The 222206-nt window shown below is 67.6% G+C and carries 207 protein-coding genes, 1 tRNA gene, 1 other RNA gene and 3 pseudogenes (2 of these 212 running past the window's edge); 91 read left to right on the plus strand and 121 right to left on the minus strand.

Annotation, left to right across the window (positions count from 1 at the left end):
- Window positions 1-562: the 5' portion of an NAD(P)/FAD-dependent oxidoreductase gene (locus ASF43_RS12905; protein WP_056181432.1), read on the minus strand. It extends 803 nt beyond the left edge of the window; only the first 562 of its 1365 coding nucleotides appear in the window; it begins with the start codon at window positions 560-562; its stop codon lies off the left edge, out of view.
- A gap of 230 nt (window positions 563-792) precedes the next feature.
- Here ASF43_RS12905 and ASF43_RS12910 point away from each other — a divergent pair, with 230 nt between their 5' ends.
- From ASF43_RS12910 to ASF43_RS12920, 3 genes are all read left to right on the plus strand, one after another.
- Entirely contained in the window at window positions 793-1512 is a 720-nt protein-coding gene (locus ASF43_RS12910; RefSeq protein WP_235578241.1) for a cation:proton antiporter, read from the plus strand.
- A gap of 68 nt (window positions 1513-1580) precedes the next feature.
- The gene (locus tag ASF43_RS12915; RefSeq protein ID WP_056181439.1) at window positions 1581-1814 is read left to right on the plus strand and encodes an AbrB/MazE/SpoVT family DNA-binding domain-containing protein; all 234 of its coding nucleotides are present in this window, start codon (window positions 1581-1583) and stop codon (window positions 1812-1814) included.
- Between the two features lie 4 nt (window positions 1815-1818).
- Window positions 1819-2217, plus strand: a complete 399-nt coding sequence (locus ASF43_RS12920; protein ID WP_235578242.1) for a PIN domain-containing protein — start codon at window positions 1819-1821, stop codon at window positions 2215-2217.
- 12 nt (window positions 2218-2229) lie between these two features.
- Here ASF43_RS12920 and asd read toward each other — a convergent pair whose 3' ends face one another.
- A complete protein-coding gene (gene asd, locus ASF43_RS12925) occupies window positions 2230-3105 on the minus strand; it encodes an archaetidylserine decarboxylase (protein ID WP_056181445.1) in 876 nt (291 codons plus the stop codon).
- Between the two features lie 53 nt (window positions 3106-3158).
- Here asd and ASF43_RS12930 point away from each other — a divergent pair, with 53 nt between their 5' ends.
- On the plus strand, window positions 3159-4811 hold the full coding sequence (locus tag ASF43_RS12930) for an aminotransferase class III-fold pyridoxal phosphate-dependent enzyme (RefSeq protein WP_056181448.1): 1653 nt from the start codon (window positions 3159-3161) through the stop codon (window positions 4809-4811).
- A gap of 140 nt (window positions 4812-4951) precedes the next feature.
- Here ASF43_RS12930 and ASF43_RS12935 read toward each other — a convergent pair whose 3' ends face one another.
- Window positions 4952-5569, minus strand: a complete 618-nt coding sequence (locus ASF43_RS12935) for a hypothetical protein (protein WP_235578243.1) — start codon at window positions 5567-5569, stop codon at window positions 4952-4954.
- A 101-nt stretch (window positions 5570-5670) separates the two neighbouring features.
- Between ASF43_RS12935 and ASF43_RS12940 the strand changes: the two genes are divergently transcribed.
- Window positions 5671-6876, plus strand: a complete 1206-nt coding sequence (locus tag ASF43_RS12940; RefSeq protein WP_056181453.1) for an MFS transporter — start codon at window positions 5671-5673, stop codon at window positions 6874-6876.
- Between the two features lie 4 nt (window positions 6877-6880).
- On the opposite strand, the gene ASF43_RS12945 is transcribed toward ASF43_RS12940, so the two are convergent.
- Together ASF43_RS12945 and ASF43_RS12950 are read right to left on the minus strand one after the other, a co-directional pair.
- Window positions 6881-7543 carry a 2-dehydro-3-deoxy-6-phosphogalactonate aldolase gene (locus ASF43_RS12945; protein ID WP_082497822.1) on the minus strand — a complete coding sequence of 221 codons (663 nt, stop codon included), beginning with the start codon at window positions 7541-7543 and terminating at the stop codon, window positions 6881-6883.
- Window positions 7544-7566: 23 nt separating this feature from the next.
- Entirely contained in the window at window positions 7567-8565 is a 999-nt protein-coding gene (locus tag ASF43_RS12950) for a 2-dehydro-3-deoxygalactonokinase (protein WP_056181455.1), read from the minus strand.
- Window positions 8566-8717: 152 nt separating this feature from the next.
- On the opposite strand from ASF43_RS12950, the gene ASF43_RS12955 reads away from it, so the two are divergent.
- From ASF43_RS12955 to ASF43_RS12965, 3 genes are all read left to right on the plus strand, one after another.
- Entirely contained in the window at window positions 8718-9935 is a 1218-nt protein-coding gene (locus tag ASF43_RS12955) for a glycosyltransferase family 1 protein (RefSeq protein ID WP_056181458.1), read from the plus strand.
- Window positions 9932-11080 carry a galactosyldiacylglycerol synthase gene (locus tag ASF43_RS12960; protein WP_056181462.1) on the plus strand — a complete coding sequence of 383 codons (1149 nt, stop codon included), beginning with the start codon at window positions 9932-9934 and terminating at the stop codon, window positions 11078-11080. Before ASF43_RS12955 ends, ASF43_RS12960 begins: the two co-directional genes overlap by 4 nt.
- Before the next feature lie 99 nt (window positions 11081-11179).
- Window positions 11180-11467, plus strand: coding sequence for a hypothetical protein (locus ASF43_RS12965; RefSeq protein ID WP_056181466.1), 288 nt, complete (start codon window positions 11180-11182; stop codon window positions 11465-11467).
- Window positions 11468-11498: 31 nt separating this feature from the next.
- Here ASF43_RS12965 and ASF43_RS12970 read toward each other — a convergent pair whose 3' ends face one another.
- Together ASF43_RS12970 and ASF43_RS12975 are read right to left on the minus strand one after the other, a co-directional pair.
- Window positions 11499-13004, minus strand: coding sequence for a CYTH and CHAD domain-containing protein (locus ASF43_RS12970; protein ID WP_235578244.1), 1506 nt, complete (start codon window positions 13002-13004; stop codon window positions 11499-11501).
- Between the two features lie 59 nt (window positions 13005-13063).
- The gene (locus tag ASF43_RS12975; protein ID WP_056181473.1) at window positions 13064-14107 is read right to left on the minus strand and encodes a transporter; all 1044 of its coding nucleotides are present in this window, start codon (window positions 14105-14107) and stop codon (window positions 13064-13066) included.
- Between the two features lie 142 nt (window positions 14108-14249).
- Between ASF43_RS12975 and ASF43_RS12980 the strand changes: the two genes are divergently transcribed.
- Window positions 14250-15755, plus strand: coding sequence for an AMP-binding protein (locus ASF43_RS12980; RefSeq protein ID WP_056183370.1), 1506 nt, complete (start codon window positions 14250-14252; stop codon window positions 15753-15755).
- Here ASF43_RS12980 and ASF43_RS12985 read toward each other — a convergent pair.
- Complete coding sequence (locus ASF43_RS12985; protein ID WP_056181475.1) at window positions 15752-16147, minus strand: hypothetical protein; 396 nt, start codon at window positions 16145-16147, stop codon at window positions 15752-15754. The genes ASF43_RS12980 and ASF43_RS12985 overlap by 4 nt on opposite strands.
- 191 nt (window positions 16148-16338) lie before the next feature.
- Here ASF43_RS12985 and ASF43_RS12990 point away from each other — a divergent pair, with 191 nt between their 5' ends.
- Complete coding sequence (locus tag ASF43_RS12990; protein WP_056181479.1) at window positions 16339-17373, plus strand: SDR family oxidoreductase; 1035 nt, start codon at window positions 16339-16341, stop codon at window positions 17371-17373.
- Between the two features lie 100 nt (window positions 17374-17473).
- Here ASF43_RS12990 and ASF43_RS12995 read toward each other — a convergent pair whose 3' ends face one another.
- From ASF43_RS12995 to ASF43_RS13025, 7 genes are all read right to left on the minus strand, one after another.
- Window positions 17474-17890, minus strand: coding sequence for a hypothetical protein (locus tag ASF43_RS12995; protein ID WP_056181482.1), 417 nt, complete (start codon window positions 17888-17890; stop codon window positions 17474-17476).
- Between the two features lie 203 nt (window positions 17891-18093).
- Window positions 18094-18345, minus strand: a complete 252-nt coding sequence (locus tag ASF43_RS13000; RefSeq protein WP_056181485.1) for a hypothetical protein — start codon at window positions 18343-18345, stop codon at window positions 18094-18096.
- A 98-nt stretch (window positions 18346-18443) separates the two neighbouring features.
- A complete protein-coding gene (locus ASF43_RS13005; protein WP_056181488.1) occupies window positions 18444-19322 on the minus strand; it encodes a tetratricopeptide repeat protein in 879 nt (292 codons plus the stop codon).
- A gap of 10 nt (window positions 19323-19332) precedes the next feature.
- Window positions 19333-21651, minus strand: a complete 2319-nt coding sequence (locus ASF43_RS13010; protein WP_056181491.1) for an MBL fold metallo-hydrolase — start codon at window positions 21649-21651, stop codon at window positions 19333-19335.
- 29 nt (window positions 21652-21680) lie between these two features.
- Entirely contained in the window at window positions 21681-23387 is a 1707-nt protein-coding gene (locus ASF43_RS13015; protein WP_156373297.1) for a PHB depolymerase family esterase, read from the minus strand.
- A 121-nt stretch (window positions 23388-23508) separates the two neighbouring features.
- The gene (locus ASF43_RS13020; RefSeq protein WP_056181495.1) at window positions 23509-24315 is read right to left on the minus strand and encodes an alpha/beta fold hydrolase; all 807 of its coding nucleotides are present in this window, start codon (window positions 24313-24315) and stop codon (window positions 23509-23511) included.
- Window position 24316: 1 nt separating this feature from the next.
- Entirely contained in the window at window positions 24317-25294 is a 978-nt protein-coding gene (locus tag ASF43_RS13025) for a tripartite tricarboxylate transporter substrate binding protein (protein WP_082497823.1), read from the minus strand.
- A 114-nt stretch (window positions 25295-25408) separates the two neighbouring features.
- On the opposite strand from ASF43_RS13025, the gene ASF43_RS13030 reads away from it, so the two are divergent.
- Window positions 25409-26353 (plus strand): LysR family transcriptional regulator, encoded by a 945-nt coding sequence (locus ASF43_RS13030; protein ID WP_056181500.1) that lies wholly within the window; start codon window positions 25409-25411, stop codon window positions 26351-26353.
- Here ASF43_RS13030 and ASF43_RS13035 read toward each other — a convergent pair.
- Window positions 26350-26832, minus strand: a complete 483-nt coding sequence (locus ASF43_RS13035; protein ID WP_156373298.1) for a low molecular weight protein-tyrosine-phosphatase — start codon at window positions 26830-26832, stop codon at window positions 26350-26352. The genes ASF43_RS13030 and ASF43_RS13035 overlap by 4 nt on opposite strands.
- Before the next feature lie 175 nt (window positions 26833-27007).
- Here ASF43_RS13035 and ASF43_RS13040 point away from each other — a divergent pair, with 175 nt between their 5' ends.
- Both ASF43_RS13040 and mrtJ read left to right on the plus strand, forming a co-directional pair.
- On the plus strand, window positions 27008-28975 hold the full coding sequence (locus tag ASF43_RS13040) for an alpha/beta hydrolase domain-containing protein (RefSeq protein ID WP_156373299.1): 1968 nt from the start codon (window positions 27008-27010) through the stop codon (window positions 28973-28975).
- On the plus strand, window positions 28972-29415 hold the full coding sequence (gene mrtJ, locus ASF43_RS13045) for a JDVT-CTERM system glutamic-type intramembrane protease (RefSeq protein ID WP_082497824.1): 444 nt from the start codon (window positions 28972-28974) through the stop codon (window positions 29413-29415). The genes ASF43_RS13040 and mrtJ overlap by 4 nt, the downstream gene beginning before the upstream one ends.
- A gap of 182 nt (window positions 29416-29597) precedes the next feature.
- Here mrtJ and ASF43_RS13050 read toward each other — a convergent pair whose 3' ends face one another.
- The 4 genes from ASF43_RS13050 to ASF43_RS13065 form a co-directional block, all read right to left on the minus strand.
- Window positions 29598-30440, minus strand: a complete 843-nt coding sequence (locus ASF43_RS13050; protein ID WP_056181511.1) for a dienelactone hydrolase family protein — start codon at window positions 30438-30440, stop codon at window positions 29598-29600.
- Window positions 30441-30515: 75 nt separating this feature from the next.
- Window positions 30516-31316: an amino acid ABC transporter permease gene (locus ASF43_RS13055; RefSeq protein ID WP_056181514.1), complete on the minus strand. Its 801-nt coding sequence runs from the start codon at window positions 31314-31316 to the stop codon at window positions 30516-30518.
- Window positions 31313-31975, minus strand: coding sequence for an ABC transporter permease subunit (locus ASF43_RS13060; protein WP_056181517.1), 663 nt, complete (start codon window positions 31973-31975; stop codon window positions 31313-31315). The genes ASF43_RS13055 and ASF43_RS13060 overlap by 4 nt, the downstream gene beginning before the upstream one ends.
- A gap of 3 nt (window positions 31976-31978) precedes the next feature.
- Window positions 31979-32881, minus strand: a complete 903-nt coding sequence (locus tag ASF43_RS13065) for a glutamate ABC transporter substrate-binding protein (protein ID WP_056181520.1) — start codon at window positions 32879-32881, stop codon at window positions 31979-31981.
- Window positions 32882-33291: 410 nt separating this feature from the next.
- Between ASF43_RS13065 and ASF43_RS13070 the strand changes: the two genes are divergently transcribed.
- Window positions 33292-33876, plus strand: coding sequence for a PEP-CTERM sorting domain-containing protein (locus ASF43_RS13070; RefSeq protein ID WP_156373300.1), 585 nt, complete (start codon window positions 33292-33294; stop codon window positions 33874-33876).
- Between the two features lie 57 nt (window positions 33877-33933).
- A complete protein-coding gene (locus ASF43_RS13075) occupies window positions 33934-35172 on the plus strand; it encodes a cyanophycinase (RefSeq protein ID WP_082497825.1) in 1239 nt (412 codons plus the stop codon).
- 99 nt (window positions 35173-35271) lie between these two features.
- Here the strand turns inward: ASF43_RS13075 and ASF43_RS13080 are convergent, their stop codons facing one another.
- Together ASF43_RS13080 and ASF43_RS13085 are read right to left on the minus strand one after the other, a co-directional pair.
- Window positions 35272-37350 carry an ATP-binding protein gene (locus ASF43_RS13080; protein WP_082497826.1) on the minus strand — a complete coding sequence of 693 codons (2079 nt, stop codon included), beginning with the start codon at window positions 37348-37350 and terminating at the stop codon, window positions 35272-35274.
- An 80-nt stretch (window positions 37351-37430) separates the two neighbouring features.
- Complete coding sequence (locus ASF43_RS13085) at window positions 37431-38135, minus strand: VIT family protein (protein ID WP_056181530.1); 705 nt, start codon at window positions 38133-38135, stop codon at window positions 37431-37433.
- A gap of 280 nt (window positions 38136-38415) precedes the next feature.
- Here ASF43_RS13085 and ASF43_RS30730 point away from each other — a divergent pair.
- Window positions 38416-38529, plus strand: a pseudogene (locus tag ASF43_RS30730) (3-keto-5-aminohexanoate cleavage protein); the annotation flags it as partial.
- A gap of 198 nt (window positions 38530-38727) precedes the next feature.
- On the opposite strand, the gene ASF43_RS13095 reads toward ASF43_RS30730, so the two are convergent.
- The 7 genes and pseudogenes from ASF43_RS13095 to ASF43_RS13125 all read right to left on the minus strand — a co-directional run bounded on the left by ASF43_RS13095 (window position 38728) and on the right by ASF43_RS13125 (window position 44752).
- A complete protein-coding gene (locus tag ASF43_RS13095) occupies window positions 38728-40011 on the minus strand; it encodes a four-carbon acid sugar kinase family protein (protein WP_056183371.1) in 1284 nt (427 codons plus the stop codon).
- Between the two features lie 59 nt (window positions 40012-40070).
- Complete coding sequence (locus ASF43_RS13100; RefSeq protein WP_056181538.1) at window positions 40071-41336, minus strand: ribulose-bisphosphate carboxylase large subunit family protein; 1266 nt, start codon at window positions 41334-41336, stop codon at window positions 40071-40073.
- Window positions 41336-41878, minus strand: a complete 543-nt coding sequence (locus ASF43_RS13105) for a VOC family protein (protein ID WP_056181540.1) — start codon at window positions 41876-41878, stop codon at window positions 41336-41338. The genes ASF43_RS13100 and ASF43_RS13105 overlap by 1 nt, the downstream gene beginning before the upstream one ends.
- 10 nt (window positions 41879-41888) lie before the next feature.
- Window positions 41889-42671, minus strand: coding sequence for a transporter substrate-binding domain-containing protein (locus tag ASF43_RS13110; protein ID WP_056181543.1), 783 nt, complete (start codon window positions 42669-42671; stop codon window positions 41889-41891).
- 20 nt (window positions 42672-42691) lie between these two features.
- A pseudogene (locus ASF43_RS13115) lies at window positions 42692-43419 on the minus strand (amino acid ABC transporter ATP-binding protein).
- Window positions 43416-44072, minus strand: coding sequence for an amino acid ABC transporter permease (locus ASF43_RS13120; protein WP_056181546.1), 657 nt, complete (start codon window positions 44070-44072; stop codon window positions 43416-43418). Before ASF43_RS13120 ends, ASF43_RS13115 begins: the two are co-directional and overlap by 4 nt.
- Window positions 44069-44752 (minus strand): amino acid ABC transporter permease, encoded by a 684-nt coding sequence (locus tag ASF43_RS13125; protein WP_056181548.1) that lies wholly within the window; start codon window positions 44750-44752, stop codon window positions 44069-44071. Before ASF43_RS13125 ends, ASF43_RS13120 begins: the two co-directional genes overlap by 4 nt.
- A gap of 128 nt (window positions 44753-44880) precedes the next feature.
- Here ASF43_RS13125 and ASF43_RS13130 point away from each other — a divergent pair, with 128 nt between their 5' ends.
- The 3 genes from ASF43_RS13130 to ASF43_RS13140 all read left to right on the plus strand — a co-directional run bounded on the left by ASF43_RS13130 (window position 44881) and on the right by ASF43_RS13140 (window position 47309).
- Entirely contained in the window at window positions 44881-45924 is a 1044-nt protein-coding gene (locus tag ASF43_RS13130; protein WP_056181550.1) for a LacI family DNA-binding transcriptional regulator, read from the plus strand.
- Window positions 45921-46478 carry a DUF4256 domain-containing protein gene (locus ASF43_RS13135; protein WP_235578245.1) on the plus strand — a complete coding sequence of 186 codons (558 nt, stop codon included), beginning with the start codon at window positions 45921-45923 and terminating at the stop codon, window positions 46476-46478. Before ASF43_RS13130 ends, ASF43_RS13135 begins: the two co-directional genes overlap by 4 nt.
- Window positions 46479-46571: 93 nt before the next feature.
- Entirely contained in the window at window positions 46572-47309 is a 738-nt protein-coding gene (locus ASF43_RS13140) for an ABC transporter substrate-binding protein (protein ID WP_056181553.1), read from the plus strand.
- On the opposite strand, the gene ASF43_RS13145 is transcribed toward ASF43_RS13140, so the two are convergent.
- From ASF43_RS13145 to ASF43_RS13160, 4 genes are all read right to left on the minus strand, one after another.
- Window positions 47310-48275: a YihY/virulence factor BrkB family protein gene (locus ASF43_RS13145; RefSeq protein ID WP_082497827.1), complete on the minus strand. Its 966-nt coding sequence runs from the start codon at window positions 48273-48275 to the stop codon at window positions 47310-47312.
- Between the two features lie 2 nt (window positions 48276-48277).
- The gene (locus ASF43_RS13150; protein ID WP_056181556.1) at window positions 48278-50362 is read right to left on the minus strand and encodes an AsmA family protein; all 2085 of its coding nucleotides are present in this window, start codon (window positions 50360-50362) and stop codon (window positions 48278-48280) included.
- Window positions 50363-50443: 81 nt separating this feature from the next.
- On the minus strand, window positions 50444-51553 hold the full coding sequence (locus ASF43_RS13155; protein ID WP_056181559.1) for a catalase family protein: 1110 nt from the start codon (window positions 51551-51553) through the stop codon (window positions 50444-50446).
- A 26-nt stretch (window positions 51554-51579) separates the two neighbouring features.
- Window positions 51580-53877, minus strand: a complete 2298-nt coding sequence (locus ASF43_RS13160; protein WP_056183376.1) for an FdhF/YdeP family oxidoreductase — start codon at window positions 53875-53877, stop codon at window positions 51580-51582.
- A 204-nt stretch (window positions 53878-54081) separates the two neighbouring features.
- Here ASF43_RS13160 and ASF43_RS13165 point away from each other — a divergent pair, with 204 nt between their 5' ends.
- The 4 genes from ASF43_RS13165 to ASF43_RS13180 all read left to right on the plus strand — a co-directional run bounded on the left by ASF43_RS13165 (window position 54082) and on the right by ASF43_RS13180 (window position 58163).
- A complete protein-coding gene (locus ASF43_RS13165; protein ID WP_056181562.1) occupies window positions 54082-55104 on the plus strand; it encodes a patatin-like phospholipase family protein in 1023 nt (340 codons plus the stop codon).
- A gap of 94 nt (window positions 55105-55198) precedes the next feature.
- The gene (locus ASF43_RS13170; protein ID WP_056181565.1) at window positions 55199-55894 is read left to right on the plus strand and encodes a GntR family transcriptional regulator; all 696 of its coding nucleotides are present in this window, start codon (window positions 55199-55201) and stop codon (window positions 55892-55894) included.
- Window positions 55891-56772 carry a phytanoyl-CoA dioxygenase family protein gene (locus ASF43_RS13175; RefSeq protein ID WP_056181568.1) on the plus strand — a complete coding sequence of 294 codons (882 nt, stop codon included), beginning with the start codon at window positions 55891-55893 and terminating at the stop codon, window positions 56770-56772. The genes ASF43_RS13170 and ASF43_RS13175 overlap by 4 nt, the downstream gene beginning before the upstream one ends.
- Window positions 56769-58163 (plus strand): NAD(P)H-dependent oxidoreductase, encoded by a 1395-nt coding sequence (locus tag ASF43_RS13180; RefSeq protein WP_056181571.1) that lies wholly within the window; start codon window positions 56769-56771, stop codon window positions 58161-58163. The genes ASF43_RS13175 and ASF43_RS13180 overlap by 4 nt, the downstream gene beginning before the upstream one ends.
- A 63-nt stretch (window positions 58164-58226) precedes the next feature.
- On the opposite strand, the gene ASF43_RS13185 is transcribed toward ASF43_RS13180, so the two are convergent.
- Window positions 58227-60464, minus strand: a complete 2238-nt coding sequence (locus ASF43_RS13185; RefSeq protein WP_056181573.1) for an NADP-dependent isocitrate dehydrogenase — start codon at window positions 60462-60464, stop codon at window positions 58227-58229.
- A 102-nt stretch (window positions 60465-60566) separates the two neighbouring features.
- Between ASF43_RS13185 and ASF43_RS13190 the strand changes: the two genes are divergently transcribed.
- The 4 genes from ASF43_RS13190 (at window position 60567) to ASF43_RS13205 (ending at window position 67241) form a co-directional block, all read left to right on the plus strand.
- Complete coding sequence (locus ASF43_RS13190; protein ID WP_056181575.1) at window positions 60567-61535, plus strand: DMT family transporter; 969 nt, start codon at window positions 60567-60569, stop codon at window positions 61533-61535.
- Complete coding sequence (locus ASF43_RS13195) at window positions 61535-61921, plus strand: DUF2784 domain-containing protein (protein WP_056181578.1); 387 nt, start codon at window positions 61535-61537, stop codon at window positions 61919-61921. The genes ASF43_RS13190 and ASF43_RS13195 overlap by 1 nt, the downstream gene beginning before the upstream one ends.
- 174 nt (window positions 61922-62095) lie before the next feature.
- Complete coding sequence (locus ASF43_RS13200) at window positions 62096-64726, plus strand: ATP-binding protein (protein ID WP_056181581.1); 2631 nt, start codon at window positions 62096-62098, stop codon at window positions 64724-64726.
- A 109-nt stretch (window positions 64727-64835) separates the two neighbouring features.
- Complete coding sequence (locus ASF43_RS13205) at window positions 64836-67241, plus strand: membrane-bound PQQ-dependent dehydrogenase, glucose/quinate/shikimate family (RefSeq protein WP_056181583.1); 2406 nt, start codon at window positions 64836-64838, stop codon at window positions 67239-67241.
- Here the strand turns inward: ASF43_RS13205 and ptsJ are convergent.
- A complete protein-coding gene (gene ptsJ / locus ASF43_RS13210; RefSeq protein ID WP_056181586.1) occupies window positions 67220-68536 on the minus strand; it encodes a transcriptional regulator PtsJ in 1317 nt (438 codons plus the stop codon). The genes ASF43_RS13205 and ptsJ overlap by 22 nt on opposite strands.
- Window positions 68537-68590: 54 nt before the next feature.
- On the opposite strand from ptsJ, the gene ASF43_RS13215 reads away from it, so the two are divergent.
- Window positions 68591-69238 (plus strand): FMN-binding negative transcriptional regulator, encoded by a 648-nt coding sequence (locus ASF43_RS13215; protein WP_056181588.1) that lies wholly within the window; start codon window positions 68591-68593, stop codon window positions 69236-69238.
- A gap of 40 nt (window positions 69239-69278) precedes the next feature.
- Here the strand turns inward: ASF43_RS13215 and ASF43_RS13220 are convergent, their stop codons facing one another.
- Window positions 69279-69632: a hypothetical protein gene (locus ASF43_RS13220; RefSeq protein ID WP_156373301.1), complete on the minus strand. Its 354-nt coding sequence runs from the start codon at window positions 69630-69632 to the stop codon at window positions 69279-69281.
- Window positions 69633-69841: 209 nt separating this feature from the next.
- Between ASF43_RS13220 and ASF43_RS13225 the strand changes: the two genes are divergently transcribed.
- Complete coding sequence (locus tag ASF43_RS13225; protein ID WP_056181593.1) at window positions 69842-70612, plus strand: hypothetical protein; 771 nt, start codon at window positions 69842-69844, stop codon at window positions 70610-70612.
- 16 nt (window positions 70613-70628) lie between these two features.
- Here the strand turns inward: ASF43_RS13225 and ASF43_RS13230 are convergent, their stop codons facing one another.
- The gene (locus ASF43_RS13230) at window positions 70629-72299 is read right to left on the minus strand and encodes a hypothetical protein (protein ID WP_056181596.1); all 1671 of its coding nucleotides are present in this window, start codon (window positions 72297-72299) and stop codon (window positions 70629-70631) included.
- A gap of 206 nt (window positions 72300-72505) precedes the next feature.
- On the opposite strand from ASF43_RS13230, the gene ASF43_RS13235 reads away from it, so the two are divergent.
- The gene (locus ASF43_RS13235) at window positions 72506-73039 is read left to right on the plus strand and encodes a GAF domain-containing protein (protein ID WP_082497829.1); all 534 of its coding nucleotides are present in this window, start codon (window positions 72506-72508) and stop codon (window positions 73037-73039) included.
- Window positions 73040-73079: 40 nt separating this feature from the next.
- Here the strand turns inward: ASF43_RS13235 and ASF43_RS13240 are convergent, their stop codons facing one another.
- Window positions 73080-75017 (minus strand): PhoX family phosphatase, encoded by a 1938-nt coding sequence (locus ASF43_RS13240; RefSeq protein ID WP_056183378.1) that lies wholly within the window; start codon window positions 75015-75017, stop codon window positions 73080-73082.
- 297 nt (window positions 75018-75314) lie between these two features.
- Here ASF43_RS13240 and ASF43_RS13245 point away from each other — a divergent pair, with 297 nt between their 5' ends.
- Window positions 75315-77291, plus strand: a complete 1977-nt coding sequence (locus tag ASF43_RS13245) for a PhoX family phosphatase (protein WP_056181602.1) — start codon at window positions 75315-75317, stop codon at window positions 77289-77291.
- Window positions 77292-77424: 133 nt separating this feature from the next.
- Here the strand turns inward: ASF43_RS13245 and ASF43_RS13250 are convergent.
- Window positions 77425-77501 (minus strand) — tRNA-Pro (locus tag ASF43_RS13250).
- Between the two features lie 24 nt (window positions 77502-77525).
- Entirely contained in the window at window positions 77526-78509 is a 984-nt protein-coding gene (locus ASF43_RS13255; protein ID WP_056181606.1) for a polyprenyl synthetase family protein, read from the minus strand.
- Window positions 78510-78663: 154 nt separating this feature from the next.
- Here ASF43_RS13255 and rplU point away from each other — a divergent pair, with 154 nt between their 5' ends.
- The 4 genes from rplU to proB all read left to right on the plus strand — a co-directional run bounded on the left by rplU (window position 78664) and on the right by proB (window position 81598).
- Window positions 78664-78975, plus strand: coding sequence for a 50S ribosomal protein L21 (gene rplU, locus ASF43_RS13260; RefSeq protein WP_056181609.1), 312 nt, complete (start codon window positions 78664-78666; stop codon window positions 78973-78975).
- 12 nt (window positions 78976-78987) lie between these two features.
- Window positions 78988-79248, plus strand: coding sequence for a 50S ribosomal protein L27 (gene rpmA, locus ASF43_RS13265; protein WP_056181612.1), 261 nt, complete (start codon window positions 78988-78990; stop codon window positions 79246-79248).
- Between the two features lie 85 nt (window positions 79249-79333).
- Window positions 79334-80404, plus strand: a complete 1071-nt coding sequence (cgtA, locus tag ASF43_RS13270) for an Obg family GTPase CgtA (RefSeq protein WP_056181614.1) — start codon at window positions 79334-79336, stop codon at window positions 80402-80404.
- Window positions 80405-80449: 45 nt separating this feature from the next.
- Window positions 80450-81598: a glutamate 5-kinase gene (proB, locus tag ASF43_RS13275; RefSeq protein ID WP_056181616.1), complete on the plus strand. Its 1149-nt coding sequence runs from the start codon at window positions 80450-80452 to the stop codon at window positions 81596-81598.
- Between the two features lie 13 nt (window positions 81599-81611).
- On the opposite strand, the gene ASF43_RS13280 is transcribed toward proB, so the two are convergent.
- Window positions 81612-82127: a CNP1-like family protein gene (locus ASF43_RS13280; RefSeq protein WP_082497830.1), complete on the minus strand. Its 516-nt coding sequence runs from the start codon at window positions 82125-82127 to the stop codon at window positions 81612-81614.
- A complete protein-coding gene (locus tag ASF43_RS13285; RefSeq protein ID WP_056181621.1) occupies window positions 82114-82764 on the minus strand; it encodes an RNA pyrophosphohydrolase in 651 nt (216 codons plus the stop codon). The genes ASF43_RS13280 and ASF43_RS13285 overlap by 14 nt, the downstream gene beginning before the upstream one ends.
- A 116-nt stretch (window positions 82765-82880) precedes the next feature.
- On the opposite strand from ASF43_RS13285, the gene ASF43_RS13290 reads away from it, so the two are divergent.
- Window positions 82881-84641, plus strand: a complete 1761-nt coding sequence (locus tag ASF43_RS13290; protein WP_056181624.1) for a proline--tRNA ligase — start codon at window positions 82881-82883, stop codon at window positions 84639-84641.
- Window positions 84638-85285 carry a lytic transglycosylase domain-containing protein gene (locus tag ASF43_RS13295; RefSeq protein WP_056181628.1) on the plus strand — a complete coding sequence of 216 codons (648 nt, stop codon included), beginning with the start codon at window positions 84638-84640 and terminating at the stop codon, window positions 85283-85285. Before ASF43_RS13290 ends, ASF43_RS13295 begins: the two co-directional genes overlap by 4 nt.
- Here ASF43_RS13295 and ASF43_RS13300 read toward each other — a convergent pair.
- From ASF43_RS13300 to hemA, 6 genes are all read right to left on the minus strand, one after another.
- The gene (locus tag ASF43_RS13300; protein WP_056183379.1) at window positions 85269-86594 is read right to left on the minus strand and encodes a hemolysin family protein; all 1326 of its coding nucleotides are present in this window, start codon (window positions 86592-86594) and stop codon (window positions 85269-85271) included. The genes ASF43_RS13295 and ASF43_RS13300 overlap by 17 nt on opposite strands.
- Window positions 86591-87586: an AAA family ATPase gene (locus ASF43_RS13305; protein WP_056181631.1), complete on the minus strand. Its 996-nt coding sequence runs from the start codon at window positions 87584-87586 to the stop codon at window positions 86591-86593. Before ASF43_RS13305 ends, ASF43_RS13300 begins: the two co-directional genes overlap by 4 nt.
- A gap of 74 nt (window positions 87587-87660) precedes the next feature.
- The gene (gene grxD / locus ASF43_RS13310) at window positions 87661-87987 is read right to left on the minus strand and encodes a Grx4 family monothiol glutaredoxin (protein WP_056181633.1); all 327 of its coding nucleotides are present in this window, start codon (window positions 87985-87987) and stop codon (window positions 87661-87663) included.
- 49 nt (window positions 87988-88036) lie between these two features.
- Window positions 88037-88858 carry a peptide chain release factor N(5)-glutamine methyltransferase gene (gene prmC, locus ASF43_RS13315; RefSeq protein WP_056181636.1) on the minus strand — a complete coding sequence of 274 codons (822 nt, stop codon included), beginning with the start codon at window positions 88856-88858 and terminating at the stop codon, window positions 88037-88039.
- Entirely contained in the window at window positions 88855-89940 is a 1086-nt protein-coding gene (gene prfA, locus ASF43_RS13320; protein ID WP_056181639.1) for a peptide chain release factor 1, read from the minus strand. Before prfA ends, prmC begins: the two co-directional genes overlap by 4 nt.
- Window positions 89941-90023: 83 nt before the next feature.
- Entirely contained in the window at window positions 90024-91307 is a 1284-nt protein-coding gene (hemA, locus tag ASF43_RS13325) for a glutamyl-tRNA reductase (protein WP_056181642.1), read from the minus strand.
- An 87-nt stretch (window positions 91308-91394) separates the two neighbouring features.
- Here hemA and ASF43_RS13330 point away from each other — a divergent pair, with 87 nt between their 5' ends.
- Entirely contained in the window at window positions 91395-91670 is a 276-nt protein-coding gene (locus tag ASF43_RS13330; protein WP_156373303.1) for a hypothetical protein, read from the plus strand.
- A gap of 1 nt (window position 91671) precedes the next feature.
- Here the strand turns inward: ASF43_RS13330 and ASF43_RS13335 are convergent, their stop codons facing one another.
- Genes ASF43_RS13335 through ASF43_RS13350 form a run of 4 tightly spaced genes read right to left on the minus strand, consistent with a single transcriptional unit; the run spans window position 91672 to window position 95431 of the window.
- Window positions 91672-92985: a GNAT family N-acetyltransferase gene (locus ASF43_RS13335; RefSeq protein WP_056181648.1), complete on the minus strand. Its 1314-nt coding sequence runs from the start codon at window positions 92983-92985 to the stop codon at window positions 91672-91674.
- A gap of 37 nt (window positions 92986-93022) precedes the next feature.
- Window positions 93023-93844 carry an NAD(+) diphosphatase gene (gene nudC / locus ASF43_RS13340; protein WP_056181651.1) on the minus strand — a complete coding sequence of 274 codons (822 nt, stop codon included), beginning with the start codon at window positions 93842-93844 and terminating at the stop codon, window positions 93023-93025.
- A gap of 48 nt (window positions 93845-93892) precedes the next feature.
- Complete coding sequence (locus ASF43_RS13345) at window positions 93893-94507, minus strand: protocatechuate 3,4-dioxygenase (protein ID WP_056181654.1); 615 nt, start codon at window positions 94505-94507, stop codon at window positions 93893-93895.
- Window positions 94508-94549: 42 nt separating this feature from the next.
- Window positions 94550-95431 carry an NUDIX hydrolase gene (locus tag ASF43_RS13350; protein WP_056181657.1) on the minus strand — a complete coding sequence of 294 codons (882 nt, stop codon included), beginning with the start codon at window positions 95429-95431 and terminating at the stop codon, window positions 94550-94552.
- Between the two features lie 103 nt (window positions 95432-95534).
- Here ASF43_RS13350 and ASF43_RS13355 point away from each other — a divergent pair, with 103 nt between their 5' ends.
- The gene (locus ASF43_RS13355; RefSeq protein ID WP_056181660.1) at window positions 95535-96446 is read left to right on the plus strand and encodes an SDR family NAD(P)-dependent oxidoreductase; all 912 of its coding nucleotides are present in this window, start codon (window positions 95535-95537) and stop codon (window positions 96444-96446) included.
- A gap of 89 nt (window positions 96447-96535) precedes the next feature.
- Window positions 96536-98146, plus strand: coding sequence for a glutamate--cysteine ligase (gene gshA, locus ASF43_RS13360; protein ID WP_056181662.1), 1611 nt, complete (start codon window positions 96536-96538; stop codon window positions 98144-98146).
- 3 nt (window positions 98147-98149) lie between these two features.
- Here gshA and ASF43_RS13365 read toward each other — a convergent pair whose 3' ends face one another.
- Together ASF43_RS13365 and ASF43_RS13370 are read right to left on the minus strand one after the other, a co-directional pair.
- Window positions 98150-98374 (minus strand): hypothetical protein, encoded by a 225-nt coding sequence (locus ASF43_RS13365; RefSeq protein WP_056181665.1) that lies wholly within the window; start codon window positions 98372-98374, stop codon window positions 98150-98152.
- Window positions 98371-98745, minus strand: a complete 375-nt coding sequence (locus ASF43_RS13370; RefSeq protein ID WP_056181668.1) for an HPF/RaiA family ribosome-associated protein — start codon at window positions 98743-98745, stop codon at window positions 98371-98373. Before ASF43_RS13370 ends, ASF43_RS13365 begins: the two co-directional genes overlap by 4 nt.
- Before the next feature lie 147 nt (window positions 98746-98892).
- Here ASF43_RS13370 and ASF43_RS13375 point away from each other — a divergent pair, with 147 nt between their 5' ends.
- Window positions 98893-99879, plus strand: a complete 987-nt coding sequence (locus ASF43_RS13375) for a Bug family tripartite tricarboxylate transporter substrate binding protein (RefSeq protein ID WP_056181671.1) — start codon at window positions 98893-98895, stop codon at window positions 99877-99879.
- 118 nt (window positions 99880-99997) lie between these two features.
- Here the strand turns inward: ASF43_RS13375 and ASF43_RS13380 are convergent, their stop codons facing one another.
- The 8 genes from ASF43_RS13380 to ASF43_RS13415 all read right to left on the minus strand — a co-directional run bounded on the left by ASF43_RS13380 (window position 99998) and on the right by ASF43_RS13415 (window position 108637).
- Entirely contained in the window at window positions 99998-101728 is a 1731-nt protein-coding gene (locus tag ASF43_RS13380) for a tannase/feruloyl esterase family alpha/beta hydrolase (RefSeq protein WP_056181674.1), read from the minus strand.
- 96 nt (window positions 101729-101824) lie between these two features.
- A complete protein-coding gene (locus ASF43_RS13385; RefSeq protein WP_056181676.1) occupies window positions 101825-102769 on the minus strand; it encodes a 3-keto-5-aminohexanoate cleavage protein in 945 nt (314 codons plus the stop codon).
- Window positions 102770-102799: 30 nt separating this feature from the next.
- A complete protein-coding gene (locus tag ASF43_RS13390) occupies window positions 102800-103549 on the minus strand; it encodes an ABC transporter ATP-binding protein (RefSeq protein ID WP_056181680.1) in 750 nt (249 codons plus the stop codon).
- Window positions 103546-104301 (minus strand): ABC transporter ATP-binding protein, encoded by a 756-nt coding sequence (locus ASF43_RS13395; RefSeq protein ID WP_056181683.1) that lies wholly within the window; start codon window positions 104299-104301, stop codon window positions 103546-103548. Before ASF43_RS13395 ends, ASF43_RS13390 begins: the two co-directional genes overlap by 4 nt.
- Entirely contained in the window at window positions 104298-105593 is a 1296-nt protein-coding gene (locus ASF43_RS13400; RefSeq protein ID WP_056181685.1) for a branched-chain amino acid ABC transporter permease, read from the minus strand. The genes ASF43_RS13395 and ASF43_RS13400 overlap by 4 nt, the downstream gene beginning before the upstream one ends.
- Entirely contained in the window at window positions 105590-106531 is a 942-nt protein-coding gene (locus ASF43_RS13405) for a branched-chain amino acid ABC transporter permease (RefSeq protein ID WP_056181688.1), read from the minus strand. The genes ASF43_RS13400 and ASF43_RS13405 overlap by 4 nt, the downstream gene beginning before the upstream one ends.
- Before the next feature lie 25 nt (window positions 106532-106556).
- Window positions 106557-107801: a branched-chain amino acid ABC transporter substrate-binding protein gene (locus tag ASF43_RS13410; protein WP_056181691.1), complete on the minus strand. Its 1245-nt coding sequence runs from the start codon at window positions 107799-107801 to the stop codon at window positions 106557-106559.
- Window positions 107802-107845: 44 nt separating this feature from the next.
- Window positions 107846-108637 carry an SDR family oxidoreductase gene (locus ASF43_RS13415; RefSeq protein WP_056181693.1) on the minus strand — a complete coding sequence of 264 codons (792 nt, stop codon included), beginning with the start codon at window positions 108635-108637 and terminating at the stop codon, window positions 107846-107848.
- Between the two features lie 239 nt (window positions 108638-108876).
- On the opposite strand from ASF43_RS13415, the gene ASF43_RS13420 reads away from it, so the two are divergent.
- Complete coding sequence (locus ASF43_RS13420; RefSeq protein WP_056183381.1) at window positions 108877-110871, plus strand: helix-turn-helix domain-containing protein; 1995 nt, start codon at window positions 108877-108879, stop codon at window positions 110869-110871.
- Between the two features lie 26 nt (window positions 110872-110897).
- Here the strand turns inward: ASF43_RS13420 and ASF43_RS32110 are convergent, their stop codons facing one another.
- On the minus strand, window positions 110898-112235 hold the full coding sequence (locus ASF43_RS32110; RefSeq protein ID WP_056181696.1) for a methyl-accepting chemotaxis protein: 1338 nt from the start codon (window positions 112233-112235) through the stop codon (window positions 110898-110900).
- A gap of 418 nt (window positions 112236-112653) precedes the next feature.
- Window positions 112654-114486, minus strand: coding sequence for a glutamine--tRNA ligase/YqeY domain fusion protein (locus ASF43_RS13430; protein WP_056181698.1), 1833 nt, complete (start codon window positions 114484-114486; stop codon window positions 112654-112656).
- Window positions 114487-114615: 129 nt separating this feature from the next.
- Between ASF43_RS13430 and ASF43_RS13435 the strand changes: the two genes are divergently transcribed.
- Complete coding sequence (locus ASF43_RS13435) at window positions 114616-114990, plus strand: hypothetical protein (protein WP_056181701.1); 375 nt, start codon at window positions 114616-114618, stop codon at window positions 114988-114990.
- Window positions 114991-114993: 3 nt separating this feature from the next.
- Here ASF43_RS13435 and crcB read toward each other — a convergent pair whose 3' ends face one another.
- From crcB to ASF43_RS13455, 4 genes are read right to left on the minus strand one after another with little or no spacing between them, the layout of a single operon-like run.
- Complete coding sequence (crcB, locus tag ASF43_RS13440) at window positions 114994-115374, minus strand: fluoride efflux transporter CrcB (protein WP_056181704.1); 381 nt, start codon at window positions 115372-115374, stop codon at window positions 114994-114996.
- Window positions 115374-116684 (minus strand): TRAP transporter large permease, encoded by a 1311-nt coding sequence (locus tag ASF43_RS13445; RefSeq protein WP_056181707.1) that lies wholly within the window; start codon window positions 116682-116684, stop codon window positions 115374-115376. Before ASF43_RS13445 ends, crcB begins: the two co-directional genes overlap by 1 nt.
- Before the next feature lie 3 nt (window positions 116685-116687).
- Entirely contained in the window at window positions 116688-117221 is a 534-nt protein-coding gene (locus ASF43_RS13450; protein WP_056181709.1) for a TRAP transporter small permease subunit, read from the minus strand.
- Complete coding sequence (locus ASF43_RS13455; protein WP_056181711.1) at window positions 117222-118199, minus strand: TRAP transporter substrate-binding protein; 978 nt, start codon at window positions 118197-118199, stop codon at window positions 117222-117224.
- 124 nt (window positions 118200-118323) lie between these two features.
- Between ASF43_RS13455 and ASF43_RS13460 the strand changes: the two genes are divergently transcribed.
- Window positions 118324-121938 (plus strand): hydantoinase B/oxoprolinase family protein, encoded by a 3615-nt coding sequence (locus ASF43_RS13460; protein ID WP_056181715.1) that lies wholly within the window; start codon window positions 118324-118326, stop codon window positions 121936-121938.
- Here the strand turns inward: ASF43_RS13460 and ASF43_RS13465 are convergent.
- From ASF43_RS13465 to gyrA, 13 genes are all read right to left on the minus strand, one after another.
- On the minus strand, window positions 121931-123091 hold the full coding sequence (locus ASF43_RS13465) for an NAD(P)/FAD-dependent oxidoreductase (protein ID WP_056181717.1): 1161 nt from the start codon (window positions 123089-123091) through the stop codon (window positions 121931-121933). The genes ASF43_RS13460 and ASF43_RS13465 overlap by 8 nt on opposite strands.
- Window positions 123092-123098: 7 nt before the next feature.
- A complete protein-coding gene (locus tag ASF43_RS13470; RefSeq protein WP_156373304.1) occupies window positions 123099-123401 on the minus strand; it encodes a helix-hairpin-helix domain-containing protein in 303 nt (100 codons plus the stop codon).
- A gap of 2 nt (window positions 123402-123403) precedes the next feature.
- Window positions 123404-124411, minus strand: a complete 1008-nt coding sequence (rfaD, locus tag ASF43_RS13475) for an ADP-glyceromanno-heptose 6-epimerase (RefSeq protein WP_056181720.1) — start codon at window positions 124409-124411, stop codon at window positions 123404-123406.
- Window position 124412: 1 nt separating this feature from the next.
- Complete coding sequence (gene rfaE1, locus ASF43_RS13480; RefSeq protein WP_082497831.1) at window positions 124413-125378, minus strand: D-glycero-beta-D-manno-heptose-7-phosphate kinase; 966 nt, start codon at window positions 125376-125378, stop codon at window positions 124413-124415.
- A 58-nt stretch (window positions 125379-125436) separates the two neighbouring features.
- On the minus strand, window positions 125437-126594 hold the full coding sequence (gene lapB / locus ASF43_RS13485) for a lipopolysaccharide assembly protein LapB (RefSeq protein ID WP_056181726.1): 1158 nt from the start codon (window positions 126592-126594) through the stop codon (window positions 125437-125439).
- Window positions 126584-126916, minus strand: a complete 333-nt coding sequence (locus tag ASF43_RS13490; protein WP_056181728.1) for a lipopolysaccharide assembly LapA domain-containing protein — start codon at window positions 126914-126916, stop codon at window positions 126584-126586. The genes lapB and ASF43_RS13490 overlap by 11 nt, the downstream gene beginning before the upstream one ends.
- Window positions 126917-126996: 80 nt before the next feature.
- Window positions 126997-127308, minus strand: coding sequence for an integration host factor subunit beta (locus ASF43_RS13495; protein ID WP_056181731.1), 312 nt, complete (start codon window positions 127306-127308; stop codon window positions 126997-126999).
- 120 nt (window positions 127309-127428) lie between these two features.
- On the minus strand, window positions 127429-129117 hold the full coding sequence (gene rpsA / locus ASF43_RS13500; protein WP_056181734.1) for a 30S ribosomal protein S1: 1689 nt from the start codon (window positions 129115-129117) through the stop codon (window positions 127429-127431).
- 174 nt (window positions 129118-129291) lie between these two features.
- On the minus strand, window positions 129292-131310 hold the full coding sequence (locus ASF43_RS13505; protein WP_056181737.1) for a bifunctional 3-phosphoshikimate 1-carboxyvinyltransferase/cytidylate kinase: 2019 nt from the start codon (window positions 131308-131310) through the stop codon (window positions 129292-129294).
- A complete protein-coding gene (locus ASF43_RS13510; RefSeq protein WP_056181740.1) occupies window positions 131311-132189 on the minus strand; it encodes a prephenate dehydrogenase/arogenate dehydrogenase family protein in 879 nt (292 codons plus the stop codon).
- 20 nt (window positions 132190-132209) lie between these two features.
- A complete protein-coding gene (gene pheA / locus ASF43_RS13515) occupies window positions 132210-133316 on the minus strand; it encodes a prephenate dehydratase (protein WP_056181744.1) in 1107 nt (368 codons plus the stop codon).
- A 16-nt stretch (window positions 133317-133332) separates the two neighbouring features.
- Window positions 133333-134433, minus strand: a complete 1101-nt coding sequence (gene serC, locus ASF43_RS13520) for a 3-phosphoserine/phosphohydroxythreonine transaminase (protein ID WP_056181749.1) — start codon at window positions 134431-134433, stop codon at window positions 133333-133335.
- A 66-nt stretch (window positions 134434-134499) separates the two neighbouring features.
- On the minus strand, window positions 134500-137151 hold the full coding sequence (gene gyrA / locus ASF43_RS13525) for a DNA gyrase subunit A (protein WP_056181752.1): 2652 nt from the start codon (window positions 137149-137151) through the stop codon (window positions 134500-134502).
- 211 nt (window positions 137152-137362) lie between these two features.
- Between gyrA and ompA the strand changes: the two genes are divergently transcribed.
- The 14 genes from ompA to ntrC all read left to right on the plus strand — a co-directional run bounded on the left by ompA (window position 137363) and on the right by ntrC (window position 150245).
- Complete coding sequence (gene ompA / locus ASF43_RS13530) at window positions 137363-138010, plus strand: outer membrane protein OmpA (RefSeq protein ID WP_056181755.1); 648 nt, start codon at window positions 137363-137365, stop codon at window positions 138008-138010.
- A gap of 89 nt (window positions 138011-138099) precedes the next feature.
- Entirely contained in the window at window positions 138100-138828 is a 729-nt protein-coding gene (gene ubiG, locus ASF43_RS13535) for a bifunctional 2-polyprenyl-6-hydroxyphenol methylase/3-demethylubiquinol 3-O-methyltransferase UbiG (protein WP_056181758.1), read from the plus strand.
- Window positions 138818-139492 carry an HAD-IA family hydrolase gene (locus ASF43_RS13540; protein WP_056181761.1) on the plus strand — a complete coding sequence of 225 codons (675 nt, stop codon included), beginning with the start codon at window positions 138818-138820 and terminating at the stop codon, window positions 139490-139492. Before ubiG ends, ASF43_RS13540 begins: the two co-directional genes overlap by 11 nt.
- Window positions 139493-139513: 21 nt before the next feature.
- Window positions 139514-139900, plus strand: a transfer-messenger RNA (tmRNA) gene (gene ssrA / locus ASF43_RS29835).
- 56 nt (window positions 139901-139956) lie between these two features.
- On the plus strand, window positions 139957-140715 hold the full coding sequence (locus ASF43_RS13545) for a pseudouridine synthase (protein WP_056181764.1): 759 nt from the start codon (window positions 139957-139959) through the stop codon (window positions 140713-140715).
- A gap of 68 nt (window positions 140716-140783) precedes the next feature.
- A complete protein-coding gene (locus ASF43_RS13550) occupies window positions 140784-141734 on the plus strand; it encodes a beta-propeller fold lactonase family protein (RefSeq protein ID WP_235578272.1) in 951 nt (316 codons plus the stop codon).
- Window positions 141721-142551: a polysaccharide deacetylase family protein gene (locus ASF43_RS13555; protein ID WP_082497832.1), complete on the plus strand. Its 831-nt coding sequence runs from the start codon at window positions 141721-141723 to the stop codon at window positions 142549-142551. The genes ASF43_RS13550 and ASF43_RS13555 overlap by 14 nt, the downstream gene beginning before the upstream one ends.
- On the plus strand, window positions 142539-143507 hold the full coding sequence (locus ASF43_RS13560) for a sterol desaturase family protein (protein WP_056181767.1): 969 nt from the start codon (window positions 142539-142541) through the stop codon (window positions 143505-143507). The genes ASF43_RS13555 and ASF43_RS13560 overlap by 13 nt, the downstream gene beginning before the upstream one ends.
- A gap of 57 nt (window positions 143508-143564) precedes the next feature.
- Window positions 143565-144488: an EI24 domain-containing protein gene (locus tag ASF43_RS13565; RefSeq protein ID WP_082497833.1), complete on the plus strand. Its 924-nt coding sequence runs from the start codon at window positions 143565-143567 to the stop codon at window positions 144486-144488.
- A complete protein-coding gene (locus tag ASF43_RS13570; protein ID WP_056181770.1) occupies window positions 144460-145296 on the plus strand; it encodes a molybdopterin-binding protein in 837 nt (278 codons plus the stop codon). The genes ASF43_RS13565 and ASF43_RS13570 overlap by 29 nt, the downstream gene beginning before the upstream one ends.
- Window positions 145297-145522: 226 nt before the next feature.
- Window positions 145523-146938, plus strand: a complete 1416-nt coding sequence (glnA, locus tag ASF43_RS13575) for a type I glutamate--ammonia ligase (protein ID WP_056183389.1) — start codon at window positions 145523-145525, stop codon at window positions 146936-146938.
- A 151-nt stretch (window positions 146939-147089) separates the two neighbouring features.
- A complete protein-coding gene (locus tag ASF43_RS13580) occupies window positions 147090-147584 on the plus strand; it encodes a hypothetical protein (protein WP_056181772.1) in 495 nt (164 codons plus the stop codon).
- On the plus strand, window positions 147581-148672 hold the full coding sequence (gene glnL, locus ASF43_RS13585; RefSeq protein WP_056181776.1) for a nitrogen regulation protein NR(II): 1092 nt from the start codon (window positions 147581-147583) through the stop codon (window positions 148670-148672). Before ASF43_RS13580 ends, glnL begins: the two co-directional genes overlap by 4 nt.
- A 31-nt stretch (window positions 148673-148703) precedes the next feature.
- Entirely contained in the window at window positions 148704-150245 is a 1542-nt protein-coding gene (gene ntrC, locus ASF43_RS13590; RefSeq protein ID WP_056181780.1) for a nitrogen regulation protein NR(I), read from the plus strand.
- Window positions 150246-150248: 3 nt separating this feature from the next.
- Here the strand turns inward: ntrC and xth are convergent, their stop codons facing one another.
- Window positions 150249-151022: an exodeoxyribonuclease III gene (gene xth / locus ASF43_RS13595; protein ID WP_056181783.1), complete on the minus strand. Its 774-nt coding sequence runs from the start codon at window positions 151020-151022 to the stop codon at window positions 150249-150251.
- Window positions 151023-151139: 117 nt separating this feature from the next.
- A complete protein-coding gene (locus ASF43_RS13600; protein ID WP_056181786.1) occupies window positions 151140-151799 on the minus strand; it encodes a CoA pyrophosphatase in 660 nt (219 codons plus the stop codon).
- A 75-nt stretch (window positions 151800-151874) separates the two neighbouring features.
- On the opposite strand from ASF43_RS13600, the gene ASF43_RS13605 reads away from it, so the two are divergent.
- Window positions 151875-152831, plus strand: coding sequence for a bile acid:sodium symporter (locus tag ASF43_RS13605; RefSeq protein ID WP_056183391.1), 957 nt, complete (start codon window positions 151875-151877; stop codon window positions 152829-152831).
- Here ASF43_RS13605 and ASF43_RS32115 read toward each other — a convergent pair.
- From ASF43_RS32115 to coxB, 5 genes are all read right to left on the minus strand, one after another.
- Window positions 152828-154486, minus strand: coding sequence for a methyl-accepting chemotaxis protein (locus ASF43_RS32115; RefSeq protein WP_056181788.1), 1659 nt, complete (start codon window positions 154484-154486; stop codon window positions 152828-152830). The genes ASF43_RS13605 and ASF43_RS32115 overlap by 4 nt on opposite strands.
- Window positions 154487-154560: 74 nt before the next feature.
- Window positions 154561-155316, minus strand: a complete 756-nt coding sequence (locus ASF43_RS13615; RefSeq protein WP_056181793.1) for a cytochrome c oxidase assembly protein — start codon at window positions 155314-155316, stop codon at window positions 154561-154563.
- On the minus strand, window positions 155301-155708 hold the full coding sequence (locus tag ASF43_RS13620; protein WP_056181795.1) for a hypothetical protein: 408 nt from the start codon (window positions 155706-155708) through the stop codon (window positions 155301-155303). The genes ASF43_RS13615 and ASF43_RS13620 overlap by 16 nt, the downstream gene beginning before the upstream one ends.
- Window positions 155705-158197, minus strand: coding sequence for a cytochrome c oxidase subunit I (gene ctaD, locus ASF43_RS13625; protein WP_056181798.1), 2493 nt, complete (start codon window positions 158195-158197; stop codon window positions 155705-155707). The genes ASF43_RS13620 and ctaD overlap by 4 nt, the downstream gene beginning before the upstream one ends.
- Window positions 158194-158850: a cytochrome c oxidase subunit II gene (gene coxB / locus ASF43_RS13630; RefSeq protein ID WP_056181801.1), complete on the minus strand. Its 657-nt coding sequence runs from the start codon at window positions 158848-158850 to the stop codon at window positions 158194-158196. Before coxB ends, ctaD begins: the two co-directional genes overlap by 4 nt.
- A gap of 78 nt (window positions 158851-158928) precedes the next feature.
- Here coxB and ASF43_RS13635 point away from each other — a divergent pair, with 78 nt between their 5' ends.
- Window positions 158929-159411 carry a DUF2231 domain-containing protein gene (locus tag ASF43_RS13635; protein ID WP_056183393.1) on the plus strand — a complete coding sequence of 161 codons (483 nt, stop codon included), beginning with the start codon at window positions 158929-158931 and terminating at the stop codon, window positions 159409-159411.
- A 16-nt stretch (window positions 159412-159427) separates the two neighbouring features.
- On the opposite strand, the gene ASF43_RS13640 is transcribed toward ASF43_RS13635, so the two are convergent.
- From ASF43_RS13640 to ASF43_RS13660, 6 genes are all read right to left on the minus strand, one after another.
- Complete coding sequence (locus tag ASF43_RS13640; protein WP_056181803.1) at window positions 159428-159865, minus strand: CopD family protein; 438 nt, start codon at window positions 159863-159865, stop codon at window positions 159428-159430.
- 7 nt (window positions 159866-159872) lie between these two features.
- Window positions 159873-160004, minus strand: coding sequence for a hypothetical protein (locus ASF43_RS32040; protein WP_255358116.1), 132 nt, complete (start codon window positions 160002-160004; stop codon window positions 159873-159875).
- Window positions 160005-160234: 230 nt separating this feature from the next.
- The gene (locus ASF43_RS13645) at window positions 160235-160735 is read right to left on the minus strand and encodes a dihydrofolate reductase (RefSeq protein WP_056181806.1); all 501 of its coding nucleotides are present in this window, start codon (window positions 160733-160735) and stop codon (window positions 160235-160237) included.
- A 1-nt stretch (window position 160736) separates the two neighbouring features.
- Window positions 160737-161549 carry a thymidylate synthase gene (locus ASF43_RS13650; RefSeq protein ID WP_056181809.1) on the minus strand — a complete coding sequence of 271 codons (813 nt, stop codon included), beginning with the start codon at window positions 161547-161549 and terminating at the stop codon, window positions 160737-160739.
- Between the two features lie 29 nt (window positions 161550-161578).
- A complete protein-coding gene (locus tag ASF43_RS13655) occupies window positions 161579-163012 on the minus strand; it encodes an FAD-binding oxidoreductase (RefSeq protein ID WP_056181812.1) in 1434 nt (477 codons plus the stop codon).
- 12 nt (window positions 163013-163024) lie between these two features.
- Window positions 163025-163441 (minus strand): DUF2069 domain-containing protein, encoded by a 417-nt coding sequence (locus ASF43_RS13660; protein ID WP_056181815.1) that lies wholly within the window; start codon window positions 163439-163441, stop codon window positions 163025-163027.
- Here ASF43_RS13660 and ASF43_RS13665 point away from each other — a divergent pair.
- A complete protein-coding gene (locus tag ASF43_RS13665; RefSeq protein WP_056181818.1) occupies window positions 163440-164687 on the plus strand; it encodes a YihY family inner membrane protein in 1248 nt (415 codons plus the stop codon). The two genes, ASF43_RS13660 and ASF43_RS13665, sit on opposite strands and share 2 nt — an antisense overlap.
- Here ASF43_RS13665 and ASF43_RS13670 read toward each other — a convergent pair.
- The 3 genes from ASF43_RS13670 to ASF43_RS13680 are packed head-to-tail and all read right to left on the minus strand — an operon-like array spanning window position 164677 to window position 167178.
- Complete coding sequence (locus ASF43_RS13670) at window positions 164677-165018, minus strand: Mpo1-like protein (RefSeq protein WP_056181821.1); 342 nt, start codon at window positions 165016-165018, stop codon at window positions 164677-164679. The two genes, ASF43_RS13665 and ASF43_RS13670, sit on opposite strands and share 11 nt — an antisense overlap.
- Before the next feature lie 34 nt (window positions 165019-165052).
- Window positions 165053-165871 (minus strand): alpha/beta fold hydrolase, encoded by an 819-nt coding sequence (locus ASF43_RS13675; protein ID WP_056181824.1) that lies wholly within the window; start codon window positions 165869-165871, stop codon window positions 165053-165055.
- A complete protein-coding gene (locus tag ASF43_RS13680; RefSeq protein ID WP_056181828.1) occupies window positions 165868-167178 on the minus strand; it encodes an O-acetylhomoserine aminocarboxypropyltransferase in 1311 nt (436 codons plus the stop codon). Before ASF43_RS13680 ends, ASF43_RS13675 begins: the two co-directional genes overlap by 4 nt.
- A 99-nt stretch (window positions 167179-167277) precedes the next feature.
- On the opposite strand from ASF43_RS13680, the gene ASF43_RS13685 reads away from it, so the two are divergent.
- Window positions 167278-167736: a CBS domain-containing protein gene (locus ASF43_RS13685; RefSeq protein ID WP_056181831.1), complete on the plus strand. Its 459-nt coding sequence runs from the start codon at window positions 167278-167280 to the stop codon at window positions 167734-167736.
- Window positions 167737-167763: 27 nt separating this feature from the next.
- Here ASF43_RS13685 and ASF43_RS13690 read toward each other — a convergent pair whose 3' ends face one another.
- Window positions 167764-168984 carry a polyhydroxyalkanoate depolymerase gene (locus ASF43_RS13690; protein ID WP_056181833.1) on the minus strand — a complete coding sequence of 407 codons (1221 nt, stop codon included), beginning with the start codon at window positions 168982-168984 and terminating at the stop codon, window positions 167764-167766.
- 121 nt (window positions 168985-169105) lie between these two features.
- On the opposite strand from ASF43_RS13690, the gene ASF43_RS13695 reads away from it, so the two are divergent.
- Window positions 169106-169765, plus strand: a complete 660-nt coding sequence (locus ASF43_RS13695; RefSeq protein WP_056181836.1) for a glutathione S-transferase — start codon at window positions 169106-169108, stop codon at window positions 169763-169765.
- A 31-nt stretch (window positions 169766-169796) separates the two neighbouring features.
- On the opposite strand, the gene ASF43_RS13700 is transcribed toward ASF43_RS13695, so the two are convergent.
- Window positions 169797-170219, minus strand: coding sequence for a cupin domain-containing protein (locus tag ASF43_RS13700; RefSeq protein WP_056181839.1), 423 nt, complete (start codon window positions 170217-170219; stop codon window positions 169797-169799).
- 115 nt (window positions 170220-170334) lie between these two features.
- On the opposite strand from ASF43_RS13700, the gene aroC reads away from it, so the two are divergent.
- Window positions 170335-171432, plus strand: a complete 1098-nt coding sequence (aroC, locus tag ASF43_RS13705; protein ID WP_056181842.1) for a chorismate synthase — start codon at window positions 170335-170337, stop codon at window positions 171430-171432.
- Window positions 171433-171560: 128 nt separating this feature from the next.
- Window positions 171561-173132, plus strand: coding sequence for a DEAD/DEAH box helicase (locus ASF43_RS13710; protein ID WP_056181844.1), 1572 nt, complete (start codon window positions 171561-171563; stop codon window positions 173130-173132).
- 3 nt (window positions 173133-173135) lie between these two features.
- Here the strand turns inward: ASF43_RS13710 and ASF43_RS13715 are convergent, their stop codons facing one another.
- Window positions 173136-173978, minus strand: a complete 843-nt coding sequence (locus ASF43_RS13715; protein WP_056181846.1) for a symmetrical bis(5'-nucleosyl)-tetraphosphatase — start codon at window positions 173976-173978, stop codon at window positions 173136-173138.
- 97 nt (window positions 173979-174075) lie between these two features.
- On the opposite strand from ASF43_RS13715, the gene ASF43_RS13720 reads away from it, so the two are divergent.
- Window positions 174076-175380, plus strand: coding sequence for a hemolysin family protein (locus ASF43_RS13720; RefSeq protein ID WP_056181849.1), 1305 nt, complete (start codon window positions 174076-174078; stop codon window positions 175378-175380).
- On the opposite strand, the gene ASF43_RS13725 is transcribed toward ASF43_RS13720, so the two are convergent.
- Together ASF43_RS13725 and purM are read right to left on the minus strand one after the other, a co-directional pair.
- Window positions 175377-176393 (minus strand): aldo/keto reductase, encoded by a 1017-nt coding sequence (locus tag ASF43_RS13725; RefSeq protein ID WP_056181853.1) that lies wholly within the window; start codon window positions 176391-176393, stop codon window positions 175377-175379. The two genes, ASF43_RS13720 and ASF43_RS13725, sit on opposite strands and share 4 nt — an antisense overlap.
- Window positions 176394-176401: 8 nt before the next feature.
- The gene (gene purM, locus ASF43_RS13730) at window positions 176402-177448 is read right to left on the minus strand and encodes a phosphoribosylformylglycinamidine cyclo-ligase (RefSeq protein WP_056181856.1); all 1047 of its coding nucleotides are present in this window, start codon (window positions 177446-177448) and stop codon (window positions 176402-176404) included.
- A 96-nt stretch (window positions 177449-177544) separates the two neighbouring features.
- On the opposite strand from purM, the gene hda reads away from it, so the two are divergent.
- From hda to folK, 4 genes are read left to right on the plus strand one after another with little or no spacing between them, the layout of a single operon-like run.
- Window positions 177545-178219, plus strand: a complete 675-nt coding sequence (gene hda / locus ASF43_RS13735) for a DnaA regulatory inactivator Hda (RefSeq protein WP_056181858.1) — start codon at window positions 177545-177547, stop codon at window positions 178217-178219.
- Window positions 178216-178905, plus strand: coding sequence for an HAD family phosphatase (locus ASF43_RS13740; RefSeq protein ID WP_056181861.1), 690 nt, complete (start codon window positions 178216-178218; stop codon window positions 178903-178905). The genes hda and ASF43_RS13740 overlap by 4 nt, the downstream gene beginning before the upstream one ends.
- The gene (gene pcnB / locus ASF43_RS13745) at window positions 178902-180497 is read left to right on the plus strand and encodes a polynucleotide adenylyltransferase PcnB (protein ID WP_056181862.1); all 1596 of its coding nucleotides are present in this window, start codon (window positions 178902-178904) and stop codon (window positions 180495-180497) included. Before ASF43_RS13740 ends, pcnB begins: the two co-directional genes overlap by 4 nt.
- Window positions 180484-180966: a 2-amino-4-hydroxy-6-hydroxymethyldihydropteridine diphosphokinase gene (gene folK, locus ASF43_RS13750; protein WP_056183395.1), complete on the plus strand. Its 483-nt coding sequence runs from the start codon at window positions 180484-180486 to the stop codon at window positions 180964-180966. The genes pcnB and folK overlap by 14 nt, the downstream gene beginning before the upstream one ends.
- 89 nt (window positions 180967-181055) lie before the next feature.
- Here folK and ASF43_RS13755 read toward each other — a convergent pair whose 3' ends face one another.
- Window positions 181056-181370 (minus strand): hypothetical protein, encoded by a 315-nt coding sequence (locus tag ASF43_RS13755; protein WP_156373305.1) that lies wholly within the window; start codon window positions 181368-181370, stop codon window positions 181056-181058.
- A 164-nt stretch (window positions 181371-181534) separates the two neighbouring features.
- On the opposite strand from ASF43_RS13755, the gene epsF reads away from it, so the two are divergent.
- From epsF to ASF43_RS13835, 15 genes are all read left to right on the plus strand, one after another.
- Complete coding sequence (gene epsF, locus ASF43_RS13760) at window positions 181535-182959, plus strand: chain length determinant protein EpsF (RefSeq protein ID WP_056183397.1); 1425 nt, start codon at window positions 181535-181537, stop codon at window positions 182957-182959.
- Window positions 182960-183053: 94 nt separating this feature from the next.
- On the plus strand, window positions 183054-183932 hold the full coding sequence (locus ASF43_RS13765) for a polysaccharide biosynthesis tyrosine autokinase (RefSeq protein WP_082497836.1): 879 nt from the start codon (window positions 183054-183056) through the stop codon (window positions 183930-183932).
- The gene (locus tag ASF43_RS29840) at window positions 183922-184971 is read left to right on the plus strand and encodes a glycosyltransferase family 2 protein (protein WP_082497837.1); all 1050 of its coding nucleotides are present in this window, start codon (window positions 183922-183924) and stop codon (window positions 184969-184971) included. The genes ASF43_RS13765 and ASF43_RS29840 overlap by 11 nt, the downstream gene beginning before the upstream one ends.
- A 181-nt stretch (window positions 184972-185152) precedes the next feature.
- Window positions 185153-186247, plus strand: coding sequence for an acyltransferase (locus ASF43_RS13775; RefSeq protein ID WP_082497838.1), 1095 nt, complete (start codon window positions 185153-185155; stop codon window positions 186245-186247).
- A gap of 33 nt (window positions 186248-186280) precedes the next feature.
- A complete protein-coding gene (locus tag ASF43_RS13780) occupies window positions 186281-187510 on the plus strand; it encodes a glycosyltransferase (RefSeq protein WP_082497839.1) in 1230 nt (409 codons plus the stop codon).
- Window positions 187507-188601 carry a Gfo/Idh/MocA family protein gene (locus tag ASF43_RS13785; RefSeq protein ID WP_056181878.1) on the plus strand — a complete coding sequence of 365 codons (1095 nt, stop codon included), beginning with the start codon at window positions 187507-187509 and terminating at the stop codon, window positions 188599-188601. Before ASF43_RS13780 ends, ASF43_RS13785 begins: the two co-directional genes overlap by 4 nt.
- Window positions 188598-189788, plus strand: a complete 1191-nt coding sequence (locus ASF43_RS29845) for a glycosyltransferase (protein ID WP_082497840.1) — start codon at window positions 188598-188600, stop codon at window positions 189786-189788. Before ASF43_RS13785 ends, ASF43_RS29845 begins: the two co-directional genes overlap by 4 nt.
- Window positions 189785-190975 carry a glycosyltransferase family 4 protein gene (locus ASF43_RS13800; RefSeq protein WP_056181886.1) on the plus strand — a complete coding sequence of 397 codons (1191 nt, stop codon included), beginning with the start codon at window positions 189785-189787 and terminating at the stop codon, window positions 190973-190975. The genes ASF43_RS29845 and ASF43_RS13800 overlap by 4 nt, the downstream gene beginning before the upstream one ends.
- A 116-nt stretch (window positions 190976-191091) precedes the next feature.
- A complete protein-coding gene (locus ASF43_RS13805) occupies window positions 191092-192318 on the plus strand; it encodes a polysaccharide pyruvyl transferase family protein (protein WP_056181888.1) in 1227 nt (408 codons plus the stop codon).
- Window positions 192319-192415: 97 nt separating this feature from the next.
- A complete protein-coding gene (locus ASF43_RS13810; RefSeq protein ID WP_082497842.1) occupies window positions 192416-193468 on the plus strand; it encodes a nitroreductase family protein in 1053 nt (350 codons plus the stop codon).
- A 30-nt stretch (window positions 193469-193498) separates the two neighbouring features.
- Window positions 193499-194500 carry a glycosyltransferase family 2 protein gene (locus tag ASF43_RS13815; protein WP_082497843.1) on the plus strand — a complete coding sequence of 334 codons (1002 nt, stop codon included), beginning with the start codon at window positions 193499-193501 and terminating at the stop codon, window positions 194498-194500.
- A 13-nt stretch (window positions 194501-194513) separates the two neighbouring features.
- Window positions 194514-194972 (plus strand): cytochrome c family protein, encoded by a 459-nt coding sequence (locus ASF43_RS13820; RefSeq protein WP_156373307.1) that lies wholly within the window; start codon window positions 194514-194516, stop codon window positions 194970-194972.
- A complete protein-coding gene (locus ASF43_RS13825; RefSeq protein ID WP_156373308.1) occupies window positions 194969-195373 on the plus strand; it encodes a hypothetical protein in 405 nt (134 codons plus the stop codon). The genes ASF43_RS13820 and ASF43_RS13825 overlap by 4 nt, the downstream gene beginning before the upstream one ends.
- Window positions 195374-195382: 9 nt before the next feature.
- Window positions 195383-196954 (plus strand): FAD-dependent oxidoreductase, encoded by a 1572-nt coding sequence (locus ASF43_RS13830; RefSeq protein ID WP_056181903.1) that lies wholly within the window; start codon window positions 195383-195385, stop codon window positions 196952-196954.
- Entirely contained in the window at window positions 196951-197163 is a 213-nt protein-coding gene (locus tag ASF43_RS13835) for a hypothetical protein (RefSeq protein WP_056181906.1), read from the plus strand. Before ASF43_RS13830 ends, ASF43_RS13835 begins: the two co-directional genes overlap by 4 nt.
- Window positions 197164-197283: 120 nt before the next feature.
- Here ASF43_RS13835 and ASF43_RS29850 read toward each other — a convergent pair.
- Window positions 197284-197661, minus strand: a pseudogene (locus tag ASF43_RS29850) (transposase); the annotation flags it as partial.
- A 143-nt stretch (window positions 197662-197804) separates the two neighbouring features.
- Between ASF43_RS29850 and ASF43_RS13845 the strand changes: the two are divergent.
- Window positions 197805-198764, plus strand: coding sequence for an IS5 family transposase (locus ASF43_RS13845; RefSeq protein ID WP_056181911.1), 960 nt, complete (start codon window positions 197805-197807; stop codon window positions 198762-198764).
- 219 nt (window positions 198765-198983) lie between these two features.
- On the opposite strand, the gene opgC is transcribed toward ASF43_RS13845, so the two are convergent.
- Together opgC and ASF43_RS13855 are read right to left on the minus strand one after the other, a co-directional pair.
- A complete protein-coding gene (gene opgC, locus ASF43_RS13850; RefSeq protein ID WP_082497846.1) occupies window positions 198984-200129 on the minus strand; it encodes an OpgC domain-containing protein in 1146 nt (381 codons plus the stop codon).
- An 8-nt stretch (window positions 200130-200137) separates the two neighbouring features.
- Complete coding sequence (locus tag ASF43_RS13855; RefSeq protein WP_056181917.1) at window positions 200138-201457, minus strand: O-antigen ligase; 1320 nt, start codon at window positions 201455-201457, stop codon at window positions 200138-200140.
- 342 nt (window positions 201458-201799) lie between these two features.
- On the opposite strand from ASF43_RS13855, the gene ASF43_RS13860 reads away from it, so the two are divergent.
- Window positions 201800-202744, plus strand: a complete 945-nt coding sequence (locus tag ASF43_RS13860) for a glycoside hydrolase family 26 protein (RefSeq protein ID WP_156373309.1) — start codon at window positions 201800-201802, stop codon at window positions 202742-202744.
- 40 nt (window positions 202745-202784) lie between these two features.
- Here ASF43_RS13860 and ASF43_RS29855 read toward each other — a convergent pair whose 3' ends face one another.
- The 13 genes from ASF43_RS29855 to ASF43_RS13920 all read right to left on the minus strand — a co-directional run bounded on the left by ASF43_RS29855 (window position 202785) and on the right by ASF43_RS13920 (window position 218664).
- Window positions 202785-203861, minus strand: coding sequence for an acyltransferase (locus ASF43_RS29855; RefSeq protein WP_082497848.1), 1077 nt, complete (start codon window positions 203859-203861; stop codon window positions 202785-202787).
- A gap of 339 nt (window positions 203862-204200) precedes the next feature.
- A complete protein-coding gene (locus tag ASF43_RS13865; protein ID WP_082497849.1) occupies window positions 204201-205439 on the minus strand; it encodes a glycosyltransferase in 1239 nt (412 codons plus the stop codon).
- A gap of 125 nt (window positions 205440-205564) precedes the next feature.
- On the minus strand, window positions 205565-207031 hold the full coding sequence (locus ASF43_RS13870) for a lipopolysaccharide biosynthesis protein (RefSeq protein WP_056181926.1): 1467 nt from the start codon (window positions 207029-207031) through the stop codon (window positions 205565-205567).
- A 12-nt stretch (window positions 207032-207043) separates the two neighbouring features.
- Window positions 207044-208444: a Coenzyme F420 hydrogenase/dehydrogenase, beta subunit C-terminal domain gene (locus tag ASF43_RS13875; protein WP_056181928.1), complete on the minus strand. Its 1401-nt coding sequence runs from the start codon at window positions 208442-208444 to the stop codon at window positions 207044-207046.
- 88 nt (window positions 208445-208532) lie between these two features.
- Window positions 208533-209699, minus strand: coding sequence for a polysaccharide pyruvyl transferase family protein (locus ASF43_RS13880; RefSeq protein WP_162241805.1), 1167 nt, complete (start codon window positions 209697-209699; stop codon window positions 208533-208535).
- A 57-nt stretch (window positions 209700-209756) separates the two neighbouring features.
- On the minus strand, window positions 209757-210692 hold the full coding sequence (locus ASF43_RS13885) for a glycosyltransferase family A protein (protein ID WP_082497851.1): 936 nt from the start codon (window positions 210690-210692) through the stop codon (window positions 209757-209759).
- Window positions 210693-210786: 94 nt separating this feature from the next.
- Window positions 210787-211974 carry a glycosyltransferase gene (locus tag ASF43_RS13890; RefSeq protein ID WP_082497852.1) on the minus strand — a complete coding sequence of 396 codons (1188 nt, stop codon included), beginning with the start codon at window positions 211972-211974 and terminating at the stop codon, window positions 210787-210789.
- 151 nt (window positions 211975-212125) lie between these two features.
- The gene (locus ASF43_RS13895; RefSeq protein ID WP_056181938.1) at window positions 212126-213439 is read right to left on the minus strand and encodes a Gfo/Idh/MocA family protein; all 1314 of its coding nucleotides are present in this window, start codon (window positions 213437-213439) and stop codon (window positions 212126-212128) included.
- Window positions 213440-213523: 84 nt separating this feature from the next.
- Window positions 213524-214342, minus strand: coding sequence for a polysaccharide export protein EpsE (epsE, locus tag ASF43_RS13900; RefSeq protein WP_056181941.1), 819 nt, complete (start codon window positions 214340-214342; stop codon window positions 213524-213526).
- 37 nt (window positions 214343-214379) lie between these two features.
- Window positions 214380-215570: an XrtB/PEP-CTERM-associated polysaccharide biosynthesis outer membrane protein EpsL gene (gene epsL / locus ASF43_RS13905; protein ID WP_056181944.1), complete on the minus strand. Its 1191-nt coding sequence runs from the start codon at window positions 215568-215570 to the stop codon at window positions 214380-214382.
- A 5-nt stretch (window positions 215571-215575) separates the two neighbouring features.
- Complete coding sequence (locus ASF43_RS13910) at window positions 215576-216997, minus strand: undecaprenyl-phosphate glucose phosphotransferase (protein ID WP_200932527.1); 1422 nt, start codon at window positions 216995-216997, stop codon at window positions 215576-215578.
- On the minus strand, window positions 216990-217814 hold the full coding sequence (gene epsA / locus ASF43_RS13915) for an XrtB/PEP-CTERM-associated transcriptional regulator EpsA (RefSeq protein ID WP_082497853.1): 825 nt from the start codon (window positions 217812-217814) through the stop codon (window positions 216990-216992). The genes ASF43_RS13910 and epsA overlap by 8 nt, the downstream gene beginning before the upstream one ends.
- 391 nt (window positions 217815-218205) lie before the next feature.
- Entirely contained in the window at window positions 218206-218664 is a 459-nt protein-coding gene (locus tag ASF43_RS13920) for a low molecular weight protein-tyrosine-phosphatase (protein WP_056181950.1), read from the minus strand.
- A gap of 270 nt (window positions 218665-218934) precedes the next feature.
- On the opposite strand from ASF43_RS13920, the gene ASF43_RS13925 reads away from it, so the two are divergent.
- Complete coding sequence (locus ASF43_RS13925; protein ID WP_056181953.1) at window positions 218935-219582, plus strand: DUF47 domain-containing protein; 648 nt, start codon at window positions 218935-218937, stop codon at window positions 219580-219582.
- 15 nt (window positions 219583-219597) lie between these two features.
- Window positions 219598-220608, plus strand: a complete 1011-nt coding sequence (locus ASF43_RS13930; RefSeq protein WP_056181957.1) for an inorganic phosphate transporter — start codon at window positions 219598-219600, stop codon at window positions 220606-220608.
- 3 nt (window positions 220609-220611) lie between these two features.
- Here the strand turns inward: ASF43_RS13930 and ASF43_RS13935 are convergent, their stop codons facing one another.
- Together ASF43_RS13935 and ASF43_RS13940 are read right to left on the minus strand one after the other, a co-directional pair.
- Window positions 220612-221061 carry an NINE protein gene (locus ASF43_RS13935; RefSeq protein ID WP_056181960.1) on the minus strand — a complete coding sequence of 150 codons (450 nt, stop codon included), beginning with the start codon at window positions 221059-221061 and terminating at the stop codon, window positions 220612-220614.
- Between the two features lie 22 nt (window positions 221062-221083).
- Window positions 221084-221605, minus strand: a complete 522-nt coding sequence (locus tag ASF43_RS13940; protein WP_056181963.1) for a GNAT family N-acetyltransferase — start codon at window positions 221603-221605, stop codon at window positions 221084-221086.
- A gap of 141 nt (window positions 221606-221746) precedes the next feature.
- On the opposite strand from ASF43_RS13940, the gene rpsP reads away from it, so the two are divergent.
- Both rpsP and rimM read left to right on the plus strand, forming a co-directional pair.
- Window positions 221747-222019 (plus strand): 30S ribosomal protein S16, encoded by a 273-nt coding sequence (gene rpsP, locus ASF43_RS13945; protein ID WP_056181966.1) that lies wholly within the window; start codon window positions 221747-221749, stop codon window positions 222017-222019.
- Window positions 222020-222033: 14 nt separating this feature from the next.
- Window positions 222034-222206: the 5' end (the start) of a ribosome maturation factor RimM gene (gene rimM / locus ASF43_RS13950; RefSeq protein WP_056181967.1), read on the plus strand. It continues 406 nt past the right edge of the window; 173 of the gene's 579 nt are visible here — the first part of the coding sequence; its start codon is at window positions 222034-222036; the stop codon falls past the right edge of the window.

Consider the following 222206-nt stretch of genomic DNA (forward strand, 5'->3'; position numbering starts at 1 on the left):
TGCGCATCTTGTGCGCCAGCAGCGTGTCGCGCCCGCTCGCGTCCACCACGAAGCGCGCGCGCCAGGTGCGCTGGCTGCCGTCGTCCAGTTGCGCCTGCACGGTGGCGCCCTCAGCGTCGAACGCCACATCGCGCACCTTGCAGCCCTCCACGGTGCGCGCGCCGCGCGTGGCCGCGTTGCGGAACAGCAGCTCGTCCAGTTGCGAGCGGCGCACCTGCCAGGCCATGGGCATGCTCTTGTCCCAGGCCTCGGCGAAGTCCACGTAGCTGCAATGCTTGTGCTCGGGCGAGACGAATTCGATGCCGAACTTGGGCATGCCGATGCGCTCGACCTGGTCGCGCACGCCCAATTGCTCGAACAGCGCCACGTTGGCCGGCAGCAGCGATTCGCCGATGTGGAACCGCGGGTGGTGCTCCTTCTCCACCAGCACCACGCTGCGGCCCTGCTGCGCCAGCAACGCGGCGATCGTGGAGCCGGCCGGCCCGCCACCGACCACGAGCACGTCGCAGGTCTCGTGCGGCACAGGCTGGTTCGCGGCAGGGGATGGGGTGGCGGTGGACATGGCGTGCAGGGGCGAATGCGAAGCGCCGGATCATAAGATAGCGCCCCTTCCATCGCACGCCTGCGCACCCTCCATGCCTCTTGCCCTCCTGCTGCTGCAGCTGTGCGTGATCCTGCTCGTGGCCCGGCTGTGCGGCCTGGTGTTGCGCGCGTTGGGTTAGCCCATGGTCATCGGCGAGATGACGCGCACGCGGGTCGGCCAGCTTGCCCTGGGCTCGGCCGCCGTGGTCGATGCCCTCGCCTGGATCGTGCTGGCACTGGGTGCTGGCCCTGGCCAGCGCGGGCGGCGGCATCGCCGACTTCCTGCGCATCAGCGGCGGCCTGGCCGTGTTCGCGGCCATCGTGTTCGGCGTGCGCAAGCCGGCCTACGCCTGGCTGCTGCGCCGGCAGGCGCATGAAGGCGAACTGTCGGACATGGCGTTCGCCGCCATGCTCATTGGCCTGTTCGCCTGCGCCATGGTGGCCGAGTGGCTGCACCTGCACGCCACCGTCGGCGCCTTCATGGTCGGCATCTGCCTGCCGCGCGACGACCGGCTGCTGCACGCGCTGGAGGCGCGCATCAAGCCGCTGGCCGTGGTCGTGCTGCTGCCCGTGTTCTTCGCGCTGGCCGGCCTGGGCACCAGCGCCGACGCATTCGCCGGCGCCGGCCTGGGCGCGCTGGCGCTGATCCTCGCGGTCGCCATGCTGGGCAAGATCGTGGGCGGCGCGGCCGGCGCGCGCATGGCCGGCCACGACTGGCGCGACAGCCTGGCCACCGGCTCGCTCATGAAAGCGCGTGGCCTCATGGAGCTCATCGTGATCAAGATCGGCCAGGACGCGGGCCTGATCGGCCCCGCGCTGTTCACCATGCTGCTGGTCATGGCACTGGTGACCACGGCCGCCACCGGGCCGCTCTTGAGCCTGCTGGCGGCGCGCCGGGCGGCTGCGCCCCAGGTCGGGTCTCGGTCCTGAATGGGTCTGCGACTGCCTGATATCCGGCTTGGATATACACTTTGCTCCTGTATATCCAAGGACCCGTCATGCAGGTTGCAAAGTGGGGGAACAGCCTGGCCGTGCGCTTGCCGGCCGCGGTTGTGCAGGCGCTGTCGCTGAACGAGGGCGACGACATCGAGATCGTGGTGGACGACCGCCGGACGTTCGCCGTGCGCAAGCGCCCTGGCGCAGACACTTTGCTGGCAGAGCTGCGTGCATTCCGGGGGCGCTTGCCGGCCGACTTCAAGTTCTCGCGCGATGAGGCCAATGCCCGGGACTGAAAGCATGCAGGGCAGGGCATTCCTCGACAGCAATGTGGTGCTGTACCTGCTGTCGGGCGACGCGGCCAAGGCTGATCGGGCAGAAGCCTTGCTCCTTGCGCGTCCAATGATCAGCGTGCAGGTGCTCAATGAAGTCACGCAGACCTGCTTGCGCAAGCGCGCCATGCCGTGGACCGAGATCAGCCGCTTTCTCGAACTGGTCCGCCACTTTTGCGAAGTTGTGCCGCTGACGGTGGAGGTGCACGACCAGGCCCGGCACCTGGCCGAGCGGTACCGGCTCTCGTTCTATGACGCCTGCATCGTCGCGGCAGCAACCCTGGCCAACTGCGAAGTGCTCTACAGCGAAGACATGCACCACGGCCTGGTGATCCACGGCGGCCCGGTGCTGCGCAACCCGTTCTAAGTCACACCGGCTTCAGCCCACCCGCATCAACGCCTGGCCCATGCGGATGCGTGCCCCCTCCGCGATGCCGGGGCACAGCGCGAATCCTTTGGGCGCGAACACGATGATGGTCGAGCCGTGCTCGAACCAGCCCATCTCCTGGCCTTTGGCGTAGCGCGCATTGCACGGGATCTGGTGCGGCCCGCGGTAGCGCACGTGCAGCAGCGTGTCCAGGAAGTGCAGCCGGATGCTGGCCACCAGGATCGCCGCCACCGGCACCAGCGCCACCGGGTGGCCGCTGGCGAGCCGCGTGCGCAGCACGGCGCGCTCGTTGCGGCAGAACAGCCGCTCCACGCGCTGGAGCGCGATCGGGTTCACGTTCCAGGTGTCGCCCGAGAGGTAGGTCAGGTGCTCCACCGTGCAGTCGTGCGGCGCATGGAAGCGGTGGTACATGGCAGACGTGAGCCGCAGCGTCACGTACTGCCCGTCGCGCCAGGGCTCGGCGGCGTCGGCGTCACCGAACAGGTCGCCCAGGCTGTACGGGAAGCCTTTGGCCTGGAATAGCCGCGTGCCCGACACGGCACCGCAGCTGCCCACGATGGCATCGCAGGGGCTGGCCATCACGTCCGGCGCCATGTCGATCTGCCGCGCCCCGGACTGCAGTTCGCGCGTGAACATCGCATGCAGGCTCTTGAAGCGCTGCTGCTTTGCGTCCGACAGATCGATCTCGGTGAATGCGCGCCAGGTCGCGATCGACGCGTCGCGCACCCAGGGGAGCTCGACCTTGCTGAACCAGCCCATGAAGCGCGTGAGGGCGATGCGCGGCACGCGGTTGGTCAGCAGGAAATTCAGGTCTTCCTGCTGCAGCAGCCGGTCGCGCCAGCGCGCGAGCGTGGAGGTGTTTTTCATACGTTTGACAAATCCCGCGGTTACCAATGGGGGGTACCCACTTCGTGCACCCCATGAACGACACCACTCTCCTGGCCGGCCTGGGCCTCGCGGCCCTGGCGGCCCTGCTGCCCGCCGCCCACCAGCGCCTGGCGCTGTCGCGCGCCAAGCACCGTTCGCTGGCCGGGCATTCCAAGCTCGCGCGCCGGGTCGCACGGCGTTTGCCGTTCTACGACTTCGGGCCCGAGCGCTTCTTCGATTCGGACGGCGCCCCCGCGGCCATCACGCAGCAACGCCGCGCCGGCCTGGTGCGCCTGTCGGCGCTGTTCGAGCAGCGCTTCGCCAGGACGCTGGCCATGACCGAGGCCGCGCGCGAGGGCATCGCCGACCTGCAGTTCACCAGCCGCTACCGCGTGCCCTTCCAGTACAGCCGCACGCTGCGCGCCTCGCTCCAGATCGGCGGCTTCGTCGAGCGCAGCAGCGGCGTGCAGCTCATCGACGTGGACGGCAACGCGCTGTACGACCTGGCCGGCTCCTACGGCGTGAACCTGCTGGGTTATGACTTCTACAAGTCCTGCATTGCCGAGGGCAGCGCCCGCGTGCAGGAACTCGGCCCCGTGCTGGGCAGCTACCACCCGGCCGTGCTGGACAACATGCGCCGACTGCGCGCGATCTCGGGCATGGACGAGGTGTCCTTCCACATGTCCGGCACCGAGGCCGTGATGCAGGCCGTGCGCCTGGCGCGCTACCACACGGGCCGCACGCACATCGTGCGCTTCTGCGGCGCCTACCACGGCTGGTGGGACGACGTGCAGCCCGGCATCGGCAACCCGCTGGCCGTGGAGCGCACCTACACGCTGCGCGACCTGCACGCGCGCAGTCTCGCCGTGCTGAAGAAGCGGCGCGACATCGCCTGCGTGCTGGTCAACCCGCTGCAGGCCCTGCACCCGAATGCGAACGCGCCGTCCGACTCCTCGCTGGTCGCCGGCCGCGCGCCGGCACAGTTCGACCGCGCCGCCTACACCGCCTGGCTGCAGCAACTGCGCGAGGTCTGCACCGCGCGCGGCATCGTGCTGATCTTCGACGAGGTGTTCCTGGGCTTCCGGCTCGCACCGGGCGGCGCGCAGGAGTACTTCGGCGTGAAGGCCGACCTCGTCACCTACGGCAAGACGCTGGGCGGCGGCCTGCCAGTGGGCGTGGTCTGCGGCCCGCACCGGCTGATGCAGCGCTGGCGCCACGACAAGCCGGCCGACATCTGCTTCGCGCGCGGCACCTTCAACGCCCACCCCTATGTGATGGGCGCCATGCAGGTGTTCCTGGAGCGGCTCGAAACCCCCGAGGTGCAGGCGCTGTACCAGGGCCTGGATGCCACCTGGGAGGGCAGGGCGACGCGCCTGAACGCAGCCCTGGAGCGCGCCGATCTGCCGGTGCGCGTGAGCGCCATGTCCACGGTCTGGTCCGTGGGCTACACCCAGGCCTCGCGCTACCACTGGATGCTGCAGTTCTACCTGCGCGCACAAGGCCTGGCGCTGAGCTGGGTGGGCACGGGGCGGCTGATCTTCAGCCTGAACTATGGCGACGCGGAGTTCGACGAAGTGATGCAGCGCTTCGTCGCCGGCTGCGAGGCGATGCGCGCCGATGGCTGGTGGTGGCAGGACGCGGCGCTCACCAAGCGCAGCATTGCGCGCAGCATCCTGCGGGAGATGTGGGGACATCGGGGCGGGTGAGAGGCCGGAGCCCGGGTTCGTGGCGGGATCCGGGCGGCGCGGTGCTGTGCTCCGCGAATGCTCCCCGGCCTCGCCGGCCTGCGGCCCGGGGCGGGGGACAGTCGCGCAGAGGCCCGTTCGGTCCCCTCGGCTCCAACGGCTCAGCGGCTCCCCATCGGATCGATCAACTCCCCGCGCATCAGGTACAGCGGGCTCTTCCAGTACAGCTTGATGTCATGGAACGGGTCCGTCAGGATCTTCGTCATCCACGCCAGCCCTGCCATCACGCCCTGCAGGAAGAACAGGTGCACCGTGCGCATCAGCAAGGCCGCCACACCCAGCGCCAGCCAGGCCAGGCCCAGATGGTGCAGCCAGCCCTGCAGGCTGGTGGCCGGCTCGATCAGGCCGAACAGCGAAGGCTCCATCCACAGCAGCAGCGGCAGCATCACCCACAGCAGCATCAGCACCACCTTGCGGCGCAGGTTGTAGCCGACCTTGATGGCTTCCTTGTGCGCGTGCGTGGCCTGGTTCACATGGTCGTAGCCCTTGGGCTCGAAGAAGAAGTGGCCTGCCTGCCGGCTCGTCATGCTGACCGTCCAGGCCAGCAGCGCGGCGGCGGCCGGGTCGATGAACAACAGCCCATAGGCCACCACGAAGGTGCAGGCGCTCAGCAGGTGCAACGACTGGTTGATGCGGCTGTGGTGGTAGTAGCGGTGGTCATCGTCGCGCTGGATCTGGACGGTCTGGAAGAAGGCGTTCACATGGGCTCCCGGTGTCATGTGGCGCGATCGTGACGAACGGGCATGAAGGACTGATGACAGGCAGGCGCTTGAGCCGCCCGCGACGGCACCGCTGTCCGCCGTCTGCTACAAGCTTGCCCATGCCACCCCACACCCCCGCCAGCCCGATGTGGAAACGGCCGCTCGAGCCCGGCCCCGCGCTGGCCTGGACCGCGGCGACCATGATCACCTTCCTGGCGGCCTCCAGCGCGCCGTCGCCGCTGTACGCGCTGTACCGCGAGGCCTGGGGCTTTTCGGCGCTGACCTTGACCTGGGTCTTCGGCAGCTATGCGTTCGCGCTGCTGGCCGCGCTGCTGGTGTGCGGCCGCCTGTCGGACCACCTGGGCCGCAGGCCCGTGATCGTGGCCGCGCTGGTGCTGGAGTTCGCCTCCGTCGTGCTGTTCTGGCAGGCCGAATCGGTGGCCTGGCTGCTGGCCGCGCGCATCCTGCAGGGCGTGGCCACGGGCATCGCCACCAGTGCGCTCAGCTCCATGCTGCTGGACCTGAACCCGCTGCGCGCCTCGATGCTCAACGGCGTCTCGCCCATGGTCGGCATGGCGCTGGGCGCGCTGGGCACGGCGGCGCTGGTGCAGTTCGCGCCCGCGCCGACGCGCCTGGTCTACGAAGTGCTGCTGGTGCTGCTGGCCGTGCAGTTCCTCATGGCGCTGCGTCTGCCCGACACCCAGGCGCGCCGGCCCGGCGCCTGGGCTTCGCTGCGGCCGCAGCTGGCCGTGCCGCTGGCCGCGCGCGCCACGCTGCGCCGCCTGCTGCTGGCCAACACCGTGGGCTGGGCGTTGATGGGCTTCTTCCTGTCGCTGGGCCCCACGCTGGCGCGGCAGGTGACAGGCAACGACGCGCCGCTCACGGGCGGCGCGCTGATCGCAGCCATGACGCTGCCCGGTGCGCTGTCCAGCGTGCTCGCGCAGCGCCGCATGCCGGCGCAGGCGCTGGTCTTCGGCACGGCCGGGCTCACGCTGGGGCTGGTGTTCGCGCTGGCCGGCATCTGGTGGCGGGTGCCGGCCGGCTTGTTCGCAGGCGCGCTGACGGCCGGGTTCAGCATGGGCTGCAGCTTCAACGGCACGCTGCGCACACTGGTGCCGCTGGCGCCGCCGCAGCAGCGCGCGGGGCTGATGGCCAGCTTCTTCGTGTGCAGCTACCTGGCGTTCAGCGTGCCGGCCATCGGCGCCGGCCTGGCGACGGGCTGGTACGGCCTGTACGCCACGGCGCTGGGCTACGGCGTGGCGCTGCTGGCGCTGGTCAGCGTGGCGCTGCTTGCCACGCTGCGCCAGCGCGAGCTGCCGGCCTGACCGTTCACGCCGGCGTGCGGCGCTGCCAGGCCGTGGTGAAGGCCTGCGCGCGTTGCGCGAGGTCTGGCAGGCCCATCCCCGGCGTGAACAGCGCGGAGCCCAGGCCGAAGCCCTGCACGCCGGCCGCCAGGTAGTCGGCCATGCGCTCGGGCGTGATGCCGCCCACCGGGAACAACGCCAGCGTGCGCGGCAGCACGGCGCGCATGGCACGCACCACGGTGGGCGTGATGAGCTCGGCCGGGAACAGCTTGAGCGCGGTGGCGCCCGCGGCCAGCGCGGCGAAGGCTTCGGTCACGGTGGCGACGCCGGGCACGCAGACCAGGCCGGCCGCGGCGGCCCGTGCGATGACGGCCGTGTCCGCATGCGGCATCACCACCAGCTCGGCCTGCAGCTCGGCCAGCCGGTCCACGTCGGCCGTGCTGCACACCGTGCCCGCGCCGACCAGCGCATCGGCCGGCAGGGCCTGGCGCAGCCGCGCGATGCTGTCGAAGGGCTGGGGCGAGTTGAGCGGCACCTCGATCAGCCGAAAGCCTGCGTCGTACAGCGTGCGCCCCACGTCCAGCGCCTCTTCGGGCCGCAGCCCGCGCAGGATGGCGACCAGGGGCAGGGCTGCGCAGGCCTGTGCGAAGCGGGCGGCGTGGGGCTGGGGGCGGGTGGGTGCGGACATGGCGGGCTCTCGAGGTGAAGGGTTCAGCGTGGCGCGCCCAGCAGGCCTGCGGCCAGGGCGAAGTGGTACAGGCCCAGCGGCGCGGTGTTGCCGGTCTGGGCCGTGGCCGGGTGGCCGAAATGCGTGAGCGCGCGGGCATAGCGCGTGCAGAGTTCGGCATCGCCCACCAGCAGCAGCGGCAGGGTGCCCGGCGCGTCGTCCAGCGCGCGCAGGTGCGCAAGGCCGGAGACCACCTCGTGCCCGATCAGCAGGCCCGAGAGGTAGTCGGCCAGCGCATGCGGCGCCAGTTGCCGGTCCAGCTGCAGGCCCAGCGTGCGCGTGGCGAAGATCTGGTGCGCCAGGTCGCCCGGGGCGCTGCGGCCGGCCTGCTCCAGCCCCAGCGTGAAGCCGGCCGCGTGGTCGGCCGGCTCGCCCGTGCTGCCGTCCGCGGGCATCAGCCGCCCCAGCAGCGAATGGCGGCACAGCAGCGCGAACAGCTCGCCCGTCATGTAGGTGCGAAAACCCAGCACCGCGCCTGCGCGCACCTGCGCCCATTTGCCATGCGTGCCGGGCAGCACCACGTGGCAGGCGCGCGCCCAGTCGGGCCGGCCGTGCAGCGCACCGGCGATCTGGATCTCCTCGCCGCGCATCACATCGGGCAGGCCGTCGCCCGCTGCCGCGGCGCAGACCAGGCCGGGCGCCAACAGCACGTTGCCGGCGAGTTCGCTGTGCACGCTGGCCGCGCTGGCCGCCAGACGGTTCACGTCGGCCGGGCAGGGCACGTACGGCGCCTCGCGCCAGCCCTGGGCGCTGCCCACCATGCCGCCGGCCACCACGGGCAGACCGGGCCGCTCGCGCAGCCAATCGCCGGCGATCTCGGCCAGCGCTTGTTCGAAGCCGGCCGGGCCGGGCTCGGCCAGCTGGCCGATGCCGCGCGCCGCGGCGCGCTGCTGCAGCACCTGGCCGTCGGCATCGAGCAGGAAGGCGCGCAGGCTGGAGGTGCCCCAGTCCAGCGCGAGCAAGCGGGCGTCGTGGCGTGTCATCGTGCGGCCTCCTGGGGCGCGACCGTGGCGGGGCGGGTGTCTTGCATCGTGGCCGCGATGGTAAGGGGCTGCCGGGTGCGCGGGCACCGGCCGACACCGGACTGCCACGCAGGCGTCATGCCGCTGACTTGCACCGCCTGCAGCATCGCGCCATGCCGCAAGCCGAGCCCGCCCCCATCGTCGTGGACGCGTTCGCGCCCGAGCGGCGCACCCTGCGCATCGCCATCGTCACCGAGACCTATCCCCCCGAGGTCAACGGCGTGGCCGCCACGATCGCCTGCTGCGTCGAAGGTCTGCGCGCGCGCCAGCACCACGTGCAGCTGGTGCGCCCGCGCCAGGACGGGGCCGACATCGGCGGCGACGTCCTGCTGCGTGGCCTGCCGATCCCGAACTACCCGCACCTGAAGATGGGCCTGCCGGCCACGCGCGCGCTGGTGCGGCTGTGGACGCTGTCGCGGCCCGATCTCGTGCACATCGTGACCGAGGGGCCGCTGGGCTGGTCGGCCCTGCGCGCGGCGCGCAAGCTGCGCCTGCCCGTGAGCTCGGATTTCCGCACCAACTTCCACGCTTACGGCCAGCACTACGGCATGGGCTGGCTGCACAGGCCGCTGATGGCCTACCTGCGCAAGTTCCACAACCGCTGCGACCTCACCATGGTGCCCACCGAGGCGCTGCGCCAGCAGCTGGCCGGGCAGGGCCTGGAGCGGTTGCGCGTGGTGGCGCGCGGCGTGGATGCAGCCCTGTTCCACCCCGGCCGGCGCAGCGATGGTTTGCGTGCCGAATGGGGGGCGCGGCCCGACACGCCGGTCGTCGTGCACGTGGGCCGCATCGCGCCCGAGAAGAACCTGGGCGTGCTGATGGACGCCGTGCAGGCCATGCGCGCCATCGACCCGCGCGTGCGCCTGGTCATGGTGGGCGACGGCCCGATGCGCGCCGAGCTCGCGCGCCAGTGGCAGGGCCGCGGCGTGGTGTTCGCCGGCGCGCGCACCGGGCACGAACTGGCCGCGCACTACGCGTCGGGCGACATCTTCCTGTTCCCCAGCGTGACCGAGACCTTCGGCAACGTGACGCCCGAGGCCATGGCCAGCGGCCTGGCCGTGCTGGCCTACGACTACGCGGCCGCGCACCGCCTGATCCGCCATGGAAGCAACGGCCTGCTGGCCGGTTTGGACGATGCGGCGGATTTCGTGGCGCAGGCCGAGCAGATGGCGCGCCGGCCCGAGCTGGTCAGTGCCCTACGCCGGCACGCCCGCGAAGCCGCGGCGGCCCTGGCCTGGCCGCAGGTGGTGGGCGAGATGGAGAGCCTGTTCCTGGGCGTGCTGCAGGCCGATGGCCATCGCGTGCAGGGCCTGGCGCTGGCCGCGCCATGACCACCATCGACCTGGTCTACTTCAACGCCGGCGGCGGCCACCGTGCCGCCGCGCTTGCGCTGCAGGCCCTGTGCGTGCAGCAGCGCCGGCCCTGGGCCGTGCGGCTCGTGAACCTGGTCGACGTTCTCGATCCGCAATCGCTGTTCCAGCGCTGCACCGGCATGGCGCCCGAAGACCTGTACAACAAGCGCCTGGCGCGGGGCTGGACGCTGGGGCTGGCGCAGGAACTCAAGCTGCTGCAGGGCCTGGTCCGCATGGCGCACGGCACGCTCGTGCAGCGCCTGGCCACGCATTGGCAGCGCAGCGCGCCCGACCTCGTGGTCTCGCTGATTCCCAACTTCAACCGCGCCCTGGGCGAGGGCCTGGCGCAGGCCCGCCCTGGCGTGCCCTTCATGACGGTGATGACCGACATGGCCGACCATCCGCCACATTTCTGGCGTGAAGGCGGCGTGGCCCAGCACCTGGTCTGCGGCACCGCGCAGGCGCTGCGCCAGGCGCGCGCGGCCGGGCACGACCCGGGCCTGCTGCACGCCGTCTCGGGCATGCTGATCCACCCCGACTTTTACGCGCCGCTGGCGCTGGACCGCGCGGCCGAGCGCCGTGCACTGGGCCTGCCTGTGGACCGGCCCGTCGGCGTGGTGATGTTCGGCGGCGCCGGCTCCATGGCCATGGACGCCATCGCCCGCGCCTTGCCCGACCAGCCGCTGGTCCTGCTCTGCGGCCACCACGCCAAGCTGGCCGCGCGGCTGCGCAGCCGGCCCGGCGCGGCGCCGCATGCCGTGGTCGGCTTCACGCGCGAGGTGCGGCGCTACCTGGCCCTGGGCGACTTCTTCATCGGCAAACCCGGGCCGGGCAGCCTGTCCGAGGCCGTGCACATGGGCCTGCCCGTCATCACCGTGCGCAACGCGTTCACGATGCCGCAGGAGCGCTACAACACCGAGTGGCTGCACACACAGGGCCTGGGCCTTGTGCTCGGTGGCTTCGGCGACGTGGCCGCGGGCGTGCGCAGCCTGTGCGCTGCGCTGCCGGCTTACCGCGCGCGCGTTGCCCAGGTGCGCAACCGGGCCGTGTTCGAGGTAGTCGAGACCATGGCGCAGGTGTTGGCGCCATGTTCCCGGCGGCCTTCATTGGCTCTCGTGGCGTGACAATGGATTCACGAATTCGTCATGCCTTTGTCACAATTTCGGTGGGGGTGGCAGTGTCCAATACGGGTTTTCGCTAGTGCATCGCACAAGGACAACGCATTGAACGCCATCAAAGAAGCCAAAAAGCTCATTGCCAAAGACCCGTTCCAGCCCTCTGCCAAGACCCTGGCCGACCTGGTCGTGTCGCTGGAATCGCGTGAGCCGTTCCAGCTCGAACGCCTGTACGACCTGAACCTGAGCCACTTCGACCTGGCCGTGCAGATCGTCAAGGAATGGCGTCTGGACCGCTACTACGCCGGCAAGGCCAAGCTGTACGACTTCGCCGTGCAGGCCAACCAGCTGCACCAGCACGAGGCCACGGCCGGCGCCGCGCCCCACCCGGCCTGACGCGCGGCGGGCCGCGCCGGCGCGGCCCTGTCTACTTCTTCTTGTTCCAGAACTTGCGCGCTTCGGCGATGCTCTTCAGAGCCTCGCCGCATTCGCGCGCGTGCGCCGATTGCCGGGCCAGCAGCCAGCCCACGGCGAACCAGGCGCGCGGCTCGCGGTCGGCCGCGGCGCGGTAGGCCTCCTGCGCGACCACCTCGTCGTAGTAGGCGCCCAGCACGTCCTGCACCGGTGACAGCGCGTCCGTGTAGCGCGCGGCGCGCCTGTCGCCGAAGGCCGCACCCACGAACTCGGCCAGGTAGCGCAGGCGCTTGAGGCGCTTGCGTGCGCGGTGCTGCGCGTCGGGCGGCAGCGCCTCGAAGGCATGGCCGTCGCGCAGCAGCTGCGCATGCAGCTTGGAAAGGCGCGTGCGCAGGATGCGGCGCGTCTGCTTGGGCGATGCGCCAGGCGCGGCGCGCGGCGTGGCGGCAAAACCGATCAGGCCGACCAGCGCGGCCTGGAAATCCGACGCACGCACGGCCTCGCCGGGGCTGGCCTGCGGCGTGGTGTCCTCGGGCAGTGTGAGCACCGGCCCGCCGGCGGCCACCAGCCGCGGCTGCATCTTGTCGACCAGCTGCTGGCGGTCGCGCGTGGCGCCCAGCGCACGGAAGGTGCGCACCAGCGCGGGCAGCCAGGCCTCGTCCAGGCCGGCGCCCAGCGGCTGCAGCTCGCGCAGGGCCGTGCGCAGCCGGCGCAGGCCCACGCGCGCCTGGTGGATCTGCGCGGCGTCCAGGCTGCCGGCCGCGATCTCGCTCGCGTTCGGCAGGATCTGCGCCAGGCAGGCCGCGACCACGGCGCGTTGCAGCGTGGGGCCATCCGGGAAGCCGCCGTTTTCGTCCAGGCGCGGCGCGCTGGCCTTGACGGCCGGCCGCGTGGACTGGCCCAGCGCCAGGCGCATGCCGCGTTCGGACTTGGACACGGTGCTGAACCACAGGCCATGGCGCTCGGCCCAGAGCCGGGCCAGCGTGGCCAGGTCGTCCACGTTGCCGTCGACCAGCTCCAGCTCCAGCTCGCAGACCTGGGCGCTGCGCTCGCCGCTGCCATCGGCCGACGGGGCCAGCACGCGGCCCTGGTCCAGCGCCAGCTCCACCGTGCTGTCGGCAAACTGCTCGTGGCGCGCGATGCGCCAGATGTCGGTCGCATAGACCTCCACCAGCGGCGCGGGCTGCGCGCCCAGCGCCCGGGCCAGCCGCTCGCCCACCGGCGTGCCCGCATGCCGCGCGGGCAGGGCGGCCAGCGGCTGCGACTTGCGCGCCGGCCCCAGGTCCACGTTGTGCTCCAGCCGGTGCAGCGGGCCTTCGCCCGCGGCCTTGGCCGTCTGCACCCAGTTGCGGCCTTCCTTGCGCAGGCGCAGCACCACGCCGTGTGCGGCCAGGTCGCCGCCCTCGGTGTCGTAGTAGCGCGCCTGCAGATGCGTGCGCGTGGACGATGCGCCGAGCATGGCGGCCTCGACGGCCTCCAGCCGCTCGGCCGGGACCTGGAATTTGAATTCGATTTCCATGGGGACCATCAGATGAGAAGGGGCGATGGTCGCACGCACGGCTGCACCATCGGTCGTGTTCAGCGCTCGCGGCGCCCGCGGAACGCCAGCCAGCCGGCCACGGCCGTGAAGCCGATCACCAGGCTGACGAGGATCCAGAAGCCGTGCGGGTTCTCCGCCAGCGGAATGCCGCCCACGTTCATGCCGAACAGGCCGGCCAGGATGTTGATGGGCAGCGCCAGCACCGTCACCACCGTCAGCACGAACAGGCTGCGGCTCGTGCCCTCGTTCACGGCGGCGGCCAGCTCCTCCTGCAGCAGCTTGATGCGCTCCTGCAGCACGGCCATGTCGCGCAGCGCGACCGAGAACTCCTCGGTCGACTGGCGCAGGTCGTCCACGTCGCGCTCGGCCATCCAGGCCGGCGGGTGCTGCAGCAGCCGGAACAGCGCGGCCGGCTCGGGCGCCAGCAGCCGCTGCAGCCGCACCAGGAGCCGGCGTAGCCCGCCCAGGCGCGTGCGCTTGTGGTCCAGCTTGCCGGCCAGCAGCTGGTCCTCGATCTGGTCCACGCGCCGCGTCACGCCGCGCACCACGTCCACCAGCACGTCGGCCTGCGCGCGCAGCAGTCGCTCCAGCAGCTCCACCGTGGAGCGGATCGGCTCGCCGCACTTGATGGCCGTGCGCAGCTGGTCCACCGAGCGCAGCGCCGACTGCCGCGCCGTCACGACCACGCGCCGGTCCACGCTGATCCACAGCGTGGCGATGTCGGAGGACTCGAACGAGAAGTCGAACTGCACGTCGTTGATGACGGCGATCAGCGCTTCGTCGTCGCGCTCGATGCGCGTGGAGTGCAGGCCCTCGTTCAGCGTCTCGAAGAAGGTGTCGGACAGTCCCGCATGCCGGCGCAGCCAGCGGTCTGCGCCGGCATGGGCCAGGTTGAAGTGCAGCCACAGGAAGCCGCCGTCCCCCGCGCCGGGCGTTTGGGCCAGCCAGGCCGCTGCGGCATCGGAATCGATGGCCAGCGCGCCGGCCTGCGGCGCGAAGCGGTAGCCGCAGATCAGGCCGAACGCGTCCGTGCCGTAGGGGCGGTGTTCGAAGATGCGTTCGTGCAGGCGGTTGCTGTCCATCCGGTGTCGGGCACGCGAAGGGCGCTCCCACGGCGCGATGGTGCGTCAGCCATGTGACGGTTTGATGTCGGCCGCATGACGCCTCGGTGGCGCGGGCCCCGGCGCTATGCTGGCGCTCCCCCGCCAACGCCGCCGCGCCGCCATGAACCTCTGCAGCCTGCTCGCCCAGTCCGCCACGCGCTTTGCCGAGCAGGGCGCCGTCTACCGCGGCACGGCGCTGTGCTGGACGTATGGGGCGCTGCGCCACCGCGTGGGCTGCATCGCCGCCGCGCTGCGGGCGCGCCACGCGGCCGGCGAGCGCATCGCCATCGCCTCCGAGAACCGGCCCGAGATCGTCGAGCTGCTGTGTGCCATCTGGGCGGCCGGCATGGTGGCCGTGCCCGTCAACTACAAGCTGCACCCGCGCGAGGTGCGCCAGATCGTGGACGACGCTGGCGCCGTGCTCACGCTCGCATCCCCCGCGCTCGCGGCGGACCTGCACGCCGCACTGCCCTGCGAGGTCATCGCCATGGACAGCCCGGCCTACGCGGCGCTGCTGGAGCCGGCCGCGTTCTGCATCGCCGCCACCACGCCCGACACGCTGGCCTGGCTGTTCTACACGAGCGGCACCACGGGCCGCTCCAAGGGCGCGATGCTGACGCATGGCAATCTGATGGCGATGACGGTGGCGCACTTGGCCGACATGGAAACGCTGGACGCGCAGTGCAGCCAGATCCACGCGGCGCCCATGTCGCACGGCTCGGGCCTGTACCTGCTGCCCGCGCTGGCGCGCGGCGCCCGGCAGGTGGTGCCGGCCTCGTCGGCGTTCGAGCCGGCCGAGTTCCTGGGCCTGTGCGATGTGCACCCCGGCTGCGGCGCGTTCCTGGCGCCCACCATGGTGCAGCGCCTGCGCGAAGCCCTGGTCGCGCGCGGCGGGCGCCGGCCGGCGCACTTGCGCAGCATCGTCTACGGCGGCGGGCCCATGTACCTGGAGGAGATCCGCAAGTCGCTGGCCGCGTTCGGCCCGGTGTTCGCGCAGATATACGGCCAGGGCGAATCGCCCATGACGATCACCGGCCTGGCCCAGGCCGACCACCGCGTGGACGACGCGGCCGTGCTGGCCTCCGTGGGCTGGCCGCGCACGGGGACCGAGGTGGCCGTGCTCGACGACGCCGGCCAGCCGCTTGCAGCGGGCGAGCCCGGCGAGATCGTGGTGCGTGGGCCGACCGTCATGGCCGGCTATTGGCGCAACCCCGAGGCCACGGCCCAGGCCCTGCCGCAGGGCGCGGGCGGCTGGCTGTACACGGGGGACATCGGCGTGCTGGATGCGCGCGGCTTCCTCACACTGCGCGACCGCTCCAAGGACGTGGTGATCAGCGGCGGCTCCAACATCTACCCGCGTGAGGTCGAGGAAGCCCTGCTGTCGCATCCCGGTGTGGCCGAGGTCTGCGTGCTGGGCGATCGCGATGCGCAGTGGGGCGAGGTCGTGGTCGCGTTCGTGGTCACCGCTCCCGGCACAGGTGTGCAGCCTGCCGCGCTGGACGCGCACTGCCTGGAACGCATCGCGCGGTTCAAGCGCCCCAAGCGCTATGTGTTCGTGGATGCGCTGCCCAAGAGCAGCTACGGAAAGGTGCTCAAGCGCGCACTGCGTGCGCAGCTGGGCGACTAGACCGCGTCGTCGTCGTCGCCCGTGCCTTCGATGGCCTCGTCCAGGCTCTCGCCGTCTTCGCCGGCGATGTCGCCCACGTCGCCCAGCGCATCGGTGCTGGTGCCACCCAGGCCAGGCGTGACGATGCGGTCGGGCAGGATGTCGGCATTGTCGCGGCCACCGTCACCGGCGGCCGACGCGCGCTCGCCCGTGCCGGTGGCGTCGCTGTCCGAGTCGTGTTCGGAGACGACGGCGCCCCACTCGGCCTGGTTGTCCGGCGCAGTGGCCATCGGGCGCTCGCCCTGCACGTCGCTGCCGCTATCGGAACTGTTGCTGGGGCCGAGTGCGTCGACGTCGTTGCCCGATGCGCGTGCGGGTGCGGTCTCGCCGCCAAGAATGCTGCTGCGTGCCATGGGATTGCTCCTGTTCGTTGTGTGGCACAAGCTTAGGCACGGCCTCGTGGCGGGCCTGTAGGCCCAGTCGCTTGCGGGCGTAGGAGCGGCGCGCGGCATCGCGGCTGACAGGCTGCGGCGCAGCCGTCCGAACCCCGGCGCGTCGATCCCGCGTGAGCATGGCGCTTTGCGTGTTCACAGGAGACCTTCGCATGACCAGGAAGACCGGCAAGCCCATCGACAGGCCCGAGGCCAGCGCCGCGGCGGATGCCACGGCCCACAAGCAGCAACGCATCCAGCGCGAGCAGGACCACCGCGACGCCCAGGAGCGCGCGCAGGCCAGGGGCCAGGGCGGCCCGGATGGCACGAGCGGGCAGGCCGCGCCCGGCCCGCACCGCGACGAGCCTGCGCCACCGATGTCGCGCCAGCACCTGGCCAAGCCCGGCCACGAAGCCGAGATGACGCAAAAGCCGCGCTTCGAGGCGCCGCACTACAAGGGCAGCGGCAAGCTCGCCGGCTTCGCCACGCTGATCACGGGCGGTGATTCCGGCATCGGCCGCGCCGTGGCGGTGCTGTATGCGCGCGAAGGAGCGGACGTGGCGATCGTCTACCTCAACGAGCACGAGGATGCGGTGCTGACGAAGCAGCATGTGGAGGCCGAGGGCGGCCGCTGCCTGCTGATCCCCGGCGACGTGAAGGACGCGGCCTTCTGCCGGCGGGCCGTGGAGCAGACCGTGCAGGCGTTCGGCAAGCTCGACGTGTTGGTGAACAACGCGGCCTTCCAGGAGCACGCCAAGGACATCGGCGACCTGAGCGAAGAGCGCTTCGACGAGACGCTGCGCACCAACGTCTACGGCTACTTCCACATGGCCAAGGCGGCCGTGCCGCACCTGCAGCGGGGCGCCAGCATCGTGAACTGCGGCTCGGTCACGGGGCTCAAGGGCAGCAAGCATCTGCTGGATTACTCAGCCACCAAGGGCGCCATCCACGCCTTCACGATGTCGCTGGCCGCCAACCTCATGGACAAGGGCATCCGCGTCAATGCGGTGGCGCCGGGCCCCGTGTGGACGCCGCTCAATCCGGCCGACAGGCCGGCCGACGAGATCGCGCAGTTCGGCGGTGCGACCGACATGGGGCGCGCCGCCCAGCCCGAGGAAATCTCGCCGGCGTTCGTATTCCTGGCGGCGCCTTGCTGTTCAAGCTACATCAGTGGGGTGGTGTTGCCGATCACGGGGTCGGTGGGGTAGGGCCAGGCGGCTCCTCGTGAGGGCCTGCCGGCGTCCGCCAAGGGCAGGCCGGCAGGCGCACGGGACGCCGAACGGCGCCGCGTGCGGTGTGCTCGCGCAGTTACTTGGCGGGCGCCATGCCCTTGCCGGTTGCCGGTGCCATGCCCTTTTCGCCATTGGCCTCGGTCGTCGGCGTGGGCGCCGGGACGCGGGCGGGGGTGGCGCCGGCCTTGGGGGCCATGGTGCCAGCGCGCGTGCCGTCGGCGGCGGACTTGGGGTTCGCCGGTGCGGTGCCCTTTTCGCCCAGCGACCCGGTCATGGGTGCGGGCGCCTGCACGCGCGCAGGGGTGTCACCTGCCTTGGGCGCCATGCCGCCCGTGCGCCGGCCGTCGACGCCTGACTTCGGGTCGGCTGGCACCGTGCTCTTCTCGCCGTTGGCCTGGGTCGACGGGGTGGGGGTCGCAGAGGTCTGCGCGAACGCGTGCATGCCGGCCGTCTGTGCAAGGACGAGTCCCGTGGCGAGTAACAGTTTCTTCATTTCGATTCCTTTAGCTTTCATCCGCTGCGCCGAAGGTGGCGCGGTTGGGGACACCCCCAGCGTAAGAAGCCGCGTGGGGCCAGCCGGTAGGACGAACGCCAGTTGGCGCGCAAGAGGAAGGGGCCGGGCCATGGCAGCAGGCCATGACGGCGTACCCTGTCGCTGTTCGCTGTGCGGCGCCCGTGCTGGCGCGCCCTTGCGGTTCAGCCGCCCGGGGCCGCGTCCCGCGCGGCCGTCGCGCGCAACTGGCGCACGCAATCTTCCAGGCCGGGCACCAGCGCCAGGGAGTCCAGCGCCAGCAGCAGCACGGACACGCGCATGCGGCGCGCATCGTGCATGTCCAGAAGATGTTCGAGCAGGGTCCGCGCCAGCGTCCGCAACTCATCGTCCACGTCCGCGTCCTGCACGACGGCAAGGCAGTGCTCCAGGGTGGCGCGGGTGGCTGGGGAATGCATGGCGCGCCGAATGTAGGAGCGCCTCGCAGGCACTGGCAAAGAGTCTCCGAGAGTGGCGAGGGGTCTTTCGCCGCCCAGGCGTGGCACGCAGGCGCGGATCAGTTCGCCCTGCTCAGCGCCTGGTAGACCGCCAGGCCACCGCCTTGCGTCACCCAACTCGGAAAGCTCGCCCGCAGCTCGCCATGCTCGTGGTCGTCATGCCATGACACGCCTTCGCGCGACTTGCGGATCCAGCTGCGCGCCAGCTCGTGGTCGCGCGGCACGCCGTAGCCGGTCTCGTAGGCGCGGCCCAGCGTGAACTGGGCGCGCGGGTTGCCGGCCTCGGCAGCCTTGCGCAACCAGCCGGTGGCGATGGCCAGGTCGCGCGCCACGCCCTGGCCGGCCTCGTAGCCGACATACAGCGCAAATTGCGCCTTGGGTGCGCAGCGGTCGTCCTGCGTGGCGCTGGCCGCATACCAGCGCATGGCACGCGCATCGTCCTGCGGCACGCCGCCCGCGCCGGTGCGGTGCAGGTCGCCCATCATGCATTGCGCGATCACGGCGCCGCCGGCAGCGGCCTGGCCGAACCAGTGCGCGGCCTGCGCCATGTCACGGGTAGCGCCGCCGCTGCCGTTGAAGTGGTGGAACGCCAGCGCGACCTGCGCCTGGCGGTGGCCCGCTTCGGCCGCGCGCTGCAGCAGCGCCAGCGCACGCGCGCGGTCGATGCGGCCGCCGCGCGAGCCGTCGTGCCATTGCGCCAGCGTGTAGGCGGCCTCGGCATGGCCTTGTTGCGCGGCGGCCTGCAGCAGCGCCAGCGCGCGCTGGTGCTGGGCCGCATCGCCATGGCGGGCCAGCAACTGCTGGGCCAGCGCATGCTGCTGCTCGGCGCTGCCGCCGTGCAGCATGGCGTCGCGCTGCCAGGCGGCCACGGCCGCCGCCAGGCCCAGCGCGACCAGGCCGGCGCGCAGGGCCTTCTTCCTCGTCCAGTGCCGGGCCATGGCCTGCCGCCTACTGGAAGGTCTGCGCCGGGTCGGCCGGCACCACGATCTCGCTGGCCGGGGTCAGCGAGATGGTGTAGGTGCCGCCCTTGACGATGCGCGCCAGCACCTTCTGCGCGTCCTGCAGCGACGCTAGGCGCACCGTGCGCAGCACCTCGGGCGGGTGGTACGTGCCGCGCTCGGCATGCGTGGACTCGATCGGCCCGCCCTGGTAGGTGATGCTCGTGCCCATGCCGGGGCTGAACTGCGTGTAGCCCTCGGGCAGATAGCCCTTGTAGAGCGGGTCCTGCACGTCGATGGAGACCTGCACGTAGTAGCCGTTCGGGTCGTTGGTGTACGGGTCCAGCGTGGTCGGCATGCCGTCGGCCAGCAGCGGGATCAGCGGGTTCTTGTTCTGCGCGCCCACGAAGCCTTGCACGATCCTGGCGTCGTCCAGCACCGTGGCGCGCACGTTCACGAGGCCGTTCTCGCGGCCCGGCTTGAACGGGCCCGATGTCTCCAGGCTCATGCGCGTTCTGGCCGCGTTGTCGGTGGCCTTGTACGACACGACGGAGCGGCGCTTTTCCAGCTGGTTGGCGAATTCGCTGGTGATGCTCTGGCCGGCCACCACGGGCGAGTCGAACACCTTGGAGCGCAGCGCGTCCAGCATGGTCAGCTGCTTGTTCGCGTTGGCCGGGTCGCGGTTGTAGGCCTTGAGCGCCTGGTACACCTCCACGATGGGGAAGTGGTTGGCGTGCTGCGGCGCGACGAAGTCCACCTCCAGCTTTTGCTGCAGGTAGCTGAAGCCGTGCTGCCAGGCCAGCCGGCGCCAACCGTTGGTGGCGGTGGGCCGCTCCATGCCGTTGAAGCCGTAGCCGCCGTGGTAGCCGAAGGTGACGAACTTGCCGTCCACCGGGTTCTTGACCTGGAACAGCATGTTGGTGCTGCCCGGCGTGTGGCCGGGCGAGAAGATCACCATGATGCGCACGTTGCCGAACTCATACCACTGGTCGAACTTGTAGAACTCGGTGGTGCGCGCGCGGATCTCGGTCTCGCTGGCCGGCAGGGCGGGCGCGATGTTCCAGCTGTTGCCCTGCAGGTCGGACTGGATGCCGGTCGTGTCTTCCTTGGAGCCCCACAGCGTGAGCTTCTTGCCCACGTTGTCCATCATGCGCAGCTGCTCGACCACCGTGCCGTAGTGGTCGCCATGGCCGTGGGTCAGCCACAGGTCGGTGACCGAGCGCGGGTCGATGCCCAGCAGCTCCATGTTCTTCCAGTACTGGTAGCCGCTGTTGGCCCAGCCCGCGTCGATCTTGATGATCTTGTCGTCCGACTTGTCGTTGGGCGTGCCCATGTCGGCCTTCAGGATGTACGAGGACACTTCGTTGTCGCCCACGAAGTACAGCGTGTCCTTCACCATCTCGAAGGGCTCGGTGCTGCGCGTGTAGGGCGCGGCCGTGACGCCCGTGGCATTGATGGCCACGTAGGGTTGGCCCGAGACCGGGTCGTTGCCCTTGTCGGCCAGCAGCGGGCTCAGCGTGGGCACGTCCCACACGGGCTTGCCGTCGCTGGTCGACTGCGGCGTGAAGTACCAGATGGCCACCACCTTGGCCTTGTCGGCGCGCTCGTGGTTGCGGTCGAACAGCAGGTAGGCGGCCTGGCGCGACGTGGTGCTGTAGTCGTAGTTGGCCGTGACCGGGATGGACGCGTAGTCCGACGCCGCGCTCTTGGCGTAGTCGCTGGTGTCCACGGCGAACACCTTCACGTCGCGCGCGACCTGGAAGGTTTCCTCATAGCGCTTGATCGGTGTGTCGTACGCGCGCCCGGCCATGTCGGCCTTGACCAGGCCGCCGTCGCCCACGGTGATGGTCCCGGGCGTTTTGCCGTAGACCCAGCCGGCCGCCACCATGGGGCCGGGTGCGCCCTCGTGGCGGCTGACTTCCACGCCGTACCTGGACATGTCGAACTGCGCGGCCGTGGCGCTGCCCTTGGACATCAGCACGTTGAAGGTCTGTGCCGGGTCCGGCGCGGCGGCGGCCTGGTCGGCCGTCGCGCCGGGGATCCAGTCGACCAGATCGCCGGGAGCCAGCTGCGCCTGCAGCGCAGTGGCCACCTCGGTGGACACGGGCGCGGTGGAGATGGTCTTCATGCCGTCGCGCGTCAGCACGGCCACGCTGACGGTGCTGCCGCCCGTGGCGGCGGCGGCCACAGTGGGGGTGCCGTAGACCAAACCGGCCGAGCGCGAGGGCGGCAGGTCGTCGCCCGAGCCGCCGCAGGCCACGAGGGCGGCGGCGGTGGCGGCGCAGGCCGCCAGTTGGACGCTGCTGCGTTTGAAGAAGGGTTGTTGCATGGAGTCTCCTTGGGGTGATGGTGAAAGCTTCACTGGCGCGAGAGCGTGCCGTCGGCCGCGCGGCGGTATCTGGACAACATGCCGTCCCACATGCGCAGCGCCTGGCCCGGATGCCAGAAGTGCGGCACGTGGTCGGTGACCTGCCAGCGGTATTCGGCGCGGCCGTCGTTCCAGACCTCGATGCGGTTGCGGCCATCGACCACCAGCTGCGGCGGGCCGAAGTTGCCGTTCACGGTCTCGCGCCAGAAGGTGCGCGCGGCGGTCTCGCCGGCCGTGCCGCCGGGGAATTCGGTCGGCAGCTCGTCGCCGCCGCGGCACTGCCAGACCGGCATGGCGATGTCGGTGCGCACGATGGCATTGGCGTAGCTGGCCGCGGAGAGATGGCCCGAGTAGCACGGCGCGATGGCCGCGAACAGCTGCGGGTACTGCACGGCCATGCGGTTCACGAAGGCCGTGCCCTGCGAGGAGCCATTGAGCACGATGCGCGTCGCGTCCACCGCATGGCGGCGCTTGAGCTCCTCGATCAGGCCCAGCGCGAACGGCACGTCGGGGTTGTCGGCGGCGATGCCGGTGCTCCAGGTCGCGTTCAGGCCCTGCGGGTAGACCACGATGAAGCCGCGCGCCTCGGCCACCTCGTGCCAGCGCGAGATCTGCGCCTGCCAGCGGGCCGAGCCGTTGCGGCCGTGGAAGGACAGCAGCAGCGGCAGCGTCTTGCCGCCGGCTGTCAGCGCGGCGTAGTTGCTGGGCACATAGGTCAGCCAGCGGCGCTGCGTGCCGGCGATCTCCAGCGTGGTGTCGGTCAGGCCCATCTGCTCGGCGTTCTGCTGCACCTGCACGCTGCCGTTGACGGTGGTGTCGTCGTTGAAGCGCACGACGGGGTTGAACATTTCGTTCCAGATCTGCTCGCTGAGCGCCTTGCCTGCGAAGCCGGCGCGCTTGAAGTCGGCCAGCGTGAGCTGGTGGCGCGGGTTGGTGGTGGACGCATAGGTGGTGCGCGCGAAGTCCGCCGTGTCCTGCGCCTGGCCGTCGGCCGCGCCGTTCATGCGGTTCCAGTAGGCGACCTGCTGCAACTCCTTCGCCGACAGCGCACCGGCGTCGCGCAGCACCCAGGCCGACATGGCCGTGGTGGGCAGTTCGCCCGCGGGCAGCGAGAACACCGCTGCATCGGCCGTGCCGCGGATGCTGGCCACGGCCGGCAGGTTGACCGGCGAGCGCATGGCCATCAGCTGCGCCATGGCGCCGCCTTGGCCGCTGCCGGTGGCGTAGACCATGTTGGAGGTGGACAGCGCGTAGCGCGTGCGCATGTCGGCCAGCGCGGCGCGCACGAAGGCGGCGTCGTCGGCGCGGGCCGCATCGGCCGCGGTGTTCCACTGGCCGCCCTGTGCCGTGGGGAACAGCGCGACGAAGCCCTTCTCCTCGGCCACGCGGTGCCAGCAGGTGGCTTCGGCCGTGGCGGCGGGCGTGGTGCCGGCGTCGTGGAAGGCCACCACGGTGGCGATGGCGCGCGCGTCCAGTGCCTTGAGGGCCTCGGCATTGCTGGGTGCGTAGACGAAGTACTCGCGCTCGACGCCATTGAACTGCACGGTGGCGCGGGTCAGCGCGGTGGTGGCATCGGGGCAGGTCACGGCCGTGGGCGGCTCGGTCGGTGGCGCGGTGCCGTCGTCGCCGTCGCTGCCACCGCAGGCGGCGAGCAGCAATGGGGTGGCGAGGGCGAGCGCGAGATGGCGTGGGTGCACGTGGAGTCTCCTGTCTGTTGTGGGCAAAGGCTTGGGTTCAGGGCGCGGCCAGCGAGGGGCCAGAAGTCGGTAACGTTGTCATCCGGGGCCTGGGCAGCACGGGCGGGCCTGCGCAGGGCGGTCAGGCAAAGGTGGCGCGGCGCGCCAGGAAGTCCAGCACGTGGCGGTTGAAGTCGACGGGCTTTTCGAAGTAGGCCGAGTGGCCGGCCTGCGGCACGACGACGCACTCGCTGCCGCGCACCAGCGCCGCCACGTCGCGCATGGCGCTCACCGGCACGAGCGGGTCTTCGCTGCCGACCAGCAGCAGCGTGGGGCAGGCCAGGTCGCGCAGCGCCTGGGTGGGCAGCAGGTTCGCCGGCTCCAACAGCGCGGCCACGGCGGCGCTCCAGTCCCTGGCGGCGAGCGTGTGCGCGCTGGGGTTGAAGTGGTTGATCTGCGCGTACAGCGCCGCACGCTCGGGGTGGTGCTGCAGGAACCAGGCGCCCAATGAGCGCTGCTCCACGCCCAGGGCCTGCGTGCTGGCCAGGCGGCGCGCCACACGCTCCAGCAGCTCCGGGTGGTCGATGGCCAGCGAGGAATCGCAGGCCACGAGCGCGGCCACGCGGGCCGGGTGCTGCAGCGCCAGCCGCAGGCCCACCATGCCCCCCAGCGACTGCCCGACGACGGCCACGCGCGCCAGGCCCTCCTGGTCCAGCACGGCCAGCGCATCGGCCACGAACAGCGCCAGCGTGAACTCGTCCAGGGGCGCGGGCGAGCGGCCGAAGCAGCGGATGTCCATGGTGATGCAGGTGTGCCGCGCCGAGAACGCGGGCAACTGCTGCCACCAGGTGGCGGCGTTGGAGCCGGCGCCGTGCAGGAACAGCACGGCCGGGCCCTGGCCGTGGCGCTCGTAGTAGAGGGGGCGGCCCTGCGAGGTGGCGAAGGGCATGTCAATTCGCCTTGAGGTTGAGGCTGCGAACCAACTCGCCGAAGCGCGCCGTGTCGTCGCGCACCAGCTGCGTGTAGTGCGCCGGCGTGTCGGGCAGCGCGGTCAGGCCTTCGGTGTCCATCTGCCGGGCGATCGCCGGGTCGCGCAGCGCCGCGTGCAGCGCGGCGTTGAGCTTGCGCACGATGGGCGCGGGCGTGCCGCGCGGTGCCGACAGGCCGACCCAGGCGCTCACCGTGAGCTGCGGCAGGCCCAGCTCGGCAAAGGTCGGCACCTGCGGCACGAGCGGGCTGCGCACGCGGCTGGACACGGCCAGCACCTGCAGCTGCCCGGCCTGCACCGGCGCCATGGCGGCATTGGACGGCACCACGATCACGGCGACCACGCCGCCCAGCACGTCCTGCAGCGCGGGCGCGCCGCCCTTGTAGGGCACGTGCGTGAGCGTGATGTCGGCCGAGCGCTGCAGCTGCTCCATCAGCAGATGGCCGGTGCTGCCGGCGCCCGAGCTGGCGTAGTCGATGCGGCCCGGCGCCTGGCGCGCCTGCGCGAGCAGGTCCGCGAAGCTGGCGATGCCGGCGCCCGTGCGCACCACCAGCCACTGCGGCCCCTCGCCGATGGCGCCCACGTGGGCGAAGTCCTCGACGATGTCGAACGGCACCTTGTCGTAGACGCTGGCGGCGATGGCGTTCTGCAGGCCCGTCATGGTCAGCGTGTAACCGTCGGGCGCGGCGCTGGCGCCGGCCTGCGTGCCGATGATGTTGCCGGCGCCGGGCCGGTTGTCGATGACGATGGGCTGCCCCAGCGTGCGTGCCATGTGCTGTGCCAGCGGCCGGATCGATCGGTCGTAAGGCCCCCCGGGCGGTGCCGGCACCACGATGCGCAGCGTCCGCGTCGGCCAGTGCTGCACTGGCGGCTGCGCGAACGCCGTGGCGGCCAGGCCCAGCAGGGTGGCCGCGGTCAGCAGGCGTGTCAGCAATCGCATGGGTCTCCTGGGGTGCCGCGTGGGGCGGCTTTCTCGGTTTGCCGCGCATGATCGGCCCGCGAGGCATCAGAGACCAATTAAATAGAGCCCTCGGGTATTAGACTTTCCGATACCTTGACCGCCGACACCGCCTCCGTCCTGCTCAACCGCTTGCTGTCGCGCGGCAAGTTCCGCCATGTGCAGGTGCTGCTGCGCCTGGCCGAGCTGGGCAGCGTGCAGCGCACGGCCGAGGCCATCGCCATGACGCAGTCCGGCGTCACGCAGACCCTGGCCTACCTGGAGAGGCTGCTGGACACGCCGCTGTTCGAGCGCCACGCGCGTGGCGTGCGCCCCACGCCGGCCTGCCTGGACCTGCTGCCCGTGGCGCGCCAGCTCATGCTGGGCCTGGCCGACAGCGCCGAGGTGATCGCCGCGCGCCAGCAGCAGGGCGAGGGCCTGGTGCGGCTGATCGGCTCGGCCGCCGCCACCAACGGCCTGCTGCTGGCCGCGCTGACGGCGTTCGCCGCGCAGCAGCCGCGCATCGTGGTGCAGCTGCGCGAGGCCGAGGGCGGCGACCAGCTGCTGGCCATCGGCCGCGGCGAGGTCGACCTGGTGGCCTGCCGCAAGCCGCGCGTGCTGCCCGAAGGCTGGGAATTCCATGCGCTGCGCGCCGACCGCTTCGCCATCGTCTGCCGGGCCGACAACCCGCTGGCCCGCGCCACGCACATCGCGCCGGCCGATCTGGCGCGCCAGACCTGGCTGCAGCTGCCCGCCAATGTGGAGGCGCGCACGCGCCTGGACGAGTTGCTGGGCCAGTGGCCCGGCCCGGTGCGCACCTATCCGGTGGTGACCATCTCGCCCACCATGCTGTGGTGGCTGCTGCGGCACCACGACCTGCTGGCGCTGCTGCCGCTGAACCTGGTGCGCCCGCTGCTGGACGGTGGCGAGATGGTCGAGGTGGCCATGCGCGTGAACGTCGCGCTGGAGCCGGTGGGCGTGCTGCAGCCCAAGGCCAGGCTGGGCGATGCGGCGGCCCGGCTGAGCGCGTTCCTGCGCGCGTTCGCGTTCGAGCCCGACTAGCCGCTGCGCACCTGCGCCAGCCAGCCGTCCACGCCGCGCTCGATCAGGTCGAACGCGTGCACGAAGTCGCGCGCGCTGCCATACCAGGGGTCGGGCACGTCCCGGCCCTGGGCGCCGGGCACGAAGTCCAGCAGCAGGGCGATGCGCGCAGGGCTGCCGGCTGGCGCCAGTCGGTGCAGCGCCGCGCAATGCGCCTGCGTCATGCCGACGATCCAGTCGAAGCGCGCGAAATCCTCGCGCCGCACCTGGCGTGCGCAGTGGTCATGGGCGGGCACGCCACGCCGTTGCAGTTCGGCCGCGGCGCGGCAGTCGAAGGGGTTGCCGCGCTCCTCGTCGGAGATCGCGGCGCTGTCCACATGCACGTGCCACGACATGGCGCGCGCCTTGTCCACCAGCAGCGCATGGGCCGTGGGCGAGCGGCAGATGTTGCCGGTGCAGACGAACAGGATGCTGGGGTGCGGGGCATGGCTGGCGGGCATGCGGCGCATTGTGGTCGTGCGCGGGCGTGGCCGCCTTCCAGGCTCCCGACGTGTTTACAGACGCTTACGAGAACTAGGGATGGCCCTGTGCTGCACCAAACAAACCGTTTCGTACATTTTGCGAAGCCCTGCGCCCCGACAGTGCGGACGGGACCAACCACAACGGGAGACAACGATGCGAGATGACGAAGCAAGCGCGCTGCGGCGCAGCCCCTGGGCGACGCGCGCATGCCGCGCGGTGGCGGCGGTGGTCATGGCCTGTACGGCCGTGCTGGCCCAGGCCGCGGTGCCCACGCCGCAGATCGAGGGGCCGATCCGTTCCGACCTCGCGTCGGCAGACAGGAACCGCACCTTCTTCGGCACCGACCTGGACCTGGCGGCGCGCGGCTACGTCGAGGAGGAGTTTTTCTTCAGCGGTCAGGCCAACCGCTACGACGCCACCGTGGCCGGCGGCATCGGTGCGCGCCCGAGCGCCTCGCCCACGGCGCAGGTCGTCTCCAGCGGCCATGCCTACAAGACGCGCATGGTGGTCCGTCGGCCTGCCGACGGCCAGCGCTTCAACGGCAAGGTGATCGTCGAGTGGATGAATGCCACGAGCAACTACGACGTCGAGGCGCTGTGGTTTCGCGTGCACGAGTTCGTGCTGCGCGAGGGCTATGCCTGGGTCGGCATCACGGCGCAGAACGGCCCCATCGTCAACGCCACGCTGGGGCTCAAGCAATTCAGCCCCACGCGCTACGCCACGCTGGACCTCACGGCCGGCGGCCAGTTCAACAGCGGCGACCCGCTGTCCTACGACGTCTACGCGCAAGGCCTGCAAGCCGTGCGCCGCGGCAACGTGATGGGGCCGCTGTCTGGCCAGGTGCGGCAGGTGCTGGCGGCGGGCGTGTCGCAGTCGGCGGGGCGGCTGTCGGTGTTTTTCAACGCCATCCACCCGCGTGACGAGGCCGTGGCCGACGCGGCGCTGCTGTACATCGGCGGCGAGAAGATCCGCACCGACCTGAACCTGCCGGTGCTCAAGCTGCTGTCGGAGACCGAGTACACGGCACCGGCCTCGGCCAACGAGATCAACGTGATCCAGCCAGACACCGAACGCATCCGCGTGTGGTCCATGGCCGGCACCTCGCACTCCGACTGGGCCTCGTTCGCCGTGCGCTACGCGCTGCTGCAGCGTGACCAGCCCACGGCCGCGCTGGCCGACGCATGCGCATTTCCGAGCCGCAGCCGCATCCCTGACCGCTACGTCATTTCCTCGGCGCTCGACTGGTTGGGCAAGTGGGCCGCGGGCACGGCCACGCCGCCCGGCAGCGCCACCATCGCGCTGCAGGCCGATGGCGTGACCGTGCAGCGCGACAGCCGTGGCAACGCGCTGGGTGGCATCCGGCTGGCGCCGTTCGCAGTGCCCGTGGCGCTGGACAGCGGCTACAACGAGGTGCCGCCCGGCGCCGGCGGCCTGTGCTTCCTGAACGGCACCCACCGCCCTTTCGACACGGCCACGCTGAACCAGCTCTACACCACGCCGCAGGCTTACTTCGACCAGTTCAAGACGGCGGCCACGCAGAACGTGCGCGACGGCTACGTGCTGCAGGCAGACGCCGACGAGATGATCGAGGAAGCGCGTGTCTCGCTCTACGGCCGTGGTCTGGACTGCGGCGCGCTGTGCGCCAACTTCGCGCAGTTCCCGATCCAGCCGTCCACGCAGCTGCTGCGCGACCACATCAAGTTCCTCTACGTGCGCGAAGCCACCGAGCTGCTGAAGTCCGTCGATGCCGCCTCGCTGAGCGTGGCGCGCGGCTACACGGCCAGCGTGCCCGCTGAGAAGGCCGCGCAGTTCTCGCAGGGCGCGGCCTGGCTGCAGCGGCTGCAGGGCCAGCTGCAGGACTACCGCGCGCGCGGCCTGGTCACGGACGGGCAGTCCACCCTGCTGAACCAGTACGCCGAGAAGCTGGTGACCGAGCTGCGCGCGCTGGGCGCAGACCCGGCGAGTGCGCGGCTCGACCCGGCTGTGGTCGAGACCCTGTACGGCGACGAGGGCGGCGGCGGTGGCTGCACCATCGGCCGCGGCGCGTTCGACCCGATGTTGTGGCTCATGGTGCTGCTGGCCGGCGGCATCGTCTGGCGCCGCACGCGCGCCCGCGCATGATGGATGCGCTGCGGCCCTTGCCAATGCTGCGCAGCGCGGCGCTGCAGGTGGCCGCCGTCGCGCTGGCGGCGCCGGTCGTCGCCATGCTGTGGGCCGCGCAGACGCCGCCGCGCGGGTCGGCGCCGGCCTGGGACGCGCTGCTGGCTCTGCTGCTGATTGCCCCGGTGGCCGAGGAGATCGTGTTCCGTGCGGGGCTGCAGGACTGGCTGCAGCGCCGGGCGTGGGCCGGGTCGCCACGGGTGCGCACGGCGCTGGCCATCGGGCTGTCCAGCCTGGTGTTCGCGCTGTGCCATGCGCTGGCGCATGGCAGCTGGCCCGCGCTGGCGGTGGTCGTGCCGTCGCTTGCGCTCGGCCTGGTCTACCAGGCCTGCGGGCTGGGCGTGGCGATCGGGTGCCACGCGTGGTTCAACCTGTGTTTCGTGCTGGCGGCGCGGGGGTGATGGCTGCCGCGTCGGCACGTGCGGGGCGCTGAGGCCCCGCAAGGACAGACAGGCACGCTGCGCAAAGCTGCGCCGCGATGGCCGCCTTCCGTGCCGTCACGTCAGCCAGCCAGACGGCCGGCCCCGCGCGCCCATCGGTCGGGTGCCAGCGCCGGGGATGGATGCCGAGCGCGCAGGGGCGATCAGACCAGCGCCGTGCCGAAGGTGGCCAGCAAGCGCGTCCACGCGCGCTCGGACTGCGCGGCGTCGTAGACCCGCGTGTCGGGCGGGCACCAGCCGTGGGCGGCCGGGTAGACCTCGACCTCGGCCGGCAGCTTGGCGCTGTCGAACGCCGCGCGCAGGGCGGCCTTGGCTTCGGGGTCCTTGGCATCGTCGTTCTCGGCCACCGCGATCAGGTAGCGCGCCTGGGTCTGGGACACCAGGCGGTGCGGGCTGTCGGGCGCCGCGGTGACCATGGCGGCGCCATGGAAGCTGCCGACCGCGCCCACGCGGCCCGGCGCCACGGTGGCCGTGCGCACCGCGATCGGCCCGCCCATGCAGTAGCCGGTGGTACCCAGCTTGCGCGCCTTGTCCACCTCGGCCTGGGCGTCGAGCCAGGCCACGAAGGTCCTGCCGTCGGCGAGGTGCATGGCTGGCGTCAGCGCCTGCATCAGCGGCATCACCTCGGCGATCGGCGTCTGGCCGCCCTGCGGCGCGGTGGGCGCCTTCTTCTGCCGGTAGAACGGGTTGACCACGAGCACGCTGTAGCCCGATTCGGCCAGCCGCTTGCCCATCTGCCGGAAGGCCGGGCGCAGGCCGAACACGTCGGGCCACACCAGCACGCCGGGCGCGGGGCCCGCGGTGGGGGCGACGAAGTAGGCGTCGCAGCTGCCGTCCGGCGTGGCGATCGTCACCTCGCGCTCGGCCACGGCCACGGCGTTGGCCACGCGCGGCAGCGCGGCCAGCAGGCCGGCCGACGCGGCCCACGCGCCGAAGTCGCGCCGGGTGTACTTGTTGAGCTCTGCCTGGTCATTCAGATCGCACATGATGGATTACCTCGGTTGTAGAAAATCGCAGCGCAGCTTATGCCATGGAGCGGGGCGGCCAGCAAGGCCGCAGGCTCAGTGCATCGGCCGGCCAAGCCGTTTGCTGGCCCGGGATATCGCGTAGTTCACCAGGCAGTAGAGCGCCGCGACCACCAGGTACACGGGCACCAGCGCGTTGTAGTTGGCGATGAGCACCTTGGCGTTCTGCATCAGCTCGCCGTAGGTGACGACATAGCCGAAGGTCGTGTCCTTGACCACGATGACCAGCTGCGCGACCAGCGCCGGCACGATGTAGCGCAGCGCCTGGGGAAACACGATCTGGAAGAACACCTGGGCCTCGGTCAGCCCCAGGCTGCGCGCCGCATCGGTCTGGCCGCGTGGCACGGCGAGCACGCCGGCGCGGTAGACCTCGGCCACCACAGCGGCGGTGCTCAGGCCCACGGGCAGGGTCAGCATCCAGTAGGTGCTGAGCTTGACGCCGGCCGAGGGCAGCACCAGGAAGCACACGTAGATGAGCAGCAGCGTCGGCGTGCCGCGCAGGAACTCGATCACCGCGATGCTCGGCCAGCGCACCAGCCGCGGCTTGGCCATACGCCCCAGCAGCAGCACCAGCCCGAGCGTCAGCGCGATGACGGCCGCCATCGCCGCCGAGGCCAGCGTGCCGAGCAGGCCCTTGCCCAGGAAGGCCCAGGTGGTCGGCTGCGTGAAGAACCCCCAGAGGCGCCCTTCGAGCTGCCCCGCGGAATGGAAGCGCAGCACCACCGCCGCCGCCATCAGCAGCAGCATGGCCGCGGCGACCGCGCTCACCACGCGCGTGCGCTGGCGGGCCTGCGCGCTGGGCGCGGCGAACAGAATGTCTTCGAGCGCGCGGCTCATCGCAGAATCCGCACCTTCCTGTCCAGCGTGGCGCCGGCCCAGGCGATGAGCAGGCCGGTCGCCACGTACAGCGCGGCGGCCACCGCGAACGCGGCCATGCCGGCGGCCGAGTCGGTGGCGATCTTGGACACCAGCGTGGTGAGCTCGCGGCCCGGGAACGGCACCTGCGACGCCAGCGAGGTCGACAGCATCAGCGCGATCAGCAGCGAGGTCATCGGCTGCACCACCGAGCGCAGCGCCTGCGGCAGCACCACCGCCGTGACGACGCGCATCGGCCGCATGCCCAGGCTCAGCGCGGCCTCGGCCTGGCCACCGGCCACGGTGTTGATGCCCGTGCGCAGGTAGTCCGCCGTGAATGCCGAACACACCAGCGTCAAGGTCAGCACCACAGCCGGCTCGTAGTCGATCAGCACGTTGAGATCGGGCAGCGCGAACACGATGAAGATCAGCAGCGCCACGCTGGGAATGTTGCGGAAGATCTCGACGTAGACGGTGAGCACGAAGCGCAGCGGCGCCAGCGGCAGAAGCCGCAGCACCGTCACCACCATGCCCAGCACGAAGCCGGCCACGAACGACACGGCCGTGAGCTTCCACGTCAGCAAAAGGGCCTGCCCGAAGGCAGGCCCGTACTCGGCCAGCAGCCTTGCGACACCGCCCATGGATCAGGGCAGGGCGGGCGGGGTGGGCACGGCCGTGCTACCGGTGCGCTGGCCGATGGACACCGTCCACAGCTTGGCCCAGGTGCCGTCGGCCTGGACCTTCTTCAGGAACGCATTGACGAAAGCCACGCCATCCGAGCCCTTGGGCAGGCCGATGCCGTACGGGTCCTGCGGGCCGAACGGCGCGCCGGCCAGCTGGGCATCGCCCGTGCCCTGGCTCAGGGCGTTCAGCAGCAGCGTGTAGTCGGTCACGTAGGCCTCCACGCGGCCTTGGCGCAGGGCGTCCAGGGCTTCCTGGTGGGTCTGGAACTCCTGCACGGTCGCCTTGGGCGCGAACTGCGCCAGGATCGCGGGCCCCGTGGAGCCGGCCTGCGTGGCGGTGCGCTTGCCGGCCAGATCGTTGTGCGACTGGATGGTCTTGTTGCTCGACTTGACCAGCACCCCGGCCTGCGAGGTGTAGTAGGGGCCGGCGAACGAAATCTTCTCGGCCCGCGCCGGGGTGATGGAGTAGGTGGCGAACACCATGTCCACCTGGTCGTTGATCAGCACCTGTTCGCGCGTTGACGAGTTCACCTGCGTGAACTGGAACTTGGAGCCGTCGCCCAGGATGTAGCGCGTGAGCAGCTGGGCCAGGCCTGCGTCGAAGCCGCGGATCTTGCCGTCCTTCTCGTTGAGCAGCGAGAAGAGATTGGAGGTCTGGGTGCCGCCCAGGCGCAGCGTGCCGGCCTGCTTGATCTTGCTGGCCCAGGTGCTGGCCGCGACGGTCGCCGCGTCGGCGACGGGGCCCTGCGCCACCAGCGCGTCGAACGCCGCCGTGTTGATGGGCGTGCCCTGGGCGAACAGCGAACCGCCGGTGGCGAGCGCCAGCGCGGCGACGGAAGACTTCAGGATGGATTGGATCGACATGCGGCTTTCTTGAGAGTGTGTGAAAGGGTTCAATGGGCAGTCATGGAATCGACGGGTTGCGCGGCGCCGGATGGCCCGGCTCCATGGCAACGCGGGAGCATTTTGACGCGGAGTCCGAATGTGTGGGGCCGGGCGGGTTTGTCGTGCGCGGCTGACCGCGCGGTGAGGTGATTCCCACCGGCCGAAGCCTGGCCTGTGCATCCCGCCCATGCGGTATTCACGGGGGGGCGTCAGCTCAACACACGGCGCGGCATGCAGCTCCCACGACCCAGGCCAATCCGTTCGCGCTGTTGCGGCAACGCATGGAAGGCCGCACACTGCATCTCGGCGCATCGCACGCGGCCAGCCACCGATCCCCGTGACGCTGACGTTTCGGCCTCCATTCTTTCCACCGTCAGCAGCGATCACCCATGACAGCATCAGCCCATGTGAAACGCTTCTCGGCAGCGGCCGCCCTGTGCGCAGCCGTGTTGGTCGGCACCGCACAAGCCAGTCCAGCGTATGTGACCGTGGAAGTTTCCGGCGTGGCGGACATGGACGAGCGAGGGGCCGTCAGCAACATCGTCAAGGCACTGTCGTTGGGCCCGGGCGCGAGCATCGAGAGCCTGAAGTGGGACATCCAGCTCACCAGCTACGGCCCGAGCTATCTGTCGGAGATGCAATTGACCTTCAGCGATTCGCTGGGCAATGGCGTCACCTTCACGCCAGGGGGCGGCGACGACTTCGAAGGCACCAGCCACTACGCCGGGTTCCAGGACCTGCGCCTGATCCTCCAGCAATTCCCATTGGGCGACGACGGGTTGCTGCGCCTGGAGTTCCACGACGCCTTCAAAGACCGGGCATTCGACGAACCGGAGGGCATGTGGGACTTCGGGACGCTGACGTTCGGCGTGTCGACGGTGCCCGAGCCGCAGGTCCTCGCATTGGTGCTGAGCGGGCTGCTGTCGCTGCGGGCCGTTGCCAGGCGGCGCCCATCGCAGGCGCAACGCGGCTGACGCGCGCGTCCAGCGGCCGCAACCCCTCACCCCACTGCAGTCCTTCGAGGCCCACTCATGTCGCCCAACGCCTTGCGTCACTCTCTCGCGCGTCTTTGCCACCGCGTCGCCGGCCCGGCAGCCATCGCCCTGGCATCGTGGATCGCCGCACCCCCGGTGCTTGCGCAAGCCACCTTCGAAGTCGCCAAGCCGATCCCGCTGTACTCCTACTACGCGCAGGGCAATGCCAACGCTGCGGTCCATGCGCCTGCGTCCCGCCCGACGCCCTCGTTCGTGCTGATGGGCGGAGGCCCCGATGTGGATCCTGCCTTTCGGTGGCTGATCCAGCGCGCAGGCATCACACGTGGCAGCGGCGGGCGCTTCGTCGTGATCCGCGCCAGCGGAACCGACGCCTACAACCCCTACATCTTCTACAGCGATGAAGCCCTCTCGACGTCCGGTACGGTCGCCGACCAGTGGGTGGGCGGCGCCTCTATGGGCCTGTCGTCGGTCGAAACGCTCGTGATTCCCAGCGTGAAGGCGGCCAACAGCGCGGCCGTGAACGCCATCGTCGCCAAGGCCAACGTGGTCTTCATCGCCGGTGGCGACCAGGGCCAGTACATCCGGTTCTGGAAGGGGACGGCGCTGGAGCAGACGCTCAAGGGCCTGATGCAAAGGAACGTCCCGATCGGAGGCACGAGCGCGGGCCTGGCAGTACTCGGGCAGTTCGACTATTCGGCGCTTTACAACTCGGCCACTTCCGAATTGGCGATGCGCGACCCGTTCTACAGGGACATCATATTCGACCCCTCGCCCTTGAGCCTGAGCGGTGGCTTCATCGCTCTACCTGCGCTGGAAAGCCTTATCTTCGATTCCCACTTCGACAGCCGAGACCGCATGGGCCGCCTGGTGACCTTCATCGCGCGGATCGTTGCGCCGGTCAGCATGTCGGGCAGCGTCTTTGGATGCAGCGGCGGAGTGCTCCCTGCGTCGTTGAGCGGCAACAAGACGGCGCGCGGCATCGGCATCGGTGTCGAAACCGCCCTCCTGGTGCAAGGCAATGGGGAAGGGCGCCCCGTCACGGCAACGCGTGTCACCAACCCGTCGACGACGACGGAAAGCGCGGTCTATTTCGTGCGTCCCTCGGTCGCGCCGACGGTCTGCAAGCCGCTGACACCTTTGTCGGTGGCCACGGTGGAGGTGAGAAAGCTGGCCAACTCCGCGGCGGTTTTCAACTTGACCGAATGGACGGGCGTGCCGCTGTACAGGTACGTCGACGTGAACGCCGGGCAGCTCTATCCGGCGGACTGGTACTAGCCGATGCCAACGGCCGGCCGCGTGGCCACCGGCTGGCGGCGGCCTGACCCCGGAGCTGGGGCTGTGCTGTGCGTCGGCCAGCGCGGCTGAGCCGTGCAGTCAGTCCAGCTGCTTGCGCAACCCCGCATGCACGCCGATCCACTGGTTGATCAGGTCAAGCAGGTGATCCGGATCGATGGGCTTGGCCAGATGCGCATCGAATCCTGCCGCTGCCGTCTGCTCCCGATCGCGTTGCGTTCCCCATCCCGTCAACGCAGCGATGGATGCATCGCGCAGACCCACATCGGCGCGCAGCCGCCTGGCCACTTCCAGGCCATCCATGCCCGGCAGCCCCAGGTCCAGCAGGACGACCGTCGGCGTCCACTCGGCCGCAATCTGCAGTGCCTGCGGGCCGTCTGCTGCGCCGCGCACATCGTGACCTTCCGCCTCGATCAGCTGCACCAGCGTGGCCAGGCCATCCGGGTTGTCCTCCACGACCAGCACCCGACCGGGCTGGACGGCGGCGCTCGGCGGTTCGGGCATGTCGATCGTGAGGGGGGCCGCCACCAAGGGCAGCGTGAACGTGACCGTGCTGCCCGCGTTCAGGCCCTCACTGCGCAACTCCACACTGCCCCCATGCATCTCCACCAGGTTCTTCACCAGCGAAAGGCCGATGCCCAAGCCGCCGTGGGCCTTGGTGCCGGTGTGGGCCAACTGCGTGAACAGCTGGAAGACACGCTTGTGATCTTCAGGTGGGACGCCGAACCCGTTGTCGGACACTTCCACGATGGCGTGGCCTTCGTGGATCCACGCGGACAGCGCCACCTCCCCACCGTCGGCTGTGTATTTGGCTGCGTTGTTCAGCAGATTGGTCACGACCTGGACGATGCGGGCCGGGTCCACATCCACCGGGACCGGCGTCTGCGGCAACCGGACAACGACATGGTGCCTCGCGCGTTCGAGAGCGGGTGTCGCCGCCTCGAGGGCCTGCGCCAACAGCGGCCTCACGTCGACGACTTCGCGTTTCAACTCGACGATGCCGCGGTTGATGCGTGAGACGTCGAGCAGGTCGTCGATCAGCCGCGACAGATGCCTTGCCTGGCGCTCGATCACCTCATGGGCGCGAACGGCCTGCCTGATGTCCGGTGCCTGCTTCAGCAAGGACAGCGAGTACAGCATCGGTGCCAGCGGGTTGCGCAACTCGTGCGCAAGCGTGGCCAGGAACTCGTCCTTGCGTCGGTCCTGTTCCCGCAGGGCGCTTGCATCGCGAACGCGCTCGATGTGGGCCCAGCACCGGTCCACCACCTCCGTGATGATCCGCAGCTCCTCCTGGCGCCACTGCCGGGGCGCGCGGTCGTGGACAGCCATCATGGCCACAAGCCGTCCCGCTTTGACCAGCCCGGCGCAGACGATCGCTTTGATGCCGATGGCATTGAACATGCGGCCGCCGTCGTCGTCACCGAGTTCACGGTCCACATCGTTCACGACCAGGTGGTGGCCATTGCGAAGATGGGAGGTCGCCTGAGAGCCAAACAATTCGAGCGAGTAGACCCCCGCGCTGGACGGCACCCCGGCCTGCGACCAGTCGCTCCGGATGGTGAACCGGTCGTTGTCAGGATCGACATCTGCGTATGCGCAGCGCGTCGCGCCCAGATGCTCTCCGAGCAGCCGGGCGGTGACCTGCATGACCTCAACCGCTTCCGTCAGCGGACGGGTCGCGCGTTCGATGCTGTCGAGCAGGTGCAGGCGGACCTGGTTGCTGACTTCCATGGCGTTGGCCAACTTGCGCGCCGTGATGTCGGTGGCCGTGCCGATGGCACGTGTGCACACGCCCTCCTCGTTGAACAGCCCTCGACCCCTGGCAGCCACCCAGCGCAGCACGCCGTCCTCCTTGCCGATGGTGCGGTATTCGACGTCGTAGACGGTGCGCAGCGCGGGGTTCTGCGCATCGGAGAATGCCTGGGTCACAGCGACCCGGTCGTCGGGGTGCAGGCCGTTGACGAAGTCCTGCAGCGTGGCGTGGGCATCCGGAGACATTCCGAACATGGCCTTGACGCGCGCTGGCCAGTACAGGGTGCCCGTCAGCACATCCACGTCCCACAGCCCGATTTCGGCAGCCTCGATCGCCAGCCGCAGCTGTTCTTCCCTGTCTTGAAGGGACAAGCCCGGATGCGCTGCGCTTTGGTTGTCTGAATCCATCGTGTTCTCGTGGTCTGCAAGCTTGCTGGTTCGTAGCAGGTGCTGCCGCTGTCGATGCTGCCGCCGCAGGATGGCGCCGATCAGGCCACGCTGCCGAACAGCGCCCCGGCGCCCGCCGTGACGCCCAGGGCCAGCGCACCCCAGAGCGCCACCCGGACGGTGGCCGGCAACAGCGGCGCGCCACCGGCCCGCGCCGCCAGCATGCCCAGCAGCGCGAGAAAGCCGATCGACGCAGCCGACACCCAGGCCACCAGCTGCGGGCCGGCGGCCAGCCAAGCCACAGCCAGGGGCAGCGCCGCACCCGCGGTGAAGCTCAGCGCCGAGGCCAGCGCCGCCTGCAGCGGGCGCGCGCCCAGCGCATCGGTGATGCCCAGTTCGTCGCGCGCGTGCGCGCCCAGGGCATCGTGCGCGGTCAGCTCTTGGGCCACCTGGGCCGCCAACGCGTACGACAGGCCGCGCCCGACGTAGATGGCGGTGAGCTCGCGCTGCTCGGCGGCAGGATCGGCGGCCAGCTCGCGGCCCTCGCGCGCCAGGTCGGCTTGTTCCGTGTCGGCCTGCGAGCGCACCGATACATATTCGCCCGCCGCCATCGACATGGCACCTGCCACCAGGCCCGCCACGCCCGCCGTGAGCACGCTCGCCTGGCTGGCACTGGAGGCTGCCACGCCGACGATCAGGCTGGCCGTGGAGACAATGCCGTCGTTGGCGCCGAGCACCGCCGCGCGCAGCCAGCCGATGCGCGCCGTGCGATGGTGCTCGATGTGGCGGCGTGCGGAGATCTTCATCGCGCGACGCGGGCCACCGCGGGTGTGTGGGCAGCCGATCGCAGCACCGGCGTGCGCAGCCGAGCAGGGGTGCGCTGCACTGCAGGCGCGGTCGTCGCCGCTGCAAAGTCTGAACGTCTTGCTTCCATGAGGTCCTCACCACGATGCGCCGCATGCTCCAGGCGCCGCGCCTGCATCCTTGCGAACGAAGAAGTGGATTTATTAGAACACTCGGGCGCAGCACCACGGCGCGCGCAGGGGCCCGGCGGATTGCCGCAGCACGCGACCCAGACCGCCGTGCTGGAGCCAGTCGCGTACGGCCAGGATCGGCACCGTGGCGCAGATCGAGCAGCTCGTGCGCATCAGCCGCGAGTTGGGGCTGCCGATCGCCACAGCAGCCCAGGCGCGAGAGCTGCTGGACCGGTGTGTGCACCCGCTGAAGGAGCGCGCCGCGCTGTTCACGGTGATCGGCCTGGCGGCGTGGATGGCGCACCGGCAGGCGGCGCGGCAGGCCGGTGCGCCGCAGGACAAGCCGCCGCTTCCCTGGTGCGCGGCGGCCTTCGTGGTGCTGGTGGCAGTCCTGATGCGCTTGCTGGTAGGGCCTTGAGCCCCCTCACGCCGCCAGGCGCTCGAACAGATCGGGCGTGCCCATCTGCCCGCCCTTGAGCGCGATCTCCATGCCGTCGAGCGCGGGGTGGTCGCTGTGCACGCGGCACAGTGCCACGCCGGGCGCGACGGCGGCCATGTACGACAAACCCCAGGCGTCGAGCGCCTGCACGGCGTGGCTGGAGGTGTCGCCACCGGCCACGCCCACGCGGGCCAGCGGCATGGTCGTCAAGACCTCGGCCAGCAGGGCGCCACCGGCCATGGCGAGGGCGCGTGCGTCGATGGCGTGCGGGCCGGCCTGGCCGGGCGCGACGGTGCAGGCCAGCACATGGCGGCCGGCGCGCAACAGAGCGGTGATGCGCTGGGCCGCCTCGCTGCGGGCCTGGGGCTGGGCGACCAGGGCCTGCGGGTCCAGCCAGAGTTTTTCGTAGGAGGTCGCGGCCTGCACCTGCTCGGCCGTGACGGGCGACAGGCTGCCGGCCAGCACCAGCACGGGGCCGCGCGCGGGTGCCATGGCAGGGTGTGCCTGGCCGGCACGGCCGGGCGCGATGCTGGGCGCCAGGGCCTGCACCACGCCGCTGGCGCCGGCCACCAGCAGCGGCACGCGCTCGGCCTCGCGCCAGAGCAGGGCGCCGATGCGTTCCAGGTCGCTGTTGTCCAGCACGTCGAACAGCACGCCATCGGGCGCGGTGTCGAACAGCTCGTGCACGGCTTCCTGCGAACCGCGTAGCGTGGTGAACGGCAACAGCGCGAGTTCGTCCAGCCCCTGCAGCGCCAGGTGCCGGCGCAGGTCGGCCTCGCCCATGGGCGTGACCGGGTGGCGTGCCATGGTGGGGTGGCGGTCGATGCGGTGCACCTCGCCGGCACTGCCAGCACGCGCGAACAGGTGTCCGAACACGCAGTAGCGGCCCAGGTCGGGCTGGCCGCCGACGATGGCCGTGCGCGCGCCCGGCAGCGCGGCGCGCAAGGTTTGCAGCGCCACGCCGATGCTGCCGACCTGCGGGGCGCTGTCGAAGGTGGAGCACAGCTTGTAGTGCAGCACGCGCGCGCCGAGTCGGCGCAAGAGCGGCACGACGGGCGCCAGCTCTGCGCGCATCGCCTCGGGTGCCATCGAGCGCGCGGCGCCGGCCAGGCCCACGGCGTCCAGCGGGCCGGCTGCCGCCAGTTGCGCATCCGTAGGCTGGCGCAGGAACAGCAGGGCGCGCAGGCCGGCGCGCGCGGCCGTGCCCAGCGTGTCGGTGGCGCCCGTGAAGTCGTCGCCGTACCAGAGCAGCGCGGGGCGGTGGTTCACCGAGGTGCCTTCGCGCTGCGCGCTGCGGTGCTGAGCATCTTGGGGCGGCCCGGCGGTGCTCACGGCTGGCCGAAGAAGTCCAACGCCTGCGCCAGTTCGGGGGCCTGGCGTGCGGCCTCGTGCACGGGCACGCCGGCACGCGCCGCGGCCCAGGCCTGGCGGATGCTGGCCACGCCCGCGGCCGCACCGCCGGGGTGCGCGAGGATGCCGCCGCCGGACATGAACAGCAGGTCGTCGCGGCCCAGGGCCGCCCAGGTCGGCGCCACGGTGCCGGCCCATTGGCCCGAGGAGAAGGCGGGCATCACGGTGTCGTCGATGCCCTCGGTCAGCGGCGTGTAGCAGTCGTGCGCGGACGCGATCACTTCCGCATCCGCCTGCGCGAACTTGCCCGCGAGCCCGTGCACATGCATGTGGTCCACGCCGGCCAGGCGCCACAGCACTTGGTAGGCCTGGTACGAGATGCCCAGCAGCGGATGCCGCGACAGCGCGCCGAAGCCGTTGCGGTGGCCGTGCAGCGCCAGCGGCGTGTGCCGCCGCAGGGCCTGGATGGCGGAGAAGCCACACCAGTTCAGGCTGGCCATCACGCAGCTGCCGCCTTCGCGTTGCACCAGGTCGGCGTGGCGGCGCATGGCGTCCACCTCGTCCGTGATGTTGAAGGCCACCATGACCAGCTTGCCCGTGCGCTGCTGGTGTTCGCGCACGACGGCCATGACGGCGGGCACACGGTCGGCCAGCGGCGCGTGGTCGGGATCGGCGCTGACCTCGTCGTCCTTGATGAAGTCCACGCCGGCAGCGCACAAACGGCCCACAAGCTCGGCCGTCTGCGCGGCCGAGAAGCCCACGTTGGGCTTGATGATGGTGCCGACCAGGGCGCCCTGCGCCACGCCGGTCGATGCGCGCGTGCCGGCGATGCCCACGCGCGGCAGCTCGAAGCGCTGGCGGTAGGCGGCGGGCACGCGCATCGTCTCCAGCCGCATGCCGGTGCTCTCACCCAGGTCGTACAGGTTGCCGGCCACGGTAGCGGCCAGCGTGGGCAGGTTGGCGCCGATGTTGGCGACGGGGAATGACAGCCGCACGCGCGCCCGTCGCCACGGGCCGGGGTTGCGCTGGCGCTCCAGCAGCGCGTTCGGCAGGCTGGGCGCGCCGACGCTGTCCAGTTCCTCGATGCCCTCCACCGTGGCGCGTGCCCGCGCACGCAGGTCGTCGGTCTCGCCTTCCACGCGCTTGAAGGTGCCGCAGGATTGCTCGCCGGCCATGACCTCGGCCACGGCAGCCGGGGCCAGCGGCGTCTCGATCAGGTAGCTGGCGTGGATGCGATCGGTCATCAGAGCTTGCTCAGATCGGGGAATGGGCGCACGGGATCGGTCTTGCCGTCCCAGCCCTCGGAGGCCTCACGGATCAGGTCGAACATCTTCCCTTTCGGCCCCGCCACCTCCGACAGCTCGATCACCGTGCCCGGGTGGTACTCGGTGTCGAAGTAGACGAAGCGCCCGCGCTCGCCCACCTCGCCGCTCATGACAGACTTGAAGCCCTCGGCCGTGAGCCGCGCCAGGTCGGCGTCGTAGTCGCTGGTCCAGTAGGCCACGTGCTGCAGCCCCGTGCGGCCGGCCTGCAGGAAGTCGCGGTACATCGAAGGCACGTCGTTGCGCGTCTGGATCAGCTCCACCTGCACATAGCCCGAGTTGGCCAGCGCCACCGAGTTGTGCGGCGCATGCGATTCGCCGCGGTACTGATAATTCACGATGGGCACCTTGGGGTTGTAGAACCAAGGCCCCACGCCCAGCGTGCGGCTCCAGTAGTCCATGGCTTCCTCGATGTCGTGGACCACGTAGCCCAGCTGGCGGATGGCTCCGAAATGGCGGCTCATGCTCTGCTCCTCACTTCGCGCCGGCGACGATCTCGTCGGGGATGGGCACGCCCGCGAACTTCACGTGGATGTCGTTGAGCTTGCCGTTGGCCAGGTTGGTCTTGATCCAGCCGTTCACCGCGTTCATGAGCTCGGGCTGGTTCTTGCGCATGGCCATGCCGAGCTGGTAGGACTGCAGGATGAACTTGACTTCGAACTCGCGCGCCGGGTTGCGCTTGGCAATGGCCGCGATGATGGGCGGCGTGATGGCCACGATGTCGGCCTGGCCCGTGGCGCCGGCCGTGATGGACGCAGCCTCGTCGTCGAAGCGCACCACCTTGGCCTGCGGCGCGCGCTCGCTGACCAGCTTGTCCTGCGGGCCGCCGCGCGTGACAGCCACCGTCTTGCCGGCCAGGTCGTCGATGCCCGTGATCTTGAGCGACTTGGGCGCGCCCACTGCTGCCTGGATCGCGCCGTAGGGGATGGAGAAATCCACAGCCTTTTGCCGTTCGGGCGTGATCGAGAGCGACGAGATGATCAGGTCGACCTTGTTCGACAGCAGGTTGGGAATGCGCGCCGAGTTCGTGGTGTTGACGATCTCCAGCGGAATGCCCAGGTCCTTGGCGAGCAGTCGCGCCGCCTCCACGTCGGAGCCCGTGGGCTGCATCTTGTCGTCGACGAAACCGTAGAACGGCGCGCCGAAGTCGATGCCGACGCGCAGCTTGCCGGCTGCCTTGATCTCGGCGAGGTCGGCCAGGGCCGGGAGGGCCAGCGTGCCGATGGCAGCGGCCAGCAGGAAGCGGGACAGGTTCATGGGTCGTCTCCTAGGAAAAATCAAAGGCCGTGGGACAAAAATTCGCGCAGCTCGGCCGTCTGCGGGTTCTTCAGCATCTCGCCGGGGCCGGTCTCCCAGACACGGCCCTCGTGCATGTAGATCACGGTGTCGGCCACGCGCGCGGCGAACTCCATCTCGTGCGTGACCAGCACCATGGTCATGCCGCCCTCGGCAGCGCCTCGATCACGCGCAGGACCTCGCCCGTGAGCTGTGGGTCCAGGGCCGAGGTCACCTCGTCGAACAGCATCACCTGCGGCTCCATGGCCAGCGAGCGCGCAATGGCCACGCGCTGCTGCTGGCCGCCGGAGAGTTGTTCGGGGTAGGCCTGGGCCTTGTCGAGCAGGCCCACCTGGCGCAGCACGCGCTCGGCAATGGCGCGTGCATCGCCAGCGTTCATGCCCTTGACGGCCTTGGGCGCCAGCGTCACGTTCTGCTCCACCGTCAAGTGCGGGAACAGGTTGTAGCTCTGGAACACGATGCCCACGTCCTTGCGCAGCGCGCGGATGTCCAGGGCCGGGTCGTGCACCGCGTGGCCGCAGACCTGGATGGTGCCGCCGTCGATCACCTCCAGCCGGTCGATGCAGCGCAGCGCCGTGCTCTTGCCCGAGCCGCTCTTGCCGATGATGGCCACGACCTGGCCACGGGGAATGGCGAAGGACACGCCCTTGAGGACCTGGTTGGTCCCGAAGCGCTTGTGCACGTCCTTGAGTTCGACGACGGGGTTCATGTCTTTCCCAGGTGCAGGCGCTGCTCCAGCTTGCGGCTCCAGACCGACAGCGGATAGCACAGCGCGAAGTAGAAAGCCGCGATCAGCAGGTAGACCTGGAACGGCTGGAAGATGGAGTTGTTGATCATCTGCCCCGTGCGCACCAGCTCCACGAAGCCGACGATGGACGCGAGCGAGGTGTTCTTGACGATCTGCACCATGAAGCCCACGGTGGGTGGCGTGGCGATGCGCACGGCCTGCGGCAGGATCACGAGCCGCATGCGTTGCGTGCGCGACATCGCAAGGCATTCGGCCGCCTCCCACTGCGTGCGCGGCACGGCCTCGATGCAGCCGCGCCAGATCTCGCCCAGGTAGGCGCTGACGTACACCACCATCGCGATGCCGGCTGCCACCAGCGCCGGCAATTCCAGCCCCGCGATCGACAGCCCGAAGTAGCAGACGAACAGCACGACCAGCAAGGGCGTGCCCTGGATGACCTGGATCCACGCGATGGCCGCCCAGCGCACGAAGCGGTTCGGGCTGATGCGGCACAGCGCGATCACGCCGCCCGCCAGGCCACCGCCCACGAAGGCGATGAGCGACAGGCACACCGTCCACAGCGCGCCGAAGGCCAGGTACTGCACATGCAAGAGGCTCAGGCCGCCCCCGGTCATCGCGCGTCCCCCAGCTTGCGCTTGCGCGTGAAGACGGCCTGCCCGAACAGCCACAAGCCCACGCGCATCAGCAATGACAGCGCGAGGTAGGCCACGGCCACCACGATGTAGGCCTCGAACGGCCGGAAGGTCTCGGACTGCACGCGCGCCGCGGCGGCCGTGAGCTCCTCCACCGAGATCTGCGAGGTGATGGACGTGGCCAGCATCAGCAGCACGAACTGGCTCGTGAGCGCGGGATAGACCTTCTCCATCGCCGGCCGCAGGATCACGTGCCAGTACACCTGCCGGCGCGTGAGGCCCAGGCACTCGGCCGCCTCGATCTGGCCCTTGTGGATGGCGTCCATGCCGGCGCGCATGATCTCGCACGAGTAGGCACCCACGTTGATCACCAGCGAGGCCAGCGCCGCCGCGAAGGCCGAAACCTTCCAGCCCAGGCTGGCCAGGCCGAAGAACACCAGGAACACCTGCACGAGCAGCGGCGTGTTGCGGATCACCTCGACATACATGCCGCAGGCCTTGCGCAGCCACGTGTGCTGGCTGCGCCTGCCGATGGCCAGGAGCGTGCCCAGCACGAAGCCGATCAGCGTCGCAGGGAACGACAGCTGCACCGTCAGCCAGGCCCCCGCCAGGAACTGCGGCCAGGCGGCCAGCACCGCGGCGAAGTCGAATTCGTAGCCCACCTTGTCTCCGGGTTGGCCGCTGGTGGCGACTCTGATGGTTGATGGAATTTGATGCTTTGAGGCATCGATTGCGGGTGATAGTATCCGCAGAGACCTCACCAGGCCAGCCGGTTGATTGATGTAATTTGATGGAATCCAGCAAGTCGCCCCGCATCCCGGACATCGCGCGGCTGGCCGGCGTGTCCACGGCCACCGTCGACCGCGTGCTGAACCAGCGTGCCGGCGTGCGCGCCGGCACGCAGCAGCGCGTGCTGCAGGCCGCGGCAGAACTGGGCTATGCCGAGCTGCCTGCTGCACCGGCACTGGCGTCGCGCGCCGCGCCCAAGCCCATGCGCCTGAGCTTCCTGCTGCCGGCCGGGCACAACCGCTTCATCCGCATGCTGGGCGACATGGTCGGCTACTCGCAGGAGCACTGGACGCCCTGGAACGTGCGCTGCAAGACCGAGTTCATCGAGAGCTTCGACCCGCAGGCGCTGGCCGCCGCGCTGCGCCGCCACGGCCAGCGCGCCGACGGCATCGCGCTGATGGCGCTGGAGCACCCGGCCGTGCGCGAGGCCGTGCATGAGCTGGTGGCGGCCGGCGTGCCCGTGGTCACGCTGATCTCCGACCTGTCGAACTCGCCGCGCACGGCCTACCTGGGCCTGGACAACCGCGCCGCGGGCCGCACGGCGGGCTACCTGATCGGCCGCTTCATCGGCCCGCGCGCGGCCAAGGTCGCGCTGATCGCGGGCAGCCGCAGTTACCGCGCGCACGAGGAACGCGAGGCCGGCTTCCTGCACGTGCTGTCGGAGATGTTCGGCCAGCTGGAGGTGGTGGGCCTGCGCGAGGGCCATGACGACTCGGAGCAGAACTTCGCGCAGACCGCCTCGCTGCTGGAGCAGCACCCGCTGCTCGCTGGCATCTACAACATCGGCGGCGCGTCCGACGGCGTGGCGCGCGCGCTCAAGGAGGCCGGCCGCGACCAGAAGGTGGTGCTGATCGGCCACGGCCTCACGCCCGACACGCGCGCACTGCTGATCGACGGCAGCATGGACGCCGTCATCACGCAGAGCCCGCAGGCCACGCTGGCCAACGCGGTGCGCATCTTCGTCAACGTGCGCGAGGGCCGGCCCGCGCTGGCCGGTGTGGAAAGCACGCGCAGCCAGGTGATCTTTCGGGAAAATCTGCCGTGAAGGAGACCCGCGACATGAACGCACAGGCCAAGGCAGCGCTGCTGCACACCGTGAAGAGCCGCTTCGAACGGCACATGCAGCGGCACCCCGGCATGGCGTGGGCGCTGGTCCAGGCCAGGCTGGACCAGCACCCCGCCAGGCTGCGCGCGTTGCAGGCCATGGAAGACACGGGCGGCGAGCCCGACGTGATCGGCCAGGACGGCGAGGCGGTCCTGTTCTGCGACTGCAGCGCCGAGAGCCCGGCCGGCCGGCGCAGCAGCTGCTACGACCGCGCCGCGCTGGACGCGCGCAAGGAGGCCAAGCCCGCGCACAACGCGGTGGACCTGGCGGCCGAGATCGGCATCGAGATGCTGACCGAGGCGCAGTACCGCGCGCTGCAGCAAGTCGGCGAGTTCGACCTCAAGACCTCGAGCTGGGTCGCCACGCCCCCCGCCATTCGCCAGCTGGGTGGCGCCCTGTTCTGCGACCGGCGCTACGGCCAGGTCTTCACGTACCACAACGGCGCGCAGTCGTACTACGCGGCGCGGGGCTTTCGGGGGCTGCTGCGCGTGTGAGGCCAGGGCGCAGCAGGCACACTCGTGGCGTTGGGCTGCGCGCCGCACCGCGGCAGCCCCGTCTGCATGGTTTTTTCCACAAGGATCACCCGCATGAGCACCGCTTTGCCCGCCGCCACCGTCGGCGCCTTCACGCCCACCGGCCGTTTGCGCGCCTCCATCAACCTGGGCAACCCCATCCTGGCCGGCCGTGGCGCCGATGGCCAACCGCAGGGCGTCTCCATCGACCTGGCGCGCGCGTTCGCCCAGCGCCTGGGCGTGGAGGTCGAGCTCGTGGTGTTCGACACGGCTGGCAAGTCGGTCGACGCGGTGAAGGCCGAGCAGGCCGACATCGGCTTCTTCGCCATCGACCCGCTGCGCGGCGAGGGCATCCGCTTCACCGCGCCGTATGTGCTCATCGAAGGCTGCTACCTGGTGCGCGACGGCTCGCCGCTCCAGGACAACGCCGAGGTCGACCAGGCCGGCCGCACCGTCATGGTCGGCAAGGGCAGCGCCTACGACCTGTACCTCACGCGCGAGCTGAAGGCCGCCACCATCCTGCGCGCACCCAGCTCGCCAGCCGTGGTGCAGAGCTTCGTGGACGAGAACGCCGAGGTGGCGGCCGGCGTCAAGCAGCAGCTCGAAGCCGACGCGGCCCGCCTGGGCGGCCTGCGCCTGTTGCCGGGCCGCTTCATGGTGATCCAGCAGGCCATGGGCACGCCCGCCAGCCGCGGCGCCGAGGCCCAGGCCGCGCTGGCGGCCTTCGTCGAAGACATGAAGGCCAGCGGTTTCGTGGCCGAGGCGCTCCAGCGCCATGGCATCGCGGGCGCGGCGGTGGCGCCGGCCGCCTGATCAGCCGTTGACCGTGGTCGGCGCGGGCTCGTTCACCGAGCCCGGCTGGTTGCGCATGGAGCCATAGGTCTTGGCGTAGTGCCAGGTCAGCTCGGCGCCCATCAGGAACACCTGGGCCGAGTAGTAGACCCAGACGAAGATCACGATCAGCGAGCCGGCCGCGCCGAAGCTGGACGCCACGCCGCTCTTGCCGATGTACAGCCCGATCAAAAAGCGGCCCACCGTGAACAGCAGCGCCGTGATGGCCGAGCCGATCCACACGTCGTACCAGCGCACGTGCACGCGCGGCATGATCTTGTAGATCATCGCGAAGACACCGGTGGTCAGCGCAAAGCCCAGCACGATGTTGATGAGCTGGGCCACGATCTCCCAGCCGATGAAGGCGTCGCCCCACCACTTGCCCAGGGCCGAGACCACGGCGCCCAGGACCAGCGAGACCATCAGCAGGAAAGCGATCCCCAGCACCATGCCGAAGGACAGCAGCCGCGTGTGCAGCAAGTTCCACAGGCCGCTGGACGTATTGCGGGCCGGCGCGCGCCAGATGCGGTCCAGCGAGTTCTGCAGCTCGCCGAAGACGGTGGTCGCGCCGATCAGCAGCACGGCCACGCCGATGAGCGTGGAGATGATCCCCTGCGCCGGCTTGTTGACGCTGACCAGCAACGTCTCCATGGTCTTGGCCGCTTCCACGCCCATGAGGCCGGCCAGTTGGCCGAACAGCTCGCCGCGCGCGGCCTCTTCACCGAACACCAGGCCGGCCACCGAGATCACGATGAGCAGCAGCGGCGCCATCGAGAACACGCTGTAGTACGACAGCGCCGCGCCCATGCTGGGCGCGTAGTCGTCGGACCAGGCCACGACGGCCTGCTTGATCAACGCCCACCATTGCTTGAACGTGGGGCGGATGGGGCGCAGATCGCGCGACGCGGTGGAGCGGGGGGTGTGTTCGGGCTGGGTCACGGCTTGCATTGTCATCCCTGGGATTTGCGGGGGGCGGCGGGCTGGGCCTTGGGCACGGGCTGGCCGGCATTGGCGGCAGCCGGCCTGGCCGAGGCGAGCAGCTTGGCGCAGTCTGTCTCTTCACCCGGGCCGGTTTCGATCAGCGGGATCAGCGCGGCCAGCGGGTTGATCAGCGCCAGCGCCACGGCACCGCCGCCGCGCAGGGCCAGGCCCTTCTTGTCCAGCGAGAAGTCCGGCTCGCGGAAGGTGCCGAACACGTGCACCGGCGTGCGCAGCGAGAGGATGCCCAGGTTCTTGGGCTTGGGCGCGAAGGTCAGGTCGATGCGCTCCTTGTCCAGGTCGAAGCCGCCTTCGGCCTCGATGCGCGTCTCCTCGGTGTCGATCACGAACACGCGCGACTGGCCCTGGCCGTTCTTCACGTCGAAGGCGGCCGCGCCGCAGCGCACGGGGATGGGCTTGTCGCCGCCCATCAGCAGCGTGATGATCTTGCCGCCGTTCAGGCCCGATGCGGCGTCCAGCAGGTTCGACAGCTGCCCTTGCGACAGCACGGCCTGGATCTCGCCGTCGGCCTTGCCGGCCAGGTCGGCAATGGAGTTGCCCGTGCCGGCAAGCCGGGCCCGCGCGCCGATGCTGCCGGTGGAGGGCGCCAGCCGCGGCGAGGGCGGCACCAGGCCGGCCAGCTTGAGCTTGCGCGCTTCCACGTCGACCTTGGCCTTGAGCGTGGGCTCGCGTGCATCGAGCAGCAGGGTGGAGACGATCTCGCCGTCGGCCAGGTTCACGTTGAACGGGTCGAGCTTGAGCACGGCGTCCGTGAGGTTCAGGCCCACGTGCAGCTTTTCGAGCGCGATGAAGTCCGGAGCGTCGATGCGGTCCACGCGCAGGTCGGCCTCGGCGTCGATGGCCTTGAAGCGCCCGCCTTCGAACTTGCCCGTGGGCAGCAGGCGTTCGCCGGCCTGGATGGTGCCGGCTGGCAGCACGCGCTCGCCATTGGCTGCACCCTCGGTGGCTTGGGCCCGGGCCTGCGTGGCGGTCTGGGCCTGGGTCGGTGGCCGCGCGTCGGTCGTGGTCTTGGTCGTGACGCCAATCAGCGGGCCCAGGTCGGGCAGGTTCAGCAGCTTGCTGTGCAGCTTGGCGGTGAGCAGCGGCCGTGGCTCGCGCGCCACGTAGGCGGCCTCGCCGGCCACGTCGGTCTTGCCGATCAGGCCGCGGATCTCGTCCATGGCGTAGCGGTTGCCGTCCAGCGTGAGGTGGCCGGCCAGCTGGTAGGGCGGCGAGGCCGGCAGCGGCAGCAGCAGGAAGGGGTACAGGTTGGCCAGCGTGCGGCCGGCGATCTTCAGGCGCACGTCGATGCCGCTGATGTTCGCCGCATCGGCCACCGTGCCTTCGACATTCACGCGCGTGGTACCGGCCACCAGCTCGCCCTTGAGCGGGAATTTCACGCCCGAGTTATGGAAGCTCAGCACGTCGCCGGTCAGCGCGTTGCCGCGGAACCTGGCGTCGTGGTAGGCGCCGTCAAAGGTGTAGCGCGTGGTGTAGGCCTGGTTGACGGGCTCGGCCTTGGCGTCGTCGGCCTTGGCGGCAGCGGCCGGGTCGAAGGTGTCCACGGCCACGGCCAGCTTGAAGGGCATGCCGCGGTCCACGAAGCTGAGCTTGCCGTGCGTCACCGACAGGCTGGCGATGCTGAACTTGCTTTCCTTCTTGGTCTCCGAGGGCTCGTCCAGCACCCAGTTGCGCCGGTCTTCCTCGGTGATCTCGAAGTTGAGCTCGGCGTTGTCCAGCGCCACGCGCGGCACCAGCACTTCGCCATCGAACAGCTTGCGCAGCGAGATCGAAAATTCCAGCGTGCCGATGCGCGCCATCGGCCCGCCCTGGGCCCAGTCGGCATTGGCGAAGTACACATCGCGCAGGCGGATCACCGGGTGCCAGCCGAGCTTCACGTGCAGGTCCGAGCTGTTGAACTCGCGCTGTGTCTTGTTGGTGATATAGCGGTTCATCGGGCCGCGCAGCCAGTTCCAGTCGAACAGCAGCACGAAGAGCACCACCAGCGCAACGACTGCCAGCACGATCTTGGAGGCCAGGCCCAGGCGTTTGGTCATGGGCACAGACTACGGCGCGCACGCCGCTCCGACGAGGGCCGCGTGCGACGCCTGCGGGGCGGCGTTCAGCCCCTTGTCGTGTCAGAGATGGCTGACATCGCGCGGCTCCTGTACCTGCGTGGCGTTGTGCTGGCTGCGAAAGCGCGCCGCGTTCTCGTAGACCAGCTGGCGCACCCGCATGATGGAGCCGATGGGTCGGTGCGCGGCCAGGCCGTGCCAGGGGCTGAACGACATGCCGTCGTCGATGGCCGCGGCGCGCTGCGCGGACCAGGCCGCCTGCGGCGGCACGGTGAGCCGGGCCACGGTCACGAAGGGGCTCAGGTCTTCGGGCCATTGGACGGAGGCGTCCTCGATGGGCATGGATTCCAGGTCCGTGCACAGCTGGGCACGCAACTCCCACACGCCGCCGTGCTGCGCGAAATGCACGACGACGGCGTCGCGCAGCGCATCGGGCGCGTCGGCCAGGTCGACCTTGGCGTCGGTCAACGCCGTGAGCTCGGGCGCCACCGGGGCCAGCGACAGCTTGGCCATGTAGGGCCCATAGAGCAGGGGCACCTGGGTGTAGTAGGTCTCGCCCAGCGGGTTGGTGGCCGGGTGGCCACCCATGGCCTTCACAGTGCCGCTCTCGCCGCCGGCCTTCTCGATGATGGCCTCCAGCCCGCGCAGAGCGGCCGAGAGGATCTTCTTGGCGCCGGGCAACCGGTCGGTGGTGGAGGCCAGCAGCTTCAGGCTGCGCAGGAATTTCTTGGCCGTGGGCACGCTGAACACGGGGCCGTTGACCATCAGGAAGTCCTGCGTGGCCGCGCCGTCGTCGGCCTGCAGCCGCGCGCCGGGCACGTCCAGCACCTTGAGTGCCAGGCCGCGCGGGGTGGAGACGGCGTCGTCCAGCAGGTCGCCGGGCGTGGTCGACAGCCGCATCACGGCCGGGTGCCTGCCGGGCTGCGCGAACAGGCCCTGTGCCAGCACGGGCGGCAGGCCGGCCAGCACCTCGAGCTCGCCGCGCAGCAGGCCGTGGCTCTTGGCATGCACGCCACGAAAGGCGTGGCCCTCGTCCCGGCGTACGGTCTCGGCGATCTCGGTGAGCGTCTCGCTCATCTCGCGCGTGGTCTCGGCTTCGTCTTCTTCGGGCTCCTCGAAACGGGGCTCGTAGACGAGCGGGGCGAAGGGGGGCAGGGGCTGGTCGGATGGCATCGTGGGTGGGGGTTGTGGGTGAAGGTCTAGGCTTCGAGGTGCAGCCGGATCGGGATGGCCTTGGAGGCCGGCACATGGCTGCCCTCGGCATGGTGGGCCAGGGGCACGAGCGGGTTGCACTCGGGGAAGTAGCCACCCGCGCAACCGGGCGGGATGTCGTAGGGTGTGACGCGCAGGCCGCCGACCGCGCGGCGGTGCCCGTCGTCCACGGCGGTCTCGGCGCGCACCAGGGCGCCTTCGGCCAGGCCCAGGCGCGCGATGTCGGCCGCGTTGAGCAGCAGCACCTTGCGCGTGCCGTAGACGCCGCGGAAGCGGTCGTCCAGCGCGTAGATGGTGGTGTTGAACTGGTCGTCGCTGCGCAGCGTCATCAGGCGCAGCACGTCGGCGCCGTGCTCGGGGGTGTCGGGGTTGGCGACCAGGCCGTCGGGCACGATGAACTGGGCCTTGCCGCTCTCGGTGTTCCAGCGGCGTTCGCGCGCAGCGTTGGGCTTGGGCATGCCGCCCGGGGTGCGAAAGCGCTGGTTGAAGCCAGCGAACACCTCGGGCCAGGTGGCCTCGATGGCGTCGCGCACGCGGGCGTAGTCGCCCATCCATGCGGCCCATGGCACGCGCGGGTTGGGCGGCAGGCTGGCCAGCGCGATGGCGGCCACGATGGCGGTCTCCGAGCGCAGATTGGGGTCGGCCGGGGTGGCCACGCCGTCGGACGCATGGAAGAAGCCGGTCGAGTCCTCCACCGACACGGTCTGGGCGCCGCCGGCCTGCTGGTCGATCTCGATGCGGCCCAGGCAGGGCAGCACATAGGCCACCTGGCCGGGCAGCATGTGGCTGCGGTTGAGCCGCGTGGTCACGTGCACGGTGAGCCGCAGGCGCGGCCAGGCGGCCTCCAGCCGGTCGGTGTCGGGCGCGGCACGCAGGAAGTTGCCGCCCAGGCCGACGAAGGCGCGCACCGAGCCGTCCAGCACGCCTTCGCAGGTGGCCACGGTGTCGCGGCCCTTGTCGCGCGGCGGCTCGAAGCCGTAGAGCGCGGCCAGCTGGTCCAGCGGCGCCAGCTCGGGCTTCTCGGTGATGCCCACGGTGCGCTGGCCCTGCACGTTGGAGTGCCCGCGCACGGGGCAGATGCCGGCCCCCGGCTTGCCGATGTTGCCGCGCAGCAGCAGCAAATTGCTGACCATCTGCACGTTCTGCACCCCCTTGCGGTGCTGCGTGAGCCCCATGCCGTAGATGGCCATGGCGGTCGACGCGCGGGCATAGGTGGCGGCGGCCTGCTCCAGCGCGGCGCGCGTGAGGCCGCTCTCGCGCTCGATGTCGGCCCAGGCCGCGGCGCGCACGAAATCGGCGAAGGCCTCGAAGCCGTGCGTGTGCTCGGCGATGAAGGCGGCATCGAGCACGCGCGGCGCGCCACCCGCCTGCGCGGCGTCGTCGGCCTCGACCAGCCATTTGCACAGGCCGGTGATGGCGCCCAGGTCGCCGCCATTCTTCACCTGCAGGTACTGCGTGGTGATCGCTGTCTCGGCCGGCGTCAGCATGTCGCGTGGCGACTGCGGGTTGGCGAAGTGCACCAGGCCGGCTTCCTTCAGCGGGTTGAAGGTGACGATGGGCACGTTGCGCTGGCGCGCCTCCTGCAGCTGGTGCAGCATGCGCGGGCTGCTCACGCCCACGTTCTGGCCGAAGAAGAAGATCGCGTCGGTGCGCGCGAAGTCGTCCAGTGACACGGTGCCCACCGGCACGCCGATGGTCTTGGGCAGCGCGACCGAGGTGCTCTCGTGGCACATGTTGGAGCTGTCGGGCAGATTGTTGTTGCCGTACAGGCGCGCGAGCAGCTGGTACAGGTAGCTGGTCTCCAGCGAGGCGCGGCCCGAGGCATAGAACACGACGGACTTGGGGTCCTCCTCGCGCAGCGCACGCAACTCGGTGCCGATGGCGGCAAAGGCCTCGTCCCAGCCTACGGGCACGTAGCGGTCGCTGTCGGCGTCGTAGCGCAGCGGCGTGGTCAACCGTCCGATGCCTTCCAGCTCGTGGTCGCTCCAGCCGCGCAGCGTGGCCAGCGGGTGGGCCGCGAGGAAGTCCTCCTGTACGCGCTTGTCGGTGAGTTCCCAGGCCGTGGCCTTGGCACCGGTCTCGCAGAACTCGGCCGTGTGCGGCTCGGCCGGCTTGGCCCAGGCGCAGCTCACGCAGGCAAAACCGTCGGGCTTGTTCTGCCGCAGCAGCGCCTGCGCAGTGCTGAGCGGCGCGCCTTCGCGCACCACGTTGATGGCGACGGCCTTGATCGAGCCCCAGCCGCCGGCGGGGTGCTCGTAGGCCTTGAATTCGGGCTTCTCGCGCATGGGCATCGTCTTTCGTCGTTCGCACGACTCTAGGAAGCACGGGCTGCGCCCGGCGTCGGACGGTGCGGGCGCGCCGTGTGGGACACGGGGCTGCGCGCGGGCTACTCTGGCATGGCGGGCCTACCGCGATGCGGGCGGCGCGCCGACGGCAGGGCACCTGCGCCGGGCCGCACCATGGGCCACCACCACACCAGGCCATTTCCCATGAACACCACTTCGCTGCGCGCCGTCCGCCGGACCATGCCCTTGCAACTCGCCCTGCAGGGCGGCGGCGCCCATGGCGCCTTCACCTGGGGCGTGCTGGACCGCCTGCTCGACGAGGAGGACATCGACATCGGCCAAGTCAGCGGCACGAGTGCCGGGGCCTTGAACGGTGCGGCGCTGGTGTCCGGCCTCGCGGCCGGCGGGCGCCCCGCGGCCCGGGAACGCCTGAGCCGGCTGTGGCACGCCATTGCCGCGGTGGGCACGCCCATGACCTGGCTCATGACGCCCCTGCGCAAGCCCGGCATGGGCCTGTGGGACGACGCCATGCCGCTGCTTTCGCCCTACCAGACCAACCCCATGGCCATGGAGCCGGTGCGCATGCTGCTGGCAGGCGTGGTCGACGTGGACGCGATCAACGCGCCGGGGCCGAATGCGCTGTTCGTGAACGCGGTCAACGTGAACACCGGGCGGTGCCGTGTGTTCGGGCCTGGCGAGCACAGCCTGCAGACCATCCTGGCCTCGGCCTGCGCGCCGCTGGTGTTCCAGGCGGTGGTGATCGACGGGCAGTCGTACTGGGACGGTGGCTACGCCGGCAACCCCTCGCTGTGGCCGCTGTACCGATCCTCGCCCAAGGCCGACATCCTGCTGGTGGAGCTCACGCCGCTGGAGCGCGCGGAAACCCCGACCACGGCCAAGAACATCCTGAACCGCATCAACGAGATCGCCTCGATCCAGGGCCTGGTCGCCGAGCTGCAGGCCATCGATGCCATCAACCGGGCGACGGCGAAGGCCGACATCCGGCTGCACGTGGTGAGCCTGCCCGAGGCCGGCACGGCGCTGGAGATCGAGCCCTCGATCAAGCGCACGGTGGCGCTCGAACTGTTCTACAGCCTGCACCAGCGTGGCCATGCCGCCTGCGAGGCCTGGCTGGCGACGCGCCAGGGCAAGGCCTTGCCCGCGGCGGCGGACATCGGCGCGCGTTACCTGGGCAGCGACCAGCCGGGCTTCCAGCGCGCGGCCTGACGGCAGGCACCGGCGCCCGCACACCCTGGGAAAACCCGGTCACGCGCGGCGCCGGGCCATCGTACTCTGTATACGGAGTACGAAAGACGCCGCCATGACCGCCCAGCTCGTTCAGATCGCCACCGCCCCCGACCTCGTCGACCAGGTCTACCGCTCGCTGCTGGACGCCATCAGCAGCGGCGCGCTGGCGCCGGGCGAGCGCATCACGCAGGAGGACATCGCGCAGCGCCTGGCGGTGTCGCGCCAGCCCGTGCTGCAGGCGCTGCGGCTGCTCAAGAAGGACGGCTTCGTGCTGGACGCGGCGGGCCGTGGCGTGCTGGTGGCGCCGCTGGACGCCGACTGGATGGCCAAGGTCTACCAGGTGCGCGGCGCGCTGGATGTGCTGGCCGCGCGGCTGGCCGCGGCGCAGCGCCGGCAGATCGACCCCAAGCTGATCGACCGCGGCCGGCGCGCGGCACGCGGGCGCAGCGTGCAAGCCATGCTCGATGCCGACATGGCCTTCCACCAGGCGATCTACGCCGGCTCGGGCAATGAACTCATCGCGCAGAGCGCCGACCAGCACTGGCGCCACCTGCGCCGCGCCATGGGCGCCGTGCTGCAGGCCGAGCCGCAGCGCGAGTCGCTGTGGGACGAGCACGCCGCCATCGCCGCAGCCATCGCCGCGGGCGATGTGGACCTGGCGGCCCGCCTGTCCGACGAACACGGTACCCAGGCCAGCGCCACGCTCGCGCTGCGCCTGGCTGCACGCCTTTCCCGTTCCCCCCAAACCCAGCAAGGAGACAGACGATGAAGCTCAGCGCCGAACAGCGTGCCCAATTCGACCGCGACGGTTACCTCTTCTTTCCCGGCCATTTCTCGGCCGAGGAGACCAAGGCCCTCACCGACGCCGTGCCCGACCTGTACAGCCGGCGCGAGGCCTTCAACGTGCGCGAGAAGGGCAAGGACGCGGTGCGCACCAACTTCGCGGCGCACATGATCAGCGAGCCCTTCGCCCGGCTGGCGCGGCACCCGCGCATGGTGGGCCCGGTGTCCGATCTCTTCGAGGAAGAGGTCTACATGCACCAGTTCAAGATCAACGGCAAGATGGCCTTCGAGGGCGATGTCTGGCAGTGGCACCAGGACTACGGCACCTGGCTCAACGACGACCAGATGCCGACCGAGCGCGCCATGAACGTGGCCATCTTCCTGGACGACGTGAACGAGCACAACGGGCCGCTGATGTTCATCCCGGGCAGCCATGTGAAGGGCGTGGTGGAAGCGCAGCACGACCTGACCACGACGAGCTACCCGCTGTGGACGGTGGACAACGACCTGATCCGCCAGCTGGTGGACCGGGCGGGCGGCAAGAACGGCGGCATCGTCTCGCCCAAGGGGCCGGCCGGCTCCATGATCCTGTTCCACAGCTGCCTGGTGCATGCGTCCGGCAGCAACCTGTCGCCGTTCAACCGCGTGGCCGTGTACCTGAGTCTGTGCGCGGTCAGCAACCACATCCGGCGCTTCAAGCGGCCCGAGTTCATCGCGCACCGCGACTTCACGCCGATCAGCATGCTGCCGGACGACTGCCTGCTCAAGCTCTATCCGGTGGACACGCCGTGGAAGGACGGGCTGCCGGCCAGCGCGCTGGAGACTTCGCTCGAACCCATTGACGCCCTGGAAACCCAAGCATGAGCCTGTATGCCAAATTGCAGCAGCGCGCTGCTGCCGGCAAGCCCGTCCGCATCGGCCTGATCGGCGCGGGCAAGTTCGGCTCCATGTACCTGGCGCAGATCCCGCGCACGCCGGGCGTGCAGCTGGTCGCGATTGCCGACCTGTCACCCGACACCGCGCGCGCCAACCTGGCGCGCGTGGGCTGGACCAGCGCGCAGTCGTCGGCCCGCTCGGTCGATGAGGCGCTCAAGACTGGCCACACCTGGATCACCGAAGACTGGCAGGCGCTCACGCGCGAGCCTAGCATCGACGTGGTGGTCGAGTGCACGGGCCACCCCGTGGCGGCCGTGGACCACTGCCTGGACGCGTTCGCGCATGGCAAGCACGTGGTCAACGTGACGGTGGAGGCCGACGCCTTCTGCGGCCCGCTGCTGGCGCGCCGCGCCGCGGAGGCCGGCGTCGTCTATTCACTGGCCTTCGGCGACCAGCCCGCGCTGATCTGCGACCTGGTGGACTGGGCACGCACCTGCGGCTTCCCGGTGGTGGCGGCCGGGCGCGGCCACAAGTGGCTGCCGCACTTTTGCGAATCCACGCCCGAGACGGTGTGGGGCAACTACGGCCTCACGCCCGAGCAGGCGGCGCGTGGCGGGCTCAATCCCAAGATGTTCAACAGCTTCCTCGATGGATCCAAGCCGAGCATCGAGAGCACGGCGGTCGCCAATGCCACGGGGCTGCTGGTGCCGTCCAACGGCCTGCTGTATCCGCCGGCCAGCGTGGAAGACATCCCGGTCGTCACGCGGCCGATCAGCGAAGGCGGCGTGCTGGAGCAAAAGGGCATGGTCGAGGTCGTGTCCTCGCTGCACACCGACGGCCGCAAGATCGACTACGACATCCGCATGGGCGTGTGGGTGACGGTGGAGGCCGAGACCGAGTACATCAAGAACTGCTTCGAGGAATACAACGCCCACACCGACCCGACCGGGCGCTACTTCACGCTGTACAAGCGCTGGCACCTGATCGGGCTGGAGGTCGGCATGTCGGTGGCCAGCGTGGCGCTGCGCGGCGAGCCCACGGGCGTGGCCTCCTGCTGGAACGCCGACGTGGTGGCCACGGCCAAGCGCGACCTGGCACCCGGCGAGGTGCTGGACGGCGAGGGCGGCTACACGGTGTGGGGCAAGCTGCTGCCGGCGCAGCGCTCGCTGCAGCTCGGCGGCTTGCCGCTGGGGCTGGCGCACGGCATCAAGCTGGTGCGGCCGGTGAAGAAGGGGCAGAGCCTGTGCTGGGACGACGTGGCCATGGACACCACGACGCGGGCCTATGCGCTGCGCCAGGAGCTGGAGGCGATGTTCGATGGCCGCCAGCGCGGTGCGCCACTGCAGCCCCAAGAAAAACAGCCCGCGTTGGCGGGCTGATCGTTCGCAGGTACAGGCTGCGCGCCGCGCTGCACCAGCAGGCGGCGCGGCACTCGCTCAGGCTCAGGCCTTGGCCGTTTCCAGCGCGGCGTTGAAGGTCGCGCTGGGGCGCATCGCGGCGGCGGTCTTGGCCTCGTCGGGCTTGTAGTAGCCGCCGATGTCCACCGGCTTGCCCTGCACGGCGGCCAGTTCGTCGACGATCTTCTTCTCGCCCTTGGCCAGCCGCTCGGCCAGCGGCTTGAAGTGCGCGGCCAGTTCCTGGTCGTCGGTCTGCGCGGCCAGCGCCTCGGCCCAGTACAGCGCCAGGTAGAACTGGCTGCCGCGGTTGTCGAGCTGGCCGGTCTTGGGGCTGGGGTTCTTGTTGTTGTCCAGGAGCTTGCCCGTGGCGGCGTCCAGCGTGCGGGCCAGCAGCTTGGCCTTGGCATTGTTGGTCTTCAGCCCCAGGTCTTCCAGGCTCACGGCCAGCGCCAGGAACTCGCCCAGCGAATCCCAGCGCAGGTGGTTTTCCTCGACCAGCTGCTGCACGTGCTTGGGCGCGGAGCCGCCGGCACCCGTCTCGTACATGCCGCCACCGGCCATCAGCGGCACGATGGACAGCATCTTGGCCGAGGTGCCCAGCTCCATGATGGGGAACAGGTCGGTCAGGTAGTCGCGCAGGATGTTGCCGGTGGCGCTGATGGTGTCCAGCCCGCGGATCACGCGCTCCAGCGTGTAGCGCATGGCGCGCACCTGGCTCATGATCTGGATGTCCAGCCCGGCCGTGTTGTGCTCGTGCAGGTACATCTTGACCTTGGTGATCATCTGCGCTTCGTGCGGGCGGTACTGGTCGAGCCAGAACACCACCGGCATGCCCGAGTTGCGCGCACGCGTGACGGCCAGCTTGACCCAGTCGCGGATGGCCGCGTCCTTGACCTGGCACATGCGCCAGATGTCGCCGGCTTCCACGTTCTGCGAGAGCAGCACCTCGCCGGTGTTCAGGTCGGTGATGTTGGCCACGCCGTCTTCGCTGATCTCGAAGGTCTTGTCGTGCGAGCCGTATTCCTCGGCCTGCTGGGCCATCAGGCCCACATTGGGCACCGTGCCCATGGTCTTCGGGTCGAACGCGCCGTGCCACTTGCAGAAGTTGATGATCTCCTGGTAGATGCGGGCGAAGGTCGATTCCGGCATCACAGCCTTCACGTCCTTCAGGCGGCCGTCGGCGCCCCACATCTTGCCGCCGTTGCGGATCATCGCGGGCATGGACGCGTCCACGATCACGTCGTTGGGCGAGTGGAAGTTGGTGATGCCCTTGGCCGAGTCGACCATGGCCAGCTCCGGCCGGCCTTCGTGGCAGGCGTGCAGGTCGCGCTTGATCTCGTCCTGCTTGCTCTGCGGCAGCGAGCCGATCTTGTTGTACAGGTCGACCATGCCGTTGTTGACGTTGACGCCCAGCTCCTCGAACAGCTTGGCGTGCTTGTCGAATGCCTGCTTGTAGAAGATCTTCACGCAGTGGCCGAACACGATGGGGTGCGAGACCTTCATCATGGTGGCCTTCACGTGCAGCGAGAACATCACGCCGGTCTTGAAGGCGTCGTCGATCTCCCTCTCGTAGAAGGACACCAGCTCCTTCTTGCTCATGAACATCGAGTCGATGATCTCGCGGTCCAGCAGCGCGACCTTGGGTTTCAGCACGATGGTCTTGCCGCTCTTGGTGATGAGCTCCATCTTGACTTCGCGCGGGCGGTCCAGCGTCATGGACTTCTCGCCGTGGTAGAAGTCGCCGCCATGCATGTGCGAGACGTGCGAGCGCGAGGCCTGGCTCCAGTCGGCCATGCTGTGCGGGTTCTTGCGCGCGTACTCCTTGACGGCACGCGGTGCGCGGCGGTCGGAGTTGCCCTCGCGCAGCACCGGGTTCACGGCCGAACCCGTGCACTTGTTGTAGCGCGCGCGGATGTCCTTCTCTTCGTCGGTCTTGGCGTTCTCGGGGTAGTCGGGGATCTTGTACCCCTTGTCCTGAAGTTCCTTGATCGCCGCCTTGAGCTGGGCCACCGAGGCGCTGATGTTGGGCAGCTTGATGATGTTGGCCTCGGGCTTGAGCGTGAGCTTGCCGAGCTGGGTCAGGTTGTCGGCCACGCGCTGCTCTTCGGACAAGAATTCCGGGAACTGGCCCAGGATGCGGCCGGCCACCGAGATGTCGCTGGTCTCCACCTCGATGCCTGCCGGTGCCGTGAAGGTGCGGATGATGGGCAGGAAGGCGTGGGTGGCCAGCAGCGGCGCCTCGTCGGTAAGGGTGTAGATGATCTTGGAAGGACCGGCAGCCATGTTGACCTCTCTTGGATGAAAAACTCGTGTGAAGCGCAGGGGCGGTTGGGCAACCGCGCAGCCCGCAACTTTAGCAAGTCCGAGGCCAGATAAGCTCGCCAGATGCAATCGATCTCCACAACAGAGCCGGGCGATACCGGCCGCGGCGTCTTTTTCGGCATTGCCGCCGGTGCGGCCTGGGGCCTGGTCTTCCTGGCGCCCGAGCTGGTGCCCATGTTCAGCCCGCTGCAGCTGTCGGCCGGGCGCTACCTGGCCTACGGGTTGATCGCCGCCGTGCTGGTGCTGCCGCGCTGGCGGCAACTGGCGGCGCAGATGGGGCGCGCCGAATGGAAGGCGTTGTTCTGGCTCAGCATCCTCGGAAACATCCTGTATTACGTGCTGCTGGCCACGGCCGTGCAACAGGGCGGCATGGCCATGACCTCGCTGGTGATCGGCTTCCTGCCCGTGGCCGTGACCGTGATCGGCAGCCGCGGCGACGGCGCCGTGCCGCTGCGCCGGCTGGGCTGGTCGCTGGTGCTGGGCATGGCCGGGATCGGCTGCATCGCCTGGCAGTCGCTGGCCACGGCGTCCGCTGCGCCGCTGGCCACGCGCGTGCTCGGCTTCGTCTGCGCCCTCGGTGCGCTGGCCTCGTGGACGGGCTACGCGGTCGCCAACAGCCGCTGGCTGGGTCGGCTGTCGCAGGTGTCGGCGCATGACTGGAGCCTGCTGACCGGCGTGGTCACGGGCGCGCAGGCGCTGGTGCTGGCGATTCCCGCGTTCTGGTTCACGGCCTCGGCGCCGCATGCCTCGGCCGAGTGGCTGCGCTTCATCGGCGTGTCGGCCGGCGTGGCGCTGCTGTGCTCGGTGATGGGCAACGCGTTCTGGAACCAGGCCAGCCGTCTGCTGCCGCTGACGCTGATCGGCCAGATGATCGTGTTCGAGACCTTGTTCGCGCTGCTCTACGGCTTTCTGTGGGAGGCGCGCTGGCCGACCCTGCTGGAGACCGCCGCCATGGTGCTGATCACCAGCGCCGTGCTGTCGTGCATCTCGGCGCACAAGCCCGGCGCCGCCGTGGACGAGGCCCATCCCTGATGCTCTCGCTGCTGGCCGATGCGGTGCTGGCGCTGCACGTGGCCGTCGTGCTGTTCGTGGTCGGCGGCCTGGTGCTGGTCGTTGGCGGCAACCGGGCCGGTTGGCGCTGGGTCAACCGCTGGTGGCTGCGACTGGCCCACCTGGGCGCCATCGCCTACGTGGCCGCGCAGGCCTGGTGGGGCATGGTGTGCCCGCTCACCACGCTGGAGATGTGGCTGCGCCGACAGGCTGGCGAACCAGCCTATGGCGGCAGTTTCGTCGCGCACTGGCTGCAGCGCCTGCTGTACTGGGACGCGCCGCAGTGGGTGTTCACGCTGGCCTACACGCTATTCGCACTGGCCGTGGCCTGGGCGTGGTGGCGCTATCCGCCGCGGCGTGCGGGCTGAACGACACGGGCGCGCCGCCCGCCAGTGAGGCCCGGGCGCGCGCCGCGGCGCGCCTTGTGGTGGGGATGCGGCATTCGCTGTCAGACGCCGCCGCGAGGCGCGTGCCGCAGCCCAAGCGGCCCGCTGGCGCGCCCACAATGTGCCCGACTCCTTGAGCCTCGACGGATACGCGACATGCCGACCCCAGACCCCCACGCTTGGCCGTTCCTGCAAGGCGGCGGTGCCATGGCCGCGCTGATGGCGGCGTTCGAATGGGAGAGCACCGCGCTCGGGCCGATGGCGCAGTGGCCAGCGCATGTGTGCACGGCCACGGCGCTGATGCTGCGCAGCCAGGTACCCATCGTGATGCTGTGGGGCCCGCCCGGCGTGATGGTCTACAACGACGCCTATGCCGTGTTCGCCGGCCAGCGCCACCCCCGGCTGCTGGGCTCCAACGTGCGCGAGGGCTGGGCCGAGGTCGCGGATTTCAACGACAACGTCATGCGCACCTGCCTGGCCGGCGGTACGCTGCACTACCGGGACCAGGAGCTGACCCTGGTGCGCCATGGCCGCGCCGAGCAGGTCTGGATGGACCTGGACTACTCGCCGATGCTGGACGACGCGGGCATGCCGGCCGGCGTCATGGCCGTGGTGCTGGAGACCACGGCCAAGGTGCACGCCGAACGCGCGCTGGTGCAGGAGCGCGAAAGCCTGCGCCGGCTGTTCCAGCAGGCGCCCAGTTTCATGGCCATGCTGGAAGGGCCGGAACACCGCATCGTGATGGCCAACCCCAACTACCTGCGCCTGGTCGACCACCGGCCGGTGCTGGGCCGCACCGTGGCCGAGGCCCTGCCTGACGCCGTGGCCCAGGGCTACCTGGCGCTGCTGGACCAGGTCATGCGCAGCGGCGAGCCTTACCACGCCAGGGGTTCGCGCTACGCCGTGCAGGCCACGCCCGGCGGGCCGGTGCACGACCGCTACGTGGACTTCGTATTCCAGCCGATCCGTGACGGCAGCGACGCCGTCAGCGGCGTCTTCGTGGAAGGCGTGGACGTGACCGACCGCATGCTGAGCGTGCAGCGCAGCGAGGCCCTGATCGCGCTGACCGACGCGCTGCGCCCGCTGGACGACAGCGTGGACATCGGCTACATCGCCGCGCGCATCGTGGGCGAGACGCTGGGCGTGAGCCGGGTCGGCTACGGCGGCATCGTGCCCGAGGCCGACACCTTGCACGTGGTGCGCGACTGGGTGGCGCCCGGGGTGCAGACGCTGGCCGGCGTGCTGCAGCTGCGCGAGTTCGGCTCCTTCATCGACAGCCTGAAGGACGACCGCACCATCCGCATCGCCGACGTGCGCGAGGACGCGCGCACGGCCCCGGCCGCGGCGGCGCTGGAGCAGCGGCACGCGCGCTCTTTCGTGAACGTGCCCGTGCTCGAGCAAGGCCGGCTGGTCGCCCTGTTCTATGTGAACCATGCCGACGTGCGCGACTGGTCGCCCGAGGAGGTGGCCTTCATCCGCGAGGTGGCCGACCGCACGCGCACGGCCACCGAGCGCGTGCGCGCCGAGGCCGCCGTGCGCGAGAGCGAGGCACGGCTGCGCGAGGCCAACGAGTCGCTGGAGGCCAAGGTCCAGGCGCGCACGCGCGAGCTCATGGACCTGGAGGCCACGCTGCGCCAGTCGCAAAAGACCGAGGCCATCGGCCAGCTGACCGGCGGCATCGCGCACGACTTCAACAACCTGCTGGGCAGCATGGGTTCCAGCCTGCAGATCCTCGAACGCCGGCTGCTGATCGGCAAGACCGAGAACGCCGCGCGCTACATCGGCATGGCGCAGGACGCCGTGCGACGCGCCGCCTCGCTCACGCAGCGGCTGCTGGCGTTCTCGCGGCGCCAGACGCTGGACCCCAAGCCGATGAACGTGAACCGGCTCGTGGCCGGCATGGAGGAGATGGTGCGCCGCTCCATGGGTCCGGCGGTGCAGGTCGAGGTAGTCGGCGCGGGCGGGCTGTGGCCCACGCTGGTGGACGGCCCGCAGCTGGAGAACGCCGTGCTCAACCTGTGCATCAACGCGCGCGACGCGATGGCGCCCGACGGCGGCAGGCTCACCATCGAGACCGCCAACAAGTGGCTGGACGAGCGCGCCGCCATGGAGCGCGACCTGCCGCCGGGCCAGTACATCTCGGTCTGCGTGACCGACACCGGCTGCGGCATGGCACCCGAGATCGTGGCGCGCATCTTCGACCCGTTCTTCACGACCAAGCCGATGGGGCAGGGGACAGGGCTGGGCCTGTCCATGGTCTATGGCTTCGTGCGCCAGTCCGGCGGGCAGGTGCGTGCGTATTCCGAGGTCGGGCGCGGCACCACCATGTGCCTGTACCTGCCGCGCTACATGGGCGAGATGGGTGAGGACGAGGCGCCTGGCGCCGTGGCGGCCGGCGCCGTCGAGCCCGAGCGCTCCGACGGCGAGGTGGTGCTGGTGGTGGAGGACGAGGCGATCATCCGCATGCTGATCGCCGAGATGCTGGAGGAGTCGGGCTACCGCGTGCTGACCGCGGCCGACGGCCCGGCGGCGCTGCAGGTGCTGCTGTCGGACGCGCGCATCGATCTGCTGCTCAGCGACGTGGGCCTGCCCGGCGGGCTCAATGGCCGGCAGGTGGCCGACGCCGCGCGCGTGCAGCGGCCCGCGTTGAAGGTGCTGTTCATCACCGGCTACGCCGAGAACGCCGCGATCGGCAACGGCCTGCTGGCGCCCGGCATGCAGGTCATCACCAAGCCCTTCGACATCGCGGCCCTGGCAGCCAAGGTGCGCGACATGGTGGAGCAGTGATCGGGCGCGGCCGCGTCGTCGCGCCGCACCACAGCAGGATGCGCCGCCGGCCTACCCGCGAGCTGCGCCGGCCTGGCTAGGCTGCGGCAGCACACCGCCCGGAGACCGCATGCCGCCCAACGACCGACCCCGCTTCATCGTCTGCATGGCGGCACTGCTGTGCCTGTGCGGTGCCTTCCTGGCAGGCGGTGGCGCCTGGTTGCTGGCCCTGGGGGGCAGCCCGTACTACCTGGCAGCCGGTGGCGCGCTGCTGCTGGCAGGCGTGCTGCTGTGGCGCCGCTCGGGCACAGCGCTGACCGTGTTCGCCGCCCTCTTTGCTCTGAGCCTGGTCTGGTCGCTGTGGGAGGCCGGACTGGACTGGTGGCCGCTGGCGGCGCGCATGGGGGTGCTGTTCATCCTCGGCGTGCTGCTGCGCACGCGCTGGATCACACGCGCGCTGCGGCCCGAGCCCGACAACCGGTGGGCGCGGCGGCCGGTGGGCGGCCTGCTGCTGAGCCTGGGCCTCACGGCCTTCGTCGCCGTGGCCATCGCCTCCTGGGCGCAAGACCCGCACCAGCGGCAGGGCGATCTGCCCGGCGCGCGTGGCGCGGTGGCGGCCGATGCGGCCGGGCTGCGTGGCATGCCGGCCGGGGAGTGGCATGCCTACGGCCGCACGGGCGACGGCCAGCGCTATTCGCCGCTGGACCAGATCACGCCTGCCAACGTGGCCGACCTGCAGCTGGCCTGGCAGTTCCGCACCGGCGACCTGCGCGGCCAGCCCGGTGACCCGGAGGAGACGACCTACGAGGTCACGCCGCTCAAGATCGGCAAAAACCTGTACATGTGCAACCCGCACCAGACCGTGATGGCGCTGGACGCGACCACGGGCGCCGAGGTCTGGCGCCATGACCCCAAGGTGCAGGGCAGCCTGGCCTTGCAGCACCTCACCTGCCGCGGCCTGTCCTACCAGCCGCCCGACCCTGCGGCGCCCGTGGCCGCCGGGCCGGGCGCGTGCCCGGCCGGCAAGCTGTTCATGCCCACGGCCGACGGCCGGCTGCTCGCGCTGAACCCGGTCGACGGCCGACCCTGCACGGCCTTCGGCGCGGCGCGCGGCCACATCGACCTGTGGGCCAACATGCCCAACCATCGGCCCGGCGCCTACTACTCCACCTCGCCCGTCGTCGTCACGCACAAGCTCGTGATCGTGGGCGGCACGGTGCTGGACAACGCTTCGGTGCGCGAACAGTCCGGCGTGATCCGCGCCTTCGACATCGAGACCGGCGCGCTGGTCTGGAACTGGGACTCGGGCAACCCCGACAGCACGGCCCCGATCGCGCGCGGCCAGCGCTACACGCCGAACTCGCCCAACAGCTGGTCGATCTCCAGCGTGGACGAAACCCTGGGCATGGTCTACGTGCCCATGGGCAACCAGCCACCGGACCAATGGGGCGGCAACCGCAGCCCGGCGGTCGAGAAGTACTCGTCCTCGGTGGTGGCGCTGGACCTGGCGAGCGGGCAGGTGCGCTGGGTGTTCCAGACCGTGCACCACGACCTGTGGGACTACGACGTGCCCTCCCAACCCAGCCTGATCGACCTGACCATCGACGGCGCGACCGTGCCGGCGCTGGTGCAGCCGACCAAGCAGGGCGAGCTGTTCGTGCTGGACCGGCGCACCGGCACGCCCATTCACCCGGTCACCGAGGTGCCGGCGCCCCAGGGCGCGGCCGCAGGCGACCGCACGGCGCCCACGCAACCGAAGACGGCCCTGTCGTTCGAGCCTGCGCGGCTGACCGGCCGCAGCATGTGGGGCGCGACCCTGTTCGACCAGATGGCCTGCCGCATCGCCTTCCACCGGCTGCGCTACGAGGGCCGCTTCACGCCGCCCAGCGTGCAGGGCTCGCTGATCCACCCGGGCAACTTCGGCGTCTTCAACTGGGGCAGCGTCGCCGTGGACCCGGTGCGCCAGATCGCGTTCACGACGCCGACCTATCTGGCGTTCGTCTCCACGCTGGTGCCCCGCCCCGACGACCGGACGCTCATGGTGCAGGACGGCGGGCCGCCCGAGGGCGCACTGCCGGCGCTGAACGAGAACTTCGGCGCGCCCTACGCCGCGCGCATGGGTCCGTTCCTTTCGCCTGTCGGGCTGCCATGCACCGCGCCGCCCTGGGGCTATGTCGCCGGGGCCGACCTGCAGCGCGGCACCGTCGCGTGGCAACACCGCAACGGCACGGTGCGCGACCTGGCGCCCGTGCCGCTGCCGTTCCGCATGGGCGTGCCCACGCTGGGCGGGCCGATGCTGACCGCCGGAGGCGTGGCCTTCCTGTCCGGCACGCTGGACAACTACGTGCGCGGCTACGACGTGACGAGCGGCCGCGAGCTGTGGCGCGAGCGCCTGCCGGCCGGCGGCCAGGCGACGCCCATGACCTACCTGGGCGAGGACGGGCGGCAGTACCTGCTGGTGGTGGCGGGCGGCCATGGGTCCACCGGCACCAAGGCCGGCGACTCGGTGATCGCTTACGCGTTGCCTCGGCGCTGAGCCTCCAGGCAGGCGCCCAGGTCCGCCGCCAGGCGCGCCGCCTGCCCATCTTCCAGCGTCGCCACCGTGATGCGCATTGCCTGCGTGCGGGCCTGCACGTCGAACGCATCGCCCGAGCGCAACAGCCAGCCGCGCCGGGCCATGGCGTGCACGACCTCTCGCGCGTCGATGGGCAGTGGCACCCAGACGTTGAAGCCGTCCGGCGGCAGCGGCGCCGCGATGCCGTGCGCCCGCAGAGCCTGCACCAGCTGGGCACGCTGCGCCGCATAAGCCGTGCGCGTACGCAGCGTCTGCGCGGCCACGTCGGGCGAGCGCAGGCAGGCCTCGACCAGGTCCTGCAGCAGGTGGCTGACCCAGCCCATGCCCGGCGCCAGCCGCAGCCGCAGCTTGCGCGCCGTGTCTTCGTCGCTGGCGAGGAAGGCCAGGCGCAGGTCCGGCCCGAGCGCCTTGGAGACCGAGCGCACCAGCGCCCAGCGCCCGGCGTTGGCCGGCAGGATGGATTGGTAGGCCGACTCGGCCAGCAGCGCGAAATGGTCGTCGACGATGACCAGCACGTGCGCGAAGCGCGCCAGCACCGCGCGCAGTGCAGCGGCCCGCCCGGGCGTGAGGCTGCAGCCGGTGGGGTTGTGAGCGCGCGGTGTCACGAGCACGGCCTGCGCGCCGGCTGCCAGCACCGCCTCCAACGCATCGGGCCGCATGCCCTGCGCGTCGATGGCGACGCCTGCGGCCTGCATGCCGGCGATGCGCAGCGCGTTGATGGTGCCGAGGAAGCAGGGATCCTCCACGGCCACGCGGTCGCCCGGCACCAGGTGGGCGACGGCCAGGCGCTCCATGGCGTCGACGGCGCCATGCGTGAGGTTCAGCGCGTAGCCGGCCGGGCAGTCGGGGTCGAACCAGGGCCGGGCCAGCGCCAGCAAGCCGGTGTTGACCGTGGCGTCGCCATACAGGCGTGGCGATGGAGCGAGCCTGGGAAACAATGACGCGACAGCCGGCAGCCAGGCCGGGTTCGGGTTGCCGCTGGCCATGTCCACGAGCGGCGAGCCTGTGTGCCGGCCCTCCTGTTCACCCGCTGCCACCGGTGCGCTGATGGTGGTGCCGAGCCGGCCCTGGGCCAACGCGATGCCGGCCGCGGTGAGCCGCTTGTAGGCCGAGGCCACGGTGTTGCGGTTCACGCCGAGCTGCAGTGCCAGGTCACGCACGGGCGGTAGCGCAGCGCCGGGCTGCAAGGCGCCGGATTGCACTTGCAGGCGGACGCTTTCGAAGATCTCCAGCACGGTGGAACCGGTCAGGTGCATTTTGTCCTATGACAATGTACAGTTGGGCCTAGGCCAATTCTAGATGCGCCCCACATGTACATCCCTCGCCATTTCGAAGAATCGCGGCTCGACGAGATCCACCGCATCATCGAGACCTATCCGTTCGCTGCCCTGGTCGTGCAGTCGCCCGCGGGGCTCGACGCCACGCACATTCCGTTCGCGTTCGACGCCAGCGCCGGCGCGCATGGCGTGCTGCAGGCCCATGTGTCGCGCAACAACGCCCTGTGGCAAGAGTGCAAGGACGGTGCCGACGTGATGGTCATGTTCCAGGGCGGCGACGCGTACGTATCGCCCAACTGGTATCCGAGCAAGCATGAGCTGCACCGCCAGGTGCCCACCTGGAACTACCAGATCGTGCACGTGCACGGCAAGCTGCGCATCCGTGACGACGAACGCTTCGTGCGCGGGGTGGTGGCGCGCCTCACACGCACGCACGAGGCACGGGCCGCCACGCCTAAACCGTGGAAGATGGGAGACTCCGAGCCGGCCTACATCGACCAGCTGCTCAGGGCGATCGTGGGAATCGAGGTGGAGATCGAGCGCATCGTCGGTGCTTCCAAGCTCAGCCAGAACAAGGAAACACGCGACCGTGACGGCGTGGTCTCGGCGCTGCGCGCGCGAGGAAATGCGCAGACGGCAGACGCCATGGTGGCGGCTGCCATCCGCCAGCCAGCGGCCTGACAGGCAGCGGGGCTGACCCGCGTGAGGCGGGCCGTGCCTTTTACTTAGAAGGGGCCGGCTTCACATCGCCGACCAGGCCGCCACGGGGCGCCTTGCCGTCGTGGTTCGCGGCGGCGGCGTCCTTCTTGACCTCGGCGCGCGACATCGACGACGACGCGCCGGCCGTGGGGGCAGCCTTCACACCGCCGACTTCGCCGCCCTTGGTCGCCATGCCAGCCTTGTTGGCGGCGGCGGCATCGGCCTTGCGCTCCATGCGCGCTTCGGACTTTTCTTCCTTGGACATGGTGTTGGGCATCGGGGCCTTCTTCACGCCGCCGACTTCGCCTTGCGCGAATGCGCTGAACGCCAGGGTCTGGGCCAGCACGATGCCGGCGGTCAAGATTGCTTTTTTCATTTGTCTTCCTTCTAGGTGGTGGAACATCTGCGCGCCACATGCGGTGGGGTGTGGCTCTGATCGCGCCAATGCAGATTACGTGTCTGCCGCGGCCGCCCCGTAGGACGTTGCCCAGTCCCCTGGCAGGCCCCGGCCGCCACCGGCTGGGTGCACCCGCATGGGTGAGTGCGGGGGCGCTACGCTCGCCCCATTCCTTGCACGGGCCAACGATGCGCAACACCCTCGATTTCAGTTCCTGGCAGGGCATCCTGTCGACCCTGCTCGGCCTGGTCATCGTCTCGCTGGTGGCCGTCGGCATCCGCTTGCTGGTCATGCACAGCGTGCAGCAGCGGCGCGAGCGCCAGAACCGCCAGATCAACGAGCGGCTCAAGACCCTGATCGCCGCCTACAAGACGCTGGGCGGCTCGTTCACGGGCAACCTGGGGGTGGACCCGCGGCACCTGCGCGAGCTGCGGCTGCAGGCCGTGGCAGCGCGGGCGGCGCTCGATGCGGCGCAGGGGCCGGTGGGTGCGGAGTCCGCTGGCGACAGTGGCTCCGAGCGCAACCGGCGCATCCGCGATGCGGTGGAGGCCGCGCTTTCCGACGTGATCCTGCTTGGCACCGAGGAACAGGTGCGCCTGGCCGCCCAGGCCGCCAGCGACATGGTGGCGGGCCGAACCATCGAGACGGCCGCGCTGGTGGCCTCGCTGCGCCAGTTCATCCGTGAGGTGCTGGACCTGGAGGCCATTCCGGCCAGCGTGGCCATTCCGAAGCAGGGGCCGGTGCGCGCGGCCGGGTCGGGAGGGCGCGCGGGCGGCCAGGCGGCTGGCGCGGGGCGCGGCGGTGGTGGGCAGGGCGGCGGCGGCGGTGGTGGCGTCATGGCGGCCGGCGGCCTGCTCGGGCTGGGCGTGGCCGGCGCGCCCGGCGCCGACGCGACGGGCGCCGACGCGACGGGCGCCGACGCGACGGGCGCCGCGCCGCAGGACGAGCGCCAGCCCTGAGCGGCCTGCGGCCTCTCTAGTCGCCGCGCCGCCACACGGCCAGGAAGGCCAGGCACTTTTGCCACACGCTGGCCCGCTCGTCCGAGAGCACATCGAGGAAGTCCGATAGCCGCTTGGACTTGGCCATGGTGTAGACCGTCAGCACCGTGGTCAGCACGAACACGATGGCGAACACCAGCAGCCTGTGCGACAGCGGCGCATCGGCCTCGGCCAGAAGGTTCATGCCCAGGAATCCGGTGGTCACGGTGCCGATCAGGCCGAAGATGGTGACCACCGTCAGCCGCACCACGGTATTGGCCTGGCGCCGCAGGCTGTCGCTCTCCAGGTACTGGTTCATGTCGCCGATGCGTTCCTTGACCTCGGCGAACAGCGGGTCCAGGTCCAGGTGCCGCGCCGTCATGTGCCACAGCGCGCGCATCTGCGCCTGCTCGGAGATCTCGTGGAACCAGTAGCGGTGCGTGAAGCGCAGGAACGATTCGAAGCTGCCGCGGATGGCGCGCTTGAACTGGCGCACGCTGTCGGCGTCCGAAATGTCCAGGTCGCGCAGCGCCTCCACGAGCTTGTCGGACGACATCAGCAGTGCGGCCTTCTGGAAATGCGCGATCAGGAACAGCAGGAAGTGCTGGTGCCGGAACTGCGCCAGCACGCCACGGTCGCGGCAGCCGTAGAAGGTGGAGCTGGCCTGGCCCACGACGATCAGCGACTGGCCGCTGCACAGGTAGCGCGTGCGCGGCGCCGTGCCGCCGTCGCTCCAGAACCGGTCGTAGCAAAAGCGTTTCTCGAAATCGGCCAGGTGGTCCTCGCCATAGGGCAGGGTGGCTTCGCCGCCGCCCGTGCCCGTGACCAGGCCGAGCCGCACGAAGTCGGCCCGCGTCAGCGCGCGCGGGTCGTCCAGCGCCAGGTAGGCCATCATGGGCATGCGGTAGTACTCGATCTGCCGGAAGCGCAGCGCGCCGGGCTGGCCCGAGTGGTCGCTGACCAGGGGCTCCAGCATGGTGGCCCAGTGCGCGGCGATGCGCGGCGCGCGGTGCTCGGCCACATGCGCCATGAAGGTGTCGCGCTGGTTTGCGTCCGAGTGCGCGAGCACACGGCCCTGCGCATCCAGCCACTCGGCGTTGGCCAGGCAGTGCAGGGCCTGGCCGTCGGCGTCCCAGCCGGCCGGATAGCCGCGGCCGAAGCGGTACAGCAGCTCCTGCGCCTGGGGCAGCGTGAGGTCGTTCGTGCCGATCTCCAGGTTGAACAGCACCAGGTCAACGTCGAGAAAGAAGTACAGGTCGGCGTGCACGATGGTCAGGGTGACCGGCGCGTCGCCCGGGCGGGGCGTGAGCCGCACGGCCGCGATGTCGTGGCGCCGGAACACGCGCATGGGTGAGCCCATGTTGCCCTCGCTGGCGCCGCGCCGGTCGCGCCCCTCGCCGTACAGGAAGCGCTGCACATAGGGCAGGAAGGTCACGAACTCGTTGTAGTGCCGCTCGTGGAACTTGCCGATGTCGCCGGTGTATTCGTCCACCACCTCTTGCCAGGGCGAGCGCTCGCCCATGGCATTGAGCACGTCCCAGGGCCTGGCGCGGGTGCCGACCTCGGCCGGCAGCGGCATCAGGCGCAAGGGCCACAGCAGGATCTGGCGAAAGTGCCGGACGCAGGTGGCGTCGGGCGCGCGGGGGGAATCCGGTTGGAGTGTTGTCATGTCGGGCCTGCGCGGGGGCGATGGGGCGCAGTGTAGGGGCGCCCAACGGACCTCGTCCTTGCCCAAGGCGGCCTGCGTGGCCGCACCGCATGTGCGGGGCTTCTGCTTAATCCCTGGCACGATTTGGGCCAAGGGCGCAGCATGGTTTGCGTTGCGGACTGCAATAATCCGCTCGCCCTGCCACCTCTGCCCATCAGGAGTCCGCCATGCGAGCGCCCGCGTTGCCTGCATCCGAAGCCCAGCGCATCGCCACGCTGCGCGAGCTGCTGATCCTGGATACCTTGCCCGAGGCGCGCTTCGACGGGATCACCGCCTATGCGGCATCGCAATTCGGCGTGCCGATGGCCATGGTCACGCTGGTGGACACGAACCGTCAGTGGTTCAAGTCCTGCGTGGGGCTGGAGCCCGGTGAGGCGCCGCGCGAGCTGAGCTTCTGCGGCCATGCCATCTTGGAGAGCGGCATCTTCGAGATTCCCGATGCGCGCGCCGACGAGCGCTTTGTCGACAACCCTTTCGTGACCGGCGACCCTTGGGTCCGCTTCTATGCCGGCTGCCCGCTGGTGATGGACAACGGCGAGGCCGTCGGCACGCTGTGCCTGCTCGGCCGCACGCCCAAGCGGCTGAGCACCTGGGAGCGCCAGCACCTCACGGTGCTGGGCAAGATGGTGTCGGCCGAGCTGCAGGGCGTGTCGGCACGCAGTGTCGAGGGGCGGCCGAACATCCCGGCCTTCTACACGTGACCCACGCCGCAGCAGCCTGCGGCAGCGTGGCGCAGCGGCCTCAGCCGACAAGCTTGAACTGCGACGGCGTGGCCGTGAGGTAGCCGACGCTGGCGCCGTAGCCGTTCTTGTAGTTGGCCTTGATCAACGGGTCCAGCACACTGCGGACCTTGCCGTGCAGGTTGGTGTTCCAGTCGCCCGCATGCTGGAAGTTGCTCATGACGTAGGTCCAGCCATTGATCTCGTCCACCGAGTGCAGTCCGGTGGATTCGGCTCCGGCCGGGCAGGACAGCACGCGCGCCAGCACCTTGGTGTCGACGTTGTAGGCCCACAGGAAGTTGTTCACGTGGTTGCCGCTGTCCTCGCCGATGAACAGCGTGCGCAGCTTTTCCGAAAACTTCAGGTTGTCGGGGCTGCCGATCTTCTCCGGGTTCGACAGGTTGCCCAGCACGTCGGAGGCGATGTCCTCGCCCAGCAGCAGCATGTGCGAGTGCTGCGGCACCCATTCGCTGTTGATCGCAGTGCCTGCCGTGTCCTTCACGCCGCTGCCCAGCTTGTGCTCGACGACGCCGCCGGCCACGATGGCCTTCTGGAACGTGATGTTGCGGCTGGCGGACCAGGCCGCGTTGCCCTGCACCATCGAGGCCTGGATGTTCGCCAGCGCCGAGTAGGCCGTCTTGTCCTTGGTGTTGACGGTCGTGCCTTCCATCTTCGTGAAGGCCATGCTGGCGCCCACGAGGTTGGCGTAGCGGTGCGTCTCCAGGAATGCCGCGGCCTTCTCCATGCCGGGCTTGAGCCGGACCCATGCGGCCCGGCCGTCCAGGTAGACCTTGGTGTAGCTTGGGTCGGCGGGGTCGGCGCTCACCGAGTCCATGATGTCGGTGGGCTTGAGCGTGTTGGCCAGTGCCTCGATCTCGGCGCTGGTGGCGTGGCCCAGGTGGATCCACGCCATCGTGGCGGTGGAGGTCTCGGTCAGCGTCTGCTGGTACTGGGCGACGTAGAGCGAGCCGGACGACAGGTCGCGTGCGCGGTCGGCCACGAACATGAACAGGCCGCCGTTGGTGTAGTCGTCACCCATCAGCGCGGTGCGCTCGTCCGGCATGACCTGGATCAGCTCGTGCGAAATGCGGCCCAGGCAGTAATGCTTCTTCGCGCTGCCCGTGCCGTCGGGGTTCACCGTGATCTCGGGCAGGTGGCCGTAGTGGTAGGGGTTGGCCTGGGTCTCGTTGCCATACACGTTCTTGCTGAAGGCCTTGAACTGCGCGGCGCTGGCGGCCGTGAACGCATCGGGCTCGTACTCTTCGCTGGACAGGTGCGTGTTCCACGGTGACAAGCTGGCGCCGCAGGTGATCCACAGTCCGTGCAGCGCGGACATGTCGACGTTGTGGTACTTCACGACGCTGAGCTTGCCGGTGGACTGGTCCTGGTCCAGCGTGACCACGCCGATCGGCGAGGGCAGGGTGCCGTAGGTGTCGGCGCCGGCCAGGTTCTTGGACGTGTATTCGAACTGGACCACGGCAAAGACGGCCTTGCCCTTTACGCCCGGCACGTTGGCGTTGTCCAGCTTCAGCAGTGAAGAGCCATCCGGGCAGTCCGAGAAGAACTGACGTTCCTGGCCCGGCACCGAGCGGTCGATGATGGGCTGGTTGTGGATGTCGTAGTAGCCGCCCGCCACGATGGTGCCGCCCTTGCCGTCGGGTAGCGCGTCGCCCGTCATGAAGAACGGCTGGTAGGCCAGCGCGTAGTTGCGCGTCGTGCCATCGCTGAGCTTCACGTTGAGCTGCGAGGCCACGCTGGTCGTGGCCATGGCCGCGGGGTTGGCCAGCGTGGGTGCGGCCATCGGCGTGAAGCTGGCCGACTCGAAGGCGGCGGCATCGTCGCTGCCGCCGCACGCGGCGAGCAGCGCTGCAGCGGAGCTGCCCATTCCGAGGGGAAGCAGAGGGGCGCCTGCAAGCCATTGCAGTGCCTTGCGGCGCGTGGTCAGGGCGACGGCGGTGATGGAGCCGCTTTCGATGGGCGAGGTCATTGGAGTGCTTTCGTTGTGTGACGGGCCACGGTGGATCGGCCGGGAACGTGGGGGATCCCCGGCGCCGATGCTAGGAAGGTCATGTGACATCCGCGTGAATGTGACGAGCCGATGAAAGCGCCCAAGTCCTTGTTCCGTATGACGGTTTTGCCGTGTGGCTATCACGGAACCGTCACATGTCCTGCCGAACATCGCGGCCGCACCTAGCCAGCTTCGCGAGCCAACTGCAGCGCGCGGAGCGATTCCAACCACCGATGAGGACCTGCCCCGATGAGCGCTTTCGATTCCGAAGACATCCCGACCAACACCACGGCCAATCCGCATTTCAACGAGATCGTCGAGAGCGTGCGTTCGCGCCGCGGCTTCCTCAAGACCGGCCTGGGCCTGGGCGCCGTGAGCTTCTTCGGCGCGGGCCTGGTGGCCTGCGGCGGTGGCGGCGATGACGACACGCCCGAGGCCAAGCTGGGCTTCACGGCGGTGGCCGCCAACACGCTGGACACCATCACCGTGCCGGCTGGCTACAAGCACGCCGTGTTCTGCAAGTGGGGCGATCCGCTGTTCGCCAACTCGCCCGCCTGGAAGCCCGATGCCACGAACACCGCGGCCGACCAGGCGCTGCAGTTCGGCGACAACCACGACGGCATGCACTTCTTCCCGCTGGGCAACGACAGCAGCACCGAGGGCCTGCTGGTCATGAACCACGAGTACATCAACCCCGAGTTCTTCTTCACGCCCGGCGTGCAGTCAGGCGCCACGCCCTGGTCGCTGGAGTCGGTGCGCAAGGGCCAGCACGCGCACGGCGTGTCGGTCGCGCACGTGCGGCTCGTGAACGGCAACTGGCAGGTCGTGATCCCGTCGGCCTACAACCGCCGCATCCACCTGAACACGCCGATGGCGCTGACCGGCCCGGCCCGCAGCCACGCGCTGATGCGCACCAGCGCCGACCCGGCCGGCGAAGGCTCGCTCGGCACGGTCAACAACTGCGGCAACGGCTACACCATGTGGGGCACCTACCTCACGTGCGAGGAAAACTTCAACGGCTATTTCGGCACCACCAGCGGCGCGGATACACGCAACGCCAACATGCGCCGCTATGGCGTGTCGGCCACCACGTCCGGCTACCGTTGGGAAGAGTTCGACGCGCGCTTCGACTACGCGAAGGAGCCGAACGAGGCCAACCGCATGGGCTGGATCGTGGAGATCGACCCGTTCGATGCCGCGTCCGTGCCCAAGAAGCGCACGGCGCTGGGCCGCATCAAGCACGAGAACGCCGCGCAGACGCTGGCTGCGGACAAGCGCGTGGTGGTCTACATGGGCGACGACCAAGCCAACGACTACGTCTACAAGTTCGTGTCCGACGGCAAGTACGACGCGGCCAATGCAGCGGGCAACCGCAACCTGCTGGAAAGCGGCACCCTGTACGTGGCCAAGTTCGGCGCAGGGGCCGCGGTCGGCGACATGATGGGCACCGGCACCTGGACGGCCCTGGTGCCGGCCACGCCGACCACCGACGGCAGCACGCTGGGTGCCAAGTTCGGCGACCTGGGTGGCATCCTCGTGAACACGCGCCTGGCCGGTGACGCCGTCGGCGCGACCAAGATGGACCGCCCCGAATGGGTCACCGTGCACCCCGAGACCGGCGAAGCCTACCTCACGCTGACCAACAACAGCGGCCGCACGGCGGTGGACGATGCGAACCCGCGGCCGTCCAACATCTACGGCCAGATCATCCGCTGGCGCGAAGCCGGCAAGGACGCTGCCGCGTTGACCTTCGAGTGGGACCTGTTCGTGCTGGCCGGCAACCCCGCGCACACGGCGGGCGGCCTGCAGGCGGGCTCGGCCAACGTCAACGCCGGCAACCTGTTCAACAGCCCCGACGGCCTGGCTTTAGACGCCGACGGCCGCCTGTGGATCCAGACCGACGGCAATTTCTCCAACGTCGGCAATTACGCCAACATGGGCAACAACCAGATGCTGGTGGCCGACCCTGTGACCAAGGAGATCCGCCGATTCCTCGTCGGCCCCTCTGGTTGCGAGATCACCGGCATCACCTGGACGCCGGACCAGAAGTTCGTATTCGTGAACGTGCAGCACCCGGGCGAGTACGGCAGCCACCCGCGCAAGCCCACGGTGGAGCCGGACGTCGATCCGCTGGCCTTCTCGCAATGGCCTGACGCAGCGGGTGGCCGACCACGGCCCGCCACGGTCGTGATCTGGAAGGAGGACGGCGGCAAGGTCGGCACCTGACCCATCGGGCCTCTAGCCCGTCGCCGAAGCCCCGGTGCCTTGCGGTCCCGGGGCTTTTGCATGATCAGGCGCAGCGCGCAGGCGTGCGCATGCCGCAAAGGAAATCGAGTGAGGGGGAATCCCGACCTGGGACTGGTCGGGGTGAGAGGATTCGAACCTCCGGTCTCTACGTCCCGAACGTAGCGCTTTACCAGACTAAGCTACACCCCGTGAGCAACGCTCCAAATCCGTGTTTCAGGACCTGCGCTGCAACAGCTGAGCCGCTAATTGTAGCAAAGCCTCGGTGTGCGAATTGCGCGGCAGATGCTCCGTTGCAGCAACAGCGCGATGCGCTTCGGCGGCCGCCGCTTGCCGCGTCACGTCCAGCGCGCCAGTCTCGCGCACGATGGCCAGGATCTCGTCGATGTTGTCGATGGCGCCGTTCTCGATGGCCTGCCGGATGGTGTCGCGCTGCGCTGGCGTGCCCAGGCGCATGGCTGCGATCAGGGGCAGCGTGGACTTGCCTTCGCGCAGATCGTCGCCCAGGTTCTTGCCCATCTCGGTGGGCGTGCCGTCGTAGTCCAGCACGTCGTCGATCACCTGGAAGGCCGTGCCCAGCGCCTGGCCGTATTCGGCGCAGGCCTGTTCCAGGGCGGGTGGGCAACCTGCAAGGATCGCGGCCAGCCGCGTGCTGGCTTCGAACAGCTTGGCCGTCTTGGAGCGGATGACGCGCAGGTAGCCCGCCTCGTCGAGCGAGGCGTCGTGCATGTTGACCAGCTGCATCACCTCGCCTTCGGCGATCACGTTGGTCGCATCGGCCAGCGTCTGCATGATGCGCATGTTCCCGGACTCGACCATCATCTGGAAAGCCCGCGAATAGAGGAAGTCGCCGACCAGCACGCTGGCGGGATTGCCGAACACCTCGTTGGCCGTGGCGCGCCCGCGGCGCAGCGTGGAGTCGTCCACCACGTCGTCGTGCAACAAGGTGGCGGTGTGGATGAACTCGACCACGGCCGCCATGTTGAAGCGCTGCGGAGCGTCGTAGCCCAGTGCGCCGCACATCAGCAGCAGGATGCCGGGCCGCAGCCGCTTGCCGCCGGCCGAGATGATGTACTGTGCGACTTCGCCCACCAATGGGACACCGGAGGCGAGACGCTGGGCGATCAGTCGATCGACCTCGCGCATGTCATCGGCGATGAGGGCAACCGCTGCTGCGGTGCTGGAGGAGTTGACTGACAAGTTGTAACCCGGGGTAGTTGGGCAATTATAGGAACGCACCCAACGCCACAAGTTCGGGCGGATTTGAGTCGGCTTGTGGGCAAATGCCGCGTGCTATACTCGCGGGCTTCGCGGAAATTCGTCCGGCGAAGACTCACTCCTATAGAGGTCCAACATGTACGCGGTCATAAAAACCGGCGGCAAGCAGTATCGCGTTGCTTCCGGCGAAAAAATTAAAGTAGAACAGATTGCTGCGGATGTAGGCCAAGAGATCGTGATTGATCAGGTTCTCGCAGTCGGCAACGGCAGCGAGATCAAGGTCGGCACCCCCTTGGTATCCGGCGCAACCGTCACGGCAACCGTCGTGGCGCATGGCAAGCACGACAAGGTCCACATCTTCAAGATGCGCCGTCGTAAGCACTATCAGAAACGTCAAGGTCACCGTCAACAGTTCACCGAACTGCAGATCGGTGCAATCGCCGGATAAGAGGTACAGGTCATGGCACAGAAAAAAGGCGGCGGCTCTACACGCAACGGTCGCGATTCCAAGCCCAAGATGCTCGGCGTCAAGGCCTTTGGCGGCGAACTGATCAGCGCAGGCTCGATCATCGTGCGTCAGCGCGGCACGCGCTTCCACCCCGGCACCAATGTAGGTGTCGGCAAGGACCACACACTGTTCGCCCTGGTGGACGGCCATGTGTCCTTCGCCGTGAAGGGTGCACTGAACCGCCAAGTGGTGGTCGTCACGCCGGCTGCCTGATTTCCTCGGGCGTCCCGTCGTTCGAAGCCCCGCTCGTCGGGGCTTCTTCGTTGCTGGGGTCGTATGTTTGTAGACTGGGTGGACCATGAAGTTCGTTGACGAAGCCTTTATTGACGTTGCCTCTGGCGACGGTGGGGCCGGCTGCGTCTCGTTCCGCCACGAGAAATACAAGGAATTCGGGGGCCCGAACGGCGGCGACGGGGGGCGCGGCGGCCATGTATTCGCCGTCGCGGATCCCAATCTGAATACGCTGGTGGATTACCGTTTCTCGCGCCGGCACGAGGCCAAGCGCGGCGAGCATGGCATGGGTTCGGACATGTTCGGCGCTGCCGGCGACGACATCACGCTGCGCATGCCGGTGGGCACCATCATCACCGACGCCGAGACCGGCGAGCAACTGTTCGAGTTGCTCGTGCCTGGTGAAGTGATCACGATCGCCAAGGGCGGCGATGGCGGATTCGGCAACATGCGTTTCAAGAGCGCCATCAACCGCGCGCCACGCCAGAAGACGCCGGGTTGGCCTGGCGAGAAGAAGCAGCTGAAGCTCGAGCTCAAGGTGTTGGCCGACGTCGGCCTGCTGGGCATGCCCAACGCGGGCAAGTCGACGCTGATCAGCGCGGTCTCGAACGCCCGTCCGCGCATCGCGGACTACCCGTTTACGACGCTGCATCCCAACCTGGGTGTGGTGCGCGTGGGGCCGGAGCAGAGCTTCGTGATCGCCGATCTTCCCGGCCTGATAGAGGGTGCTTCCGAAGGCGCGGGCCTGGGCCATCTGTTCCTGCGGCATCTGCAGCGTACGCGGCTGTTGCTGCATGTGGTCGACATCGCCCCGTTCGACGAAGGGGTCGACCCTGTCGTGCAGGCGCGCGCCATCGCCAACGAACTCAGGAAGTACGACGAATCGCTCTACAAGAAGCCACGCTGGCTCGTGCTCAACAAGCTGGACATGGTGCCGGTGGACGAGCGCGCAGCCCTGGTCAAGGATTTCGTACGCCGCCTGCGCTTCAAGGGCCCGGTGTTCCAGATCTCCGCTCTGAACCGCGAGGGCTGCGAGCCCTTGATCAAAGCGGTGTACCAACACATCCACTCTGAGCAGGCTGCCGAGCACACGCCGTTGGCGATCGACCCGCGTTTTGCCGACGGCCCCGGCGTGTGATCCGTTGACTTCATCGCTCCGGGTGCACCGGAGCTGGTTGCATCCATGACAACTTCCGCTTCATCGACCTTGCTGCGCGACGCGCGGCGCATCGTCGTCAAGGTCGGCTCCAGCCTGGTGACCAACGAAGGCCGTGGCCTGGACGAGACGGCCATCGGCGAATGGAGCCGGCAACTGGCCAGCCTGGTCGGCGGCGAGGGCGGTCGGGCACGCGAACTCATCATGGTGTCCAGCGGTGCCATCGCCGAGGGCATGAAGCGCTTGGGCTGGAGTACGCGGCCACGCGAGATCCGCGAGTTGCAGGCCGCCGCTGCAGTTGGCCAGATGGGCCTGGCCCAGATGTACGAGACCAAGCTGCGCGAGAACGGCATGCGCAGCGCGCAGGTGTTGTTGACCCATGGCGACCTGGCGGACCGCGAGCGCTATCTGAACGCTCGTGCGACCTTGTTGACGCTGCTGCAGCATGGCGTGATCCCTGTGATCAACGAGAACGACACGGTCGTCAACGACGAGATCAAGTTCGGTGACAACGACACCCTCGGCGCGCTCGTGGCCAATCTGGTCGAAGCCGATGCCCTGGTCATCCTGACCGACCAGCGTGGCCTGTATTCGGCGGACCCGCGGCGCGACCCGGCGGCCGTGTTCGTGCAGGAGGCCAAGGCCGGCGATGCCGCCCTGGAGGCCATGGCGGGCGGTGCCGGCTCCAGCATCGGGCGGGGCGGCATGATCACCAAGATCCTGGCAGCCAAGCGGGCAGCCGGTTCTGGCGCGTCCACCGTCATCGCCTGGGGCCGCGAGCCCGACGTGTTGCTGCGCCTGGCGCGTGGCGAGGCCATCGGTACGTTGCTGGTGGCGCAAACCCAGAAGACGCAGGCGCGCAAGCAATGGATGGCCGACCATCTGCAGCTGCGTGGGGCCGTGACGGTGGACGATGGTGCTGCGCTCAAGCTGCGCGCGGAAGGCAAGAGCCTGCTGCCGATCGGTATGACGGCCGTGGAGGGTGACTTCTCACGCGGCGACGTGATTGCGATCCGCGACGCGCAGGGCGTCACGCTGGGGAGGGGCCTGGCGAACTATGCGAGCGCGGAAGCGCGGCTCTTGTGCCGCAGGCCTTCCAGTGAATTCGAGAACCTCCTCGGCTACCTGGCCGAGCCGGAGATGGTGCACCGGGACAACCTGGTGCTGAGCCGCTGAGCGGCTTTCCGCTTCAGCCGGGGTAGACGATGGGTGCAGGATTTTTCAGCTTGCGCACCATGTCGCTGACCGAGGTCGGAGGCGCCTTGCTGTCGCACCCGCCCTGGCGCGCCAGCGCCAGTGGATAGCGCACACGCGTGGAGTCGAACAGAGACTGCCATTGCGGCGAGGCAACCGGCGCCCAGCGCGCGTCGTTGTAGCGGGCGTAGACCTTGTGCTCGCCCGTCCCACAGCGCAGTCCTTCGTACATGGCGGTCATCGCGCCACTCGGGCTGCGCGCGACGATCACATAGCGCACGACGCCATCCTTGCCGATGCTCATCGTGGCCGGGTCCACGCCGTACTGCAGGCTGCCGCGCTTGTCGACATCCACCGAGATCAGCTTGTCGGTCTGGAAGGTCGGCGGCGGCGGCACGTCGGCTTCGGCCCAGTCGGGCTGATCGGGAAGGATGGTTTGCGCCAACGCCATGGACGCAGACAGCGCGCCCACCGCGAGCCAGGCCGCGATGCGGCCGCTACGAAGATGCATGGTTTTCCTGGGAAGCCTTGAGTCGCTCGCTGGCCTGGGGGTCGGGCTCGAAACTGCCACCGGGCGGCAACTCGAATTTGTGGCCCATGACGTCGTGCGGCTCGTCGGGTTGGTCGCCATCGCGTGTGCGCATGCTGCTGCGCAGGTAGCGGTTGCGATGGTCGTGGCGCGGCAGAAACCGCGCCAGCTCGGTCAGCGCCATTTCGTAGACGCCGCGTTTGAACTCGACCACCACGTCCAGCGGGACCCAGTAGTCGTTCCAGCGCCAGGCGTCGAACTCGGGGTGGTTGGTGGCGCGCAGGTTCAAGTCCCAGTCGTGGCCGACCAATTGCAGCAGATACCAGATCTGCTTTTGTCCCTTGTAGTGACCGCGTGCATCACGTCGGATGAAGCGGTCCGGCACCTCATAGCGCAACCAGTCACGGGTCCGGGCCACCACGCGCACATGCTCCGGACGGAGGCCGACTTCTTCGTGCAATTCCCGGAACATGGCCTGTTCGGGGGATTCGCCCCGATCAATGCCGCCTTGCGGAAACTGCCACGAATGTGTGCGGATGCGTTTGCCCCAGAAAACCTGGTTCTTCTGGTTGAGCAGGATGATGCCGACGTTGGGCCTGAAGCCTTCCCGGTCAAGCATAATCGAACCCCAATTTCTTAAACTGAAACCATTATGCACAGCAGAGTCTGTGTATCAAGCGGCGACAGCCCGCCCCCGGTTTCAGCTCTTCACCTCCCACCCGCCAGAAGCCGCCCATGAAAGCGTCCCAGTTCCTGATTTCCACGCTCAAGGAAGCGCCCGCCGATGCCGAGGTCGTCAGCCACCAGCTGATGACCCGCGCCGGCATGATCAAGAAGCTCGGCGCCGGCATCTACAGCTACATGCCCATGGGGCTGCGCGTGATCCGCAAGGTCGAGGCCATCGTGCGCGAGGAGATGAACCGGGCTGGAGCGATCGAGATGACGATGCCGGTCGTGCAGCCGGCCGAGCTGTGGCAGGAGACGGGCCGCTTCGACAAGATGGGCCCGGAGCTGCTGCGCATCAAGGACCGCCACCAGCGCGACTTTGTGATCCAGCCGACCAGCGAAGAGGTGGTGACCGACATCGTGCGGCAGGAGCTGCGCAGCTACAAGCAGCTGCCCAAGAACTTCTACCAGATCCAGACCAAGTTCCGTGACGAGCGGCGCCCGCGCTTCGGCCTCATGCGCGGCCGCGAGTTCACCATGAAGGATGCATACAGCTTCGACCGCGACCCGGACTCGGCCAAGCAGAGCTACCAGGTCATGGCCCGGGCCTACCGCGCCATCTTCGACCGCTTCGGCCTGCGCTACCGTGCCGTGGCGGCAGATAGCGGCGCGATCGGCGGCGACCTGAGCGAAGAGTTCCAGGTCATCGCCGCGACCGGTGAAGACGCCATCGTCTATTGCCCGGACAGCGACTACGCAGCCAACATGGAAAAGGCCGAGGCGCTGGCACCGACGCAGCCGCGCCCCGCCGCTTCGCAGGCCATGGCCAAAACGCCGACGCCGGGCAAGAGCACTTGCGCCGATGTCGCGCAGTTCCTCAACGTGCCGCTGCAGACCACGGTCAAGTCGCTGGTGCTGGCCACCGAGTCGGCCGAGGGCGACGGCCCTGTGCACACGCAAATCTGGCTAGTGCTGCTGCGCGGCGACCACGACATGAACGAAGTCAAGGTCGGCAAGCTGCCGGGTATGGCGGCGGGGTTTCGCTTCGCCACCGTGCCCGAGATCGAATCGGCCTTCGGCTGCCAGCCGGGCTACCTGGGCCCGATCGGGTTGCGCGCCCCCGTCACCGTCGTCGTCGACCGCGAAGTGGCCGTCATGCACGACTGGATCTGCGGTGCGAACGCACCAGACTTCCACATGACCGGCGTGAACTGGGGCCGCGATCTGCCCGAGCCCGACCTCGTGGCCGACCTGCGCAACGTGGTCGCAGGCGATGCGTCGCCGGACGGCAAGGGCCTGCTGGCCATCGAGCGCGGCATCGAGGTCGGTCATGTGTTTTACCTGGGGACCAAATACTCCAAAGCCATGGGCGCGACCTTTCTGGACATGGCGGGCAAGCCGCAGTTCCTGGAAATGGGCTGTTACGGCATCGGCATCACGCGCCTGCCGGCCGCGGCCATCGAGCAGAACCACGACGCGCGCGGCATCATCTGGCCCGACGCGCTGGCGCCGTTCACGGTGGCCGTTTGCCCGATCGGGCCGGACCGCAGCCCCGACGTGAAGGCTGCAGCCGAATCGCTGTATGCCGACCTGCTGGCCGCCGGCATCGATGTGATCCTGGACGATCGTGGCGAGCGCCCGGGTGCCATGCTGGCCGACTGGGAACTGATCGGCGTTCCACACCGCGTCGTGATCGGCGACAAGGCCTTGAAGGACGGCCAGGTCGAATACCAGCATCGGCGTGACGCGGCTGCAACGCGCGTGGCTTCCGCGGAGATCGCGGCATTCGTAAAATCGCGCCTCTCTTCGCCCGCCCCAGGCGCTGCTTGAAGCCCACGACCGTCACGGCCCTTGTCTCCCGCCGCGCCGCCATCGCCAAGGTGGTCGCCGGCGCGGGGTTGTTGGGCCAGGGAGGCCGGGCACATGCAGGCGGGCAACTCGAAGAGCCGCTGATCGACTCGGTCCGCAGCGCGCTGAGCTCGGCGGTCCGCAACCAGGCGCCGCCTGTCCCCGAGTTTCCCGACACGGAGTCGCGCCTGACCTACCTGCGCTGGCTGGCTGCCAGCAGCCAACGGCTGCAGCGTCGCAAGCCCGAATGGAACGTGCGCAAGGAGTTCCTGGAGACCGTCTGGTACGAGAGCCGGCGCGCCGGCCTGGATACGGCGCTGGTGCTGGGTCTGGTCGAGGTCGAGAGCAACTTCCGCAAGTTCGCGATCAGCAGCGCGGGCGCCCGCGGCTACACCCAGGTGATGCCGTTCTGGACGCGTGTGCTGGGCGATGGCGACGCCGACAAGCTGTTCCACATGCAGACCAACCTGCGCTTCGGCTGCGTGATCCTGCGGCACTACCTGGACCGCGAGCGCGGTGACCTGTTCCTGGGCCTGGGCCGCTACAACGGTTCGCGCGGCCAGGCGCCTTACCCCAACGCGGTGCTCGCGGCCCGCGCGCGCTGGGACGTCAGCGCGCAGGTGTAGCTGCGGGTGGCGGGTCGGCAGAGATGCGCGACACCATCACCTGGTCGATCCGGTAGCTGTCCACGTCCAGCACCTCGAAGCGAAAGCCGCCCCAGCTGACCGTGTCCGTGCGTTTGGGCACGCGTCGCAGCATCACCATCATGAAGCCGGCCAGCGTCTCGTATTCCTCGGGGTGCGGCAGCTCGTCCAGCAGCAGCGCGCGCTGCACGTCCTGCACAGGGGTGGCGCCGTCGATCAGCCACGAGTTCTCGTCCCGCTTGACGATCTGCTCCTCGTCCAGCGGGTAGGCCACGAGCTCGCCCATGACCGTGCTCATGACGTCGTTGAGCGTCACGACGCCGACCACCATGCTGTACTCGTTCACGATGACCGCGAAGTCCTCGTGCACGAGCCGGAACTGGTCCAGCACCTCGGCCAGCGTCAGCCGGTCGGGCACCACCAGCACCTTGCGCACCAGCGCGTCGTCGCGCAGCGAGATCGACTGGTTGTTCAGCACGCGCTGGAACAGATCCTTGGCGTCCACATAGCCCACGACATGGTCGATGTCGATCTCGCAGACCGGGTATGTCGAGAACGGTTCGGCCGCGATGCGCAGGCGGATCACTTCGTCCGGCTCGTCGCGGCGGAAGTAGGCGATACGGTCGCGGTGCGTCATGGCGCTGGAGACGGTGCGTGTGTCCAGCTCGAAGACGTTGGCGATCACCTGCTGCTCGCGCGCGGCCAGCGCCCCCGAGCGCGCGCCGGCCTCGGCCATGGCCAGGATGTCCTCGGACGTGATGCGGTCGTCGCGCTGGGTCGGCAGGTCGAACAGCTTGAACAGCCCATCGGCCGTGCGGCTGTAGACCCACACCAGAGGCTTGAACAGCGACATGCAGGCCTGCATGGGCTTGACCACGCGCACGGCCAGCGCCTCGGGCTGCGTCATGCCCAGGCGCTTGGGGAACAGGTCGGCGAACAGGATGAACAGCGAGGTCGTGACGAGGAAGGACAGCAGGAAGCCGGCCGTGCGGGCCTGCGGCTCGTCCAGATCCCACCAGCGCCACAGATCGGCGAACAGCGGGCTCATCGCGCCTTCGCCGACGATGCCGCCCAGGATCGCGACCGCGTTCTGGCCGATCTGCACCACGGTGAAATAGTGGCCGGGCTGCTCCTGGATCTTCATGACCAGCGCCGCGCGCGCATCACCCTCGTCGGCCATCTGGCGCAGGCGCAGCCGGCGCGAAGCGGCCAGCGAGATCTCGGCAATGGAAAAGAACGCGCTGGACACGATCAGCGCGAACACGAGCAGCAGACTGGTCGAGAGGCTCAGTGGACGAACCCCATGCGGTTCTTGCCGTGTGGCGGACGCGGCAGGTCGTCGACGCGGATCGCGTCGCGGCCGTCCAGCCGGGCATTCCCGAAACCGGTCATCAGCGCGCGGCGCATCTCGCGCGGTGCTTGCTCGGCCAACACATCCAGCACATCGGCCTGCGGCTCCGGATCGAAGCGCGCGCCCCAACCGTGCTCGCCGCGGATGGACGTGTAGAGCTGCCCGGCGATCTGTCGCGCCTGGTCCGGCGTGGGCGCCGGGATGTTGAACACGTTCATGCGGTTCAGGATGGGCTCGGGGATCGCGCGCTCGTCGTTGGCGGTCGTGATCCAGATCACCTGGCTGGCGTCAATGGCAACCTCGGCGAATTCGTCGACGAAGTTCTGCGCGGTGTCGTGTTCGAGCAGGGTGTAGAGCGCGCCCAGCGGGTCGTACTGGGTGTCGGTGCCGGCCTTGTCGATCTCGTCCACCACAAGCACCGGGTTGGCGTACTGGCCGTCGACCAACGCTTCGAACACCTTGCCGGGCTTGGCGCCCTTCCATTGCGAGGACGCGCCCGACAGCAGCCAGCCAGCCGTCATCGAGCTCATGGGCAAGAGGTTCATGCCGGTGCCCAGCAGCTCGGCGAGCTTCCTGGCGAAGTGCGTCTTGCCGATGCCGGGCGGGCCCAGTAGCAGCATGGGCGTGACCTCCAGCCCGTCTGCGCTGTGCTGGGACAGCGCCACGTGGCGGCGCACGTCGTCCAGCGCTTCGGTGAAGTTGGGCAGGGTCTGGTAGAGCGCGGCCATCTCGGGGATGCCGGAGGGCTTGACCTGGAAGCGCTCGGGGCCGCGTTCCAGCATGCGCTCGTAGGTGCTGCGCAGGTGTTCCTGGTCCTTGGCCGGCAGCTTGGCCAGCTTGCGCTCCACGTCATGGGGCGTGAAGACGCTGCGCATGCTGGCGACCGGCAGATGAAACGAGGCAGGCGTCTGGGAGGTCATGCGCGATTCCATCGAAACTCCTTGTGAGAGGGACGGAATCATTTCAGCACAAGCCGTGCCAGGCCGCTGTCAGCCGGGCGCGACAGTCACTCGGCGGTCGTGCCCAGCACCGTCTGCAGTTCGCCGGACTCGTACATCTCCATCATGATGTCCGAGCCGCCGACGAACTCGCCCTTCACGTAAAGCTGGGGGATCGTGGGCCAGTTGCTGAATTCCTTGATGCCCTGGCGGATCTCGGCGTCGTCCAGCACGTTCACGGTCTTGATGTTCTTGGTGTCCACGCCACAGGCCTTGAGCACCTGGATGGCGCGGCCCGAGAAGCCGCACATCGGGAAACTGGCGTTGCCCTTCATGAACAGCAGGATGTCGTTGGACTTGACCAGGTCGGCAATGCGTTGTTGGGTGTCGCTCATGGGGATTCCTTTGTCGGCATGCGGCCGATGTCGCAAAAACAGGGCGCGATTATCCCGCGATCGGCCATTGCCCGCCGGAGCAGCGCGCGATGCCCGCGAGGTCCCTGCGGCTGGCGACCTTCCCGAAGCCGCGTTGCGCGAGCAGGGCGCGCACGGCCTCGGCCTGGTCATAGCCATGTTCGAGCAGCAGCCAGCCGCCGGGGTGCAGATGGGCGCCCGCACTGCCCACGATGGTGCGCAGGTCGTCCAGCCCGTCGGTGCCCGCGACCAGGGCCTGCAAGGGCTCGTGCACCAGGCCGGGCAGGTGCGGGTCGTGCGCGGCGATGTAGGGCGGGTTGGAGACGATCAGGTCGAAGCGGCCCGCCACGCCTTGCAGCCAGTCACCCTGGGTGAAGCGCACCGGCAGGCCCAGGCGCTCGGCGTTCGCCCGGGCAACGGCCAGCGCGTCGGCGCTGCGGTCCACGGCCGTGACCGTGGCGCCGGGCCGGGCGTGCTGCAGGGCCAGCGCGATGGCGCCGCTACCGGTGCCCAGGTCCAGCGCCGTGCCGTTGGCCGCCAAGTGGTCCAGCGCCCAGGCGACCAGGGTCTCGGTGTCAGGGCGGGGCACCAGCACGCGGGCGTCCACGGCCAGTTCCAGGCCGAAGAATTCCTTGCGGCCCACGATGTAGGCCACGGGCTCGCCATTCAGCCGGCGCTCGCAGGCCGAGCCGAAGCGGGCAACGGTATCGGTGGCCAGTGCGTCCGTGTCATGCGCCAGCAGCCACGCGCGGTCGTTCGGGTCGCGGCCCAGCGCATGCAGCAGCAGCAGTTGGGCGTCCAGCCGTGCGATGCCACGCGCGGCCGCGTCGCGCAGGGCCTGGTCCAGGGTCACACCGCGCCCACTTCCAGTTCGGCCAGCTGTTCGGCCGCGCGCGCGGCGGCCAGCGCCTGTACCACGTCGTCCAGGTCGCCCTCCATGATGAAGGACAGCTTGTAGAGCGTGAGGTTGATGCGGTGGTCGGTCAGCCGGCCTTGCGGGAAGTTGTAGGTGCGGATGCGGTCGCTGCGGTCGCCGCTGCCGATCAGGCCCTTGCGCTCGGCCGCGTCCTTGGCGGCGCGTTCGGCACGGTCCTTCTCCTGGATGCGGGCCTGCAGCACCTGCAGCGCCTTGGCCTTGTTGCGGTGCTGGGATCGGTCGTCCTGGCACTCGGCCACGATGCCGGTTGGGATGTGCGTGATGCGCACGGCCGAATCGGTCTTGTTGATGTGCTGGCCGCCCGCGCCGCTGGCGCGGTAGGTGTCGATGCGCAGGTCGGCCGGGTTGATCTGCACCGCCTGCGCCTCGTCGGGCTCGGCCAGCACGGCGATGGTGCAGGCGCTGGTGTGGATGCGGCCCTGGGTTTCGGTGGCCGGCACGCGTTGCACGCGGTGGCCGCCGGATTCGAAGCGCAGGCTGCCGTAGACGTTGTCGCCGTCCACGCGCAGCACCACTTCCTTGTAGCCGCCCAGTTCGCTCGGCGACTCGCTGATGAGTTCGGTCTTCCAGCCGCGGCGCTCGGCGTAGCGCGTGTACATGCGCAGCAGGTCGCCCGCGAACAGCGCCGACTCGTCGCCGCCGGTGCCGGCGCGGATTTCGACGAAGGCGGGGCGTGCATCGTCCGGGTCTTTGGGCAGCAGCATGCGCTGCAGTTCGTCTTCCAGCCTTTGCAGCTCGGCCTGCGCACCGGCGATCTCCTCCTGCGCCATCTCGGCCATCTCGGGGTCGGCCAGCATCTCCTGCGCGGCGGCCAGGTCGGCCTCGCGCTGCTGCTGGCGGGCGAAGCGGCCGGCCACCTGGGCCACGTCGGCATGCTCGCGCGACAAAGCCATGAACTGCTTCATGTCGGCCATGATGTCCTGGCGCGACAGCAAGAAGTCAAGTTCTTCGAGGCGCAGCGCGTAGCGCTCGAGTTGTTGGCGAAGAAAGGGCTTCAAGGCGAGATCCGGTAAGGCAGGCGCCCCAGCCGGGCGCGAAAGATGGAGTGGCCCATGGACGGGCCGGCAGCGCGCAGGCGCCGCTAACGCTCTTTGCGCAGGAACAGGCGCGAGATGGTCTGCGCGGCCTGCTCGCGTGCGGCACCGTCGCCGGCATGCAGCTCGGCCATGGCGCCGTGCAGCATCTTCTGCGTGAGACCTTTGGACAGCGCCTCCAGCACCGCCTCCACGTCCTCGCCACGCGCCAGCAGCTTGCGCGCACGCACCAGCTCGGCCTGGCGCCAGGCATCGGCCTGGGTGTTGAGCTGGCGGATGAGCGGCACCACGCCATGCACCGGGTCGCGCTGGCCCATCCAGTGCAAAAAGCTCTGCACGCCCGCGTCGATGATGACCTCGGCCTGGGCCACGGCCGCCTGGCGCTGGGCCTGGCCCGTCTGCACCACGCTGGCGAGGTCGTCCACGGTGTACAGGAACACGTCTTCCAGCGCCTTGACCTCGGGCTCGATGTCGCGCGGCACGGCCAGGTCGACCATGAACATGGGGCGGTGCTTGCGCTGCTTGAGCGCACGCTCCACGGCGCCCAATCCGATGATGGGCAGCGTGCTGGCCGTGCAGCTGACGATGGCGTCGAACTCATGCAGCCGCGCTGGCAGGTCGGCCAGCCGCATGACTTCGCCGCCAAAGCGGCTGGCCAGCTTCTCGCCGCGCTCCAGCGTGCGGTTGGCAATCGCGATGCCCTTGGGCTTGCGGGCGGCGAAATGTGTGGCCGCCAGCTCGATCATCTCGCCGGCGCCCACGAACAGCACCTTGACCTCGCCCAGGTCCTCGAAGAGCTGCGAGGCCAGGCGCACCGCGGCGGCGGCCATGCTGATCGAATGCGTGCCGATCTCGGTGGCCGTGCGCACTTCCTTGGCGACGGCGAACGAGCGTTGGAACAGCTGGTTCAGCGTGCTGCCCAGCGCGCCGGCCTCGTCGGCCACGCGCACGGCGTCCTTCATCTGGCCCAGGATCTGGGCCTCGCCCAGCACCATGGAATCGAGCCCGCTGGCCACGCGGAACACGTGGCGCGCGGCCAGGCCGTCGTGCAGCGTGTAGGCATGCGAGCGCAACAGGGCCGGGGACACGCCGCCAGCCTGGGCCATCCAGTCGACCGTGTAGTCCACGGCCTGCTGGTCGCCCGCACAGTAGATCTCGGTGCGGTTGCAGGTGGAGATGATGGCGGCCTCGGGCTGCCGGGCCACCGGGCTGGACAGGGCACTGCGCAAACCGGCCAGCGTGGGAGCGATCTGGTCCAGGGCGAACGCGAACCGCCCGCGCAGATCGAGCGGGGCGGTGGTGTGGTTGATGCCGAGGGCCCAGACTGCCATGGACCGCGATTATAAAATCCGGGGCTCGCCTGCGCTGCTTGATCTTCATCAAGCCCTGCGCGTCCATCCCCTTTGATCGCCACCGCCATGGGTTTCGTTGCCTTGCTGCTGCATGTGTCCGGCTTTCTGGCGCCAGCCGTGGCCGTGGCCCTGTGCACGACGCTGGTCGGCCGCTGGGGCACGGGCCGCCCCGGCCGCATGCGCTGGTGGGTGGAATGGGCGTTGTCCAGCCTGGCGGGCGGCCTGGCGCTTCTGGGCGCGCTGTGGATGCTGGGACACGACGGCACGATCGCCGGCTACTCGGCGCTGGTGGCCTGCTGTGCCACGCTGGCCTGGCTGCTGTCGCTGCGCGGCGCGCGCTGATTCAGGCCGCGGCCGCCTGCTGCACCAGGTCGTGGTGGGTGTGGCCCGACTGCAGGGCGTGCACGCATTCGCGCCACACCGCATCCGCTTCGTTGATCAGGAAACCGTACGCGCCATAGTCGTCATAGCGCCTGCCGCGCATGACGGTGGTCTGCAGCACGGATTGCTCGTCCGCACCCAGGTGCACCACCACGCGCCCGCTGGCCTTGAGCGGCAGGTTCTCGCGCGCATGGGCCTGGAAGCCCTCGTTGGAGACGTCCACCACCTGCAAATCGATGAGCCGGCGCTGGCCGTCGATCTCGATTTCCAGCTTGCCCTTGCACTTGAGCGAAAAGCGCGGGTGCCGGCGCAGCGTGTCCATCTGCGCGGGCGCCTGGTCGGGGGTCGGCAGCACGGCACGGTAGGCCGGCAGGTCGTAGATCTCGTGCAGCATGGCCTTCTTGCGCGCATCGAGTTGCGTGAAGCCCTGCGTCTTCTGGTTGAAGAAGTAGTCCAGCAGCTGCGGCGTCATGACCGGGTCGTTGGTCGTGAAGTAGCGCCGCGCCGGCATCTGGATGTTGGGCAGCTCCATCTTGAAGAAGTAGTGGTGCAGGCTCTTGCGTGGCGGCTTGCCAGCGTAGACCTTGGCGAACACCGCGTCGGCCGTGCCCAGGTCCAGCGTGGCGCCCACGGCCGGCGCGCCGTTGGCGAAGTCGTAGGCTGCCACCGTCTTCTGCGGCAGCCTGCGGAACGACAACAGCGACTCGTACAGCTCGATGTGGTAGGGGTTCACTGCGATCACCAGGTGCCGCGTGTCGAAGTAACGCGTGCAGTAGGCGTGCATGAACTTCATGAGCGGAAACAGGATCGCGCCGCCCGTCTTGCGGAACTCCGGATGCACCGCTAACGCGGAGACCTCGGCGATCTGGCCCGGCTCGGCCTCCACGCTGGACAGATCGAACACCGCCTGCAGCGGGAAGCCGAACGGGCTCTGGCGGATCAACGAGATCGTGCCGACGACCCGGTCGTCGTACTTGGCGCACAGGGTGGTGGTGGTCGGCAGCGCGTGGTAGATGGTGGCGCGCATGCCGGATGGGTCGGGCTTCATGAAGCCGACGGCCACGTAGGCGTCGTGCAGCAGGCGGAAGCAGGCCTCCAGCTCCTCCTGGGTGTCGGCGATCTTCAGCGTGAGACGCGGGTCGGGCGAGGGGTCGCCATCGACGAAGGAGCGCGCCACTGCGAAGCGCGCGGACTGGGGCAGGAAAGCGAACGCCTTCCGCATACCCTTGTGCGCCGCGCGGCGCGCCCGCGAGATCAGTGACTTGGATTTGGCCATCGCACGCTCCTTGTTGTTGTCGTGGCAGCCGCGGGTGTCAGCGGCCGGGCAGGTGGGCTTCGATCAGGTGCCCGGCGATCGATAAACCGCGCGGCGGCGTCGGTGGCAGGTCGTCGCCCGGGCCGAACCAGCGGGCTTCGGCGATCTCGTGCTCGTCCACGCGGATCTCGCCGCCCACGTACTCGGCGGTGAAGGCCAGCATCAGCGAATGCGGGAACGGCCAGGACTGGCTGGCGAAGTAGCGCAGGTCGGTGACCTGCAGGCCGACCTCTTCGAACACCTCGCGGTGGATCGCATCCTCGATCGACTCCCCAGCCTCCAGAAAGCCGGCCAGCGCCGTGAAGAAGCGCGACGGCGACTGGCTGTGCCGCGCCAGCAGGATGTCGGACCCGCGCCGCACCAGCACCATCATCGCCGGCGAGATGCGTGGGTAGGCCATGTGGCCGCAGGCCGGGCAGCGCATGCAGCGCTCGCCCGCGACATGCGTGGTCGGCGTGCCGCAGGCACCGCAGAAGCGGTGCGTGCGCGCCCATTCGGCGATCTGAAAGCCGCGGCCCGCCACCGCCAGCAGGCGGTCGTCCATGGCGCCGAACAGCGCGCGCAGCTTGCGCGGGCGCAGCCCGTCGGGGACCACAGTGTCCTTGGGCAGCCAGGCGACCCGGCAATACGCGCCGTCCAGCACGCCGATCGGCAGGAACTGGCTGGCGCCCAGGCCCAGCGCGGCCAGCGCGTAGGCGCCGGGTAGTGCCAGGTCTTCTTCGGCGACCACGAGTTCGTCCCCGCAGAACACGAAGCTCTGGACGACATCGTGTTCGCGGGCGGTCAGCAGCGGGGTGAACGAGGCGGGCGTTTGCAGCATGGGGCAGTGCCGAAGTGGGGCACCGATGCTACCGCTACGGGGCCGGTTTCAGGTCGCCAACACGACCGGGAAGCGCGCCTGCAGGCCGTCGGCCCCCGGCGTGAAGGCCACCGTCACGGCCTCGCGGTCGGCGCTGCCCAGCCGGCGCCAGAGCATGTCGCGGGCGTTGCCGGGGTCGCCGGCCACGTAGAGCTGGGTCGTCAGCAGCTCCCGGGCGCCCAGCCGCACCTTGACGTGGATGTGCGGCGTGCGGCCGCTGTAGGGCACGGGCTTGATGGTGCGAAAGCGCCAGCTGCCGTCGGCCGCCACCGCCGTGCGGCCGAAGCCCTGGAAGGCCGGGTTCTGCCGGCTGCCGTCGCCCGGGTGGTCGTAGTGGCCGTCCTCGTCGCATTGCCAGATCTCGACCTGCGCGCCACGCACGGGCTGGCCGGCCAGGTCCTGCACCGTGCCCTGCAGCCAGACCGGCTGGCCGCCCGTGTACCGCAGCGCGCCGTTGCGCAGCAGGTCGGCGTCCGCATCGGCCGGCAACCGCACGGGATAGAACGGCCCCTCGGTCTGCGCGGGCGTGGGGTGTAGCGGCCTGGCGGGCTGGGCACGGGCACCCAGCCACAGGGCGGGGAAGGCCACCAAAGCGGCGGCGACGGTACGGCGTGGGGTCGGCATCGCTGTCAGAGCCGGTACGCGCCGGGCGGTTCCGTGCGTGCCTTACTGGAACAGCGCCTCGAAGCCATCCACCGGCTCGAAGCGCTTGTTCTGCCAGCGCAGCCGCGTCGGGCCCTGCATGGCGCGTTCCTGGACCGGGTGGCAGGCGTCGCCCGGATAGCAGACCACGCGCGTGCCGCCGTCCTCCAGGCTTTCGGGCTGGATCAGCGGCGGCCGGCCGGTGCGCGCGGCGGCCAGTACGGCGTCCACGCTGGCATGGCGCGAGAGCTGGGCCAGCGTCATGATCTGCGGCGGTGCCATCTCGATGGCGCCGTCCCAGTAGCGCTGCAGCGCAGCGCGCGGCGTGAGCCACACGCTCTCGGTGGTCTCGAAATCGTCGTGCTGCGCCACCTGTTCGGGCACTACCGCGGCGACGAAGAAGCGCGTATCGAAGCGCTTGTTCATGACCGAGGGCACGCGCGGCGTGATCCAGCGCGACCAGGGCACGAGCCGGCGCGTCTGCAGGCGCAGGCCCAGCTGCGCGAGGATGGCGTTGAACGGCGTGCCGGCTTTGAGCAGGCTGGTGGCCTGGGCCAGGTCGGGCTCGCCGCCGGCCAGCGGCTCGGCCAGCAGCACGCCCGATTCCTCGAACGCCTCGCGCACGGCCGCCACGTACAGGCCGGCGGCCTGGGCCGTGCCGAGCGCGGGATCGTGCAGGCTGGCGTGCAAGGCGTCGGGTGGCTGGTCCAGGTGGCCGACGGCGTCCAGTTCCGCGTCGGCGGCGTCCAGCTTGCCGCCCGGGAACACGAAGGCGCCACCGAGCACATCCGACAGCCCGTGGCGGCGCATCAGCAGCACCTCGGGCCCGGCGCCCACGTCGCGCAGCATCACGACGGTGGCCGCGGCGCGTGGTGGCGTGTCGATGGGTGTGAGGTTCAGTTCCATGGCGTCTCCGTTAGAGTTCTGCTCTTTTGTCTGGCGCGAACGAGGCTAACAGAGCCCGACCGGCCGCGCTGTCGCGCAGTTTTCACAACAGAGAGGGACAAGCATGGAACTGGATTTCAAGGGCCGCGTGGCCATCGTGACGGGCGCCGGCGGCGGCCTGGGCCGTGAGCATGCGCTGGCATTGGCAGCGCGCGGCGCCAAGGTGCTGGTGAACGACCTGGGCGGCGCGCGCGACGGCTCGGGCGGCTCGGTCAGCGCGGCGCAGGCCGTGGTCGACGAGATCGTGGCGGCTGGCGGCGAAGCACTGGCCAACGGCGCGTCGGTCACCGACTACGACGCCGTGACCGCCATGGTGCGCCAGGCCGTCGACGCCTGGGGCCGGGTCGACATCCTGGTCAACAACGCCGGCATCCTGCGCGACAAGAGCTTCGCCAAGATGGAGCTGGCCGACTTCCGGCTGGTGCTGGACGTGCACCTGATGGGCGCCGTGCACTGCTGCAAGGCCGTGTGGCCGCTCATGAACGAGCAGAAGTACGGCCGCATCGTGATGACGAGCTCCTCCTCGGGCCTGTACGGCAACTTCGGCCAGTCCAACTACGGCGCAGCCAAGATGGCCCTGGTCGGGCTGATGCAGACGCTGTCCATCGAGGGCGCCAAGAACGACATCCGCGTGAACTGCCTGGCGCCCACGGCGGCCACCCGCATGACCGAGGGCCTGATGTCCGAGGAGGTGCTGCGCGCGCTGGACCCGAAGGCCGTCGTGCCCGCCATGCTGGTCATGGCCTCCGAGGAAGCGCCCACGCGGGCCATCCTGTGCGCCGGCGCCGGCTCGTTCGAGGCCGCGCACATCACGCTCACGCAGGGCCAGTGGATCGGCACCGGCGACGAGGCCGCCGAGCGCCTGGCCGAGCAACTGGACGCGGTGCGCGCACGCGATGGCGAGACCGTGCCGCAAAGCGGCTCCGAGCAGGGCCGGCTGGAGGCTGGCCGCGCGCTGCAGCGCCAGCAAAGCTGAGCCGAAACGGGGCGTTTTCGGGCGCCCTGCAGCGCTGGGCGGCCTGTGATACCGTCCGGCCCCTGACAGATTCCGGGGCTTGACACAACATGGCCGATACGACTTTGCACGCCAGCACGCCCCTCGCACAACGCCTGGGCGCGCTGGATCCTGAGCGGCTGCGCGGCATCCGGCGCGGCCTGGAAAAAGAAAGCCTGCGCGCCAAGCCCGACGCGGGCCTGGCCCTCACGCCGCATCCCGCCGCGCTCGGCTCTGCGCTCACGCATCCCAACATCACGACCGACTTCAGCGAATCGCAGCTGGAGCTGATCACCGGCGTGCACGCGGGCGTCGAGAGCTGCCTAGACGAGCTCACGCAGGTGCACCAGTTCACCTACCGCGTGCTGCAGGAACTCGGCGACGAGATGATGTGGGTGTCCAGCATGCCGTGCGGCCTGCCGACCGACGAGACCATCCCGATCGGCCGCTACGGTTCGTCGAACGTGGGCCGCGCCAAGAGCGTCTACCGCATGGGCCTGGGCCACCGCTACGGCCGGCGCATGCAGACCATCTCGGGCATCCACTACAACTGGTCGATGCCGGGCATCTCCAGCGAAGAGTACTTCGGGCTGATCCGCAACTTCCGGCGCCACGCCTTCTTGCCGCTGGTGCTGTTCGGCGCGTCGCCGGCTGTGTGTTCGACCTTCGTGCAGGGTCGCGGCGAGCACAGCCTGCAGGCGCTGAACGAGCACACCATGTACATGCCGCACGGCACCTCGCTGCGCATGGGTCGGCTGGGCTACCAGAGCGACGCGCAGTCCTCGCTGGCCGTGAGCTACAACCATCTGGACGGCTACGGTGCCTCGCTGCAGGACGCGCTGACGCGGCCGTATCCGCCCTACCAGGCCGTCGGCATCAAGAACCCCGGCGGCGACTACAACCAGCTCGCCACCAGCCTGCTGCAGATCGAGAACGAGTTCTACGGCACGATCCGCCCCAAGCGCGTGATCTTCCCGGGCGAGCGCCCGCTGCACGCGCTGCGCGAGCGTGGCGTGGAATACATCGAGGTCCGCCTCATGGACCTGGACCCGTTCGAGCCGCTGGGCATCGCGGCCTCGACCATGCGCTTCCTCGATGTGTTCCTGCTGCACTGCCTGCTCAGCGACAGCCCGCCGGACACGCCCGAGGAAATCGCCGCGCTGGCGCGCAACCAGCACCGCGTGGCGGCGCGCGGGCGCGAGCCGGGCTTGACGCTGGAGCAGGGCGGCCGTGAACGCCCGTTGAGCGAGTGGGCGCTGGAGCTCGTGGATGCCTGCCTGCCGATCGCAGCGGCGCTGGACGCGGCGCAGGGCGGTCGGCTGCACCAGCAGGCCGTGGAGGCTGCACGCGCATCGCTGATGGCGCCCGACACGCTGCCCTCGGCACGCGTGCTGGCTGCCATGCAAAAGGACCACGAGGGAAGCTTTACGCGCTTCGTGCTGCAGCGCTCGGAGCAGGTGCGCGCGCAGTTCCTGGCGCTGCCGTTTGCCGAAGAAGCACACGCCCGGTTCGTTGCGGCATCCGCCGCCTCGATCGAAGCGCAAAAGGGCATTGAGGCCGAAGACACGATGCCGTTCGACATCTACCGGGAGCAGTATTTGCGCCCCGAGCGCCTGGGCCTCAAGCGCCAGGGCGGGGCCAGCCAGACGGTGCAGTCCTCGCTGCAGACCGCGGCGATCTAGCCGCTAGCGCTGGCCAGGCGGCGCCTTGCGCCGGTGCCAGAGATACTGGCCCGTGAAGGCCAGGCCCAGCACCAGCGCAAACCATCCTACGATGGCCGACTGCGCAAGCAGGTCGCGCAAGGGCGTGGCGCCCAGGAACATCGGTCCCAGCAGCACCAGCAGGCCGATGGCGATGCACAGGCCACCGCGCCAGGCCATGTCGTGGCGCGTGGGATCGGGCCGGCTCACGACGGATCGGCGGTCTCGTCCAGCACACCATCCTTGCGGATGGAGTCACGTTCGCGGTGGCTCTTGTCCTTGGCGCGCTCGATGGTGCTTTCCACGATGCGCTTGAGCTTGTCGGCCGCGCCGCGGAAGGCCTCGTCCTGGTTGCCGCCGTCATGGTGCACAGCCAGCGGCTGGTGGTGCACGAGGCGGGCTTCCATGGTGCAGCGCTTGTCGGCATTGCCGGACTTCTCGGCGTTCTCGTCGCTCAGGTGCACCTCGACGCGCGTGATGTCCTGCCGAAAGCGCGACAACGTCTCGCGCAGATGGTCTTCGGCCCAGCGGTCCAGCGATTCCTTGTTGGCCACGCCGGTCGTGTTGACTTGAACTTGCATTGGATGTGTTCCTCTTGGCTTCGGTGTCCCGAGTGTGCCGCAGCGCCAGGGCAGGGGGTGTAGGACCGGCGCGGAGTTTTGGCACCACCCGGCGCAGGGGCTCTGGTATCGTTCTTGCTGTTTTTTCGACCAGTTCCAGGAGCATCCATGTCTCATCTTTCGCGGGGCCGCACGGTCCGTTCGCTGTGCCGGGCGCTGGCCCTGGGCGCGCTGTTCACGGTGGGCGTCGCGCATGCGCAGGCCACGGCCACGATCCGCCTGCTGGTCGGCTTTCCGGCCGGTGGCGGCACCGACGTGATCGCGCGCACGCTGGCCGACAAGCTCAAGGACGAGCTGAGCCAAAGCGTGATCGTGGAAAACCGCGCCGGCGCTGGCGGCCAGATCGCGGCCAACGCTCTCAAGGTGGCGCCACCCGACGGCACCACCTACTTCCTCACGCACGACCACACCGTCTCCATACTGCCGCTGGTGGTCAAGAATCCGGGCTTCGATCCGGCCAAGGACTTCGTGGCCGTGGGCGGCTTTGCCACCTTCGTGAACGCGCTGGCCATCTCGGGCGGCACGCCGGCCAAGTCCATGCCCGAGTACCTGAACTGGGTCAAGGCCCAGGGTGGCCGCGGGACCATCGGCGTGCCTGCACCCGCGTCGGTGCCCGAGTTCCTCGTCAAGATCCTGGGTGAGAAGTACAAGATGGACCTGCAGGCCGCGCCCTACCGTGGCAGCGCACCCATGATCGCCGACATGCTGGGCAACCAGATCAGCGCCGGCATCGGCTCCATCCCCGATTTCATCGAGAACCACAAGGCCGGCAAGATCCGTGTTGTCGCCGTGCTGGGCAATGCGCGCCAGGCCGCCATGCCCGAGGTGCCGACCTTTGCCGAGCTCGGCGTGACCGGGTTCGAAGACGTTCCCTACTACGGCATCTTCGCGCCGGCCGGCACGCCGCAGCCGTCCATCGACCGCTTCTCGGCCGCACTGGCCAAGGTCATCGCGCTGCCCGACGTGCGCGAGAAGCTCACGGCCATGGGCCTGTCGGTGGGCTACATGCCGCAGCAGCAGCTGGCCAGCCGCGAGCAGGCCTATTCCAGGGTCTGGACGAAGATCATCAAGGACAGCGGCTTTCAGCCGCAGTGATGTGATTCAGCGCAGCCGCCGAACCGTCGCCTCAGCCGGGTGAGGACCGTCATCCTCCTCAGCCCGGGTTTTAGCAAACCTCGTCCGACAACGCGCCAGCCTTGGCAGCCGCGCCCTGCTAGGGCGTCGCGGCCGGCGTCTCCGCACAGCTGAACGAGGCAGCCAGGTTCACGTCGCCCGCCCCCGTGTAGCGCGGCCACTTGGGGTAGTCGCACAGGGGCCGCGTGCGGCCGGGTACACCGGCGGTGTCGGCCACCACCTCGGCGCGCGGCGCGGTGCCGCTTTCGCGCCAACGCTCCAGGGCGGTCAGCGAATCCCACGACGCGTTGAACGCCGTGCTCACCGCATGGCCGTAGCCAGGCACTTCGTAGTAGCGCGCAAAGCCGTCAACTGCCGCGATGCCGAATTGCGCGCGCAGGCGCTTGTAGTAGTCCTGCGTCGCGCGGGTGGCCACTAGCACGTCGGACTGCCCATGGGCCAGCAGCAGCTTGCCGCCGCGCGCGACGAACGCGGAGATGTCGGTGGACGTGTCCAGCTGCTTGCTGAGCTCGCTGATGCGCGGGCCGTAGACGCCGGGGTTTTCCGGGTCCAGCGTGAACGAGTCGAAGCTGGCGTTGCGTGCCACCGAATACTTCAGCCACTGGTCCACCAGCACGCTGATATAGGGCGCGGTGCGCGGCATCGGCATCGCCGGTGGTGTGGTGCCCAGCGCCAGGAAGGTGATGGTCGGCTGCAGCGGCGAGGGGTTGGACGTGATGCCGAGGTCCGAGCCCCAGACGTTGAAGCCGGGGTAGCCGGTCTCGCCACTGGCCAGTGTGAAGTTGAAGCGCGAGGCCGTGCCCAGCTTCCTCAGCGTGGCGATCTGCACGTCGGACAGGCAGCTGTCGCCCGTGTCCGCACCGCCCGCGCAGCGCAGCGGCTGGCCGCCCACGGTCGCCACGGCCGGGTCGAACTGCGCGTTGCAGCGCACCTGGTCGCTGATGAGCCCGTCGGCCACGCCGTCCAGCGTGTCGCAGGCCTCCATCGCTGCGCGGTAAACGAGCAAGCGCTTGGGCGTGTTGGGGTAGGCGCCGGGCTGGGCCAGGGCGAGGCTGGCGCGCTGCCCGGCCAGCAAAGCCGACACGTCGTTCCATGCCGGGTACCAGGCGATCGCGCCGTCCCAGTCCGCCGGCCAGCGCTGGATGGCCGCCAGCGCCTCGCGCCCGCCGGTGGAGCCACCGGCGAAGTACGACTTCGCAGGGCCGGCCACGCCGTAGCGCGCCTTGACCAGGAACACCGCGGCATCGCGCGTCTTCTTCAGTGCGTCGCCGCCGAAGTTGCGCACGGCCTCGTCGTTCAAGCCCCATGCGCCGTCCTGTGACCCCAGCGCATTGGCCTGGTGTCCCGAGTCGCTGGCAAAGGTGGCATAGCCGCGGGCCAGCGGCGCGGGCTGGGTGGTGGGGCCGGCCGGCACGTTGCCCGCCACGTTGGGGATGGAGCCATTGAATCCGCCGCCACCGAACATCACCACCTTGTTGTTCCAGGTGGTGGGCAGGGCCGTGCGGAAGAGAATCCTCGGTGCGGTGCTGTCCACGGGCGCGATCTGGCCGCTGACCAGGCAGTGCTCGGGCACCGCCGCCACGCCAGTGCCTGCAGCGGGCACGACCTTGGCCTCGGTCACCGCGCCGCCCGAGGTGGCCAGGCCGATGGCCGAGGCCGGGATGACCATGCCGTTCAGGTCGGCACAGGCCATGGGCTTGGCGCTGCTGTCGTTGTCGTTGTCGTCGCTGCCGCCACACCCCACGAGGGTCGCTGCAACTGCACAGACCAGCGAGGCTTTGGCCCCGCGTCGCATCGTTCGTTGGTTCATGCTGTCTCCTTTTGCTTGGATCACATCGGCTGGGATCGATGTTCGTGGCGGCCGATCAGCGCCACGAACCAGGACATTGACTGGCGCGGCCTGGTGTCAAACGCCCACCGCGGCATGCCCCTTCAACTGCAGCATCGCCCGCGCCTCGGCCGGCGTCGCCACCTCCAGCGACAGTTCCGCCAGGATGCGCCGGATCTTGCGCACCTGGTCCGCGCAGGAGGTCGCCAGCTCGCCCTTGCCCAGGTACAGGCTGTCCTCCAGCCCCACGCGCACATTGCCGCCCATGACCGCGCCCATGGTCAAGAGCGGCATCTGGTGCCGGCCCGCGCCCAGCACCGAGAAGCGGTAGCCGCGGCGCCCGAACAAGCGGTCGGCCGTGCTGCGCATGGTCACCAGGTTCTCGGGGTCCGGCCCCATGCCGCCCAGGATGCCGAAGATGCTCTGGATGAACAGCGGGCCCTGGATCAGCCCCTCGTCCACGAAGTGGGCCAGGTTGTACAAATGCCCCACGTCGTAGCACTCGAACTCGAAGCGCGTGCCGCAGTCCTCGCCCAGCACCTTGAGGATGTGCTTGATGTCGCGGAAGGTGTTGCGAAAGATCAGGTCCTCCATGCCCTCGATGTACGGCTTCTCCCAGTCGTGCTGCCACGCGTTGATGCGCCGCGCTGCCGGGTGGATCGAGAAGTTCATCGAGCCCATGTTGAGCGAGCACATCTCGGGTTTGAGCTGCAGCGGATAGGCCAGCCGCTCCTGCAGCGTCATGCGCGTGCTGCCGCCCGTGGTGATGTTGATCACCGCGTCGGTGGCGGCGCGGATGCGCGGCACGAACTGCGCGAACACGGCGGGGTCGGCGCTGGGCCGGCCGTCCGCCGGGTCGCGCGCATGCAGGTGCAGGATCGCAGCGCCGGCCTCTGCGGCGTCGATGGCCTGCTGCGCGATCTGCTCGGGCGTGAGCGGCAGGTAGGGCGACATCGACGGAGTGTGGACCGAGCCGGTGACGGCACAGGAGATGATGACTTTGTCGGTGGGGGGCGTGGGCATGGTGTGGGTGGTTCAGGGGGAGGGACAGGGTCAGACGGCCAGCCACTGCGCCTGCAGTTCGGCGTCCTCGGCCAGTTCGCGCGGTGTGCCCTCGAAGACGATCTGGCCGTGGCCCATCACGCACACGCGGGTGGACACCTTCAGCGCGATCGCCAGCTTCTGCTCCACCAGCACCACCGAGACGCCCTTGCGGTGCATGTCGCGGATGCATTCGGCCACGTCGGCCACGATCCTGGGCGCCAGGCCCTCGGTAGGCTCGTCAATCAGGATCACGAGCGGGTTGCCCAGCAGCGAGCGGCAGATCGTCAGCATCTGCTGCTCGCCGCCCGACAGGCTGCCGGCTCGCGTGTTGCGCCGCTCGCGCAGGCGGGGGAAGTAGCCGAACATGTCCTGCAGCGTCCAGCGCGCGGCACCGGGCGCGGCGTTCTGCTCGCCCATGCGCAGGTTCTCGTCCACCGTGAGGTTGGCGAACACCTCGCGCTCTTCCGGCACGAAGGCCAGGCCCGCGCGGCAGATGGTGTAGGGGCGCGCGCCGGCCAGGTCGCGGCCTGCGAGCTGGATGCGGCCCGAGGTCGGCGGCACCAGGCCCATGATGGCCTTCATCGTGGTGGAGCGGCCCGCGCCGTTGCGGCCCAGCAGGCTCACGATCTCCTGGCGGCCGACCTCGAAGCTCACGCCGTGCAGGATGTGGCTCTTGCCGTAGTGGGCGTGCAGGTCCTGCACGGACAGCAGCGGCGCCGTAGCGGCCGTGCCCGGGGCTCTTTCAAGAACGGCGTTCATGCGGTCAACTCCTCTCCGAGATAGGCTTCCTTGACGGCCGCGCTCTGGCGGATCTCGTCGGGCGTGCCGGTGGCGATCACCTGGCCGTAGACCAGCACGCTGATGCGGTCGCTGAGCGCGAACACCACGCGCATGTCGTGCTCCACGATCAGCAGCGCGCGGCCTTGCGTCACCTCGCGGATCAGGTCGGCCGTGTAGGCGGTCTCTTCGTTCGACATGCCGGCCATGGGCTCGTCGAGCAGGATCACCTGCGGGTCGGAAGCGAGCGCCATGGCGATCTCCAGCGAGCGCTGTTCCGAGTACGGCATCTCGCCGGCGATCGTCGCGGCGCGGTGCGTGAGGCGGAACTGCGCCAGCAGCGCCTCGGTACGCTCGCGCACCGGCACGTCGCTGGCGATGCGGCGCCAAAAGGTGAACTGCACGCCGCCGGCCCGCATCACGGCCAGGCGCAGGTTCTCGAACACGCTGAGCTTGGGGAAGATGTTGGTGATCTGGAACGAGCGCGCCAGGCCGCTCTTGTTGATGGCCTGCGGCGTGTGGCCGTCGATGCGGCGGCCGTTCAGCAGGATCTCGCCCGAGGTCGGCGTGAAGTTGCCCGAGACCAGGTGGAACACGGTGGACTTGCCGGCGCCGTTCGGGCCGATCAGCGCGTGGCGCTCGCCCGGCATCAGGTCCAGGTCGACGCCGCGGATGATCTCGGTGTCGCCGAAGGATTTGCGCACGCCGCGCAGCGAGAGGACGGGGGCGGTCATGCGAGGCTCCTGGCGGTGTGGGGTGTCATGGCGAGTGCGGGCTCGGCGCTGGCGTTCTGCAGCCGGCCATGGGCCAGCCGCACGGCCCAGGCCAGCAAGGCGCCGCCTGCGAGGAGGCTGGCTGGCACGAGCCAGGTCGACACCGCGGCCGGCAGCCATTCGCGGCCCGCCAGCGACACCGCAGGCCACGTTGCGGCCGGGTTGGCCGCCGCCAGCGCGCGGTAGTCCTGCGAGAAGATGCGCTGCAGCAGTTCCACCGTGAAGGCGATGCCACCCGCCACCAGCACGCTGGCCAGCGCGGCCGCCAGCGTGAGCGGCAGCACCCCTGCCAGCCCGAAGCGCTGGCGCAACCGGGTCCACAGCGCGAACAGGCCGGCCAGCCCGTCGGGCACGTACAGCATCACCAGCAGGAACACGATGCCCTGGTACAGCAGCCAGGAGACCGTGAGGTCGGACACCGCGTAGCCGAAGAAGGTCATCAGCGAGGCGCCGAGCGCCGGGCCCAGGAACACCTTCACGCCGCCGATGTAGCTGTTCAGCACCACGGCGGCCGACAGCGTGGCGTCGAACACCACGTAGTTCACGGCCTCGTTGCTGACCACCTGCAGCCCACCCGCCACGCCCCCGAACATGGCGGAGATGGCGAACACCATCACGCCCAGGCGGTGCACGTCGTAGCCCAGGAAGGCCAGGCGGTGGCTGTTTTCGCGCAGGCCCAGGGCCAGCCGGCCGAGCGGCGTGCGCGTGAAGAAGAACAGCGCCGCCAGCGACACCAGCACCCAGGCCAGCGTGAGGTAGTACACCTGCACCGTGGAGCCGAAAGACAGGCCCATCCACGGCTGGCGCATGGCCGACACGCCGGCCTCGCCGCCGAACCAGCCCTTCAGGTGCGGCGCCAGCGAGTGCAGCAGCTCGGCGATGGCCAGCGTGATCATGGCGAAGTAGGTGCCCGAGCGCTTGGTGGCGAACCAGCCCGCGCCGATGCCCACGAGCAGCCCGGCGCCGGCCCCCGCCAGCGGCAGCAGCGGCGTGGGCAGCAGGCCCGTGCCGCCGACCGCGTTCATGGCATGGACGGTGGCGAACGCGCCCACGCCGAAGTAGGCCGCATGGCCGAACGACAGCATGCCGGCCTGGCCGCAGACCACGTTGTAGGCGGTGGCGAGCAGGGCTGCGATCAGCATCTGGATCGCCGCGTTGAGCAGGCCCGGCGTCAACACGCCGGGTGCCACGACGAGCGCGGCCACGCCGATGCCGACGAGCACGACGGCGGGGCCTGTGGATACCCGGTTCATGGCTTTTCTCCCATCAGCCCGGCGGGCCGCAAGGTCAGGATCAAGAGCATCAGCGCGAACGGCAGCGTGGCCGCCAGGCTGGACACCTTGAGCGTGAGCAGGCCGCCCACGCCCTCGGCCCATTCGCGCGCGCCGACCACGTTCGCCAGGTCCGCCAGCGTGGCGTCGATGCCCACGGCGAACGAGGTGATCACGCCGATCAGCAGCGAGGCCAGCATGGCGCCCTGCAGCGAGCCCAGGCCGCCGACGACGACGACCACGAAGATGGTCACGCCCAGCTCCAGCGCCATGTTGGGGTTGGTGGTGTAGAACGCGCCGGCCACCGCACCGGCCAGGCCGGCCAGCCCGGCGCCGAAGCCGAACACGCCCATGAACACCAGCGGCACGTTGTGCCCCAGGGCCTCGGCCATGCGCGGCCGGTGGATGGCCGAGCGCACGACGATGCCCACGCGGGTGCGCGTCAGCAGCAGGTGGATGGCGATGAACATGCAGACCGCCAGGCCCCCCATGAACAGCCGGTAGGCCGGGTAGTTCATGGCGCCGAGCGAGAAGGCCGAGAAGTCCAGGCCCGCCGGCAGCCGGTAGTTCACCGGGTAGTTGCCGAACACCAGCTTCACGAGCTCGGTGATGATGAACGACAGCCCGAAGGTCAGCAGCAGCTCGTGCGCATGCCCGTGGTGGTGCACGCGGCGCAGCAGGTAGCGCTCGACGATGACGCCCACCGCGGCCACCAGCAGCGGCGAGGCGATCAATGCCCACCAGAAGCCCAGCGCGGGCTGCAGCGCGAACGCGAAGTACGCGCCCAGCATGTAGAACGAGGCGTGTGCGAAGTTCAGCACGCCCATCATCCCGAAGATGAGCGTGAGCCCGGCGGACACCATGAACAGCAGCAAGCCGTAGATGACGCCGTTGAGCAGCGAGAAGATGAAGGTGTCCATGGCCAGGTCCGAGGGGCTCAGCCGATCAGGACGGGCGCTGCATCTTGCAGCTGGCCTGCGCCGGGGTGGACGCCTCGGCTGCCGTGAACACGCGCACGGGCTTGAAGCCCATGTCGGTCTCGTCCACCTTGTACTTCGCGTCCTTCGTGACGGTGGACACCACCATGGGCAGCTGGGCCTGGTGGTCGGCCGCGCGCATGCTCATCTCGCCCACCGGCGTCGTGACCTTGGCGGCCTCCAGCGCCTTGGCGAACGCGTTGACATTGAGCGCGCCTTTCTCAGGCTTGGTCTGCTTCAGCGCCTCGGCCATCATCGCCAGGCCGAACACCGTCTGCGGCTCGGTGGCGGCCGGCGCGTGGCCGGTCCTGGCCGTGTAGTCGCGCACGAACTGGTCGCCGGCGGCGGCGCCGGCCTCGGCGTTGAAGGTGTGGGCGATGTAGTGGCCCAGCGCCAGGTCGCCGGCGTTGGCCAGGTTGCCCGGCTGGTCCAGGTAGATGGTGCCGAAGCGGGCTTTCAGGCCGGCCGCCTTGGTGGCCTTCATCAGCAGCAGCAGGTCGTTGGACCAGTTGCCCGTCATCACGGTCTCGGCCTTGGCGGCGCCGATCTTGGCCACATAGGGCGCGAAGTCCTGGATCTTGTTGACGTCGTGCAGCGTCTTGTCGACCACCTGGTAGCCGCCCGCGCCGGCGTTGTCGACGATGGCCTTCTCCATGTCCTGGCCCCAGGAGTAGTTCTGGTTGATCGCGAACACGCGCGTGCCGAGCACGTTGGTCTGCTTCATCGCCTGCACCAGCACCTTGGCGCGCACCTGCGCGTTGCCGCTGAAGCGGAAGTGGTGGAAGTGGCAGCGCTCGCCGGTCAGCTCCAGCGCCTCGGCGCCCACGTTGATGTAGACCACCTCCTTGCCCGGGTTGCGCAGGTTGTGCTTGCGCAGGTCTTCCGAGATCTGCCCGCCGACGGCCGACGACGCCCCCTGCACGACGATGTGCACGCCGTCGGCAATCGCCGCCTTGATCTTGTCGGCCGCGCCGGCCGGGCCGCCCTGGTTGTCGTATTCCAGCAGCTGCACCGGCTCGCCGTTCCAGCCGCCTTCGGCGTTCATGCGGTCGACCACGTAGCGCACGGCGGCGCGGTAGGTCTGGCCGGAGGCGGCCTGCGCGCCCGAGAGGGTCTCGACGACGGCGATCTTCACGGGGTCGGCGAGTGCGGCGCCACAGGACAGGGCGGCGGCGAGGGCGAGGGCAGTGGCGCGGGGAAAGTGGGTTTGCATGGTGTCTCCGTGGGGTGTGTTGAACAGGGAAAGGGCGGGATGCATCACAGGTATTCGAGGTTGCCGTCCACGCTGATGGCCTGGCCGCTCAGGTTGCGGGCGCCGGGCGCGCACAGGAACAGCGCTAGCGCGGCCACGTCGTCGACCTCGACCATGCGGCGCATCGAGCTCTGGCGCAGGTAGCTGTCGCGGGTCGCCTCGACGCTTTGGCCCAGGGACGCTGCGCGTGCGGCGATCACGCCGTCCATGCGCTCGCCCGCGACCGGGCCGGGCAGGATGGCGTTGACGCGCACGCCGGCCGGGCCGAGTTCGATGGCCAGCGACTTCATGAGGCCCACGATGGCCCACTTGCTGGCCGCGTACGGCGTGCGCAGCGGGTAGCCCAGCCGGCCGGCGACGGACGACATGGCGATCACGCAGGGGCTGGACCGGGACTGCCTGAGCAGCGGCACGGCGTGGCGCGCGAACAGGAACTGGCTGTTCAGGTTCACGGCCACGGTGCGTTCCCACTGGGCCGGCTCCAGGCTTTCGATGGGGCCGGTGGGGCCGGAGATGCCCGCGTTGTTGACCAGCACGTCCAGCCCGCCCAGCGTGCCGCGCACGTCGTCGAAGACCAGGGCCACGTCGCGCTCGACGCTGGCATCGGCCGTGCTGGTGGTGATGCCCTGCTGCCGGGTGGCCAGCCGGTCGAGCGCGGCCGGATCGATGTCGCACACATGCACGTGCGCGCCGGCCGTGGCGAAGGCGCGGGCGATGCCGGCGCCGATGCCGCTGGCGCCGGCGGTGACCAGCACCTTGAGGCCCCGCGGGGGGATGAGCGCGTCCAGAATCGTCATGAAGAAACCTCGTGTGTCGTGGGGGGGTGCCCGTCGCGGGCCGGTCTCGCCGGCCGCCTCGCGCTGGGCAGGACGCCACTGTCCCAGAGGGGTTGGTCGCGATCTATGTGCGCGCCGCACACCGGCAAGCGCTTTCCTGTGTGATGAGCGAACGCCGGGAAAACCCTGGGGTGGCGGCCTGCAGGCCGCGCGGCGCTCTGTTAGCCTCGCCCGCTTTGGCTGGCCAGGAGGATCTGCAGATGGAGACCGCGCCGGACACCGGACAGGCACAGGGCAATGTCGGCGAGCTGATCGCGCTGCTGCACCAGGACGCGGCGGCCGAAGACTTCGCAGCCGAGCTGGCGCGCATCGAGCGCCTGCCGTCCAGCACGCACAAAACCGCCATGGTCGAGCGCACGCGCATGGCGATGGCGGTGCGCAACCGGCTCGATTCTCTGCAGCAGCGCGAGCGCGGCATGCTGGCGGTGGTCGAGTCGGCGCGCGACCTGTCCGGCCGGCTCGACCTGCACGAGCTGCTGCAGGCCATCGTGTCGCGCGCGCGCCGGCTGCTGGGTTCGCACGTGGCCTGGCTGTCGGCCTATGACGCCGCGCTGGACGCCTTCCACGTGCGCGCCGCAGACGGTGCGCTGCTGCCGAACACGGGCGAGATGGTGGCTGCGCGCGAGCACGGCATCGTGAGCATGGTCGTGGCCACGCGGCTGCCCTTCACCACGCCGGACTACCTGCACGATGCGCGCTTCGCGCATGACGCCAAGCTGGACGCCACGTTCCAGGCCGAGGGCATCGCGGCGGTGGTCGGCGTGCCGCTGCTGTGGGGCGACGAGGTGATCGGCCTGCTGTTCGTGGCCGACCGCTACCAGCGCACCTACACCGCGCTGAGCATCTCCATCCTGTCCACGCTGGCCACGCATGCCGCCGTGGCCATGAAGAACGCCATGGCCTTCGAGCAGGCCCAGGCGGCCGTGCGCAATGCCGAGCGTGCCCGCGCCGAGCTGGAGCTGCACGTGCGCCAGGTGCAGGCCGCGGCCGAGGCGCACGAACGGCTGACCACGCTGCTGGCGCGCGGTGCCACGCTGGCCGAGCTGGCACAGGCAGCGGCCGAGCTCATGCAGGGCGACCTGCTGGTGCTGGACGAGGCCGGGCAGCCGATTGCGCGCGGCACGGCGGCCGGCCGTGCGGCGGCCGAGGGCGATGCCTACGCGCCGCACGGGCCGCGCAGCCTGGCGTTGGGCGAGGCCCTGGGCCGCAGCCGGCAGACCGGCCGCTCGGTCATCGCCTACGAGGCCGGCGGTTTGGCCTGCCGGCTCAATGCCGTCATCGGCGGCAGCGCGGTGCTGGGGGCGGTGCTGCTGTACCGCAGCGAGCCGCTGGACGAGATGTCGGTGCGCACCTTCGAGCGCAGCACCGGCATCGTCGGCATCGTGCTGCTGTCGCACGAGCGCATGGAGGCGGCCAGGAGCCACGACCTGTCGGAGCTGCTGCGGGCCCTGGTCTCGCCGCGGCAGATGGACCTGGCACTGCTCAGCGAACGCGCGGCGCGCTTCGGCCTGGACCTGGCCCGGCCCACCTCACTGGTGCTGCTGGCCCTGGCGCCGCACGAGGCGGGCTACATCGTTCGGCGGCTGCGTGCCGGCAACCTGTTGCCCGACGCGGTGTTCGACGAGAACGAGGGCGTGGTCTCGCTGCTGTGCGCAACCACGCGGCTGGACGAGGCGCGCCGCGTGCTCGTGGAGCTGGCCCGGGCTGGCGCGGGCACGGCGTTCTGCGGCGTCGCCTCGCGGCCCATCGCGTCGCCTGCCGGGCTGCCGGCGCTGCACGCCGCACTGCGGCGCGCACTGCCCGTGCTGCAGCGCATCGGCGTGCAGGGCCAGGTGCTGGCGCAAAACGAGCTGGCGCTGTATTCCGCGCTGTTCGAAACGCACGACCAGGCCAGCCTGGGCGCCTTCCTCGACGCCACCATCGGCACCCTGCTGGCGCACGACCGGCGCCGCGGCACCGACCTGGCCGGCACGTTGCTGTGCTACTTCGACCACAACCAGAACGCCACCCTGGTGGCCCAGCGGCTGGGCATCCATGTCAACACGGTGCGCCAGCGCCTGGCCAGCATCGAGGAGCTGGTGGGCCATTGGGGCAGTGCCACGCGCGCGCTGGAGCTGCACATCGCGCTGCGGCTGTGGCATTTGCGCGATGCGCCCCGCGGCGACGGCGCGGCAGCAGCGGCCGCAACGGGGTGAGGCGGGCCGGCGGGCGCGCCCGTCGGCTAGTGCTGCACCACCGCGTTCTCCAGTTGCGCGACCGCCTGCCGTACGGCGCCCAGGCGCGCGTCCTGCGCGCGCGATGCCTGCACGATGCCGTCCATGATGGCGCTGGCGCGCTGGGCGGCCTCGCGCATCTGCTTCATCATGCGGCGCGAATCCTCCACGCGCGCCGAGCCCGTGCGTACGCTCTCCACCGAGGAGCCGATCACGGTCTTGATCTCCCTGGCGGCTTGCGCGCTGCGCTGGGCCAGGTTGCGCACCTCGCCGGCCACGACCGCGAAGCCACGCCCGTGCTCGCCCGCGCGCGCGGCTTCGACGGCGGCGTTCAAGGCCAGCAGGTTGGTCTGGAACGCGATGCCGTCGATCAGGCCCACCATTTCGGCGATGCTTCTGGAGTCCTTGGTGATGAGCGCCATGGCGTCCACTGCGCTTGCGATGGCGGTGTCGCCCGCCTGCGCCACCGTGCTCACCTCGCGCGTCTGCGCCTGGGCCTCGTGCGCCTGCACGGCGCTGGTGCGCACCAGCTGCTGCAGCTGCTCGAAGGCGGCTTGCACGAGCTGGGTGGCCTCGAAGCGGGCCGTCACGTCCGAGGCGTACTTCACCACCTTGAAGGGCTGGCCCGCCTGGTTGAGCACCGGGCTGTAGTTGGCCTCGATCCACACCTCGTTGCCGCGCCGGCCGATGCGCCGGAACATGCCGCGGTGGTGCTGCCCGCTGGCCAGGTGCTCCCAGAACGCCGCGTACTCCACCGACTGGCGTTCCGCGGGCGTGACGAACATGCGGTGGTGCTGGCCGACCAGCTCGCGCTCGGATGCATAGCCCATCGTGTCCAGGAAGTTGCGGTTGCAGCGCAGGATGTGCCCGTCCAGCGAGAACTCGATGACGGCCTGCGCCCGGCCCACGGCGGCCAGCTGGCTGTTGGCCTCGGCGTCGCGCAGCACCTCGGCCGAGATGTCCATCGCGTACTTCACAACGCGCACCACGCGCCCGGCGCGGTCCAGCACGGGGCTGTAGTTGGCCTGCAGCCAGACCTCGCGGCCCTGGCCGGTCAGGCGCTTGCAGCGGCCGATGAAGGCCTCGCCGCGCTGCAGCCGCGCCCAGAACGCCTGGTACTCGGCCTCGTCGTTGTCCCGCGGGTCCACAAACATGCGGTGGTGCTGCCCACGCACCTCGTCCAGCCGGTAGCCCATGAGCTCCAGGAAATGCGGGTTCGCCGCCAGGATCCGGCCCTGCGCATCGAACTCGATGACGGCCTGATTGCTGTAGAGCGCCTGCAACTGGCGTTGTGTGCGGGCGGAGCACAGGCCGATCGAAGCCAGGAGAGCGCGAACCATGTGCATGGGAAAGATCCGGGAGGGTGAACAGGCGCCAATTGTTTGTTACTTGTTGCAATAGCTAGCGGAACTAGTGCGCAAACCGAGCAAGTAAAGACATCGCCCACGCGTGCGGTGGCGGCTGAACGCCCTTGCGCAGATGGGCTGCGCCAGTGGCCGGTGGAGCCCGCGCCGCTCAGTGGGCCTGGAACGCGAACAGGTATTCGTCGCTCCGCTGCGTGTCTTCGGGTCGCCGGTGACCGTGATGCGGATGATCGCCAGCAGCTGGGTGCCGACGATCTCGGAGCTTGTGGCCCTGCCGCACAGGCAGGTGACGGAAGAGGCGAGGTGGCGGCACGGCGTGGGCTGCGGCACCAAGGCGCGCCGGGCAACCCATGGGGCGCCGCCGCGTGTGCCAGGCCGATGACGTCGGCCTGGCCGGGGCTCACTTGCCCCAGCTGTCCTTCAGGCTCGTCGTACGGTTGAACACCGGGCGGGTGGCCTGGTGGTCGCGCCGGTCGGCCACGAAGTAGCCATGGCGCTCGAACTGGAAGCGCTGGTCGGGCGTGGCCTGGGCCAGCGACGGCTCCAGGTAGGCCTGCACGGTGCGCAGGCTGTCGGGGTTCAGGCTGGACAGGAAGTCCTTGCCGCCCGCATCGGGCTGCGGATCGCTGAACAGTCGCTCGTACAGCCGCACCTCGGCCGGCACGGCCTCGTGCACGCCGACCCAGGTGATGACGCCCTTGACCTTGATGGCGTCCGCGCCCGGCGTGCCGCTCTTGGTGTCGGGCACGAGCTCGGCGTGGACCTCGGTCAGGCGGCCGTCGGCATCGCGCACGGCGCCCGTGCACTGCACGACGTGGCCGTATTTCAGGCGCACGCGGTTGCCGGGCTTGGCCGTGCCGTCGGCCGCCGTCTGCGGTGGGTACAGGCGGAAGAAACCCTTGGGCGGCACGTCCTCGTAGTCGGTGCGCTCGATCCACAGCTCCTTGCCGAAGCGCAGCGCGCGTTTGCCCTGCGCCGGGTCGTGCGGGTTCACGGGCGCGCTGCAGTCGTCCAGGGTACCGGCGCCGTGCAGGGCGTCCCAGTTGGTGATGACCAGCTTGACCGGGTCGAGCACGGCCATGGCGCGCTCGGCCGTGGCGTCCAGCGTGTCGCGCAGCGAGCCTTCCAGCGTGCTGTAGTCGATCCAGCTGTCGCTCTTGGTCACGCCGATGCGCTCGGCGAAGAGCTGGATGGCCTCGGCCGTGTAGCCGCGCCGGCGCAGGCCGACGATGGTGGGCATGCGCGGGTCGTCCCAGCCGCTGACGCGCCCTTCGTTCACGAGCTGGGCCAGCTTTCGCTTGCTGGTGATCACGTACGTCAGGTTGAGCCGCGCGAACTCGTACTGGCGCGGCGGCGGCGCCTGCAGCAGGCCGCCCTCGGCCAGGCGTTCGAGCAGCCAGTCGTAGAACGGGCGCTGGTCTTCGAACTCCAGCGTGCAGACGCTGTGCGTGATCTGCTCCAGCGCGTCCTCGATCGGGTGCGCATAGGTGTACATCGGGTAGATGCACCAGCGGTCGCCCGTGTTGTGGTGCGTGGCGCGGCGGATGCGGTAGATCGCCGGGTCGCGCATGTTGATGTTGGGGCTGGCCATGTCGATCTTGGCGCGCAGCACGGCGGCGCCGTCGGCCAGCTTTCCGTCGCGCATTTCGCGCAGACGGGCCAGGTTCTCGTCGGGCGTGCGTGTGCGGAACGGGCTGTCGGTGCCAGGCTTGCCGAAGTCACCGCGGTTGGCGCGCATCTCGTCGGCGCTCTGCTCGTCCACGTAGGCGTGGCCGGCCTGCACCAGGTATTCGGCCGCGCGGTACATGAAGTCGAAGTAGTCGCTGGCCTGGTAGAGATGGGCCGTGCCGTCGGCGTCCCAGCTAAAGCCCAGCCAGCGCACGCTGTCGATGATGCTGTCGACGTACTCGGTGTCTTCCTTCTCCGGGTTGGTGTCGTCGAAACGCAGGTGGCAAACGCCGCCGTAGTCGCGCGCGAGCCCGAAGTTCAGGCAGATGCTCTTGGCATGGCCCACGTGCAGGTAGCCGTTGGGCTCGGGCGGGAAGCGCAGCCGCACCGGGGCCGGGTCGAGCGGCCCCTGGGCATGGTGGGCCGCATCGCCGGGGCTGCCGCCCCAGTGGCGTTCGGCATAGGTGCCCTGGGCCAGGTCGTTCTCGATGATCTGGCGCAGGAAATTGCTGGGTTTGTGCGGGTCGGCGGCCGTGGCGGCGGGCCCGTGGGGTGCGGAACTCATGCTGCGATTTTAGGAGGGCATGGACAACCGTTACGTCTGGTCATGTCTTTAACCTGCCGTGCGCTATTGCAGATACGCAACCGAACTTCAATGGCGCCATGGGGTCAGATGGCCCGAAGGAGCAATTCGATGGCAATGACGACGATGAACAGGTGGCTGGCAGCCGGCGCGGCAGTGGCGGCGCTGGCCATGGCCGGTGCGGCCCAGGCGCGGGACGTGGTGTGGTCGGTGGGTGTCGGGGCGCCCGGTGCCCAGGTCATCGTGGGCAATGCCCCGGTCTACGTGGCGCCGCCGGTCATCTACCACGCGCCGCCGCCGCGCTACTACCAGCCGCCGCCGCGCGTGGTCTACGGGCCACCGGTCTATTACGCGCCGCCTCCGGTGTACTACCAGCCGCGCACGGTCTACTACGGGCCGCCTGGGCATTTCCACGGGCATCGGCATGGCCGGGGGCACGACCGCCACGACCATGGGCGCCGGGGTGACCGCGACTGGCGGCGCTGAGGCTCAGCGCGCCAGCAGCAGCGCCACGGTTTTCATGCCCAGCGCCGTGAGCGCGAGCGAACCCAGAAGGTGCACGGCCGCCGTGCCCAGCGCCAGGCCGTGGCGCTGGTCCTGCAGCATGAGCACGACCTCGGCCGAGAAGCTGGAGAAGGTGGTCAGCCCGCCGAGCAGCCCGGTCACCAGGGCCAGCCGCCACAGCGGGTCGATCTGCGGCAGCGCCTGGAACACTGCGACGCACACCCCCACGCAGTAGCCGCCGATCAGGTTGGCGGCCAGCGTGCCAAAGGGCAGCGGCGCGCCGCTGGTGTTGAGCCAGATCGAGAGCCGCCAGCGCAGCAGCGCGCCGATGGCAGCGCCCACGCTGACCGCGAGCGCCGCCAGCATCAGCGTGCCACGCCCATCACCAGATCCGGCAGGCCGGTCACGATCTGCGGGAACACCGTGATCAGCACGATGCACACGATCATGCACAGGAAGAAAGGCACGGCGGCCAGCGCGATGGTGTTGCTGTCCTTGCCCGTCATGTTCTGCAGCACGAAGAGGTTGAAGCCCACCGGCGGCGTCACCTCCGCGATCTCGACCAGCAGCACCACGAAGATGCCGAACCAGACCAGGTCGAAGCCGGCCTTCTGGATCATGGGCAGCACCACGGCGCTGGTGAGCACGATCATGGAGATGCCGTCCAGCGCGGTGCCCAGGATCAGGTAGACGAAGGTCAGCACGAAGATCAGCGTGTAGGGCGACAGGTCCATGCTGTCCACCCACTCGGCCAGCTCGCGGGGTATGCCCGTGAAGGCCATGGTCTTGGTCAGGAACGCCGCGCCGGCCAGGATGAACATGATCATGCAACTGGTGCGGGTCGTGCCCATCAGGCCTTCCCAGAAGTTGGTCCAGGTCAGCGAGCGGCTGGCCGCCGCGATCACCAGCGCGCCCAGCACGCCCCAGGCCGCGCACTCGGTGGCCGTGGCCCAGCCGGCCACCAGCACCCAGACGATCAGCACGATCAGCAGGCCGCAGGGGATCAGGCTGCCGGATCGGCGCAGCTTCTCGCCGAACGACAGGTCGGCCTCGGCTGCCGGCACCTTGTTGGGGTTGCGGATGCTCCACCAGCCGATGTAGAGGGAGAACAGCGCCATCAGCAGAAAGCCCGGCAGGAAGCCCGCCAGGAAGATGCGGATGATGGACGCGTCTGCCGCCACGGCATAGACCACCATGGTGATGGACGGCGGGATCAGGATGCCCAGCGTGCCGCCGCAGGCCAGCGCGCCCAGCGTCAGCTTCTCGTCATAGCCGCGGCGCTGCAGTTCGGGCAGGGCCACCTTGCTGATGGTGGCGCAGGTCGCGGCGGAGGAGCCCGACACCGAGCCGAAGATGCCGCAGCCCAGGATAGTGGTGTGCATGAGCCGGCCCGGGATGCGGTTGAGCCAGGGCGCCAGGCCCTCGAACATCTGCTCCGAGAGCCGCGTGCGGAACAGGATCTCACCCATCCAGATGAATAGCGGCAGCGCCGCCAGCTCCCACGAGACGTTGGACTCCCAGAACGCCGAGAACAGATTCTTGCCCGGCAGCGTGCTTGTGAAGAAGGCCTGGCCGACCCAGCCCGCGATCGCCAGCGACATGGCGATCCACACGCCGCCCGAGAGCAGCAGCAACATAACGAGGAGGAGCAGGCCTCCGACAGCGATCAGGCTCATGGGTCAGATGTCTTCCGAGTAGTCGCCGCGCGCATGGCGCTCTTCGACCAGGCGCACATAGGTGGGCTTCTCGCCGCGCAGCACGATCACGAGCTCGTCGAGCACGGCCAGCAGCAGCACGATGGCGCCGACGACGAAGGTCATCTGCGGCACCCAGATCGGGATCACGACCATGCCGCCGGCCATGTCGTTGAACGTGAAGCTCTCATAGGTGAAGCGCGCGGCCCACCAGGCCAGATAGCCCACGGCCACGGTCGCGATCAACAGCGAGACCACTTCCAGCGCACGCCGCACGCCGGCATCCACGTGGTCCAGCAGCAGCGTCACGCGCACGAAGTCGCCATGCTTGAACGCGTGGCCCATGGCCAGGAAGGCCGCGGCCGCGCAGGACCAGGCCACCACGTCGTTGACCCAGCCCACGCGCCAGCCGGCCATGCGGCCTACCGACGCGAAGATCATGAGCACGAAGATGGCCAGCACGCACAGAGCGGCAAGCCGCCCCGTCCATTCGAACAGGCCGTCGAGCAGGCGGCGCACTTACTTCCTGTACGCGTCGACGACCGCTTGCCCGTCAGGCCCGGCCTTCTTCAGCCAGTCGGCCAGCATCACGTCGCCGACCTTCTTCATGTCGGTCATGAGCTGCGGTGCGGGCTTGACGATGTTCATGCCCTTGCCGGCCAGCTGCTGCAGGTACCAGGCGGTCTTCTCTTCGCTGCTCTTCCAGCCGCGGGTCTCGGCGTCGGCTGCGGCCTTTATGAGCGCGTCCTGCGTGGGCTTGTCCAGCGCGTTGAACGCGGCAGCGTTCACGATCACCGCGTTCTTGGGCAGCCAGGCCTGGGTGTCGTAGAAGTTCTTGATGTGCTCGTAGGTCTTGGAGTCGTAGCCCGTGGAGCCCGAGGACATGTAGGAGTCGATCACGCCCGTGGCCATGGCCTGGGCCAGCTCGGCCTGCTGCACGGTGACGGGCTGGGCACCGACCAGCTCGGCGATCTTGGCCGTGGCCGGGCTGTAGGCGCGCCACTTCAGGCCCTTCATGTCGGCGCCTGAATTGATCTGCTTGTTGGCGAAGATGCCCTGCGGCGGCCAGGCCACGGCGTAGAGCAGCTTGAGGTTCTGCGTGGCCAGCAGCTTGTCGAGCGCGGGCTTTTGCGCCTTGTAGAGCTTCATCGCATCGGCGTAGCCCGTGGCCAGGAAGGGCACGCCGTCCAGGCCGAACAGCGGGTTGTCGTTCTCGAAGTTGACCATCAGGATCTCGCCGGCCTGGGCCTGGCCGCCCTGCACGGCGCGCTTGATCTCGGGTGCCTTGAACAGCGAGGCATTCGCGTGCACGGTGATCTTGAGCTTGCCGGCCGTGGCCTTGTCCACGTCGGCGGCGAACTGCGTGAGGTTCTCGGTGTGCAGGTTGGTGGTCGGGTAGGCGCTCGGCAGGTCCCACTTGGTCTGGGCGAAGGTGGGGGCGCTGAAGGCCAGGGCGGCCACGGCGCAAGTCGCGAGCAATCCGAAACGGTGAAGCATGGTCTCTCCGAACAAGGGTAGGAACGAGGGCTGGAGCTTAAATGCAAGGACCGGGCCACCCGCACCCGTGTTTGCCCCCGGGGCCGGCCCACTACCATGGCGCGGATCTCGCTCCACACGACCCATGCACGCACCCATCGCTTCCACCGACCCCCGCTGGCAGTTCTGGATCGACCGCGGCGGCACCTTCACCGACGTCGTGGGCCGGCGACCCGACGGCACATTGGTGACGCACAAGCTGCTGTCCGAGAACCCCGAACACTATGCCGACGCGGCCGTCGCCGGCATCCGGCATCTGCTGGGCCTGGCGCCCGATGCGCCGATCACGGCCGCGCTGGTGGACTGCGTGAAGATGGGCACGACGGTGGCCACCAATGCCTTGCTGGAGCGCAAGGGCGAGCCCACGTTGCTGGTGACTACGAACGGCTTTCGCGACGCGCTGCGCATCGCCTACCAGAACCGGCCGCGGCTGTTCGACCGGCAGATCGTGTTGCCCGAACTGCTGTACAGCGCCGTGGTCGAGGCCGACGAGCGCGTGGCCGCCGACGGCGAAGTGTTGCGGCCGCTGGACGCTGCCGCCTTGCGCAGCGAGCTGCAGGCCGCCTTCGACCGGGGCCTGCGCAGCGTTGCCATCGTGTTCATGCACGGCTGGCGCTTCACCGAGCATGAGCGCGCCGCCGCCCGCATCGCCGCCGAGGTCGGCTTCACCCAGGTCAGCACCTCGCACCAGACCAGCCCCATGATGAAGCTGGTGAGCCGCGGCGACACCACCGTGGTCGATGCCTACCTGTCGCCCATCCTGCGCCGCTACGTGGACCAGGTGGCGAGCCAGATGCCGGGCGTGCGGCTGTTCTTCATGCAGTCCTCCGGCGGGCTGGCCGATGCGCATGCCTTCCAGGGCAAGGACGCGATCCTGTCCGGCCCGGCCGGTGGCATCGTGGGCATGGCACGCACGGCAGAGCTGGGTGGCCACGGCAAGGTGATCGGCTTCGACATGGGCGGCACGTCCACCGACGTGTCGCACTATGCGGGCGCCTTCGAGCGCGAGTTCGAGACCCAGGTGGCCGGCGTGCGCATGCGCGCGCCCATGATGGGCATCCACACGGTGGCGGCCGGTGGCGGATCCATCCTGGCCTTCGACGGCCAGCGCTTTCGCGTGGGGCCGCAGAGCGCGGGCGCCAACCCCGGCCCGGCCAGCTACCGGCGCGGCGGGCCGCTGGCCGTGACCGACGCCAACCTGCTGCTGGGCAAGATCCAGCCGCGGCACTTTCCCCATGTGTTCGGCCCGGCCGGCAACGAGGCGCTGGGCCTGGACGTGGTGCGGCAGCAGTTCGACGAACTCGCCACGCAGACCGGCCGCAGCGCCGAGCAGGTGGCCGAGGGCTTCATCGCGATCGCCGTGCAGCAGATGGCCAACGCGATCAAGAAGATCTCGGTCGCGCGCGGCTATGACGTCACACGCTACACGCTGCAGTGCTTCGGTGGCGCGGGCGGCCAGCACGCCTGCCTGGTGGCCGATGCACTCGGCATGGAGCAGGTCTTCGTGCACCCGCTGGCCGGGGTGCTGAGCGCCTACGGCATGGGCCTTGCCGACCAGTCTGTGATGCGCGAGCAGGCGCTGGAGCTGCCCCTGCAGCCGGATGCGTTGCCGGCCGTGCAGGCCGCGCTGCAGGCGTCGGCCGAGGCGGCTGGCACCGAGCTGGGCCGCCAGCAACTGGGGCAGGGCGCCATGCTGGTGCACCGGCGCGTGCATGTGCGCTACCAGGGCAGCGACGCGGCGCTGATCGTGCCGTTCGGCACCGTGCCCGAGATCCAGGCCGCGTTCGAGGCGGCGTACCGCCAGCGCTTCTCCTTCCTCATGCAGGGCAAGGCGCTCGTGGTGGAGGCCGTGTCGGTGGAGGCCGTGCTGGCCGGCGACGCGCCGGCCGAGCCGCTGCTGCCGCTGGGCGCGCCGCGGCCCGCGCCGGTGCACGAGCGCGTGGCCATGTATTGCGAGGGCGCCTGGCACGACGCGGCGCTGGTGGTGCGCGAGGACCTGCGGCCTGGCGACACGGTGGACGGCCCGGCCGTGATCGCCGAGCGCAACGCCACGACCGTGCTGGAGCCCGGCTGGCAGGCCCGCCTGACCGAGCGCGACCACCTGGTGCTGCAGCGCCAGATACCGCGCGCCGTGGCCTACGCGGCCGGCACCACGGCCGACCCGGTGCTGCTGGAGGTCTTCAACAACCTGTTCATGAACATCGCCGAGCAGATGGGGCTGCAGCTGCAGAACACGGCCTACTCGGTCAACATCAAGGAGCGGCTGGACTTCAGCTGCGCGCTGTTCGACGGCGCCGGCAATCTGGTGGCGAACGCGCCGCACATGCCGGTGCACCTGGGCTCCATGGGCGAGAGCATCAAGGCCGTGATCCGTGACAACCGGGGCCGCATGCAGCCCGGCGACGTGTTCGCGCTGAACGACCCGTACCACGGCGGCACGCATCTGCCCGATGTGACGGTGATCACGCCGGTCTACCTGCGCGAGGACGATGCCGCGCCGCTGTTCTACGTGGGCTCGCGCGGCCACCATGCAGACATCGGCGGCAGCACGCCGGGGTCCATGCCGCCGTTCTCCACGCGCATCGCGGAGGAGGGCGTGCAGATCGTGAACTTCCGGCTCGTCGAGCGGGGTCGGCTGCGCGAGGCCGAGCTACTGGAGCTGCTGGGAACAGGAGAGTTCCCAGCCAGGAATCCGCAGCAGAACCTGGCCGACCTGAAGGCCCAGATCGCCGCCAACGAAAAGGGCGTGCAGGAGTTGCGCAAGATGGTCGCGCAGTTCGGGCTGGACGTGGTGCAGGCCTACATGGGCCACGTGCAGGACAACGCCGAGGAGTCGGTGCGCCGCGTGATCACGCGGTTGAAGGATGGTGCCTTCACGCTGCCGCTGGACAACGGCGCGCAGATCCAGGTGGCGATCCGCGTGAACGCCGCCGCGCGCAGTGCGGTGATCGACTTCTCGGGCACCTCGGCGCAGCAGACGAACAACTTCAACGCGCCCACGGCTGTCTGCATGGCGGCCGTGCTCTACGTGTTCCGCACGCTGGTGGCCGACGACATCCCGCTCAACGCGGGTTGCCTGAAGCCGCTGGAGGTCATCATCCCGCCCGGCTCCATGCTGAACCCGAACCCGCCGGCCTCGGTGGTGGCGGGCAATGTGGAAACCTCGACCTGCATCACCAACGCGCTGTTCGGCGCGTTGGGCTTGATGGCGGCCGGGCAGTGCACGATGAACAACTTCACCTTCGGCAATGCGCGCCACCAGTACTACGAGACCATCGCGGGCGGCTCCGGCGCGGGCGAGGGCTTTCACGGCACGAGTGTCGTGCAGACCCACATGACGAACTCGCGGCTGACCGACCCCGAGGTGCTGGAGTTCCGCTTCCCGGTGCGGCTGGAGAGCTATGCGATCCGCGCAGGCTCGGGCGGCGCAGGCCGCTGGCACGGTGGCGACGGCGGCGTGCGGCGCGTGCGCTTCCTGGAGCCGATGACGGCCAGCATCCTGTCCAACGGGCGCGTGCATGCGGCCTTTGGCATGGCCGGTGGTGCGGCCGGCGCGCTGGGCATCAACCGCGTCGTGCGCGCCGATGGCCGCACCGAGGCACTGGGCCACATCGGCCAGGTGGACATGCAGCCAGGCGATGTCTTCGAGGTCCACACGCCGGGCGGCGGTGGCTTCGGCACAGCCCCATCCGTCAATTGAAGGGCCCGACGCCAGCGCCTACGGGCGCTGCCAGGCTGCGCTTCATGAGCCAGGGCACGCCAGGCATGCGCTGGCCCAGTGCAAAGGCCAGGTCTCGCCACAGGCCGCCGCCGCGGGCCTGGAAGCATGGCGTCAGCGCGCGGCTGAGGGTCTGGTAGGCCTGCGAGGGGCGCAGGCGCCGGGCTGCGTAGGCAGCCACGGCGCCCGCAGCGCCGTGGCGCCGCACGGCATCGGCCAGCGCCAGCGCATCCTGCATGGCCAGCGTGGTGCCCAGGCCGAGCTGCGGGCTCATGGCATGCGCCGCGTCACCGACGATGCACAGCGGCCCCTGGCCCATGGACCGCGGCCAGGTATGGCGATAGACCGCGAGCGCCAGGTCGTCGTGTTTGGTGATCTGCGCCAGCACGGCCTGCGCCTGCGGCCAGAGCGACAGTACATGCGCTTTCCACGCGTCCAGGTCGCTGTCGCGCCAGGCGGCGTGGTGCTCGACGGGCAGGCTCCAGAAGAAGGAGAGCCGCACGGCGTCGCCGGAGCGCTCGGTCGGCAGCAGGCCCATCATCTCGGATGTGCCGCGAAACCGCTGCAGCAGCATGTCGGCCGCCTGCCAGTCCGGCACCCAGAACTGGCCCCACAGCGCGCCCCAGCGGTAGGCGCGCGAAGGGCCGGCCAGGCCGACGGTCTCGCGCAGCCCTGAGGCCGCGCCATCTGCGATGGCGAACAGGTCGAAGTCCGATGCGCCGTGCGGTGTCGTCGCGCGTGCGCGTGTGCCCACCGCCGCCAGCGATTCGACCGGGCAGCCCAGCGCGAACCGCACGCCGGCCGCGTGCGCTGCCGCGTGCAGCACGCGCGACAGGGCGGCGCGGCCGACCGCGCGGGCGGGGATGTCGCGGTAGTTGATGTCCACCACGCGCCAGCCGCGGTGGCTGGTGCCCAGCAGCCGGTGGATCGGCACGCTGGCCGCATCGAATGCGGGCCGCACGCCGAGCGCGCCCAGTGCATGCAAGCCCTGCGGCTGGATCAGCAGGCCGGCGCCCAGCGGGGCAATGGCGGGGTGCTTCTCGAACACCTCGACCTGGTGGCCCTCGCCCGCCAAGGCCAGGGCCGTGGCCAGGCCGGCAGGGCCGGCGCCAGCGATGCCGATACGCAGTGGCATGCCGCGGCTACGGCGCGGCCGATGCGGCCGACGCGGCGGCGACGGGCGGGCGCGCGTAGGGCTGGCCGTTCACGGTCAGGCCCTGGGCCGAGAAGCGCGCGGCATTGCCCGGCCCCATGCCCTTGGTGCGCGCGATCAGGTCGGCCCAGTCCTTGAACGGCGCCTTGGCGCGCTCGGCCAGCATGGGGGTGGACAGGCCGGGGCCGATGCCGCGGATGCTGTCGAGCTCGGCGGCGCTGGCCTGGTTGATGTCCAGCGCGCTGGCCGTGCCCGCCAGCGCGAGCAGGGCGCAGCCGACGAGCGCGCGCATGCTCAGGCGCCCGCGAGCGCCAGCGCCTGCATGTAGCGCGTGACGCCGGTCTGCACGTCGGCGAAGGCGTGGTCGCAACCGGCCGCGCGCAGCGCCGTCAGGTCGGCCTGCGTGTGGCACTGGTATTTGCCGCGCAGCGCGTCGGGGAAGGGCGTGTACGTGATGGCGTCGGCCGCGACGGCCTCGGCCAGCGTGAGCACCGGCTGGCCCTGCGCGCGCCGCGCGTTGACCACGGCCAGCGCGATGTCGTTGAAGGGCTGGGCCCGGCCCGTGCCGAGGTTGAACAGGCCGCGCGCCTCGGGGTGGTCGAGGAACCACAGGTTCACGGCGACCACGTCGTCGATGAACACGAAGTCGCGCTCCTGCTCGCCAGGTGCATAGCCGCCGTACTCGCCGAACAGGCGCACCTGGCCCTCGTTCTTGAATTGGTGGTACTGGTGGAACGCGACGCTGGCCATGCGGCCCTTGTGCTGCTCGCGCGGGCCGTAGACGTTGAAGTAGCGAAAGCCCACGGTCTGTGCGTTGGCCTGCTCGAAGCCCAGGCCCACTTCGCGGCGCAGGCGCTGGTCGAACAGCAGCTTGGAGTAGCCGTAGACGTTCAGCGGCGCCTCGTTGGCGGGCTCTTCGCGGAACACGCTGGAACCACCGTAGGTCGCGGCCGAGGACGCATAGAGCAGGCGCACGCGCTGGCGCTGGCAGCTGTCGAACAGCCCACACGACAGCGTGTAGTTGTTGGCCATCATGTACTGGCCATTGCTCTCCATGGTGTCGCTGCAGGCACCTTCGTGGAACACCGCCTCGACGCGGCCGTAATGGCCGGCGGCGAAGCGCGTATAGAAGTCGGCCGCGTCCACGTAGTCGGCCATCGAGAGGTCCACGAGGTTGCGGAATTTGTCGCCCTGGGTCAGGTCGTCGACCGCGATGACGTCGGTGATGCCACGGGCGTTCAGGCCCTTGATGAGGTTGCTGCCGATGAAGCCGGCGGCGCCGGTGACCACGTATCGCGTCATGTCAGTCGTTCCCGAACAGTTCGTCGTAAGAGGCCGTCGCGGTGCCGAACTTGCCGACCACGATGGCGCCGGCCTTGTTGGCCATGGGCAGTGCGTCGCGCAGGGTGCAGCCGGCTGCCACCAGTGCGGCCATGGTGGCGATCACGGTGTCGCCGGCACCGGTCACGTCGAACACCTCGCGTGCCTGGGCCGCGACATGGGTTTCGCCGTGCGCGTCGTAGAGCGTCATGCCCTCTTCGCTGCGCGTGACCAGCAGGCCCTCCAGATCCAGCTGGGCCCGCAGGTTCTGCGCCTTCTCGCGCAGCGCGTCCTCGTTGCGCCAGCTGCCCACGACCTGTTGCAGCTCGGCGCGGTTGGGCGTGATCAGCGTGGCGTTGCGGTAGCGCGAGTAGTCGCTGCCCTTGGGGTCGATCAGCACGGCCTTGCCGGCCGCGCGCGCGGCCGCGATCATCTGCTCGACGTGGGCCAGCCCGCCCTTGCCGTAGTCGGAGAACAGCACGGCGTTGTGCCGCGGCAGCAGCTCGGCGAACTGCGCGGACTGCGATGCCAGCGTCTCGTGCTCGGGCTGGTTCTCGAAGTCCAGCCGCAGCAGTTGCTGCTGGCGGCCGATCACGCGCAGCTTGACCGTGGTGCGCATCTGCGCGTCGCGCCCGAAGTAGGGCGTGATTCCGGTGGCGGCCACCAGGGCCTGCAGCTTGTGGCTGGCCTCGTCGTCGCCGACCACGGACAGCAGCGAGGCCTGCGCGCCCAGCGTCACGATGTTGTAGGCCACGTTGGCCGCAGCGCCGATGCGCTCTTCCTCGCGCGTGACGCGCACCACGGGCACGGGCGCCTCGGGCGAGATGCGGTCGACGGCGCCGTACCAATAACGGTCCAGCATGGCGTCGCCGACGACCAGCACGCTGGCTTGCGCCAGTTGCTCGCGAGTTGGGAGAGGGTTGCGCAGCAGCGCGGCAGTAGGTGTCATTGGGTACCTCCGGCTTCGCCTGCGGTGCGAGCTTGCTTGGGGCGGCCCGGCGCTTTGCTCATAACTCCTCCACGCGCCGGGGCGGATAGCTGTCCCAGGCCTGGCAGCCCGGGCATTGCCAGAAATGCTGCTTGGCCTCGAAACCGCAGGCCGCGCAGCGGTAGCGCGTGAGCGGCCGGGTGGCGTGCTCGATGGCGCGCTGCACCTGGGGATGGAATTGCTCGTGCTCCAGCTTTTCACCGGACAGCCAGCGCGCCGTGGCCACCAGCGACTGCTGGCGTTCCAGGTGCTGCAGGTAGCGCTGGCGTGCGGCATCGGCCTGGCCGGGCTCGGCGGCCTCCAGCATCACGATGGCCTCCAGCACGTCGAGCGAGGCGAACTCGGTGTAGCTGGCCTGCAGCGCGGCCAGCGCCTGGCTGGCCCGCCCGGCGGCGGTGCCAGCCTGGGCCATGGCCTTGGCGATGAGTGGCATGGCCTGGGGGGCGGCCTGGCCCAGGTCCAGCAGGGTCTGCAGCGCCACGCCGTGCTGGCCCGCCTTGACCTGCATGAGCGCCAGGTCGATGCGCGGCCGTGGGGCCTGCGGGGCCGTGGCGATGGCATGGGCCAGCAACTGGCGCGCGGCCTCCGTGTCGCCCGCGGCGTTGCGCGCCGCGGCCTGCTCGCACAGGTAATGCGCCATGCGGCCGCTGAAGCTGCCTTCGCCGTTGTCCTGCAGCTTCTGCGCGATCTCGGCGGCCTCGGGCCAGTCGCGCGAACGCTCGTAGATGGCCAGCAGCGCGAGCCGGCTCTGGGCCTCGTACCTGCTGCCTTCGAGCTTGCGCAGCGCGTCTTCGGCGCGGTCCAGCAGGCCGGCCTTGAGGAAGTCGAGCGCCAGGTCGTGCTGGGCGCGCTGGCGGTCGGAGGCGGTGAGGTCGCCGCGCGACAGCAGGTGCTCGTGCACGCGCACGGCACGCTGGTACTCGCCGCGGCGGCGGAACAGGTTGCCCAGCGCGAAGTGCAGCTCGGTGGTGTCCGGGTCTTTCTGCACCGCCTCGATGAAGGCGTCGATGGCCTGGTCCTGCTGTTCGTTGAGCAGGTAGTTCAGGCCCTTGAAGTAGGCCTTGGGAGCGCGACGGTTCTCGATGCGCATCTGCCGCAGGTCCAGCCGCGAGGCCAGCCAACCCAGCACGAAGGCGATCGGCAGGCCCAGCAGGATCCAGCCGAGATCAAAGTCCATGGCGCGGGATGTTGGCCAGGGCCGTTTCGCTGCTGGTCGGCTCGTCGATGGTCGTGGCCGTTGCAGTCGGCGCCAGGGGCTCGGCCGGCGCAGGCTGCGGCGCGGCGCGGTGGCGCCACCAGCGCGGCACCATGGCCAGCACGCCGAGCGCCATGCCGGCGGCGAACGCGGCCAGCACCACCAGCACCATCGGCGCGCGCCATTGCGTGCCAAAGAAGAAGCGCACCGTGGCCTCTTGCTGGTTGTTCAGCGCGAACGCGAACAAGGTAAAAAAAATGGCTGCCTTCAGTATCCACTTGAGCAGCCACACGAGATTTTTCATTGCTTGAACGTCCCCATTGCGGGGGAATTCTAAAGGTCAGGTTCCGGCCGACCGGGCCCAGGCCGAGAGGCCTTGCACGCTCAGTCGATGCGGCCGGCGGCGATCTCTTCGGTGCGCTTGTCCACAGCCTCGCGCAGGGCCTTGCCGGGCTTGAAATGCGGCACGCGCTTTTCGGGAATGGCCACGCTCTCGCCGCTGCGCGGGTTGCGGCCCATGCGCGGCGGGCGGCGGTTGATGGAAAAGCTGCCGAAGCCACGGATCTCCACGCGGTGGCCGCGCACCAGCGCGTCGCCCACGGCGTCCAGGATGGTCTTGACCGCATGCTCGGCGTCGCGGTGGGTCAGCTGGCTGAAACGCGCTGCCAATTCTTCTACGAGGTCGGATCGGGTCATGGTGGCTCACACGGGTGCATCAACGAATCGGGCCAGTCCCGCCGCCACTGGTGTGCGGCGGAAGTGCTGGCCCGACAAATGTCGCACGGGAACCGGGTTCCCGTGCACCTCACGCAACGATCAGTTGTTGCTGTTGTTGTCCAGCTTGGCACGCAGCAGTGCGCCCAGGCTGGTGGTGCCGGCGTTTTCACGCGCGGACTGCTGGCTGAGCGATGCCATGGCTTCGTTCTGGTCGGCAGCATCCTTGGCCTTGATGGACAGCTGGATGTTGCGCGTCTTGCGGTCGACGTTGACCACCACGGCCGTAACTTCGTCGCCTTCCTTGAGCACGTTGCGCGCGTCTTCGACACGGTCGCGGCTGATTTCGGACGCACGCAGGTAGCCGATCACGTCGCTGCCCAGATCGATCTCGGCGCCACGCGCGTCCACCGTCTTGACCTTGCCCGTCACCGTCTGGCCCTTGTCGTTGACCGTCACGAAGGTCGTGAACGGGTCGCCGTCGAGCTGCTTGATGCCCAGCGAGATGCGCTCGCGGTCCACGTCCACGGCCAACACGATGGCGTCGACTTCCTGGCCCTTCTTGTAGTTGCGCACCGCGGCTTCGCCGGTTTCGTTCCACGAGAGGTCGGACAGGTGCACCAGGCCGTCGATGCCGGCAGCCAGGCCGACGAACACGCCGAAGTCGGTGATCGACTTGATCGGGCCCTTGACGCGGTCGCCGCGCTTGGTGTTTTGCGCGAACTCTTGCCACGGGTTGGCCTTGCACTGCTTCATGCCCAGGCTGATGCGGCGCTTGTCTTCGTCGATTTCCAGGACCATGACTTCGACTTCGTCACCCAGCGAGACCAGCTTGGAGGGGGCGATGTTCTTGTTGGTCCAGTCCATTTCGGAGACGTGCACCAGGCCTTCGATGCCGGGCTCCAGCTCGACGAACGCACCGTAGTCGGCGATGTTCGTGACACGGCCGAACAGGCGCGTGCCTTGCGGATAGCGGCGCGAAACGCCCATCCAGGGGTCGTCGCCCATCTGCTTCAGACCCAGCGAGACCCGGTTCTTCTCGGTGTCGAACTTGAGGATCTTGGCGGTGATCTCCTGGCCAGCCTGCACCACTTCGCTCGGGTGGCGCACGCGACGCCAGGCCATGTCGGTGATGTGCAGCAGGCCGTCGATGCCGCCCAGGTCGACGAACGCACCGTATTCGGTGATGTTCTTGACCACGCCTTGCACGATGGCGCCTTCCTTCAGCGTCTCCATCAGCTTGGCGCGCTCTTCGCCCATGGAGGCTTCCACCACGGCGCGGCGCGACAGCACCACGTTGTTGCGCTTGCGGTCGAGCTTGATGACCTTGAATTCCAAGGTCTTGTTTTCGTACGGCGTCAGGTCCTTGATCGGACGCGTGTCGATCAGCGAGCCGGGCAGGAAGGCGCGGATGCCGTTGACCAGGACGGTCAGGCCGCCCTTGACCTTGCCGCTGGTGGTGCCGGTCACGAACTCGCCGGATTCCAGGGCCTTTTCCAGGGCCATCCACGAGGCCAGGCGCTTGGCGGTGTCGCGGCTGACGATGGTGTCGCCGTAGCCGTTCTCGATGGCGACGATGGCGACCGACACGAATTCACCGACCTGGACTTCGACTTCGCCCTTGTCGCTCTTGAACTCGTCGAGCGGCACGTAGGCTTCAGATTTCAGGCCAGCGTTGACGACGACGAAATTGTGTTCGATGCGAACGACTTCAGCGGTGACGACCTCGCCGACACGGGTTTCCGTGGTTTGCAGCGATTCGGCGAATAGGTCGGCAAAAGATTCAGACATGTAGTTCCTAAGACCACGGAGCAGGTTGACAGGTGCGGGATTGCGCCTGTTTCTAAGACTGTCGTGGCGGTTGTGCGGGATCGCCCCGCGGGGTTGGGTTGAAAACACCAGACCACCGATGCGCTTGCTGCGCTGCTGGGGGCCTGGACCTGGAAGACTTCGTGCGAACCGGGGCTAAAAGCCCTGACGGCGATCCCACCACTGGAGCACCTCTTCGACGGATTGATCGACCGTCAAATCGGAGTTGTCCAGTGTGAAAGCATCGACAGCGGCTCGAAGCGGGGCGACGGCGCGGGACGAGTCCCGGGCGTCGCGCGCTTCCAAATCCGCGCGAAGGTCGGCGATTGTAGTTGAAATACCTTTTGAAATCAATTGCTTATGCCGGCGCTCCGCGCGGCGTTCGGCGCTGGCGGTCAGATACACCTTGAGCGGGGCGCCGGGAAAGATCACCGTGCCCATGTCGCGCCCGTCGGCGACCAGGCCGGGCAGGCGGCGAAAGCTCAATTGCAGGTCGACCAGCGCGCTGCGCACAGCCGGCAGGGCCGAGACCTTGGACGCGTTCATGCCGGCTTCCTCGGTGCGGATCTCGTCGGTCACGTCTTCGTTGTCCAGCCAGATCCGGCCCTCGTCGAAGCGCACCGGCAGTGTGGCGGCCATGGCGGCGATCGCGGTCTCGCCGGCGGCGCCGATCGCGAGGCCGGCGCGCAAGGCGGCCAGCGCGGTGATGCGGTACATGGCGCCGGAGTCAAGGAAGTGGTAGCCCAGGCGCTTGGCGACGGAGGCCGCGACCGTGCCCTTGCCCGAGGCGGTCGGCCCGTCGATGCACAGCACCGGGATCTGGGCCGTGGGCGTGCTGCTCACCGCAAGCAGCGCCTCGAAGTAGTCCGGGAATGTCTTGGCGACGCACTTCGGGTCCAGGATGCGCACCGGCGTCGTCGAGGCCCCGCGCGCGCCTGCGCGCAGGCCATGGAACGCGGCGAGAGAAAAGCACATCGCGACCCGGTGGTCGTCGTAGGTGTGGATTGCCGCCGGCGGCCAGGGCCGGGCCACGGGCGGCGGCGTGATGTGCAGGAAGTCCGGGCCCTCTTCGATCTCGGCGCCGAACTTGCGCAGCTCGGCCGCCATGGCGGCGATGCGGTCGGTTTCCTTCACGCGCCAGCTGGCGATGTTGGACAGTCGGCTGGGACCGTCGGCGTACAGCGCCATGACCGCCAGCGTCATCGCCGCGTCGGGGATATGGTTGCAGTCCAGATCGATGGCCTTGAGCGGCCAGGCGCCGCGCGATACGGCCAGCCAGTTCGGGCCGGCATCGACGCGCGCGCCCATGGCCTGGGCGGCTTCGATAAAGCGGATGTCGCCCTGGATGGAGGCCGCGCCCACGCCATCAATACGCAGCGGCTGCGCGGTGTCGGCGGCGATGGCTCCCAGCGCGATGAAGTAGCTGGCCGAGGAGGCGTCGGCCTCGACGTGGATCTCGCCAGGCGACACGTAGCGGCTGCCGGCCGGGATCGTGAAGCGCTGCCAGCCGTCGCGCGCGACGCGGATGCCGAAGCGCTCCAGCAGGTTCAGCGTGATCTCGACATAGGGCTTGGAGATCAGCTCGCCGACGACCTCGATCACGACATCGCGGGTCGCGACCAGCGGCAGGGCCATCAACAGCGCGGTCAGGAACTGGCTGGAGACGTCGCCACGCACGCGGATCGGGTCGGCCAGGCGCAGGGCGGCCGGCGTGCCAATGCGCAGCGGTGGGTAGCCGGGGTTGCCGGCATAGGCGATCGCGCAGCCGAGCTGGCTCAGCGCGTCGACCAGATCGCCGATGGGCCGCTCGTACATGCGCGGCACGCCGGTCAGCGTGAAGTCGCCGCCCAGCACGGCCAGCACGGCGGTCAGCGGGCGGATGGCCGTGCCGGCATTGCCCATGAACAGCTCGGCCTGGCCCGTGGCCAAGCGGCCGTCCAGCCCGGTGATGGTGACGCTGCTGCCCTCGTGCGCGATGCCGCAGCCCAGCGTGGCGAGCGCGGCCAGCATGACGCGTGTGTCGTCGGAGTCGAGCAGGTCGCGCACGACGGTGCGGCCAGCCGACAGCGCAGACAGCAGCAGCACGCGGTTGGAGATGCTCTTGGAGCCCGGCAGCGCCACGGTTCCGGCGGCTCCCTGCAATGGGGGGAGGTCCAGGAAGGAGGTGGTGAACATTCAGTCGTCTTGGGTGATGGAGGCCATGCGCCAGCGCGCGCGGATGCTGCTGGCCTGCGCGATCTGGCGCTCGAGCGTGGGGCCGTCGTCGTGGAGGATGGACTGCTCCATGGCCTGCAGGGCCTGCTGGTGCCAGCGCAGTTGCGCAAGCAGTTCGGTCTTGTTGGCCAGGAAGATGTCGCGCCACATGGTCGGGTCGGCCGCTGCGATGCGTGTGAAGTCGCGAAAGCCCGGGCCGCCCAGGGCCAGGATCTTCTCGCCTCCGGGCTGGGCGGCGATGCCCTGCACCATGGCGAAGGCCAGCAGGTGCGGCAGGTGGCTGACGGCGGCGAAGGTGGTGTCGTGCGCATCGGGCGCCATGTGCACCAGCTTGCCGCCCACTGCAGCCCAGGCCTCGCGTGCACTCTGCAACTGGGCCGCCTGCGTCGTCGCCAGCGGGGTCAGGATCACATGCCGGCCCTGGTACAGCTCGGCGTCCGCATGCTCCACGCCCGCGACCTCCTTGCCCGTGATGGGATGGGCCGGCACGAACGACCCGATGCGCTCGCCCAGCGCGCGCTCGGCTGCCTGCACCACGTCGCCCTTGGTCGAGCCCACGTCCATGACCAGCATGTCGGATGTGACCTGCCCGCGGATGGACGCCAACGTGCTCTCGGTTGCAGCGACGGGCACAGCGATGAGCACGATGTCGGCCCCGGCCACGGCCTGCTCGGCCGACACGGCCTGTGCGTCGATGACGCCGAGCTCCAGGGCGCGCTGGCTGCTGGCCGGCGACCTGCTGTAGCCCACGACACGACCGACCAGGCCGGCGCGCTTGAGGGCCAGCGCGAACGAGCCGCCCATCAGGCCACAGCCGATCAGCGCGAGTTGTTGGAACATGGCGCGCGCCCCGTCCAGGCTCACGCGCTGACCGGGTACGTGCCCAGCAGCTTGTAGAAGGCGCAGATGCGGCGCAGCTCTTCGAGCGCCTTGGCGACGTGCGGTTGGGACGGGTGGCCGTCCAGATCGATGTAGAAGAAGTATTCCCACTGGCCTGTGCGGGCGGGGCGCGACTCGAAGCGCGTCATCGAGACGTCATGGGTCTTCAGTGGCACCAGCAGGTCGTGGAGCGCGCCTGGGCGGTTGGGCACCGACACCACGAGGCTGGTGCAGTCCTTGCCGGAAGCCGCCGGCGCTTCCAGCGTTTCGGGCAGGCAGATGATGGCGAAGCGCGTGCGGTTGTGCGCGTTGTCCTGGATGGCGCGCGCCGCGAGGTGCAGGCCGAACTGCGTAGCCGCGCGTTCGCTGGCCAGGCCGGCCCAGGCCGGGTTGGTGGCGGCGAGCCGCGCGCCCTCTGCGTTGCTGGAGACGGCCCGGCGCTCGGCGTGCGGCAGGTGGGTCGACAGCCAGTTCTGGCATTGGGCCAGGGCCTGGGGGTGGGCCAGCACGGCCTCGATGCCATCGAGTGAATCGGACAGGCGCAGCAGGTTGAACTGCACCGCCAGGCTGACAGAGCCCACCATGTGTGCAGGCGTGTCCAGCAGCAAGTCCAGCGAACGCGTGACGCCGCCTTCGGCCGAGCTCTCGATGCCGACCACGCCGAAATGTGCCGCACCAGAGGCCGTGGCTTGGAACACTTCATCAAAGTTGGCGCAGTACTGCAATTCCACGGCACTGCCGAAGTACTGCAGGGCCGCCTCTTCACTGAAGGTGCCGGCCGGCCCCAGCACGGCCACGCGTTGTGGCGCTTCCAGCGCCAGGCAGGCCGACATGATCTCGTTCCAGATCGCCCCCACATGTTCGTTGCGCAGCGGCCCCTTGTTGCGCGACTGGATCCTGGCGATGACCTGGGCAACCCGGTCGGGGCGGTAGAAGGGCGAGCCCTCGCTGCGCTTGACGGCGCCCACCTGTTCGGCCACATGGGCCCGCTTGTTCAGAAGCGCCAGCAGTTCCTGGTCGAGTGCGTCGATCTGCACGCGCAGCGCCGCGAGATCGGGAGAGGAAACGGTGCTGGGCTCGGCACTCATGGCGGGCTTGTCTCTTTCAGGCGTGGGATTGCTCAAATTCTCGCATGTAGTCCACGAGCGACTGGACGCCGGCCAGCGGCATGGCGTTGTAGATGCTGGCCCGCATGCCGCCCACGGACTTGTGGCCTTTGAGCTGCAGCAGACCGCGCGCCTTCGCACCGGCCAGGAAAGCATCGTTGCGGCTTTCATCGCGCAGGAAGAAGGGTGCGTTCATGCGCGAGCGGCAGGCCGGCGCGACCTTGTTCTCGTAGAACTGCGAGCCGTCGATGAAGCTGTAAAGCAGCTCGGCCTTGGCGCGGTTGCGCTGCTCCATGGCGGCAATGCCGGTCAGGCCGCCTTCCTGCTGGCGTTTGAGCCACTGGAAGGTCAATCCGGCGATGTAGATCGCATAGGTGGGCGGCGTGTTGTACATGGAACCGTGTTCGGCCACCGTGGCGTAGTCGAATGCGCTGGGGCAGATCGGCAGCGCATGGCCGAGCAGATCCTCGCGCACGACGACCAGCGTCAGCCCGGCCGGGCCCAGGTTCTTCTGCGCACCGGCAAAGGCCAGGCCGACGCGCGACCAGTCGATCGGCCGCGAGGCGATGTGCGAGGAGCAGTCGATGACCAGAGGAGTATCTGAGCCCAGCGCCTTCAGGTCGGGCAGGATCTGGAACTCTACGCCGTGGATGGTCTCGTTGCTGCAGATGTGCAGGTAGCTGGCCTTGTCGCTGAGTTGCCAGCTACCGGGCATGCTGGTGTGCTGGTCCGCGGCATTGCTGGCGGCCAGGTGCGTCGTGCAGTAGCGCGCTGCCTCGTTGAACGACTTCTGGCTCCAGCTGCCCGTGACCACGAAGTCGACCGTAGCGCCGCGCGACAGGTTCATCGGCACGATGGCGTTCTCGCCCAGGCCGCCGCCCTGCATGAACAAAATCTTGTAGTTGGCGGGCACGGCCAGCAACTCACGCAGATCAGCCTCGGCCTGCTCATAGATCGAGATGAACTCCTTGCCACGGTGGCTCATCTCCATGACGCTCATGCCGCTGCCATGCCAGTCCAGCATTTCGCCGGCGGCCTCACGCAGAACTTCTTCGGGAATGGCAGCCGGGCCGGCGGAAAAGTTGTAGGGGCGGCGCATGCGGAGCTCCGTTTGCAAAAGAAAAAACCGCACTGCCGTGAGGCGGCGCGGTGGGGCAGGTGGGTATCAGGCGGCCGGCGGGCTGTCCGCGCCATCCTCGCCGGCGCCGCCGTCACCTTCGGGCAACACGGCGTTGGCGTCGTTCTCGACGATGCGCTGCAGGCCGCTGAGCTTGGAGCCTTCATCCAGCCCGATCAGCGTCACGCCCTGCGTCGCACGGCCCAATTCGCGGATCTCGCTGACGCGCGTGCGCACCAGCACGCCCTTGTCGGTGATCAGCATGATCTCGTCGTCCACATGCACGAGCGTGGCTGCGACGACGCGCCCGTTGCGTTCGCTCTGCTGGATCGCGATCATGCCCTTGGTGCCACGGCCATGGCGCGTGTATTCGGTGATGCTGGTGCGCTTGCCGTAGCCATTGAGCGTGGCGGTCAGCACGCTCTGCTGCTCGTCCTCGGCCACCAGCATGGCGATCACGGTCTGGCCCTCGTCGAGCATCATGCCGCGCACACCGCGTGCGTTGCGGCCCATGGGGCGCACGTCGTTCTCGTCGAAGCGCACGGCCTTGCCGCCGTCGGAGAACAGCATCACATCGTGCTGCCCATCGGTCAGTGCCGCGCCGATTAGAAAGTCGCCCTCGTCCAGGTCGACAGCGATGATGCCGGCCTTGCGCGGGTTGCTGAATTCATCGAGCGTCGTCTTCTTGACGGTTCCCATGGACGTGGCCATGAAGACGAACTGGTCGGCCGGGAAGGTGCGCTTCGGCCCCGTGAGGGGCAGCACAACGGTGATCTTCTCGCCCTCGGCCAGCGGGAACATGTTGACGATGGGGCGGCCACGCGATCCGCGCGAGCCCTGCGGCGCCTCCCATACCTTGAGCCAGTACAGCCGGCCGCGGTTGGAGAAGCACAGGATGTAGTCGTGTGTGTTGGCGATGAAGAGCTGGTCGATCCAATCGTCTTCCTTGGTCGCGGTCGCCTGTTTGCCGCGGCCGCCGCGCTTTTGGGCGCGGTATTCGGACAGCGGTTGGCTCTTGATGTAGCCGCTGTGCGACAGCGTGACCACCATGTCGGTCGGCGTGATCAGGTCTTCGGTGCTGAGATCAAAGGAGCTGTGTTCCACCAGGCTGCGCCGCGCGCCCACCTTGGTCTGGCCGAACTCCTGCTTGATGGCGGTGAGTTCGTCGCTGATGATGACCGAGACGCGCTCGGGCTTGGCCAGGATGTCCAGCAGATCCTCGATCTCGGACATGACTTCCTTGTACTCGGCGACGATCTTGTCCTGTTCCAGACCCGTCAGGCGCTGCAAGCGCATCTGCAGGATCTCCTGGGCCTGGGTGTCGCTCAAACGGTAGAGGCCGTCGTTGCCCATGCCGTAGATCAGGTCCAGGCCTTCGGGGCGGTAGTCGTCGGCGTTCACGACGCCGCCATCGGCGCGCGTGCGTGTCAGCATCTCGCGCACCAGCTTGCTGTCCCAGGGGCGCGCCATCAGCTCGGCCTTGGCCACCGGCGGCGTGGGCGATTCGCGGATGATGCGGATGAACTCGTCGATGTTGGCCAGCGCCACGGCCAGGCCTTCCAGCACATGGCCACGGTCGCGAGCCTTGCGCAGGTTGAACACCGTGCGCCGCGTCACGACTTCGCGGCGGTGGTCGAGGAAGACCTCGATCAGGTCCTTCAGGTTGCACAATTTGGGCTGGCCGTTGACCAGCGCCACCATGTTCATGCCGAAGGTGTCCTGCAGCTGCGTCTGCTTATATAAGTTGTTCAGCACCACTTCAGGCACTTCACCGCGCTTGAGCTCGATCACGAGGCGCATGCCCGACTTGTCGGACTCGTCCTGGATGTGGCTGATCCCCTCGAGCTTCTTTTCGTGCACGAGCTCGGCCATGCGTTCTTGCAGCGTCTTCTTGTTCACCTGGTACGGCAGCTCGTCGACGATGATGGCCTGTCGCTGGCCGCGGTCGATGTCCTCGAAGTGGCACTTGGCCCGCATCACAACCTTGCCGCGACCGGTGCGGTAGCCGTCCTTGACGCCGTTGATGCCGTAGATGATGCCGGCCGTGGGGAAGTCGGGCGCCGGCACGATCTCCATCAGTGTGTCGATCGATGCGTCCGGATTGCGCAGCAAGTGCAGGCAGGCATCCACCACTTCGTTCAGGTTGTGCGGCGGGATATTTGTCGCCATGCCGACTGCGATGCCGCCCGAGCCGTTGATCAACAGGTTCGGCAGCCGGGTCGGCATGACCAGCGGCTCCTTTTCGCTGCCGTCGTAGTTCGGGCCGAAGTCGACCGTTTCCTTGTCCAGATCGGCCAGCAATTCATGCGCGATCTTGGTCAGGCGAATTTCGGTATACCGCATGGCCGCGGCGTTGTCGCCGTCGACCGAGCCAAAGTTGCCCTGTCCGTCCACCAGCATGTGGCGCATGGAGAAGTCCTGCGCCATGCGCACGATCGTGTCATAGACCGATTGGTCCCCGTGCGGGTGGTACTTGCCGATGACATCCCCGACGATGCGGGCCGATTTCCTGTACTGCCGGTTCCAATCGTTGTTCATTTCGTGCATTGCGAACAACACACGTCGGTGCACAGGCTTCAGACCATCGCGTGCGTCGGGCAGCGCACGGCCGACGATGACGCTCATCGCGTAGTCCAGATAGCTCCGCCGCATTTCCTCTTCCAGGCTGATTGGCAGTGTTTCTTTAGCGAATTGGGTCATGTGTCAGGCTTCGGCGGAGGTGCCGCATTTTAGGCTCAGGGGTGTGTGGCGAATCGGCAACAAACAGGCTGGTTTTGGGTTTCGTCCTACGGCTCCAGCCCTGGTCGCCATAGGGTCGTGTGGCACAATCAAATCGTACGTGCTCAGTGGTGGTCACTGTAGGCGTCCGGTTTCGCAGCGCTGCTGCGCCTTATTCCCCCAGAGGAGAACCATGAAGAAATTGAACAAAGTGGCGATGTTGTTTGCCTCCGCAGCGCTCGCTACTGCCGCAGGTGCCCAATCGGTCGACAACTGGCGTACCGCCGATTCCAGCCTGGTCTGGAAGACGGCCGACCAAAGCCTGTGCTGGCGCAATGCCAACTGGACGCCGGCCACTGCTGCCGTGGGCTGCGATGGCGCCATCGTTGCACAAGCCGCTGCTGCTCCTGCACCCGCACCGTCTGCTGCTCCTGCAGCACCTGGCGCGGCTCCGGTCGCTCCTGTTCCGCAGCCGCCCGCTGCCACGAAGGTGACCTACGCGGCCGATGCGTTCTTCGATTTCGACAAGTCTGTGCTGAAGCCAGAAGGCCGCGCCAAGCTTGATGATTTGGTCGGCAAGATCAAGGACATCAACCTGGAAGTCATCATCGCCGTCGGTCACACGGACTCGGTGGGCTCCGATGCTTACAACCAGCGTCTGTCGGTGCGTCGCTCCGAAGCGGTCAAGGCATACCTGGTTTCCAAGGGCGTGGAACGCAATCGCGTCTACACCGAAGGCAAGGGCGAGAAACAACCTGTCGCCGATAACAAGACCGCCGAAGGCCGCGCGAAGAACCGTCGCGTGGAAATCGAAGTGGTCGGTACGCGCGCCAATCGCTGATCGTCACGATGTCTCACGGGCTTTTTGGCCCGTGCGCCTCAAGCCCGCGAGCCTTGCTAGCGGGCTTTTTTTATGTTTTGGACCTTTGAATGAACGCCTCCTTGAACGCTGACCCGGCGGAGCTGGCCAAATTTTCCGACTTGGCGCATCGGTGGTGGGACCCGGAAAGTGAATTCCGCCCCCTGCACCAGATCAATCCCTTGCGTCTCAACTGGATCCAGGAATCTATTGTTCTGCAGGGCAAGGATGTCGTCGACATCGGCTGCGGTGGTGGCATTCTGTCGGACAGCATGGCGCGCCGTGGCGCGAATGTGCTGGGCGTCGACCTATCGACCAAGGCCTTGAAAGTCGCGCAACTGCACGCATTGGAAGCACAGACGCCCAACATCGCGTACCGCGAAGTCAGTGCGGAAGAGCTTGCGCAGGAGCGCCCGGCAAGTTTTGACGTGGTCACCTGCATGGAAATGCTGGAGCACGTGCCGGACCCGGCATCGATCGTGCGGGCTTGTGCGACCTTGGTCAAGCCAAGTGGTTGGGTCTTTTTTTCGACCCTGAACCGCAACGCCAAGTCATTTCTGTTCGCCATCGTCGGTGCCGAATACCTGTTGAAGTTGCTGCCCCGTGGCACGCACTCCTACGACAAACTGCTCCGGCCGAGTGAATTGGCGCGCTTCGTTCGTGGCGCGGGCCTGAGCATGGAGCATAGCCGTGGCCTCGAATACAACCCGCTGACACGGCGCTACTGGCTCAGCGCCGACACCAGCGTCAACTACATGCTCGCGACGCGCCGTCCGGCGGAAGGATCCCATGTTTCGTGACGTCAAGGCCGTGCTGTTCGATCTGGACGGGACGCTGGTCGACAGCGCATTCGATCTGGGCGCGGCCGCCGATCAATTGCGTACCGACCGTGGTATGAATGCGCTCGGCGCTGGCCGCTACCGTGCCATGGCGGGTTCGGGTGCGCGCGGCATGCTGGGCATTGCGTTTGATATGACGCCCGAGCATCCGGACTTCGCCGCTCTGCGAGAAGAGTTCTTCGTCAACTACGAGCGAATGATGACGGAGCACACCGTCCTGTTCGACGGTGTAACGGCATTGATCGACCGTCTCGTGGCATGTGGCGTTCCCTGGGGCGTGGTGACGAACAAGTCCTCGCGCTTCTCTGTTCCGCTCACGGCCAGCATTCCGACCTTCGCATCCTCCGGCGTACTGATCAGTGGCGACACGACGCCATTCAGCAAGCCGCATCCGACCCCCTTGCTCGAGGCGGCTAGCACGCTGGGCGTACCGCCTGCGGCCTGCATCTACGTGGGCGATGACGAGCGGGACATCATGGCCGGCCGTGCGGCCGGCATGGGCACCGTCGTGGCCACGTATGGGTATCTGGGAGTTGCAACGGAGACCGCGAAGTGGGGCGCAGATGCCAGCATCGCCACACCGCTCGAACTGCTTTCTCTCCTTCCATCCTTGCAAATGCGGTGAGTGGCCTAAAATAGCGAGCTTGGGGCTGCATTGGTTTCGACGTGGGTTCGGAATCGCAGTGGTGCATGTCGAGCTGAATGCGCTCGTAAAACAGATTCAAACAAACTAACTGCAAACGACGAACGTTTCGCACTCGCTGCTTAATTGCCAGTGAGCTTTACAACAGCAGGCCGATGGGCTGGGCAAGGGGTTCTTGACGCAAGTTGAGAGCTCCCGGCTGTAAAGATAATTTCATCGGCTGGCTCCGGACCGGGTACCTTGGTCGGGGGCGAGACAATAGGGTACTGGCGTCCTGTGTAGCGTGCGACTGCGCGACACAGGTGGCGAGACTCAAAACAGACCGCTAAACATGTAGATCTGCGCGAAGATGGCTTGCGGACGGGGGTTCGAATCCCCCCAGCTCCACCAAACCCAAAGCCCCAACCGTCACTGGTTGGGGCTTTTTCTCGTGCGGATCGTTCTCGATGCAATTGCAGGATGTTCTTTTCTCCCAGGGCTTTGGCACGCGGCGCGTGTGTGCGGGCCTGATCCAGCAGGGTCTCGTGCGCGTCCATGGTCGCAACGCGACCGAGCCTGTGGTCTGCACCGACTCGACGCTGGACGTCACACCGCAAGGTCTGCGTTTCGAGGTGCAGGGCGTGGACTGGGAATACTTCGAGAAGGCCTACGTGCTGTTGCACAAGCCGGCCGGGACTGAGTGCTCTCAGAAGCCTTCGACCTACCCCAGCATCTACACCCTGCTGCCGTCGCCGCTGCGCCAGCGCCCCAACAAGAGTGCGGTGCAGGGCGTTCAGGCCGTGGGCAGGCTCGACCAGGACACGACCGGGATGCTGCTGCTGAGCGACGACGGCCAGTTCATCCACCGCATGAGCTCGCCCAAGAAACATGTGCCCAAGGTCTACGAGGTCCAGGTCAAGCATGCGCTCGACGCGCGCCAGGTCGAAGCCCTGTTGCGCGGCGTGGTGCTCGACGACGACCCGCGCCCCGTGCAGGCAGCGGCGGCCGAGATCGTCGATGCCGACGCCGCAGCGCTGCATCTGCGCCTGACCTTGACCAGCGGCAAGTACCACCAGGTCAAGCGCATGGTGGCCGCGGTCGGCAACCGGGTCGAAGCGCTGCACCGATCGCAGATCGGCACCATGGCGTTGCCGGACACGCTGGCCCCCGGGCAATGGTGCTGGCTGCGCCCGGCCGATCTGGCGGCGCTCGTGGCGCCGGCCTGAGTACACTTTCCAGCTGATTCCAAAAGGGTGCCGTGAAGTCGTTTCTGTCTGTCCTGATCCGGCCCGTCTTGGCCGCCTTGGTCGTCCTGGTGCCGCTTGCGGCATCCGCGCAATCGCATCCCATCTTCGTGCTCAATTCGCTGGACGCCTCTGTCAGCGTGATCGACCCCGTGTCGTGGCAGGAGACGCGGCGCATCGCCACCGGCAAGGAGCCGCACCACCTGTACCTGACGCCCGATGAGAAGTCGCTCATCATCGCCAATGCGCTCGGCGATTCGCTGACCTTCATCGATCCGCGGACGGCGGAGGTGCAGAAGGTGGTGCAGGGCATCGTCGACCCGTACCACCTGCGCTTTTCGCCGGACATGAAGTGGCTGGTCATCGCTGCGAACCGGCTGAACCATGTCGATGTGTACCGCTGGAACGGACAGGACTTGCAGCTGGCCAAGCGTGTGTCCACCGGCAAGACGCCCAGCCACCTTTGGATCGACAGCAAGAGCACGACGGTCTACGCCACGATGCAGGACAGCGACGAACTCGTCGCGCTGGACCTGGCCACGCAGGCCATCAAGTGGCGCGTGGCCACCGGACCGACGCCGGCCGACGTCTACGGCACGGCCGACGACAAGACGGTGCTCGTGGGCCTGACGGGGGGCGACAGCGTGCAGGTCTTCGACGTCTCCGGCAAGGAGCCACGGGCCATGCGCAACATCAAGACCGGCGACGGCGCCCACGCCTTCCGCGGTGCCGGCGACAAGCGCCACGTGTTCGTCAGCAACCGGGTGGCCAACAGCATCAGCAAGATCGATCTGCAGACCCTGGAGGTGGTCGCCAGCTACCCTGTGCCGGGCGGCCCGGATTGCATGGATTTGTCGGCCGACGGCAAGCTGCTGTTCGTGACCTCGAGGTGGGCGCGCAGGCTGACCGTGCTCGACCTGACAACCGGCAAGCTGTCACGCCAGGTCAAGGTCGGCCGTTCGCCGCACGGGGTCTGGACACTGGACCATGCGCAACGCTGACAGCCCGCTGCGCTGCCGGCGCAGTGCCGTGGCGGCACTGCTGGCCGTCTCGAGCGGCCTGGCCGCCGCCAACTGTGCCAAGCCGCTGTATCTCACATTCGACACCGGCCACATGGGCATCGCGCCGTTGGTGGCAGAAGTGCTCAAGCGCCAGGCCGTGCATGTCACGTTCTTCGCTGCGAACGAGTCCACGCAGACCGGCGACGGCAGCCTGGGCGACGATTGGGCCTCCTGGTGGCGCGAGCGTGCCGCGGAGGGCCATGCCTTTGCTTCGCACACGTTCGACCATGTGTACTGGACGTCGGACGTGGCCCCGGCGCGCGATGGCACGCCGCGCTTTCGCATCCGCGCCTCGGCCGGGCCGCAAGTGGGCCAGACCCGGCTGGTGTCGGCGCCCCAGTACTGCGAGGAAATCGACCGGGCGGCGCAGCGCCTGGAAGTGTTGACCGGGCAGGCGCCTCTGCCGTTGTTCCGCGCGCCTGGCGGTCGCACCTCGGCAGCCCTGGTCGAGGCTGCGCGGCAATGCGGCTATGCGCATGTCGGCTGGTCGCCCGCCGGCTTCCTCGGCGACGAGCTACCCAGCGAACGGTCGCCCAACGCGCAACTGCTGGAGCAGGCGCTGCGCGACATCCGCCCGGGCAACATCCTGCTGGCCCACCTGGGCATCTGGTCGCGCAAGGACCCCTGGGCGCCGGCCGTGCTGGAGCCGCTGATCGTCGGCCTCAAGGCCAAAGGCTTTTGTTTCGCCACGCTGCGCGAGCACCCTGAGTTCGGCAGGTGGATCGCAGCGCAGAAAGATCGGCCGTGGATGCGCTGACCGATCTGTTCGGCAATGCGCAGCAGTGGCTGTTCGAGAACGCCGTGCAGCCGCTCGCATTCGCACTGGGCCTCGGCGGGCGCCTGGAAGAGGCCTTCGTCGGCACCGGCTGGCTGCTCGTGGGCTTGCTGCAGATCGTCGTGATGTTGCTGGTCATCGGGCCTCTGCAGCGCCTGCGGCCCGTGGAGCCGGTGCGCGATGCCGCGGCGATCCGCACTGACGTGGTCTACACGCTGGTCCACCGGCTCGGCCTGTTCCGTCTGGCCCTGTTCTTCACGCTCGAGCCCTGGATGGACGATGTGTTCGGCTGGCTGCGCGTGGCCGGGCTCAGCACCTTTCATCTGGACGCACTGTGGCCCGGCGTGACGGACCTGGCCCTGGTCAGCTTCCTGCTGTACCTGGTCGTGTTCGACTTCGTCGACTACTGGATCCACCGCGGCCAGCACCAGTGGCGCTGGTGGTGGAGCCTGCATGCGCTGCACCACTCGCAGCGCCAGATGACGATGTGGAGCGACAACCGCAACCACCTGCTCGACGACGTGCTGCGCGACCTGATCCTGGTCGTCATCGCGCAGACGATCGGCGTCGGCCCGGGCCAGTTCGTCGCCATCGTCGCGCTGACGCAGTTGTCCGAGAACTTCCACCATGCCAATCTGCGCGTGTGGTTCGGCGCGGTCGGCGAGCGGCTGTGGGTCAGCCCACGCTTTCACCGGCGGCACCACAGCATCGGCATCGGCCACGAATCCACGGGCCGCGACACGCTGGGCGGCTGCAACTTCGGTGTGCTGCTGCCCTGGTGGGACATGCTGTTCGGCACGTCCGACTTCCAGCTGCGCTACGACCCCACCGGCATCCGCGACCAGGTGGAGCAGGGGCCGCGCGGCCTGCGCGACTACGGCCGCGGCTTCTGGTCGCAGCAGTGGCTGGGCTTGCTGCGCCTGTTGAACCGCGCGTGAGCTTGCCCGGCCGCGTCGGCTTGCGGCGCGCCGGGTCTGCCGGGTTATCCTCGCCGCATGCGTTTGTTGCTTGACTCCTTCTGGCGCGCCGCCGCCTATTGCCTGCATCCCCGGGTGATCGCGCTGTCGCTGCTGCCCCTGGTGCTGATCGCCGGCCTGGCCCTGGGCCTGGGCTACTTCTTTTGGGAATCGACGATTGCCTTCACGCGTGCCTGGCTGGAAAGCTGGCCCGTGTTCGGCACGGCGATGGGCTGGCTGCAGGGCTTCGGCTGGGGCAACGTGCAGGGCCTGATCGCGCCCCTGCTCGTGGTCGCCCTCATCACGCCGTTGATCGTGGTCATCTCGCTGCTGCTGGTGGCCGCGCTCATGACGCCGTCCATCGTCGCGCTCGTGGGTGAACGGCGCTTTCCGAAGATGGACAAGCGCCACGGCGGATCGTTTTTCGGCAGCCTGTTCGGCGCCTTGTGGGCCACCATCGCCGCGCTGGTCGTGCTGGTGCTGTCGATCCCGCTGTGGTTGATCCCGCCACTGGTGCTGGTGCTGCCGCCGCTGATCTGGGGCTGGCTGACCTACCGCGTCATGGCCTACGACGTGCTGGCCGACTACGCCAGCCGCCCCGAGCGCCAGGCCATCATGCGCGAGCACCGCGTGAACCTGCTCGTGCTCGGCATCCTCACCGGTTACCTGGGCGCCGCGCCGGCGCTGATCTGGGCCTGGGGCGCGCTGGCTGTCGTGCTGGCGCCAGTGCTGGTGCCGCTGGCGGTCTGGGTCTACACGCTGGTGTTTGCCTTCTCCGCACTGTGGTTCACGCACTACGCACTGGCCGCGCTGGAGGCCATGCGCGCCCGTGAGGCCGCGGTGCAGGTCGTGCCGCCCAGCGCCGACTGGCCCCAGCCCAGCGCCGTGCTGATCGAGCCGGGTGCCTCCTCCTCGTCGTCCTCCACGCGCCCTTATGAACCAGCCCCACTCCCGCCCCCCTGAGTCGCTGCCCACAGCCATCGGCCTGGTCATCGTCGGTGACGAAATCCTGTCGGGCAAGCGCGCCGACAAGCACATGGCCAAGGTCATCGAACTGCTGGGCGCCCGTGGCCTGCAGCTGGCCTATGCCGACTACGTGGGCGACGCGCCCGACCGCATCACGGCCACGCTGGAGCGCGCCTTCGCGTCCGGCGACCTGGTCTTCTCCTGCGGCGGCATCGGCGCCACGCCGGACGACCACACGCGCGGCTGCGCGGCACGTGCGCTGGGCGTGCCGCTGGCGCTGCATCCGCAGGCCGAGGCATTGATCCGCGAACGCATGCAGGACATGGCCAGGGAGCAGGGCGTGCCCTATGAGCCCGACCGTCCCGACAACGTGCACCGGCTCAACATGGGCGTGTTCCCGCAGGGCGCGCGCATCATCCCGAACCCGTACAACAAGATCCCCGGCTTCAGCGTGGGCCACGTGCATTTCGTGCCGGGCTTTCCCGTCATGGCCTGGCCCATGGTCGAGTGGGTCCTGGACCAGGATTACGCGCCGCTGTTCCGCCAAGCGGCCTGGGCCGAACGCTCGGTCATCGTCTATGGCTCGATGGAGTCCACGCTCGTGCCGCTGATGGAGCGCATCGAGAGCGTGCATGCCGGCATCAAGGTGTTCAGCCTGCCCAGCGTCGACCATCCGCAGCACGGCCGGCACATCGAGCTGGGCGTCAAGGGCGCGACGCAGGACGTGGACGCAGCCTACGCCGACCTGTTGGCCGGACTGCGCGCGTTCGATCTGCAGCTCGGTCCCGAGTTGGTGCGCCCCTGAGATTCATCTTGGTGCATTTGCGAGATTGCACCAAGCAAGTGCGTAAACTGCGCTCTGTGCCGCGTTTTGCGGCGATGCAACGGCCGCCTGCAGCCCTTTGCCAGGGGCGGAGCGCAGTGTCCCCAGGCCGCTTTTGGTGCGTGTGCCATGGCATGGAATCTGCATCCCATGCCATGTCCTTGTTTGACCCCAACCCGATTCCAACCCCCAACCGCAGGAGCATTTGATGGCTAAGAGCGTCGCAGACGTCATGAAAATGGTGAAGGAAAACGAAGTCAAGTTCGTCGACTTCCGCTTCACCGACACCCGTGGGAAAGAGCAGCACGTGACCGTGCCCGTGTCCCACTTCGATGAGGACAAGTTCACCTCCGGCCATGCCTTCGACGGTTCCTCCATTGCCGGCTGGAAGGGCATCGAAGCCTCGGACATGCAGCTCATGCCCGACCCGAACACCGCCAACGTCGACCCCTTCTTCGAAGAAACGACGCTGATCCTGACCTGCGACGTGATCGACCCGGTCGATGGCAAGCCCTATGAGCGCGACCCGCGCTCGCTGGCCAAGCGCGCCGAAGCCTACATGAAGGCCTCCGGCCTGGGCGACACGGCCTACTTCGGACCCGAGCCCGAATTCTTCGTCTTCGACAGCGTGCGCTGGAAGAACGACATGTCCGGCTGCTTCGTCAAGATCGATTCCGAGGAAGCCTCCTGGAACACCGGCAAGGAATACGAGCACGGCAACACCGGCCACCGTCCCGCCGTCAAGGGTGGCTACTTTCCCGTTCCCCCGGTCGACAGCTTCCAGGACATGCGCTCGGAAATGTGCCTGGTGCTCGAAGCCCTGGGCATCCCGGTCGAAGTGCACCACCACGAAGTGGCCAACGCTGGCCAGATGGAACTGGGCACCAAGTTCAGCACGCTGATCGAGCGCGCCGACTGGGTCCAGCTGCAGAAGTACGTGATCCACAACGTGGCCCACACGTACGGCAAGACCGCGACCTTCATGCCCAAGCCCATCGTGGGCGACAACGGCTCGGGCATGCACGTGCACCAGTCGGTCTGGAAGGACGGCAAGAACCTGTTCGCCGGTGACGGCTACGCCGGCCTGTCCGAGTTCGCACTGCATTACATCGGCGGCATCATCAAGCACGCCCGTGCGCTGAACGCCATCACCAACCCCGGCACCAACAGCTACAAGCGCCTGGTCCCCGGCTACGAAGCCCCGGTGAAGCTGGCCTACTCGGCCAAGAACCGCTCGGCCTCGATCCGCATCCCGTTCGTGGCCAACCCCAAGGGCCGCCGCGTGGAAGCGCGCTTCCCCGATCCATTGATGAACCCCTACCTGGGCTTCGCCGCGCTGCTGATGGCCGGCCTGGACGGTGTGGAGAACAAGATCGATCCGGGCGAAGCCGCCACCAAGGACCTGTACCACCTGCCGCCGGAAGAAGACGCGCTGATCCCCACCGTCTGCCACAGCCTGGACCAGGCGCTGGAGCACCTGGACAAGGACCGCGCCTTCCTGACCAAGGGCGGCGTGTTCACCGATGCCTACATCGATGCCTACATCGAACTGAAGATGCAGGAAGTCACGCGCTTTCGCATGGCGACCCACCCGGTCGAATTCGACATGTACTACTCGCTGTAATTCAGGCGCGACCCGCTGCAACTTGTGGCGGGGCCCGCAGTCTCAGGCAAGGACGGCGCAAGCCGTCCTTTTTCGTTGGCGCTGCCAACCCGTGCATGCGATGGCGCGCGCTACCATCCGGCGATACCGATTCGAGGGCCTTTGTGAACGCATGAACTACGCAACCGTCTTGACGCTGGCCGCCAGCCTGCTCGCGGTAAACGCCTGGGGGCAGGTCTACCGCTGTGGCAACGAGTACACCAACAGCATCCGCGACGCGCGCGAAGCGCAGGCGCGCGGCTGCAAGCTCGTCGAAGGCGGCAACGTGACGGTGATCGAGGCACCGCAGCGCGCCAAGGCACCCGCACCGGTGCGGGCACCGGTTGCCGGCGGCGGCGCGCGCACGGACGACAACCAGCAGATCAGCCGCGACAACGAGTCGCGCCGCATCCTCGAGTCCGAGCTCAAGCGCGTGGAATCGCGCCAGGCCGAACTGCTCAAGGAATACAACAACGGCGAGCCCGAGAAGCAGGGCATCGAGGCACGCAACTACCAGCGCTACCTCGATCGCGTGGCTGAGATGAAGGCCAGCATCGAGCGCAACGAGAGCGACATCGCCGGCATCAAGCGCGAGATCGGCCGGCTGCCGGCGGCGGGGGCGCGATGACCGCGGCCCCACGCAAGCATGCCTTGAACCATAAGCCCTCGTCCCGCTTCCATTCCTTCGACCTGCTGGCCACGCTGGTGGCCGTGCTGCACAGCGATGGCTCGGTGCTGTTTGCCAATGCCGCGCTGGAAGACGCGCTCGGCTTCTCGCGCCGCACGATCGAAGGCTCGCACTTTCCCGACTTCTTCACCGAGCCGCATCTGATGCAGAACGCGCTCGAAGGCGCGGGCAGCAACGAGTTCGCCGCGCTGCGCTACGAGGCCTGGCTCAAGCGTGCCAGCCATGAGCCGCTGCCCGTGCACGTGGTCGTGGCGCAGACCGAGCAGGCCGGCGAGGTCGTCGTCGAGCTGCTCCCGCTGGAGCAACAGGCCAAGCAAGACCGCGAGGAGCGCCTGATCGACCAGGCGCAGGCCAACAAGGAACTCATCCGCAACCTCGCGCACGAGATCAAGAACCCGCTGGGCGGCATCCGCGGAGCGGCGCAGCTGCTGGAGATGGAGATCGACTCGCGCGAGCTCATCGAGTACACGCAGGTCATCATCCACGAGGCGGACCGGCTGCAGGCCCTGGTCGACCGGCTGCTCGCGCCGCACCGCCGCCCGCACGTGGTGGGCGACGTGAACATCCACGAGGTCTGCGAACGCGTGCGCTCGCTGATCATGGCAGAGTTCCCACGCGGGCTGCGCGTGGTGCGCGACTACGACACCTCCATCCCGGAGTTCCGCGGCGACCGCGAGCAGCTGATCCAGGCCGTGCTCAACATCGCGCACAACGCGGCCCAGGCGCTGGCCGAGCGCATCGCGGCGGGCGAGGGCGAGATCACGCTGCGCACGCGCATCGCTCGCCAGGTCACGTTCGGCAAGCAGCGTTACCGCTTGGCATTGGAATTGCATGTCATCGACAACGGACCGGGGGTCCCGGAGTCGATCATCGGACGCATCTTCTACCCGCTGGTGTCGGGCAGGGATGGGGGATCGGGGCTGGGGCTCACGCTGGCGCAGACCTTCGTTCAGCAACACCATGGGTTGATCGAATGCGACAGCGTACCGGGACGAACGGATTTCAAGCTATTGATCCCGCTGCCCTAGCCGGCGGCCCGACCCCGAGGTGACGACACACATGAAGCCGATCTGGATAGTAGATGACGACCAATCCATTCGCTTCGTGCTGGAGAAGGCGCTGTTGCGCGAAGACCTGCCCACACGCAGCTTCACCAATCCGCGCGAAGTGCTGGCGGCGCTGGAGAGCGCTGGCGACGAAGACGGCCCGCAGATCCTGGTCAGCGACATCCGCATGCCGGGCGGCTCGGGCCTCGATCTGCTTGGCAAGGTCAAGGAAAAGCATCCGGGCCTGCCCGTGATCATCATGACGGCGTTCTCCGACCTGGACAGCGCCGTGTCCGCCTTCCAGGGCGGTGCTTTCGAGTACCTGCCCAAGCCCTTCGACCTGCCCAAGGCCGTGGAGCTCATCCGCCGTGCCGTCGAGGAAAGCCAGCGCGAGGAAGTGGCCGAAGAGCGCATGGCCGCCACGCCCGAGATGCTGGGCCAGGCGCCGGCCATGCAGGACGTGTTCCGCGCCATCGGCCGCCTGTCCCAAAGCAACGTCACGGTGATGATCACGGGCGAGTCCGGCTCGGGCAAGGAGCTCGTGGCACGCGCGCTGCACAAGCACTCGCCGCGCGCGAGCGGCCCCTTCGTGGCCATCAACACGGCGGCCATCCCCAAGGACCTGCTGGAGTCCGAACTGTTCGGCCACGAGCGCGGCGCCTTCACGGGCGCGCAGACCATGCGCCGTGGCCGCTTCGAGCAGGCCGAGGGCGGCACGCTGTTCCTCGACGAAATCGGTGACATGCCGTTCGATCTGCAGACGCGGCTGCTGCGCGTGCTGTCCGACGGCCACTTCTACCGCGTGGGCGGCCACAACGCCGTCAAGGCCCATGTGCGTGTGATCGCCGCGACGCATCAGGACCTGGAGCAGCGCGTGCGCGAAGGCGTGTTCCGCGAGGACTTGTTCCACCGCCTGAACGTGATCCGCCTGCGCCTGCCCGCGCTGCGCGAGCGCAAGGAAGACGTGCCCATGCTCACGCGGCACTTCCTGCAGCAAAGCGCCGCGCAGCTCGGCGTGGAGCCCAAGCGCATCTCGGACGCGGCCCTGGCGCAGATCGGCCTGTTCAGCTTTCCGGGCAACGTGCGCCAGCTCGAGAACGTGTGCCACTGGCTGACCGTGATGGCGCCGGCCCAGGTCATCGAGCCCAAGGACCTGCCGCCCGAGGTCATGTCGGCCGCTGCCGCAGCGGGCGTGCCCGTCGGTGCCGCCATCGCCGTGGCGCCGCGCCCGGCCCCCATGGTGGCGGGCGAGCCCGAAGGCGCTTCCAGCGTGGGCGCGCAGGCGCCGCTGGCCGACCCGATCGCCTATCCCGACGTGCTGGCGCCTGCCACACCCGGCCTTGCCGGATGGGAGCACGGCCTGGAGGCCGAGGCGCTGGAGTTGCTGGCCGCGGACCGCCACGACGTGTGGGACGTGCTGACGCGCCGCTTCGAGTCCAAGCTGATCCTGACCGCGCTCAACAACACGCGTGGGCGCCGCATCGAGGCCGCGCAGAAGCTCGGCATCGGCCGCAACACCATCACGCGCAAGATCCAGGAACTCGGCCTGGAGTAGGGATCAGATCTCCAGCACCACGGGCGCGTGGTCGCTGGGCTTTTCCCACTTGCGCGGCACGCGGTCGATCACGCAGCTCTTGACCTGCGGCTTCAGGGCCTCGCTGACCAGGATGTGGTCGATGCGCAGGCCGCGGTTCTTCTGGTAGCCCAGCATGCGGTAGTCCCACCAGCTGAAGCTCTTGGGCGGCTGCTCGAACATGCGGAAGCTGTCGGTCAGGCCCAGCGCCAGCAGCTGCTGGAAGTGCGCACGCTCCTGCGGCGAGTGGTGGATGGTGCCGGCCAGCGCCACCGGGTCGTAGGAGTCCTGGTCTTCCGGCGTGATGTTGAAGTCGCCCAGCAGCACCAGCTGCGGGTGCTGCGCGAGCTCCTGGCGCAGGTAGGCCTGCAGGCCGTCCAGCCACTTCATCTTGTAGACGAACTTGTCCGAGTCCAGCGCCTGGCCGTTGACGAAGTAGCCGTTGACCACGCGGATCGGCCCCGCCGGCCCGTCCACCGTGGCCGCGATCACGCGCGCGTGCTCGTCGTCGAAGCCGACGATGTTCTTCACCACCTCGCGCGAGGGCGTGCGCGAGAGAATGGCCACGCCGTTGTAGGTCTTCTGGCCGAACACAGCCGACTCGTAACCGGCTTCGCGCAACACCTCGAGCGGAAACTTGTCGTCGGTCATCTTGAGCTCCTGCAGGCACAGCACATCGACCGGGTTGGCGGCCAGCCAGTTCTGCACATGGGCCAGACGGGCGGTGAGGGAGTTGACGTTCCAGGTGGCGATCTTCATGGGTTGGGCTCGTGAGGGAGCCGGCAAGCCTATCACCGTGGCCAGGTTCGTGTTCGAAAGCCAGGGGCGCTGTCGATCCAGGACTTCGCATCCTGCCCGCACGGCCCGAAGACGGGCCTACTTGCGCGCAAATAGCGGCTGCTCGAAATGCGCCACGCGCGTGGTGCGCCCGGCGATGCAGACCTCGCGGAACTGGTAGAGCAGCGCGGCCGTGGGCGCGGCCACCCAGCCGTCGCCCATGGGCATGCGCAACACGGGGTGCGGGCTGTCGGCGATGGGCTCCAGCAGCGGCGCGTCCTCGCGCATGAACTCTTGCACGCGCACACGGTGGATGCTGGCCACCTCGGCCGGGTCGGCCACCAGCGTGGCGCGCGCCGGGCCGGCCCAGACCACCACGGGCGTGATGACGAAGCCCGAGCGCGTGACGAAGTCGTCCAGCAGACCGAGCACCGCGCTGCCATCCAGCCGCAGGCCCACCTCCTCGTGCAGTTCGCGCAGGGCCGCCTCTGCAGCGGATTCACCGGGTTCGATGCGCCCGCCGGGCAGCGACCACTGGCCCGGGTGGTTGCGCAGCGTCAAGGCTCGCCGAGTCAGCAGCACGGCGGCAGCCGAGCTCCAGGCCGTGGGCTTGGCCAGCCCGGCCAGGTCGGCGCCCCAGCCTTCCTCCAGCAAGGTCAGCGCGACGGCCGCGCGGTGGCCGGCGCAGGGCGTGGTCTGCAGTGCGAAGGTCTGCAGGCGGTCTTGCACGCGTTGTCGCAGCGGCGCGTCGAGTTGCATGGTGGGTCGTGTGGGGTGGCGTGCGGCCAGTATGCCGGCCAGGGGCGCCTGCACGCGCGCGCTAAGCTCGCCGCCGTGCTCCCTCTGCAGAACTTTCTCGAAACCCGCCAGCCTTTCCTGTATTTCGGCGCGGTCGCGGCGGGTGCGGCCATCGCGCTGCTGGTGCCCGGCACCGAAGCGCTGGAGCCAGCCATCAACCCTGCCCTGGCACTGATGCTGTTCCTGACCTTCCTGCAATTGCCGCTGGCCACGCTGGGCCGGGCGCTGCGCGACCTGCGCTTCATCGCCGCGCTGCTGGGCGCGAACTTCGTGGCCGTGCCGCTGCTCGTCGCATGGCTCGTGCCCTGGCTGCCAGCCGACCCCATGCTGCGGCTGGGCGTGCTGCTGGTGCTGCTGTGCCCGTGCATCGACTATGTGGTGGCCTTCGCGCAACTGGGGCGGGCCGATGCGCGCCTGCTGCTGGCGGCCACGCCGGTGCTGCTGGTCGCGCAGATGCTGCTGTTGCCGGTCTATCTCGCGCTGTTCCTGGGCCATGCCGCCGACGGCTTGGTGCAGGCCGAGCCGTTCGTGCAGGCCTTCGTCTGGCTGATCGCCGCGCCGCTGTTGCTGGCGGGGCTGTGCCAGCGCTGGGCGGCGGGCGCGCGAGCGGGCGGGCGCGTGCTGGGCGCGCTGGCCCTGCTGCCGGTGCCGGCCACGGCGCTGGTGCTGCTGGTCGTGGTGCTGGCCGTGCTGCCGCGGCTGGACCAGGCGGGTGCGCAGGCGCTGCGCGTGCTGCCGGTCTATGTGGGCTTCGCCGTCGTGGCACCGGCGATGGGCTGGTGGCTGGGGCGGCTGGCGCGCCTGCCGGCGGCGGCGGCGCGGGCCGTGGCCTTCAGCGCGGCCACGCGCAATGCCCTGGTGGTGCTGCCGCTGGCGCTGGCCGTGCCGGGCGGCATGCCGCTGCTGCCGGCACTGGTCGTCACGCAGACGCTGGTGGAACTGGTGGCCGAGCTGGTCTACATCCGCGTGCTGGCGCGCTGGGGCCGGGCTTAGGCGTGGGCCCAGCCGTCGCTGCCGGCCGGCAGCCGGGGCCGCGCGATGGGGGCAGGGCTGCGGCGCGGCGCCACGGCGGGCTTGCTCTGCGCCTGGGCTTGTTCGAAGCGGAACACCGCCACCGCCTGCACCAGCTCCTCGGCCTGCGTCTGCAGGCTGGCGGCCGCGGCCGCGCTTTCCTCGACCAGCGCGGCGTTCTGCTGCGTGGCCTGGTCCATCTGCGCGACGGCCTGGCCGACCTGGTCCACGCCGATGCTCTGTTCGCGGCTGGCCGCGCTGATCTCACCCATGATGTCGGACACGCGCTGCACCGAGGCCACGATCTCCTGCATGGTGCTGCCGGCGCGGTCCACCAGCGCCGTGCCGTGGGCCACGCGGCCCACGCTGGCCGTGATCAGCGTCTTGATCTCCTTGGCCGCCTGCGCGCTGCGCTGGGCCAGGTTGCGCACCTCGCTCGCGACGACCGAGAAGCCGCGGCCCTGCTCGCCGGCGCGGGCCGCTTCCACGGCGGCGTTCAGCGCCAGGATGTTGGTCTGAAAGGCGATGCCGTCGATGGTGCTGATGATCTCGGCGATCTGCGCCGAGCTGTCGTTGATGGCCTGCATGGTGGTGACGACCTGGCCCACCACGTCGCCCCCGCGCGCGGCGATCTGCGACGCGACGCTGGCCAGTTCGCCGGCCTGGCGCGCGTTGTCGGCGTTGTGGCGCACGGTGCTGCCCAGCTCTTCCATCGCGGCCGACGTTTCCTGCAGCGCCGAGGCCTGCTGCTCGGTGCGCTGGCTCAGGTCGTTGTTGCCCTGGGCGATCTGCGAGCTGGCCACCGAGACGCTGTCGGCATTGCCGCGCACGGTCTGCACGGTTTCCACCAGGCTTTGCTGCATGCGCTGCAGCGCGGCCAGCAGGCGGCCGGTCTCGTCGGTGGAGCGGGCCTCGATGGCCCGGCCCAGGTCGCCGCCGGCGATGCGGTCGGCCGCCTGCACGGCCTGGTCCAGTGGCCGCGTGATGCTGCGTGTGATGAGCCAGCCGGCCGCAATGGCGGCGACCAGCGCGAACAGGCACAGCGCGACCAGCAGGTGGCGCTGGCGGGCATGGTCTGCCTCGGCCTGCTGCCGCAGCGCGACCGTGCGGCTTTCGGTGAAGCGGGCGTAGGCGGCCGTGGCCTGTACCAGGGCGGCCAGCAGCGGGCGGCATTCGTCGTTCATGCGGGTGATCGCCTGCTCGCGCTGGCCGCGCAGTGCCAGGTCGACGATGGCCAGAGCCACAGGGCCATAGGCCTGCTCGACCCGGGCCATGTCGGCCACCAGCTGGCGCGCCTGGTCGGAGGCGGTACGGTCGGCGGCCAGCATCTTGCCCAGCTGGGCCAGGCTGTCCTGCACGTCCTGGTGCGCGGTGGTGACAGCGGCCTTTTCGGCCGCCAGGTCGGCTGGCTTGGTGACCAGCACCAGGTTGCGCGCGGCGATGGCGCGGTCGCCGACAGCGGCGCGCACGTGGGCGGCCACCGTGGCGCGCGCGTTCATGCCGCGCGTGTAGTTTGAAAAGCTGGCGTTCGCATCCGCCAGCGCGGACAGCGCCAATGCGGCCACGGCCAGTACCAGCAGCGTCAATACGCCGAATGCCAGAGCGAGCCGGCTGCGAATGCTTGTGTTGCGAAACATCGTGGTCCTGTTGGTGTGGCATCCCGCTCTGTGACGGGACAGCAGGACTGTAGGGACAACGGTGTGCGCAAGTGTCAAGGAACTGTGACGCGTAAGGCCTGGGGGCCACGGTGGGCGGCGGCCCACCAGTGCAGCGCCAGGCCCACGGCCGTGCACAGGTAGGCTGCCGCGCCCACGACCCACATCAGCAGGCCGGCCAGTTGCTGGTCCGCAAGCGGCGCCAACCCCCAGGCGCGCGCGCCGGCTGCCTGCAGCGGGTACAGCGGCGTGCCCGCGAAGGTCAGCAATGCGCCCAGCAGGCCGGTGTGCGCCATGGTCGCCAGCAGCGCGAGCAGGGCATGGCCGCGCCGGGCTTCGGGCGCCAGCAGCACGCCGCGCCAGAACCACCAGCTCGACGCCAGCAGCAGCCCATAGGCCAGCACATGGGCGGCCGGCTGCTGCAGCACCAGCGCGTAGACCGCCGGCACGTGCCACAGCCACAGCAGCGCGCCGTGTGCAACGGTGGCGAGGGCCAGGTGCCCGCCGGCCTGCGCGCGCGCACGGTGCGGGCCGCAAGCCAGCAAGGCCGCGGCTGCGATGAGCAGCATCAGCTGCGCCATGTGGGCGGCAGCCAGCGTCGCGGCCAGGCGGCACAACGGCGACACCAGGCCCAGGGCCAGCAGCGCCCAGCCCGCCAGCGGCCAGCGGCCCTGGCGGTGCAGCCGCAGCCACAGCAGCAGCGCTGCCAGCGGCGTCAGCGTGGCGGGGGCCAGGCTCCAGGCGGCCCACCAGTCCTGCGGCAGCGCGGGACGGGCGCCGGCCAGGCACAGCGCGATCAGGTCGTCGAACATGGGGCCTCCTGATGGGGTGGGAGGGGCGCGGCTGTGGCCAGGCCTGCGCAGGGCGGCAGGGCCAGCACGGGCCAGCCGGTCCATACCGTGGCGACCAGCGCGATCGCGGTCAGCGTGCGCGCCAGCCGCGGCAGCAGACCGTGCGGCGGCCAGCGCCGCGCGAACCAGGTCCACAACGCGGCCAGCGCCAGCAGATGCACGAGCCAGGCCGTGGCCATCGCGACGCTCAGGCCGTTGCCCAGCGGCATCGGGCGCGCCTGCCAGCCGGCCTGGCAGCCCAGCGACAGTAGCGCGTAGAGCGCGACGAAGCTGCTGGCCCACAGCAGCAGGCCGCCGCAGCTGCCCAGCAGCCAATGCCGCACGCCGGGCTCGAACGCGGTGCGGTCCGTCATCGCAGGGCCGCCGGAATGTGCAGCGCCGCCAGCAGCACCAGGCCGGTGGCGGCCGTGTAGTCGCACCACAGGCGCGCCGTCTGCAGCTCGACCTGGCGCAGCGGCGAGACGAAGCCCGCGCGCCCGCGGGCCAGCGCGTAGGCCGCGAACACCACGCCCAGCGCGCTGTGCAGCACGCCATAGGCGAGGCAGAACGCCAGGATCGCGCCGTAGGCATGCGTGCGCGGGTCCGGCAGGCCGGGGAGCACGCCGGCCGGCAGCAGCACGGTGGCGGCCAGGGCCGCGGCGAGCGCGCCGGCCAGCCAGCGCTGGCGGCCGGGCGCGTCGCCATGGGCATTGGCGTGCACGGCGCGGCGCATGGCTGCGCAGGCCAAGGCCAGGGCGGCGGCCCCGGCCAGCGGCAGCGCCCAGCCGGTGGCCAGCCAGGCCGGTGGCGGCCAACCCGGCGCGACGGTGGCCAAGTAGGCGTAGCCGAACAGCAGCGAGACGAAGAAGGTGCCATCGGCCACCAGGGTCCACATCAGCCCGGCGCGGCCCGGCGCGCGCTCGGCCACGTCGTGCACGGGCAGCAGCACGCCGTCGCCCACGTCCACCGGCGCCGGGTCCTGCCGCAGGCCGATGGACCAGGCCCAACGCCAGAACAGCACCAGCGCCGCCACGGCCCCGAAAGGCACGAGCCAGTAGGTCTTGGTCAGCAGCGCCATGAACACGGCGCCCACCGCGACCGCGCAGGCCAGCGGCATCCAGCCGGGCTTGGGCAGCCGGATCACGTGGGTGGGCGCGCCCGTGACCGGGTGGCAGCCCAGGCTGTGCTGCTCGTCGACCGGCGCGCCGGCCAGCAGGCCGCGGCCGGCCGCGATGTCGGCGCCGAGTTGCGGCGTCGTCCACAGCGGCTCGCCGTCCGCGATGCGCGGCTGGCTGGCGAAGTTGTAGAACGCCGGCGGTGTCGGCATGGCCCACTCCAGCGTGGCCGCATCCCAGGGGTTCTGCGGTGCGCGCCGGCCCATGTAGGCGCTGACGATCAAGTCCAGCAGCAGGAGGAAAAAGCCGATGGCCATCACGAAGCTGCCGATGGAGGAGACCAGGTTCGGCCAGTCCCAGCCCAGCCCCGTCACATAGCTGCCCACACGCCGCGGCATGCCCAGCAGGCCGGTCAGGTGCATGATGAAGAACGTGGTGTTGAAGCCGACGAAGATCAGCCAGAACGCCCACGCGCCCAGGCGCGGCAGGGTCTGCCGGCCGAACAGATGCGGGAACCAGTAGTAGATGCCCGCCATGAACGGAAACAGGAAGCCGCCCACCAGCACATAGTGCAGGTGGGCCACCACGAAGTGCGTGTCGTGCGCCTGCCAGTTGAACGGCACCAGCGCCAGCATCACGCCCGTGAGCCCGCCGCACACGAACACCACCAGGAAGCCCAGCAGCCACAGCATCGGCAAGGCCAGCTTGGGCCGGCCGTGCCACAGCGTGGCGATCCACGCGAACATCTGCACCGCCGTGGGAATGGCCACCAGCATGCTGGCCGCCGAGAAGAACACCAGCGCCAGATGCGGAATGCCCACCGTGAACATGTGGTGCACCCACAGCCCGAAGCTGATGAAGCCCATGGCCACGATGCTGGCCAGCACCCAGTGGTGGCCCACCAGCGGCCGCCGCGCGAAGGTGGGGATCAGCGTGGAGACGATGCCGGCGGCCGGCAAAAAGATGATGTAGACCTCGGGGTGGCCGAACAGCCAGAACAGGTGCTGCCACAAGAGCGGGTCGCCGCCACGCGCCGCGTCGAAGAAGGGCCAGCCGGCGGCCCGTTCCAGCTCCAGGATCAGGCTGCCCAGGATCAGCGGCGGAAAGCCGATCAGCATCATGCCGGCCGTGACCAGCATGTACCAGGCGAACAGCGGCATCTTCGCCAGCAACATGCCCGGCGCGCGCATGGTGAGGATGGTGACCACGATCTCCACCGCCGCTGCGATGGCCGAGATCTCCACGAAGGTGATGCCCAGCAGCCACACATCGGCATTCACGCCTGGCGTGTGCACGGCGTTGGACAGCGGCGTGTAGAGGAACCAGCCGCCGTCCGGCGCCACGCCCGCGGCCAGCGCGCCCAGCAGGATCAGCCCGCCGAGCAGGTAGCACCAGTAGCCGAACGCACCCAGCCGCGGGTAGGCCAGGTCGCGCGCGCCGATCATCTTGGGCAGCAGGTAGATCGCGAAGCCCTCGATCAGCGGGATCGCGAACAGGAACATCATGATGGTCCCGTGCATCGTGAACACCTGGGCGTACAGCGCGTCGTCCAGGAAGGCCGAGCCCGGCGTGGCCAGCTGCGCGCGGATCAGCATGGCCAGCATGCCGCCGACGAAGAAGAACACCAGCGCCGTGGCGATGAAACGCCGGCCCACGATGTTGTGGTTCACGGCCGAGAGCGAGCGCCAGCCAGACGGGTTGTGCCACACGCGTTGCAGGCGGTGGTGCAGGGCGACGGGCCCGGTCATGGCGCGCTCCCGCCCAGCGCGGCCTGCAGCGCAGATGGCGCGTGCGCGTGCACCTCGATGGGCATGCGTGCGTGGCCCGTGCCGCAGTATTCGGCGCACACGCCGCGGTAGATGCCGGGCGCATCGGCCTGCAGCCGGATCACGTTGCTGCGGCCGGGGATCGCGTCGATCTTGCCGCCCAGGCGCGGGATCCAGAAGCCGTGGATCACGTCCGCCGTGCGCACGCGCACATCGACCGGCTGGCCGGCCGGGATGTCGATGCGGTTCACCGCCGTGCGCGCCGCCGGGTGGGCCGGGTAGGCGACCTCCCATTGCCATTGCCGGCCCGTGACCTCCACGGTGAACACAGGCGCCTGGCCGGGCAGCGGCAGCAGCGCGTGGCCTGCGCGCACGCCCCACAGCAGCAACGCGACCAGCACCACGCCGGGCAGGGCCAGCCCGCCCCAGAGCACAAAAGCGCGCTCCGACACCCGCGGCGTGCCCTGCGGGCGGCGCAGCGCGGCGTACAGGCCCAGCGCCGTCATGAACACCAGCAGTGCCATGCCGCCCCAGAACATGGCCCACCACACGCGCGCGATCGGCGCCGCGCCGGGGCCGGCCGGGTCCAGCGCCGACAGCGGGCCGGCCGCGCCGCAGCCGGCCAGCAAGGCCAAGGTGGCGAGGCCCGCGGCGCGCGCGAGAGACCCTGGCGCAGCAGGTGATCCGGCCGCGCGCTTAGAGTGGGCCGCAGCATGAAGCACTACGCCGACCCCGTCCCGCACGGCACGACCACGGGCGTGCACTTTTTCGGCCACCCGGCGCATGCGATGCTGGTGCCGTTCCCCATCGCGTTCCTGATGGCGGTGCTCGCCAGCGACATCGCGTGGTGGTACTGGAGTGACCCGTTCTGGGCGCGCATGTCGCTGTGGCTGGCCGGCGCCGGGGCCGTGACGGGCATCGTGGCCGGCATCGCCGGTACGTGGGAGCTGCTGCTGGTGCGCGACATCCGCCGCCGCGCCGCGGCCTGGAGCCATTTCGTCGTGGCCGTGATGCTGCTGTCGGTCGGCGTGGCCAACTGGGGCATGCGCGTGGCCGACGCCGAGGCGCTGATCGTGCCGTTCGGCATGTACCTGTCGGGCCTTGGCGCGTTGCTGGTCAGCGTGGCCGGCTGGCTGGGCGGCACGTTGGTGTTCGAGCACCGGGTCGGGGTGCTCAACGCGGACGAGGAAGACTGAGGGGCCCATCGCAGATCTACAGACGTGGTTGGGCCAGCACCAGCCACAGCACGCCGGGAATCAACAGTGCCGGCACGAGGGCCAGGGCGACGTGGAACCCGGGTGACCAGCGCTGCGGCGTCTCGCGCAGCACCAGCAGCAGCTTGCCGCAGCCGGCGTGGAAGAACACCATGGCCGCGACCAGCGTGAGCTTGGCCAGCAACCACACGGCGTACGAGCCGGTCACATGGATGAGCAGGGTCCCCGACACCACGGCCAGCACCGCCGCTGGCGAGGCGATGGCGATGTAGACGAAGCGCGAGGCTGCCCACAGCCGCCGCTTGGCGATGCGGCCCTGCGTCTGCGGGTACAGCGCAAGCAGGGCCGGCAGCGCGAACAGGCTCGCGCACCAGGCCAGCAGCGCGGACAGGTGCACGAATTTGATCCAGGGCAGCCAGGCGGCCAGCAACTGCATCAACGTCCTAGCGTGCGCGCGCGGGCCAGGCGGTCACGCGCTTGCCCATGTGTGAATCCGCGCCGTAGCGCTGGCCGGCCGCTGCCACGGTGTGCAGGCGAGGCGCAGGGACGGCGGCGGTGTCGGTCGGATCGGTCACTCTGGAGGTCTCCGGATGGGGCGTGCGGGTGCGAAACACCCTGGCTCGTCATGAAGGGACCAGGCACTGACTTCTTGTAGTGATGAGCTGTGCTGTGGAGGCGAAGAGCAGACAGTGTCGAAGGCCGGTCGCCGCATTTCGAGCGGTCGGTGCGCCGCGCCCGGGTGGGAGCGGGCCTACAGGCTGCACTGGCCTGCAGCATCGGCGCGCGCAAGCGAGGCGCCTCAGGGCTACGGCGTCAGCGCGGTGTTGTGGTACGTCACGAAGCTGAAGGCCAGCCCCGCGGCCGAGACGTGGCGCTCGCGCTCGGTTTCTTTCCAGTTGCCGCCGAACTTGGGGGCATAGGCATCGCCCTCGAACTCGGCCTCGATCTCGGTGACCACCGCCGTGCTGGCCAGCGCCATGGCCTGGGCATAGACATCGGCGCCGCCGGTGATCCACACCTTGGCATCGGCCGGGCACAGGCCCAGGGCCTCCTCGAGCGAGGCCGCACGCAGTGCGCCATCGGCCTGCCAGTCGGCATGGCGCGTGAGCACGATGTTGATGCGGCCGGGCAGCGGCCGGAACTTCGGCGGCAGCGAATCCCAGGTCTTGCGGCCCATGACGACCGGGCAGCCCATGGTCGTGCGCTTGAAGTGCGCCATGTCTTCCGGCAGCCGCCACGGCAGTGTGTTGGCTTTGCCGATCACGCCGTTGGCGGCACGCGCAAGGATCAGGTGCAGCGTGGGCATGTCAGACGGCCACCGGCGCCTTGATGGCGGCGTGGTGCTGGTAGTCCACGACTTCGAAGTCCTCGTACTGGTAGTCGAAGATCGAATCGGGCTTGCGCTTGATGACGAGCGTGGGGTAGGGGTAGGGCGTTCGGCTCAGCTGCAGCTCCACCTGCTCGGCGTGGTTGCTGTAGATGTGGCAGTCGCCACCAGTCCAGATGAAGTCGCCCACCTGCAGGTCGCACTGCTGTGCGAGCATGTGGGTCAAGAGCGCGTAGCTGGCGATGTTGAACGGCACGCCCAGGAAGATGTCCGCGCTGCGCTGGTAGAGCTGGCAGCTCAGCTTGCCGTCGGCCACGTAGAACTGGAAGAACGCATGGCAGGGCATGAGCGCCATCTTCGACAGATCGGCCACGTTCCATGCGCTCACGATGATGCGGCGCGAATCGGGGTTGGTCTTGAGCTGCTTGACCACCTCGGCGATCTGGTCGATGTGGCCGCCGTCCGGCGTGGGCCACGAGCGCCACTGCACGCCGTAGACCGGGCCCAGGTCGCCATCAGGCTTTGCCCATTCGTCCCAGATGCTCACGCCGCGTTCCTTGAGCCAGTTGTTGTTGGACGAGCCGGTCAGGAACCACAGCAGTTCCTGGATGATGGACTTGAGGTGCACCTTCTTGGTGGTGACCAGTGGGAAGCCTTCGTTCAGGTCGAAGCGCATCTGGTGGCCGAACACGCTCTTGGTGCCGGTGCCCGTGCGGTCGCCCTTGGCCACGCCGTGCTGCTGCACGTGGCGCATGAAGTCTTCGTATTGGGAGCGGATGGGGCGGGTGGTCATGGTCGGATTGTCTCTCCGGTCGATGGTGTTCACGCCTCCAGCACCCGCCCCGGATTCATCACGTTCTTCGGATCCAGCGCTCCCTTGATCGAGCGCATCATCTTCAGCGCCACGGGCGACTTGTAGTGCGGCAGCTTGTGCTGCTTCAAACTGCCCACGCCGTGCTCGGCCGAGATCGAGCCGTCGAAGGCCTTGACCGAGTCGAACACCACGGTGTTAACGTGCTCTTCCTGCTCGGCCAGGAAGGCCCTGGCATCGCCGCCGGCCGGGGCCTGCACGTTGTAGTGCAGGTTGCCGTCGCCCAGGTGGCCGAAGTCGACCATGCGCACGCCGGGGATCGCCCGTGCCAGCAGCGCGTCCGTCACGCGCACGAACTCGGGGATGCGCGAGACCGGGATCGAGATGTCGTGCTTGATGTTCAGGCCCTCTTCGACCTGGGCCAGCGGAATGCTCTCGCGGATGTGCCAGAGCTGGTGCGCCTGCGTGAGGTTCTCGGCGACCACGGCGTCGCTCACGCAACCGGCCTCGAAGGCCTGCTCCAGCAGCTTCTCGAAGCGCGTGCGGGCATGCTCCTCGGACTCGTCGTCGGAGTTCTCCAGCAGCACGCACCAGGGCGTCTCGTTTGCCGCTTCGGCCGCGCCGGTCACGAAGGGCACGCGCTGCTGCGGAAAGTGCTTGGCCACCAGGCTCACGGCGAAGCGCCCCATGACCTCGAAGCCCGTGAGGCCCGCGCCCAGCGTGCGGTGCGCCATGCCCAGCAGCTCCACGGCCTGCTCCATCGAGGGCACGGCGGCCCAGGCCGTCAGGCGCGCGGCGGGCATGGGGTAGAGCTTCATGGTGGCCGCGGTGATGATGCCCAGCGTGCCTTCGCTGCCGATGAACAGGTCGCGCAGGTCGTACCCCGTGTTGTCCTTGCGCAGGCCGGTCAGTCCGTTCCAGATCTCGCCCTCGGCCGTGACGACCTCCAGGCCCAGGCACAGATCGCGTGTGTTGCCGTAGCGCACGACCTGCGTGCCGCCTGCGTTCGTCGCCAGGTTGCCGCCGATGGTGCAGCTGCCCTCGGCCGCCAGGCTCAGCGGGAACAGGAAGCCGTCCTTCTCGGCCAGCTCCTGCAGCGTCTGCAGGATGCAGCCGGCCTCCACCGTCATCGTGAGGTTGGCCGGGTCGATGCCGCGCACGGCGTTCATGCGCGTGAGCGACAGCACGACCTGCGTGCCGCTCTCATCGGGCGTGGAGCCACACACCAGGCCGGTGTTGCCGCCCTGCGGCACCAGGCTCACGCCGGCCGCGGCGCAGGCCTTGACCACATCGGCCACCTGCTGCGTGGTGGCCGGCCGCACCACGGCCAGCGACTTGCCGCGGCTGCGCTTGCGCCAGTCCTGCTCCCAGGCGGAAAGATCGCCTTCGGTCAATACGTTCGCGGCACCGACGGTGGCGCGCAGGGAGTCGAGCAAGGCGGTCATGTCAGAAGTCTTTCATCCACCCGCGGCGGCGGTGGCCGCGCGGGCATTGCGAAAACGCAGGCGCACGTGCATGGCACAGGCGACGAACAGCAGCAAACACAGCAGCACCTCGGCCAGCGCGCACCAGCTGCTGGGCGGGGCGTCACCGAACGCGCGCACCACGCCCTCGGTGAAGTACAGCCAGATCAGCAGGCTCAGCCAGCGGTAGGTGTACATGCGGTTCTTCAGCAGGCCCGCCAGAGGGATGCACAGCGGCAGCACCTTGATGGCGAGCCAGGTGCCGCCCGGGCGCAGCGGCGCCAGCCAGAGCTCCCAGGCCAGGCCCAGCACGATGAGGCCGAGCAGGCTGGCGACGGCCAGCCAACGGGTCCAGGAGATGGGGGATGGGAGGGGGGCGGGCTGCATGGCGGTGGCATCATAGCGAGCCATGCTCTCTTCGCGCCTGCACGCCCTGCTGGAACAGATCGCGCGCTTTCCCTGGCGCAATACCGCAGCCACGCTGCGCGAGCGCCTGCGTGAAGACCAGCTGGGCCTCACGGCCAGCAGCCTGACGTTCACGACCACGCTGGCATTGGTGCCGTTGTTCACGGTGCTGCTGGCCATCTTCACCGTGTTCCCCATCTTCGGCACGATGCAGGGCGTGCTGCAGCGCTGGCTGGTGCAAAGCCTGGTGCCCGAGACCATCGCGCGCCAGGTGCTGGGCTATCTCACGCAGTTCGCCAGCCAGGCCAGCCGGCTCGGCAGCGTGGGGCTGGCCGTGGTGCTGGTCACGGCCCTGGCGCTGATCCTCACGATCGACCGCACGCTGAACCGCATCTGGCGTGTGCGCAAGCCGCGGCCGCTGGGCCAGCGTGTGCTGATCTACTGGGCGCTGATCACGCTGGGGCCGCTGCTGCTGGGCGCCAGCCTGGCGGTCACTTCCTACGCCATCTCGTCCTCGCGCGGCTTGGTCGACAGCCTGCCCGGCGGCGTGCGCTTGCTGCTGGACAGCCTCGAATTCCTGCTGCTGGTGCTGGGCATGGCCTCGCTGTACCGCCATGTGCCGAACACGCATGTGAAGTGGGGCCATGCACTGGCCGGCGGCCTGTTCGTGGCGCTGGGCATCGAGATGGCCAAGCGCCTGTTGAGCGTGTACCTGGCTTCGGTACCGACGTACTCGGCGATGTACGGTGCCTTCGCCACGCTGCCCATTTTGCTGGTGTGGATCTACCTGGCCTGGCTCATCGTGCTGCTGGGCGCGGTGATCGCGGCCTACCTGCCTGCCCTGGTCGAAGGTGTGGCGCGGCCGGCCGGCGCTTACGGCTGGCACTTCCAGCTGGCCGTGGAGGTGCTGCAGCACCTGCATGCGGCCCGGCCCGGGGCGCAGCATGGGCTGGCCGCCAGCGAACTGGGCCGGCTGCTGGGCACGGACGCGCTGCAGCTGACGCCCGTGCTCGATGCGCTCGTGGGCCTGGACTGGATCGCCAAGCTCGACGAAGCCGAACACGCGGTCCACGGCACGGCGCAGGACGCCGAGGAGGCACGCTACGTGCTGCTGGCCGATCCGGACCGCACGCTGCTGGCACCCCTGCTGGAGCGCTTGCTCGTGCACCGCAGCGATGCGCTGGCGCCGCTTTGGGAGAGCGGGCGCTGGTACAGCCTGCTGCTGCGCGACGCGTTGGCGGTCAGAGTTTGATGCGCCCGGCCCAGATGTCGCGGTACATCGCCCAGTCGCCCATGAAGCTGTAGAGCGGGCGCTTGAAGCTGGCGGGCCGGTTCTTCTCGAAACCGAAATGCCCGATCCACGCGAAGCCGTAGCCGCACAGCAGGCCGATCCACAGCCAGCGCCACTGGCCGGTGAACAGCAGCAGGCCCAGGCAGACCAGCGACAGCGTGGAGCCCACGAAGTGCAGTCGCCGGCAGCTACGGTTGCGGTGCTCGCTCAGGTAGAACGGATAGAAGTCGGCAAAGCGCTTGAAGGCGCGCGGATCCGTGCCTTCGCTGCGCAACAGGGTGCTGTCGTCCATCGTGGTCTCCTTGGCAGCGCGCCATCGCCGCGCGTCAGCCGCGCAGGAAGTCGCGGATCGCGAACAGCGTGGCGTCGGGCGTCTCGGTCATCTGGTGGTGGCCCACGGCCGGCGTGGCAATGCGCACGTGCTTGCCAGCGGCGCGGGCCTTGTCGATCAGGCCTTGCGCGGCCTTCGGCGGCGTCATCTGGTCCTGCGCGCCGAGCACGAACAGCACCGGGCATGCGATCTGCGCAATGGCCGCCTCGCCGTTGGCATAGCGGTCGCAGGCCAGGAAGCCGCGGTGGAACACGTTGGCCCTGGCATTGCTGCGCAGCACGCGCCGGCCCAGAGCCAGGCTGGCGCCATAGACCCAGGTGCCGGGGCCGAGTGCCGAGGGCGGGGCGGCCAGCGTGGCGCGCGAGAACACATTGACCATCTTGAGCGCGGCCTCGGGGTCGTGCTGCGAGGCATCGAGCAGCGCCTGCGAGACCTTCATCGGAAAGGCCGTGCCGACCAGCACGAGCTGCGTGATGCGGGCTTTGAGCCGGCCAGCGGCCTCCAGCGCGATCAGCGAGCCCCAGCTGTGGCCGACGAGCGCAGCCTTGTCGATGCCCGCGGCGTCGAGCAGCGCACCGATGAAGTCTGCGGCTTCCTCGACGGAAGAGGGCGCCTCGCCGCCGCTGCGGCAGTGGCCCGGCAGGTCCACGGCCACCACGTTGAAGCCGTGGTGCGCGAGGTAGCGGCTCTGCAAAATCCAGACGCTGTGGTCGTTCAGCACGCCATGGATGAACACCACGGTCGGCTTGGCCGCGTCGAAGGGCTTGCCGCCGGTGTAGCAATACGCGGTGTGGTCGTTGACGGTGACGTTCATGCCGCCTTCTCCGCGGCCTTCAAGGCCTTCTTGAGGTCGTCGATCAGGTCGTCTGCATCTTCGAGGCCGATGGACAGGCGGATCGTGCCCTGGCTGATGCCGCCAGCCGCCAGCGCCTCGTCGGTCATGCGGAAATGCGTGGTGCTGGCCGGGTGGATCACCAGCGAACGGCAGTCACCTACGTTGGCAAGGTGGCTGAAGATCTTCAGCGTCTCGATGAACTTCTTGCCCTGCTCGCGGTGGCCCTTCAAGTCGAAGCTGAAGACCGAGCCCGCGCCGCGCGGCAGCAGCTTTTGCGCGAGTGCATGGCTGGGGTGGCTCTCCAGCAGCGGGTGGCCCACACGCGCCACGAAGGGCTGGGCCGCGAGGAATTCCACCACCTTGCGCGTGTTGGCCATGTGGCGTTCCATGCGCAGCGGCAGCGTCTCGATGCCTTGCAGGATCAGCCAGGCGGTGTGCGGGCTCATGCAGGCGCCGAAGTCGCGCAGCCCTTCGCGCCGTGCGCGCAGCAGGAACGCGCCGACCGTGCTTTCCTCGGCGAACACCATGTTGTGGAAGCCCTCGTAGGCCTGGGCCAGTTCGGCGAACCGGCCACTCGCTGCGTGCGACGCGGCCCAGTCGAAGCTGCCTGCATCGACCAGCACGCCGCCGATCACCGTGCCGTGGCCCGACAGGAACTTGGTGGCCGAGTGGTAGACCAGGTCGGCGCCCAGCTCGAACGGCTTGATGAGCCAGGGCGATGTCAGCGTGGAATCGACCAGCAGCGGCACGCCGGCCTCGTGCGCGATCGCGCTCACGGTGGGAATGTCCAGCACGTCCAGCCCCGGGTTGCCCACGGTCTCGCCGAACAGCAGGCGCGTCTCGGGCCGGATCGCGGCGCGCCAGCCGTCGATGTCGCCGGGCTTCACGAAGGTCGTGTCGATGCCGAAGCGCCGCATCGTGTAGTGCAGCAGGTTTTGCGAGCCGCCATACAGCGCCGTGCTGGCCACGATGTGGCTGCCCGCGCCCATCAATGTGGCCACCGCCAGATGCAGCGCGGCCTGGCCGCTGGCCGTGGCGATGGCGCCGATGCCGCCTTCGAGTGCGGCCACGCGCTGCTCGAGCACGGCATTGGTGGGGTTGCTGATGCGCGAATAGACGTGGCCTGCGCGCTCCAGGTTGAACAGCGCGGCCGCGTGGTCACTGGACTCGAACACGAACGATGTCGTGAGATGGATGGGCACGGCGCGCGCACCCGTGGCCGGGTCCGGCGAGGCACCTGCGTGCAGTGCCAACGTGTCGAAGCCAGGGTCCGAATATCCGGGCATGCGGGGGTCTCCTACTGGGGGAACGAGGCTGTTTTGGGGATGATTGTGGGCTATATTCCCTTGACAGTTCCGCGTCGCGGACGATCAACAGGAGGCCCCATGAAAGTCAGCGACATTCTGCGCGTCAAAGGCAACACGCTGTACACCGCAACGCCCGATCAGGCCCTGGCCGACGCCGTCGCGGCCATGTCGGAAAAGGACATCGGTTCGCTGGTCGTCATGGACCACGGCGACCTGGTCGGCATGCTGACCTTCCGCGAAGTCATCCAGAGCATCGTGAAGAACGGGGGGGAACTTGGGACTGTGCTGGTGCGTACGGCCATGGACGACGCGCCGCTGACCTGCTCGGCCGAGACCGAGCTCGACGAAGTGCGCCGCATGATGCTGGAACGCCATGCCCGCTACATGCCCGTGATGGACAAGCGCATGCTGATGGGCGTGATCAGCTTCTACGACGTGGCCAAGGCCGTCGTGGACAGCCAGAACTTCGAGAACAAGATGCTCAAGGCCTACATCCGCGACTGGCCGGGTGGCGAGGAAGACGGCGAGAAGGGCTGACGCCTGGGGGGCTCTTCAGCCCTCCGCTCAGACCGCCGTCGCGTGGATCATGTCCCGCACGCGCGGGTAGATCTGTTCATTCCACTTGCGGCCACTGAACACGCCGTAATGCCCTACGCCGGTCTGCACGTGGTGTGTGCGCAGATAGGGCCGCACGCTGGTGCACATGTCCTGCGCGGCTAGAGTTTGGCCCACCGAGCAGATGTCGTCGCGCTCGCCTTCCACCGTCATCAAGGCCGTGCGGCGAATGGCGGCTGTGTTGACCGTGCGGCCCTGGAAGGTCAGCACGCCGCGCGGCAGGTCATAGGTCTGGAACACCTTTTCCACCGTCTCCAGGTAGAACTCGGCGGGCAGGTCGTTGACGGCGAGGTACTCTTCGTAGAACACGCGGATGGTCTCGGCCTTGTCGAGCTCGCCTTCGAGCAGGTACTTGTACATGTCCTTGTACTGCTGCTTGTGCCGCTCCAGGTTCATGCTCATGAAGGCCGTCAGCTGCACGAAGCCGGGGTAGACGCGGCGCATGAAGCCCGCGTGCGGCATGGGCACGTGGCTGATGAGATTCTTCGCAAACCACTCGATGGGCTTGCTGGTGGCCAGCGCGTTCACGCCCGTGGGGTTCACGCGGCAGTCGACGGGGCCGGCCATCAGGGTGAGGCTGCGTGGCTGCGCGGGGTGGTCGTCCTCGGCCATGATGGCGGTGGCAGCGAGGGCCGCCACGCAGGGCTGGCAGACCGCGACCACGTGCGTGCCCGGGCCCACGGCGGCGATGAAATCCATCATGTAGGCGATGTAGTCGTCCAGCGTGAAGGCGCCGTGCTTGAGGCTCACGTCGCGTGCGTTGTGCCAGTCGGTGATGTAGACGTCCTGGTCCTGCAGCAGCGTGCGCACGGTCTCGCGCAGCAGCGTCGAGAAATGGCCCGACAGCGGCGCGACCAGCAGCACCTTGGGCTGGTCCGGCATGCCAGGCGGCAGTGCGCGCTTGAAGCGCAGCAGGCTGCCGAATGGCTTCTTGCGCAACACCTCTTCGGTCACGGGCACCGACTCGCCCGCCACGTGGGCCGAGGTGATGCCATAGGCCGGCCGCGAATGCGTGAGCCGCATGCGCGAGATCACGGCCGAGGCCGCCGCCATGCCGCGCACCGGGCTGCGCTCGGTGTTGTCGAACCAGAGCGAGGCACTGAGCGATTGCGCGAGCAGGCGGATCGGCGACATCAGGTCGGACTGCAACTGATAGGCCTGGTAGAGCATGCGGTGTCTCGTGGGAGTCGGAATGCTGGAACGAGGCAAGTTGCGGGCCAGGCCTGCAGGCAGCGCCCACGCCGGGTGGCACGGCCCTTGCACGGTGATCGCCCTCACAGGAGGCGATGACATGGCGACCAAGGCGGTACTCACGATCAGCAGCAAGAACTACGGCGCCTGGGCCCTGCGCGGCTGGCTGATGGCCAAGCTGGCCGGCCTGGAGTTCAACGAGCACGTGGTGTCTCCCGACGACCCGGCCATGAAGGCCGAGATGCTGCTGCTCTCATCCTCCATGCGCGTGCCTTCGCTGCAGCACGGCAAGGTGCTGGTGTGGGACACCCTGGCCATTGGCGAATACCTCAATGAGCTCAAGCCCAAGGCCGGCCTGCTGCCCGCCGAGCAGGGCGCGCGCGCGCATTGCCGTGCGATCTGCGGCGAGATGCATTCGGGCTTCTCGGCGCTGCGCGCGTCGTTGCCCATGAACATCAAGGCGCATTTCCCGGGCTTCAAGGTGTGGTCGCGCGCGCAGGCCGACGTGGACCGCATCCTGGAGATCTGGATCGAGTGCATCCAGGCGTATGGCGGCCCTTACCTGTTCGGCGACAAGCCCTGCATCGCCGATGCCATGTACGCGCCCGTGGTCACGCGCTTCCTGACGTACGACGTGGCGTTGCCGCCAGTCTGCGCGGACTACTGCAAGCAGATCATGGCCTTGCCGGCCATGAAGGAATGGATCGCCGAGGCGAAGAAGGAGCCGGAGGAGATCGACGAACTCGACGCGGAATTTTGAGGCGCAGCCCTCTGGCCAGAGGGCCTTGCGCTCACGCCCAGGGCGTGGCCGCCGGCACGTCGCACACGGGTTCCACGTCCACCGACTTGAAGTCGGCCGGCGAGACGATCTCCAGGTACTCCATGTCGGGCGAATAGTCGAACAGGTAGTGGCGGATGCCGGGTCGCTGGTGCACCACGTCGCCCGCTTCGACCAGCGTTTCCTTATCTTCGTACATGAAACGCGCCCAGCCCTTGACCATGATCACGATCTGGAAATCCGCCTCATGCCGGTGCCATCCCGTGCCCGTTTCCGGTGCCATGTTGGCCTTCACAAGGTGCGCAATCACCTTGCCATGCGTGGCTTCGGCAATGCCGAGGTCGCGGTACAGGAAGAAGTCGCGCAGGCCGCCGGAGACATAGTCGGTATCTGCAGGCTTGACGTGGGAAAACAGAGTGCTTGTGCGGTCCAGCATGGTGTGCCTTTCGGTAGAGAGGTTGTCCGCACCGCGATGGGTGCCGTGTATGCGAAGCAGGATTCGTTCCCAGCGCCCACGCGCTGCTGCGGGGCCTCACGGATAATCCAGCCCCATGAGCGGTAACACTTTCGGCACCCTTTTCGCAGTCACCAATTTCGGTGAATCCCACGGCCCGGCCATCGGCTGCGTGATCGACGGCTGCCCGCCGGGCATGGAGCTGTCCGAGGCCGACATCCAGCACGACCTGGACCGCCGCCGCCCGGGCACCAGCCGGCATGTGACGCAGCGCAACGAGCCGGACGCGGTGGAGATCCTGTCCGGTGTGTACGACGGCCGCACCACGGGCACGCCGATCGCGCTGCTGATCCGCAATGCGGACCAGCGCAGCAAGGACTACAGCGCCATCGCGCAAAGCTTTCGCCCGGGCCACGCCGACTACACCTACTGGCACAAATTCGGCATCCGCGACCCGCGCGGCGGCGGGCGCTCGTCGGCCCGGCTCACGGCGCCCACCGTGGCCGCCGGCGCCGTGGCCAAGAAGTGGCTGGCGCAGCACCACGGCGTGCAGGTCCGCGGCTGCATGACGCAGATCGGTGACATCGCCATCCCGTTCGAGAGCTGGGACCACGTGCCGAACAACCCGTTCTACGCGCCTGTGGCCGACGTGTCGGCGCTCGAGGACTACATGGACAGCCTGCGCAAGGCCGGCGATTCCTGTGGCGCGCGCGTGCGCGTCATGGCCACCGGCATGCCGGTCGGCCTGGGCGAGCCGCTGTACGACAAATTGGACGCCGACATTGCCTTCGCGATGATGGGCCTGAATGCCGTGAAGGGCGTGGAGATCGGCGCCGGCTTCGCCAGCGTCACGCACCGCGGCAGCATGCACGGCGATTCGATGACGCCGCAGGGCTTTCGTACCAACCATGCGGGCGGTGTGCTCGGCGGCATCAGCACCGGCCAGGACCTGGAAGTGTCCATCGCCATCAAGCCCACCAGCTCCATCATCACGCCGCGCGAATCCATCGACGTACAGGGCCAGAGCGTGGAGGTCGTGACCAAGGGCCGGCACGACCCCTGCGTCGGCATTCGCGCGACACCCATCGTCGAGGCGCTGCTGGCTCTGGTCGTGATGGAGCATGCCTTGCGCCACCGCGCGCAGTGCGGCGACGTGCGCCAGGCCGTGCCGCCGATCGGCGCGTCTCTTTCTTGACACGCAGCCGGGAAGGGTTTCAGCCCGCCCGGCCATGGCTTCGGACCCCTTGGGCGATAATCCAGGTCCGGCCTCATCCTCTCGTGCCGGCCTGCTATCGGCTTGGTAGCACCTGAATTCTGGTATTGATGACCGACTCCGCACCCGACACCTCCGCTGAATCCGCATTGGATTCGTTTTCCCAGCTGCAACTTGCCGAACCTCTTGCGCGCGCCGTCGCCGAGATGGGTTATCAGTCCATGACGCCGATCCAGGCGCAGGCCATTCCGGTGGTGCTGACGGGGCGCGACGTGATGGGCGCGGCGCAGACTGGCACCGGCAAGACGGCCGCCTTCTCGTTGCCGCTGCTGCAGCGCATGCTCAAGCACGAGAACAGCTCGACCTCGCCGGCCCGCCACCCCGTGCGCGCCCTGGTGCTGCTGCCCACGCGCGAGCTGGCCGACCAGGTGGCGCAGCAGATCAAGCTGTACGCCAAGTACACGCAGCTGCGCAGCACGGTGGTGTTCGGCGGCATCGACATGAAGCCGCAGACGGCTGAGCTCAAGAAGGGCGTCGAGGTGCTGGTGGCCACGCCGGGCCGTTTGCTCGACCACATCGAGGCCAAGAACGCCGTGTTGAACCAGGTCGAGTACGTGGTGCTCGACGAGGCCGACCGCATGTTGGACATCGGCTTCCTGCCGGACCTGCAGCGCATCCTGTCCTACCTGCCCAAGCAGCGTACGACGCTGCTGTTCTCGGCCACGTTCTCGCCCGAGATCAAGCGCCTGGCCAACAGCTACCTGCAGGACCCGACGACCATCGAAGTTGCGCGCTCGAACGCCACGGCATCGACCGTCGAGCAGCATTTCTACAGCGTCAACGACGACAACAAGCGCCGCGCGCTGCGCGAGATCCTGAAGAAACGCGAACTGCGCCAGGCCTTCGTGTTCGTGAACAGCAAGCTGGGCTGCGCCCGCCTGGCACGCTCGCTGGAGCGCGAGGGCTTGCGCACGGTGGCCTTGCACGGTGACCGCAGCCAGGACGAGCGGTTGAAGGCGTTGGAGGCGTTCAAGAAAGGTGAAGTCGACCTGCTGGTCTGTACCGACGTGGCGGCACGCGGCCTGGACATCAAGGATGTGCCGGCAGTGTTCAATTTCGACATCCCGTTCAATGCCGAAGACTACGTGCACCGTATCGGCCGCACCGGCCGTGCCGGCGCTTCTGGCCTGGCGGTCAGCTTCGCGGGCGGCGGCAACGACGCGCGCCTGGTGGCCGAGATCGAGAAATTGATCAAGACCAAGATCGAGATCGAGGCCTTCGAGTTCGAAGAAGACATGCCACGCATCCGCGAGCAGGGCCGCTTCAACGATGGCCGCCGTGCCTGGGGCGGCGACGACCCGCGCGACGTGATGGACGGCCAGCCGCGCCCACGCCGCGAGCCGCAGGAGCGCGTGGAACGCGCCGAGCGGCCGGAGCGGCCCGCCCGCCCGCAACGCTCGGCGACGCGCGATCCTTTCTTCGACCAGCCCTACGAGGCGCCGCAGAAGGCCCAGGACGCGACACCGAGCTGGGAGGCCAATGCGCGCCAGCCGGCCCGCGGCATCTCGGCCAACATCAAGCCCAAGCGCAAGGTGGCGGCGCTGTTCAAGTCGCTGCCGCAGCCGCGGCCCGCGCCTCAGCAGCCACAGTCCCAACCCGAAACCGAGTCGACCTCGGGCTGATCCTCAGCCGGGCTGCTGCGCCTGCGGGCAGTCGACCTGTACCAGCGCCTGCTGGGCCGCATCGGCTGCCACGCGCAACGCGCTCAACGGGCCGCCCCACACGCAGCCCGTGTCCATGCAGATCACGTCGCGCCGGTCCAGCCAGCCCAGGGTGGACCAATGCCCGAAGGCCACCGTGTCTTGCGCCGTGCGGCGCCCCGGCACATCGAACCACGGCATGAAGCCCTCCGGCGCCGTCGCCGCGCTGTCCTTGCTGTCGAACTCCATGCGACCGTCCACGCTGCAAAAGCGCAAGCGCGTCAGCGCGTTGACGATCACGCGCAGGCGCGCATTGCCCTGCAGGCCGTCGTGCCAGTGGTCGGGCGCATTGCCGTACATCTCGCGCAGAAAGCCCTCGATGTCGTTGCCACGCAGCACGGTCTCCAGCTCGCGCGCCAGGGCCACGGCCTGTGCCGCGGTCCATTGCGGCAGCACGCCGGCGTGCACCATCAGCAGCGGGCGGCCGGCCACGTCTTCGTGCAGGGCCAGGTGTTGCCGCCGCAGCCAGTCCAGCAGCGCGGCACGGTCCGGCGCGGCGAGCACCTCCTCCAATGTGTCGCGCTTGTGCGGGCGGCGGATGCCGTAGGCGCAGGCCAGCAAGTGCATGTCGTGGTTGCCCAGCAGGCAGCGTGCGCTGCTGCCCAGGGCCATCAGACGGCGCAGCACGGCGGCGGAGGCGGGCCCGCGGTTGACGAGGTCGCCCAGCACGTAGACCGTGTCGCGGCTGGCCGAGAAGCCGATGGTGTCCAGCAGCTTGCCCAGCGGCGCGTCGCAACCCTGTACATCACCGATCAGATACGCCGCCATGCCCGCTCCCTTTGCTTTCGTGTGGCCCGGACTCTACAGGGCGTGCTGTGCTGTAATTTGCGCTTCCCCACAAGGCCCTTCGTGCTGACCTGATCCCATGGATTTTTTCCTGATCGCGCTGTTGACCGTGCTCAACGGCGTGTTCGCGATGTCCGAAATGGCACTCGCCTCCAGCCGCAAGGCCCGGCTGACGGCCATGGCCGAGACCGGCGACAAGGGCGCGATCGCCGCGCTGGCGCTACTGGAGCAACCCACGCAGTTCCTTTCCTCGGTGCAGGTGGGCATCACCTCCATCGGCATGCTGAACGGCATCATCGGCGAGGCCGCGTTCAGCGATGGCCTGGCCCATTGGCTGGGCGGCCTGGGTCTGGGCGAGCGGGTGGCCGAGGTCTCGGCCACGGCCGTGGTCGTGGCCGTGATCACCTTCGTCACCATCGTGTTCGGCGAACTGGTGCCCAAGCGCATCGCGCAGCTCTACCCCGAGAAGGTCGCCAACCTCATCTCACGGCCCATGACGTGGGTGGCCAAGATCGCCAAGCCCTTCGTGCGGCTGTTGTCGCTGAGTACCCAGGGCGTGCTGATGCTGCTGCGCGTGAACACCAACAATGCGCGCGCCGTGACCGAAGAGGAGATCACGGCCAGCCTGGAGGAGGGCGTGGACGCAGGTGTGATCGAAGAGCACGAGCACCAGATGGTGCAGAACGTGTTCCGCCTGGACGAGCGGCCGTTGACCTCGCTCATGGTGCCGCGCGCCGACGTGCACTGGCTCGACGCGAGTTTCACGGTCGAGCAGGCGCTGCGCGAAGCAGCCGGCAACGAGGACACCGGCGCCCATTCCTGGTACCCCGTGTGCCGCGGCTCGCTCGACGACGTGACCGGCGTGGTCAGCGTGGCGCGGCTGCTGAGTTCGTCGGCCAGCGCCACCGAGCGCATCGACACCTATGCGCTGCCGGCCACCTTCGTGCCCGAGACCTTGTCGGGCATGGAGCTGCTGGAGCAGTTCCGCGCGCGTTCGGGCCGCCTGGTGTTCGTTGTCGACGAGTACGGCGTGGTGCAGGGCCTTATGACGCCGCGCGACCTGCTGGAGGCCATCACGGGTGAACTGCAGCCCGGCGTGTCCGCCGATGCCTGGGCCACGCCGCGCGGCGACGGCTCCTGGCTGCTCGACGGGCTGATGCCGGTGAACGAGCTCAAGAACCGGCTCGACATCGACGAGCTCCCGGAGGAAGAACGCGGCCGCTACAACACCGTGGCCGGGCTGCTGATGTCGGTCTCCGGCCGGCTGCCTGCCATCGGTGAGCGCATCGAATGCGCGGGCTGGGTCTTCGAGGTGGTCGACCTGGACGGCAAGCGCATCGACAAGGTGCTGGCCGTGCCTGTGCTCGACGACACGTTGACTTAGCGCGTCTCCACACCCGCCCAGCCGGCGTCCGGGTAGCGCGCCCCCGCCACCTGGCCGGCGCGGAACACATGGTCCAGCTCGGCCAACACGGCGTCGGGTAGCACCAGATGGCAGGCTGCGAGGTTTTGCCGCAGATGGCCCGCGCGGCGCGTGCCCGGGATGGGCAGCACGTGGGGTTGGCGCTGCAGCAGCCAGGCCAGTGCCACGGCTGCCGTGGGCTGGTCGAGCCGGCCGGCAATGGCCGCCACGCTCTGCTGCAGCCGCTGGTTGGCGGCGCCGGCGTCGCCCTGCAGGCGTGGCAGCGCGCGGCGGAAATCGTCGGCCGCCAGGTCCTGCGCGGCCGGCGGCTGGTCGGTCAGGAACGAGCGCCCCAGCGGGCTGTAGGCGACGAAGGCGACGCCCAGCGACAGCGCCGCCGGCAGCACCTCGGCTTCCGCGCCGCGTTCCCACAGCGAGTATTCGCTTTGCACGGCGGCAATCGGGTGCACGGCATGGGCCGCGCGCAGGCTGTCGGCGCTGACCTCGGACAAACCGATGGCGGCGATCTTCCCTTCGCGCACCAGATCGGCCAGCGCACCCACCATCTCCGCCAGCGGCACCTGCGCGTCGCGCCGGTGGCAGTAGTACAGCCCGATGCGCTCCACGCCCAGGCGTCGCAGCGAGGCCTCGCAGGCCTGGCGGATGTAGGCCGGTGAGTTGTCGATGCGGCGCTGATACTGGCCGCGCTGGCGCACGATGCCGAACTTGGTCGCCACCACCAGCGTGTCGCGCTGCGACGGCGCCAGGCTGCGCAGGAAGCGGCCCAGCAGCTCCTCGTTGTGGCCGAAGCCATAGGTGTCGGCGCTGTCGAAGTGCTGCACGCCCAGGTCGCATGCGGCGTTCAGCGTGGTCAGCGACTCGGCATCGTCCGAGGGCCCGTAGAACTCGCTCATGCCCATGCAGCCCAGGCCCAGCGGGTGCACGCTGTGGCCGGCAAGCAGGCGCGGCCCGGGTGTGGTGGTGTGGTCTGCCATGCGGGCCGTCAGCCGACGCGCACCTGGGCGCCATCGCCCTGGGGCGCGATGCGGCCGATGTCATAGACCGTCTCGCCCGCGGCGCGCAGCGTGGCAGCCGTGGCCTCGGCCTGGTCGGCGGCCACCACGATCACCATGCCGATGCCGTTGTTGAAGGTGCGGTTCATCTCGATGTCGTCGATGCCAGCCGTCTTCTGCAGCCAGGCGAACAGCTCGCTGCGCGGCCAGCTGCCCTGGACCAGCTCGGCGGCCAGGCCGTCGGGCAGCACGCGCGGGATGTTCTCCAGCAGGCCGCCGCCCGTGATGTGGGCCAGCGCCTTGATCGGATGGGCAGCCAGCGCAGCCAGTACGGGCTTGACGTACAGCCGCGTCGGCTCCATGACCGCGGCGCGGAACGGCTTGCCGTCCAGGGTGCCGGGCAAGTCAAGGCTGGCGCGCTCGATGCACTTGCGCACCAGGCTGAAGCCGTTGGAATGCACGCCGCTGGAGGCCAGGCCCAGCACCACGTCACCCGGTGCCACGTCCTGGCCAGTCAGGATCTTGGACTTTTCGACCACGCCGACCGCGAAACCGGCCAGGTCGTATTCGCCGGCCGGGTACATGCCGGGCATCTCGGCGGTCTCGCCGCCGATCAGGGCGCAGCCCGACAGCTCGCACCCGCGTGCGATGCCGCCGACCACGGCCGCTGCCGTGTCCACGTCCAGCTTGCCGCAGGCGAAGTAGTCCAGGAAGAACAACGGCTCGGCGCCTTGCACCAGCACGTCGTTAACGCTCATGGCCACAAGGTCGATGCCCACGGTGTCGTGCATGGCCCATTCGAAGGCCAGCTTGAGCTTGGTGCCCACGCCGTCGGTGCCGCTGACCAACACCGGTTCCTTGTAGCGCTTGGGTACTTCGAACAACGCGCCAAAGCCGCCGATGCCGGCCAGCACGCCTTCGCGCATCGTCTTTTTCGCCAACGGCTTGATGCGTTCGACCAGGGCATCGCCCGCATCGATGTCGACGCCAGCGTCCTTGTACGACAGCGGGGCGGGGGAGTTCTGGGTGTTGCTCATGGGGGAGGTGGTGCCAGCGACGGCACAGGGGGTACGCCTGGGAGACTAAAATCCGCGCGAATTTTACGTGGGGCTCCCCCACGCACCCGCTTCCCCATGCAACAGTTGGCCCTCGACATCGGTCTGGCTTCAGGCCCCACGCTGGCGAACTTCTTCGCCGGGCCGAATGACGCCGCGCTCCAGCACCTGCAGTTGTGGGCCGGCAGCCCTACGCGCTCGCCGGTTCCGACCTATCTGTGGGGCCCCGAGGCCAGCGGCAAGACGCACCTGCTCGAGGCGGTGCGCGCTGCACTGCGCGCCCAGGGCGCCCAGGTGGGCTGGCTGGCACCTGACGTGCACGAGCCGCCGGAGTTCGACGAGTCCTGGGCTGCGGTGTTGATGGACGACGTCCAGCGCTACTCGGCCGTGCAGCAGCATGCCGCCTTCAACTGGTTCGTGAATGCCCAGGGCTCGCAACGCTGGGTGCTGGCTGCCGGCACGCTGCCGCCGGCCGATCTGGCACTGCGCGACGATCTGCGCTCGCGCCTGGGCTGGGGTCACGTGTACCAACTGCACCTGCTGTCGGAGCCCGAACGCCGCGCCGTGCTGCGCCAGCAGGCCGACGCGCGCGGTGTGTTCCTTTCCGACGAGGTGATGGACTTCATGCTGCGGCGGTTCAGCCGCGACCTCGCCAGCCTCGTCCAGCTGCTGGACAAGCTGGACGGCTACGCGCTGCAGACTCAGCGCGCCATCACCATTCCCTTGATCAAGTCCATGCTGGAGCACATTTGAACCTGGCCCTTTTCGATCTGGACCACACCCTGCTGCAGATCGATTCCGACTACGCCTGGGGCGTGCACACCACCCGCATCGGCTGGACCGACCCCGAGGCCTTTGCCCGGCGCAACGACGAGTTCTACGCCCACTACAAGGCCGGTACGCTCGACATCCACGACTATGTACGCTTCGCGACCGACGCCGTGCGCGAACGCGGCCCGCGGGCCGCGGCCCTGGCGCATGCTGATTTCATGCGCGACATGGTCCTGCCGGCCATCGTGCCGGCCGCGCGCGCACTGGTGGAGCAGCACCGCGCCCGGGGCGACACGCTACTGATGGTCACGGCTACCAACGAGTTCGTGACGCGGCCGATCGCCGAGGCCTTTGGCATCGACACGCTGATCGCCGTGGACCTGGAACGCGCGCCGTTGCCCGATGGCAGCGGCGAGTGGATCACCGGCGCCATCCGCGGCGTGCCGTCCGCGCGTGAAGGCAAGGTCACACGCGTCCAGGCCTGGCTGGCCGAGCGCGGGCTGGGCTGGGGCCAGGTCCACTGCACCTTCTATTCGGACTCCTTCAACGACCTGCCCTTGCTGGAAAAGGTCGATGTGCCCGTCGCCACCAATCCGGACGACCGCCTGCGTGCCATCGCTGCCGAGCGCGGCTGGCGCATACTGGACCTGTTCACAAAAATCACATGATCAAAAAATTCATCGACAGGCTGCTCGGCAAGAGCACACCCGCCAGCAAGGCCCCGCCCAAGTTCGGCAAGCGCGAGGAGATCCCCGCCGAGGTCCATGGCATCGACCCTGCTCTCGTCGACGAGCGCGCGCTGAACGTCGTCAACACCTTGCAGCAGGCCGGCTTCGAGACCTACATCGTGGGGGGCGCCGTGCGCGACTTGCTGGTCGGCCTGCGTCCCAAGGACTTCGACGTGGCCACCAATGCCACGCCCGAGCAGGTCAAGGGTCTGTTCCGGCGTGCGTTCATCATCGGCAGGCGCTTTCGCATCGTGCACGTGGTGTATGGCCGCGGGCGCGAGCACGAGGTCATCGAGGTCTCCACCTTCCGGGCCTATCTGGACAATGCGGCGGCTGAGCAGGTGGCTGGCAACGAGCGCACGAGCAAGAGCGAACTGGCCGGCATGCAGCATGCCGTCGACTCCACGGGCCGCGTGCTGCGCGACAACGTCTGGGGGCCGCAGGAGGAAGACGCGGCGCGCCGCGACTTCAGCATCAACGCGATGTACTACGACCCCAGGCGGCAGATCGTGGTGGACTACCACGGCGGCTTCAAGGACGTGAAGAAGCGCACCATCCGCATGATCGGCGATGCCGCCACGCGCTACCGCGAAGACCCGGTACGCATCATCCGCGCCGTGCGCTTCTCGGCCAAGCTGGCCGCGCTGGGTTTCACGCTCGACCCCAAGACCTCGGCGCCGCTCATCAAGTCGCAGGAACTGCTGGCCGACGTGCCGCAGAGCCGATTGTTCGACGAAATGCTCAAGCTGTTGCAGACCGGCCATTCGATGGCGACCATCGAGCAGCTCAAGGTGCTGAACATGGCCACCGGCATCTACCCGCTGCTCGACGTGGTGGTGCAGCGTGCCGAGCAGCCCTTCGTGCGCGCTGCGCTGCAGGACACCGACCGCCGTGTGGGCGAAGGCAAGCCCGTGGCGCCCAGCTTCCTGCTGGCCTGCGTGCTGTGGGCCGACGTGCGCGACGGCTGGGCCGCGCGCATCGAGAAGCGCCAGCCGTCTTTCCCCGCGCTACAGGACGCCATCGAGGACGTCTTCAGCGCACGCATCGGCGATGTGTCCGGCCGCGGCAAGCTGGCCGGGGACATGCGCGAGACGTGGATGATGCAGCCGCGCTTCGAAAAGCGCACCGGCAGCACGCCCTATGGCCTCATCGACCAGCCGCGCTTTCGCGCCGCATTCGATTTCATGCGCCTGCGCGCCGACATCGGCGAGGTCGACGAGGCCCTGGCCGAGTGGTGGCAGGAATTCAGCCTGGCCAGCGACGAGCGCCGGCAGGACCTGCTGGAGCAGGCGCGCGAGGAGCACCGCACGCCACGCGTCCGCGTGGTCAAGGCCCCGCGGCGTGAAACGGCTGCGCCGCCGGATGCCTCCCTGCCTGCGCCGGCAGAGGCTGGCGAAGAAGCGGCTGCCGCCCCGAAGAAACGCCGTCGCCGCCGCAAGAGCCCGGGCGCGCGTGCGGCCGAGGAGGGCAGTGGTGCGCTGGCACCCGTCGACGGCGATGGTCGCGCGCCACGGGGCGATGCCGCTGGCTGAGACGCAGTGGGTCCAGGCCTACATCGGGCTTGGAGCCAATCTGGGCGACGCTGCTGCGGCGGTGCGTGCCGCCGTGGAGTCGATCGCCAACCTGCCTGGCACGCTGGCTCAATCCAAATCGCCGCTGTACCGCAGCGCGCCGGTCGATGCAGGCGGGCCGGATTACGTCAATGCCGTGATGGGGGTGCGCACGATCTTGTCTGCTTCGGAATTGCTGGCGCAACTGCAGCGGATTGAGCAGGGTGCGGGGCGAGAGCGCCCGTACGTAAATGCCCCGCGCACGCTGGACCTGGATCTGCTGCTATTCGGCGACCAGGCCATCTCTACGCCCACGTTGACCGTTCCGCATCCGCGCATGCGAGAGCGTGCCTTCGTACTCGTGCCGCTCGCGGACATTGCCCCATGGCTTGTCCAGGCGCAGGAGCTGCACGCGGTCGCAAACCAGCGCTTGACACCCATCGGCGCCTGAGTTCCTGAAAGCGTGGTGTGGGACGCGATCTCCGTGCGGAGTGGCGTGTTGCGGCCCGCCTCAGACGAACGGGCCCGTGGAGGCGACGGTCAGTCGCCCTTGCCGTAACGGCGCTTGATGATGACGCCCATGATCAGCAGGCCGGCGACCAGCATGGCGTTGTTGCTGTCTTTGTCCGAAGCGAGCTGCGCCTTGGAGGCGGTGCGATCGCCACTTGGCTTGTAGGCAACCTCGGCCTTGCGACCTTGCGAAGCGCCGCCTTCCATCAACTGGCCGACCTGCTGAAAGCGGGCCGCCACCGAGTTGGAAATGGAAGCCAGCGGGGTCGAGTCTTGCGACGCATGTGATAAGCCAGCGCAGGCCAGCATGACTGCACAAATTGCAACGCAGAGAGATTTCCGCATGAATGGCATCCTTTCTTGGCTTGGTTGTCTAGACATCGGGACTAGGGTTAGTATCTAGTCTATTGTGCAGTGCAACAATAGTCCGATTGGACTAACTGTCCTACGCACGAATCAAACGCCATGGCTGTTCAATGGCCCGAAAATTCGAGCTCCACTGGAGAACTATGAGACTCGCCGAAATATTTGTTTTGTTGCGCGCGCGCTGGAAGCTGGCGGCATTGGTGTGGATGGCGGTTGTGGCAGCTGCAGGTGCCGTGACGATGATGAAAGACCCTCTGTACACAGCGTCGGCCTCAGTTGTGCTGGATGTGAAATCCCCCGATCCCATCGCCGGCATGGTCCTGCCAGGCATGACCAACAACAGCTATATGGGGACCCAGCTGGGCGTTCTTCGCAGTGAACGGGTGGCCCTGCGGGTGGCACGGGCCTTAGGCTGGGACAGGGACGAGGAGCGGCGCCGCGCTTGGCTGGCAGCCACTGGCGGTGTGGGTGATTTCGAATCGTCGCTCGCAGGCGGGCTGTTGCGCAGGATGGACGCTGTGCCAACCCGTGAATCCAATGTGATTACGATCTCCTACACGGATGCCGACCCAGCGCTTGCAGCAGTAATCGCCAATGCCTGGGTCCAGGCCTACATCGACACCACGCTGGAATTGCGTGTCGAGCCTGCGCGCCAGTACGCCGGCTTTTTCGACACCCATGGCAAGCAATTGCGCGAGGAATTAGAGCGCGCCCAGGTGCGCCTGTCGGACTACCAGCGCAAACACGACATCGTCGCGACCGATGAACGAGTCGATGTCGAGAGCACGCGTCTGCAAGAGCTGTCGTCGCAAGTTGTCACATTGCAAGGACTGGCCAACGAAACGGGTGGTCGTCAAAGCCAGGCGTCTGGCAACGCCAGCAGCATGCCGGAAGTGCTGACCAATCCGGTGATTGTCGGTCTGACCTCCGAACTCGCACGCCAGGAAGCGAGGCAGAAAGAGCTCGGCGCACGGCTGGGTGACCGCCACCCGGAAATGATCGAGTTGAACGCTAAAATCGCGGAATTGCGCTCTGGGATCGCCGTCGAAACTCGACGCGTCACAGGTGGCATCGTTGTGAACAATAGTGTCAACCAAGCTCGACTAGCACAGGCCCGTGCAGCCGTCGAGGAGCAGCGCGCCAAGCTCCTGAGCCTGAAAGCTCAGCGTGACGAGGCCGGCGTGTTACTGCGGGATGTTGACAATGCCAAGCGCGCTTACGACACAGTCTTGACTCGCGCAAGCCAGACCAGTGTTGAGAGCCATGCTACGTTGACGAATGTCAGCGTCCTCAAGGAGGCATCTGCGCCGCTGACCCAGTCGGAGCCTCGCGTCGTGCTGAACATGGCCATTGCGGTCCTGGCAGCCACATTGCTCGCCTTGGGTGGGGCAATTGCAGCGGAAATGCGCGATCGTAGGTTGCGTACCGAGCATGACGTTGTGCGCGGTTTGCACCTGCCTTTGCTGGGTGTATTGCCAAAGCAAGCTGTCCGCCCGAATCGCAGCGCCGGTCTGCGCGGGCGGTGGGCTGCCCAGATCGCCAACTCACCTGGCGGCAAGGTCGGATGAGTGCCGACGCAGCGGCCCGTACACGCCCTAGGGAGCGCGGCTGTCGCAATTTCTGTTTCAGCTCGAAGGAGTGGACCAAACACATGCCGAATCCATGACGAACCCAGAAGATGTTTCGAACTCCAGCGGTCAACTCGTAGACCGCTCTATCGGGGACCTGATCAAGGAGTTGCGCCAGCTGGACGCCCGTCAAGTGGAACTGGTTCTGCAACATCAGCGCCAACATGGCGTGCGGTTCGGCGAGGCTGCCATCGCGCTCAAGCTGGCGTCTCGCGACGACGTGCTATGGGCCTTGTCTCAGCAGTTCCACTATCCCTACGCTGTAGAGGGCGGGCTTTCTGGATTGAGCGAGGAACTCGTCGCGGCGACGGACCCCTTCAGCAAAGAGGCGGAGGTTTTTCGCGATGTGCGCAGCCAACTGCTGATGGGGGTCATGGCGCCTGACCAGCCGCGTCGGGCACTTGCCGTGCTGAGTCCTGACGTCGGTGACGGCAAGACGTTTTTTGCAGCCAACCTCGCCGTCACGTTCAGCCAGCTCGGCGAGAGCACTTTGCTCATCGATGCGGACATGCGCACGCCTCGCCAGCATCTGCTGTTCGGTCTGCAGCCGGGCTCTGGTCTAAGCAACATCCTCGCCGGCCGGGCCACCACTGACGTGATCACGCCGGTACCTGCACTGCCTGGCATGCATCTGCTCACAGTTGGAACACTGCCGCCAAATCCATTGGAGTTGATGCAGCGAGCAAACTTCAGTTTCGTGATGCAGGAGCTGTTAACGCGGTTCGACCATGTGCTAGTCGATACGCCCGCCGCCGTCCATGGCGCCGACGGCCGCGTTCTCGCGGCCCGCTGTGGCGCGGCATTGGTGATCGGCCGTCGTGGCCGCACACGCATGGACGCGCTGCAGAATCTTGTCAGCCAGATCGGTCGCTCGCACGCCAAGATTGCCGGGGTGATGCTGAATGAGCACTGATCGCACGCCGTCCATTCTCGTGGTGATCCCGACGCTGAACGAAGACTCGACCATCGAGGGCGTCATTGACAACCTGGCACGAGACTGGCCAGCGCATGGCCGTGTAACGTTTGTCGTTGCTGATGGCGGCAGCACCGACGGCACGGTGCAACGCGTCGAGCGCCTGGCTGCAAGCAAACCGTGGCTGTCGCTGCTGCACAATCCGAAGCGTATCCAAAGTGCAGCTGTCAATCTGGCGGTCCGCGTCTCCGGCGCTGAGGCCGACATCCTCGTGCGCTGTGATGCCCACGCGAACTATCCGGATGGCTACGTGCGCCGGCTTGTGGAAGCCCTTGAGAGGACCGGCGCCGATGCCGTCGTTGTGCCGATGGACTCCGTTGGCATCAACTGTTTGCAGCGGGCCGTTGCCTGGGTGTCGGACACCTTTCTGGGTTCAGGTGGGTCAGCGCATCGCGGTGGGCGCACCAGCGGTGATGTCGACCATGGACACCACGCAGCGTTTCGCATGAGCAGCTTCCGCCGTGCCGGTGGCTACGACGAAAGCTTCGCCCACAACGAGGATGCAGAACTCGATTGTCGGCAGCGAGCCCTCGGCAGCCGCATCTATCTGGACAGTGACTTGCGGCTCGGCTACCACCCTCGCGCCACGATCGCAGGCCTTTGGCGCCAATACTTCAACTACGGCAAAGGCCGTGCGCGTACAGTCCGCAAACACCCGGGCTCCATTAGGCTGCGCCAATTTGCGGTTCCAGCATTCTGGTGCGCCAATATCGTGTCCATCATCGCAAGCCTGTGGCTGCCAGCGCTGTTATTGTTGCCGTTGGTCTATGCCACGGCGCTCCTGGCAATCTCTATGCACATCGCCATTCGCAAGCGCTCAGTATGTGGGTTGCTTGCCGGTGTAGGCGCAGCAACCATGCACGCTTCTTGGGCGGCCGGCTTCCTGTGGAGTTGGGTGGCGCTGCGCGAATCACCGTGGTCACCGACGTCCGCACTGCCTCTCGTGTCCGATCCGCGACAGCCCGAAGGCACTTCGTGATCGTCGTCAAAGTAAGCGCCCGGAGCTGCTACCTAGCACCTGCCGAAGCGCAGTGCTGCAGCGTTGTCGCAGGCATCTGCTCGCTGCTTGGTGGCCACAGGCATGGTCATCTGGACCTACCTAATGTGGCTTCACGCGCCATGCGCTTGCTTGAGCAGGCTGTCCAACCGCCTTCGTATTTATGACACAAGCCCAGGTCGTGAGAGATCACCATGCGGGTATCCATGGCCTGCGTGGTGCGTGTGTGCTGGCCATCTTTTGCTACCACGTTGTGAACTCAGGGCTTGTCCCGGTTCCATCGACGGAGGCGCTTGTGTTCATCCGCTGGCTATGCGACGGATGGCGATACGGCGTTGAAGTTTTCTTCATGATCAGTGGCTATGTGATCGTGCACAGCATGCGTCGCCATCAGAACGTGACACTTTTCCTGCGGGATCGTGTGCTGCGTATTTTTCCGCTGTGGATTCCACTGGCTATCCTGTTGATCGCTGGTGCCTGGTTCATGGGGCAGGTGACCGGCACGACGGTGCGTCGGTTTCCCGATCCATTGCTGTTAGTTCCCAGCTTGCTGATCCTGGCGCCAGTGTTGCATGTGCCTTCCATCCACCCTGCACAGTGGTCCTTGTGCTACGAGCTGTTTTTCTACGGCTTCGCTGCCGTGGCTTGGGCGAACCGCACGCGCATGTTCTGGTGCGTCCTGTTGTCGTTCATTCCAGCGTGCATCTTCGTCATTCTTTTTCCACGCGCCCTGTTTTTCATTCCTGGCGTATTGGTTGCACTCTTTGAATATCGGCTCAGAACGCTTGCCCCGGTATTTCGCTGGGGCTGGCTGGGTTTGCCGATTGCCTGGGTCACATGGCTCATGACAGACATCGAAAATGCCGCTTTGAGCCGGACCTTGGTCGACTTCGCCGCGGCGGGCATGCTGGGGCTGATGGGTGTCGCATTTCTCGGCGCGCTCTGCTTCTTTGTCTGGCTCGTGTTGTTCCGGGCCAATACGAAAAACTCTCTGCTGTCGTCGAAATCCATGCAGTGGTTGGGCACCATCAGCTTCAGTTTCTATCTCGTGCATCCCATCGTCATGGGGGCAGTCAAGAGAATTGCACTCCCCTTCCTTCGCTTTGATCAATGGGTCGGTATCGGCTTCTTTGTCGTTGCATCCTTCGCACTTTCCTGCGTCGTTTCGTATTGGACCTGGCGGCTCCTAGAAGTTGGGTTTCGCCGGTGGTTGGCGTCGTCTTTTCAGGTCCCGGGTGCATTGGCGCTAAAAAAATAAATCAGCTCCCACTGACTCGAGCAGCGTTCTTGCATGCAGAACTTACCTTATGACAACGGCGAAATTCGCCGTCTCACGCCGTCGGTCGCAGCGAAGCCGCTGTGCGTATTGCTGGTCGATCCATCGCTCTACACCGCCCCTTACGACGCGGCGTTGACAGAGGGCCTGGTCAGCGCGGGTGTCACGCCGACTTGGGCCACGCGGCCGATACGGGCTGGTGACCGGCAGGAAATCCCTGCCGAATACGTTGACGATTTCTTCTACAAGCGCAGTGACGACGGCGGCGAGTCCCGCTGGCGCAACGTGCGCAAGGGCTTGGAGCACTTCCAAGGCTTGGTTTCGCTGGTTTCTAAGGTGTTCCAGCACAAGGCCAAGGTCGTGCACATCCAGTGGGTCGTCCTGCCGCTTTTCGATGCATTGGCCATCGGCGTGATCCGCTTGTTCCGGCCCGTCGTTCTAACGGTCCATGACACCATCCCTTTCAATGGCGAGCGGATGTCGCATTTGAAGCGCATGGGCTTTCATCTCCCGCTGCGCCTGGCCAATCATTTGATCTCGCACACCGTGACAGGGCGGCAACACCTGATCTCGGCCGGCATCCCGGCGGAAAAGATCAGCGTCATTGCCCACGGGCCCTTGAAGCTGCACCACCCGGTTGCGCCTCTGGCAGCGGACCACGGTGGGGACGTCGCCGTGCCCGACGGCAGACCATACAACATGGTGCTGTTCGGCGAAGTGAAGCCGTACAAGGGCCTGGACCTGCTGGTCGAGGCCGTGGGCTTGCTGGCGCCCGATGTTCAGAGCCGCGTCCGCATCACCGTGGCGGGGCGGCCGCGCATGGATCTGACCGGGATCCATAAGCGCATTGCCGAGCTGGGCATCGACGACTGCTTTCGCTTCGATCTGCGGCGTTTAAGCGAACAAGACATGGCCGATCTATTCTCTCAAGCTGACTGCTTCCTGTTCCCTTACCGCCAGATCGATGCCAGTGGCGTGTACTTCCTTGTCAAGTCACTTGGCCGATGGTTGATTGCCAGCAAAGTGGGCGTCTTCGCTGAGCAGATGGATGGCACGGACGACGGCCAGCTCGTGCCGAGTGGCGATGTCGTGGCGCTGGCAGAGGCATTGCACCATGCCGCCGTGAACAGGCCGCAAGCCCGTCCGATGGACAGCAAGGACTCCTGGGAAAGCATCGGCACGCAGACCCGCGGGCTGTACGAGCAACTGCTTCCAGACAACAAAACCGTACAGGTGCTGCGATGACGTCCAGAAAGTTTCGATGGGGCATCTTCGGCACTGGTGCGATCTCCACCAAGTTCATTGCTGGGCTCGAAACAGCCCGGGACGCGGAAGTCGTCTTCGTTGCATCGCGCACACTGGCGCGAGCACAGCAGTTCGTTGCCGGCGTCGGCTGCGGTCGTCCGGTCGAGGGTTACCTGGAATCGGCACGGCTGGGCGGCGTGGATGCGATCTACATTGCGACCCCGCCGTCCGAACACCTGGCGCACGCCCTCGCTTGCATCGAGGCCGGCATCCCGGTGCTCATCGAAAAGCCCATGGCCATGTCGGCGGCTGATGCGCGCTGCATCGCGGAGGCCGCGCGTGCACGCTCTGTCTTCGCCATGGAAGCCATGTGGACGCGCTTTTTGCCGGCTTCCACCGCTGCACGTGAGCAGATTGCTGCGCGGGCCATTGGCGATGTGCGGATGGTCAGCGGCGACTTTGGTACTTCGCAGCGGCCGGAATTGAGCAATGGCATGTTCAATCCACAGCTGGGCGGAGGGGCGCTTGCTCACCTCGGTGCATATCCGATCTCTCTGGGCCAGTGGCTCTTTGGTGAGCCTATCGACGTGCAGGCTATGGGCACGATTGGCGCGACAGGCGTCGACGAGGTCGTGTCGTTCCAGCTGCGCTACCCGAAGGACGTGATCGGCTCATTCCAGGTCAGCCTGCGGGCGTGGGGTACAGACGGATTCCATGTCATGGGTACGCATGGCGTGCTGGCATTCAGAGGCACGATTGTGCGCCCGCACGGCCTGCAGATCTCCAGCGAACAGCCGCGTGGCTACGACGAGGCGAAATTCGGATGGCGTGATCGAATGCGGCAAAACGCCTTCGTGCATCGATTAGCCCAGCAGCTGGATCGATCGGGTCGTGGCACTGGGCGTCGGCAACCCCACCATTACGCTGGCAACGGATACCACTACCAGATGGACGAGGTGCGCGCCTGCATCGAACGCGGCGATCTCGAAAGTAAAACCATGCCGCTCGGCGACAGCATCGCAGTCGCCGCGACTGCAGACCGGATCAGGGCCTGCATCACAGGTGAGCGACGCAGCGGGAGCACGGCTTGAAGCAGAAGGTGTTGGTCTACAAGTCGGATCTGTTGCCGTATTCGGAGACATTTATCCGTGAGCAAGTGCGTGCCTGCAGGACCTGGCACCCCGTCCTCGTTGGCACGCGTGCCGTGAACGGCCTGCCGCTAGACGACCTCGACGTGCGTTACCTGCGCCGACGCGGCAGCGGCAGATTCGAAGAGGCCGCGTGGAAGGTGCTGCGCGAGCTCGATGTGCCGCCGCCTGGAGTCGTGCGCAAATTGCGCCATGAACAAGCCGCACTGGTTCACGTGCATTTCGGTACCGAGGTCGTCGCCATGTGGCCAACCTTGCAACGCCTCGGGCTCCCGGTGCTGGTCACCCTCCATGGTTCAGACATCAGCATGCACCGCAGCTGGTGGGAGGCGCCTGGGCGTGGCCCGGCATCGCGAAACTACCCGAGTCGGCTCGTGGCCCTGGCGCGTGACGAGAAGGTGCATTTCATCGCTGTGAGTGAGGCCGTGCGAAAAACGGCCATCGCCTACGGCATTGCGCACGATCGGGTGCACGTGCGCTACATCGGCATCGATCTGCAGCAGTTTCGTCCCGGCGGTGCGCCTGTCGGCGAACGCGCAAAGCGCATCCTCTATGTCGGCCGGATGGTCGAGAAGAAGGGCGGCCAGCACCTGATCGCGGCCTTTGCGGCCGTGCGCGCGCGCATGCCCGACGCCGAGCTGATCATGATCGGCGACGGGCCGTTGCTGGCGCAGTTCCAGGCCCAGGCGAACAGTCTCGGCGTGCCTGTGCAATGGATGGGTCGACAGCCCAGCGACGTGGTGCGTCGCGAGTTCGAGCAAGCCAGTGTGTTCTGCCTGCCCAGCGTGACCGCCGAGAACGGCGATGCGGAGGGCCTGCCGATCGTGATCATGGAGGCGCAGGCCTGCGGCGTTCCTGTGGTCACTTCGGCCCGTGGCGGGGCGACCGAAGGCATCGTGCATGGCGAAACGGGCCTGGCCTTCGCCGAGGGCGATGTCGAGGGCCTGACACAGGCGCTTTTGCGCGTCCTCGGCGAGCCCGGCCTGGCAGCCCGCATGGCCGAAGCCGCCGTGCCCTTCGCGCGCGCGCGCTTCGACTTGCAGCGCTGCACGGCCCTGCTGGAGTCTGACTACGACAGCTGGGCCCAGCGCGTGCGGCCTGGCAACGCACCTGTAGGTGCGGCCGCGTGAAGATCGTTTTCGTCGGCACGCTCTACGCGCCCAACGGCGTCGGTGGCGCCGAGCGCACTGTGCAGACGATTGCCGAAATGGCGGTTCGCCTGGGCCACGAGGTGGCCGTCATCAGCCTGGCCCCGGACGGGGTGGCGCGCAGTGGCGAGTTCAACGGCGTGCGCACACATTACGTGCCAGTGGCCAACATCCACTTTCCGGTCGGGCCGTACCGCAGCGCCGCGCGCCGCGCCCTGTGGCACGTCATCGATGCCTACAACCCCGTGATGGGTCGGCGCGTGGGCCGCCTGCTGGACCAAGAACAGCCCGATGTGGTGCAAACTGGAAATCTGCTGGGCTTCTCTGCATCCGTCTGGCAAGCAGCCCGCAGGCGGGGCATTCCCGTCGTGCAGATGCTGCACGACTACTACATGGGGTGTGCCAACTCGTCGATGTTCAAGCGCGGCACGAATTGCCAGCGCCAATGCACCAGCTGCCGCATCTTCACCTGGCCACGCCGTGTCACCTCGGATACGCCGAGTGCCGTGATCTCGCTGAGCGCGCGTCTGCTCCAGCGGGTGGAAGCGACGGGCATGTTTCCCCATGTGGGCAAGAAGGTCGTGATCCATGGTGCCAGCGACCTGCAGCTCCAGCCTGATGCACCGCGCCCCACGGGCCCGGGCCTGACCGTGGGCTATCTGGGCCGTCTGGAATCGACCAAGGGCCTGGAGTTCATGCTCGACGGACTCGCGCAGGTGCCCGAGGTGCGCGTGCTGCTGGCCGGCAAGGGCGACGAAGACTATGTGCAAGGCCTCAAGCAGCGTTACCAGGAAGCCCGCCACATCGAGTTTCTGGGCTTCATCAAGCCGCAGGACCTGTTTGCGCGCATCGACCTGCTGCTGGTGCCCTCGATGTGGGAAGAACCGCTGGGCCGCGTGATTTACGAGGCCTACACGTACGGCATCGCATCCATCGTATCGCGCGGCGGGGGCATGCCAGAGATCGTGGAAGAGGGCAGGACCGGCTACGTCGTGGAGCCCGGCGATTCGGCGGCGCTCGCCGCGCTGGTCAATCGGCTTGCCCAAGGCTGGGATAGGGATGCGTTTCGCGCGGCTTGCCTGGCCAAGAGCCGCGAGTTCCGGGTCGAGCGCCTGATCCATGCCTATCTGGACGTGTGGTCGCATGCCATGACGGTCGCAGCAAAGTGAGGTCTGCATCGCGACTGCCCTCGTGGACTGTTGCGCTTCCGCGCCCGCGGCACCGCTGCTGGACGCATGCCGGCGTGGAGATGGATTGGGTACCGGCCTAAACAATGGAGAGACAAATGAAGATTGTGATCACCGGTATCAGTGGATATCGCAACCGAGGGGTCGAAGCGCTCGGTGAGACGGCGATCACCGAGATGCGTGCGCTCTGGCCGAACGCCGCCTTCACCGTCGTGACGACTGACCCCGTGTACGACGCCAGTCGCAATTCCAAGGACGTCCGAGTCCTGCGCGACTCGCCTGGCTTCTTCCGGCAGAGCCGCATGCGGCGCAACGTTCTAGAGGCGCTCGCACCTCGCAAGAGGCTTTCGCATGCGCACGCGGTGTTGGCGGCCATCCGAGAGGCTGATCTCGTCGTCGCTTCCGGAGGGGATGTCTTCAGTTCCGAATACGGAACCGGCTTGCTTCGGCGCCAGCTGGGCTTGCTGGATGCGGCGCAGAGTGCTGGCCGCAAGACTGCGTTCCTCGCACACTCCATCGGGCCATTCAAGACCGACGCTGAGATCGCGCTCATCAAGCCCGTGCTGCAGGCCAGCTCCCTGATCACCGTCCGCGAATCTTTCACGCGCAGTTATGTGGTCGACAAGATCGGCATTTCTGCCGAACAGGTGCTGTTGACCAGTGACGTTGCTTTTCTTTTGCCGCCGAACGAGGCGGAGCGGGCACGACGCATCGCCGCGCTGATTGGCCTGCCTGCCGGTGTTCCCTATGTGGCGCTAGGTCCGAGCGAGGGCATCACCTTGTTTTCCGATGCGCGCGACCGTGCGAGGCATGACACTGCCTGGATTGAAACGGTGCAGCATTTCCTTGAGACAACCGATCGTCATGTCGTTCTGATCCCGCACGTCCAGGATGCCAATCTCTTCAATGACGACGCTCAGATCGCCTTCCGTTTGGCGGAACGCCTGAACTTCCCGGAGCGCTTGCACATTGCAGCAGGGCCTCTTTCTGCGCGTGACTACAAGAGCTTGGTCGCCGGCGCCGACTTCTTTGCCGGCGAACGCATGCACGCGTGTATTGCCGCGTTGTCGTCGATCGTGCCGTGCCTGGTGATCAGCTATTCGGTCAAGGCCAGGGGCATCGTGAATGACATCCTGGAAGACCATGCACACGACGGTGTCGTGCTGTCCGTGGCCGACTTCGTCAGCCACCCCGACCGTGGCACATTGCTGTCCACCGCATGGGAGCGGCGCGACGCCCTGCGGCTGATCCTGGCGCAGCGGATTCCAGTGATCGCGAAACGTGCCAGAAGCAACTTCGACGCTTTGCGGGCCCTATTCACGTGAACACAGCCGCGCTTGGACAGTCGATGGCACGCCTGCTGCTAGCGAGATGGGCCGCTAGAGCAGATTTTCAGCGGTAGCGTTTGTCAGGCGGAACACCATGTTTGCAGGAGCATTTCTCCGAAAGGTCCTCGTCCATCCCATTGACACTGCCGTACGGCGCTTTCCGGCCGCACGCGAGCGTTGGGACGGCTTCAAGCGCAAGCTAAAGCATTACCGCAAGCTGGAATACTTTCGTTGGGATCTGGGCAAGTCCAGGCGCCACATGGTCTGGCGTGCCACCGACGACAGCTACGTCAAGCTCAGCGCCGAACTGCTGTACCAGTACCACAAGCTCGAGAAAGGCCTGTGCCTGACCGATTCGACCCGGTTCTTCGGCAAGGACGCCGCACGGGCCGTGATGCATGTGGTCACGCGCTGGCGCCAGGCGGGGCATCCGCGCACGGACCGCGTCTATGTCGGGGCGATCGAATCCCTGCGCTCGTACCGAGGCAAGCTCCGGCCATTGCATCTGCCCGATGCCGATGGCGACTCCGTGCTGCTCGACATCGACGTGATCCTCGTGGATGAGCCACTCCGGCCCGAACTCGCGACGCCGGTACCGTTCAGGCCGTCAGCCGACACGAGCGACGCGTTCGAGCGGCTGTGCCAGGAGCGCCGCAGCGTGCGCGCCTACAGCCCAACCCCGGTCGACCAGGGCCTTCTCGAAAGGGCCATCGGCATAGCGCAATGGAGCCCGAGCGTCTGCAACCGCCAGGCCTGGCGCGTCCACATCTACCGCGACCGGGACCAGATCGCCCGGCTGCTGCATCTTCAGAACGGCAATGGTGGCTTCGGGCATCAGCTGTCCACGCTGCTGGTTATCGCTATGGACAGCACCGCGTTCTTCGACGCCACCGAGCGCAACCAGCAGTTCATCGACGCGGGTCTGTTCTCCATGTCGTTGATCCTGTCGCTGCAGTCGTTGGGCCTGGCCAGCTGCTGCTTAAACTGGAGTGTCATACCCGCCCATGACGTGCGCGCGCATCGGGAAGGCGGCATCCCCGAGAACCAACGCATCATCATGTACATGGCGGTCGGGCATGCGGCGGATGGGGCACTGGTGCCGCGATCCCCGCGCCGTGAACTGCAGAACGTCGTGACGACACACTGATCCGGTCGCCAGCACAAGCTCCACGAATCCATGAACACGCCAACAGACCCCCTTTCGCCGCAAGCAAGCCCTCCCGCCGTCTCCGTCGTCATCCCGCTCTACAACAAGCAAGGCACTATCGCGCGGACGGTGCGCTCCATCCAGTCCCAGACATGGACCGACTTCGAGGCCATCGTGGTGGACGACGGCAGCACCGATGCGAGCTGGGATCTGCTGCTGTCCTCCGGCGCTGCCGCCGATGGGCGATTCCGCTGTGTCCGCCAACAGAACGCGGGGCCGGGCGCGGCCCGCAATGCCGGCGCCAAACTGGCCAGGGGTCGCTATCTTGCATTCCTGGACGCAGACGACGAGTGGGAGCCAGGGCACTTGCAGCGCGCAACGGCATGCCTGCAGAGCTCGCCAGGATGCCGTGTCTACGTGTCGGCCTATGACACGGGTCAATACCAATCGCTCCAGGTGAACCTGCTGCAGAAATGCATAGCGCAGTCAGGGCGCTGGTCGCTGGAGCCGGGCCTCGGCCCGGTGGGTGTCAAGCGCGTCGTCGACGCCTGCCAGGTCAGCTGCCTTGTCATGGAGACCGCACTTTTCTGGCACTACGGCGGCTTCTACGAGAAAAACCGAAGCACCTTCGGCGAGGACATCTACCTGGTGATCCAAGTGGTCTTCGGCTCCGATATCTGGTTCGAACTGGAGCCGCTCGTGCACTTCCACGTGGAGGACTCCGAACTCGGCGTCAAGCGCGTGGGGGAGCGGCCGATCCGTCCGCACCTGCTCGAGCCGGAGCCGCTGGTCGCGCACTGCCCACCAGAGCGGCGGGCGCAGCTGGCAACCCTGTTCGCGTACTACCGCCTGCTGGAGACGGAAAAGTTTGCCCGCAAGGGTGACTGGGGCACGATCACGCGCATGCGCCGGCAATACGGCTGGCCCGGCAAGGTACCGATGGCGATGCGGTTGCGCGAGTGGAAAGTGCCCGTGCGCACCCTGGTCGGGGGGCTTCAGCGCACGCTGAACATGCCAAGCGCACGCTCGTGAGCCGTTCCGATGGTTGCTCATCCAAGGCATTCGAATGCGCCCTGACGTTCCGGTGAAAAGGCGGGTTGGCATCTGGCGCGGTGCGCTGCTGTGGTTCGTCGCCATCCTGGCCTGGCAGTCGCTGCGGCATCTCGGCCCGCAGGAAGACGCGCAAGCCGTTGCGCAGGCCCATGTGGCAAGCCGGCTGCGGGGGCAGGCTGCCGTCGAGATGTGCGCGGCCTGCCACACACTGACATTCCGCGAGAACCGCATCGGCCCGCCATTGGTCGACGTGATCGGCAGGCGCGCCGGCACCGAGCCCGGCTACGCCTATTCGGATGCCATGCGGTCCAGCGGCCTGGTCTGGGATCGCGACACCCTGCGCAGGTTCCTGCAGGACCCGCGCGGCACCGTGCCGGGAACCGCGATGGCCATCAGCGGCGTGGCGCCAGAGGACGTGCAGGCGATCATCGATTTTCTGGAGGACAAATGACAGCGACAGCTGAGCACTGCGCCGACAAGAGCGCGTGGAGCCGCAGGCAGGTGTTGCGGGCCGCAGGCAGCGCAGGCATTGCGCCAGGCCTGTCTTCGGCGGGGCATGGCGTGCAAGAACCGCGCGCGCTGGTGTTGGCCCGCGAACTCGGCCTGACGGGCATGGGCGCTCGCGAGCTCATCCGCCAGGTGGGCGACGCGGTCGGCCCGCAACGCATGGCGCAGCAGCGCCTGGCACTGCTGCACCGCATGGACGCTTGCCACTACGCCACGGCCGAGCTGGTCGACATGTTGCGCATGTGGGGCCGGGAGGACTTCGCACAGGACCGTACGACGACCGTGGGAGGCCTGCGCTTTGCCGACACCGAGATCGCGCTGTTCGCACTGGTGGCCCACGCATAGGCGCGCACGATGGCAAATTACATCGATGCGCGTGCATCGCTCGCTCCGCAAATCCAGGCCGACATCTGCATCGTCGGGGCCGGGGCGGCTGGCGTCACCCTGGCGGTGACGCTGGCACAGGCGAACCTGAAGGTGGTGCTGGTCGAGTCAGGATCGCGCCAGATCGAAGGCGCGACCCAGCAGCTCTACAACGCGCGCCAGACTGGGCTGCGTTACTACAACATGGCGGCCTGTCGGCTGCGTTACTTCGGCGGCACCACCAACCACTGGAGCGGCTACTGCCGTGAAAACGACCCCATCGACTACGAGGGGCGACCTGACCTGGGCGTGCCTGCATGGCCGATCGGGTACGACGACGTCGCGCCGTATGTCAAGAAGGCGATCGCCCTGATGCGGCTCCCGGTCGCCGAGTTCGATCCCGTGGTCAAGGCGGCCCGCTACGGTGTTCGACGCGAACATCTCATCGACCGCGTTTCCGACGACTTCGAAACCAAGGTCTTCCAGATCGTTGAGAAGCGGCGTATTCATGACCTCCATGGCGGTGCCCTGCAGGCGCAGAGCGGGTTGGACGTCTACCTCAACGCCAACGTCACGCACCTGCAGTTGAACCCGGCCGGGAACCAGGTCACGAGCGCCACGATCAAGACGCTGTTGGGCCAGTCGGCGATCGTTACGGCCAAGGTCTTCGTGTTGTGCGCGCATGCCGTTGAGAACGCGCGGCTGCTGCTCGCGTCTGACGACGTGCAGCCGATGGGCATCGGCAACCGGTTCGACCATGTGGGCCGCTACTTCATGGAGCACGCCTACCTGTACTCGGGTGTGCTGTTCCCCAGTGCCAAATTTCCACTGCTGTACAACGCCCAGTGGTCCACCAACCGGGGCATGAACAGTAACCTCGGATTCTCGGCCAAGGCGATGCGGCGCGAGAAGATCCTGCAGTATTACTGCCGCTTCGTACCCATCTACCGCGATCGGCCCATGTTGGCGGCATTCGGTCGCCTGTCCAATGACTTCTGGTCACGCGGCAGCATGGAAGCCATCGAAGCACTGAAGACCATCGCTGGCGACATGCCAGGCGCCGCGCGGATGGCCGCCGCGCGCGTGCGCCACGGTGCCGCGCCGCCCGTGGCGTATGAGCTGGACCACCGGATCGAGCAGGCCCCCAACCCCGATTCGCGCGTCACGCTCGGCCCGGCGAGGGACGCGCTGGGCGTGCGCGAGGTCGTTCTGCACTGGGCGCTCAACGACCTGGATTTCCACACCTTCACGCGCGGCCAGGCGCTCATCAAGGAATCGGTCGAACGCCTGGGCCTTGGCCGCGTCGATGCGCCCGCACTCACCCCACAGGTGATCCGCGACAACGTGAAAGGCCACTACCACCACATTGGCACCACCCGCATGAGCGCGCGGCCGCAGGACGGTGTCGTCGATCAGAACTGCCGCGTGCATGGCGTCGGCAACCTGTATGTCGGCGGCAGCAGCATCTTCACCACGGCCGGCTATTCCGGCCCGACCATGATGATCGTGGCGTTTGCGTTGCGACTGGCCGACCACCTGCAAACAACTTGGAAGCGCGCATGAAGGCCTGGCCGATCCAACTGCTTGCGCCGTGGATCTTGTTCTTCCTGCCCTGGAGTGCGGCTGCATTCCAGCGCCGCTGGGCCATGGCGGCCTGCCTGTTCCTGGCATGGGCAGGCGGCCTTGCGTGTGCGACCTGGCTGTGGTTCGGACCGGGCGTTGCGTTGTTCGTTCTGACCGGTGTGTTGGCGGTGCTGACGACCAGGTTCTAAGTCCTGGCTCCGCGGCCGGTGCCTTTGCTCCAACGCGCGCGGTTGCCTCGCAAGGTTCTCCTAGCGCATCTTCCAGGCCAGCATCCCGCCACGTTCATGCGTCAATGCTGGCCGCCAGCAGGCCAGCAGCGTCTCCACGCCTTCTTCTCCGACACGCTTTCTCCAGCGCGTCAGGCTGGACGGATCGATGGGCAGTGCGGTCCGCAGGTAGGTCTGGCCACAGAAGAACTGCCAGCACGGGTTATCCACTCGGGTGTTGACCATCACCTCGTCGGAGGCATCGAAGGTGTGCTGCAGGTACAGAAGTCCGGCCACCATACGTGCCGGCAGGGCTAGCCGGCCGCGGCCCGAAGATAACGACACCGCGAACGTGCGCTCGATCTCGGCCCAGTCGATCAGCGCGGCAAGTCGAACCAGCGAATGCTTCATGTTGATCTGCACGTCCAGCCGTAGACAGAGCAGCTCGGCCGTCTGCGGCAGCGAAGGCTTTGGACCCATCGGACTCCCTCGGAGCAACTTGCAAGAAAACAAGTACCGGCAAATCCATACTTTGCAAATCCTGCGCCCATCAATTAGGAACGGTCTGCACAAATCCGCTCGCGATGTGCTCGGCGAACTGACGCGCTGACAAAATCTGAGCCATGAAGCATGCCGACCTGGGCCTGAACCTGACGACCAAGCGCACACGAAAGCGCGAGTTCCTGGCAGAGAAGGAGCGCGTGGTGCCGTGGGCAGCGCTGATCAGCCTGATCACGCCGTACGCGCCCGAAGGCAAGCGCGGTCGCCCGCCGTTTGCCGTGGAGACCATGCTGCGCATCCACTTCATGCAACAGTGGTTCACGCTCAGCGATCCGGCGATGGAAGAGTCGCTGCACGACGTGCCGCTGTTCCGCGAATTCGCAGGCTTGAATTGGGACACGCCGCTGCCCGACGAGACCACGATCCTGCGGTTCCGCCGATTGCTGGAAGAACACAAGCTGACTCCGCAGATCCTGGCATTGGTCAACGAATTACTGGGTGCCAAGGGCTTGATGCTGCGTGCCGGCACGGTGGTGGACGCCACGCTGATCTCTGCACCCAGTTCGACCAAGAATGCTTCGGGCGAGCGCGACCCGCAGATGAAGCAGAGCAAGAAGGGCAACCAGTGGTACTTTGGCATGAAGGCCCACATCGGCGTGGATGCGGACTCGGGCCTGGTGCACACCGTGCGCGGTACCGCTGGCAACGTCAATGATGTGGTCGAGGCCAACACCTTGCTGCACGGCGAAGAAATCGAAGCATGGGGCGACGCAGGCTACCAAGGCGCCGGCAAGCGCCCCGACGCCAAGGACGGCGTGCGCTGGAACCTCGCCATGCGCCCGGGCAAGCGCAAACTGCTGGACAAAACCAAGCTGATCGACGACCTGACCGATCAGATCGAAAGCATCAAGGCCAGCATCCGGGCCAAAGTTGAGCATCCGTTCCGGGTGATCAAGCGCCAGTTTGGCCACGTCAAGGTGCGCTATCGCGGGCTGGTGAAGAACACCGCGCAGCTGCACACGCTGTTTGCGCTGTCCAACCTGTGGATGGCGCGGAGAACTTTGATGGGAGCGCAGGCATGAGTGCGCCTGCAAATGGCAAAGGGGCTGGAAAACAGGCCGACGACGGCCCCGTACCGAACACTGAACGGCTTGACGTCGTGCATTGGATCGACTGCTCAGCATCAGCACATCTCAAAGCGCATTGCGCAGAGCTTCCTTAGAGGAACTGCGAAACAGATCAAAGATTTGACGGTTGTGTAGGGCCGCCTCCTTATCGCAGCGCGCCGTGTGCGATGATGGTCATCGCCATGGTTCGCTTCTGATAAATTCCATAAATCGGGCGAAACAGTAAATAGACGCCACTACGAAAACTCCGGTGAATGCCAATACTGCCACATGAATGCCGAGCTTCGTGAGGACCGTTGCTGCCGTGATGTAGCAAATTACTGTGCTGAAGCAAAACGTCTCCAAAGAAAACCGCCCGACCCGGGCCGTCTCCCGCCCGAGCCACCAGCTTTCAATCGCACCATCCCGCGGCAAAATGGAAAACAGGAAAACTAGCGACAGTAAAAAATGAACAATGCGCAAAATGCCGAGATGCTGTTTGCCCAAAATTCCGAAAAAAGCCTCTTCATGAAAGCCGCTCCAGCCAAGAATGGCTAGCGCCTTCAAAACAAAAATGATGCCAAGAGGAATTCCTGTGCCGATGATAAGCGCCCATTTCGCTTTGGACTTGAGCCAATCAAACAGCTTGATACGTGCTGCGACAAGTCCGAAGCAGAAAATGAGCTGCCACGACAGAGGGTTGAAACCCCAGTAGTTGCCAGAGCGATAGATGGTCCAATCGGGTTTAATCTGCGACAAGCCCCAGAGCGCTAACGACACTCCGAGCAAAGCGACAACATTCCATCGACAGATATAAAGCAACAACGGTGTGGCAAGCAGCAGCACCATGTACAGTTGCAAGATGTCAAAAAACGCGGGGCCGTCCTGCAATAACGCAAAGTTAGCCAGCGCGTCGAAGCCATTGGTTTGTTGGGCGCGGTCAAATTGTGTTGCGCTCAAGATCTGCAGGTCGGCATCGAAAAGAACGCCGACGGCAAGCGCGGAAATCACCCACGTGATGATATTGAAGCAGTACAGTTGCCATGCTCGGTGGAATGCGCGGGCGCCCAGAAGTAGCAATCCCTTCTGATTCAAGGTCCTGATATAGACCAAGCCGATTACATACCCCGAGAAAAAAACAAAGAACTCGGCAGCACTCGACCAGCCGAGGTGCGTCCAAGTGACGAACGGAAAATGTGCCGGCGTTGGCGCCATTGCACGCTTGACCATCCAGCCCAGATGATCCAACGCAATCATCAAAATAAATGCGCCGCGCAAAAAGTCGATGTTGACATCTCGGCCCACAGCCCGCGTAGAGATGGAATTTTTCAGAACGTTCATGGGTGCTTTTAGGATTCAGGCAGCTTGTCAGGGCCGGCTGTGATTGACTCGTCGACTTTTTCCAGCTTTGGTGCGAAGACCGGCCAAAGCAAAACAGACGTGAATATACCCATCACAGTTGGTGAGTATGCGCCGTTGAGGAAAAGCATGGTACACAAGCCGAGGCTGCAAGCAATTGGCAGCCTACTCATGAAAATTAGCCGGATCAAGAAGTAGAAGAAAATGGTTCCACCAATCAAGCCGTACTCAAAGAATATCTTGGAGAACCCCATCTCAGCCGCAACATACTGAGACATGAAAGAGTACTTGGTGAAGCTGCCAGCTCCCAGGCCAAACAAGATTCTGAATGGGTCGACAAGCCAGTGTTCCTTGAATACATACACCCATGCGCCGAATCGCGCAAAACCACTCGATCCGGTCGACTGGACCTCTGTGGCGCGATTCAGAAAAACATTCAAATTCAAGGGCTCCGCAAATATTGCGAGAACGCCCACTGCGCATGCCCCGACCAGGATGATGTCCCAGCGTCGGTTGAACACAACCAGAGCGCCAAGCCCGACGATCAGGATCAAGATGCCCGTGCCTGAATAAGTCAAGGCAAGAGCGCCAATGTAAATCGCCAAACGACTTTTTCTTGCCCAGAACGACAGTTCAAACAGCAGCCCGAGCGCGGTGATCTGGCTGAAGGTAGAAGGTTCCAACATGAAAACGCCGTTGGCCTTGAAGACATTGGCTCTATACGACAAAGGGTTCAGGTTGTTGTACCCTTGAACCGTGAAAATATCCGGGAGAAAAAACTCAATCGGAAAGGCGTAGCGCGCGCCTATGACAAACTGGGCGCCATACTGCACCACCCCGCAAATTGCCAGGCATGTCGCAACCTGGCCAAAAATATAATATGCATTCAAACTGCCAAGCACTCTCTCAGCCCGCTGCTGCGGTTTGAACTGAAATATGAATGGGGCAAAGAACGCGGCCAGAAAAATAAAGGAATTGAGCGAAAACCTCGCATCTTGCACGGCCTGAACCAATCCGGTCGTGCCGATCAGCGCGGTGTACAAGAGAAGGCGCTCTGTGTTGACGACGAATACGCTCGTGCACGCTAGGAGCGCGGTGATCAACAATGTCAGCGGCATGCTGATTCCAAAACCCATCCCACCCAATGGCGGCACGGAGATTTTTGCCAGGAACGTGGATGCCAGCAGCGGGGTGACAAGCGCAAACAGCAGCCAGCGCTGTCGCCGATTCCACTCCTCTTGATCACCGAGAGCATATTCGTCGAGAATGATGGACGGGCTTTCAAGCTCCGGGTTGCTGTTCAACTTCATTTCAATCGATCTCGAGGCATATTAGGCAGACAACACCCAATTTCGGTTTGTGCCAGCGAATTGTATGCAGCGCACATGTGTCAAATGGCTTGTGCATCTGTAAGCAATCTTGCTTGGTGCTGTATTGATGTGCAGCGCAGGCTCGCATTTGTAAAAACCCTTAAATGCCTGTCGCCTTTAGAATGCAACACATTTGGATGTTAGCATGGCCACGATAGTGAAATTGATGAGTCGAAACTCAAGCGCTTGAATTGGGTTGGTTCATTGCAGCGGTTTGAATCTTGTAATAGTTTTTTGATTCTGTTGCGCATTTATTATTGCGGCTTTTACCAGGAGAATCTCATGGGGCTGAAGCATTTTCTTGCCGGCGTGTTGCTTTGCGCAAGCGGTGGCTTTGCAGCGGCTGCCACCGACATGGCATCGTCTCTCGGGTTTTACTTGGGCCCTGGTTGCAATGGAACTGCCAGGGTGCCGCTGACGGAGAAATGGCTCGGGCGCCGTCCCGCTCGGGCTATCGATTTTTTCTCGAACGAATCGTGGGCGCAGCTGGTCAGCGCTGCGAACCGCGGCTCTCGTTGCTGGCAGGCCACCGGCCTTCAAATGACATTCTCCGTGCCCATGTTGCCGAAAGACGGCTCGTCCACCTTGGCCGAAGGCGCCCAGGGTGCTTACAACGAGCATTTCGTCAAAGTGGCGCAGACCCTGGTGCAAAACGGATACGCCGACGCCGTGGTGCGGATCGGTTGGGAGTTCAATCACTCCTGGTTCCCATGGCGCGCCGCGCAGAATCCCGAGGCTTGGGTGACGTATTGGCGCCAGATTGTCACAGCCATGCGATCTGTGCCCGGCGCACAGTTTCGCTTTGACTGGTGCCCTGCCTGGGGCAAGGGGGAGTTGGACCCTGAAGATGTCTATCCGGGCGATGAGTACGTGGACATCATCGGCCTGGATATTTACAACGTGTCCTGGAACCCCAGGAATGCGCAGGACAGGTGGACGCTGAAGCGCACATACACCAATGGCCTGGAATGGCATCGTAAGTTCGCGGCATCGCGCGGCAAACCGGTTTCTTTTCCTGAGTGGGGAACGGGCAAGCGACCAGACGGGCGGGGCGGCGGCGACGATCCCTATTACATCCAGAAGATGACGGACTGGATTCAAAACTCCAATTTGGCTTATCACAACTATTGGGACTATGGTGCCAGGGACTTCAATGGCACTATTTCCAATGGAAACATGCCAAACTCTGAGGGCGAGTTCTTGAGAATTCTTGGCGGTGCAAAGTGAATGGATTAATAAGCACCACGGCGAAACCTGATGCATTGTCTTAGGCAGAAGGTTGCGAAGCTTTTCTTGCCAAAGCACTTTGTGATGGCTGTCCTATGTGGCGCCACAATGCGGTCATTTTTTTCAGCAATGGTTTCTCGACTACGTAGTAGATGATCACGCCGACGATAGAACAAGCTATAACGCAAGCCGCCAATACAAAAACAATATTTGTCGGCGTTGGCTCAGATAGATTCAAGCGGTTGAATATTTTGTAGCAGTACGGGAGAACGAATACATGGGTGAGATAGATTGAATAGGAGGCATCACCCAGGATTGTCAATATCTTTTGAGGTTTCAGGGCTCTGCCAACATGTAATCCGCTCCACACGATAAGGGCCGATATGGTTCCGTCGGCAATAAGTCGTGGTACAGGGCCGTTGGGGAGAGCTAGTAATATGAAGCCTACAACGAGTAGCGCCGCTGAAATGTTGGTGTGTGGAACCCACTTCTTTTGAGCGAAGACAATATACACGCCGACTCCCAGTGCGAACTCCCCAAGCATTGATCCGGTCCAGATGCGCCAAGGCGCACTGTCCAGCTTCCAGATTTGCCCAACGGTTACAAGAAGCAGAATGGTGCAAACTAGCACTAAATATTTGCGGCTTCCAAAAATAATAGATGCGCCAAAAAGAATATAGAAAAATATTTCAAAATTTAATGTCCAGCCTACAATAAGCGACGGATAGATTTCACCTGGATATGATTCGCTAAATCTGGGGATGAACGCGAAATCATAGGCTACACTCGGATCTGTCGTTCCTCGGCGAAGCGTGTGGCGATTTTGAATTAATAGCGCCAGCCAGTAGAGTGGGATGATCCGGATAGCTCGGCGAGCAAAAAAGTCGAGGGCTTGCAGTCGTCTGTTCAATGCCGGATCGAAGTTTCGAGTGGCATGGACCATAATGAATCCACTAATAATGAAAAATATGTCAACGCCGGCACTTCCGAAATTCGACCATGTTGGAACTGTGCCGTAGTAATGGCGGGCGTGGTGGACAACCACCATCAATGCCGCAACGCCTCGAAGATACTGAATTCCGTTGAGGGATTCGCTTTGGCCGCGCGCTGTTGACATCGGTTGGTCCTTGGAATGAAAAATAATTATTGATGCAACTTGCTTGAATGAAGCAAGATCTTCGGTTGGTGCAATTTGGGATGGCTTCGATAGTAGGATTGGACGAGTGCGAGCTATAAACTTGCACGAGTCGTGGAGCAAAACTTGCAATAGTTATTCGTCGATCACCAGGTTTTTACCGAAAAATGATGATCGAAATTCTTTCTTGGCCACACCACGACTAGTTAGATTTCTTGTGCTGCACTGCACAATGATCGCATGCTCCACGCCTTGAGGCATCACGGCGTTGCTTCTTCTGCATTGCAGCCGCGTTGGATGTTCCGACAACAGAGACTTAGTTCAGGCGGCGGACACCGTCTCATCGATCGTTGTAGAAAAACTCTCGAACGAAAACTGCGCATTCGCCCCCGCTGTGGCCTGCGCGCCCATGCGCGCTGTGCCCTTCATGTCGCCAAGCAATGCGATGCACTTGTCGGCGAATGCTTGGGCGTCACCTGCAAGTTGCAAGCCATCCAGGTTTTCGAAGCCCTTGACTGCGTGAGGCGTAACCACACAGCAGCGCCCGTAGGCCAGGGACTCGATGACTTTGATGTTGGTGCCGCCCCCACTGAACAGAGGCGCGATCGTGAACAGTGCGCTCTGGTAGGCGGCTTGCAGGTCGTCCACGCGGCCCAGGCAGCGCACGCCTGCCGTTTGCGACCAACGTAGCTTCAAGTCTTCATCGGACAGCTTGCCCACGAGGTGCAGTTCGCTGCCTGGATGCGCCTGGTGCACGAGCGGCCACACCTGCCGGATGAACCAGTCGAACCCTTCCCGGTTGGGCATCCAGTCGTAGACGCCCACGCCCAGCACGATGCGCTGCATGGCCGGCGCCAATGGCTGGACGCCGTGCGGGTAAGAGGCAAATGGGATGTTGGGCAGCAGGCGCACGGCACTGCATTGGAGCATCTGCACGTCTTTCTTCTTGGTGGCCCAGACGCCCGCGCAGCGCGCCACGAGTTCCTTTTCCTTCTTGCGGTAGGACGCTGCCACGCGGCGGTAAAGCTGTGGAATCAGCTGGCGCTTCTCGCCTGCGGCCCTGGTTGCCCAGACCTCAGATTCCAGGTCGTCCAGGTCGACGTACAGGGCGGGGTGATCGAACACGCCGGACTGGTAGGCGGTGGAGAGGTAGCGCGTGACGACTGCGTCGTAGTTGCCTGCGGCCAGGCGTTCTGCCACCGCGCGCCGCATCGCCCGGCTGTGGAAGAAGGTGTACCGCCAACCCAGGGCCGAATAGACGAGACGTTGAAAGGGCTTGTCGATGCGCGGAGCGCCCAGGCGCCATTGCTGCGGAGCCCACGCACTGTATTGGCGCGGCACATGCCCGATGAAATTGAACTCCGAGCGCAGGATGGGCAGCGCGTGGTCGGGCACTTTGCAGTCACCGACCAGGAGGAAATCCACATGTCCGAGCTGCTGCAATGCTTTGAGCAGCAGGAATGTGCGCTGGTTGGCGCCGGAATCCGTCGGGTATGGAAGTGTCGGGCTCAGCAACAGGAATCGCCTGCCAACGCGAGGCGGCTTGGGGTCGACTGTCATTGCGCGTGAGTGCTCATGATTTCAAGAATGCCTGCTGCCGCAGACCGAACAATGCGTTGACGGGGCGCTGGCGCCGGCCGGTGGGCGCCTGCCTGCGTACCTGCAGCGTCTGCCTTCGGCTTTTTTCACGCCTTCCTGCGCGATCCGATCATGTTGAAGATGAACTGCTCGGCCCCGTCGGGCCGCTTGGCGAGTGCCCACAAGCCCAGGTGTGTGCACACATAGAGAGCGGACCCGGTTGCAACCAGCAAGATGACTTGAACGATCTGCATGGGCGTTCCGGTGGGAATCTCGATGGAGTGCTTCAACAGCTCGACCCCACCGACCATGACGGCGACGCTGATCAAGCTGCGCCAGATGTTGCTGATCTGGCGCAGTACCGAGATTTGGATGAATCGACGGGCGATGACCAGGGTCATGACGATGATGACAAGACCCCCGAGCGACCTCGCAATGACTGCCCCCAGCAGGCCAAAGTACCACGCGCCGCCCAGGGTCAGCGGCACGCGCATGCCGAAGTTGACGGCTTCGCGCACGACCAGCACCCTGGGCTGGCCGACCGCCATGGCCAGGGAGAGCAGGGGCAGGTAGAGGACTTGCAGCGACACGACAGGGGCCAACCAGTAGATGACTGTCACGACGGAGTTCCAGTCGGGACCGAGGATCAGCGGCACGATGCGGTCCGCGGTGGCGGCGAGGCCGAAGCCAAAGGGCAACAGGATGATGACGAGCATCTGCTGGGCCTTGAGGTAAGCGGCGCGCATGCGGTCGGGGTCTCCATGCAGCCGGGCGAAGCCGCCGAACATCGTTTGCATGATCGGCGCTGCGAAGGCGTAGGTTGCCAGCGATGCCATGTCGCTGCCAACGGTGTATTGCCCCAGTTGGGCCTTGCCCAGGATATGGCCGATCAGGAAGCGGTCCGACTGCAGGTTGACGGTGGAGATGAAGCGTGACGCTGTAGTCCAGCCCGCAAAATCGAGCAGGCTCCTGGTGCCTTTGAGGCGCAGGCGTGGTCGATACGGGGCGAGGAAATAGCTGTAGACGGTGGAGACCAATGGAGTGACCAGTTGGCTCACGATGAGCGCCCAGTACGATCGCGTGGCGTACGCAAGCACGATGGAGACCACCAGGCCCGCCAGGCGCCCGACGAGTTGCATGCGCGCGCCAGGGCCGTATTGGAGCCGGTGCAGGTAGTGCACGAGAGCGGGGCTGGAGAACCCGCCCAGCAGCGGAACCAGTGCCAGTACCAGGAGGATTTCGGTCAGCCTGCTGTCTTCGTACAGTGTTGCCATGGGCAGCGCTGTACCTGCGATGACGAGCGACACGATGAGCGCCCGCAAGGCGTTGAGCGTGAAGGCGGTGTCGACGTCCCGCGGGTCGATTTCCTTGCGCTGCACCAGCGCCTCGCTCACGTTCAACTCTGTCGTGGCGCGCACGATGGCCAGAACCGAGGCCGCCAGCGCCACCAGGCCGAAGTCGGCCGGCGTGAGCAGGCGCGCCATGATGACCAGCGAAATGATGTCCACGAACTTCATGAGCAGCTGAAGAGCTGTCAGAAGCGCGGCGCCGAGCGCCACTTTACGTCCGAGCATGTATTGACTTCTTCAGCGCTTCAAGGCTGCCCGCAGGCGCCTGACGACGCGCCTGGCGAAGCCCTTGAAGCCGGGGCTTGCCTCTCGCAGCGTTGCCTTGGTGTACCGGGCGACGATGGGCTTGATCTCCCGCTCGAATGCGGCCAAGGGCTGGTAGTTCTTGCGAAGCACGCCGTAGATGGCGGCCGACTGCACTGCAATGGCGAGCCGTGCGTCGTAAATCTTCCGGCGGTGCCTGGTGGGCGCCAGGGCGGGCTCGACGCGCTTGATCGGAATCCACTTGCCTTGGCGCTTGCGCTGCGCAAGACGATGGGCCAGCCCCTCACGGCGGTGCCGCAGTCCTGACGACTGGCTCTGGATGACCGCTTCGACATCAGCTTCTCCCAGCATGAGGGCGCCGCGTTCGGCCCCTTCCCGGATGACGCAGTCGAGATAGGCGTTCCTGGTGACGACCACGTTGGTCCCCAGCGGGTCGGCGATGTAGTTCGGCAACCAGGCATCCCCAATCGCCACATCGGCGCATTCGGCCAGCACATCGTCGCAGTACTCGCACGCGGCGTTCTTGAACAGCCCTTCGCCCCAGTCCCGTCCGCGAACCGAGGCCATGGGCCAGGCCTCTTCCGCGGTGATCGTGCCCGCGTCGTTCTTCTGGAACGCAAAGCCGTAGTCGGATGCTCGACGGTCCATGAGCTTGCGGCGGAAATCGAACGTGGCAAGCGAGCCGGGTTCGGCCTGCTTTTGCCAGGCCAGGTACTCGGCGAAGTAGTGGCTCTTGAGATGGCCGCAGACGAGTCCCAGGCAGAACGGGGTCTGCTCGCGAGACAGGAGGCCTTCGTCCTGCATCAGCCTGACTGCCTTGATGAAGCAGGGCAGCCCGACCACGGCGTAGCGCTTGGACGAGCCCTGAAGCTTCGCCAGGACGCCCGACATTTCGATCGGGTAGTAGCGTGACTTGGCGCCGGCCGTCATGTCTTGCGCCGACTCGGAGATGGCGTAGTGAAACAGCAGGCCTTCGTTCTCGCTTGGATCTGCTGGCTTGACGTGCAGGACGGCGTCAATGTCTCCGCGGCGAAACAGCTCGGCAAGAATCCAGCTGACGAGACCACCCGAGCCACCGCGGACCCGAAATTCGCTCTCGTTCACGTGGGCGGCAAACGTGCTTCTGTACCGCCCGATCTGGGAGTCCTCCGGCAGTTCCGGATAGAGGCGCGCCGCAATCTGGCTTTCGTTGCTGGACGCGCCGGACATGGGGCACAGGCGGGACAGCGTTGCGTCCTTCTCGGTACTGGTGGCCTTGGCGGCCAGGTGTCCGGCATCCGTCATGCCGATCGCATAGAGGTCCGGGCGCGCGAACGCGCAAGTCCCACACCCGATGCACATGTTGGACGCGATTACTTGTTCGATCTCAGACATCTGGCTTGCTCAAATTTCAGCGCCGTGGTCCATGCGTGAGGACTGCATAGGACACGGCTTCAAAGGGGCCGGGCTGGCAGGCGACAGATCAATCAAGTGCTTTCCTCAAGAACGCCGCCGACATCGTCTGCAAGTCTTTCAGCTTCGACTTCACACGCTGGTAGTCGATCGGCTGTTGGACGAGCTCGGTGATGTTGGGCGCTTGCGCATCGGTGACCAGGCGGTCTCTGAGGTCCAACTGCTCAAGCAGGGACACGAAGCGGTCAGCGCCGCGGTTGCGGTTGACGATGGCCAGAAACTTCTTTTCGAAGATGATCGAGAAGACCATGCCATGGAAGGAGTCGGTCAGAACGAAGTCCGCGTCCATGAATGCGCGTATCCATTCCGGGATGTCGATGGTCTTGGAGCCCGTATCCAAGGTCAGTGAACGGTACGCATATTGCGAGCCGAGCGCGGCCCGGACGTCGCGCGTGAACCCCTGCCGGTCAGGCCCTTCGTCCAGAACGTAGCTGAGAAAGGTTTTTTTTGAGGGCCTGCTACGGGCGCCTGCAATTTCTTCATAGAACGCGGGGTCCACCAGCAGCGTGGGGTCTAGGACATGCTGGGCGTCATGGCGGTCAAACACCGTTGCGCAAATCTCCACGCCAGATGCTTCGCGCACCGAAACCGCGTGAAACTGAGCAATCAACTCCCTGGTACGCGCCGTGTGTTCTGGAAACGTCCACGTGCCGTGGCCAAACGATGCGCTGTAGGAGATCTTGCGGATATCCGCAGTGGGTGCGTAACCGAAGAAATAGTCTTCCTCGGCATTGCTGGGAAAGTAGTCGAGGCGCCAGACCTGGTCGGATCCCACGACAAGTGCGTCCAGGCCAAAACGCTGCGCAGCGGCAGCCAAGTCCTGCGTGCTGCCGAGGTGACCGGTTCGATTGGGCAGGAAGCGTTTCAGGAATGCCTGGTGCGTCTCGATTCTTCGATCACGCAGTGCGATATCGGCTTTCTTGAGCAGCTTGCGTTTAACGGAGGCCGGCATGACGTTGAGCGCGGGTGATTTGCCATCGACCGAGGCTGCCAACTGATTGCGCAAAACAGGCAGCCAGGGCAGCCGTTTCAACGAGCCGATCAACGTTCGGTGCACGACGGAAGTCGGCCATTTGCGTTGGCCGCGTTCCAGAAAAACCACCTCATGCTGCAAGTCCTTGGCCAGCACGCGATAGAGCGCTGCCGCTTGCAGAATGCCACCATAGTTGGTGTGCAAAGGAAGGGTCAGAAGACCTATGCGTCTAGCCACGCGGCTGCTCCGATAATTTGAATGTCATGACTTTTGGAGGCCACGGCTTTGCAGGTGTTTCAAATACCGCCGGATGTCTGCCTTTAGCCTCCACGGCCGCAGCAGGCGGTATTTGCAGCGCAGTGCAAAGCATTTGATGATGTGGCCAGAGTCGGCCAAGGTGTCTGCGTCATCGGATGCCGTTCTTTGTGCAAGCACAAAAAATGCCTTTCGATGCTCGGGCGCCATCTTTTTCATGAGCTGGTAACCCCACTTTGCAAGCGGGCGCTCGCGATCGCGCTTCTTGATCGCAAAGCCCAGGTCCGAGTCTTCAATGTGATAAAAAATGTGGCGGGCGGGGTCCCAAAATACCGGGCCCATGAAAAGAATCTGGCCCCATAGATAGCTGTCTTCTCCCCACAGACAGCGGTCGCGGTCGAAATAACCTCCAGCGGCCAGAAAGGCTTCACGCCGTACGATGGTCGAGCTCGAATGCAACCCGTCCAACGCATATTTCATCCATTGATGGCCAGCGGCCACTTTCGGTGGAGGCAGCAACGCGGGCGTCGGCGTCAGCAGGGATACCTTGTCCGTGACCTGGTCTGCGTAAACCCCAGTGTCGAAGCCACAGGCGTAGGCCACTGCTTGCGGATGATTTTCCAGTGCCGTCAGGCCGGCCGCCAGAAAATCGGGCTTCCATTCGTCATCGCCATCGAGGAACGAGAACAGGGGGGCCCGCGCATGGGACGCGCCGACGTTCCTGGCGCGGCCGGGGCCTGCATTGGGCTGGCGCACCAGCTTGATGCGATCGTCCGCCATTGCTTGGACGACTGCGGCCGAATTGTCTGTACTGCCATCGTCTACCACGATGATTTCAATGTCGGTGATCCGCTGCGTAATCACGGAGCGAATGGCCCGCTCGATCGTCTGGCTCTTGTTGTAGAGGGGGATGACGACCGAGATTCGCGGCATGCCGTTCATGTTGGCATCCTGCGGATGCGGCAGGCCCGGCGAACCGTATTTGGGGTGGCGCCTGTGCGTACGGGGCGGCGGTGCCAGCAGGGAGTTGTCGCGGTCATTGGATGATGTGTTCCAAGGTTGCGATGGACGTGCGCATGCTGGTCTCGACGAAGGCCCTGGCCATCTCGCTTTCGCGCGCTCTGCGGTGATCGTCTATGAGCAACATGACGCAATGCTCGTGAAAGTCGGCGGCAAATATGCTGCAGTGGAACAGCCCTTGCCCGACTGCCATTTCAATGCCGCTGCAGCCTTCGTGGGTGGTGACGACTGGCACGCCATACGACATGGCTTCGACAGTCTTGATTTTCAAACCTGTGCCGGAAACACAAGGGTTGATGACCACGGAGCATCGGCTGTAGAAATCAGCCCACAGATCGCCCACGCGCCCGATGAAGCTGACGCCTGGCAGCGCACGGTCGATGGACAGATCGCCCGCCACCAGCAATTTCACGTCAGGGTTTGCTGCAATGATTTTTGGCCACTGGTGCTCGATGAATTTCAGCAGGCCTTCCACATTATGGTGGTTTTTGGAGCCGATATATCCCAACACCATATTGGACGGCGTGCCGCCACGATGGTGCTGAGCAGGCGCCTTCAGGATGTCGACCAGCGCCACTTGCGTTTTGGAGCCAGCCAGCAACTTGGTGAAGTGTTCGCGCTCGTTCTGCTGGATCGCAATGACGCGGTGGAAGCTGGAAAGCAGGCGTCGTTCCTGCCGCTTGCTCAGCGACCACCACATGCCGGCGCCACCGGAGGCGCGAATCCGCTTGTTGCGGTCCGTGAAGCTGTCGTGCGTGTCGACGATCTTGCGGCGGGTGTCGTCCAGGCAATCGGCCAGCTCTGCCATCAATGCGTATTCGAAGATCACGGCATCGGGCCTGATCTTCTGCACGATCTCCTTGAACTGTCTTTTGTCCTGGGGGCGGAAGATGCCGGATGTGATGGTCACGTCCTGCGCCGCTTCGAATCTGCGCAAGCCACGACGCAGCAGTACACGCCATACCTTTTGCTGCAGGTTTCCACCGATGACACGCCCGCCATTCAGTTCGTGGTAGTTGGCGCCATAGACGGTGGCCATCTCATGGCCGCTGCGTGTGTCCTGGATCAACCGGATGGGGCACAGCAGGAAATGGATGTCGCAGCCCAGCGAGCGCAGGCTGTCCACCATCTGGTTGATGCGGGAGCTGTTGCCCGCCAGGGCAGGGTGGCTGACGACGGGGCTGGCGATGAGCACTTTTTTCATGGGGCGCAGTAGCAGTGCGCAGCCCGGCCTGCTCCCGAGCCGGCCTTCGATGGCCGTGTGGGCATGGACACGGCCGCATGGGCTGCGCGCTTGTCCGCGAGCCCGGTCGACCAGGCGCTTTTTACGAAGAATTGGATCAAAGGTGCTTGCATCAACGCTTGTGCAGTGCTTCCACAATCCTGCTAGCTGCTTTTTCAAGCAGAGCCGGATGTGCAGTCGCGAGGTAGTCAGGCTGGTTGATGCTGATGTCGGCTAGCGGCTCTATGGGGGCAAAGCTGGTCGTCGGCTTGAGCGCAACGCCATGCGCGCCGGCGCGCTGGATCAGCAACGACAACTCGTTGATATGCATGTGGAAATCCGGCGGCATGGGTTGTGGCCGGTTCTCTTGCATGGCGCGTGCCATCTCCGCTAGGCCGGCCAGCTTGTCTTGCGCATAGATCTCGCGCCGGCGCAGCCAGCTCACGAAGCGGTGCTTGAGCGAGGTGCCGACGCCTTTTTCGGTCTCGACCGCGTGGGACTTCCAGCGCCGCACCAGCGGCACGCGCCGGCCGCCGGCGCCGAATAGCCGACCGAGCAGCGGCTGGGTGCGCACGGTGTAGGCCTTGCGCGCTGCGAGCGTCACGCGCGAGAACCGCTCCAGGTGCACGGGCGATTGGTCGTGGAACACGTTGTCGACCGTGATCTCACCTTGCTCGCCGATGACCCGCATCTGGTGGTTGCGCGGGGAGACCCAGGTGCAGGTGACGCGTGCGGCCACGCCGTTGGCGAAGTGGAGGCAGGCGACCGAGAAGTCGGGGGTGTCAGGGGGAGTCAGCGGCGTGTCGGTCTTGTGGTGCACCAGGAAGTCCGAAAACGCCGTGACCGAGATGACTGGGCCGAACATGGCGCACAGCCAGACCAGGTGGTAGGCAACGTGTTCCACCGTGCACCCTTCCTGGAATTCTTCCGCGTAGGGGAAGGGCGCGCCAGTCGGGCTTTGCACCTTCTCCAACTGCATCATGTGAGCCGGGTTGTCATCGAGCTCGGCATAGACGAGCACAGGCTTGCCGATAGCGCCGTCGCGCACGGCCTTCCATAACGTGCTGACAGCATCGCAATACAGGTTGCTCGGGGCACCTGTAAGAACCAGGCCGAGCTGCTCGGCCAGCGCGAACAGTTCGCGTGTCTGGTCGATGTCAGTGGTGAAAGGTTTTTCGGAATAGACGTGCTTGCCGGCTTCCAATGCGCGCCGGATGACTGCGTTGTGCGACTGGATGCTCGTCAAGTTGACTACCGTCTCGACGGCCGGATCCGTGAGAAGTGCTTCTAGACTGGAATAGACCTTGTAGCCGTAGTGTTGCGAAACGGTGGCTGAGCGCGCGGTGTCGATGTCGAACACGCCGCAGATCTCCAGTTCGTGGTGCGCCCACTGGGTGCGCATGTAGATGTCGAACACGTATCCGCATCCGATGAAGGCAATCTTCATGTCGCGTGGCTTCCTTGGGGTTGGCTGTCGGTGGCAGTGAGGCCGCGGAGCCGCGGCCCGCGAAATGGATGCCGGCGCCGTACGCTAGAACAGGCTCTCGCGCACGTAGATCACATCGTTTTGCTGCAGCGTGTCTGTCAGCGATGGCGTCGTCTGCTGCACGACGCCTGAGGCATCGCGCCGGTGCAGGCGCAAGCGCGACTCGCTGCCTCGGTTGGTCGGACCACCGCCCATGGCCAGGCCTTGCATGACCGTCATCCCGCGCTCGATGCGATAGGGACCGGCGCGTTGCGCTTCACCGTAGATGTAGAACACGGGCGCCCGGTGCACGTACAGCGTGTCACCCGCGGCAACCAACAGGTTGTTGCCCGATTCCTCGTCCAAGAACAATGCAGGAATGTCGATTAGCTTGCGGAACGGCTTGCCGTCGCGCATGCCGCTGAGGATAACAGTGTCGTCTCCAGTGCTTGTGGTTCCGCCGGCCATTGCCAGCACGTCGCTGACGCGGGTATTGGCGATCTCTAGAGGAAAGCGACCTGGGCGTTGCACTTGTCCCAGCACGGAAACCTGGTTGCCACGCACCTGCACGAGGACGATGTTGACCTGAGGCTGCTGCAGGAAGCCGCCGCTCTTGAGTGCGGCGGCAATTTTCTTTTCGGCATTGGCAATGCTGAGCCCGCCGATGGTTACGCCGCCTACGAGCGGCATGGTGATGGCGCCACTTTCCGAAACGCGCGCATCGGTGGTCAGGTCCGGGCTTTGGAACACGAGCACACGGATGGTGTCTCCTGCGCCGAGCCGGTAGTCCTGTGTGACCTGGTCTTGTGCCAGTGCAGCAGCGCCGGTGAACAGCAGGCAGCACAGCAACAGCACGCGCCAAATCAGGGGGTGGGATTGGGACATTGAGTGCATGGTAGGAGGCATGGAAAGCAGGTCTGGGTCAAAAGCGGAATGTCGCATCCACCGTGGCGCTGTTGTTGGTGTAGTCGGCGCCGCTGATGGTGGACGTTCGGCGACTGCGTTGCACCGCGGCACCGAAGGACAGTGCGTCTATCGGGGTCCACCGCAGGCCCAGCCGCATACCGTGGATCTTGTCTTCTCGGTTTTCTGGGACGACACCAGGCGGCGTGCCGTCGAAGTCATTGATCGTGCGGTCAAAGCCCGCATACACGACAGTCCGCGAGCGTACGGACCAGTTCGCGCTCAGCCCTAGTCGGCTATTGCTGATGTAGCTGCTGGTGTTGTTCTGGTTCGCTGAAAGGCCACGTGAAGCGAGGGCCTGGAAATGTAGCTTGCCGGTCGCCGCCCATTGGGCGTTGATGTCACCAACGACCCCCGAAAAGTCACGCAGCGCCAGGCCGGGATGCTCGCGTGATAGGTGTGCAATGCGAGCGCCAACGGTAGTTTTACCCGTGACCGCCCACGCAAAACGCAGCTCATGCTGCAGTTGTTCGAATGACCTGGGCAACGCGGTTACCCCAGGAATGCGGTTCTGGTACGTGCCTTGGCCATCAAGCAAACGGTAACTGATGCTGCTGCCAGAAGGGAAAAGATACCGGACGCCGATTGAAACATTGCGCAGCGTGTAGTCGCCTTGCTCTGCGATCGGCTGCTCATTGGTACGCGTTTCCCGTTCCAATCCCCCCAGCAAGCGCCAGTCCCGGCCTACTACGGCTTCCATTGAGGCAGCCGTCGTCTGATCGGTGCGGAGATTGCGAGCGCGGCCTCCAAAATAGTCATAGGAGTTAAGTGCTTCGTCCTGCTCTCGGCGCAATGTGCCGTGCAGGCGCGGGGTCAAGCTCCAATGCCACACAGCGCGATAGTTCAATGCGTTGTAGTTAAGGTAGTCGCTGGTGCGAAACCTGTTCGCTACAACGCTGGCGTCTAATTCAACGCGCTGAAGTGAATATTGCTTGTCCAGCTCCATCCCCAAGGTGGTCATGTCCCGCGTTTCCGAGCGGACCGGATTACTGGCGTTGATCCCGGAACTGCGAAAAAAATTGGAGTCGTACAGCACGGCGTGCCGCACCCGGAAGTTCAGTGTGTCGAACTGGTCGGCACGCGCCGGGGAATACGCAGCGAGCACCGCCAATGCAGCCAGCGCACGTGTGGCGCGGATCGGAGTTCTCATCACCCTCAGAACGCCTTGCTGTCCTTGAACACCACACCCACCGTCCGCGCCACGATGTACAGATCGAGCCGCACTGACCAATTCCGCAAGTAGTCCAGGTCGAATTCGATGCGGCGGCGCATGGAGTCCAGGTCGTCGCCGCCCCGGTAGCCGTTGACCTGCGCCCAGCCGGTGATGCCCGGTCGCACCTTGTGCCGGATCATGTAGCCGGAGATGAGCTTGCGGTACTGCTCGTTGACGGCAATGGCATGCGGCCGCGGACCGACGACGCTCATGCGGCCTTGCAATACGTTGAAGAACTGGGGTAGTTCATCCAGCGAAGTCTTGCGGATGAAGGCGCCGACGCGCGTGACGCGCGCGTCCCCGCGCTTGACCTGGGTGTAGCTGGTCGCGCCGTCTTCCGTGACCGTCATGGAGCGGAACTTGTAGACCAGGATTTCCTTGCCGTCGAGCCCGTAGCGGCGCTGCTTGAAGATGATGGGGCCGGGCGAGGTGAGCTTGATGCTGATCGCGACGGCCAGCATGACGGGCGAGATCATGATCAGGATGATCAGCGCGAGCGAGAAGTCCCACAGCCGCTTGACCGCGCCGCTGGTGCCGCGGAACGGCGTCTCGCAGACGGAAATGACGGGCATGCCGTAGACCGAGTCGGTGCGGCCCTGGATCAGGTCGGTGACGAACATGTCCGGCACGAAATAAATCGAGGCCGTCGTGTCTTTGAGGCCGTCGAGCACCTGCAGGATGCGCGGCTGTGAGGCCATGGGCAGCGACAGGTAGATGATCTGGATGTCGTTGGCCTTCACGTACGCCGGCAGGCCTGCCAGGCGATCGATGAGGCCGAAGCCGATGGGCGCGTTGAGGCGGTGCAGCTCGCGGTCGTCGAAGAAGCCGGCCACGTCCACGCGGGCGTAGGGGGTGTCGCGGATGCGGCGCGCCAGCGCGATGCCCTGTGTGTTCATGCCGACGATGACGGCTTTGCGCGACGGGCCGCGCAGGCTGAGCACGAAAGGGGCAGCCAGGCGCAGCGCGCGGTGGGCGACGATCTGGGCCACCGGTGCGATCCAGAGCCAGGCGAGCAGGGCGTTGCGCGAGAACTCGCGGATGTAGCCCGTGGCGATGCCCGTGATGAGCAGCAACGCCGCGATGCCGATCCAGTTGATCACGGTCTGCGTGACCAGCTTGCCCAGCGACGACTGCAGCTGCGTGGTGCCGGGGAAGGTCATGGCGAACACGATGACCGACAGGATCAGGTGCGACGGCGGCAGCGCGCCGTCGAAATACAAGCCGATGCCCCACAGGGACAGCACCAATACGCCGGGGTCGATCAGCGATTCGATGAACCTCAGGGGGTGGTCTCGGCCCAGGGTGCCGGCGCCGATGGGCGTGGCCGGCTTGGGCTCGGGCAGGGGAAGGGATTGACTATCCATGAAGCATGCTGTCCTTGAAACGGGACACGGCTTGCGCCCGGCTGTACACGTCGAGCTTTTTGAAGATACGTTGCAGGTGGTTCTTGACCGTGAACGCGCTGATGTCCAGGATGGCGCCGATCTCGTGATTGGTCTTGCCCATCTCGACCCAGCGCATGATCTGCAGCTCGCGCTCGGTCATGGCGGGGGTGTTGAACTGGCCCGACGTGGCCGGCACCGTGATCTGCTCGGGTTGCATGCGCGGCATTGCCGTGGCGTGCTCGTGGTACGGCTGGACGGTGGGCCGTGCAGACCGGCGCGGTAGCGTCGCGACCTGGCGAAAGCCCAGGTCGATGTGCGGCAGCAGCGCTGCCAGCGCCCCTGCGGTCTCCGCGCCGTGGCCGGCAGCTGGCGAGACCAGCACATACATACAGTCCTGGCCGGTCCTCCGGTCGCGCAGTCCATGCACCAGCATGGAGCGCGAGGCGAGCGCCAGGCTGGCAAGGGCACCCTGCAATACGTCGCCAGCCACGGTGCATGGCTGCTCGCCGTGGTCCTGCCAATGCGCGAAAAGCTGCCGGGTCGGTGCCTGCAACTTGTCAGCCTCCACTGCGCTGGTGCGCACGCCGGGGAGGTCGGACACGATGTCGAACTCGAAGGCGCCGCCGCGCAGGTTGCCCCAGGCGGCAAGCAAGATGTCGTGTGGCAGGATCTGCTGCATGTCGACGCTGCGCAGCCAAGTCAACAGACCCAGGTGCGTGCGGATGCCAGGCGCTGCAGCCAGCAGCCGCATGCATCGGTCACGGTCCTCGGTGGCAAGTTGATCTAAAAACTGCATGAGATCCCTGGGCTAGAGAGCAATCGGAGGCCCTGGAACGAGCGGCGGCGGCAGAGAGGGAAGTAGGAACGGCTGCCGCAAGTCTGCAACAAGAACGTTGCGAATTGTAACGGCGATATGTTTCGATCTAGTTGCATTGCAACGCGGCCTTGGACTTGCGCGGCGCTTATTATCGAATTGCATGCACTCGACCAGATTCACGCGAATGCATTCAAAGACTGATTATGTCGTCCCAACGCGGTGACTGATTGCGGCCTTGTGCCTTGAAGTTCATGCTTTCCATAGATCGCCCGAATGTTAGCCGGTGGGTGTGACCGAGCAACTTCCAAGCCATTCCGACTTGTAACAACTCGCAGGGCGTTCGTGGAACAAGCCACCTTCCCGCACAGCATCAATTGTTGATCTTGTGACGCCATGACGCGACTGATGCTGCGATGAGGTTGTGCACCTCTCTGTAGACGGTCTCGTGCTTCAGGTAGGGGTCGGGAATCGACTGGCCCAGGCCAGCGCCCATCAGGTGGATCTTGCCGCGAGCCGTTGGGTCGAGCTTGAGCACGCTGCGGGCATGGTGCGTCTCCATGACCAGAATGAGGTCGGCCCACCAGGTCAGCGTGCGATCGATGGATTGGGACCGGTGACTCTGCAGACTCGCCGCCAGCGTGGGTTGCGTGCGCGCCACGAACAGCACGGTCTCATCCGCCGGCTTGCCCGGGATTGCCTTGGTCCCCGCCGAACGCACCTGCGCGGTGGCAGCGCGCCCATCCTCTGCCAATTGCAGGCGCACCATGGCTTCGGCCAGTGGGCTGCGGCAGATGTTGCCAGTGCATACCAGGAGAATTCTTTCGAACATGGGGGGCGGAGCATCGTGTCGCGTCTGGCAAGGGCGGCCCTTGCCAAGGCCATGCTGGTGCGCCATGCACCAGTGCGGGGCGTCGACGCAACGCCCGGACGGCATTGTGCAGGAGGGCTCACCGCGCCGTGTAGAGGGTGGTCGAACCGAAGCTCTGCGCGCACTGGCCCTAGCAGGTTTTCGGCGCCTGGTGGCCGGGATTCGCGCAGGTACACTGCGCGCCGTCACCGCCCCGTCACACTGCTGACACACTCCCCCAGGATTCACGCCATGCTGTTTGGCAAGCTGATGCCGCGCGACGGCAATTTCTTCGAGATGTTCAACCAGCATGCAGACCGCATCGTGGAGGCCGCGCGCGCGTTCTCGCAGCTGGTGGCCAACTACAACGATCCGCACCTGCGCGAGCAGTACAACCGCGACGTGGACAACGCCGAGCGGGCTGCGGACCGCGTGACGCACGAGGTCAGCCGTGTGTTGCACAAGACCTTCATCACACCGATCGACCGCGACCAGATCCATTCGCTCATCAACTCCATGGACGACGTGGCCGACCTGATCCAGGACTCGGCCGAGACGATGGCGCTGTATGACGTGCGCGTGATGACGGACGAGATCCGGCGTCTGACGGAGCTGTCCGTGAAGTGCTGCGAGCGCGTGCGCGATGCCGTGAGGATGCTGGCCAACATTGCAGAGCCGGCCACGGCCGAGGCCGCGATCAAGACCTGCGAGGAGATCGACAAGCTGGAGTCGGACGCCGACCGGGTCATGCGCTCGGCCATGAGCAAGCTGTTTCGCGAAGAGCCCGACGTGCGCGAAGTGATCAAACTCAAGGCCATCTACGAGCTGCTCGAGACGATCACCGACAAATGTGAAGACGTCGCCAACCTCATCGAGGGCATCGTCCTCGAGAACTCCTGACGCGGGTCGCGCAAGATGGCTTCTGTGCAGGTGGCCCTGTGGGTCGTGGTCATGCTGGTGGCGCTGGCGCTGGTGTTCGACTTCATGAATGGTTTTCACGACGCGGCCAATTCGATCGCGACCGTGGTGTCCACCGGCGTGCTCAAGCCGGGCCAGGCGGTGGTGTTCGCCGCCTTCTTCAATTTCATCGCCATCTTCGTGTTCCACCTCAGCGTGGCCGCCACGGTGGGCAAGGGCATCGCGCAGCCCGGCATCGTCGATGTGCACGTGGTGTTCGGTGCGCTGATCGGCGCCATTTCCTGGAACCTGATCACCTGGTACTACGGCATCCCGAGCAGCTCTTCGCACGCCTTGATCGGCGGCATCGTAGGCGCCGTGATGGCCAAGACCGGGGCCAGCGGGCTGGTTGGCAGCGGCATCGCCAAGACGGTTGCCTTCATCTTCGTGTCGCCACTGCTGGGCTATGTGCTGGGCTCGCTGATGCTGGTGGCGGTGTCCTGGATCTTCCGCCGTGCCACGCCCTCGCGCGTGGACCGCTGGTTCCGGCGCCTGCAACTGGTCTCCGCCGGTGCTTACAGCCTGGGCCACGGCGGCAACGACGCGCAAAAGACCATCGGCATCATCTGGCTGCTGTTGATCGCCACCGGCTACGCATCGGCCAGCGACGCGTCGCCGCCAGTGTGGGCCATCGTGAGCTGCTATGTGGCGATCGCCGCCGGCACCATGTTCGGTGGCTGGCGCATCGTCAAGACCATGGGGCAGAAGATCACCAAACTCAAGCCGGTCGGCGGGTTCTGCGCCGAGACGGGCGGGGCGATGACCTTGTTCCTGGCGACGATGCTGGGCATTCCCGTGTCGACCACGCACACCATCACGGGCGCCATCGTCGGCGTCGGCTCCACGCGTCGCGCCAGCGCGGTGCGCTGGGGTGTGGCGGGCAATATCGTGTGGGCCTGGATCCTGACGATCCCGGCCAGTGCATTCGTCGCCGCGATCGCCTACTGGCTCAGCATGGTGCTGTTCTGATCGCTATTGCGAGATCTTGCGCGCCTCTTCGATCTGGTACTCGAAGTAGCGCTGAAAGCTGAAGGCCAGGCTGGCCATCAGGACGGCCGTGCCGATCAGCAACGAGGCGACCACGGCCGCGATCGTGAACCAGTTGGTCTGGCCGGGCGGCGCGTCGGCCGCAGCCTGGGTGTTGAAACCGGCATTCCATTTCTCGGTCGAGCGCAGGCCGTAGACGATGGCCGTCAACGCGCCGGCTGCCACGCTGATGCCCAACAGCGGCATCAGCACCCAGCTCCATTTGTCGTCCAGCCCGTACTGCTGGACGCGCTCGATGCCGTACAGCCCGAGCGCCGTGGGCAGCGGATACAGCCAGCCCCACAGGTCGCCCCAGCCGTGTAGATAGAAGCGGTGCAGCCCCAACGGGCCGCCCAGCAGGGCGAGCCAGCTCGCGACGGTCTTGTTCTTGTGCATGTGTCCTTCGAGGCGGCGCAGTTCAAGTGGCGGGCGTGCTGTCGCCAGCGCCCAGGGGCTTTTCCATCAGCACGACGTCCAGCCAGCGGTCGAACTTCCAGCCACAGGACTTGAGCACGCCGACCTGCGTGAAGCCCACGGCGCGGTGCACGCCGACGGAGCCGCCGTTGGCCGAGTCGCCGATCACGGCGATCAGCTTGCGTACGCCGACCTGTTCGGCCTGCGCCGCCAATGCGCCGAGTAGCTGCCGGCCCAGGCCGCGGCCACTGTGGTCGGCGGCCAGATAGATCGAGTCTTCGGCCGAGAAGCGGTAAGCCGGGCGCGGCTTGAACCAATTGCAATAGGCAAAGCCCAGCACCTGGCCGTCCTGCTCGGCAACGAGGTAGGGCAGGCCCTTGGAGAGCACGTCGGCACGGCGCGCCGCCATGTCGGCCACGGTCGGCGGGTCGATCTCGAAGGTTCCCGTGCCGTGCAGCACGTGGTGGGTGTAAATGGCGGAGATGGCCGGCACGTCGGCATCGATGCTGGAGCGGATGAGGGGCATGGAATCCTGGGGGCGCTATAATCGCGGGCTTTTCAGCGTGTGCTGGCCGGGTGGCCACAGCGCGTGTCTCAACGCTGAACGAGAGTTCATCGTCGGTCCTCTTCAGCGCTTCGCGCCGGACCGACCCCCAGAGGATAAATCATGGTTGTCATCCGGCTTTCCCGTGGCGGTGCAAAAGCACGTCCCTTCTTCAACATCGTCGTGGCCGACAAGCGTACCCGTCGCGACGGCCGCTTCATCGAGCGTATCGGTTTCTACAACCCGATCGCCAAGTCCAACGAAGAGAGCATCCGCATCGCCCAGGATCGCCTGAGCTACTGGCGCGGTGTCGGCGCCCAGGCGTCCCCCACGGTGGAACGCCTGGTGGCCCAGGCTGCCGCCAAGACGGCCGCTGCTCCCGCTGCTGCTGCCTGAGGGTTGGCCTGCTGATGTTGCAGGCACTTGACCCGGCGCCCCTGCCGGACGATGCGATCGAAATCGCGCGCATCGCCGGTGCCTGGGGCGTCAAGGGCTGGCTCAAGATCCAGCCCTACAGCGCCCAACCCGAGGCGCTTTTTTCATCCAAGCGTTGGTATCTGCAGCCCCCTGAAAAGGGCCCGCA

It is taken from the genome of Pseudorhodoferax sp. Leaf267 (assembly GCF_001422405.1).
In the GTDB taxonomy this organism is placed as follows: domain Bacteria; phylum Pseudomonadota; class Gammaproteobacteria; order Burkholderiales; family Burkholderiaceae_C; genus Pseudorhodoferax.

What these genes read in the sequence shown, in the direction of transcription:
- ASF43_RS13925 (WP_056181953.1), top strand. Translation starts at nt 218,935, where the DNA reads ATGCTGTTTGGCAAGCTGATGCCGCGCGACGGCAATTTCTTCGAGATG.
- ASF43_RS13835 (WP_056181906.1), top strand. Translation starts at nt 196,951, where the DNA reads ATGAAGGCCTGGCCGATCCAACTGCTTGCGCCGTGGATCTTGTTCTTC.
- serC (WP_056181749.1), bottom strand. Translation starts at nt 134,433, where the DNA reads ATGCGCCGCCCCTACAACTTTTCCGCCGGCCCGGCTGCCATTCCCGAA.
- ASF43_RS13725 (WP_056181853.1), bottom strand. Translation starts at nt 176,393, where the DNA reads ATGGCAGACCACACCACCACACCCGGGCCGCGCCTGCTTGCCGGCCAC.
- ubiG (WP_056181758.1), top strand. Translation starts at nt 138,100, where the DNA reads ATGAACGCCTCCTTGAACGCTGACCCGGCGGAGCTGGCCAAATTTTCC.
- ASF43_RS13400 (WP_056181685.1), bottom strand. Translation starts at nt 105,593, where the DNA reads ATGAACCGGGTATCCACAGGCCCCGCCGTCGTGCTCGTCGGCATCGGC.
- ASF43_RS13145 (WP_082497827.1), bottom strand. Translation starts at nt 48,275, where the DNA reads ATGCAAGCCGTGACCCAGCCCGAACACACCCCCCGCTCCACCGCGTCG.
- ASF43_RS13445 (WP_056181707.1), bottom strand. Translation starts at nt 116,684, where the DNA reads ATGAGCCTGATCGCTGTCGGAGGCCTGCTCCTCCTCGTTATGTTGCTG.
- ASF43_RS13455 (WP_056181711.1), bottom strand. Translation starts at nt 118,199, where the DNA reads ATGCTTCACCGTTTCGGATTGCTCGCGACTTGCGCCGTGGCCGCCCTG.
- ASF43_RS13830 (WP_056181903.1), top strand. Translation starts at nt 195,383, where the DNA reads ATGGCAAATTACATCGATGCGCGTGCATCGCTCGCTCCGCAAATCCAG.
- ASF43_RS12975 (WP_056181473.1), bottom strand. Translation starts at nt 14,107, where the DNA reads ATGGACAGCAACCGCCTGCACGAACGCATCTTCGAACACCGCCCCTAC.
- ASF43_RS13235 (WP_082497829.1), top strand. Translation starts at nt 72,506, where the DNA reads ATGCGAGCGCCCGCGTTGCCTGCATCCGAAGCCCAGCGCATCGCCACG.
- ASF43_RS12985 (WP_056181475.1), bottom strand. Translation starts at nt 16,147, where the DNA reads ATGGCACGCAGCAGCATTCTTGGCGGCGAGACCGCACCCGCACGCGCA.
- ASF43_RS13920 (WP_056181950.1), bottom strand. Translation starts at nt 218,664, where the DNA reads ATGTTCGAAAGAATTCTCCTGGTATGCACTGGCAACATCTGCCGCAGC.
- ASF43_RS13860 (WP_156373309.1), top strand. Translation starts at nt 201,800, where the DNA reads ATGGGGCTGAAGCATTTTCTTGCCGGCGTGTTGCTTTGCGCAAGCGGT.
- ASF43_RS12910 (WP_235578241.1), top strand. Translation starts at nt 793, where the DNA reads ATGCCCTCGCCTGGATCGTGCTGGCACTGGGTGCTGGCCCTGGCCAGC.
- ASF43_RS13100 (WP_056181538.1), bottom strand. Translation starts at nt 41,336, where the DNA reads ATGACCGATCGCATCCACGCCAGCTACCTGATCGAGACGCCGCTGGCC.
- ASF43_RS13130 (WP_056181550.1), top strand. Translation starts at nt 44,881, where the DNA reads ATGGAATCCAGCAAGTCGCCCCGCATCCCGGACATCGCGCGGCTGGCC.
- ASF43_RS13600 (WP_056181786.1), bottom strand. Translation starts at nt 151,799, where the DNA reads ATGCAACTCGACGCGCCGCTGCGACAACGCGTGCAAGACCGCCTGCAG.
- ASF43_RS13645 (WP_056181806.1), bottom strand. Translation starts at nt 160,735, where the DNA reads ATGCCCACGCTGCACCTGATCCTTGCGCGTGCCGCCAACGGCGTGATC.
- epsF (WP_056183397.1), top strand. Translation starts at nt 181,535, where the DNA reads ATGAGACTCGCCGAAATATTTGTTTTGTTGCGCGCGCGCTGGAAGCTG.
- ASF43_RS13690 (WP_056181833.1), bottom strand. Translation starts at nt 168,984, where the DNA reads ATGCTCTACCAGGCCTATCAGTTGCAGTCCGACCTGATGTCGCCGATC.
- ASF43_RS13175 (WP_056181568.1), top strand. Translation starts at nt 55,891, where the DNA reads ATGAAGCTCAGCGCCGAACAGCGTGCCCAATTCGACCGCGACGGTTAC.
- ASF43_RS13710 (WP_056181844.1), top strand. Translation starts at nt 171,561, where the DNA reads ATGACCGACTCCGCACCCGACACCTCCGCTGAATCCGCATTGGATTCG.
- crcB (WP_056181704.1), bottom strand. Translation starts at nt 115,374, where the DNA reads ATGCTGGCGGCGCTCGCGGTCAGCGTGGGCGCTGCCATCGGCGCGCTG.
- ASF43_RS13290 (WP_056181624.1), top strand. Translation starts at nt 82,881, where the DNA reads ATGAAAGCGTCCCAGTTCCTGATTTCCACGCTCAAGGAAGCGCCCGCC.
- ntrC (WP_056181780.1), top strand. Translation starts at nt 148,704, where the DNA reads ATGAAGCCGATCTGGATAGTAGATGACGACCAATCCATTCGCTTCGTG.
- ASF43_RS12920 (WP_235578242.1), top strand. Translation starts at nt 1,819, where the DNA reads ATGCAGGGCAGGGCATTCCTCGACAGCAATGTGGTGCTGTACCTGCTG.
- ASF43_RS13350 (WP_056181657.1), bottom strand. Translation starts at nt 95,431, where the DNA reads ATGGAACTGAACCTCACACCCATCGACACGCCACCACGCGCCGCGGCC.
- ASF43_RS13415 (WP_056181693.1), bottom strand. Translation starts at nt 108,637, where the DNA reads ATGACGATTCTGGACGCGCTCATCCCCCCGCGGGGCCTCAAGGTGCTG.
- ASF43_RS13940 (WP_056181963.1), bottom strand. Translation starts at nt 221,605, where the DNA reads ATGCCCCTCATCCGCTCCAGCATCGATGCCGACGTGCCGGCCATCTCC.
- ASF43_RS12990 (WP_056181479.1), top strand. Translation starts at nt 16,339, where the DNA reads ATGACCAGGAAGACCGGCAAGCCCATCGACAGGCCCGAGGCCAGCGCC.
- ASF43_RS12955 (WP_056181458.1), top strand. Translation starts at nt 8,718, where the DNA reads ATGCCGCAAGCCGAGCCCGCCCCCATCGTCGTGGACGCGTTCGCGCCC.
- ASF43_RS13080 (WP_082497826.1), bottom strand. Translation starts at nt 37,350, where the DNA reads ATGGATTCAGACAACCAAAGCGCAGCGCATCCGGGCTTGTCCCTTCAA.
- ASF43_RS12980 (WP_056183370.1), top strand. Translation starts at nt 14,250, where the DNA reads ATGAACCTCTGCAGCCTGCTCGCCCAGTCCGCCACGCGCTTTGCCGAG.
- ASF43_RS12930 (WP_056181448.1), top strand. Translation starts at nt 3,159, where the DNA reads ATGAACGACACCACTCTCCTGGCCGGCCTGGGCCTCGCGGCCCTGGCG.
- ASF43_RS29840 (WP_082497837.1), top strand. Translation starts at nt 183,922, where the DNA reads ATGAGCACTGATCGCACGCCGTCCATTCTCGTGGTGATCCCGACGCTG.
- ASF43_RS13380 (WP_056181674.1), bottom strand. Translation starts at nt 101,728, where the DNA reads ATGAACCAACGAACGATGCGACGCGGGGCCAAAGCCTCGCTGGTCTGT.
- ASF43_RS13025 (WP_082497823.1), bottom strand. Translation starts at nt 25,294, where the DNA reads ATGCGATTGCTGACACGCCTGCTGACCGCGGCCACCCTGCTGGGCCTG.
- ASF43_RS13755 (WP_156373305.1), bottom strand. Translation starts at nt 181,370, where the DNA reads ATGCGGAAATCTCTCTGCGTTGCAATTTGTGCAGTCATGCTGGCCTGC.
- proB (WP_056181616.1), top strand. Translation starts at nt 80,450, where the DNA reads ATGACAACTTCCGCTTCATCGACCTTGCTGCGCGACGCGCGGCGCATC.
- ASF43_RS13430 (WP_056181698.1), bottom strand. Translation starts at nt 114,486, where the DNA reads ATGAGTTCCGCACCCCACGGGCCCGCCGCCACGGCCGCCGACCCGCAC.
- purM (WP_056181856.1), bottom strand. Translation starts at nt 177,448, where the DNA reads ATGAGCAACACCCAGAACTCCCCCGCCCCGCTGTCGTACAAGGACGCT.
- ASF43_RS13855 (WP_056181917.1), bottom strand. Translation starts at nt 201,457, where the DNA reads ATGAAGTTGAACAGCAACCCGGAGCTTGAAAGCCCGTCCATCATTCTC.
- ASF43_RS12995 (WP_056181482.1), bottom strand. Translation starts at nt 17,890, where the DNA reads ATGAAGAAACTGTTACTCGCCACGGGACTCGTCCTTGCACAGACGGCC.
- ASF43_RS13650 (WP_056181809.1), bottom strand. Translation starts at nt 161,549, where the DNA reads ATGACCACCCGCCCCATCCGCTCCCAATACGAAGACTTCATGCGCCAC.
- ASF43_RS13470 (WP_156373304.1), bottom strand. Translation starts at nt 123,401, where the DNA reads ATGCGCGCGCTCGTCGGCTGCGCCCTGCTCGCGCTGGCGGGCACGGCC.
- ASF43_RS13165 (WP_056181562.1), top strand. Translation starts at nt 54,082, where the DNA reads ATGAACACCACTTCGCTGCGCGCCGTCCGCCGGACCATGCCCTTGCAA.
- ASF43_RS13220 (WP_156373301.1), bottom strand. Translation starts at nt 69,632, where the DNA reads ATGAAAAAAGCAATCTTGACCGCCGGCATCGTGCTGGCCCAGACCCTG.
- epsA (WP_082497853.1), bottom strand. Translation starts at nt 217,814, where the DNA reads ATGCAGTTTTTAGATCAACTTGCCACCGAGGACCGTGACCGATGCATG.
- ASF43_RS13335 (WP_056181648.1), bottom strand. Translation starts at nt 92,985, where the DNA reads ATGGCCAAATCCAAGTCACTGATCTCGCGGGCGCGCCGCGCGGCGCAC.
- ASF43_RS13375 (WP_056181671.1), top strand. Translation starts at nt 98,893, where the DNA reads ATGTCTCATCTTTCGCGGGGCCGCACGGTCCGTTCGCTGTGCCGGGCG.
- ASF43_RS13620 (WP_056181795.1), bottom strand. Translation starts at nt 155,708, where the DNA reads ATGACGGACCGCACCGCGTTCGAGCCCGGCGTGCGGCATTGGCTGCTG.
- ASF43_RS13545 (WP_056181764.1), top strand. Translation starts at nt 139,957, where the DNA reads ATGCAATTGCAGGATGTTCTTTTCTCCCAGGGCTTTGGCACGCGGCGC.
- ASF43_RS13675 (WP_056181824.1), bottom strand. Translation starts at nt 165,871, where the DNA reads ATGAACGTCACCGTCAACGACCACACCGCGTATTGCTACACCGGCGGC.
- ASF43_RS13935 (WP_056181960.1), bottom strand. Translation starts at nt 221,061, where the DNA reads ATGCACAAGAACAAGACCGTCGCGAGCTGGCTCGCCCTGCTGGGCGGC.
- ASF43_RS13390 (WP_056181680.1), bottom strand. Translation starts at nt 103,549, where the DNA reads ATGAACGCCGTTCTTGAAAGAGCCCCGGGCACGGCCGCTACGGCGCCG.
- rplU (WP_056181609.1), top strand. Translation starts at nt 78,664, where the DNA reads ATGTACGCGGTCATAAAAACCGGCGGCAAGCAGTATCGCGTTGCTTCC.
- gshA (WP_056181662.1), top strand. Translation starts at nt 96,536, where the DNA reads ATGGCCGATACGACTTTGCACGCCAGCACGCCCCTCGCACAACGCCTG.
- ASF43_RS13555 (WP_082497832.1), top strand. Translation starts at nt 141,721, where the DNA reads ATGCGCAACGCTGACAGCCCGCTGCGCTGCCGGCGCAGTGCCGTGGCG.
- ASF43_RS13930 (WP_056181957.1), top strand. Translation starts at nt 219,598, where the DNA reads ATGGCTTCTGTGCAGGTGGCCCTGTGGGTCGTGGTCATGCTGGTGGCG.
- ASF43_RS13700 (WP_056181839.1), bottom strand. Translation starts at nt 170,219, where the DNA reads ATGCTGGACCGCACAAGCACTCTGTTTTCCCACGTCAAGCCTGCAGAT.
- ASF43_RS13245 (WP_056181602.1), top strand. Translation starts at nt 75,315, where the DNA reads ATGAGCGCTTTCGATTCCGAAGACATCCCGACCAACACCACGGCCAAT.
- opgC (WP_082497846.1), bottom strand. Translation starts at nt 200,129, where the DNA reads ATGAACGTTCTGAAAAATTCCATCTCTACGCGGGCTGTGGGCCGAGAT.
- ASF43_RS13570 (WP_056181770.1), top strand. Translation starts at nt 144,460, where the DNA reads ATGAACCAGCCCCACTCCCGCCCCCCTGAGTCGCTGCCCACAGCCATC.
- ASF43_RS12945 (WP_082497822.1), bottom strand. Translation starts at nt 7,543, where the DNA reads ATGTCCGCACCCACCCGCCCCCAGCCCCACGCCGCCCGCTTCGCACAG.
- rfaE1 (WP_082497831.1), bottom strand. Translation starts at nt 125,378, where the DNA reads ATGACACCTACTGCCGCGCTGCTGCGCAACCCTCTCCCAACTCGCGAG.
- ASF43_RS13510 (WP_056181740.1), bottom strand. Translation starts at nt 132,189, where the DNA reads ATGTTCCAACAACTCGCGCTGATCGGCTGTGGCCTGATGGGCGGCTCG.
- ASF43_RS13330 (WP_156373303.1), top strand. Translation starts at nt 91,395, where the DNA reads ATGGGTTTCGTTGCCTTGCTGCTGCATGTGTCCGGCTTTCTGGCGCCA.
- asd (WP_056181445.1), bottom strand. Translation starts at nt 3,105, where the DNA reads ATGAAAAACACCTCCACGCTCGCGCGCTGGCGCGACCGGCTGCTGCAG.
- cgtA (WP_056181614.1), top strand. Translation starts at nt 79,334, where the DNA reads ATGAAGTTCGTTGACGAAGCCTTTATTGACGTTGCCTCTGGCGACGGT.
- hda (WP_056181858.1), top strand. Translation starts at nt 177,545, where the DNA reads ATGCAACAGTTGGCCCTCGACATCGGTCTGGCTTCAGGCCCCACGCTG.
- ASF43_RS13405 (WP_056181688.1), bottom strand. Translation starts at nt 106,531, where the DNA reads ATGGACACCTTCATCTTCTCGCTGCTCAACGGCGTCATCTACGGCTTG.
- hemA (WP_056181642.1), bottom strand. Translation starts at nt 91,307, where the DNA reads ATGGCAGTCTGGGCCCTCGGCATCAACCACACCACCGCCCCGCTCGAT.
- rpsP (WP_056181966.1), top strand. Translation starts at nt 221,747, where the DNA reads ATGGTTGTCATCCGGCTTTCCCGTGGCGGTGCAAAAGCACGTCCCTTC.
- ASF43_RS13205 (WP_056181583.1), top strand. Translation starts at nt 64,836, where the DNA reads ATGCCGCCCAACGACCGACCCCGCTTCATCGTCTGCATGGCGGCACTG.
- ASF43_RS13150 (WP_056181556.1), bottom strand. Translation starts at nt 50,362, where the DNA reads ATGACCAAACGCCTGGGCCTGGCCTCCAAGATCGTGCTGGCAGTCGTT.
- ASF43_RS13060 (WP_056181517.1), bottom strand. Translation starts at nt 31,975, where the DNA reads ATGGGCGGTGTCGCAAGGCTGCTGGCCGAGTACGGGCCTGCCTTCGGG.
- epsL (WP_056181944.1), bottom strand. Translation starts at nt 215,570, where the DNA reads ATGAGAACTCCGATCCGCGCCACACGTGCGCTGGCTGCATTGGCGGTG.
- ASF43_RS13110 (WP_056181543.1), bottom strand. Translation starts at nt 42,671, where the DNA reads ATGAACCTGTCCCGCTTCCTGCTGGCCGCTGCCATCGGCACGCTGGCC.
- ASF43_RS12940 (WP_056181453.1), top strand. Translation starts at nt 5,671, where the DNA reads ATGCCACCCCACACCCCCGCCAGCCCGATGTGGAAACGGCCGCTCGAG.
- ASF43_RS13505 (WP_056181737.1), bottom strand. Translation starts at nt 131,310, where the DNA reads ATGTTCACCACCTCCTTCCTGGACCTCCCCCCATTGCAGGGAGCCGCC.
- ASF43_RS13155 (WP_056181559.1), bottom strand. Translation starts at nt 51,553, where the DNA reads ATGCCATCCGACCAGCCCCTGCCCCCCTTCGCCCCGCTCGTCTACGAG.
- ASF43_RS12915 (WP_056181439.1), top strand. Translation starts at nt 1,581, where the DNA reads ATGCAGGTTGCAAAGTGGGGGAACAGCCTGGCCGTGCGCTTGCCGGCC.
- ASF43_RS13910 (WP_200932527.1), bottom strand. Translation starts at nt 216,997, where the DNA reads ATGGATAGTCAATCCCTTCCCCTGCCCGAGCCCAAGCCGGCCACGCCC.
- ASF43_RS13865 (WP_082497849.1), bottom strand. Translation starts at nt 205,439, where the DNA reads ATGACAGTCGACCCCAAGCCGCCTCGCGTTGGCAGGCGATTCCTGTTG.
- pheA (WP_056181744.1), bottom strand. Translation starts at nt 133,316, where the DNA reads ATGAGTGCCGAGCCCAGCACCGTTTCCTCTCCCGATCTCGCGGCGCTG.
- ASF43_RS13010 (WP_056181491.1), bottom strand. Translation starts at nt 21,651, where the DNA reads ATGCAACAACCCTTCTTCAAACGCAGCAGCGTCCAACTGGCGGCCTGC.
- ASF43_RS13490 (WP_056181728.1), bottom strand. Translation starts at nt 126,916, where the DNA reads ATGAAAAATCTCGTGTGGCTGCTCAAGTGGATACTGAAGGCAGCCATT.
- ASF43_RS13005 (WP_056181488.1), bottom strand. Translation starts at nt 19,322, where the DNA reads ATGGCCCGGCACTGGACGAGGAAGAAGGCCCTGCGCGCCGGCCTGGTC.
- ASF43_RS13085 (WP_056181530.1), bottom strand. Translation starts at nt 38,135, where the DNA reads ATGAAGATCTCCGCACGCCGCCACATCGAGCACCATCGCACGGCGCGC.
- ASF43_RS13615 (WP_056181793.1), bottom strand. Translation starts at nt 155,316, where the DNA reads ATGTTCGACGACCTGATCGCGCTGTGCCTGGCCGGCGCCCGTCCCGCG.
- ASF43_RS12935 (WP_235578243.1), bottom strand. Translation starts at nt 5,569, where the DNA reads ATGACACCGGGAGCCCATGTGAACGCCTTCTTCCAGACCGTCCAGATC.
- gyrA (WP_056181752.1), bottom strand. Translation starts at nt 137,151, where the DNA reads ATGACCCAATTCGCTAAAGAAACACTGCCAATCAGCCTGGAAGAGGAA.
- ASF43_RS13170 (WP_056181565.1), top strand. Translation starts at nt 55,199, where the DNA reads ATGACCGCCCAGCTCGTTCAGATCGCCACCGCCCCCGACCTCGTCGAC.
- ASF43_RS13635 (WP_056183393.1), top strand. Translation starts at nt 158,929, where the DNA reads ATGAAGCACTACGCCGACCCCGTCCCGCACGGCACGACCACGGGCGTG.
- ASF43_RS13395 (WP_056181683.1), bottom strand. Translation starts at nt 104,301, where the DNA reads ATGACCGCCCCCGTCCTCTCGCTGCGCGGCGTGCGCAAATCCTTCGGC.
- lapB (WP_056181726.1), bottom strand. Translation starts at nt 126,594, where the DNA reads ATGGACTTTGATCTCGGCTGGATCCTGCTGGGCCTGCCGATCGCCTTC.
- ASF43_RS13345 (WP_056181654.1), bottom strand. Translation starts at nt 94,507, where the DNA reads ATGCCGACCCCACGCCGTACCGTCGCCGCCGCTTTGGTGGCCTTCCCC.
- rpsA (WP_056181734.1), bottom strand. Translation starts at nt 129,117, where the DNA reads ATGTCTGAATCTTTTGCCGACCTATTCGCCGAATCGCTGCAAACCACG.
- nudC (WP_056181651.1), bottom strand. Translation starts at nt 93,844, where the DNA reads ATGCTGCAAACGCCCGCCTCGTTCACCCCGCTGCTGACCGCCCGCGAA.
- ASF43_RS13180 (WP_056181571.1), top strand. Translation starts at nt 56,769, where the DNA reads ATGAGCCTGTATGCCAAATTGCAGCAGCGCGCTGCTGCCGGCAAGCCC.
- ASF43_RS13655 (WP_056181812.1), bottom strand. Translation starts at nt 163,012, where the DNA reads ATGACCGCCTTGCTCGACTCCCTGCGCGCCACCGTCGGTGCCGCGAAC.
- ASF43_RS13280 (WP_082497830.1), bottom strand. Translation starts at nt 82,127, where the DNA reads ATGCATCTTCGTAGCGGCCGCATCGCGGCCTGGCTCGCGGTGGGCGCG.
- ASF43_RS13720 (WP_056181849.1), top strand. Translation starts at nt 174,076, where the DNA reads ATGGATTTTTTCCTGATCGCGCTGTTGACCGTGCTCAACGGCGTGTTC.
- ASF43_RS13385 (WP_056181676.1), bottom strand. Translation starts at nt 102,769, where the DNA reads ATGCCCACGCCCCCCACCGACAAAGTCATCATCTCCTGTGCCGTCACC.
- ASF43_RS13140 (WP_056181553.1), top strand. Translation starts at nt 46,572, where the DNA reads ATGAGCACCGCTTTGCCCGCCGCCACCGTCGGCGCCTTCACGCCCACC.
- ASF43_RS13780 (WP_082497839.1), top strand. Translation starts at nt 186,281, where the DNA reads ATGCAGAACTTACCTTATGACAACGGCGAAATTCGCCGTCTCACGCCG.
- ASF43_RS13465 (WP_056181717.1), bottom strand. Translation starts at nt 123,091, where the DNA reads ATGCCACTGCGTATCGGCATCGCTGGCGCCGGCCCTGCCGGCCTGGCC.
- ASF43_RS13410 (WP_056181691.1), bottom strand. Translation starts at nt 107,801, where the DNA reads ATGCAAACCCACTTTCCCCGCGCCACTGCCCTCGCCCTCGCCGCCGCC.
- ASF43_RS13020 (WP_056181495.1), bottom strand. Translation starts at nt 24,315, where the DNA reads ATGCCCTTCGCCACCTCGCAGGGCCGCCCCCTCTACTACGAGCGCCAC.
- ASF43_RS13685 (WP_056181831.1), top strand. Translation starts at nt 167,278, where the DNA reads ATGAAAGTCAGCGACATTCTGCGCGTCAAAGGCAACACGCTGTACACC.
- ASF43_RS32110 (WP_056181696.1), bottom strand. Translation starts at nt 112,235, where the DNA reads ATGCACATGGTTCGCGCTCTCCTGGCTTCGATCGGCCTGTGCTCCGCC.
- ASF43_RS13195 (WP_056181578.1), top strand. Translation starts at nt 61,535, where the DNA reads ATGCTCTCGCTGCTGGCCGATGCGGTGCTGGCGCTGCACGTGGCCGTC.
- rfaD (WP_056181720.1), bottom strand. Translation starts at nt 124,411, where the DNA reads ATGACGCGATACGTGGTCACCGGCGCCGCCGGCTTCATCGGCAGCAAC.
- ASF43_RS13460 (WP_056181715.1), top strand. Translation starts at nt 118,324, where the DNA reads ATGCACGCACCCATCGCTTCCACCGACCCCCGCTGGCAGTTCTGGATC.
- ASF43_RS13120 (WP_056181546.1), bottom strand. Translation starts at nt 44,072, where the DNA reads ATGACCGGGGGCGGCCTGAGCCTCTTGCATGTGCAGTACCTGGCCTTC.
- ASF43_RS13810 (WP_082497842.1), top strand. Translation starts at nt 192,416, where the DNA reads ATGTTTGCAGGAGCATTTCTCCGAAAGGTCCTCGTCCATCCCATTGAC.
- ASF43_RS12950 (WP_056181455.1), bottom strand. Translation starts at nt 8,565, where the DNA reads ATGACACGCCACGACGCCCGCTTGCTCGCGCTGGACTGGGGCACCTCC.
- ASF43_RS13420 (WP_056183381.1), top strand. Translation starts at nt 108,877, where the DNA reads ATGGAGACCGCGCCGGACACCGGACAGGCACAGGGCAATGTCGGCGAG.
- xth (WP_056181783.1), bottom strand. Translation starts at nt 151,022, where the DNA reads ATGAAGATCGCCACCTGGAACGTCAACTCCCTCACCGCCCGTCTGGCC.
- ASF43_RS13540 (WP_056181761.1), top strand. Translation starts at nt 138,818, where the DNA reads ATGTTTCGTGACGTCAAGGCCGTGCTGTTCGATCTGGACGGGACGCTG.
- ASF43_RS13050 (WP_056181511.1), bottom strand. Translation starts at nt 30,440, where the DNA reads ATGTGCGATCTGAATGACCAGGCAGAGCTCAACAAGTACACCCGGCGC.
- ASF43_RS13055 (WP_056181514.1), bottom strand. Translation starts at nt 31,316, where the DNA reads ATGAGCCGCGCGCTCGAAGACATTCTGTTCGCCGCGCCCAGCGCGCAG.
- ASF43_RS13640 (WP_056181803.1), bottom strand. Translation starts at nt 159,865, where the DNA reads ATGCAGTTGCTGGCCGCCTGGCTGCCCTGGATCAAATTCGTGCACCTG.
- ASF43_RS13695 (WP_056181836.1), top strand. Translation starts at nt 169,106, where the DNA reads ATGGCGACCAAGGCGGTACTCACGATCAGCAGCAAGAACTACGGCGCC.
- ASF43_RS13670 (WP_056181821.1), bottom strand. Translation starts at nt 165,018, where the DNA reads ATGGACGACAGCACCCTGTTGCGCAGCGAAGGCACGGATCCGCGCGCC.
- ASF43_RS13680 (WP_056181828.1), bottom strand. Translation starts at nt 167,178, where the DNA reads ATGCCCGGATATTCGGACCCTGGCTTCGACACGTTGGCACTGCACGCA.
- ASF43_RS12970 (WP_235578244.1), bottom strand. Translation starts at nt 13,004, where the DNA reads ATGGAAATCGAATTCAAATTCCAGGTCCCGGCCGAGCGGCTGGAGGCC.
- pcnB (WP_056181862.1), top strand. Translation starts at nt 178,902, where the DNA reads ATGATCAAAAAATTCATCGACAGGCTGCTCGGCAAGAGCACACCCGCC.
- ASF43_RS13200 (WP_056181581.1), top strand. Translation starts at nt 62,096, where the DNA reads ATGCCGACCCCAGACCCCCACGCTTGGCCGTTCCTGCAAGGCGGCGGT.
- glnL (WP_056181776.1), top strand. Translation starts at nt 147,581, where the DNA reads ATGACCGCGGCCCCACGCAAGCATGCCTTGAACCATAAGCCCTCGTCC.
- ASF43_RS13230 (WP_056181596.1), bottom strand. Translation starts at nt 72,299, where the DNA reads ATGACAACACTCCAACCGGATTCCCCCCGCGCGCCCGACGCCACCTGC.
- ASF43_RS13775 (WP_082497838.1), top strand. Translation starts at nt 185,153, where the DNA reads ATGACACAAGCCCAGGTCGTGAGAGATCACCATGCGGGTATCCATGGC.
- ASF43_RS13105 (WP_056181540.1), bottom strand. Translation starts at nt 41,878, where the DNA reads ATGAGCCGCCATTTCGGAGCCATCCGCCAGCTGGGCTACGTGGTCCAC.
- ASF43_RS13715 (WP_056181846.1), bottom strand. Translation starts at nt 173,978, where the DNA reads ATGGCGGCGTATCTGATCGGTGATGTACAGGGTTGCGACGCGCCGCTG.
- ptsJ (WP_056181586.1), bottom strand. Translation starts at nt 68,536, where the DNA reads ATGCACCTGACCGGTTCCACCGTGCTGGAGATCTTCGAAAGCGTCCGC.
- ASF43_RS13565 (WP_082497833.1), top strand. Translation starts at nt 143,565, where the DNA reads ATGCGTTTGTTGCTTGACTCCTTCTGGCGCGCCGCCGCCTATTGCCTG.
- ASF43_RS13190 (WP_056181575.1), top strand. Translation starts at nt 60,567, where the DNA reads ATGCAATCGATCTCCACAACAGAGCCGGGCGATACCGGCCGCGGCGTC.
- ASF43_RS29855 (WP_082497848.1), bottom strand. Translation starts at nt 203,861, where the DNA reads ATGTCAACAGCGCGCGGCCAAAGCGAATCCCTCAACGGAATTCAGTAT.
- ompA (WP_056181755.1), top strand. Translation starts at nt 137,363, where the DNA reads ATGAAGAAATTGAACAAAGTGGCGATGTTGTTTGCCTCCGCAGCGCTC.
- aroC (WP_056181842.1), top strand. Translation starts at nt 170,335, where the DNA reads ATGAGCGGTAACACTTTCGGCACCCTTTTCGCAGTCACCAATTTCGGT.
- ASF43_RS13355 (WP_056181660.1), top strand. Translation starts at nt 95,535, where the DNA reads ATGGAACTGGATTTCAAGGGCCGCGTGGCCATCGTGACGGGCGCCGGC.
- ASF43_RS13870 (WP_056181926.1), bottom strand. Translation starts at nt 207,031, where the DNA reads ATGCTCGGACGTAAAGTGGCGCTCGGCGCCGCGCTTCTGACAGCTCTT.
- ASF43_RS13765 (WP_082497836.1), top strand. Translation starts at nt 183,054, where the DNA reads ATGACGAACCCAGAAGATGTTTCGAACTCCAGCGGTCAACTCGTAGAC.
- ASF43_RS13035 (WP_156373298.1), bottom strand. Translation starts at nt 26,832, where the DNA reads ATGCCCGCCAGCCATGCCCCGCACCCCAGCATCCTGTTCGTCTGCACC.
- ASF43_RS13215 (WP_056181588.1), top strand. Translation starts at nt 68,591, where the DNA reads ATGTACATCCCTCGCCATTTCGAAGAATCGCGGCTCGACGAGATCCAC.
- ASF43_RS12960 (WP_056181462.1), top strand. Translation starts at nt 9,932, where the DNA reads ATGACCACCATCGACCTGGTCTACTTCAACGCCGGCGGCGGCCACCGT.
- ASF43_RS13885 (WP_082497851.1), bottom strand. Translation starts at nt 210,692, where the DNA reads ATGAACGGCATGCCGCGAATCTCGGTCGTCATCCCCCTCTACAACAAG.
- ASF43_RS13805 (WP_056181888.1), top strand. Translation starts at nt 191,092, where the DNA reads ATGAAGATTGTGATCACCGGTATCAGTGGATATCGCAACCGAGGGGTC.
- ASF43_RS13225 (WP_056181593.1), top strand. Translation starts at nt 69,842, where the DNA reads ATGCGCAACACCCTCGATTTCAGTTCCTGGCAGGGCATCCTGTCGACC.
- ASF43_RS13660 (WP_056181815.1), bottom strand. Translation starts at nt 163,441, where the DNA reads ATGGCTCGCTATGATGCCACCGCCATGCAGCCCGCCCCCCTCCCATCC.
- ASF43_RS13075 (WP_082497825.1), top strand. Translation starts at nt 33,934, where the DNA reads ATGTCGCCCAACGCCTTGCGTCACTCTCTCGCGCGTCTTTGCCACCGC.
- ASF43_RS13185 (WP_056181573.1), bottom strand. Translation starts at nt 60,464, where the DNA reads ATGGCTGCCGGTCCTTCCAAGATCATCTACACCCTTACCGACGAGGCG.
- ASF43_RS13785 (WP_056181878.1), top strand. Translation starts at nt 187,507, where the DNA reads ATGACGTCCAGAAAGTTTCGATGGGGCATCTTCGGCACTGGTGCGATC.
- ASF43_RS13845 (WP_056181911.1), top strand. Translation starts at nt 197,805, where the DNA reads ATGAAGCATGCCGACCTGGGCCTGAACCTGACGACCAAGCGCACACGA.
- ASF43_RS13825 (WP_156373308.1), top strand. Translation starts at nt 194,969, where the DNA reads ATGACAGCGACAGCTGAGCACTGCGCCGACAAGAGCGCGTGGAGCCGC.
- ASF43_RS13875 (WP_056181928.1), bottom strand. Translation starts at nt 208,444, where the DNA reads ATGTCTGAGATCGAACAAGTAATCGCGTCCAACATGTGCATCGGGTGT.
- ASF43_RS13040 (WP_156373299.1), top strand. Translation starts at nt 27,008, where the DNA reads ATGCGAGATGACGAAGCAAGCGCGCTGCGGCGCAGCCCCTGGGCGACG.
- ASF43_RS13890 (WP_082497852.1), bottom strand. Translation starts at nt 211,974, where the DNA reads ATGAAAAAAGTGCTCATCGCCAGCCCCGTCGTCAGCCACCCTGCCCTG.
- glnA (WP_056183389.1), top strand. Translation starts at nt 145,523, where the DNA reads ATGGCTAAGAGCGTCGCAGACGTCATGAAAATGGTGAAGGAAAACGAA.
- ASF43_RS13435 (WP_056181701.1), top strand. Translation starts at nt 114,616, where the DNA reads ATGGCAATGACGACGATGAACAGGTGGCTGGCAGCCGGCGCGGCAGTG.
- folK (WP_056183395.1), top strand. Translation starts at nt 180,484, where the DNA reads ATGCCGCTGGCTGAGACGCAGTGGGTCCAGGCCTACATCGGGCTTGGA.
- ASF43_RS13070 (WP_156373300.1), top strand. Translation starts at nt 33,292, where the DNA reads ATGACAGCATCAGCCCATGTGAAACGCTTCTCGGCAGCGGCCGCCCTG.
- ASF43_RS13495 (WP_056181731.1), bottom strand. Translation starts at nt 127,308, where the DNA reads ATGACCCGATCCGACCTCGTAGAAGAATTGGCAGCGCGTTTCAGCCAG.
- ASF43_RS13580 (WP_056181772.1), top strand. Translation starts at nt 147,090, where the DNA reads ATGAACTACGCAACCGTCTTGACGCTGGCCGCCAGCCTGCTCGCGGTA.
- epsE (WP_056181941.1), bottom strand. Translation starts at nt 214,342, where the DNA reads ATGTCCCAATCCCACCCCCTGATTTGGCGCGTGCTGTTGCTGTGCTGC.
- ASF43_RS13815 (WP_082497843.1), top strand. Translation starts at nt 193,499, where the DNA reads ATGAACACGCCAACAGACCCCCTTTCGCCGCAAGCAAGCCCTCCCGCC.
- ASF43_RS13000 (WP_056181485.1), bottom strand. Translation starts at nt 18,345, where the DNA reads ATGCATTCCCCAGCCACCCGCGCCACCCTGGAGCACTGCCTTGCCGTC.
- ctaD (WP_056181798.1), bottom strand. Translation starts at nt 158,197, where the DNA reads ATGACCGGGCCCGTCGCCCTGCACCACCGCCTGCAACGCGTGTGGCAC.
- ASF43_RS13160 (WP_056183376.1), bottom strand. Translation starts at nt 53,877, where the DNA reads ATGCGCGAGAAGCCCGAATTCAAGGCCTACGAGCACCCCGCCGGCGGC.
- ASF43_RS13665 (WP_056181818.1), top strand. Translation starts at nt 163,440, where the DNA reads ATGCTCTCTTCGCGCCTGCACGCCCTGCTGGAACAGATCGCGCGCTTT.
- ASF43_RS13895 (WP_056181938.1), bottom strand. Translation starts at nt 213,439, where the DNA reads ATGAAGATTGCCTTCATCGGATGCGGATACGTGTTCGACATCTACATG.
- ASF43_RS13370 (WP_056181668.1), bottom strand. Translation starts at nt 98,745, where the DNA reads ATGCAAGTTCAAGTCAACACGACCGGCGTGGCCAACAAGGAATCGCTG.
- rpmA (WP_056181612.1), top strand. Translation starts at nt 78,988, where the DNA reads ATGGCACAGAAAAAAGGCGGCGGCTCTACACGCAACGGTCGCGATTCC.
- ASF43_RS13285 (WP_056181621.1), bottom strand. Translation starts at nt 82,764, where the DNA reads ATGCTTGACCGGGAAGGCTTCAGGCCCAACGTCGGCATCATCCTGCTC.
- ASF43_RS13065 (WP_056181520.1), bottom strand. Translation starts at nt 32,881, where the DNA reads ATGTCGATCCAATCCATCCTGAAGTCTTCCGTCGCCGCGCTGGCGCTC.
- mrtJ (WP_082497824.1), top strand. Translation starts at nt 28,972, where the DNA reads ATGATGGATGCGCTGCGGCCCTTGCCAATGCTGCGCAGCGCGGCGCTG.
- grxD (WP_056181633.1), bottom strand. Translation starts at nt 87,987, where the DNA reads ATGAGCGACACCCAACAACGCATTGCCGACCTGGTCAAGTCCAACGAC.
- ASF43_RS32115 (WP_056181788.1), bottom strand. Translation starts at nt 154,486, where the DNA reads ATGTTTCGCAACACAAGCATTCGCAGCCGGCTCGCTCTGGCATTCGGC.
- ASF43_RS13305 (WP_056181631.1), bottom strand. Translation starts at nt 87,586, where the DNA reads ATGGAATCGCGCATGACCTCCCAGACGCCTGCCTCGTTTCATCTGCCG.